Below are 230,686 nucleotides of genomic sequence, written 5' to 3' on the forward strand. Positions count from 1 at the left end.
GTCAGGCGAAGACCGTTTTTGCTGAACTGGATGTGCCGTGGGATAAAAATCATCCTTTATTGCTGGGCGTTGCTAAAGGCGCCGATCGTAAAGCCGGTCTGGAGACGTTGTTCTTTGAACCCGAAGGGGAGGGCTTTAGCCTGCCGCCGGATTCGCCTGCGCTGCACGTTATTCAGCATATCCGCGATGAATCGCACGATCACGCCATCAGCGGGCACCGCAAAAAACGGGCGAAGGTGAAAAACACCAGCACGCTGGAAACTATCGAAGGCGTCGGGCCAAAACGTCGACAAATGCTGTTGAAATATATGGGCGGTTTGCAAGGACTACGTAACGCGAGTGTTGAGGAAATTGCAAAAGTGCCGGGTATTTCGCAAGGTCTGGCAGAAAAGATCTTCTACTCGTTGAAACATTGAGGTCTCTGTAGCAACATAGGGGTAATTTCTCTGACAACAGATAGTTACCCGTCACTATGCAATTTAATATCCCTACGTTGCTCACGCTGTTTCGCGTCATTCTGATCCCATTCTTTGTATTGGTGTTTTATCTGCCATTTACATGGGCTCCCTTCGTTACCGCGCTAATCTTCTGTATCGCCGCCGTGACCGACTGGTTCGACGGTTTCCTGGCGCGTCGCTGGAACCAGAGTACGCGTTTTGGCGCGTTCCTTGATCCGGTGGCGGATAAGGTGCTGGTGGCGATCGCCATGGTGCTGGTGACGGAGCATTATCACAGCTGGTGGGTGACGCTGCCTGCCGCGACCATGATTGCGCGTGAAATTATTATTTCCGCGCTGCGTGAATGGATGGCCGAGCTGGGCAAACGCAGCAGCGTGGCGGTCTCCTGGATCGGCAAAGTGAAAACCACCTCGCAAATGGCGGCGCTGGCGTGGCTGCTGTGGCGTCCAAACATTTGGGTGGAATATGCCGGGATCGCGCTTTTCTTCGTTGCTGCCGTGCTGACGCTGTGGTCTATGTTCCAGTATTTGAGCGCTGCTCGCGGGGATTTGCTTGATCAGTGATCGTTTCGCCGCAAATTTCAGCAAACGATCGTGGGTGGCGAAAAATATCGTTGACTCGTTGCGTCAGGTAAGTAGAATGCAACGCATCGAACGGCGGCGCAGGTTGCCAGACGATAACAAAATCAAGTGATTAACAAAGTTACTTGATGATGCGGGAATAGCTCAGTTGGTAGAGCACGACCTTGCCAAGGTCGGGGTCGCGAGTTCGAGTCTCGTTTCCCGCTCCAGTTTAAAGACATCGGCAATAGCGGGTGTCCGGCTGAAAAGCCTGAAGAATATGGCGCGTTAGCAAAGCGGTTATGTAGCGGATTGCAAATCCGTCTAGTCCGGTTCGACTCCGGAACGCGCCTCCACTTTCTTCCCGAGCCCGGATGGTGGAATCGGTAGACACAAGGGATTTAAAATCCCTCGGCGTTCGCGCTGTGTGGGTTCAAGTCCCACTCCGGGTACCATGGGAAAGACAAGAATAATCAAAGCAATAAGCAGTGTCGTAAAACCACCTCCGGGTGGTTTTTTTGTGTCTGTCATCTGTTCGCTGATGATCTTGTCTGCCATTCCTTCCCCAATAAGTATCCCTTACTTCGTCAGCCATGTAAGATAATTGCGGGCGAGAGTATTTCACTGAGGAAAAGCGTTATGAAAACAGGACCGTTAAACGAAAGCGAGCTGGAATGGCTGGATGATGTACTGACAAAGTACAATACCGATCACGCGATTCTGGATGTGTCAGAGTTGGATGGTTTACTGACGGCTGTACTCAGTTCGCCGTATGAGATTGAGCCAGAGCAATGGCTGGTCGCGGTATGGGGTGGGGCGCAGTATGTTCCGCGCTGGTCCTCTGAAAAGGAGATGACGCGTTTTATGGAACTGGCGTTTCAGCATATGGCGGATACGGCAGACAGGCTTAATGAGTTCCCGGAACAGTTTGAACCGCTGTTCGGTCTGCGTGAAGTCGAAGGTCATGAGCTGACCATCGTGGAAGAGTGGTGCTTTGGCTATATGCGCGGGGTCACACTCTCTGACTGGTCCACCTTACCGGATACGCTACAACCCGCGCTGAAAGCCATTGCGCTGCACGGTACGGAAGAGAACTTCGCCGTGGTTGAAAAAATGTCACCAGAAGCGTTTGAAGAGAGCGTTAACGCGATTCGTCTGGCGGCCCTGGATTTACACGCGTACTGGATGGCGCACCCGCAGGAAACGCCGGTGCAGGTGCCGGTAAGAGCGGAAGTAAAGGTAGGGCGCAACGATCCTTGCCCCTGCGGCAGCGGTAAAAAATATAAACAGTGCTGTCTGCACTAAACACAAAAAAGGGGCTTAGGCCCCTTTTGTTTTATCCCACTTCAGGCAGTAGCCCGGCGGCGATACAGAACTGTACGCCGATCACCACTATCCCACAGGTAAAGACGAGGGCTAATGCCGGAACGCCGCCCGCGACGCGATACGTTGCCTGCGGATTATGCTTCCTGCTTTGCCACGCGAGCAGGGAAGGGATCAGCAACGCCAGCACCGCCAGCGCGACGCCAGCGTACCCCAGCGCCATCACAAAGCCGCGTGGGTAAAAGAGTGCGAACGCCAGTGGCGGCAGGAAGGTAATCGCGCCGGTTTGCAGACGCCCGGCAACGGTGTTACGTCGCTGGAACAGGTCTGCCAGATAATCAAACAATCCCAGCGCCACACCCAAAAACGATGTCGCCAGCGCCAGGTCGGCAAACAGATGCACCGCCAGTTCAACGTGCGGCGAGGCAACCACCTCACGCAAGGCCTGCAACAGGCCATTTAACCCGGCATGATCGGCCAGCAAGCCCATAAAGGTAGAGGAGTTGATACTGCCGAGCGTGGCAAGCTGCCAGAAAATGTATGCCACCAGCGGGATTGCGCTACCGGTGATAAATACCCATCGCAGTTTGCGAATATTACCGTTCATATAGCTGACGATGCTGGGTACGCTGCCGTGAAAACCGAACGACGTAAAAATGACCGGAATTGCTGATAACGCCAGACCCTGTTGCAGCGGCAGCGTAAGCAGATTCACTTTATGAATATGCGGCATCAGCAGCGCCAGCATGGCGATCAGGAAGATAATTTTGGCGCTGAAGAGAAAGCGGTTGAACAGATCGACCAGCGAGGTTCCGACGCACACGACGCCGCCGGCAACCACGGTGAACAGCAAAACGCCCATCGCCGGAGACATATCGGCGCCCGTCCAGTCGCTGATGCTTGAGGCCAGCAGTTCGCCAGCCCCGCTGATATAGGCCGCTGTGAGCGCATACATCAGAAACATCATGCTAAAGCCGGTGATCCATTGCCCATAACGTCCGAGGTAGCGTTTTGCCAACGTTCCTAACCCGGTATCTGCCGGAACGTGTTGATATACTTCCAGGAGCAACAGCGCGGTGTAGCACATCAATGCCCATAACCCAATCAATAACGCCAGTGTGACGCTGAAACCAACGCCAGCGGCGGCCAACGGCATCGCCAGCATACCGGCGCCGATAGTGGTGCCCGCCACGATAAAAACACTACCCAGAGTTCTATTTTTCACGCTTTCCTCTGTCCCAGAGATAATCAACGGTTATATCTGCGGCGCAGGGTAAGGCATAACATTATTTTCGTCAAATGACCGTTACAACATGTGTATACCATTGTTTACGAAAATTGGCATGAAGGCATGCGCCACCACGATTGCATCGGCTGTGCATGTAAACCTGCGTTAGCGCAAAGCGGTATTCGCCGGCTCCCGGTAGGCTACAGGCTTTATTGAGGAGGATGTATGGATTCTATTCACGGCCACGAAGTGCTGAATATGATGATTGAGTCAGGCGAGCAGTATTCGAATGCCAGCCTGGAAGCGGCGATTACGGCGCGTTTTGGTGAACAGGCGCGTTTTCATACCTGTTCGGCTGTTGATATGACGGCGGCGGAGCTGGTGGCGTTTCTGGCGGCGAAGGGTAAGTTTATTGCGAAGGATGACGGCTTCTCTACGCACGAAAGCAAGATCTGCCGTCATTGAGCCTAAACGGTGAGGGGGCCTCACCGTTTAATTTTAGTTTTGGGTATCAAGCGTAGACAGTTCTTTATCGATGAAGTACAGACCTTCACCGCTTTTCCCTGCCAGCGTTAATTTATCAATAATAGATTTAAATAACTTCTCTTCTTCATGCTGTTCAGCGACATACCATTGCAGGAAGTTGAATGTCGGATAATCCTGGTTGGTCATCGCGGCATGCGCCAGTTCATTAATTTTCTGCGTAATTAATTGTTCGTGTTCGTAGGTGGCGCGGAACAGTTCATCCAGTGAAGCATATTCGGCAGCAGGCGAAGAGATCGTATTGATGCACGGTAAGCTACCGGTATCGGTCAGATAATCGAACAGACGCTGCATATGCGTCATCTCTTCCTGCGCGTGACGACGCAGGAACGCTGCCGCCCCTTCAAAGCTATGGTAGCTGCACCATGCGCTCATCTGTTGGTAGAGCAGAGAAGAATATAATTCAAGGTTCATTTGCTCATTCAGTTTGTCGATCATTTCTGTTTTCAGCATGGTTCCGCTCCACAAAGAATCATTATACGTTGATGTGGCGTCACTATAATTTGTTATTTAATTATTTGCAAAAGGTAAAATAATAAATTTAATTATTAAAAATGCGAATGGGAATAAAACGCATTAACGCTATTAAATATAAAATATGCAATGAGAATAATTAAAGCCAGCAGCGTCATGCTGGCTAAAGATATTAATACCCGCCAGCGGATATTGGCTGGATGGCTACGCCCTGACACTGATAAGACAGCGTGATTCTGGTGTTCATGCACAGCGAACCGGCATAAACGCTACAGGTTGACACTGGCTGACCGAATGCGATGGCGTTGGCGTATCCCATCTGCTGACATTCGCGTGTCGCCGTACCGTGCGCAACATAGTCATCCGCGCGCGCCGTTTGCATCATCGCCTGGTTATAACTGAGGCGGACAATCCCGCTTGTCGGGTTGGTTTCACTGACCTGCGCTTGCTTGGTGAGGGTACATCCCGTCAGGGTTATGAGTGAGAGGCCAAGGATAAAGGTTTTCATAATATCGCTCTGAGAATCCGGTGACAGCACATCCTATCTTGAACAGTAGACATTCAATGGCCTGAATAGCTTAAGAATTGCCCATGATTAATCCCAACGACACCGGCTCTTTGTGCGATACGGGAAAAGTGTGAGCACATCTTAATTTTTTAAAACCATTTTTCACTAAATTTGAAAGTATGTTTGCGAGATAGTAATGTGACGTATACGTCAACGACTCACGGCGGGATTTCCCGCGACGCATTCAGGAGAAGACAGAATGAAAATTGCACTGATGATGGAAAACAGCCAGGCAGGTAAAAATGCCATCATTCATCGCGAGCTTAAAGCGGTAGCGGATGAAAAGGGATTCCCTGTTTTCAACGTCGGGATGAGCGATGAAAACGACCATCATCTGACTTATATCCACCTTGGTATTATGGCCAGCATTCTGCTTAACGCCAAAGCGGTGGATTTTGTTGTGACGGGTTGCGGCACCGGGCAGGGCGCGCTGATGTCGCTGAATATTCATCCGGGCGTGGTGTGCGGCTACTGCATCGACCCGGCGGATGCGTTCCTGTTTGCGCAGATTAACAACGGTAATGCGCTTTCTCTGCCATTCGCAAAAGGCTTTGGCTGGGGCGCGGAGTTGAATGTGCGTTTCATCTTTGAAAAAGCATTCACCGGCCGTAACGGAGAAGGGTATCCACCAGAACGTAAAGAACCGCAGGTGCGTAACGCGGGCATTCTGAACCAGGTGAAAGCGGCGGTGGTGAAAGAAAACTATCTGGATACGCTGCGCGCCATCGATCCTGAACTGGTGAAAACGGCGGTCTCCGGCCCACGTTTCCAGCAGTGTTTCTTTGACAATTGCCAGGATAAAGAGATCGAAGCGTTCGTTCGCGACATTCTCGGTTAATGTGTCATGTAAGCCGGATAACGCGGCGTTTATCCGGCTTACCGCGTTTGCTTTGCTACCGTTTCTTCTCCTGAATGGGTACTATGGCGGCCTTTCTATAAGGAGCTTACTATGTCCCAACCACTGAACGCCGATCAGGAACTGGTCTCTGACGTTGTTGCCTGCCAGTTAGTTATCAAACAGATTCTGGATGTTATTGACGTTATTGCCCCGGTTGAAGTTCGGGAGAAGATGTCCAGCCAGTTGAAAAACATCGATTTTACCAGCCACCCTGCCGCTGCGGACCCGGTTACTATGCGGGCCATTCAAAAGGCGATTGCGTTGATTGAGCTGAAATTCACGCCGCAGGACGAAGCGCACTAAAGTAAAGCGACTGCGTAACAGCCTCCCGGCACGGGAGGCGTAACGCCGTGGCAATATAGCGGTTAGTGGTGTTGATAGTTGACGACGTTGAGTAAGTGTTTGTCCGTTTGCACCATACACAATCCCGCGCGTTTTGCGCTGCGAACTTCATCGAGAATCGTCTGTAACAGAACGCCATCCTGCTGCTGATCTTTTTCCAGGTCGTGGAGAAAGTTGAGCGTTGGCGCGTCATTCATTGCTTTGGCTTCGTCGGTTAAGCGTGAGAGCGTGCTGGCGCGTTGCTGATACTCATCCAGCGTTTTTTGAAATAACTCTTCAAGACAGGTTAACTCTTCGCCGGGAACATCAATGGCTCTCACGATGGGGTTGGCGCCTGCGTTCTTCATAAAATTGAACATGCGCATCATCTGGGTCACGTTTCCCTGCGCCTGGGTACGAAGAAAGGTCGCCGTGCCGGTCAGACTGTGGTCAAAACACCAGTCGCTCAGGTGGAGGTAGAGGTTAGATGCGTAAAACTCAAGGTTCATTTGGGTGTTGAGCTTATGAACCATTCCAGCTGTCGCCATATCAATATCCTTATTTCCAGAAAGGGTGATGCGCGTTACTCATGTATGCGCAATGAATACTGTTAGCAGAATAAATCCGTTCTGCCGGTCCTTTATGTGATCAAAAAGCTGATTCCGTTGCCGATCGAAAATAAGCATAGCGCCAGTACGGCTATAAGAAAATCCTTAAATCCCAATGTTTATATTTTTTTACAGTTTGCTGAAGGTATATCGCTGACGGCGAATGTAAGAATATAACGAGTGTTGATATATATGATTGATTTTACGTGATTTTAATTTGATATTTATTTTTGAAATGATGTTTCATATCACAAAAGAAAATACACCGGCGTGTTAGGATCGAATAATTAGCGGGCGAAACAGTTCTGGCCGAAATTATCGACAACGTTTTTTGCGCCAGATCATTTTTGCCCATTTTTTAAATATAACCGAATGAACAATTTGTCATTTCGGTGTGATTAACACGAGTAAAGCGAGGAGTCGTAAATGAAAAAGGTCGCTGTCCTGCTGGCGCCAGGATTCGAAGAAGCAGAAGCCGTGGTCACTATTGATATTCTGCGTCGCCTGAATATTGATGTTGAAACGCTGGCCTGCGCGGAATCTCGCGCGGTGGTGAGTTATCACGACATTCCAATGGTTGCGGACAACACCCTCGCCGGGCGTCTGGACACGTTGTATGACGCCATCGTCTTGCCCGGCGGCCCGCAGGGGAGCGCTAATCTGGCCGCCAGCGCGCAGGTGATCGACTTCGTTTCCCGCCATGACGCTGCGGGTAAATTGATCTGTCCGGTCTGCTCCGCCGCAGCGCGGGTGCTGGGGGGCAATGGTCTGCTGAAAGGGCGCCGTTACGTCTGCTCTGGCGACCTATGGGAAAATGTGACTGACGGTGAATATGTTGATGCGCCGGTTGTGGAAGATGGCAATCTCTTGAGCGGCAAAGGGTTAGGGCATATTTTTGATTTTGCGCTGACGTTGGCTGCTCGTCTGTCAGGGGATGACGCTTCTGTTCGCGATCATGCCGATCATATTTACTATGCCTGGTAAAGCATATTTCCCCGGATGCGCCTGCATTCGGGGACAAGGATTTGCTGGCTGATGTTATGGACTAATCTGCTACCCCTTTTTTATTTGTCTGACAAAACCTTCTTTTTTTATGTCATTTTCCGCTGAATTTATGTACGCAATTACTGTAATTCTGCGGTGTGATGCCGCTCTCCTATGGAGAATCAATTTCCCGCTACAACTAACACCAGCACGGGTATCAATCCTTGGCTTTTAAGGTAATACCTTGTTTTACGGCTAAATTACAAAGAATCGTTCGATTTTACCCTACATAAAAGAACGCTAAAGCTGGAGTTAACCATGCACAAATTTACTAAAGCGCTGGCAGCCATCGGTCTGGCTGCCGTTATGTCACAATCCGCTATCGCTGAAACCATGAAGCTCGGTTTTCTGGTGAAACAACCGGAGGAACCCTGGTTCCAGACAGAATGGAAATTTGCCGATAAAGCCGGGAAAGATCTGGGTTTTGAGGTCATTAAAATTGCGGTGCCGGACGGTGAGAAAACCCTGAACGCCATCGACAGCCTGGCGGCGAGTGGGGCAAAAGGCTTCGTTATTTGTACCCCGGACCCGAAACTGGGTTCAGCAATCGTTGCAAAAGCGCGTGGGTATGACATGAAGGTGATCGCCGTGGACGATCAGTTCGTCAACGCGAAAGGTAAGCCAATGGACACCGTACCGCTGGTGATGATGGCGGCCACGAAAATTGGCGAGCGCCAGGGGCAGGAGCTGTATAAGGAGATGCAAAACCGCGGCTGGGATGTGAAGGAAACGGCGGTGATGGCGATTACCGCTAATGAACTGGATACCGCGCGTCGCCGCACATCCGGCTCGATGGACGCGCTGAAAGCTGCGGGCTTCCCGGAAAAACAGATCTATCAGGTTCCAACGAAATCCAATGATATTCCCGGCGCATTCGATGCCGCTAACTCTATGCTGGTTCAACACCCTGAAGTGAAACACTGGCTGATTGTCGGCATGAATGACAACACCGTGCTGGGCGGCGTGCGCGCCACCGAAGGTCAGGGCTTTAAGGCGGCGGACGTTATCGGCATCGGCATTAACGGTGTGGATGCGATCAGTGAACTGTCAAAAGCGCAGGCGACAGGATTCTACGGCTCGTTGCTGCCCAGCCCGGACGTACACGGCTATAAATCCAGTGAAATGCTCTACAACTGGGTAACCAAAGATGCGGAACCGCCAAAATTCACTGAAGTGACCGACGTGGTGCTGATCACCCGTGACAACTTCAAAGAAGAACTGGCGAAAAAAGGTTTAGGCGGCAAGTAACACAAATGCCGGATGGTGACGCGAAAACGGCTTATCCGGCCTGCGAATTGCGTATTCAGTAGGCCGGATAAGGCAACGCCGTCATCCGGCAAAATCCTGACTCACGGAGACGTTATGCAACAGCCCACCCCATATCTCTCATTTCGCGGCATCGGGAAAACGTTCCCTGGCGTTAAGGCGCTGACGGATATCAGTTTTGACTGTTATGCCGGTCAGGTGCATGCGCTGATGGGCGAAAATGGCGCCGGGAAGTCCACACTCTTAAAAATTCTCAGCGGCAACTATGCGCCCACCACGGGATCGCTGGCGATCCGTGGGCAAGAGATGACCTTTGCCGACACCACGGCTGCACTGAATGCCGGTGTCGCCATTATTTACCAGGAACTGCACCTCGTGCCGGAAATGACCGTTGCGGAGAATATCTATCTCGGCCAGCTCCCGCATAAAGGGGGGATTGTTAACCGGACGCTGCTCAACTACGAAGCCGGTCTTCAGTTACAACATCTGGGGATGGATATCTCCCCGGATACCCCGCTGAAATACCTCTCGATTGGCCAGTGGCAAATGGTGGAGATTGCGAAAGCGTTAGCGCGTAACGCCAAAATTATCGCTTTCGATGAACCGACCAGCTCGCTCTCCGCCAGGGAGATCGAGAACCTGTTCCGGGTGATTCGCGAACTGCGCAAAGAAGGGCGCGTCATTCTGTATGTGTCGCACCGTATGGAAGAGATCTTTGCACTGAGCGATGCCATTACCGTGTTTAAAGATGGCCGCTACGTTAAAACATTTACCGATATGCAGCAGGTTAACCATGACGCGCTGGTTCAGGCGATGGTTGGGCGCGATCTCGGCGATATCTACGGCTGGCAGCCTCGCGCCTGTGGCGCAGAGCGGCTGCGGCTGCAAGAGGTGAAAGCGCCGGGCGTTCGCGCGCCTGTCAGCTTATCCGTACGCAGCGGCGAAATTGTCGGCCTGTTTGGTCTGGTTGGCGCCGGGCGCAGTGAATTAATGAAAGGGCTGTTCGGCGGAACGCGCATCACCGGAGGGCAGGTGTTCATTGATGGGCAGCCCATTGATATCCGCAAACCGGCGCACGCGATTGCGGCGGGCATGATGCTGTGCCCGGAAGATCGCAAAGCGGAGGGGATCATTCCTGTGCATTCGGTTCGCGACAATATCAACATCAGCGCCCGACGTAAGCATGTGCTGGGCGGGTGCCTGATCAATAACGGTTGGGAAGAGAGCAATGCCGAACACCATATTCGCTCCCTCAATATAAAAACGCCAGGTGCTGAGCAACTCATTATGAATCTCTCCGGGGGGAATCAACAGAAGGCGATTCTGGGACGCTGGTTATCGGAAGAGATGAAGGTCATTTTGCTTGATGAGCCGACGCGCGGTATCGATGTCGGCGCAAAACACGAGATCTACAACGTTATTTACGCGCTGGCGGCGCGCGGTGTGGCCGTGCTGTTTGCCTCCAGCGATCTGCCGGAAGTTCTTGGTGTTGCCGACCGTATTGTGGTGATGCGTGAAGGTGAGATCGCCGGTGAATTACTTCACGAACAGGCGGATGAACGGCAGGCCCTGAGCCTTGCTATGCCTAAAGTCAGCCAGGCTGTCGCCTGAGTAAAGGAGAGTAAGATGTCTTCTGTAACTACATCCGGTTCTGGCGCACCTAAGTCGCCGTTTAGCTTCGGGCGTATCTGGGATCAATACGGCATGCTGGTGGTGTTCGCCGTCCTGTTCCTGGCGTGTGCGATCTTTGTGCCTAACTTTGCCACATTCATCAACATGAAGGGGCTGGGGCTGGCGATTTCGATGTCGGGTATGGTGGCGTGCGGGATGCTGTTTTGTCTGGCGTCCGGCGATTTTGACCTCTCCGTCGCCTCGGTAATTGCCTGTGCCGGCGTCACCACCGCCGTGGTTATCAATATGACCGAAAGCCTGTGTATTGGCGTGGCTGCCGGGCTGCTGCTGGGCATACTTTGCGGACTGGTGAACGGTTTTGTTATCGCGCGTTTAAAGATCAACGCCCTGATTACCACGCTCGCCACGATGCAGATTGTTCGTGGTCTGGCCTATATCATCTCTGACGGTAAAGCGGTAGGGATTGAAGATGAGCGCTTCTTCACCCTCGGGTACGCCAACTGGTTTGGGCTACCTGCACCGATCTGGTTAACGGTAGGGTGCCTGGTTATCTTTGGTTTATTGCTGAATAAAACCACGTTTGGCCGCAATACGCTGGCGATTGGCGGGAATGAAGAAGCGGCGCGTCTGGCCGGGGTGCCGGTAGTACGCACGAAGATCATTATCTTCGTTCTCTCCGGGCTGGTGTCGGCGGCGGCGGGGATTATCCTGGCGTCGCGTATGACCAGCGGCCAGCCAATGACCTCTATTGGTTATGAACTGATTGTGATTTCAGCCTGCGTATTAGGCGGTGTCTCCCTCAAGGGCGGCATCGGAAAAATCTCATATGTGGTCGCGGGGGTGTTGATTCTGGGGACGGTGGAAAACGCCATGAACCTGCTGAACATTTCCCCCTTTGCGCAGTACGTCGTGCGCGGCTTAATCCTGCTGGCAGCGGTAATCTTCGACCGTTACAAACAAAAGGCGAAGCGCACCGTTTAATGAAATAAACCGTAACTATTTAGTTTAGCTCCTCCCGATAGCCAGCCGCTACCCCGGCTGGCTATTGTCTTTCTAAATGGCGAGCAGCGTCACACTGTCTATACTTACATGGCTAATGGGGCCGATCCGCGCGCCTCAAAAACGATGATTAAGGAGGAGAACAGGGTGGCAGAACCGTTAACCGTATCCCCCGAACTGTCCGCAAACTATGCTTATTTTTTCGATCTTGATGGGACGCTGGCGGAGATTAAACCACACCCGGATCAGGTGGTGGTGCCGCACAATATTCTCCAGCTGTTACACCGCCTCTCGACGCATAACGCAGGGGCGCTGGCATTGATTTCAGGGCGCTCAATGGCTGAACTTGATGCGCTCTCAGCCCCCTTTTGCTTTCCCCTCGCCGGGGTGCATGGGGCGGAACGCCGTGACATCAATGGTAATACCCATATCGTGCGCCTTCCGCAGGCGATAGCTCGCGATGTCAGCGCGCAGCTGCACGCCGCGCTGGGAAATCTTCCAGGGGCGGAACTGGAAGCGAAAGGCATGGCCTTTGCGCTGCATTACCGGCAGGCGCCGCAGCATGAGGCGACGTTGCTGGCGCTGGCGCAGCACATTACGCAGAAATGGCCGCAGCTTGCGCTTCAGCCGGGTAAATGCGTGGTGGAGATTAAACCGAAAGGCGCGAACAAAGGGGAGGCCATTGCCGCGTTTATGCAAGAAGCGCCATTTGCAGGGCGTATCCCTGTCTTTGTGGGCGATGACTTGACGGATGAGGCGGGCTTTGACGTCGTCAATAATTTGGGAGGGATTTCAGTCAAAGTGGGTGCCGGGGCGACCCGGGCAACAGGACGTCTGGCAGGCGTTCCTGAGGTCTGGCGCTGGCTGGAAGAAATTAACAATCCACAACAAGAAAAAAAATTAATGAATGACAGGAGAGATGGCTATGGGTCGTTTAGTCGTAGTATCTAATCGAATTGCTCCCCCGGATAATAAAGGCGGCGCGGGTGGCCTGGCCGTTGGCGTACTGGGCGCGTTGAAAGCGGCGGGCGGATTGTGGTTCGGCTGGAGTGGCGAGACGGGCAACGAGGATAAGCCGTTAAAAAAGGTCACACGAGGCAATATGACCTGGGCGTCTTTTAATCTGAGCGAGCAGGACTACGAGGAATATTATTGCCAGTTTTCGAATGCGGTCTTATGGCCTGCCTTCCATTATCGACTCGATCTGGTGCAGTTCCAGCGCCCCGCGTGGGAAGGGTATTCACGGGTGAATGCGCTGCTGGCGGATAAGCTGCTGCCCTTACTGAAAGATGACGATATTATCTGGGTTCATGACTATCATTTATTGCCGTTTGCCAGTGAATTGCGCAAGCGGGGCGTGAATAATCGCATCGGCTTTTTCTTGCATATCCCTTTCCCGACGCCGGAAATTTTCAATGCCTTGCCGCCGCACGATACGCTGCTGGAACAACTGTGTGATTTTGACTTACTGGGATTCCAGACGGAAAACGACCGCCTGGCGTTTCTGGACAGTCTGTCAAGCCAGACCAGAGTAACCACGTGCGGCAGTAAGAGCCATTCGGCATGGGGGAAATCCTTCCGCACTGAGGTCTATCCTATTGGCATTGAACCTGACGAGATCGCACAACAGGCTTCCGGGCCGTTACCGCCGAAACTGGCGCAGCTAAAAGCGGAGCTGAAAAATGTGCAAAACATTTTTTCCGTCGAGCGTCTGGATTACTCCAAAGGATTACCGGAGCGTTTCCAGGCGTATGAAGCGCTGCTGGAGAAATACCCCCAGCACCACGGGAAAATTCGCTATACGCAGATAGCGCCGACCTCGCGCGGTGAAGTGCAGGCTTACCAGGATATCCGCCATCAACTGGAGACGGAAGCAGGGCGTATCAACGGTAAATATGGACAGCTTGGCTGGACGCCGCTCTACTATCTTAACCAGCACTTTGATCGCAAGTTGCTGATGAAGGTGTTCCGCTACTCGGATGTCGGGTTAGTGACCCCGCTGCGGGATGGCATGAATCTGGTCGCGAAAGAGTTTGTCGCCGCGCAGGACCCGGCAAATCCCGGCGTTCTCGTTTTGTCGCAGTTTGCCGGTGCGGCAAATGAGTTGACGTCCGCGCTCATTGTTAACCCTTATGATCGGGATGATGTGGCCGTAGCGCTCCACCGCGCGTTGACCATGCCGCTTGCCGAACGTATTTCACGCCACGCGGAAATGCTTGAGACGATTATTAAAAATGATATTAATCACTGGCAGCAACGGTTTATTCGCGACCTAAAGGATGTCGCGCCACGTAGCGCTGAAACGCTGCATCGCAATAAGGTCGCCACCTTCCCAAAGCTTGCCTGACGCCCGCTAATCACCGGCAAGCGGGACCAGCAATACATCAACTTCACTGGCGCTAACGACACTTTTCGCTGAGCAGGACGCTCGCGAAAAGAAGCTGTGATTATGATTGCCGCAAATGACCAAATCCACCTGCTGCTTACGACACACATCCAGAATATGCGCGCTTAACTCCCCGTAAGTAATGAACGTTTGTTCAATCGGGTAGTCGGCCTTCGCACTCAGTTTGTCGAGAAAATCCTGCGTCTCTTCATGCATCACCTCCCGCAAATCTTCCAGCATGGGGGCGGCGAATTGATTGTACAGCTCGGGATCAGAGGCGAGGGTAATCAGGCTAATGCGGGCATTGACGGGACGAGCAATGGAGACAGCTTTCGCTAACAGCTGCTGACTTTCGGGGGTAACGGCGACGGCGACAAGAATATGCGTATAGCTCATAACTCGCTCCTTATTGCAAGAATATGAGGTTTCTTCTTCAGCTTTACTCTGTTTAGTCGAATTCTGCAATGTTTTCCTGTGACGATAGTGTGAAGGTTATCATAATAATTCATTAATTATTCTTATAAATGGAATAGTGGCATAACGCACATTGTAAACGTTATTACGCGCTTTAACTTAAATCGACCAATTATGAAAACAAAATGTTAATTACGATGTAACAAAAATTAACTTGTTATGCATCATAGATACCGTCTATTGGTTAACCCTGCTTAATATTTAAGTGGTTGTTTAGAAACGATTAAATTATTTTATGTCCCCGACAGGAATATTCAGAAAGGGGGATATTTTCAGATGTTATTTTAACGGTGCTAAACATACCGCATGAGTGATTATTTACGCACATATTCGTGTATCTGGAATAGAAAAACTGAACGAAAGGCTAAAAAATAATCAAAATAAAAGTTCAACTGATGGATTTATGTTAAGTATTTGGATGATTTATGTGATCTGGATCACATATTTCTCAAATTCGCAGCCCGGCTCCGTTGTATGTGTTCGTGCTGACGAGTAGAGTTGCGTCGAATTAGGAAAAATCTTAGGCATTTTGTAATAAATCATGTAAACGTGTAAAAACCTGACACCCCATTAAGGGGGGTTTTACTGTATGCATCGGTGCCTGGGCGTGGCTATGCATTTGACCTTTTTGCTTTTTTTACCGGGGATTCCCGGCGACATCACGGGGTGCGGTTACACCGCATAAAAATAAAGTTGGTTATTCTGGATGGGAACAATGCATACATCCGAGTTGCTGAAACACATTTATGACATCAATCTGTCATATTTACTCCTTGCACAGCGTCTGATCGTTCAGGACAAAGCATCCGCGATGTTCCGCCTTGGTATCAGTGAAGAGATGGCGAACACGTTGGGTACTCTGACTCTTCCACAAATGGTTAAACTGGCCGAAACGAACCAGCTGGTATGTCATTTCCGTTTTGACAACCACCAGACAGTTACCCAGCTGACCCAGGATTCTCGCGTTGACGATCTTCAGCAAATTCATACCGGTATCATGCTTTCAACACGCCTGTTACACGATGTGAATCAGGCCGATGATGCGGCGCGTAAGAAAAGGGCTTGATGATGAGTGAAAAAAGCATTGTTCAGGAAGCTCGCGATATCCAGTTAGCGATGGAATTGATCTCTTTGGGCGCCCGTTTGCAAATGCTGGAAAGCGAAACGCAGTTAAGTCGTGGTCGCCTCATCAAATTATACAAAGAGTTACGCGGCAGTCCTCCGCCAAAAGGTATGCTTCCTTTTTCAACGGACTGGTTTATGACATGGGAGCAAAACATTCATGCCTCCATGTTTTGCAACGCCTGGCAGTTCTTACTCAAAACCGGTCTGTGCAGCGGCGTGGATGCGGTCATTAAAGCGTACCGTCTGTATCTGGAACAGTGCCCGCAGGCGGAAGACGGGCCATTGTTGGCGTTAACACGCGCATGGACGCTGGTGCGTTTCGTGGAAAGCGGGCTGCTTGAATTATCGACCTGTAATTGCTGTGGCGGGAATTTTATTACCCATGCGCATCAGCCTGCGGGGAGTTTTGCCTGTAGTTTGTGCCAGCCGCCGTCCCGCGCAGTAAAAAGACGTAAACTTTCCCAAAATGCTGCCGATATTATTCCACAACTGCTGGATGAACAGATCGAACAGGCTGTTTAACCGATACGGTGTGGACAAACACTCCAGCAGCGGTAAGTGATTACCGCTGCTTTTTTTTGCCTTGCCGACGTGTTATTCGCCCGACTGTACATCCTGTTTTAGTCAACAGCGGAAGGATGATGTCGTGCTTATCTTATTAGGTTACCTGGTAGTTCTCGGTACAGTTTTCGGTGGTTACATGATGACCGGCGGACACCTTGGAGCACTCTATCAACCGGCTGAATTCGTCATCATCGGTGGTGCGGGGATCGGGGCATTCATTGTCGGTAACAACGGCAAAGCGATCAAAGGGACGTTAAAGGCGATCCCGTTACTGTTTCGTCGTTCGAAATACACAAAAGCGATGTACATGGATTTGCTGGCGTTGCTCTATCGCCTGATGGCCAAATCACGCCAGCAGGGGATGTTCTCGCTGGAACGTGACATTGAAAACCCGAAAGAGAGTGAAATTTTTGCCAGCTATCCGCGTATTCTGGCCGACGCGGTCATGCTTGATTTTATCGTCGATTATCTGCGCCTGATCATCAGCGGCAACATGAATACCTTTGAAATTGAGGCGCTGATGGATGAGGAAATTGAAACCCACGAAAGCGAGGCGGAAGTTCCTGCCAACAGCCTGGCGCTGATGGGCGATTCATTACCGGCATTTGGTATCGTTGCGGCGGTCATGGGGGTTGTCCATGCGCTGGCTTCCGCCGATCGTCCGGCGGCTGAACTGGGGGCGCTGATCGCCCATGCGATGGTGGGGACATTCCTCGGGATTTTATTGGCCTATGGGTTTATCTCGCCACTCGCCAGCGTGCTGCGTCAAAAGAGCGCTGAAACCACCAAAATGATGCAGTGCGTAAAAATCACACTGCTTTCTAACCTGAACGGTTATGCGCCGCCGATCGCCGTCGAATTTGGTCGTAAAACATTGTATTCCAGCGAACGACCTTCGTTCATTGAGCTGGAAGAGCACGTACGCGCAGTGAGAAACCCGAACCAGCAGCAGACGACGACCGAGGAAGCATGAAGAATCAGCCCCATCCAATTATCGTCGTAAAACGGCGGAAACATAAGGGTCACGGCGGGGCGCATGGCTCCTGGAAAATTGCTTACGCCGACTTTATGACGGCGATGATGGCTTTTTTCCTCGTCATGTGGCTGATTTCTATCTCCAGTCCTAAAGAATTGATTCAAATTGCCGAATATTTCCGTACGCCGCTGGCAACAGCGATAACGGGCGGACATCGCATCGCGAACAGTGAAAGTCCGATCCCCGGCGGCGGCGAGGACTACACCCAGCAGCAGGGTGAAGTGAACAAGCAACCCAATATTGATGAACTGAAAAAGCGTATGGAGCAGAGCCGTCTGAGCAAATTGCGCGGCGACCTGGATCAGCTGATTGAGTCCGATCCCAAACTGCGCGCATTGCGGCCGCACCTGAAGATTGACCTGGTTCAGGAAGGGCTGCGCATTCAGATTATCGACAGCCAGAATCGCCCGATGTTTAAGACGGGCAGCGCGGAGGTTGAACCTTACATGCGTGACATTCTGCGTGGTATTGCGCCGGTGTTGAACGGTATTCCTAACCGCATCAGCCTTTCCGGTCATACGGATGATTTCCCGTACGCCAGCGGCGAACGGGGATACAGCAACTGGGAATTGTCGGCCGACCGCGCCAATGCTTCGCGTCGCGAGCTGGTGGTTGGCGGTCTGGATGATGGAAAAGTATTACGGGTGGTAGGCATGGCCGCCACGATGCGTCTGAGCGATCGCGGTCCTGATGACGCCATCAACCGCCGTATAAGTCTGCTGGTGTTGAACAAGCAGGCAGAAGAGGCCATTTTGCATGAAAACGCTGAAAGCCAGAATGAGCCGGTAAGTGTCTTACAACAGCCAGCGGCACTCCCGCCGGTAAGCGTTCCCACATCGCCACCAGCCAATCCGAGGTGATAGCGTGAGCATGGATATTAGCGATTTTTATCAGACATTTTTTGATGAAGCTGACGAGCTGTTGGCTGACATGGAGCAGCACCTGCTTGATTTGGCGCCTGAAGCCCCGGACTCTGAGCAACTGAATGCCATTTTTCGTGCGGCGCACTCCATTAAAGGCGGCGCAGGTACTTTCGGCTTTACCGTTTTGCAGGAAACAACCCACTTGATGGAAAACCTGCTGGATGAAGCCCGGCGCGGTGAGATGCAGCTCAATACCGACATTATCAACCTGTTTTTGGAAACGAAAGATATTATGCAGGAACAGCTCGACGCCTATAAAAGCTCGGAAGAGCCGGATGCCGCAAGCTTCGAATATATCTGCAACGCGTTACGTCAGTTAGCGCTCGAGGCGAAAGGGGAAACCGCTCCGGCGGTGGTTAACGCTGCCAAACTGAGCGTCGTCGACGGTACGGCGATACAGGAAGAGGCGGTCGCACAGGAAAACAGCGCGGAAGAGAGCAAACTGCGCGTGGTTCTTTCGCGCCTGAAAGCCAATGAAGTCGATCTGCTTGAAGAAGAGTTGGGCAACCTGGCCACCTTAACGGATGTGGTGAAAGGCGAGGATTCGCTGTCCGCGACCCTCGACGGCACGATTGCGGAAGATGACATCATTGCGGTGCTCTGCTTTGTGATTGAAGCCGATCAGATAGCCTTTGAGACGGTCTCCTCAGCCCCGGTCGCGCAGGTCGAAGAGCCTGTTGCCGTGGCAACTACGCCGCAACCGACCGCAGTGGTTCCTGTTGCCAAAGTCGCCGCCAGCGAACCGCAGTCCGGGCGCGCCGAGCGTGAAAAGCCGGCCCGTGAGCGAGAGTCAACCAGTATTCGCGTGGCGGTTGAGAAAGTAGACCAGTTGATCAACCTGGTCGGCGAACTGGTGATTACTCAGTCAATGCTGGCCCAGCGTTCTAATGAACTGGACCCGGTTAATCATGGCGATCTCATCACCAGCATGGGTCAGTTACAACGTAACGCCCGCGATCTGCAAGAGTCGGTGATGTCGATTCGTATGATGCCGATGGAGTACGTCTTCAGCCGCTTCCCGCGTCTGGTGCGCGACCTGGCGGGGAAACTGGGCAAACAGGTTGAACTGACCCTCGTCGGCAGCTCGACGGAACTGGATAAAAGTCTGATTGAACGCATTATCGACCCATTAACCCACCTGGTGCGCAACAGCCTCGATCACGGTATCGAGATGCCGGAAACACGCCTTGAAGCCGGGAAGAATGCGATCGGTAATCTGATCCTCTCCGCTGAACACCAGGGCGGCAATATCTGCATTGAAGTGACCGATGACGGCGCGGGGCTGAATCGCGAGCGCATTCTGGCGAAAGCTGTCTCTCAGGGGATGGCGGTCAACGAAAACATGACCGATGAAGAAGTGGGCATGTTGATTTTTGCGCCGGGCTTCTCCACCGCCGAGCAGGTGACGGATGTTTCCGGTCGCGGCGTGGGCATGGACGTGGTGAAACGTAACATCCAGGAGATGGGCGGCCACGTTGAAATCCAGTCGAAGCAGGGGACGGGTACCACCATTCGCATTCTGCTGCCGCTGACGCTGGCTATTCTGGACGGGATGTCCGTCCGCGTGGCGGGCGAAGTGTTCATTCTGCCGCTGAATGCGGTAATGGAATCGCTGCAACCGCGTGAAGACGATCTGCACCCGCTGGCCGGAGGCGAGCGCGTACTGGAAGTGCGCGGCGAGTATCTGCCGCTGGTGGAACTGTGGAAAGTCTTTGATGTCGTTGGCGCCAAAACTGAAGCCACGCAGGGCATTGTGGTGATCCTGCAAAGCGGCGGTCGCCGTTACGCACTGCTGGTTGATCAGCTTATTGGACAGCACCAGGTGGTAGTGAAAAACCTGGAAAGCAACTATCGCAAGGTGCCAGGCATTTCTGCGGCGACGATTCTGGGCGACGGCAGCGTGGCGCTGATCGTTGATGTCTCCGCATTGCAGGGTTTAAACCGTGAACAACGTATGGCGATCACAGCCGCCTGATTGAGTGAGAAAGGTAATTATATGACCGGTATGAGTAATGTAACCAAACTGGCCGGCGAGCCGTCAGGTCAGGAATTCCTGGTATTTACACTGGGAGATGAAGAGTACGGTATCGACATCCTGAAAGTGCAGGAGATCCGTGGCTACGATCAGGTCACGCGCATCGCCAACACGCCTTCTTTTATTAAAGGGGTGACGAACCTGCGCGGCGTGATTGTGCCGATTGTCGATCTGCGCGTGAAGTTTTGCCAGGGCGACGTTGAGTATAACGATAACACGGTGGTCATCGTGTTGAATCTGGGACAACGCGTGGTAGGGATTGTGGTGGACGGCGTGTCTGACGTGCTGTCGCTGACGGCGGAGCAAATTCGCCCGGCGCCGGAGTTTGCCGTTACCCTGTCTACGGAATATCTGACCGGTCTGGGCGCGCTTGGCGAACGTATGTTGATCCTGGTGAACATTGAGAAACTGCTGAACAGCGATGAGATGGCGCTGCTTGATATCGCCGCTTCCCACGTTGCATAACCGTTGACTGCCCGTGCCGGATGGCGCTTTGCTTATCCGGCCTACGGGTGAGGCGCTCTCTGTTTGTGCCGGATGGCGCTTCGCTTATCCGGCCTACACATGACTCATCACTGTATGTAGGCCGGATAAGGTGTTTACACCGCCATCCGGCAAATACATTACCCCACTAACTGCTGCGGAACGCGCTCTTCCGCGTCCTCTTCCAGCAAACCTTCATTCTGCGCCAGCATCGCGGTGGCAATCCCGTTTCCTAACACGTTAATGGCGGAACGTCCCATATCAAGAAAATGGTCAATCCCCATCAGCAACAAAATGCCCGCCACCGGAATATTGAAGCTCGGAATCGTGGCGGCCAGCACCACCAGCGCAGAACGCGGTACGCCTGCAATTCCTTTTGACGCCAGCATCAGCGTCAGCATCAGCACCGTAATTTCCGCAAAAGAGAGATGAATATTATAAGCCTGCGCGATAAACATCGACGCGAAAGAGCAGTACACCATTGAGCCGACGAGGTTAAAGGAGTAACCAATAGGCAGCACAAACGACACGATGTTACGTGAGCAGCCAAACTTCGTCAGTTGTTCCAGCGTTTTCGGGTAAGCGGCTTCAGAGCTGCTGGTAGTAAAGGCGACCAGCACCGGATCTTTCAACATGCTGACTAACCGGAACACCTCTTTTTTCAGCACTATATAGCCCACGGCCAGCAGCACCAGGCAGGTCAGCAGAATCGCCACATAGTAGCCGCCGATAAACGACGCGTAGTTAAGCAGAATCCCCAACCCCTGAGTGGCGATCACCGAGGAGATCGCGGCAAAAATGGCCAGCGGCGCAACGTACATCACGTAGCCAGTCACCTTCAGCATAATATGTGAAACCACATCCAGGGCGGCGACCAGCGGCGCGTTGAATTTCTCGCCAAGCGACGCGCCGCCAATACCGAAGAACATGGAAAACACGACGATCTGCAAAATTTCGTTATTGGCCATCGCCCCGGCAATGCTGGTCGGAATGGTGTGCGACAGGAATCCTTTTAAGCTCATACCGCCCACCGCAAGCCCGGTGTCGACCGATTCTGCCGGAATTGCCAGATTCAGACCGCTGCCCGGATGCTCAATCGTCACGATAAACAGCCCCACCAGAATGGACAACACGGAAGAACTGATAAACCAGACCATCGCTTTACCGCCAACGCGGCCGATAGTGGCGGTTTCGCCCAGACGCATGATGCCCACGGTCAGCGTGCTGAAGACCAGCGGGGCAATCACCATTTTAATGAGCCGTAAGAAAATATCGGTGAGGAGCGTGATGTTATCGGACCAGGCGGCGATCGCCTCCTGTGACGCGTAAGAGTGAATCACCGCGCCTGACAGGATGCCTGCCAGCATGAAGATCACGATAAATAACGTGAGTTTGTTTGCACTTGCCACTGAAAAGCCCTCTGGCTGGATTTAACATGTTGTTGTCAGTAACGCTTTTGTTTTATTTATTGAGTCGCACTGAAATATTCATCATATAAATTGAATTAAAGCGCAGGGGGATACAACTATTTTTTATTATTTATTCATTTTGTTGTGTTCTGACGGCTGTGCTTATGTGATCGGAGTCACATAAGCATCGTTTTTGTCGGCAAAATGCAAACTGTCCAGGAAGGTGATGAATGTTAATATAATGATAATAATGATGTTTTTCTGTCAATGTCTGGTTGCCGCCCCAAAACCGCCAGCCGCGATCTGCCGATCGGCGCTTCCTGCTTCTATTTCCTTTTCGCAAATGTAAAGTTCTCTTCTCTGGTGCCGATAACGTTGATAACTCGTTTTCAGGAAGGTGCCTTATGTTTAACCGTATCCGCGTTGTCACAATGCTGATGATGGTGCTGGGGGTTTTCGCACTGCTACAGCTTGTTTCCGGTGGTCTGTTGTTTTCGTCATTACAGCAGAACCAGCAAAGTTTTGTTATTTCAAATGATTTACGCCAGCAGCAGAGCGAACTGACCTCGACATGGGATCTCATGCTGCAAACGCGTATTAACCTGAGCCGTTCTTCGGCCCGCATGATGATGGATGCCTCTAATCAGCAGAGCAGCGCGAAAAACGACCTGCTGAAAAACGCTAAAAGCACGCTGGAGCAGGCGGCAACGCATTATGCCAACTTCAAAAATATCAATCCGCTGCCGGAGATGGCGGAAGCCAGCGGCAATGTGGATGAAAAATACCAGCAATACCATGCGGCGCTGGAGGAACTGGTTCAGTTCCTCGAAAACGGCAACATGGATGCCTACTTCGCGCAGCCAACCCAGGGGATGCAGAACGCACTTGGCGAAGCGCTGGGCAAATACGCTGGCGTGAGCGAAAAACTGTACAGCAAGGCGTTTGATGAGAGCGCGCGTGACTACCATTTTGCCCAGTGGCAATTGGGTATTCTGGCCGTTGTCCTGGTGCTGATTCTGGTTGTGGTGTGGTACGGCATTCGTCATACCTTGCTGAATCCGCTGGCGCGAGTGATTGCCCATATTCGTGATATCGCCAGCGGCAACTTGACCAATACGCTGACCGTCTCCGGGCGCAATGAGATCGGCGAACTGGCGGGAACTGTTGATCATATGCAGCGTTCGCTGATAGAGACGGTGACTCAGGTACGTGAAGGGTCTGACGCCATCTATTCCGGCACCAGCGAAATCGCTGCGGGCAACACCGATCTCTCCTCCCGTACCGAGCAGCAGGCATCGGCGCTGGAAGAGACGGCTGCCAGCATGGAACAGCTCACCGCGACGGTGAAACAGAACGCCGACAACGCCCGTCAGGCGTCGCACCTGGCGCAAAGCGCCTCCGACACCGCGCAACACGGCGGGAAAGTGGTGGATGGCGTGGTCAACACCATGCATGAAATTGCCGACAGCTCGAAGAAGATCGCCGACATCATCAGCGTTATCGACGGCATTGCATTCCAGACCAATATTCTGGCGCTGAACGCTGCGGTTGAAGCCGCGCGCGCCGGGGAGCAAGGGCGCGGGTTTGCGGTGGTGGCAGGGGAAGTGCGTAACCTGGCAAGCCGCAGCGCGCAGGCGGCGAAAGAGATCAAAGCGCTCATTGAAGATTCCGTTTCGCGGGTGGATACCGGCTCCGTGCTGGTGGAAAGCGCCGGTGAAACGATGAGAGACATTGTTAACGCCGTGACCCGCGTGACGGACATCATGGGTGAAATCGCGTCGGCTTCCGATGAGCAAAGCCGCGGGATCGATCAGGTGGCGCTGGCCGTCTCTGAGATGGATCGCGTCACGCAGCAGAACGCCTCGCTGGTGCAGGAGTCGGCGGCCGCAGCGGCCGCGCTGGAAGAGCAGGCCAGCCGTTTAACGATGGCGGTATCCGCGTTTCGTCTGGCATCTCGCCCATTAACCGTAAAAACAGACCTGAATACAACCGCAGCGGCGTCGCGTACAGCGCAACCGCGCCAGCTTGCAACTGAACAAGATACTCACTGGGAAACATTTTGATCGTCTTTTAATCGTGGCCTTTGCCGCCTAATGGGAGCGTTGATGTTTAATCGTATTCGAATCTCGACCACGCTGTTTTTAATCTTGATCCTCTGCGGTGTTTTGCAGATTGGCAGTAATGGCTTGTCCTTTTGGGCATTTCGCGATGGTTTTCAGAGTCTGAACCAGGTCGAGCAGAGTAATCAGCAACGCGCAGCATTGGCGCAAACACGCGCCGTTTTATTACAGGCCAGTACCGCGCTGAATAAAGCCGGGACGTTAACCGCGCTGAGCTATCCGCCCGAGGATATCAAACAGCTGATGACCACCGCCCGGGAAAGCCTGGCGCAGTCCGGCGTTGTGTTTAAAGGTTTTATGGCGACAGGGGCGAGTACGGAAGAGGGGAAAGCGTTACAGGCCGCCACGGAAAAAAGTTATACGCAGTGGTATAGCGATCTGGAGCATCAGGCCACCTGGCTTGAAAGCAACCAGCTGTCGGATTTTCTGACCGCGCCGGTACAGGCATCGCAGGACGCCTTTGACGCCAACGTCACTACCTGGCAGCAGAATATCAACCGTGTTCTGGAGACGGCCAGCGAACAGGGGAAAGACAATTATCACCGCTCGGCGATCATTTTTATCACGATGGTGATCGTCGCCGCGTTGTTAACCACCGGGGCGCTGTTCTGGTCACGCAAAATGATTGTTCAGCCGTTGGCGATTATCGGCAGCCATTTTGACAGCATTGCGGACGGAAACCTGGCGCGGCCAATCGCCGTGTATGGGCGCAACGAGATTTCCGCTATTTTCGCCAGCCTGAAGGCCATGCAGCAGGCGCTGCGCGAAACGGTCAGCGACGTGCGGCAGGGCAGTTTAGCGATGCATACCGGCATTTCGGAAATCGCGATGGGCAATAACGATCTGTCGTCGCGTACCGAACAGCAGGCGGCGTCGCTGGCGCAAACCGCAGCCAGTATGGAGCAGCTAACGGCAACGGTCGGGCAGAACGCCGATAACGCCCGTCAGGCCTCCGGTCTGGCGAAAAGCGCGGCGGATACCGCGAAAAAAGGCGGCGACCAGGCTTCGCGTATGGCCAGCACAATGCAGGATATTGCTGCCAGTTCGCAGAAAATTGGCGACATCATCGGCGTTATCGACAGCATTGCGTTTCAGACCAATATTCTGGCGCTGAATGCGGCGGTCGAAGCGGCGCGGGCCGGTGAGCAGGGGCGCGGTTTTGCCGTTGTCGCAGGCGAAGTGCGTAACCTGGCGAGCCGTAGCGCACAGGCGGCCAAAGAGATTAAAGGATTGATTGAGGAGTCCGTAAACCGTGTGCATCAGGGATCGCAACTGGTGGACACCGCCGCGAATACCATGACGGAGATCGTCAGTTCGGTAACCCAGGTGAACGACATTATGGGCGAAATCGCCTCGGCCTCCGATGAACAGCGCCGAGGAATTGAGCAGGTGGCGCAAGCCGTCAGCCAGATGGATCAGGTGACGCAACAAAACGCCGCGCTTGTCGAAGAAGCCGCCGCCGCCACCGACCAGTTAGCGAGCCAGGCAGACCATCTCTCTGCCCGTGTCGCGGTATTTAAGCTTGAAGAGCAAGTCGTAACACAACAAGAGTCGGCGCCGCCGCAAGCGGTACCCGTTGTATCCTGAATGTGATTGAGAAGGCGCTATGACATCATCGCTGCCCACCGGGCAAACGTCATTATTGTTACAGATGACACAGCGCCTCGCGCTGTCTGACGCGCATTTTCGTCGGATATGTCAATTAATCTACCAGCGCGCGGGAATCGTGCTGGCGGACCACAAGCGGGATATGGTTTACAACCGCCTGGTCCGTCGCCTGAGAACGCTGGGGCTGGATGATTTCGGCCGTTACCTCAGCATGCTGGAAGCCAACCAGAACAGCGCTGAGTGGCAGGCTTTTATTAACTCATTGACCACTAACCTGACGGCCTTCTTCCGTGAAGCGCATCACTTCCCGGTACTGGCGGAGCACGCGCGTCGCCGCAACGGGGAATACCGTGTGTGGAGCGCGGCGGCCTCTACCGGAGAGGAACCCTACAGCATCGCCATTACGCTGGCGGATGCCTTAGGGATGGCGCCGGGGCGCTGGAAAGTTTTCGCCAGCGATATCGACACCGAAGTGCTGGAAAAGGCGAGAAGCGGGATTTACCGTCAGGACGAGTTGAAAACGCTGTCGCCACAACAGTTGCAGCGTTATTTCATGCGCGGTACAGGCCCGCATGAAGGGCTGGTGCGCGTGCGACAGGAACTGGCTAATTACGTTGAGTTTTCCACCCTCAACCTGCTGGATAAACAGTACAACGTTCCCGGGCCATTCGACGCGATATTTTGCCGTAACGTCATGATCTATTTTGATAAAACAACGCAGCAGGACATTCTGCGTCGTTTTGTTCCACTCCTTAAGCCTGACGGACTGCTGTTTGCGGGTCACTCAGAAAACTTTAGCAACCTCGTGCGCGACTTTAGCCTGCGCGGACAGACGGTGTATGCGCTAAGTAAGGACAAAGCATGAGTAAAATCAGGGTGTTGTCGGTTGACGATTCAGCGCTGATGCGCCAAATCATGACCGAAATTATTAACAGCCATAGCGATATGGAAATGGTGGCGACGGCGCCCGATCCGCTGGTTGCCAGGGATTTAATCAAAAAATATAACCCCGATGTGCTGACGCTGGATGTGGAAATGCCGCGCATGGACGGTCTCGATTTCCTTGAGAAACTGATGCGCCTGCGTCCGATGCCGGTGGTTATGGTCTCCTCTCTGACCGGGAAAGGTTCAGAGGTGACGCTGCGCGCGCTGGAACTGGGGGCGATTGATTTTGTCACCAAGCCTCAGTTGGGCATTCGCGAGGGGATGCTGGCGTACAGCGAGATGATCGCAGAGAAAGTCCGCACCGCGTCACGCGCTCGCCTGGCGGCGCATAAGCCGATGGCTGCGCCTGTGACGCTAAAAGCGGGGCCGCTGCTCAGTTCTGAAAAACTGATCGCGATTGGCGCCTCGACGGGGGGAACTGAGGCCATACGTCATGTGCTGCAACCGCTGCCGCTTTCCAGTCCGGCGGTGATCATCACCCAGCATATGCCGCCCGGTTTTACCCGTTCGTTTGCCGAGCGGTTAAATAAGCTCTGCCAGATTAGCGTGAAAGAGGCGGAAGACGGCGAACGCGTGTTGCCAGGCCATGCCTACATCGCCCCCGGCGACAAGCATATGGAGCTGACGCGCAGCGGGGCGAACTATCAAATCAAAATTCATGACGGGCCGCCGGTTAACCGCCATCGCCCGTCAGTGGATGTGCTGTTTCATTCGGTCGCAAAACATGCGGGGCGCAATGCGGTAGGGGTCATCCTTACCGGCATGGGCAACGATGGCGCGGCCGGAATGTTAGCGATGCACCAGGCTGGCGCCTGGACTATCGCGCAAAATGAAGCAAGTTGTGTGGTGTTCGGCATGCCGCGCGAGGCCATCAATATGGGTGGCGTGAGCGAAGTGGTCGATCTTAGCCAGGTAAGCCAGCAGATGCTGGCGAAAATCAGTGCCGGACAGGCAATACGTATTTAACGAGGAGTATTTTTTTATGGCGGACAAAGAGCTCAGATTTCTGGTTGTGGATGACTTTTCCACCATGCGTCGCATCGTGCGCAACCTGCTAAAAGAGCTGGGTTTCAATAACGTCGAAGAGGCCGAAGATGGCGTTGACGCACTGAACAAATTGCAGGCAAGCGGCTTTGACTTCGTAATTTCTGACTGGAACATGCCCAACATGGACGGTCTGGAACTGCTGAAAACGATTCGCGCTGATGGCGCAATGGCGTCATTGCCGGTGCTGATGGTGACCGCAGAAGCGAAGAAAGAGAACATTATCGCGGCTGCGCAGGCGGGTGCCAGCGGCTATGTGGTGAAACCGTTCACTGCGGCGACGCTGGAAGAGAAACTCAACAAAATCTTTGAGAAACTGGGCATGTGAGGGTCTGAGTATGATGCAACCACAAATTAAACCTGTTGATGAGCATTCAGCAGGGGACATCATTGCGCGCATCGGCAGTCTGACCCGAATGCTGCGTGACAGCCTGCGTGAACTGGGGCTGGATCAGGCGATAGCAGAAGCGGCGGAAGCGATTCCTGACGCGCGCGATCGTCTGGACTATGTTGTACAGATGACGGCGCAGGCGGCGGAACGTGCGCTGAACAGCGTTGAAGCCTCTCAGCCACACCAGGATGAAATGGAGAAGGGCGCCAAAGCGCTGACCAAACGCTGGGATGAGTGGTTCGAAAACCCGATTGAACTCGCCGACGCCCGCGAACTGGTTACGGATACGCGTAAATTCCTCGGTGATGTGCCGGGGCATACCAGCTTCACCAATGCGCAACTGCTGGACATCATGATGGCGCAGGATTTCCAGGATCTCACCGGTCAGGTTATCAAGCGCATGATGGATGTGATCCAGGAGATTGAGCGTCAGCTGCTGATGGTATTGCTGGAAAACATCCCTGAGCAAAATTCACGTCCGAAACGCGAGAATGAAAGCCTGCTCAATGGCCCACAGGTCGACACCACCAAAGCCGGCGTTGTCGCCAGCCAGGATCAGGTGGATGACCTGCTGGATAGCCTCGGGTTCTGATGCGGTAAGGTATCCTCAGGTTGTGCCGACAACCTGAGGAACGTTTAGCGCAGATCCATTTTTACCGTCACATTGCCCTCAAATTCGCCGGGCGCTGGCGTTGCGCTGGTCGTGCTCACCGGTGCGGCTTTGATGTGTACCGCGCCGTTACCTTGCTCATCCATCGTCACCGGAAATTCAAAGGTGCCGTCCAGCGCAACATTTTGGTTGTCCTCACTAAAGATTCTCACTCCCAGGTCGTCTCTGCCGAGCATTTTGGCTATCAGGGGATCGCTGCTGTCTACAACCCCCTGGTCGGCGCTGAGCGTTAGCTTGATTCTGTCGGTATTTCCCACGGCGTTGCCGTCGCAGTGGTAAGAGATATCAACGTTTTTCAGGGCGTAGCCTTTGGGAGGCTGACCCCTGGTGACAAACTGTTTACTCACAATTTTCCCCAGATCAACCTCAATGGTGCTTCCGGCATTAATCGTACAGCTCAGCGGGGCAGAGAGTGAGCCACTCAGCCAGATATTTGATACGTGCTGTGCGCTGCCAGCGTCGCAGCTTCCTGAGTCAAAATAGAGACAGGCGTAGTTTTGCACGAGTATCGTTGGGGGAATGACTTCGATACCGAGAATGGGCTTTTTGATATAAAACGTGGCGGCGATAACATTCCATCTGAACGTTCGCTTCGCGGGGGCGGGCGCGCCAGGATGGGTGCTGTCGCTACAGACGCTGGCGGAACCTTCGGTGGGTTTCATTGACTCGATCACTTTCCCCATCGACGACACCGGCGTCGGATACTGGTTAATGCTGATCTGAATCAGGCCGGTACCGTCCAGAGAATTAACGGCATCGCTATAACCTGCAACATCAATATCTATGTTTTCAGTCAGATAACCGTACCCGGCGATACCGGCATTAAGCGGGCTTCCGGCCAGCGTCAATTCCATTATTGCCGTTGATTCAAACACATTGCCAGGGCATGTGCAGTTTGCCTCCATTTCAACGCCGTTCCCGACAATATGCTCATCAAATTTAACAATATTGTTGGCCGTGTTGTCGTTTGCGTTGATTTCGTTGCTGAACGTGACGCTGTAATACTGTGGCGCGGTAAAGCAGTCACGCAGAATGGTCGCGGCCTGGGCTGTTGCGGACGCCATCAGGCAAAGACCTGCTGCGGACAATGAAAGACGTGCGTATTTTCCCATTTTACTTAACATTTTGCGGTTCCTGCTGACAAGTCGCGCTGAGGTAATGGATGCCGGTCGGGCTGACCGCGTGGTGTTCGCTATTCAGCGTGATGTGGGCTGTGCATTGTTGATCCTGTGAATTTCCCCATTTGACGCTTAACTGAACGTCGTCGGCGACCCCGGCCAGGTAGAGCGTGCCCGTATCATCCACGATGCCGCTGATGGCGAGGGCGTCGACCGTCGCCATCGCGCCAAAAGGCACCGTCATGCCATTCGGGCGGGTTAATTTTATGAGCGTGCGATAACCGACATGCGCATCAAAAGCGGCGGAAACGGCGGCATTGCGCGAAGGAATCACCGTCACGGCGGTTTCACTGGTATCAACGTCCTCCGGCAGACTGCTGGTGTCGACGCGAATCCGGTTTTCCTGATAGGGGCTTAATGACGGGATGATGGCGTTGCCCTGCCAGTCAGTCTGAATGCCGCGCTGGTTTTGGAAGCGTACGCCCGATGCGCCGTTGGCGTTGACGATAGCAAACTGACTGCCTAAAGGCTGAGCCAGCGTGACACCGTGTGGATGGGCGACAATCGCACCGCTGACGCCGTAACTCAAGCGCTGCGTATCGTCAGAGGAGGTGTAGTAACCCGCATTGAGGTTGGCATATTGTGAGCGATAGCTACCGTATACGCTGCTGGTGTCTGCGCCGTCATGGTTGGAATGGCTCTGCTGGAAGGCGTAATTCAGGCGTTCATCGTCCAGCAGCGTACCGTTTAACCCGATATTTTGCTGGGTGTAGCCATGCTTGTTATTGCTGATGTTGTAGCTGCTCCAGGCTCCCGGTAGCCACTGACTTAACGGCACGCTGAAGCCGAAGGCGATCATCTGGTCGCTCTCTTCGCCGTTGCTTTTGCTGTAGGTATAAGCAAGGTGGACGCTGATATTTTTAATCGTGGTATTCAGGCCCGCCGAAATACTGCGCTCTTTGTAGGCGGTGCCCCAGTAATCCTGCTGATAACCGTTCAGGTAAAGGCTGGCGCCGGACACGTTCTGGCTTATGCTGGCCTGAATCCGGTTGCGTTTGTTAAAGCGAAACAGCAGATCATCTTCATGATCGTCGTACTTTTGATTCGCGTCGGCGAAACTGTAATAACCACGGGTAGAGTAGCGGTAGCTGGCCAGCGTAAAGTTCGTCTCCGTGGTGTCAATTTTCCCGGAGTAGAGCAGGCGATAAGACTGGCCGGTGTGCTGAGTGTCATCATCAAGCCGGGTTTTCGCCAGCGTCACATCGGCGGAAAGCGACCCGACGATGCCAAGGGAGAGGCCAGCCCCGCTGTTCATCGCCTGATAATCCTGCGCGGCGGTCACGCCGCCGAACAGCGTGACGCTATTGTTCAGGCCATAAATGAGGCTACCCTGCACGAAGTCCGGTTCATTTTGTTCGCTCCCGCTGTCTGCGCGATAGCGACCCGCGGTAACTTCATATTTCATATGCCCAGGACGCTGCATCACGGCGACGCTGGAATAAGGCTGGGTAAAGTGGCGCTCTGTGCCATCGGCCTCTTTTACCGTGACTTCCAGATCGCCGCTGTTGGTCGTGGAATAAAGGTCGTTAATTTCAAATGCGCCGGGCGCGACGTTTTGCTGATAGATGAGATAACCGTTCTGACGTACCGACACTTCGGCGTTGGAGCTGGCGATGCCGCGAATCACCGGCGCGTAGCCGCGCTGGCTGTAAGGCAGCATCTCTTCATCAGAGGCGATATTGACGCCACGGTATTGCAGACTGTCAAAAACGTCGCCCCGGGTGTTGCTTTCTCCCCCGGTAAACTGCGCTTTCAGGGCGTCAATATCGTGCTGCAAATAGGTGTTGATGGTTTCCCAGTGATGGCTGCCGTCAGTGTCGCTCCAGGTGGCGTAATTGCGCAGCCGCCAACCGCCGATATTGGTGCCGCTGCGCATATTCAGGTACTGGCTAGTGGTGTTGTTTTGCGTGTCGTCCTGGTTTTGTGAACCGGAAAAGGCGTAGTCGACAAAGGCGACGGGGACGCCGTCATCCCAGCGTGACGGATCAATATAGCCTTTACCCGTGCCGGCAATGGCGGCCTGCGGGATGCTAAGGCGCAGCGTCATAACGGAGAAATCAAGCGTTGCCAGCGCCTGTGGGATATACGCGCTCAGCGGTTCAGGCAGTGGCTTCGCCGCATTGAGTGCGGCTAATTCAGGATATTTATCGACCGCCACGCCCCATTTTCTTAGCATATCCGGCGTGAGCTGCGGCGTCAGTTCGCCGCCAGGCGTGCCGAGGTAGGTGATATCCGCATCATCCAGGCGCACATCGTTAATCATGACCCGGGAAGCGTAAACGCCGGGCAATTGCGCACTGGATTTAGAAAATAAGGAAAGATCGATATCCTGCTGCGTCAGCATATTCCCCTCCAGCGCAGAAGGCGAAAAGCGATACTCACGCGCGTTCGCGACACAGGAAGAGACCAGCAACATACCGCCAAGGCAACGCACCAGTGGGGTGAGACGCTGACGTAAAAGAGGTGGGCCAAAAGCCATAAGGTGGTTTAATCCCGAGCCAGAGTGACAGTATATTTGTCAGAGGCGTTGCCGTAATCCGTAATGCAACGCCAGCTAACGGTGTTTCCCGAGGCGCTTTTCGGCACCGGGATTTGCACGCTGGACCTGGGAGTGACCATATCGGCTTTCTCAAGTCTGGTGTTGCCGAGCAGCAGACTGTCAAAGATGCTGTGAAACGCGCCTTCATTGACCACCGTTAACATTTCGCCGCGACGAACAAAATGCAGGTTCTTGCAGGTCTCGGTGGGCGTACCTTGCAAGCCCTTCGGACGCCAGAACAATTTCAGACGCGTTTTGTAAATCAGACGCAACACGTTTTTATCATCGTCTTCTTTGGCTGTACCGGGAATTGTGCGCACATTCATGTAGAACAGGGATTCCCGGTCTGTGGGAAGCGCGGTTCCATTCCAGGCAATACGCAGGCTTTGTTCTTTCTGCGGGTCAAGACGGAACAGTGGCGGCGTGACAATAAAAGGCCCACGCGTTTTACCGTCGCCGGTATCGGACCATGACTGGATCAGCCACGGCAGTTCCTTCTCTTTATTGACCAGCGGAAGGGCGACCTCTTTTTTCCCTGCGTCATAAATAATGCGCGTGCGGCCAACCTGAATTCCAGCGGCATGGCTAAATGATGTTAATATTACAGGGAGGCATAATAAAACCTGAGATACAGTACGCATAACCTTAACTTATATTAAGTGGACATATAAAAGCGGGGGAGATAATAGTCCGGGTCCATTTTCGGACTATTATCAGATTCGCCTTCCTGAAATAAATCTGTTAATGCCAGAAGATGCTATGGATTTTATCAATGAGTAAAGTCAGGTTATTAACGATAAAGTATATTTACGGTCATGTCCGCATCGGCCGGGCCCGCAGTGACGGTTTGCGCGAATGATTTATAACGGGCATTGAAATTCGCCTGAACAGAGTCGCCCGTCAGAGTGGGTAATTCGATAAACACCTGTCCTTCTCCTCCATCCATTGTAATGAGTTGCGTGTCTTTATTTTCCGGGCTAACGGCAATACCGACCCCTGTTGCCGCCGTATCTCCGGCGGTAGTGATTTTACTGACATCCAGTAATGTCGAAGAACCTGTCAGGGCGGTTGTCCCGTTAAACGTTAACTGAACGGCGGGCAGACCGTCGCTTTTAAGTGGGCAATCCACTAATACAATGGAAAAGGGGGCAAGCGTTGATTCTGTTCCTGGAGTGGAAAAAAGCGAGGTGGGGTAAGTACCTAATGGCACGATGCTGTTCGTTCCATCATCACCCTGAATCTCACAACTGGGTTCGATAATTTGTCCTGTAAAGTGAATCGTACCGGCATCCATTTCGGCGGCGAAGATTCCCGTTGACGCCAGTGCCAGCAGTGCGCCTGATATAATATGTCCTCTTGCGTTCATAACTGTAGTTCCTTAATGGTGATATCCATGATATGAAATTGTTCAGTTTCAGATGGGATGAATTTATTGCAAATAGAAAACGGGGTCAATATTAAATTATATCTATATGTGTGAATTTAAAATATATTCTGTGAATCAATGAAGGCTATTATACCGTCAGTGTCGCCTGCTTTCTGTGCATAAATATTGTAATAAAGTATTTTTTCTCTGGTGAAAAGATAAATTGAAGAAATGAAAACCAGGTAATATATTTTAAAGACTTCTTTAATCTTGATGACAGAAAGCGAAATTAACCTCCGTAATACAGGTTTATATAAATGCTCATTGTATTTTATGTCAATGAAATGTGATCCCACTTCCCTTATTCCGAAAATAAGACGCCTGACCGGCAGAGAAAATCCGCTTGCTGACAAACAAGACAAAAAGAGGGCGTTATGGGGGCTATTCCGCCTATTGACTGCGGCGTGTTCTGGCATGATCGATGCAACGTAATGGCAGCAGGCGTATGCAGTGGCAGAAGAGAGCGACGACGACAAAACAGAAGCCCCCACACCCCACCGACTTGAAAAAGCGCGGGAGGAAGGGCAAGTCCCCCGATCGAAGGAGTTGACCTCACTACTGATTTTGCTGGTGGGCGTTTGCATTATCTGGATCGGCGGTGAGTCGCTGGCGCGTCGCCTGGCGGGGATGTTGTCGGCTGGGCTGCGTTTCGATCACAGCATGGTGAACGACCCCAATTTGATCCTCGGGCAGATTATTTTGCTGATTAAAGAGGCGATGATTGCGTTGCTGCCGCTCATCACCGGCGTTGTGCTGGTCGCGCTGATCTCGCCGGTCATGCTCGGCGGCCTGATTTTCAGCGGTAAATCACTGCAACCCAAATTTTCAAAACTGAATCCGCTATCGGGGATTAAACGCATGTTCTCCGCCCAGACCGGCGCGGAACTGCTGAAAGCAATCCTGAAATCGACGCTGGTGGGAAGCGTGGCGGGATTTTATCTCTGGCATCACTGGCCGGAGATGATGCGCCTGATGGCGGAATCTCCGGTTACGGCGATGGGCAACGCGCTTGATTTAGTCGGGCTGTGCGCGCTTCTGGTTGTACTGGGCGTGATTCCGATGGTGGCGTTTGACGTCGTCTTCCAGATCTTCAGCCACCTGAAGAAACTGCGGATGTCGCGTAAAGATATTCGCGATGAATTTAAAGAGAGTGAAGGCGATCCGCACATCAAAGGGAAAATTCGCCAGATGCAGCGTGCGGCTGCGCAGCGGCGCATGATGGAAGATGTGCCTAAAGCGGATGTCATCGTGACTAACCCGACGCATTACTCGGTTGCGTTGCAGTACGACGAAAACAAAATGAGTGCGCCAAAAGTGGTCGCCAAAGGCGCGGGACTGGTGGCGCTGCGCATTCGCGAAATTGGCGCGGAACATCGGGTGCCGACCTTAGAAGCGCCCCCGCTGGCGCGCGCCTTGTATCGGCATGCTGAAATTGGTCAGCAAATCCCCGGCCAGCTCTATGCCGCAGTGGCAGAAGTGCTGGCATGGGTATGGCAGCTCAAACGCTGGCGTCTTGCCGGTGGACAACGTCCTCCACAACCTGAAAATCTTCCTGTGCCTGAAGCACTGGATTTTATGAACGAGAAGAATACTGATGGCTAATCTGGTCGCGATGCTGCGCCTGCCCAGCAACCTGAAATCCACGCAATGGCAAATTCTTGCCGGGCCGATCCTCATCCTGCTGATTTTGTCGATGATGGTGCTGCCGCTGCCCGCCTTCATCCTCGACCTGCTGTTCACCTTTAATATCGCGCTGTCGATCATGGTGCTGTTGGTGGCGATGTTCACCCAGCGTACGCTGGAATTTGCCGCATTCCCGACAATATTGCTTTTCACCACGCTGTTGCGCCTGGCGCTGAACGTGGCGTCAACCCGTATCATCCTGATGGAAGGGCATACCGGCGCAGCGGCGGCGGGGAAAGTGGTCGAGGCGTTTGGTCACTTCCTGGTCGGTGGCAACTTTGCGATCGGTATTGTGGTGTTCGTCATTCTCGTCATCATCAACTTTATGGTTATCACCAAGGGCGCCGGGCGTATCGCGGAAGTGGGCGCGCGTTTCGTGCTGGACGGGATGCCCGGTAAACAGATGGCGATCGACGCCGACCTGAACGCTGGTCTGATTGGCGAAGATGAAGCGAAAAAACGGCGTGCTGAAGTGACGCAGGAAGCGGATTTCTACGGGTCAATGGACGGTGCGAGTAAGTTTGTGCGCGGGGATGCCATCGCCGGTATCTTAATCATGGTCATTAACATCGTGGGCGGCCTGCTGGTGGGGGTTCTGCAACACGGGATGGACATGGGGCACGCGGCGGAAAGTTACACCCTGCTGACGATCGGCGACGGCCTGGTGGCGCAAATTCCGGCGCTGGTGATCTCTACGGCGGCGGGCGTTATTGTCACCCGCGTAAGCACCGACCAGGATGTGGGCGAACAGATGGTGGGGCAACTGTTCAGCAACCCGAGCGTGATGCTGCTCAGCGCATCGGTTCTCGGCCTGCTTGGTCTGGTGCCGGGGATGCCAAACCTGGTGTTCCTGATGTTTACGGCGGCGCTATTGGGCCTTGCCTGGTGGCTGCGCGGGCGTGAACAAAAACCACCGGCGGAGCCGCAGGCCGTCAAGATGCCGGAAAATAATTCGGTGGTTGAAGCCACCTGGAACGATGTACAGCTTGAAGATTCGCTGGGCATGGAGGTGGGCTACCGCCTGATCCCGATGGTGGATTTCCAGCAGGACGGCGAACTGCTCGGGCGAATCCGCAGTATTCGTAAAAAGTTCGCCCAGGATATGGGCTTCCTGCCGCCAGTGGTACACATTCGCGACAATATGGACTTACAGCCAGCGCGCTATCGCATTCTGATGAAAGGGGTAGAAATTGGCAGCGGCGACGCCTATCCGGGACGCTGGCTGGCGATTAACCCTGGCACGGCGGCGGGAACGCTGCCGGGCGAACAGACTGTCGATCCCGCTTTTGGCCTGGACGCCATCTGGATCGAAAGCGCGCTGAAAGAGCAGGCGCAGATTCAGGGCTTCACCGTGGTGGAAGCCAGTACCGTCGTGGCGACGCATCTTAACCACTTGATTGGTCAGTTTGCCGCAGAGTTGTTTGGTCGCCAGGAAGCGCAGCAACTGCTGGATCGCGTATCACAAGAGATGCCAAAGCTGACGGAAGATTTGGTGCCTGGCGTTGTAACGCTCACGACCCTGCATAAAGTGTTGCAGAACCTGCTGGATGAAAAAGTGCCGATCCGTGATATGCGCACGATTCTGGAAACGCTGGCGGAACATGCGCCGTTGCAAAGCGATCCACATGAATTAACCGCCGTGGTGCGTGTGGCGCTGGGCAGGGCGATTACGCAGCAGTGGTTCCCGGGCAATGACGAAGTGCAGGTGATTGGTCTGGATACTCCGCTGGAGCGCCTGCTGTTGCAGGCGTTACAGGGCGGTGGCGGCCTTGAGCCGGGGCTGGCCGATCGCTTGCTGGCGCAAACCCAGGAGGCGCTGTCCCGTCAGGAAATGCTGGGCGCGCCGCCGGTTCTGCTGGTGAACCACGCGCTACGCCCGCTGCTGTCGCGCTTTTTACGCCGGAGTTTGCCGCAGCTGGTGGTGTTGTCGAACATGGAGCTTTCTGATAATCGCAACATCCGTATGACGGCGACAATTGGAGGGAAATAATGCGTAAATTACTCGGTTTATTGTTATTTCCGCTGGCGGTACAGGCCGCCGGAGAAGGGGCGTGGCAGGCCAGCAGTATCGGCATTACCCTGAACCATCGTGGGGTGTCGGCGTCGTCTGCTCCATTGTCGTCAGGCCAGCCGGTGTCCGGTTTAATGACGCTGGTCGCCTGGCGCTATGAACTGAATGGCCCGACGCCGGCGGGGCTTCGGGCGCGTTTGTGTTCACAGTCCCGTTGCGTGGAGCTGGACGGACAGAGCGGAACCACCCACGGGTTCGCGAATGTGCCTGCCGCTGAACCGTTGCGCTTCGTGTGGGAGGTGCCGGGCGGCGGGCGACTGATTCCCGCATTAAAAGTGCAGCGTAATCAGGTGATTGTGAACTATCGTTAACTCCCCGCGCCAACAGCAGCCAGCAGACAACGTGCTGGCTGCCTCACAATTTTGACCCCGTCTTTTGATTCAATAAAAACGCTGTTTTATAAATCGGTGACGCGCGTTGCCAGACTCTTTGTATTTTTGCCATCTCGTCTGATGGTGTGGCAAAAATGAAAAGGTTTCACTTTCTGTTAGCTTTTACTGTGGCCGTGTAAAAACTCCCTTTGGCGAAGCCAATATGCCGGGGGTCTCCCAACAATTTGCAGGGTTAACGGCATGAAAACACGTAAAATTGGATTGGCGAATTATTTAGCCTATGGTTCGGGCGATTTTCTGGGCGCAGGAACCACTGCATTAACCGCCGCATGGTTACTCTATTTCTACACGACCTTCTGTGGCCTTACGCCGATTGAGGCGACATTCATTTTCGCTGCCGCGAGGGTTCTGGATGCGGTCGTCAGCCCGCTGATGGGCTTTCTGACCGATAACTTCGGTTCGACCTGGTTCGGCAGACGCTTTGGCCGTCGTAAATTCTTTATTCTGCTTGGTATTCCATGCGTCTTTAGCTACTCGCTCATGTGGGTTGGCGATATGGGATTCTGGTACTACCTGCTGACTTATCTGCTGTTCGACATTGTCTACACCATGATTCTTGTCCCTTACGAGACGCTGGTGCCGGAAATGACCGATGACTTCAAACAGAAGACCCGGTTCTCCGGGGCGCGTATCTCAATGGCGCAGATGTCTGCGATTCTGGCCTCGTTCCTGCCGGGTATCCTGCTGACTGCCTTTGGTAAAGACAACCCCATTTCTTTTTTCTATGCCAGCCTGGTGTTCTCGGTGCTGTGCGCGCTGATGCTGACTTTTGTGTGGTTCTTTACCTGGGAGCGCCCGCGCGAAGAGTGGACGGAGGCGGCGCTGCGCGCGGAAGAAGAGAAGAAAAGCCTGACGTTCAGCCAGAGTATGAGTCGTTTGTTTGTTGAGCTGAGCTCGACGCTGCGCATCAAGATTTTCCGCCAGCATCTGGGGATGTATCTTGGGGGATATATCGCACAGGACGTCTTTAACGCCGTCTTTACCTGGTATGTTGTTTTTGTCCTGATGCAGGAAGCCTCACTGGCGTCGAATCTGCTCGGTACGATGGCTATCTTCCAGTTCATTGCGGTGATTGCCATGATCCCGCTGTGCATTCGCTTCGGGCCTGCGCCGTCATACCGGATGGTCGTGGTGCTCTTTGGTCTGAGTTCTCTCTCTTATGCCGTTCTTTATTATGCGGGCTTAAGCGATGTTTATTCGCTGCTGCTGCTGATCTCAGCGCTGGCGGGGCTTGGTCGCGGCGGGATCAACTATGTGCCGTGGAATACCTACACCTATATTGCCGATGTTGATGAGGTGATTACCGGTCAACGGCGGGAAGGGATCTTCGCGGGCATCATGACGCTGACCCGTAAAGCCTCTCAGGCCGGGGCCGTCATGCTGGTCGGGATTGTGATGCAGATGTCTGGTTTTGTCTCAGGGCAGAGCATACAGCCTGAAGCGGTCAGTCATACCATTCTGCTGATTCTGAGCTGCGGCACGCTGTCCGTGCTGGCCTTTGGTTTCCTGGTTTCTTTGCGTTTCAAACTGAATTTGCAAACGCACGGCACCCTGCGTGAAGAGACCGCCAAAATGCGTGAGTCGGGCCGGGTGATGCCGGAAGCCATCACGCCGCAGGCGCGTGCGACCGTCGAGATGCTCTCCGGTATGCCGTATGAATCACTGTGGGGTAACAACAATATTGGTTATCTGAACCGTAATAAACCTGCGGCGCCTTCGCTTCAACAGGGGGCTGCGCTGAATTCGACATTGAACAGAGGTTAAGGATATGAAAGTTTGGCCCGTCAAACACAGCCCATTATTACGTCAGCCGGAGCGATTTATCTCCCGGGAAGCGCTGCAAGCCTTGATTCAGACGGTGACGAACAATCTGGTCAATATCAGGGATGAGAGCGGACAATTTCTGCTGCGCCTGGACGATGGCCGGGTGATTGATACCAAAGGCTGGGCAGGATGGGAGTGGACGCATGGCGTCGGTCTGTACGGTATGCATCAGTATTATCAACAGACCGGTGATGAGAAAATGCGCGACATTATCGATAACTGGTTTGCCGAGCGTTTCGCCGAAGGCGCGACCACCAAAAACGTTAACACGATGGCGCCGTTTTTGACGCTGGCGTATCGCTATGAAGAGACGCGTAACCCGGCGTATCTGCCCTGGCTTGAGTCCTGGGCGGAGTGGGCGATGAATGAGATGCCGCGCACCGATCATGGCGGTATGCAGCACATGACGCTGGCGGAAGAAAACCATCAGCAGATGTGGGATGACACGCTGATGATGACGGTGATGCCGCTGGCGAAGATTGGCAAACTGCTCAACCGCCCGGAGTATGTGGAAGAGGCGATTTATCAGTTCCTGCTGCACGTACAGAACCTGATGGATAAAGAGACCGGTCTGTGGTTCCACGGCTGGAGCTATGATGGACATCATAACTTTGCCAGGGCTCGCTGGGCGCGGGGTAACAGTTGGCTTACCATCGTGATTCCAGATTTCCTGGAACTGGTCGATTTGCCGGAGAAGAACGCGGTTCGCCGCTATCTGATTCAGGTTCTGAACGCGCAGATCGCCGCGCTGGCAAATTGTCAGGATGAGAGTGGGCTATGGCATACCCTGCTGGACGATCCTGATTCCTATCTGGAGGCCTCGGCAACGGCGGGGTTCGCCTACGGCATTCTGAAAGCGGTGCGTAAACGCTATGTTGGGGCGGAATATGCGCAGACGGCTGAAAGCGCGATTCGCGGTATTGTGAAACACATATCGCCGGAAGGCGAGCTGCTGCAAACGTCCTTTGGTACGGGAATGGGGCACGATCTGGATTTCTATCGCGACATTCCGCTGACATCGATGCCGTACGGGCAGGCGATGGCGATACTGTGTCTGACAGAGTATTTGCGTAAGTATTTTTGAGAGGGACGCCCGATGGCGCTGCGCTTATCGGGCCTACGGTTCGACGCAGTTTGTAGGCCGGATAAGGCGTTTACGCCGCCATCCGGCATGTTGGCCGGTATATTCACCGTAGGCCGGATAAGGCGTTTACGCCGCCATCCGGCATGTGCTGTTATTGCGGCGCAAAAAGGTGATCCATGATTTGCCGCATCACCGGCGCGGCGGTCACGCCGCCGCTGCCGCCGTTTTCCAGAATCAACGCCACCGCGACTTTCGGGTTTTTATACGGCGCGAAAGCGGTGTAAAACACATGGTCGCGCAGACGGATAGGGATCATTTTCGCATTATAGGTCTGGTTTTCTTTCAGACTGAACACTTGCGAAGTGCCGCTTTTGGCTGCAATACCGTAGGGCGCGGTGTGGAAGAATTTATAACCGGTGCCGTTCGGCGCATTCGCCATACCAAACATCGCCTGTCGCACCAGCCCCCAATAAGGCGAGGCGGCATCGGCAATCTGCGTTTCCGTCTGAGGCGCCTGCCAGGGCATGACGGTCTTGCCGGACACTTCACTCTGAAGCAGGTGAGGGGCGATCACTTTCCCGTTGTTGATTAGCGCTACCATCGCTTTCACCATCTGGATCGGCGTGGCAATCCAGTACCCCTGGCCGATACCGACTGAAATCGTATCCCCCTGATACCAGGCTTTTTTATGTACTCTCTCTTTCCACTCGCGGCTGGGTAGCAGGCCGTTATACTCTTCATCCAGATCGATACCGGTGGGCTTACCGTAACCAAATTGACCGAGCATGGTGTTAATGCGATCGATCCCCATCATCCAGGCAACCTGATAGAAAAAGGTGTCGGCGGATTCTTCAATCGCTTTGGTGACATCCAGCATACCGTGGCCGGTTTTTTTCCAGTCGCGGTAATGGCGTTGCGTGCCGGGGAGCGTCCAGGTCGGCGCGCCGAAGAAGGTGGTTTGCGGCGTGATAACGCCGTTTAACAGCGCAGACATCGCGATATAAGGTTTCACCGTGGAGGCGGGCGGGTACAGCCCCTGGGTGACGCGGTTAATCAACGGCAGATCTTTATCATGCAGTAACCTGCCGTAATCCTGATGGCTGATGCCCTTCACAAACGGGTTTGGGTCATAGCTGGGCGTGGAGACCATCGCCAGCACTGAACCGTCGTGGGGATCTTCGACCAGCACTGCTGCGCGCTGACCGGCAAGCAGGCTTTCTATATATTCCTGTAGATGTAAATCCAGCGTCAGGTGGATGTCTTTGCCGGCAACGGGCGGGACATTTTTTAACAGGCGCACGATGCGTCCGTGGTTATCCACTTCGACCTCCCGGTAGCCCGTTTTGCCGTGCAGATCATTTTCGTAATAGCGTTCAATGCCCTGCTTACCGATGTTGTGATCGGCGGCATAGTTCTCAGCCAGACCTTTCTCATCCAGCGCTTTCAGGTCGCTGTCGTTAATCTTCGACACGTAACCGAGCACATGCGCCAGCTCCGCGCCGTAGGGGTACTGACGGTCTTCATAACTGTTGATCGTCACGCCGTTGAAATGGAACTGGTTAACGGAAAAGCGGGCAATTTCGACGTCCGACAGCGCGTTTTTCAATACCACCGGGCGATAGCGGCTGCCTGACTTCAACGCATGGTGAAAGGCCGCAATATCATCAGGCGTGAGATCCACGAGAGGGGTAAGCTGACGTAACAGCGCGTCCATGTCGGCAATTTTGTATGGGGTGACGGAAATATCATACCAGGTGATATTACGCACCAGCGGAATACCGTTGCGATCGTAGATGATGCCGCGCGTCGGGGCGACGGGCAGCATTTTGATGTCATTTTCGTTTGAACGGGTCGTGTAATACTGATGCTGACGGATTTGTAAATCGTAGAGATTGACAATCAGGACGCCAAAGCAGACAACCACCAGGCCAAAGGCCACTATCACGCGTCTCAGAAAGAGTTTTTCTTCCGCAGCAAAATCTTTAAACGTCATTGTCCACACCCGATAAATTCGCCGCCTAATAATACGGAGGCGTCACCGGCATGACAGACAAAAGATGTTCCATCTCTCTACGGAAATGTGTCATTCCTTGTGAGTCGTTACAAATTACAGTTAACGTAGCCGTTTCTCGTAGGCTGGATAAGGCGTTTACGCCGCCATCCAGCAAGGTGCGCCCTACCGCCTGATGGCGCTTCGCTTATCAGGCCTACGAGGGCGGTCATTCGGGAAAATAAAAAACCCGCGACATAGCGCGGGTTTTCACATCACTCGATGTGATTACATCCGTTCTACGGTCTCAATACCCAGCGTATCCAGACCCAGTTTCAGCGTTTTCGCGGTCAGTTGCGCCAGTTTCAGACGGCTGTTACGAACCTCTTCGTTTTCCGCGCTGAGGATCGGGCAGTGCTCGTAGAAGCCAGAGAACAAACCGGCAACGTCATACAGGTAGGCGCACATCACATGCGGCGTACCTTCACGCGCGACCACGGTCAGCGTTTCTTCGAACTGCAACAGGCGCGCAGCCAGTTGGGCTTCACGATCTTCACGGATAACGACCGGCGCGCTGGACAGGGCGCTCTCGTCAATCTCCGCTTTACGGAACACGGACAGCACGCGGGTATAGGCATACTGCATATATGGCGCGGTGTTGCCTTCGAACGCCAGCATGTTGTCCCAGTCGAAGATGTAGTCAGTAGTGCGGTTTTTGGAGAGATCCGCATATTTCACTGCGCCAATACCAACCGCGTTGGCCAGTTTTTCCAGCTCGTCGGCAGGCATATCCGGGTTCTTCTCGGCCACCAGACGGCGTGCGCGTTCCAGCGCTTCATCCAGCAGATCGGCCAGCTTCACCGTACCGCCCGCGCGGGTTTTGAACGGCTTGCCGTCTTTACCGAGCATCATGCCGAACATATGGTGTTCCAGCGGTACGGAATCCGGCACGTAACCGGCTTTGCGTACGATGGTCCATGCTTGCATCAGGTGCTGATGCTGGCGGGAGTCGATGTAGTACAGCACGCGATCCGCATGCAGCGTTTCATAGCGGTATTTCGCGCAGGCGATGTCGGTGGTGGTGTAGAGATAGCCGCCATCTTTCTTCTGAATGATCACGCCCATCGGTTCGCCTTCCTTGTTTTTATATTCATCAAGGAAAACAACGGTTGCGCCTTCGCTTTCAACCGCCAGACCCTGAGCTTTCAGGTCGGCGACGATGCCAGGCAGCATCGGGTTATACAGGCTTTCACCCATCACATCGTCACGGGTTAACGTAACGTTCAGGCGATTGTAGGTGATCTGGTTCTGCGTCATGGTGATGTCGACCAGCTTGCGCCACATGTCGAGGAAGTACGGGTCGCCGCCCTGTAGTTTCACCACGTAGTTACGCGCGCGCTCTGCGAACGCTTCGTCTTCATCGTAATGTTTTTTCGCATCACGGTAGAAACCTTCGAGGTCGGCCAGCGCCATTTCACCTGCATTTTCCTGCTGCTGTTTTTCCAGCCAGGCGATAAGCATACCGAACTGTGTGCCCCAGTCGCCGACGTGGTTAGCGCGGATAACGTGATGGCCGAGGAACTCCAGCGTGCGCACGGCGGCATCGCCGATGATGGTGGAGCGCAGGTGGCCGACATGCATCTCTTTCGCGACGTTAGGCGCGGAGTAGTCGATAACCACGGTCTGTTTCGCAGGCTTAGCCACGCCCAGACGCTCAGAAGCCAGCGCCTGTTGAACATGTTCAGCAAGAAATGCCGGGTCGAGGAAAATATTGATAAAGCCAGGACCTGCGATTTCAACCTTGCTGGCGATGCCGTTGAGATCCAGATGAGTCAGCACCTGCTCTGCAAGTTGTCGCGGCGCCATACCCAGTTTTTTAGCAACTGCCATCATGCCGTTGGCCTGATAGTCGCCGAACTGTACTTTTGCTGACTGACGAACCTGCGGTTCGCAATTTGCAGGCGCGCCTGCAACAATCATGGCCTGACTAACTTTTTCTGAGAGAAGAGCCTGAATATTCACCGGAATACCTTACGTGTAAGACGCGGATTAACTGAGTCCGCGCCAGTTTAAGAATTTAGGGCGGGAGTATACTGCAAATGCCCGTTGGCGTCAGCATTGCGCGCGCGCCGTATCGCTGGAAATATGCGCAATAAAATTATGCATAAGCATTCATTTTATATTCAAAGAAATCAGCGGTTGGTTGGCGATGCACAACAGAGTAAATTAGCGACTTTGTACACCGATAAGAGTTTTGATTATGGCGAACTGGCAGACTATTGACGAACTGCATGATATTTCCGCAGATTTACCGCGATTCACTCTGGCGTTCAGAGAACTTTCCACTCGCCTCGGTCTGGATTTCGCACCGCTTGAAGCCGATCACATTTCTTTGCGCTGCCACCAGAATGCGACCGCTGAGCGCTGGCGTCGCGGATTTGAACAGTGTGGCGCGCTGCTGTCGGAAAATATCATCAACGGCAGGCCGATTTGCCTGTTTAAATTACATGAGCCTGTTTGCGTCGAACACTGGCGGTTTTCGATTGTTGAATTGCCGTGGCCGGGTGAAAAACGCTACCCGCATGAAGGCTGGGAGCATATCGAAATTGTCCTCCCTGGCGAGCCGGAGAGCCTGAACGCGCGGGCGCTGGCGCTGTTGTCCGACGAGGGGCTGAGCCAGCCGGGCATTGTCGTGAAAACCAGTTCGCCGAAAGGGGCGCGCGAGCGTCTGCCGAACCCGACGCTGGCCGTGACCGACGGCAAGGTGACCATTAAATTTCATCCCTGGTCAATTGAGGCCATTGTGGCAAGCGAACAGTCAGCCGACTGACGTGACGCGCGAAAACGCTAAAAAGGAGTGAACATGGCGTTACTGGAGATCTGTTGTTACAGCATGGAATGTGCGCTCACCGCGCAGCAAAATGGCGCGGATCGCATTGAATTGTGCGCGGCGCCGAAAGAGGGGGGACTGACGCCGTCGTTGGGTGTGCTGCGCACGGTTCGCCAGCATGTTGCGATTGCGGTGCATCCCATTATTCGTCCTCGCGGCGGCGACTTCTGTTATAGCGATGGTGAATTTGCCGCAATGCTTGAGGATGTGCGTACCGTCAGAGAACTGGGATTTCCCGGTCTGGTTACTGGCGTGCTGGATGTCGATGGCAATGTGGATCTCGCGCGAATGGAGAAAATAATGGCCGCCGCCGGGCCGCTGGCCGTCACCTTTCATCGCGCGTTTGATATGTGCGCTAATCCATTCAATGCACTGAAGAATCTCGCGGATTTGGGTGTCGCCAGAGTGCTCACTTCAGGGCAAAAATCAGATGCGGTGCACGGTTTGCCAATAATTATGGAACTTATTGCGCAGGGCGATGCTCCAATCATTATGGCCGGAGCAGGGGTTCGTTCAGAGAATCTGCAACGTTTCCTTGATGCCGGGGTGCAGGAAGTACACAGCTCCGCTGGAGCGTGGCAAGCCTCACCAATGCGTTATCGCAATCATGGATTGTCCATGTCAACTGACGCACAAGCGGACGAGTATTCGCGCTATGCGGTAGACGGGGCGGCGGTTGCTGAAATGAAAGGAGTCATTGTGCGCCATCAGGCCAATTGATTTTTACCGTTGCATCATGTCGCCCAATATGATGCTTGCTCGTACCAGGCCCCTGCCATTTCAACAGGGGCCTTTTTTTGCGCTTTTTATGCCTGATGGCGGCTGTGCCTTATCCGACCTACGGGATTGTAGGCCCGGTAAGCGTAGTGCCACCGGGCAATCAATTACGGCTTGCGCGCAATTAGCACCGCGCGCAGCGGGGCAGGATAACCTTCGACGGTTTTACTGTGGTCATTCGGATCGAGGAAATCAGCCAGCGACTCGGTGACCATCCACCCGGTGCGACGCTGCTCCTCGGTGGAGGTCACGCAGACATCGGCAATCCGCACATCGACAAAACCACATTTCTCCAGCCAGTTTTTCAGCGCCAGCGCGGAAGGGATAAAGTAGACGTTGCGCATCTGCGCATAGCGGTCGCCTGGCACCAGCACGGTGTTTTCATCGCCTTCCACCACCAGGGTTTCCAGCACCAGTTCGCCGTCTTTCACCAGTTGATCTTTCAGTTGCCAGAGATGTTCCAGCGGAGAACGACGGTGGTAAAGCACGCCCATTGAAAAGACGGTATCAAACGCATTCAGCGCCGGAAGCTGCTCGATGCCCAGCGGCAACAGATGCGCGCGCTGGTCGTTGCCCAACAATTTTCGTACCGCTTCAAACTGACACAGGAACAACTGCGTCGGGTCGATTCCCACGGCAAGATGCGCGCCCGCGCCAATCATGCGCCACATGTGATATCCGCTGCCGCAGCCGACATCCAGAATGGTGCGGCCGGTCAGATCGGACAGGTGCGGCAAAACGCGATCCCATTTCCAGTCGGAACGCCATTCGGTATCAATATTGATGCCATACAGAGAGAACGGGCCTTTACGCCACGGCATCAGGTTTCGCAGCAGGGTGTCGATACGCTTAAGCTGGCCTTCGCTCAACGGCGTTTCGCTTTCGGCAGTGACGCTGTGCAATAAATCCAGACGGTACGGCGTTAATTCCGGCAGGAACTCCACCGCGTTCGACCATTGCTTAAACAGACCATGCTGATCGCGCTGCCAGGTCGCGATTTGCGCAGGCAGGGTTTCCAGCCAGTGAGAAAGCGGGCTTTTGGCAATCAGCTGATAAAAGCTACCGAACTCGATCATGCGGGCACCCCGGACTTCAGCGCCACCAGCGAACCAAAGTTGAAGCACTGGAACCACAGTTCGCTATGCTCGAAACCGGCCTGATGCAGACGCGCTTTGTGGGTTTCAACCGAGTCGGTCAGCATGACGTTTTCCAGCATACTGCGCTTCTGGCTGATCTCCAGTTCGCTGTAGCCGTTGGCGCGTTTAAAGTCATGGTGCATATTGAACAGCAATTCGCCAACCGTTGTGTCTTCAAAGCTGAACTTTTCCGACAGCACCAGCGCGCCGCCCGGATTCAGACCCTGATAAATCTTATCCAGCAAGGCCTGGCGCTCAAGCGGCTCAAGGAATTGCAGGGTAAAATTCAGCACCACCATTGAGGCATTCTCGATGCTGATATCGCGAATATCGCCTTCCACAATCTCAACCGGGGTCGGGGCTTTGTAAGCGTCGATATGACGGCGGCAGCGTTCAATCATCGCCGGGGAGTTGTCGACGGCGATGATTTTACAGTCGGCATGATGAATATTACGACGCACCGAGAGCGTCGCAGCGCCCAGTGAACAGCCTAAATCGTAGACCTGCGTATTGGGTTGTACGAAGCGTTCGGCCAGCATGCCAATCATGGAGATGATATTGGAGTAGCCGGGAACAGAGCGCTGGATCATATCCGGGAAGACTTCAGCTACCCGTTCATCAAAGGTCCAGTCGCCCAGACTGGCGATAGGCGCAGAAAAAAGCGTGTCGCGGTGAGACATAACGTAAAAATCCGGGAAAAATAAAGTGGCGTATTGTGCGCTAATGCAAGGAGAAAACCAACTCCCAGGGCATATACCAAAGATTCGCCAGCACCATCAGCAACAAGGCGCACCAGGTCGCACTCATCCCGGAACGCCGCCAGCGAAACAGACGGTGGTGGAAACCGTAATAATGCATCAGCCGACCAGCGATTAAAATAATCCCGCAGATATGCACCATCCATGTTTCTGCGCCGTTCATTTCCATAAACAGCAGCAGCGCGACAGCGATAGGAATATATTCCACCGCATTACCGTGAATGCGGATGGCGCTTTGCAGTTCGCTAAAACCGCCGTCGCCGTAGGCAACGCGATACAGCATCCTTAGTCGAACAACATCAAAAGAGAACTTCATCAACAACAACGCACCTAATACGGTATATAGCGCGCTTACCATACAAACTCCCTTTAAAATGCCTGATGGCACTGTCTATGATAGGTGGCAATTTCAGAAAAGAGAAGATTGCTGTGGAATAGACGGTGCGGTTCCAATGCCGGGCAAGGCCGCGCGTAAATCTCCCCATAATGTATTCACTAACTCGGGAGCCTGCGCGATATCTGGCGTGTGTAGAAAAAGATACGGCGTAGAGGTCGTTTCCCACAGCGGGAGTTTCGCCAGCCAGTCGGCAAAAAATGTCTGATTTTGCACCATATTGTCGCTGCCGATGAACCTGATCAACGGATGCTTCGCGGTCACGATGGCATGGACCGGCACTTTAGGTTTTTTGCGTTGCGCTTCGCGAATGGCCTGGTTATGAGGATGCGCGGCGTGTACCGGGCGGCTGTCGAGGATCACCCGATTCACCCCGCGTTCAACCAGGCCGCGATTGAGCTGTTGTTCTTCCTCGCCTTTGGCGAAAAACACGGGATGGCGCACTTCGACGCCATAGGTGAATGCCTTTGGCAACGCGTCAAGAAAGCGCCAGAGCGCAGGGAGGTCGCGCGGTGAAAACGTCGCGGGGAGTTGCAGCCAGTACTGACCAATTCTTGCCTCCAGCGGCGACATGCGGGTAAAAAATTCCTGCACAAGATCGTCGCAGTTACGCAGCGCGGCCTGATGCGAAATCGTTGCGGGGAACTTAAAGCAGAAGCGAAAATCGTCCGTTGTTTGCGCATGCCAGCGTTCGACAATTTCTGCTTTCGGCAGCGCATACAGGGTGGTGTTGCCCTCCACACAGTTAAAGTGGCGGGCATACTCTTCAAGACTGGTGATACCCAGACGCACCCATTTAGGATGCGACCATTGTGGTAATCCGATGTAGATCATAACGCGTTAAGGATCTCCTCCACGCTGCGCACTCTGGCGATACGCGGGAAAATATGTGTCATGCTGCTTTGATGCTGTTCCGTGCTGGCGGCGCTACAGGCATCTTCGGCGATCACCAGACCAAAACCCAGCTCCCAGGCGTTACGCGCGGTGGATTCTACGCCGATATTGGTGGAGATGCCGCACAGCACGATGGTGTCGACTCCCCGGCGGCGTAATTGTAACTCAAGATCGGTGCCATAGAACGCGCCCCATTGACGCTTGGTGACTTCCAGGTCACTGTCGCCTTTACCGAGCGCCGCCGGATAACGCCACCAGTTTTCCGGCAGCGCGTTGGCTGGCACCCGGGCATCGACGGGTTGCTTTAACGCGTCGGCATAATCGTCGGACCAGCCGACGCGAACCATCACCACCGGCGAGCCGTTTGCCCTAAATTTTGCGGCCAGTTTCGCTGCGCGGGCGACAACATCGCTTGCCGCATGGGGGCCGCCAGCGAAAGGTAAGATCCCTTCCTGTAAATCAATAACGACCAGGGCAGTGGTTGCGGCGTTCAGTTCCAGCATGATGACTCCTGTAAAATAGATGATTCCGCTACACCTTAAGCGCGTTCCCGAAGGAAAGTGACGACAAATATTGTTAATTTTTGTGAGAATACGCAATAACCGCGTAGCAAACACGCGTACAGTCAGTATCGGACTTATCGTGCGGCAGAATTTCCAGTATAATAGCCGCCTTTTTTCATTCAGTTGTGACATTCAGCTAAAGCTGCGACAACGTCGCCTGTAAAGCAGGCAACAATCCGCCAGCGGCTAAGTTAAGGGATATCTCATGCGTACAGAATATTGCGGACAGCTACGTCTGTCCCACGTGGGGCAGCAGGTGACTCTGTGTGGTTGGGTCAACCGTCGTCGTGATCTTGGTAGCCTGATCTTTATCGATATGCGCGACCGCGAAGGTATCGTACAGGTCTTCTTTGATCCGGATCGTGCGGATGCGTTAAAGCTGGCTTCTGAACTGCGTAATGAGTTCTGTATCCAGGTGACCGGCACCGTGCGTGCGCGTGACGAGAAAAACGTCAACGCCGACATGGCGACGGGCGAAATCGAAGTGCTGGCGTCCGATTTGACGATCATCAACCGTGCAGATTCTCTGCCGCTTGACTCTAATCACGTCAATACCGAAGAAGCGCGTCTGAAATACCGTTATCTGGATCTGCGTCGCCCGGAAATGGCTCAACGCCTGAAAACCCGTGCCAAAATCACCAGCCTGGTGCGTCGTTTTATGGACGACCACGGCTTCCTCGACATCGAAACCCCGATGTTGACCAAAGCGACGCCGGAAGGCGCGCGTGACTACCTGGTGCCTTCGCGCGTCCATAAAGGTAAATTCTACGCGCTGCCGCAGTCTCCGCAGTTGTTCAAACAGCTGCTGATGATGTCCGGTTTTGACCGCTACTATCAGATCGTGAAATGCTTCCGTGATGAAGATTTACGTGCTGACCGTCAGCCTGAATTTACCCAGATCGACGTCGAGACCTCCTTCATGACCGCGCCGCAGGTGCGTGAAGTGATGGAAGCGCTGGTACGCCATCTGTGGCAGGAAGTGAAAGGCGTGGATCTGGGCGACTTCCCGATCATGACCTTCGCCGAAGCCGAACGCCGTTACGGTTCCGATAAACCGGACCTGCGTAACCCGATGGAACTGGTGGACGTTGCCGACCTGCTGAAATCTGTAGAGTTCGCCGTCTTTGCCGGCCCGGCTAACGACCCGAAAGGTCGCGTAGCGGCCCTGCGCGTGCCGGGTGGCGCAAGCTTAAGCCGTAAGCAGATCGACGACTACGGCAATTTCATTAAGATCTACGGCGCGAAAGGGCTGGCTTATATTAAAGTCACCGAACGCGCGAAAGGTCTGGAAGGCATCAACAGCCCGGTGGCGAAGTTCCTTAACGCGGAAATCGTGGAAGCGATTCTGGATCGTACCGCTGCGCAGGACGGCGATATGATTTTCTTCGGCGCCGACAACAAAAAAGTGGTTGCCGATGCGCTGGGCGCGCTGCGTCTGAAAGTGGGTAAAGATCTGAACCTGACCGACGAAGCCAAATGGGCGCCGCTGTGGGTTATCGACTTCCCGATGTTTGAAGATGACGGCGAAGGCGGCCTGACGGCGATGCACCATCCGTTCACCTCACCGAAAGACCTGACCGCCGCCGAGCTGAAAGCCGCACCGGAAAACGCGGTTGCTAACGCCTACGATATGGTGATCAACGGTTATGAAGTCGGTGGTGGTTCCGTGCGTATCCACAGTGGCGACATGCAGCAGACCGTGTTTGGTATTCTGGGTATTAATGAACAGGAACAGCGCGAGAAATTCGGCTTCCTGTTGGATGCGCTGAAATACGGTACGCCGCCGCATGCGGGTCTGGCGTTTGGTCTGGATCGTCTGACTATGCTGCTGACCGGCACCGACAATATCCGTGACGTTATCGCCTTCCCGAAAACGACTGCCGCTGCCTGTCTGATGACCGAAGCGCCAAGTTTCGCGAACCCGGCAGCGCTGGCTGAGCTGGGTATTGATGTCGTTAAGAAGGCCGAGAATAACTGATATGGCATACAAACAGCCTGTCTCGGTGTTAGTCGTGATTTATGCAAAGGACACCGGGAGAGTGCTGATGTTACAGCGACGCGACGATCCTGATTTCTGGCAGTCGGTTACCGGCAGTCTGGAAGAGGGCGAAACCGCGTCGCAAGCCGCTATGCGCGAAGTAAAGGAAGAGGTCACAATAGATGTTGCAGCAGAGCAACTGACCTTAATTGACTGTCAGCGCACGGTGGAATTTGAGATTTTTTCACATTTACGTCATCGCTACGCGCCGGGAATTGAGCGTAATACTGAATCCTGGTTTTGCCTGGCACTTCCCTCTGAACGAGAGATCGTGTTCACCGAACATCTGACCTATCGTTGGGTTAATGCGGATGAAGCCGCGCAGTTAACCAAGTCGTGGAGTAACCGGCAGGCGATTGAAGAGTTTGTAATTAACGTCGCCTGAGAAGGCGCGCTTTTTGGAGATATTATTTATGGCAGGTCATAGTAAATGGGCCAACACCAGACACCGTAAAGCAGCGCAGGATGCTAAACGCGGTAAAATTTTCACCAAAATCATTCGTGAGCTGGTGACGGCGGCCAAACTGGGCGGCGGTGACCCGGACGCTAACCCGCGTCTGCGTGCGGCAGTCGATAAAGCGCTGTCGAACAACATGACCCGCGATACGCTGAATCGTGCGATTGCGCGCGGCGTCGGCGGCGATGATGATGCGAACATGGAAACCATCATCTATGAAGGTTACGGTCCTGGCGGCACGGCTGTGATGGTTGAGTGCCTGTCTGACAACCGTAACCGTACCGTTGCGGAAGTGCGTCACGCTTTCAGCAAATGCGGCGGCAACCTGGGTACTGACGGTTCCGTGGCTTACCTGTTCAGCAAAAAAGGGGTGATCTCCTTCGAACAGGGCGACGAAGACACCATCATGGAAGCCGCGCTGGAAGCCGGTGCGGAAGACGTTGTGACCTTTGATGACGGCGCGATTGACGTCTACACCGCATGGGAAGAGATGGGCAAAGTGCGCGACGCGCTGGAAGCTGCGGGTCTGAAAGCGGACAACGCTGAAGTGTCCATGATCCCGTCCACCAAAGCGGATATGGATGCGGAAACCGCGCCGAAACTGATGCGTCTGATCGATATGCTGGAAGACTGCGACGACGTGCAGGAAGTTTACCATAACGGTGAGATCTCTGATGAGGTTGCGGCTACGTTATAATGACGTGGTTTAATTCCGTTCTAATCGGAGGCGCGTGATGTCTATTATTCTCGGTATTGACCCGGGTTCACGCGTCACGGGTTATGGCGTGATTCGTCAGGTGGGCAGGCAACTGACTTACCTGGGCAGCGGGTGTATCCGCACGAAAGTGGATGATTTACCGTCTCGTCTGAAGCTGATTTATGCGGGCGTGACGGAAATCATCACCCAGTTCCAGCCGGACTATTTCGCGATTGAACAGGTGTTTATGGCGAAGAACGCGGACTCCGCACTTAAGCTGGGTCAGGCGCGCGGCGTGGCGATTGTCGCGGCGGTAAACCAGGATCTTCCGGTGTTTGAGTATGCCGCCCGTCAGGTGAAGCAAACCGTTGTCGGGATCGGCAGCGCGGAGAAAAGCCAGGTACAGCACATGGTGCGCACGTTGTTGAAACTCCCGGCAAATCCCCAGGCGGATGCGGCGGATGCGCTGGCTATCGCCATCACCCACTGCCACGTTAGCCAGAACGCGATGCAAATGAGTGACTCGCGGCTCAATCTGGCGCGTGGGCGGCTACGATAATGACAAATGAGGCTGGATATCTATCCAGCCTTTTTTTATGATACCACTTTACTTTTTCGGCCCCAACGCAGGAGCGCAATGTGATAGGCAGACTCAGAGGCATTATTCTGGAAAAACAACCCCCGCTGGTATTACTTGAGGTGGGTGGCGTAGGCTATGAAGTCCATATGCCGATGACCTGTTTTTATGAGCTCCCGGAATCTGGAAAAGAAGCGACCGTATTCACCCATTTTGTGGTGCGTGAAGATGCGCAATTGCTGTACGGGTTTAACAATAAACAGGAGCGAACCCTGTTTAAAGAACTGATCAAAACGAACGGCGTCGGGCCGAAACTCGCGCTGGCGATCCTCTCCGGGATGTCGGCTCAGCAGTTTGTGAATGCCGTTGAGCGCGAGGAGCCCGCCGCGTTGGTGAAACTGCCGGGTATTGGCAAGAAAACCGCAGAACGCCTGATCGTTGAAATGAAAGATCGCTTCAAAGGCCTGCACGGTGACCTCTTTACGCCGGCCGCCGACCTGGTGCTAACCTCTCCGGCAAGTCCGGTAACGGATGATGCGGAGCAAGAAGCGGTTGCTGCGCTGGTGGCGCTGGGCTATAAACCACAGGAAGCCAGCCGCATGGTGAGCAAAATTGCCCGCCCTGACGCCAGCAGTGAAACATTGATTCGCGAAGCACTCCGCGCCGCGTTATGAGGTAAAGGATGATAGAAGCAGATCGCCTGATTTCAGCAGGTGGAACCCAGGTGGAAGAGGTTGCCGATCGCGCCATTCGCCCGAAGTTGCTGGAAGAGTACATTGGTCAGCCTCAGGTGCGTTCGCAAATGGAGATCTTTATCCAGGCGGCAAAGCTGCGCGGCGACGCGCTCGATCACCTGCTGATCTTTGGCCCGCCGGGGCTGGGGAAAACGACGCTGGCTAATATTGTCGCCAATGAAATGGGCGTGAACCTGCGCACCACGTCTGGCCCGGTGCTGGAAAAGGCGGGCGATCTGGCGGCGATGCTGACCAACCTTGAACCTCATGATGTGCTGTTTATCGATGAGATCCACCGTTTATCACCGGTGGTGGAAGAGGTGTTGTATCCGGCGATGGAAGATTATCAGCTGGACATCATGATTGGCGAAGGGCCTGCTGCGCGTTCGATAAAAATCGATCTGCCGCCTTTTACGCTGATTGGCGCCACCACGCGAGCCGGGTCATTGACGTCGCCGCTGCGTGACCGTTTCGGTATTGTTCAGCGGCTGGAGTTTTATCAGGTGCCTGACCTGCAACACATCGTCGGGCGCAGCGCGCGGTTTATGGGGCTGGAAATGAGTGATGAAGGTGCGCTGGAGGTTGCCCGGCGCGCTCGCGGTACGCCGCGTATCGCCAACCGCCTGTTGCGTCGCGTACGTGATTTTGCCGAAGTGAAACATAACGGCGCCATCTCTGCGGATATCGCCGCTCAGGCGCTGGATATGCTGAATGTCGATGCGGAAGGGTTTGACTATATGGACCGCAAACTGTTGCTGGCCGTAATCGATAAATTCTTTGGCGGCCCCGTCGGTCTCGATAACCTGGCCGCAGCCATTGGCGAAGAGCGTGAAACGATTGAGGACGTACTGGAACCGTATTTGATTCAGCAGGGCTTTTTGCAACGAACCCCGCGCGGGCGAATGGCGACGGTGCGGGCGTGGAATCATTTTGGAATAACGCCGCCGGAAATGCCTTAACTTATGTGCGTTAGGCCGGATGGCGGCTGCGCCTTATCCGGCCTGCCGTAGGCCCGGTAAGCGGAGCGCCACCGGGAAACACACGCTTAGCTCGCCTGCTTCTTCATCATACTGAAAATAAACAGCAGCGCGGCACACAGCACCACTGACGGGCCTGCCGGCGTGTCGTAAAACGCAGAAAATGTCAGACCGCCTGTAACCGCTATCATACCCACACCAACGGCAACCCCAGCCATCTGCTCCGGGGTACGGGCAAAGCGACGCGCCGTGGCGGCAGGAATAATCAGCAATGAGGTGATGATCAACGCGCCAACGAACTTCATCGCCACGCCGATAGTCAATGCGGTGACCAGCATCAGCAGGAGCTTAACGCGCTGTAACTTCACGCCATCGACAAAAGCCAGATCCGGGCTAATGGTCATCGACAGCAGATTACGCCACTGCCAGAAGAGGATCGCCAGCACGATAACCACGCCGATGGCGATGAAAATCAGGTCTTCCGGCGTCACGGCCAGCAGGTCGCCAAACAGATAAGCCATCAAGTCCACACGAATGTTGGACATCAGGCTGACGACCACAAGACCTAACGACAGGGCACTGTGCGCCATAATGCCGAGAAGCGTGTCGATAGCGAGGTGAGGGCGTTTCTCCAGCCACACCAGACCGGCTGCCAGCATCAGCGTAACGGCAATCACCGCATAGAACGGGTTGATGTCCAGCAGCAACCCAAAAGCGACTCCCAGCAGCGAGGCGTGCGCCAGCGTATCGCCAAAATAGGACATTCGACGCCAGACCACGAACGAGCCCAGCGGGCCAGCGGCGCAGGCCAGCATGATCCCGGCTAACCAGCCAGGCAATAACAGTTCAATCATGAGTGTCCATTTCCCCGGCGCAGTACGATACGACCTTGTAAATCGTGGCGATGATTATGATGATGACGGTAAATTCCCAACTGTTCTGCGCCGCGCGGCCCGAACATAGAGATGAATTCAGGATGCATGGAAACGATTTCAGGGGTGCCGGAGCAACAGATATGGTGATTCAGACACAGCACTTCATCCGTTTTCGCCATCACCAGGTGCAGGTCGTGCGAGACCATCAGCACCGCGCAATCCAGCTCGCGCCGCAGCTGGTCAATGAGATCGTACAGGGCGACCTGACCATTGACATCCACGCCCTGAGTCGGCTCATCCAGCACCAGCAGCTGTGGTTGATTCAGCAGCGCGCGGGCTAACAAAACGCGCTGGGTTTCACCGCCGGACAGCTTTTGCATGGGGGCGTCAATGAGGTGTCCGGCCTGAACGCGTTTCAGGGCCGGAAGAATGTCGGTTTTTTGCGTACCGGGGCGTAAGCGTAAAAAGCGGCTTACCGTCAGCGGCAGCGTGGTGTCGAGATACAGTTTTTGCGGGACGTAGCCAATACGCAACTGACCGTTGCGCTTGATCAGCCCTTCATCAGGCGCTACCAGCCCTAATACTACGCGTACCAGCGTAGACTTCCCGGCACCGTTTGGGCCGAGAAGCGTCAAAATTTTTCCTGGTCTGAGTTCAAGCGACACGTCAGAAAGGACGCGGCGTTGACCGAAAGAGACCGAAACATTTTCCAGTGAAACCAAAGTCGTCATGTCAATTTTAGGCTTGCAGAAGTCATAGAATGTTATAATATCACATTTCTCACATTCATTACGATGATTAGTCGCATTATGTTACATAAAAATACGCTTCTTTTCGCAGCATTATCCGCTGCGCTATGGGGGGGTGCAACACAGGCCGCAAATGCCGCCGTTGTCGCCTCTCTCAAGCCCTTAGGTTTCATCGCTTCCGCCATTGCCGATGGCGTCACGGACACCCAGGTTTTATTGCCGGATGGGGCGTCTGAGCATGATTATTCACTGCGTCCGTCTGACGTAAAACGCTTACAGGGCGCGGACTTAGTTGTCTGGATCGGCCCTGAGATGGAAGCGTTCATGGAAAAGTCAGTAAAGAACATTCCTGACGGAAAACAGGTAACGATTGCGCAGCTCGCCGACGTGAAACCGCTACTCATGAAAGGCGCTGATGACGACGATGACGATCACGATCACGGGCATGCGCACGGTGAAAAAGGTGACGCACATCACCATCATGGTGATTACAACATGCATCTTTGGCTTTCCCCAGAGATAGCGCGGGCTTCAGCGGTTGCAATCCATGAAAAATTAGTGGAACTTATGCCGCAAAGTCGAGCCAAACTTGACGCCAACCTGAAGTATTTTGAGGCACAATTAGCCGCAACCGATAAGCAGGTAGGTAACGAGCTCGCACCGCTCAAGGGGAAAGGGTACTTCGTTTTTCATGACGCCTACGGCTACTACGAAAAACATTATGGGCTAACTCCGCTTGGTCACTTTACCGTGAACCCTGAGATTCAACCTGGTGCGCAGCGTTTACATGAAATAAGAACACAGTTGGTTGAGCAAAAAGCAACCTGCGTTTTTGCTGAGCCACAGTTCAGGCCAGCGGTCGTTGAAGCCGTTGCGAGAGGGACATCCGTTCGAATGGGAACGTTGGATCCCCTCGGAACGAACATTAAACTGGGTAAAACAAGCTATTCAGCGTTTCTGAATCAATTAGCCAACCAGTATGCGAGCTGCCTGAAAGGAGATTAATGAGGAAGTGAATACGTGCAACAGATAGCCCGCTCTGTCGCCCTGGCATTTAATAATCTGCCCCGACCCCACCGCGTTATGCTGGGGTCGCTTACTGTTCTGACACTGGCCGTCGCGGTATGGCGGCCTTACGTTTACCACCCTGACTCTGCGCCCATCGTCAAAACCATCGAACTGGAAAAGAGTGAAATTCGTTCGCTGTTGCCTGAAGCCAGCGAACCGATTGATCAGGCTGCGCAGGAAGATGAAGCGATCCCACAGGATGAGCTGGACGACAAAACGTCTGGCGAAGTGGGCGTGCATGAATATGTTGTCTCCACCGGCGATACGCTGAGCAGCATTTTGAATCAGTATGGCATTGATATGGGCGATATCAGCCGACTGGCCGCTGCGGATAAGGAACTCCGTAATCTGAAAATCGGCCAGCAGATCTCCTGGACGTTGACGCCAGACGGCGATTTGCAACGCCTGACCTGGGAAGTCTCACGCCGCGAAACGCGTACCTACGATCGTAGCGGAACGGGTTTCAAAATGAGCAGCGAAATGCAGCAGGGCGACTGGGTCAATAGCCTGATGAAAGGCACAGTTGGCGGAAGCTTTGTCGCCAGTGCGAAAGACGCCGGTTTGACCAGCGCAGAAGTCAGCGCCGTCATTAAAGCGATGCAGTGGCAGATGGACTTCCGTAAGCTGAAAAAAGGCGATGAGTTCTCTGTGTTGATGTCGCGTGAAATGCTGGATGGTAAACGTGAACAGAGCCAGCTTCTGGGCGTGCGTCTGCGTTCAGATGGAAAAGATTATTACGCGATTCGCGCGGAGGACGGTAAGTTCTATGACCGAAACGGTACAGGGCTTGCGAAAGGATTCCTGCGCTTCCCGACGGCGAAGCAGTTCCGCATTTCGTCAAACTTTAATCCGCGTCGTCTGAACCCGGTGACCGGTCGCGTTGCGCCGCATAAAGGCGTCGATTTTGCGATGCCGCAAGGTACGCCCGTGCTGTCGGTTGGTGACGGCGAGGTCGTGGTAGCGAAACGCAGCGGCGCGGCAGGTTATTATGTCGCTATCCGTCACGGCCGTACTTACACCACGCGTTATATGCACCTGCGTAAGCTGCTGGTGAAACCTGGGCAGAAAGTGAAACGTGGCGATCGTATCGCGCTGTCAGGCAATACCGGGCGTTCTACCGGGCCGCATCTGCACTATGAAGTCTGGATTAACCAGCAGGCTGTTAACCCGCTGACGGCAAAACTGCCGCGTACCGAAGGGCTGACAGGTTCTGACCGCCGTGCTTATCTGGCGCAGGTTAAAGAAGTCCTGCCGCAGTTGCGCTTCGATTAATAAATACGCTTATGGAGCCGGTACGCGATGCGTACCGGCTTTTTTATTTTGTGTGGCGCACAGCGCGCCGCTACACTATCAACAGATTTACTTTTCGTGGCATCAAACACTGGAAAAGCATGGAAACGAAAAAAAATAACATTGAGTACATCCCTGAGTTTGAGAAATCTTTTCGTCATCCACGCTATTGGGGTGCCTGGCTGGGCGTGGCCGCAATGGCGGGTATTGCATTAACGCCCGCGTCGTTTCGCGATCCTTTACTGGCGAAGCTGGGACGTTTTGCCGGACGTCTGGGGAAAAGCGCCCGGCGTCGCGCGCTGATCAACTTATCTCTGTGTTTTCCTGAGTACAGCGAAGCAGAGCGTGAAGCTATCGTCGACAGAATGTTTGCGACCGCGCCACAGGCGATGACCATGATGGCCGAACTGGCGATTCGTGGGCCTGAAAAACTGCAAAAGCGCGTCGACTGGCAGGGGCTGGAGATCATTGATGAGCTACGGCGGAATAATGAAAAGGTGATCTTTCTGGTGCCGCACGGGTGGGGCGTGGATATTCCCGCGATGCTGATGGCGTCCCAGGGGCAGAAAATGGCGGCGATGTTCCATAACCAGGGCAACCCGGTATTTGACTATGTCTGGAACACGGTCCGTCGTCGTTTTGGTGGTCGTCTGCATGCGCGCAATGATGGCATCAAGCCGTTTATCCAGTCTGTCCGTCAGGGCTACTGGGGATACTATCTGCCGGATCAGGATCATGGCCCGGAACACAGTGAGTTTGTTGATTTCTTCGCAACCTACAAAGCGACGCTGCCAGCCATTGGCCGGTTAATGAAGGTGTGTCGTGCTCGCGTGGTGCCGCTTTTCCCGGTTTATGATGGTAAAACGCACCGTCTGACCATCCTGGTGCGACCGCCGATGGACGATCTTCTGACTGCGGATGACCACACTATCGCCAGACGGATGAACGAAGAGGTGGAAATTTTTGTCAGACCGCATCCTGAGCAATATACCTGGATTCTGAAACTGCTCAAAACCCGCAAACCGGGTGAAATTCAGCCGTATAAGCGCAAAGAGTGGTATCCCATCAAATAAAAAAAGCCTCTCGTCAGAGAGGCTTTTTTGTTACCCGGCCTGTAAGCCTGATAAGCGAAGCGCCATCAGGCTTATCACCAACGATTACTCGACGGTCAGGATACGCGTGGTATTGGTGGAGCCGATGGTGCTCATCACGTCGCCCTGGGTCACGATAACCAGATCGCCCGAAACCAGATAGCCTTTATCGCGCAGCAGGTTAACCGCTTCGCTTGCCGCGACAACGCCGTCTGCCGCGCTGTCAAAGTGAACCGGCGTAACGCCACGGTAAAGAGAGGTCAGGTTCAGCGTGCGTTCATGGCGGGACATGGCGAAAATCGGCAGGCCGGAACTGATACGCGAAGTCATCAGCGCCGTACGACCGGATTCGGTCATGGAGATAATCGCCGTTACCCCTTTCAGGTGGTTCGCCGCATACATGGCGGACATTGCGATCGCTTCTTCAACGTTGTCGAACTGGACATCCAGACGGTGTTTAGAGACATTGATGCTCGGGATCTTTTCTGCGCCCAGGCAAACGCGCGCCATTGCCGCAACGGTTTCTGCCGGGTATTGTCCTGCTGCCGTTTCCGCCGACAGCATGACGGCGTCGGTGCCGTCCAGCACGGCGTTCGCCACGTCCATCACTTCCGCGCGGGTTGGCATTGGGTTGGTGATCATCGATTCCATCATCTGCGTGGCGGTAATCACCGCACGATTCAACTGACGAGCGCGGCGAATCAGCGCTTTTTGAATCCCGACCAGTTCAGGATCGCCAATCTCAACGCCGAGGTCGCCACGCGCAACCATCACCACGTCTGATGCAAGAATAATGTCGTCCATTGCGTTCTGGTCGCAGACGGCTTCCGCACGTTCTACTTTCGCGACGATTTTGGCGTCGCAACCTGCATCGCGCGCCAGGCGACGCGCATAATTCAGATCTTCGCCGCAGCGCGGGAAGGAGACAGCCAGATAATCCACGCCGATCTGCGCTGCGGTAACGATATCCGCTTTATCTTTCTCGGTCAGCGCTTCGGCGGAGAGACCGCCGCCCAGCTTGTTGATCCCTTTATTGTTAGAGAGCGGGCCGCCGACGGTCACTTCGGTGAAGACTTTCATGCCCTGAACTTCCAGCACTTTTAGCTGTACGCGACCATCATCAAGCAGCAGGATGTCGCCAGGCACGACGTCAGCAGGCAGGCCTTTATAATCAATACCGACTTTATCTTTGTCGCCTTCGCCTTTGCCCAGGTTGGCATCAAGAAGGAATTTATCGCCGATATTGAGGAAAACTTTGCCTTCTTTAAAGGTGGATACACGAATTTTTGGCCCCTGGAGGTCACCCAGAATCGCCACATGACGCCCCAGTTTGGCGGCAATCTCACGAACTTTATCCGCGCGCACTTTGTGATCTTCCGGCGTGCCGTGAGAGAAGTTCATACGTACGACGTTCGCGCCAGCAGCGATAATCTTTTCAAGGTTGTTATCGCGGTCAGTTGCCGGGCCTAACGTGGTAACGATTTTGGTTCTGCGAAGCCTTCTGGACATGTAATACTCCGTTGACTGAAACAACTTGGTGTTGCGTGAACATTGATCCGGTCGTTCTGAGACCTTAACGGTTAAAAATGAACGTATCCGAATGACGAAAAGGATAGAACATTGTTATTGCTTTTAGCTGTCATTACTCTTGATGAGTAATTCTTTATCAAAACGCGATTCCTTGAGCGCTTCCTTGACACGCTTCAAGTTATCTCTGAATTTTGCCCCACGACGCAAAGTAAATCCTGTTGCCAGCACATCTATCACGGTCAGTTGAGCAAGTCGAGAGATCATGGGCATATAAATGTCAGTATCTTCCGGCACATCAAGGGTAATTGCCAGCGTTGCTTCTCGTGCCAGTGGCGTTCCGGCAGAGGTTAGCGCAATCACCATCGCATCGTTTTCGCGCGCCAGCTGCGCCAGTTCCACCAGACTTTTGGTTCGGCCGGTGTGGGAAATAAGCACGACCACGTCATCATCGCTACAATTCATACAACTCATACGTTGCAGGACAATGTCGTCGGAGTAGATCACCGGCACGTTGAAGCGAAAAAACTTGTTCATGGCGTCGTGCGCCACGGCCGCAGAGGAACCCAGGCCAAAAAAGGCGATTTTCTTCGCCTGGGTGAGCAAATCGACGGCACGGTTTATCGCAGATTTATCCAGCGACTGGCGAACGTGGTCCAGACTGGCCATCGCAGACTCGAAGATTTTCCCCGTATAGGACTCAACGCTGTCATCTTCATCCACATTGCGATTAACATAAGGGGTACCATTCGCCAGACTTTGTGCCAGATGCAGTTTAAAATCAGGGAAGCCGCGCGTATCCATGCTGCGGCAAAAACGGTTCACGGTAGGCTCACTGACGTTCGCTTCCTGGGCCAGCGTAGCAATACTTGAATGAATCGCGCGGTCGGGGGAGGCAACGATAACATCGGCTACTTTACGTTCTGACTTGCTCAAATGTTCCAGTTGAGATTGGATTTTTTCTAGCATATTCATGATGTAGAAAAGCTCACAGTTAATAACGATTTCAATGATGTGGGAAATCGAGATGTGATTTTGTTAGATATTACCCCTGAGCATCCGGGAAGGGGGCAAAATGGATAGAATAGTTGTTGTTTTTTTTCATTACATGATCGGTGTCTGATTTTAGCTGTCTGTTACATGTACGAAAACGACAATTTTTTTATCTGTTTTACGGCTATTTACCGCGGGAAAACCGAAGATCGCCCGAATCGCACGGGTGGATAAGCGTTTACAGTTTCGGGATTCACGTAAAAGCAGTACAGTGCATTGTAATAAAATTACAACTATACCCTGGCAAAAGCACCGGGATATTTAACTGAGGAGAATGACATGGCGGTAACGCAAACAGCCCAGGCATGTGACCTGGTCATTTTCGGCGCGAAAGGCGACCTGGCGCGCCGAAAATTGCTGCCTTCCCTGTATCAACTGGAGAAAGCCGGTCAGATTAACCCGGATACCCGTATTATCGGGGTGGGGCGCGCGGACTGGGACAAAGATGCCTATACCAAAGTGGTTCGCGAAGCGCTCGAAACCTTCATGAAAGAAAAGATTGATGAAGGCTTGTGGGATACCCTGAGTGGCCGTCTGGATTTTTGCAATCTGGACGTTAACGACACTGAGGCGTTCGGTCGCCTGGGGGCCATGCTGGATCAAAAATCGCGCACCACCATTAACTATTTTGCGATGCCGCCGAGCACCTTTGGCGCCATCTGTAAAGGTCTGGGTGAAGCGAAGCTGAACGCTAAACCGGCTCGCGTGGTAATGGAAAAACCGCTGGGCACCTCGCTGGCGACCTCGCGTGAAATCAACGATCAGGTAGGCGAGTACTTTGAAGAGTGCCAGGTTTACCGTATCGACCACTATCTGGGCAAAGAGACCGTTCTTAACCTGCTGGCGCTGCGTTTTGCCAACTCGCTGTTCGTGAATAACTGGGACAACCGCACGATTGATCATGTGGAAATTACCGTTGCGGAAGAGGTGGGTATTGAAGGTCGCTGGGGCTACTTCGACCAGGCGGGCCAGATGCGCGACATGATCCAGAACCACCTGCTGCAAATTCTGTGCATGATTGCGATGTCGCCGCCGTCCGATCTGACGGCCGACAGCATTCGCGATGAGAAAGTGAAAGTGCTGAAGTCGCTGCGCCGCATCGATCGCTCGAACGTGCGCGAGAAAACGGTTCGCGGGCAATACACCACCGGTTTTGCTCAGGGCAAAAAAGTGCCGGGCTACCTCGAAGAAGAGGGAGCGAACAAGAGCAGCAACACCGAGACCTTTGTGGCGATTCGCGTGGACATCGACAACTGGCGCTGGGCGGGCGTACCGTTCTACCTGCGCACCGGTAAACGTCTGCCGACCAAATGCTCTGAGGTTGTCGTCTACTTCAAGACGCCTGAGCTGAACCTGTTCAAAGAATCCTGGCAGGATCTGCCGCAGAACAAGCTGACCATCCGTCTGCAACCTGATGAAGGTGTGGATATCCAGGTGCTTAACAAAGTGCCGGGTCTGGACCACAAGCATAATTTGCAGATCACCAAACTGGATCTGAGCTATTCCGAAACCTTCAATCAAACGCATCTGGCGGATGCTTACGAGCGTCTGTTGCTGGAAACCATGCGCGGTATTCAGGCGCTGTTCGTGCGTCGTGATGAAGTTGAAGAGGCCTGGAAGTGGGTGGACTCCATCACTGAAGCCTGGGAAATGGATAATGATGCGCCAAAACCGTATCAGGCGGGGACCTGGGGGCCGGTCGCTTCGGTGGCGATGATCACCCGTGATGGCCGTTCCTGGAATGAGTTTGAGTAAAATTCCATCTAGCCCATAAGTGCTATTTTACCGGTAACATGATCTAACACAGATTGTAGAACAATTTTTGCACTTTTAAGCCTCGCGTGGATTCACCCGCGGGGCTTTTTTTATTACACTGCCGGAAGTGATTTTGCCCCAGTGCGCCATATAACAAGCGATTCAGCAATATTTAACCTTACTGAAACTCTTTGTTAATCGGCGGCACAGACAAATAAATTTCAGGAGACTCTATGAATCCAGATTTGTTACGCGTAACAAAGCGCATTGTCGAACGCTCGCGTGAGACACGTTCTGCCTACCTCGCCCGTATTGAACAAGCGAGAACATCCACTGTTCATCGCTCGCAACTGGCATGCGGTAACCTGGCGCACGGCTTTGCCGCCTGCCAGCCTGACGACAAAGCGTCACTGAAGAGCATGTTGCGTAACAATATCGGGATCATCACCTCTTACAACGACATGCTTTCCGCTCATCAGCCGTATGAGCACTATCCAGAGATCATCCGCAAAGCGCTGCATTCTGCGAATGCGGTAGGCCAGGTCGCCGGCGGCGTTCCTGCGATGTGTGATGGCGTGACGCAGGGGCAGGACGGTATGGAGCTTTCTCTGCTGAGCCGCGAAGTGATCGCAATGTCGGCGGCGGTGGGACTGTCTCACAATATGTTTGATGGCGCGCTGTTCCTTGGCGTGTGTGACAAAATCGTCCCCGGTCTGGCGATGGCGGCGCTGTCATTTGGCCACCTGCCGTCTGTTTTCGTGCCTTCCGGCCCGATGGCAAGCGGTCTGCCTAATAAAGAAAAAGTGCGTATCCGCCAGTTATATGCGGAAGGGAAGGTCGATCGCATGGCGCTGCTGGAATCTGAGGCGGCCTCTTACCACGCGCCAGGCACCTGTACGTTCTACGGCACCGCCAACACCAACCAGATGGTGGTGGAGTTCATGGGGATGCAGTTGCCCGGCTCATCCTTTGTTCACCCGGACGCGCCGTTGCGTGAAGCGCTGACCGCTGCCGCCGCGCGCCAGGTGACGCGCCTGACCGGTAACGGCAACGAATGGATGCCGATCGGTAAGATGATTGATGAAAAAGTGGTCGTGAACGGCATTGTGGCGCTGCTGGCAACCGGCGGTTCAACCAACCACACCATGCACCTCGTCGCGATGGCGCGGGCGGCAGGCATCCTGATTAACTGGGATGACTTCTCCGATCTGTCGGAAATCGTACCGTTGATGGCGCGTCTGTATCCGAATGGCCCGGCAGATATTAACCACTTCCAGGCGGCAGGCGGCGTACCGGCACTGATGCGTGAACTGCTGAATGCGGGACTGCTGCATGAAGATGTGAATACCGTGGCGGGTTTTGGTCTGTCTCGCTATACCTTCGAACCGTGGTTGAACAACGGCGAGCTGGACTGGCGCGAAGGGGTGGCGAAATCCCTGGACAGCAGTGTGATTGCCACCTTTGATAAGCCGTTCTCCCACCACGGCGGAACGAAAGTGCTGAGCGGCAACCTTGGCCGCGCGGTCATGAAAACGTCTGCGGTGCCGGTTGAAAATCAAATTATTGAAGCGCCAGCGGTTGTTTTTGAAAGTCAGCATGATGTTTTACCGGCTTTTGAAGCGGGTCTGCTTGACCGCGATTGCGTGGTGGTTGTACGCCATCAGGGACCAAAAGCGAACGGAATGCCAGAATTACATAAACTCATGCCGCCACTTGGTGTATTATTGGACCGTTGTTTCAAAATTGCGTTGGTTACCGATGGACGGCTTTCCGGTGCTTCAGGTAAAGTGCCTTCAGCAATCCATGTAACCCCGGAAGCCTATGATGGCGGGCTGCTGGCGAAAGTACGCGATGGCGACATTATTCGTGTGAATGGACAGACAGGCGAACTGACGCTGCTGGTTGATGATGCGGAACTTGCCGCTCGCCAGCCTCACATTCCTGACCTGAGCGCATCGCGCATCGGTACAGGCCGTGAGATGTTCAGCGCGTTGCGTGAAAAACTGTCCGGCGCCGAGCAGGGCGCAACCTGTATGACGTTTTAAGACGACAAATTTTGTACTCAGGCGAGAGAAAACTCTGATGAAAAACTGGAAAACAAGTGCAGAAGCAATCCTGACCACAGGCCCGGTTGTACCGGTGATCGTGGTGAACAAACTGGAACACGCGGTGCCGATGGCAAAAGCGCTGGTTGCAGGCGGTGTGCGCGTTCTGGAAGTGACTTTACGTACCGCGTGTGCGATGGATGCCATCCGCGCTATCGCGAAAGAAGTGCCGGAAGCGATCATCGGTGCGGGTACGGTTCTGAACGCGCAACAGCTGGCGGAAGTGACGGAAGCGGGCGCGCAGTTTGCTATCAGCCCGGGCCTGACGGAGCCTCTGCTGAAAGCGGCGACCGAAGGCACCATTCCGCTGATTCCAGGTATCAGCACTGTTTCCGAACTGATGCTGGGTATGGACTACGGTCTGAAAGAGTTCAAATTCTTCCCGGCGGAAGCTAACGGCGGCACCAAAGCGTTGCAGGCGATCGCAGGTCCGTTCTCTCAGGTACGCTTCTGCCCGACTGGCGGTATCTCTCCGGCGAACTACCGTGACTACCTGGCGCTGAAAAGCGTTCTGTGTATCGGGGGTTCCTGGCTGGTTCCGGCTGACGCGCTGGAAGCGGGGGACTACGATCGCATCACGAAACTGGCTCGCGAAGCGGTAGAAGGCGCGAAACAGTAAGCCAAATGCCCGGTGGCGCCGACGCTTACCGGGCCTACGTTTTATAGGGTTGTAGGCCGGATAAGCGCAGCGCCATCCGGCATTTTTTTACCCCGCGACTTTCACCTGCGCCGCCGCGTGTTTTGCACGCTCAACGGCCTCTTCGACGCGTTCCGCTGTCACCAGCGCGACGCCTAACCGGCGGGTTCCGTCGATGTCCGGCTTGCCGAAGAACCGCACCTGTAAACCCGCTCCGACGGCCGCTTGTACATTATCAAACGTTACATTCTGGCTGGTGAGCGTCGGTAAAATAACGGCAGACGCGGCAGGGCCATACTGACGAATTTCGCCCACGGGCAGGCCGAGGAAAGCGCGAACGTGCAGGGCAAACTCTGACAGATCTTGCGAAATCAACGTCACCATGCCGGTATCATGCGGTCGCGGGGAGACTTCGCTGAAGACTACCTCATCGCCGCAGACAAAAAGCTCGACGCCAAATAACCCATAACCGCCTAACGCCAGAACAACCTTGCGGGCGATCTCCTGCGCACGCGCCAGCGCCAGATCGCTCATCTGCTGCGGTTGCCAGGATTCACGATAATCGCCGTCTTCCTGACGATGGCCGACAGGGGCGCAAAAATGGACGCCGTCTATGGCGCTGACGGTCAGCAGAGTGATTTCAAAATCGAATTTAACCACGCCTTCGACAATCACGCGCCCTGCGCCAGCGCGGCCGCCCTGTTGGGCATATTCCCATGCCTGCGACAGTTGGTCGGCGCTGCGGATGAAACTCTGTCCTTTACCGGAAGAACTCATCACCGGCTTCACAATGCAGGGAAAACCGATCTCCGCCACCGCCTCGCGAAAGCGTTCTTCGCTGTCGGCAAAACGGAAAGAAGAGGTCGGCAACGCCAGCTCTTCTGCCGCCAGACGACGGATGCCTTCACGGTTCATCGTCAGTTGCGTCGCCCGGGCGCAAGGCACCACATTCAGTCCTTCCTGCTCCAGTTCTACCAGCATGTCCGTCGCGATAGCTTCAATTTCCGGCACAATGAAATGCGGCTTTTCGCGTTCAACCACGCGGCGCAGCGCTTCGCCATCCAGCATATTGATGACGTGTGAGCGGTGGGCGACGTGCATCGCTGGCGCATCCGGGTAGCGATCCACCGCGATAACTTCCACACCCAGGCGTTGGCATTCGATCGCCACTTCTTTTCCCAGTTCGCCTGAACCCAATAACATTACGCGCGTAGCCGCCGGACGCAGCGCGGTGCCTAATAACGTCATAAAATATATCCCCTGATTTAACTGGGCGCAGTATATACGAAAACGTTTGCGTCTGTCTTTATTGCCAGGTTGATTTCATTACTGAAAAGTAATATGCTGTACATAATTACAGGTAATTGAGAGGCTGCAAAAATGGCGGTTGAAGTTAAATACGTGGTCATTCGGGAAGGTGAGGAAAAAATGTCGTTTACCAGCAAAAAGGACGCCGATGCGTATGACAAAATGCTTGATACGGCAGACCTGCTCGACACATGGCTTGAGCAGTCTCCGGTAGCGATGGAAGACGAACAGCGCGAAGCGCTTTCTCTGTGGCTGGCTGAACAAAAAGACGTATTGAGCACGATCCTGAAAACCGGCAAATTGCCGTCGCCGCAGGTGGTTAAAAGCGATGCGACGACGGAGGATGACACGCAAGCGGCCTGAGTCTGACTTGCGCTCCTGACGTTTTGTACCATGCTTTTTCCTGAATCATTGTGCTATGCCCGTGGATTTCGCGTTGCAAACATGCAGCCTGAAAGACGAAGGAGATATAAGGAGAAAAAGTATGAATAAAAAAAGAGGAGCGCTGTTGAGCCTGCTGTTGTTGTCCGCCAGCGTATCGGTCTTCGCTGCCGATACGGCCAGCAAATCGGTGAAATTCCCGACCTGTGAAGGGCTGAACGCTGATGGGATCGCCGCCAGCGTAAAGCGCGATTATCAACAAAACCGTATCGTACGTTGGGCTGATGACCAAAAAAAGGTCGGACAGGCGAATCCGGTAGTGTGGGTCAACACTCAGGATATTACCGGCAAAGAGGGTAACTGGATGGTTCCTCTGACTGTTCGCGGGAAAAGTGCCGATCTTCATTATCTGGTAAAGGTTGATTGCAAAGCCGGAACCGCGGAATACCAGCCCCGCTAATGGCAAATTTGCGCATCTTTTGCTGAATTAGACACTTCCTGACATCCCCTCAAGTACGCTTTGACGATTCATCGTTTGTATTTGAGGGGCAAAATGGCTAACTGGCTAAACCAATTACAATCTCTTCTCGGGCAAAACGGAGCCTCTGCATCTTCTTCAGGCGAACAAGGGCTGAGTAAACTACTGGTTCCCGGCGCGTTAGGCGGTCTGGCCGGTTTACTGGTCGCCAATAAATCTTCCCGTAAGTTACTGACTAAATATGGCACCAGCGCCCTGTTGGTTGGCGGCGGCGCGGTGGCAGGCACCGTCTTATGGAACAAATACAAAGAGAGGGTTCGTGCTGCGCATCAGGATGAGCCGCAATTCGGCGCGCAGAGTTCGCCGCTGGACCAACGAACCGAGCGGTTGATCCTCGCCCTGGTGTTTGCGGCGAAAAGCGACGGGCATATCGATAGCCAGGAGCGTGCAGCCATCGAACGCCAGTTGCGTGAAGCCGGGGTGGAGGAGCAGGGACGTGTGCTTATCGAACAGGCGATTGAACAGCCGCTCGATCCGCAGCGTCTGGCGCAAGGCATCCGTAATGAGGAAGAGGCGTTGGAAATTTACTTCCTGAGCTGTGCCGCCATTGATATCGACCATTTTATGGAGCGCAGTTATCTGAATGCGTTGGGCGATGCGCTGAAAATTCCTCAGGATGTGCGGGATGGCATCGAGCAGGATCTGCAACAGCAAAAGCAGGCTCTGCCAGGCTAACGTAATCCCCTGCATAGCATGTTTCGCTTGCATCGTGCGTGACTTTTGCCACCCTTATAGGGTGTTTAAAGACAAAAGAACAAAGACATGCTACCAAAAGCCACCCGTATTCCGCACACCATGACGCTGCATGGCGACACCCGCGTCGATAACTATTATTGGCTGCGAGACGACTCCCGCTCGCAGCCTGATGTCCTTGACTATCTGCATCAGGAAAACGCCTATGGACATCAGGTCATGGCGTCACAGCAGGCGTTACAGGATCGCGTGCTGAAAGAGATTATCGATCGCATTCCGCCCAGAGATGTTTCCGCACCTTACGTTAAAAATGGTTATCGCTACCGGCAGATTTATGAGCCAGGGTGTGAATATGCTATTTACCAACGCCAGCCGGCGCGAAGTGAAGAGTCGGATGCGTGGGATTTATTGCTGGATGCGAATCAGCGAGCGGCCCACAGCGAGTTTTATACCCTCGGTGGAATGGCCATTACGCCGGACAACACCATCATGGCGCTGGCGGAAGATTATCTTTCCCGTCGTCAGTATGGGCTGCGTTTTCGTAATCTTGAAAGCGGTAACTGGTACCCGGAACTGCTGGATAACGTGGCGCCAGAGTTTGTCTGGGCGAATGATTCGCTGACGCTTTACTACGTGCGTAAACACAGCACCACGTTGCTGCCTTACCAGGTATGGCGCCATACCGTGGGTACGCCGGCCACGCAGGATCAACTGGTCTATGAAGAAAAGGACGACGCTTTTTACGTCAGTTTGCACAAAACCACCTCTCAGCATTATGTGGTGATCCATCTCGCCAGTGCGACCACCAGTGAAGTGCTGTTGCTGGATGCTGAACTGGCCGATGCGGAACCCTTCTCGTTTTTACCACGGCGTAAAGATCATGAATACAGTCTCGATCATTACCAGCATAAGTTTTATCTGCGTTCCAATCGCCACGGAAAAAACTTTGGTCTGTATCGCAGCCGGGTACGTGATGAAAATGCCTGGGAAGAGCTGATTGCGCCACGCGAGAGCATCATGCTGGAAGGGTTTACCCTTTTTACCGACTGGCTGGTGGTGGAAGAACGCCAGCGTGGTTTGACCAGCCTGCGGCAGATTAACCGTAAAACGCGTGAAGTTACGGGGATTGCGTTCGACGATCCGGCCTACGTCACCTGGCTTGCCTATAACCCTGAACCGGAAACGTCCCGCTTGCGTTATGGTTATTCATCGATGACGACGCCGGACACCTTGTTTGAGCTGGATATGGATACCGGCGAGCGGCGCGTGCTCAAACAAACGGATGTGCCGGGATTTGACGCTGCGAATTATCAGAGCGAGCACCTGTGGATTGTCGCCCGGGATGGCGTAGAGGTTCCGGTTTCGCTGGTTTACCATCGAAAACACTTCCGTAAGGGGCAAAATCCACTACTTGTCTACGGCTACGGTTCCTATGGCGCCAGCATGGATGCTGATTTCAGCAGCAGTCGGTTAAGTTTGCTGGATCGCGGGTTTGTTTACGCCATCGTGCATGTTCGCGGCGGCGGTGAGTTAGGTCATCAGTGGTATGAAGACGGTAAGTTTCTGAAAAAGAAAAATACGTTTAATGACTATCTTGATGCCTGCGACGCGTTGCTGAAACTGGGCTACGGCTCGCCTTCATTTTGCTATGGCATGGGCGGCAGCGCGGGCGGCATGTTGATGGGCGTTGCGATTAACGAACGTCCTGAACTTTTTCATGGCGTCATCGCGCAGGTGCCATTTGTTGACGTCCTGACGACAATGCTTGATGAATCTATCCCTTTAACCACGGGAGAGTTCGAAGAGTGGGGAAATCCGCAGGATGCGGAATACTACGCGTATATGAAAAGCTACAGTCCGTACGACAACGTCACCGCGCAGGACTATCCGCATCTTCTGGTTACCACCGGGTTACATGATTCGCAGGTGCAATACTGGGAGCCCGCCAAATGGGTCGCTAAACTGCGCGAACTGAAAACGGATGACCACCTGCTGTTGCTGTGTACGGATATGGATTCCGGGCATGGCGGGAAGTCCGGGCGTTTTAAAGCGTATGAGGGAGTGGCGCTGGAATTCGCTTTTCTGATTGGCCTCGCTCAGGGCACGTTGCCTGGGCAGACAGGCGCTCAGGCGTCGCTCAGATAGTGTTTAAGCGTTAAACGCAGCTCCGGGCTCATGTTGTCAAGGTTATTAAATAACCAGCGCAGATAGCCCGGATCGCGCTCGGCGACTTCAGAAACGGCTTTGCCGCGATATTTGCCAAACGTAAATGTCGTTAACAGAGCCGGGCGTCCGGTAATGTCGACCATTTGTTCCGCCGTCCAGCCTGACGTGTTCATAATATCGATCAGCAATGCCGCCGTGATATAGCAGTCATACAATGCGCGGTGATGATGAAGGCCGGGCGGTGTTTGCACGCTTAGCTTACGGGATTTGTAGAGCGCCATGTTGCTGTATTTGATCCCCGGCCATAACCGGCGCGACAGCTTCATGGTACAAATCCACTCTCCCGGCATCTCTGGCAGCACACGCCGGTCGAAACTGGCGTTATGCGCGACATACCATTCGCTTCCGTGATAGAGCGGAATGATATCTTCGATCCAGGGTTTATCGGCAACCATCGATTCACTGATACGGTGAATCGCCATCGCCTGCGGGCTGATGGGGCGGTCAGGACGAACCAGATGGCTCATTGGATTGACAATTCTCCCCGCCACCACATCGACAGAGGCAATCTCAACAATCCCGCCCTGTAGTCCGCAGGTTTCCGTATCTATAACTCGCAACATGGGGTGCTCCCGACCGAAAACACCTAGCGTAATGGAATGATATCGCCTTGCCAACCCCGTGTCGTATGCTGACCTGTTAACAGCAGAGAACCGCTGTCCGCGCGGACAATGAGCTGGCCGCTTTCATCCCATAGCGCGCTGCTGCCTCCGGCGTTTGCCATCAACACGGCAATGGCGAAGCGATGCGAAAACCGTTGCAGCCGGGAGGTGGAGGTAAATAAATCATGTTCGCTGACGCACTGGCTGGTGGTGAATAACGAAAAGGCGGGATCGATATCAATGCCTTCCGGCTGCTCATCCATCACGCTTATCGTTTTCCGGTGGCGGGCTACGCAGGCGCCGTGGCTTTGATGAAAGATCAGCGGCGATGTCACCCAGGGGGCGAAAATGGCAATGCCTCTGACTAACTGGCCGTTATGCTCAACCGGCAGCCCGGCGATAATCGTCATGCGGTACGCGGATGCCGCATAAGCAAGCGGCTGTAATAAGGACTCATCGGGCGGGACAGGGAGCGCCTGCGCCGTATCGTTGCATCCGGTTAACGACAGGGAAGGGAATACCAGGAGTTCGCATTGCTGGCTGGCAGCAATCTCAACAAATTGCAGATGGTGCGCGACATGTTCTGCCAGCGTGGCGCGAGGTGGTTCATACTGCGCCGCCGCGATTTTCCAGTGTGACATAATGATTTCCTTTTCATAGTGTCTACAATCATCCTTAAATCTTAGTTTAAGAATGTACTTATACTGTAGCAACTCATGTGTAAGGAAGTGTAACGCTATATAAGTTTATTTAACTTTCGGTTCGTAAGGTAAGCGTGACAGGGAAACCGACGCCAGACGGTGGGCAATCAGACGTTCACGAAACCATTCGCGCAGGTGTTCTGGCTGTTCACGCTCAACGACTTCTGCCACGACGGGCATATTGTAACGCTCTTTAAACGCCACACCGGCTGCGGCCAGGTCAACGTTAATCTTATCCATGTCAGCTTGTTCAAGTTGAGCCAGGTTCGTTTGCATACGCTTCTCCTTATCATCAATGGCGCGCAAAAGTTACTAAGAGTGCGCCTCAATGGCAAGCCGGAAATGATGATTCTCGACTCGACCATTATAGAAGGTTATTCTCTGTAAATCAGACATAACAAAAAGGAATAATTGATATGGCTTCTACTGCACCTTCTTTGCGCTATGCTCTCCTTTTCCTCGCCTCAACGCTGGCGGCGCCTGCGGCCTGGGCACATGCGCATCTGACGCATCAATACCCGGCGGCTGACGCTGAGGTGACTGCCGCGCCGCAGGCATTGACGCTGAATTTCTCCGAAGGCATCGAGCCTGGCTTCAGCGGGGCGACGCTGACCGGGCCAAAGCAGGAAAGCATCAAAACGCGGCCTGCGAAGCGCAATGAGCAGGATGCGAAACAGCTCATTATTCCTCTGGATCAGACGCTTAATCCCGGAACCTATACGGTTAACTGGCATGTGGTGTCGGTTGACGGTCATAAGACAAAAGGGCAATACACCTTTAGCGTGAAGTAATCATGCTGACGTTTACCTGGGTAGCGCTTCGCTTTATCCATTTTAGCGCCATGATGCTGGTGTTTGGCTGCGCGTTATATGGCGCGTGGCTGGCGCCGGTTTCTGTTCGTCGCCTGATGACGCGCCGCTTTCTGCGCCGGCAACAGCACGCTGCCGTGTGGAGCTTTGTCAGCGCGACGCTGATGCTGGCGATCCAGGGTGGACTAATGGGGGCGGGCTGGCAGGACGTAATCTCGGTTTCGATATGGGGCGCAGTTTTACAGACCCAATTTGGCGGCGTATGGCTGTGGCAGATTATTCTCGCGCTTGTCACGTTGGTCATGACGCTGGTTATACCGAGAAATTTACCGCGTCTGCTGCTCATCCTGATGATTGCCCAGTTTATGTTGCTGGCAGGCGTTGGCCACGCCACGCTGAATGATGGCGTGGTGGGCGCGGTACAGCAGATTAACCATGCGACTCATCTGGTGTGCGCTGCGGCCTGGTTTGGTGGCCTGCTGCCGGTTATCTACTGTATGCGCATGGCGCAAGGTCGCTGGCGACAACAGGCCATCGAAACAATGATGCGTTTCTCCCGCTATGGTCATCTGTTTGTCGCGGGCGTATTGTGTACCGGCATCGCAAATGTGCTTTTTATTACGGGGTTTTCCGCCCCCTGGCATACCGCGTACGGGCAGTTTCTTTTGTTAAAATGTGTCCTTGTCCTGCTAATGGTGGCAATTGCGCTAACGAACCGGTATGTTCTCGTACCACGTATGCGGCAGGAAAATCGCCGCGCGAATCTCTGGTTTATCTGGATGACTCAGATTGAATGGGGAATTGGAGCCGTTGTGCTGGCGATTGTCAGCCTGTTCGCAACCCTGGAACCCTTCTGATGGACTGGCAAAACTCATGAAAAAAATGATTCTCTCTCTGCTGTTGTTGGCAAGTTCAGGCGCTGCGCTGGCGGCGCCTCAGGTTATCACCGTGAGCCGCTTTGAAGTGGGTAAAGACAAGTGGGCGTTTAACCGCGAAGAGGTGATGCTGACCTGCCGACCGGGCCATGCCCTGTATGTCATCAACCCGAGCACGCTGGTGCAATACCCGCTGAACGATGTTGCAGAGCAGCAAGTTGCAAGCGGCAAAACCAACGCGCAGGCTATCACCGTCATTCAGATTGACGATCCGGCAAAACCGGGTGAAAAAATGAGCCTGGCACCGTTTATTGAACGTGCGGAAAAGCTCTGCTAATTACCAGAAGTATCTTTCTGATTTCCAATAAAAAACCGCAAGTCTCATGCAGAGGGACTTGCGGTTTTTTCGTTGTTGCGGCTGACAACGGTCGTTTTTTACCGGCCACTTTCGTCGTGGACTGGAAAACCTGGCGTCGTCATCTATTCTTAAAGGGCAAGGCGACTTAGCCTGCATTAATGCCAACTTTTAGCGCACGGCTCTCTCCCAAGAGCCATTTCCCTGGACCGAATACAGGAATCGTATTCGGTCTCTTTTTATCTGTTTGTTTTGAAGTGTGTTTTCAGATACTAACCCGAAACCACACGAAAGTTACTCGAATTTTCCATATCCTGTCCAAACCATAACATACTCTGTACCGAGTGCGTCCAGGGTTTTTTGATTGGTATGTTAATTTTTGTGCGTCAGAGTGTCGTGTGAAGCCAGGTTTACATGGATGAACGTTTATGAATCATGCTCGATGAGTTACTCATGCTGTGCACAGAAGGCGCGCAGGATGAGGATGACGGGGGTAAAAATCAGAGCGACATAAAACAGTATGATCAGCACCGCGTCTAATGCGTGATAATTCAAAATGAAATAGATAACATTCCCAATAGATATCAGGATAAAGGTGTATTTACTAATAAATAAGCATCTTTTCATTTTGGTCGTAGCTATAAAGAGTTAATTTTTGTTTCTATTTACGTCTTTGGGCGTACTGGAATTCAGGGCTTTTTCACGACATGCTTCTTTTACCCATGCAGAAAAATTGCTGGTTTTTTCCTTCGCCATCACTTGCTCTATTTGTTTCAGCAAACTGTATGAAAAACGGATGTTTTTGATCACTGTTTTGCCTGTAAAGTTTTTTATCGACATAAGGTGCTTCTCGCAACTAATTCACATCACTGTTACTTTCGCGTAACTACGCATGAAGGGAATTGATTTACATCAATGAAATCAACGGTGATGACGGCGAGGTTTCCTGGTTGTGAATTGCGTCGCAACAAAGAATGCCTCAGCGATACCACATTGAAGAGTGGGGTTATTCAGTGACTATTCTCTATTTTTTAATGCCTTGAATCTTTTCAAGATGTGCGATAACGATAATCAGATTGATTTTATTGGGTAATTCATATTGTGAGGGTAGATATTTATTAATTAATATTCGTGTGTTTTTTGGCTGTTTATACTCACAAAAAGATAAGCAAGCGCCGCATACGGAGTGTATGGATGCTTGCTGTATTATTAGAACTGATAGTTTAAAGACATCCAGTAGTTGCGACCAGGAATAACGTATCCGGTCGTTGACTGCGCTGTCTGGAAATAATCGCCAGCATAGGTGCTGGAACGGCCAGATTGATATAATTTGACGTCGCTAAAGTCTTTATCCAGCACGTTATTGACGGCGGTATTCAGAGTTAAATCTTTAGTCAGTTTATAAGATAACCCCATATCCAGCACTGTCCATGCTTTTAGATTTGCGCCTTTGTCATCATACACTTTCTGCTGTACCGCACTGAGATTGTCATAGGTTTGAGTAAAGCGGGGCGCTTTACCGCGATAGCGGGCGCTAAGCCAGGCATTTAAATCATCTGTCGCCTGCCAGTTAACGCGGGCATTTGCCATATGTTTTGGTGTATAGCTGAGCGGTGCGCCTTTATTATCTCCATCTTTCTGTTTGCTCTGAGTATAGGTATAGTTGAGCGACAGACTCAAATTATCCAACCAGAGAGGGAACGATGTTGCAAATTCGACACCATCGGTACGCGCTTTTCCGCTATTGGTATAGCTACTGGTATTGTCATCAATCGAATAAGAAACAATTTTATTGCGATATTCAGTGTAGAATCCGGTTATATTGGCATTGAACCCATTGCTATTATCGTAATAAAGTCCGGTTTCATAACTGGTGCTTTCTTCAGGTTTTAAATCTGGATTACCGACGGTATTGATTGTTCCCTGACCAGAAACACCGCTGATGCCGTTATGTAACTGGCTAAGAGAAGGCGCTTTATAACCGGTTGTGATTCCCCCTTTGAGCGTCCATTCATCTGTCATATCCCAGACCAGATAGCCACGAGGACTGAAATGACCGCCGAATACGTCGTTATGTTCATAGCGACTCCCTACGGTAAACGCCAGAGAATCCAGGATATGCCACTCATCTTCAAGGTAAGTCGCCCAGCTTTTTTGATGGAACTTTTCACCTGAACTGGCCAGAACGACGCCATCTTTCATTCGTGCGTCCCAGTATTCGCCACCCACCGTCAGTAAATGTGATTCTCCCAGCGGCGTGAGAAGCACCGAGTTGAGAATAACATTGGTATTTTTCAGTTCACGATCGTCACCCGCTCTCCAGGCCTGATCGGGCGTCAGAGCGGAGGAAACCAGCTGCCGTCCTTTGTTTTCTGTCTCATTCCAGTTAAGAGACGATTTCCATGTACCAAACGTTAAGGCGGTGTCATGTCCTAACGTCACTTTATTGCGCTCATAGCGGAGCGTTTTATCATATCCGCCCGTGAGGCTACCAAGCTGACCGTCGCTGTTATCATAACGCTGTCTGGATGTGTCGAGATCCATCCATAGCGTATTGTTTGCGCTGGCTTTCCAGTCAAATCTCGCGCCGATGTTGTAGTTTTGCGACTCAGTGGGATAAGGAACGCGTGTTTCTGCGGTGTCGCTCAGTGATGTAATGCTGGAGCCTTGTCGCTGGGTTGTGCTTCCACGAACCTGCATATCCAGCGAGCCAGGAATCAGGGGACCACTTGACCAGAAATTTGCGGTTGTGCTGTTTCCCCATTTATTACTTTCCTGTAGGTTCACTCCCGTATTGATGGCCGTGCTCCACTTATCGGTGCTTTTTTTGGTAATAATATTCACCACGCCGCCAATGGCGTCTGACCCATAAAGCGTAGACATGGGCCCGCGTATAACCTCTATACGTTCAATGGCTGAAAGTGGGGGCATAAAACTGGTATTCATTGCAGAAAAGCCATTCGGTGTTACATCCGATGTTCCATTCTGACGAATACCGTCAATAAGAATAAGGGTATAACTGGCAGGCATCCCACGAATACTTATTTCAAGCCCCCCTGTTTTTCCGGTACTGCTTTCAACGTCCACTCCCTCAACGGCCCTGAGAGCATCGCCAAGATCATTATATTTATTGGTCTGTAATTCTTGTTGTGAAATAACAGAAACACTGGCTGCCGCATTGGTGATCTTTTTCTCGTATCCCGATGCGGTGACGACCATGACATCTTCTGCAAAAACATTAAAACTTGTGGCGCCCAGACAAGATAAGACAAGTGAAGCGAGAGGTTTAATACGCATTATCGAACTTCCTTTGTTAAAAAAAGCAAAGTCAATAAGATAATGCATGAAAATGATAATAAAAATAATTATCATTACACTTTTACATAAGTTGGCATTTATATGATTTTATTGAAATCAACAAGAATTATTGCAGATTAAATTATTGCTATAAAAATGATTAATGGTCTCAGGAGGGGGGGCCTGCGACTGAAGATTTCCTGCTATGGTTAAGTATGTCAGGTTCATTTTTACTGATGGTGAACCAATGAAACAGCCGGAAAACGTCTATCAGAAAATTGAGGGGAGTCAGTGGCGGCATGTCTGGATTGTCGGCGACCTCCACGGCTGTTTTTCGCAGTTGATGGAGAAACTACGACAGTGTCGGTTTGATCCTTGGCAGGATCTGCTGGTGTCGGTGGGGGATGTGATCGACCGTGGGCCTGACAGCTTGCGGTGTCTGGAACTTCTGCACAAACGGTGGGTGGTCGCCGTCAGAGGGAATCACGAGCAGATGGCGTTAGACGCGCTGGCCGCCTCGCAGTTGTCGTTATGGTTTATGAACGGCGGCGACTGGTATGCCGCATTGTCGGCAAACCAGCAGCGCCTGGCGAGAAAGGCGCTCGACGACTGTCAGCGTTTACCCTGGATTCTGGAATTGCACTGTCAGAACGGCATGCATGTTGTGGCGCATGCTGATTATCCGCATCAGGTTTATGCCTGGCAAAAAGAGGTGGATTTACACCAGGTGCTATGGCGTCGTTCCCGGTTGAGCGAGCGGCATGCGGGTCAGGGAAACGGCATTGCCGGAGCCGATCACTTCTGGTTTGGTCATACGCCGCTGCGTCATCGCGTTGATATCGATAATTTGCACTATATTGATACCGGCGCGGTATTTGGCGGGGAACTAACGTTGGTTCAACTTCAGTAATTAAAAATCACTGTACTGGCGAGCGGGTAGCCAGAAGCCGTCAATAAAGTCTTCGACCGGAAAACAGCCGCCGTGACGAATCCGCTGGTCGTCCATCGAATACAGGCACTGCTGCTCAGTATTGTAGATATCCACCACAATGTCCTCACAGCCGCCGTCCAGGTAGCAAACAAAAAGTACCAGTGCGAACATTCCATCCTCAAATTGTCCTGCCGTATCGATAGTGTAGGAGAGGTTGTCGCAAGGGGGAAAGGGCGAAATAAATAACCCGTCTGGCGACGGGTTCTTTTTGAGTCAGGCAAGACGCATGACCCAGGCATCGGACTTACGATCGTAACGGGTGCGGAATAGAACAGAGTGCTCTCCGTTTAAAATGGCGGGAATGCTGGTTTCATCATCCCAGGCATCCAGTTGCATACATAAATCTGGGTCGGATTTACAGGGAATGCTTAACGTTCGGTCCCCCGGCGATTCGCCATGTAACTCGGCATCGTCGATTTCAAAAGCGCCAATGCGCACACTGGTTTTCATCATCGTGCTCTCCGTTAGTTCGCTGATTGTGGTACGACCAGTTTGATCGCCCAAATTTCAGCGTAGCCAACTTCAGCAAAAGCGCCAGTAAAAAAGTGCGCTATTTTTGACCGCTTTCAGTCGCTACCGGTAAAGAGTTTGCCATCGCGAACCAGTTCGCGTGGATAACTGTTCTTCAACCGGGAACCAATCCGTTTCGCCAGACCAATGGGCTGATGCTGGAACGTGACCAGCACATCATCGACAGACGGCGCGGTTTGCGGGTAGACATCCCGCCCCCGATACCACTCTTCCGCCTCCTGATGAGACAGCTCGAATGCGTTGGCATGATGTGGATCGGCGAGGGCGATCACCGCTTCATGCTGCCAGCGATAACCTTTATTATGGCTTTCCGCCAGTTTTATGCCCAGGCGGGAAAAGCGGACTTTTCCGATCAGCGCTTCAATCTCTGCCGGGAATAACCATACCTCTTTATCTCGCTGCCAGAGGTGCAGGTTTTCTCCCCACTGAAGTCCACTGGCATTAGCCGCCTGAGTGATTTGCGTCGCCTCACGCCCCTTCATCGGCGCGAACGGAAACTTGCCGACCTTATAGCCAGGGGCGGGAAGCGGGGGAATGGCTGCAATTTTACGCAAACGGGCGACAAAGAAACCTTCGCAGTCGTAAATCTGCGGGAAAACGTGTAAAAAACCCTCTGCCGTCAGCGCGTGCTCCGCCTCCGGGAACAGATCGTCTAAAGGCAAAAATTCAACCGCTTCCGGGTAGGTCTCTTTCAGCCACAAGCAGACGGACTCATTCTCCTCGCGATTTAGCGTGCAGGTGGAGTAGACCAGCGTACCGCCAGGGCGCAGCGCGTGAAATGCGCTGTCGATAAGTTCCCGCTGTGTGGCGGCAATATCCATGTTGCTTTCGACAGACCAGTTTTTAAGCGCATCGGGATCTTTGCGCACCACGCCTTCACCTGAACAGGGCGCGTCCAGCAAGATAGCGTCGAATGTCTCCGGGAGCGCGGCGCCGAAGACGCGGCCATCAAAATGGGTCAGGGCAACATTACTGATCCCACAGCGGCTGATGTTGGCGTGCAGCACTTTGACCCGGCTGGCGGAGAATTCATTCGCCAGAATGGCGCCCTGATTATTCATCCGCGCGGCGATCTGGGTGGTTTTCGAACCCGGCGCGGCAGCAACATCCATAATGCGTTCCGGCGTATTCCCTTCAGCAAACAGCGCGGCGACCGGCAACATTGAGCTGGCTTCCTGAATATAAAACAGGCCGCTCAGATGTTCGGCGGTGCTGCCCAGCGGTAACGATTCGTCATCATCGCGTTCTATCCAGAAACCTTCCTCGCACCAGGGAACAGGCGTCAGCGACCAGCCATAGGGCGCCGTCAGGGCAAGAAAGTCGGTCACAGAAATTTTTAGCGTATTCACGCGAATGCTGCGACGTAACGGGCGCTGGCAGGCGGCGAGGAAATCGTCAAAAGAGAGTGTCGAAGGCATTGCTTCGCGCATTTGCGTCAGAAAGGCATCAGGGAAATAAACAGCGTGTTGAGCCACTTGGGTACCACCGGCAATAAAACAGGCGCGCAGTGTAGCATAAATGCTCCGGCGCGAGCACGCCGGAGCGGGGGAGTTAACGTGGCAAGGCGGTGCCCCATTCGCGCCACTCTTTCGGTTCGCTTTCCAGCAGCAGGAAGTGTTTACCCGCCTGCGCCTTCGGCGCCAGCGGCGTCCCTGGCGGGGTTGCAAACGCGATGCCGCCGCGAATGAATTGATTGAAGGTGCCGGTTTTCACCACGCCGCCGGTCAGGCCAAAGTCCAGACTGTAGCCGGAGGCCAGCCAGAAGACGGAGTTATTACGCACCAGATGCTGATAACGCTGGCTGATGCGCATAGCAATCATCACGCGGTCAGACAGCGAACCTAACGTCATTCCCGTTACCGTGCCCACTTCGATACCTCTGAACAGCACTGGCGTGCCGATGTTCAGCGAACCTGCCTCAGGAGCCTCCACGACGATGCTCAGACCATCAAGATAGCGCGAGTCGGAAATGGTTGCTTCCTGCAATTCGAAATCACGACGCGGATTGCCGCGTCCGGGTTCCACGTTAATGTAGGGCTGCAAAATCGTATCGAGATGCTCCACGCCCGCGGCGGAGATTTGCGGCGTGATCACCGAGAAACGCGTACCGCTTCGGGCAAAGGTCTGGACATACTCCGGGTAGAGCACCGCTTTCGCCTGGACCTCATTGCGCGCGGTAATCAGCTCCAGCGTCTGGATCTGGCCGATGTCGATGCCGAGATAACGAATCGGCATACCCGCCGCGAGTTTACCGGCGTCAAAGGCGTGCAGGGTGATTTGCCCACCCACCGCGCGGGCGGCGGTTTCCGAGGCGTAGAGTATTCGTTTGTCGCCTTTACGCTGGCTGGCGCTTGCGCCGCTCAGGTTATCGAAACTGATAGCGCCTTTCAGCGCACGCGACAGGGGAGAGGCCTGCACGGTCAGGCCGCTGCCGTTAAGCTGTACCTTCGCCCCGCCTTCCGCCCAGAATACGCTGTTGCTGGTTAACAGGTTGCGGTATTCCGGTTTGATATGCAGATCGATATCAAAGGCGTTAGCGCGTGGGCGCACGGTGATTACTTCACCTACCTCAAACTTACGGTACAGCACCACTGACCCCGTTTGTACATCCGGGAGCGTTTCAGCAGTGAGGCTCACCGTGGTCGTGGGGAGGTCGCTGAGGCTGTTTTCCACGGCCTTTTCCAGATTGGCGTACAGCGGGTAGCTGGATTTCATTTCGCCTTTTGTGCCGGGCAAAATACGAATGCCGCCGCTCACCCACTCGCTGGCGCTGGCGCCGAGAAACTCCACGCCGTCGAGACCGACTTTGATATCCACGCGACTGTTGACCACAAATTTGCTGTCACCCTGAATCAGGGCGCGATGTTGCGGATCGATAGCCACCGTGAACGCAACGCCTTTACTGGATAACTTACGTTCAATGACCTGGCCCACCTGCACGCCATGCAGAACCAGCGGTTGACCGGCGTCGATACCGTAGCTTTCCGGGGCGGTCAGGGTTAACGTCAGCGCATTTGGTTCATGGAGCAGGGCTTCTTCGCCAGGCACCACGACGAATTCACTGCGCGGTTCGCCTTCGCCTGGCACCAGTTCAAACGTTTTGCCGGTCAAAAGCGAACTGATACTGGCATCGCTCAGCGACAGCTTTGGACTGCGCAGCTCAATACGCGTCTTATCACGCAGGAGTGTTACCACGCTGGGGTCAACCGTCATTTCGCCCGTGACTTTCCCGCCGGGGTTGAGCGTTAATTTGGTGAGCTCGCCCACTTCAAGCCCCTGATACATCAGCGGCGTGGAGTCGGCTTTCAGGCCGTCGCCGCTGGGAAGTTCAAGTTTGACGATGACGCCGCGTTGGCTATGGGCTAAATCTTCATAGAGGCCAAATGCGTCATCTGCGGTTGCAGGCTGCGAATCGTCGGGCGAGTCAAACGCGATTGCGCCATTTACCAGCGCTGCCAGGCTCTCCAGCTTCACCTTCGCGCCGCTAAGGCTGACATCCGCATTGACGCCGGAGACATTCCAGAAACGGCTGCCTTTTTTCACCAGGCTGGTGAAGCGACGCTCAATCAGTACGTCAATGGTGACGCCCTGTTTGTTGGGATTGATGGCATAGTCATATACCCGACCCACCGGAATTTTGCGGAAATAGACCAGCGACCCGCTGTTAAGAGAGCCAAGGTCAGGCGCGTGAAGATGGATCATCAGGTCGCCGTTGTCCAGACGGTATTTCGGCTGGGTATCAAGCGCGACAAAGTGATCTTTCTCGGCCCCTTTGCCGGGCATCATGCCGATATAGTTCCCGCCGACCAGCGCGTCCAGACCCGAAACGCCCGCCAGCGACGCTTTTGGCGTCACCAGCCAGAACTGGGTCTCCTCGCGCAAGGCATCTTTCATGTTTGACTTAATGCTGACGCGCACTTCTATCTTGCGCAGGTCTTTACTCAGGCTGATGTCCTGCACCGTACCCACTTCAACGCCCTGATAGCGCACAGGCGTCCGCCCCGGAACAATGCCATCCGCCGACATAAAGTCGATCGTCACGGTGTTGCCGCGATCTTCATAACTTCCCCAAATCAGCCAGCCTGCGATCATCAACGCGATAAACGGCAGCAGCCAGAAAGGGGAAATACGACGTTTTGTTTTTATCTGCGCTTCAGTCGGCGAAGCAGGCGTTTCCTGACTCATGTGCATCCCAAAGTAAGCGGCTATCCAGCCATTCCACTGCAAGAATAGTCAATATTACCGCTGCGCCGAAATAAAACGCAGCCGGTCCCATAGTAAAAGCGAGTATCTGATCGCGATTAATCAGCGACATCGTTAACGAAATAACAAAGAGATCCAGCATGGACCAACGGCCGATCCAGGTCACCATCCGCAGCAGCAGGATGCGCGTACGCAGCCCTTGCTCACATTTGAAATGGATGCTGAGCAGCAGTGTAAACATCACAATAACTTTGGTAAATGGCACCAGAATACTGGCGATAAAGACCACGGCCGCCACGGCGATATTGCTGTTCGCCAGCGACATAATGCCCGATAAAATCGTGTCCTCCTGACGCCCGCCATTCACGTAAATAATGGATATCGGCATCAGGTTTGCGGGCAGCAGCAGGACGACAGAGGCCAGCAGCGCCGCCCAGCATTTCTGTATGCTCTGATTTCTGCGCAGGCGTAGCGGGATATGGCAACGGGGGCAACGTCCCCGTGAGTCAGGATAACCGGTGAAGTGGCATCCGAGACAGACGCGAAGTTTTTCGTCCGGGCGTCGGGCGGGGCGTTGTGGGTAAAAGCGCTCCCAGAGTTGCTCCACATTGAGATGCGACAGCGTCAGAATACTGAGGATCACCAGCGCCACAAAGGCGTAAAGCCCCAGGCCGGGTTGCAGGAAGGCGTAATCCTGCACTTTGATCGAGGCGACCCCGATACCGACCAGATAAATGTCGAGCATCACCCACTCTTTGAGCCTCTCCAGCATCAGCAATACCGGACGCAGATTCATGCCGAGAATATTACCGAACCATAGATAAGCGATGGCGGTGACCAGAATTAACGGCGCGCCCGCCACGCAAAAGAGCACCATGGCGGCCGTAAGTGGATCGCCTTGCCTGGTCATCTGCCAGATGCCCTGCATCACATTGGCGTCAATACGCACCCCTAACAGCCAGATACGCAATAGCGGTTCGCCCCAGGCAAAGGGCATCAGCAGCAGCATCGTAACGGCCAGCGCCGCCAGACGCGTCAGCGACCAGTCGCGTCCATCGCGGATTTTGGCCTGGCAACGCGGGCAATATGCGCTCTGGTGCGATTGCATTTTCGGCAGGCTAAACAGCATGTCGCATTGGGGGCAGCGCTGATAATGGGCGCGGGGCAACGCTTCACTGATAGACCAGACCGTTATTCTCTTTGTTGGCGTGAGTCGCGGGGTGTTCAGGGCCATGTATCGTGAATCAAAGTGTTAGATTAATGTAATCTTAACTCATGACGGGAATGATCTTGAGCATTAACGCATTTAATGCTTATTTTAATAGGCTGTAGTTTTAGAGTAAGACAACTAAGTGACTATATAATGAGCAAAACAGAGCTATACGCGGATCTTAACCGCGACTTTCAGGCAGTAATGGCAGGTGAAACCAGTTTTCTCGCTACCCTGGCAAATACCAGCGCGCTGCTGTTTGAGCGCCTTTCGGGCGTCAACTGGGCGGGGTTCTATCTGCTGGAAAACGACACGCTGGTGCTGGGGCCGTTCCAGGGGAAACTCGCCTGTGTGCGGATCCCGGTTGGACGCGGCGTCTGTGGTACGGCGGTCGCGCAGAACCAGGTGCAGCGCATCGAGGACGTTCATGCGTTTGACGGACACATCGCCTGCGATAGCGCCAGCAATGCTGAAATTGTGCTGCCTCTGACGGTAGACAATCAGATAATCGGCGTGCTGGACATTGATAGCACGGTATTTGGCCGCTTTACCGAAGAGGATGAGCAAGGCCTGCGTGAGCTTGTCGCGCGGCTTGAAACCGTGCTTGCAACGACGGATTACAAAAAATTCTTTGCGACCGTTGCAGGATAATCAACGGATAACGTAGCAATTACTGATGGCGTCATTATAATGACGCCTGTTCATGCCTGCGGCTTGTTGGCTACGTCCGTTGTAATCAGGAAATTTCATGGAAAATCAACCTAAGTTGAATAGCAGTAAAGAAGTTATCGCGTTTCTGGCCGAACGTTTTCCACAGTGTTTTAGTGCGGAAGGCGAAGCGCGCCCGCTGAAAATTGGCATTTTTCAGGATCTGGTAGAGCGTGTTGAGGGCGAAATGAACCTCAGCAAGACACAACTTCGTTCCGCTTTACGTCTTTATACTTCAAGCTGGCGTTACCTGTACGGCGTTAAGCCGGGCGCAACGCGTGTCGATCTCGACGGCAACCCTTGCGGTGAGCTGGATGAGCAGCACGTTGAACATGCGCGTAAGCAGCTTGAAGAAGCGAAAGCACGCGTCCAGGCGCAACGTGCGGAACAGCAGGCGAAAAAACGCGAAGTTGCCGCTGCGGCAGGCGAAAAAGAAGACGCTCCGCGCCGTGAGCGTAAACCGCGTCCTGCGCCACGTCGTAAAGAGACGACTCCGCGTACTCCTCGCGCTGAAAAACCGGCGGCTAAAGCACCACGCGCACCACGCGAAGAACAGCATACCCCGGTGTCTGATATTTCAGCGCTGACGGTAGGGCAGTCACTGAAGGTGAAAGCAGGCAACAATGCGATGGATGCCACCGTATTAGAAGTCACCAAAGATGGCGTCCGTGTGCAGTTGAATTCGGGTATGTCTTTGATTGTACGCGCAGAACACCTGGTGTTCTGAAACGGAGGCCAGGCCTGGCATGAACACTTTTTTTAGGCTTACCGCGTTAGCTGGCTTGCTTGCAATAGCAGGCCAGTCCTTCGCCGTCGATGACATTACGCGCGCCGATCAAATTCCCGTTCTGAAGGAAGAAACGCAGCATGCGACCGTGAGTGAGCGCGTGACTTCGCGCTTTACACGTTCCCACTATCGTCAGTTCAACCTGGATCAGGCGTTTTCGGCAAAGATTTTCGATCGCTATCTTAATCTGCTCGACTACAGCCACAATGTGCTGCTGGCGAGTGATGTGGAGCAGTTTGCGAAAAGCAAAACTGTCCTCGGCGATGAGCTGCGTACAGGAAAACTGGATGTTTTCTATGACCTCTATAACCTGGCGCAAAAACGCCGTTTCGAACGTTATCAGTACGCGTTAAGCGTGCTGGAACGCCCGATGGATTTCACCGGTAACGACACGTTTAACCTTGACCGCAGCAAAGCGCCCTGGCCGAAAAATGAGGCTGAGCTGAACGCGTTGTGGGATGGCAAGGTGAAATTCGACGAACTTAGCCTGAAGCTGACGGGCAAGAACGATAAAGAAATTCGCGAAACGCTGACGCGTCGTTACAAATCTGCGATTCGCCGTCTGGCGCAAACCAACAGTGAAGATGTGTTCTCACTGGCGATGACCGCATTTGCGCGCGAAATCGACCCGCATACCAACTACCTTTCTCCGCGAAATACCGAACAGTTCAATACTGAAATGAGCCTGTCTCTGGAAGGTATTGGCGCGGTTCTGCAAATGGACGATGACTACACGGTCATCAACTCGATGGTTGCCGGCGGCCCGGCGGCGAAAAGCAAGGCGATAAGCGTAGGCGATCGCATTGTAGGCGTAGGCCAGACGGGGAAAGGAATGGTTGATGTGATCGGCTGGCGTCTTGATGACGTGGTGGCGCTGATCAAAGGGCCGAAAGGCAGCAAAGTTCGTCTTGAAATTCTGCCTGCCGGTAAGGGCACGAAAACGCGAACCATTACGCTGACGCGCGAACGCATTCGTCTTGAAGACCGCGCCGTTAAAATGACGGTGAAAACGGTCGGTAAAGAGAAAGTCGGCGTGCTGGATATTCCGGGGTTCTATGTGGGGCTGACGGATGACGTCAAAGTCCAGCTACAGAAACTGGAAAAACAGAACGTGAGCAGCATTGTTATCGATCTGCGCACCAACGGCGGCGGCGCGCTGACCGAAGCGGTTTCGCTGTCCGGTCTGTTTATCCCGTCTGGCCCGGTTGTTCAGGTTCGTGACAACAACGGTAAAGTGCGTGAAGACGCCGATACCGATGGCGTGGTGTATTACAAAGGCCCGCTGGTGGTACTGGTCGATCGCTTCAGCGCATCCGCGTCGGAGATTTTTGCCGCGGCGATGCAGGATTACGGTCGCGCATTGATTGTCGGTGAACCGACTTTCGGTAAAGGCACCGTACAGCAGTACCGCTCTCTGAACCGTATTTATGATCAGATGCTGCGTCCTGAATGGCCTGCGCTGGGCTCCGTGCAGTACACCATTCAGAAATTCTACCGTGTTAACGGCGGCAGCACGCAGCGTAAAGGCGTCACGCCGGATATCGTCATGCCGACGGGGAATGAAGAGACGGAAACCGGCGAGAAGTTTGAAGACAACGCCTTGCCGTGGGACAGCATTGATGCGGCAACGTACGTGAAGTCAGATGATTTAACGCCGTTTGGCCCGGAACTGCTGAAAGAGCATAACGCGCGCATCGCGAACGATCCTGAGTTCCAGTACATCCTGAAGGACATTGCCCGTTTTAACGCGATGAAAGATAAGCGCAATATCGCTTCTCTCAATTTCGCCCAGCGCGAAAAAGAGAATAACGAAGACGATGCTCTGCGTCTGGCGCGTATCAACGATCGGTTTAAACGTGAAGGCAAGCCGCTTCTGAAGAAACTGGACGATCTGCCGAAGGATTATAAAGAGCCGGATCCGTATCTGGATGAAACGGTACGGATAGCGCTGGATCTGGCGCATCTTGAGAAAGAGAAGCCCGCGGAGCAACCCGCAACCAGCAAATAGCGTCAAGCAGGCACAAGAAATTGTGCCTGTTTTTTTAACAAGCGCATTAAGCCGTCAGTCTTATGCAACAAAATGTAAAGTTGTGTCTTTCTGGTGACTTACAGCCCGCAGATGCTTGAAAATAGCCACAAGACCCATACGATGTGGGTATCGCATAGTGCGTTTTGTTAAGTTGAGGTTAAAAGAAAATTATGATGCGAATCGCGCTCTTCCTGCTGACGAACCTGGCCGTGATGGTCGTTTTCGGGCTGGTGCTGAGCCTGACAGGGATACAGTCAAGCAGCGTACAAGGCTTGCTGATTATGGCGCTGCTGTTTGGTTTTGGTGGTTCCTTCATTTCGCTGCTGATGTCCAAATGGATGGCGTTAAAGTCCGTGGGTGGGGAAGTCATTGAGCAACCGCGTAATGAAAGAGAACGCTGGCTGATGAACACGGTGGCGACGCAGGCGCGTCAGGCCGGAATCGCTATGCCGCAGGTGGCTATCTATCATGCGCCGGATATCAACGCGTTTGCGACCGGCGCGCGCCGTGATGCGTCGCTGGTTGCGGTGAGCACCGGCTTGCTGCAAAACATGAGCCCGGATGAAGCCGAAGCCGTTATCGCGCATGAGATCAGCCACATCGCTAACGGCGATATGGTCACCATGACGCTGATTCAGGGGGTTGTGAACACCTTTGTGATCTTCATCTCGCGTATTATCGCGCAGATCGCCGCGGGCTTCCTTGGTGGAAACCGTGATGAGGGTGAAAGCAGCAACGGCAACCCAATGATCTATTTCGCGGTGGCGATGGTTCTTGAACTGGTGTTCGGGATACTGGCAAGCATTATCACCATGTGGTTCTCACGTCACCGTGAATTCCATGCGGACGCCGGTTCTGCGAAGCTTGTCGGCCGTGAAAAGATGATTGCCGCGTTGCAGCGCCTGAAAACCAGCTATGAGCCGCAGGAAGCCAACAGCATGATGGCGTTCTGCATCAACGGCAAGTCGAAGTCACTGAGCGAGTTGTTCATGACTCACCCGCCGCTGGATAAGCGTATTGAAGCGCTGCGTAGCGGCGAGTACCTGAAGTAAGGCGGTATGCCTGGCATTCTAAAAAAGCGCATCAGATGATGCGCTTTTTTTTACGCCACGGAGCGGGGTTGAGTGATGCGCAAACCGCTGATAATGGCGGCTACGGTCGCCAGGATGCCCGCCGTCATCAGGGAAATATGCGTACCGTTGTCCGCAAACTGATTCAACATGAGCGCAACCAGCGCTGCGCCGGTACTCTGGCCCAGAAGACGCGCCGTGCCCAGCATCCCGCTGGCCCCTCCGCTGCGATCGCGTGGCGCAGAGGTGATAATCGTGTGGTTATTGGGCGACTGGAATAAGCCAAAACCGGCTCCGCAAAGGATCATCGGCCAGATGATACTGATATCTGACGGCGAGGCTGGCAGCAGCATCAGCGCAAAAAGTCCTGTGGCCATAATTATCAGTCCTGACGCACCCAGCAGCCCGGCATGAACCCGTTCAATTAAATAGCCCGCCAGCGGCGCCATCACCATTGTCGCCAGCGGCCAGGGCGTCAGCAATAACCCGGTCTCGACTTCGCTACGCCCCAATACCGTTTGCAGATAGAAGGGAAGGGAAACCATCGCCAGCATCTGCGCGCAGAAAGAGCAAATACTGGTGCAGATCGACAGAGAAAAGAGCGGAATGCGTAGTAAGTCAATCGGTAACAAAGGCACCGGGAGTGAGAGCTGACGGCGAATGAAGAAGAAACCGACGACAAGCATAACCGCCAGTTCTGCGCCAATCAGCGTTAAAGGCTGCCCCTGTGCGAATCCGCTGAGAGCGGTGATCAGCAAGCCGAAGGTTAAGGCGTTCATCACCGCGCTGGGCAAGTCGAAGCGCGGTTTGGTGCTGCGAGCGCTGTTTGGGGGTAAGAAACGCATAGCCAGCAGCAATGCGATAATGCCTAACGGAACGTTAATCAGGAACAGCCATTTCCATGACGCTATCGACAGAATTGCTGCTGCAATGGTTGGCCCCGCAGCCGAAGACACCGCGACGATGAAGGAGTTGATGCCCATTCCGCGCCCAAGGTGGCGTTGCGGATAGATAAGTCGGATCAGCGCCGTGTTCACGCTCATCAGCGCGGCGCCGCCAAACCCCTGCGCGACGCGCGCAAGCGTCAGCATTTCCAGGGAGTCCGACAGCGCGCAGAACAGTGACGAAAACAGGAAAATGACCAGGCCGTATTTATAGATGCGTCGATAGCCGAACATGTCTCCCAGAAATGAGAGCGATAAGAGAGAAACCACGATCGCGATTTGGTAGGCGTTAACAACCCAGATCGATCGGGCGGCGGACGCCTGGAGATCGGTTGCAATGGTAGGGAGCGCGACATTCGCGATTGCGCCATCCAGCACGGCCATCGAGATACCAATAATGATGGTTAAAATGGCGCCGTAACGCTGGGGTAATGGCAGGCCATCGGCCTGGATTTTGTCCATAGAGAGTCAATATCTTTCGGGGGATTATGATCAGAGTAATGATTTTAGCATTGATATCGCGGGGTTATGTCGCAGATTTGTAACTAAGTAAGCAAAGATGGATTGCGACCGCCATGACGTGAAATTATAATAAAAACCGGTTCTGATTTTTATAAAACACTCGCAATGAGGTGATAAATGGCTATCGCAGATCTGGATAAACAACCTGATTCTGTTTCTTCTGTGCTGAAGGTTTTTGGCATTCTGCAAGCGCTGGGTGAAGAGCGCGAAATAGGGATCACCGAGCTGTCGCAACGTGTCATGATGTCAAAAAGCACCGTTTATCGCTTTTTACAAACGATGAAAACGCTGGGTTATGTCGCGCAGGAAGGTGAATCTGAAAAATATTCGCTGACCCTGAAATTGTTTGAGCTGGGCGCCCGTGCGCTGCAAAACGTTGATCTGATCCGTAGCGCTGATATTCAGATGCGTGAAATTTCCCGCCTGACCAAAGAGACAATTCACCTCGGTGCGCTGGATGAAGACAGCATTGTCTACATTCATAAAATCGACTCCATGTACAATTTGCGCATGTATTCCCGCATTGGCCGCCGTAACCCGCTGTACAGCACCGCAATCGGTAAAGTGCTGCTGGCATGGCGCGACCGTGATGAAGTCAAACAGATACTGGATGGCGTGGAGTACAAGCGTAGCACCGCGCGCACGATTACCAGCACCGAGGCGTTACTGCCGATGCTGGATCAGGTGCGCGAGCAGGGGTACGGCGAAGATAACGAAGAGCAGGAAGAAGGCCTGCGCTGTATTGGCGTGCCGGTGTTCGACCGTTTTGGCGTGGTGATCGCCGGTCTGAGCATTTCGTTCCCGACGCTGCGTTTCTCCGAAGAACGTCTGCATGAGTATGTCGCTATGCTGCACACGGCAGCGCGTAAAATCTCTGAGCAGATGGGTTACAACGACTATCCATTCTGAGCCGAGCGCGCCCTGAGCCGTTCAGAAGCCAGCCGGTAGAAGATACCTGCTGGCTTTTTTATTGCCCTGAAAAGGGGCGGGAGAGTGGTTTCTCCCGCTAAAAAACGCATTAAAAAGGCATAACCACGTTATGCCTGATATTTATGCAGATGAATGGATGTGATGCCAGATTAGCCGTTATCGACCACCACGGCGCTTTTTCTGAATACAGGACAGTCTGACAGACCAATGATGCCGCTGTCAGTATGGACATATTGCGCTGTACTGGTGCCGCGAGCGGTCAGATATTGACATTGCAGACCCAGACCGGCGGCGTTCTCCTTGCTGCCAATCAGAACCCCATAGCCACTGAGCAATAAACCAATCCATACCAGAGCAATCAAAACAATCGCGCGAATGATCAAACGCATTACTACCTCTTTTCTTTTTTTGGTTAGAATAAGGGTAGCCTGAACGCCCACTGAAACAAGTGTATCATTCCTAAAAGTATATAATGTCGCTCCAGTTAGTTCCGGTTTAGATAACGCGTGGTAATTTGATGGCATAAGATGTGGATGCGGAGAGCGGAGTGAAAAAGTTTCGGTGGGTAATCCTGATTATTGTTGCGTTGGTATGTCTGCTGCTGTGGGCGCAGGTGTTCAACATAATGTGCGATCAGGATGTACAATTTTTCAACGGAATTTGTGCCATCAATAAATTTATCCCCTGGTGATAGCATTTTTACAACAGTTGATTACCTTCCCGTGTAGCAGTGGTAAAATACGGCGTCTACATTGAGGTGGTAACATGAACGAAGTTCTGAATTCTGGCGTACTGACTTTTACGTCTTTGATTGTATCGGTGGTGGTTCTGATTGTCGGGCTGGTCCTGTGGTTTTTTGTGAACCGGGCAAGTTCAAGAACAAATGAGCAGATTGAGCTGCTTGAAGCGCTGCTGGATCAGCAAAAGCGGCAAAATGCCTTGCTACGCCGTCTGTGCGAAGCTAACGAGCCTGAAAAAGTCGCTGAGGCCGAGTCTGAAGCGAAACCTCAGGAAGAGGATGACGATATCATCCGTCTGGTCGCTGAACGGTAACGACAAGCAGAGACAGGATGCGCGTCTGCCAGCCATTCCTTCAGGCAGGCCCATCCTGTTTTCATTAATGTAACCCTGTGTATACCAGGTCTGTTATTTCATTGATCATTTAATGCTTTAACTTAATCTCTCCTTAAATATATTTATCCATACGCTAATAATGTGATTATGTCGCTTTTGTGATAGCGATCGTTTTTATTAATAGCGAAACGTTTCTCTCACTTTTTTTGTGCATTGTCATCATTCTTTCATTATTTTGGTGCACGACCAAAGCACGTATTGGCTATCAGTGAAACGGATGAAAAATGGTCGAATACTTCGCATTTTTAAACAATATTGGTTTTTTTGCGTTGTGACAATTTATGCATTACAAAGCATAAAAAGTGATATCTGTTTACCGTATCGATAAGATCAACGCATGACCTGGAACAACCGAAGTTATTGAGCTATGGTAGAAAAGCCGCTGTACGGGCGTAAGCCTGTCGAAAGGCGCCTGGAGAAGCGAGAATATATCGTCGGGAACTGTGCCGCATAACTGTGCAGTTGATCTTTGATATCTCTCTGGATTTGTGCGACTGATCGAGACACGTTTAAAAATGGCTTGCCATAATTAACGTTGTATGTGATAACACGTTTTGGGTTAAACGAGGTACAGTTCTGTTTATGTGTGGCATTTTCAGTAAAGAAGTCCTGAGTAAACACGTTGACGTTGAATACCGCTTCTCTGCCGAACCTTATATTAGTGCCTCAAGCAGTAATGTCTCAGTTTTATCTATGTTATGCCTGCGGGCGAAGAAAACACTCTAAGGAATTTTGCAAATGGCAAAGATTAAAGGTCAAGTTAAGTGGTTCAACGAGTCTAAAGGTTTTGGCTTCATTACTCCGGCTGATGGCAGCAAAGATGTGTTCGTACACTTCTCCGCTATCCAGGGTAACGGCTTCAAAACTCTGGCTGAAGGCCAGAACGTTGAGTTCGAAATTCAGGACGGCCAGAAAGGTCCGGCTGCTGTTAACGTAACAGCTATCTGATCGACACCACTGATTTGAAGCGCCAAGGCGCATCAACCTCAGATATAAAGCCTCGCCAGTGCGGGGCTTTTTAATTCAGGTTCCTTCAAAATATTTCTGAATACACTTCTGTTAGCGCTTTGTTGCAAAGCCGCGATGTTCGTAGCATTGTTTTTCCCGCTTTCCCTCGTCAATTCCCGTTAAATCAATCACCTGAAAAATGACCTTGCTGGAGACCAGGTGAAAAAGAAAAGCGACGGCGCCGTGCGTAATTTTGCTCCCATCCGTTTTGTTCTGCTGTGCGTGGCGATTTTGCTGAGCATGGGGTTATTGCTGGGACGCGTGGCGTGGTTACAGATCATTACGCCGACAAATCTGGTTAAACAAGAGGACAGGCGTTCGTTACGTGAGGTCACCACGGCGTCGCCACGCGGCATGATTACCGACAGAGAAGGGCGTCCGTTAGCCGTTAGCGTGCCGGTCAATGCGGTCTGGGCCGATCCGAAGACGATCGTCAGTAAAGGCGGCGTGGGGTATAACCAACGCTGGCAGGCGCTGGCGCAGACGCTGCATCTTTCACTGGCTACGCTGGCTGAGCGGGTAAACAGTAATCCAGCCGGGCGGTTTATCTATCTGGCGCGCCAGATTTCGCCGCAGCAGGCCGAATGGATCGATAAGCTCAATCTTCCTGGCATTAACCTGCGTGAAGAGTCCCGGCGTTTTTATCCGGCAGGGCATGTGGCGGCCAACCTGATTGGCTTTACCAACATTGACGGGCAGGGGATTGAGGGGATTGAGAAAAGTTTTAATGCCCAACTGACGGGGAAACCCGGTTCCCGCCTTGTTCGCAAAGATAAGTTTGGTCATGTCATCGAGAACATAACTGAAACAAATCCTGTGCCGGCGCATGAGCTTCAGCTCAGTATTGATGAACGCCTACAGACAGTGACGGAGGATGCGCTGGATAACGCCGTCACCTGGAACAAAGCGGAGTCCGGCGCGGCGGTACTGGTCAACATCGCGACGGGGGAAATTCTGTCGATGGCGAGCTTCCCGGACTTTAATCCGAATAACCGGGAAGGCGCCGTGCTGGATGATTTTCGCAACCGTGCCATCAGCGATACCTTTGAACCGGGTTCCACGGTCAAGCCGCTGGTGATCATGACGGCGCTTCAGCAGGGCATTGTCCAGCCCGACAGCGTGATTGATACGCATCCGTTCAATCTTGACGGCCACCGGATTCGTGACGTGGGGTATTACCCGGAGCTGAGTTTGACCGGAATCCTGCAAAAATCGAGTGATACCGGCGTGTCGCGTCTCTCGCTCGCTATGCCGGTTCAACGACTGCTGGATACGTATAAAGGCTTTGGCTTTGGGCAGTCTACGGGACTGGGACTCACCGGGGAGAGCAGCGGCTTACTGCCGCAGCGTCGTTACTGGAGCGATCTGGATCGGGCGACGTTTGCCTTCGGGTATGGTCTGATGGTGACGCCGCTCCAGCTGGCGCACGTATATGCCACCATCGGCAGTTTTGGTATCTACCGACCGCTTTCCATTACGCGTATCGATCCGCCCGTTGTGGGGACGCGTGTGATGCCCGCCGAACTGGTGCATCAGGTTGAGCATATGATGGAGAGCGTCGCGCTCCCCGGCGGGGGAGGAACCAAAGCCGCAGTCAGAGATTATCGCGTGGCGGTAAAAACCGGTACGGCGAAGAAAATCGGCGATGACGGTAAGTATGTCGATAAATACGTGGCCTATACGGCGGGCGTGGCTCCGGCCAGCGATCCGCAGTTTGCGCTGGTGGTTGTGATTAACAATCCGCAAAACGGCTCTTACTATGGCGGCGCGGTGTCGGCGCCGGTGTTCAGCCAGATTATGGGCGATGTTCTGCGCCTGGAAAACGTTAAACCGGACGGTATGCCTGCCGACTCCGATCATCTGTTAGTGATGCACGGCAACCGCCTGTCGTCCCCCTCGCTGTAAGTTATTTTCCCGGGGCGCAATTCGCGTTACACTTGCGCCCTAACATTACCGGCCGGAGTTGTCATGTCGTTTTCTTGTCCCCTTTGTCATCAGCCACTTGCGCAGGTGAAAAACAGTTTTATCTGCCCACAACGGCATCAGTTTGATGTGGCGAAAGAGGGATACGTCAACCTGTTGCCCGTGCAGCATAAACGGTCACGGGACCCGGGCGACAGCGCCGAAATGATGCAGGCGCGGCGGGCATTCCTTGATGCCGGGCATTATCAGCCGTTGCGCGATGCCATCGTCAGGATACTTGCTGAACGGCTGGACGAGAATGCAACGTCGATTCTGGATATCGGCTGCGGTGAAGGGTATTACACGCATGCCTTCGCCGAAACGCTGGCGTCAGGCACCACATTTGGTCTGGATGTCGCGAAAGTCGCCATTAAAGCGGCGGCGAAACGTTATCCGCAGGTGACGTTTTGTGTGGCGTCAAGCCATCGTCTGCCTTTTGCCGACGCCTCTATGGATGCGATTGTCAGGATTTATGCCCCCTGTAAGGCTGAAGAGTTAGCGCGAGTGGTAAAACCGGGTGGTTGGGTAATCACCGCTACGCCGGGGCCGCGCCATCTGATGGCGCTAAAAGGGCTGATCTATGATGAAGTGCGCTTACATGCCCCGCATACTGAGCAGCTTGAAGGGTTTACGTTGCAGCAAAGCATGGCGTTAGGGTATGAGATGCGGTTGCGCGGTAATGAGGCCGTTGCGTTGCTCCAGATGACGCCTTTCGCCTGGCGTGCAAAACCTGACGTATGGGAGCGGCTGGCGGCTTGCCAGCAGTTTGATTGCCAGACGGATTTCAGCCTTCACATCTGGCAACGTGAGCGTTAACCGTGGAAGTGTGTCCAGAGGATCTGGGCGCCGATACCGATAAGTACAGCCCCGCCAAGAATTTCCGCCCGTTTGCCGAGCAGCGGGCCGATAAAGCGCCCCACCATAATGCCCAGCGTGGACATGATTAACGTGGCACAGCCGATAGCCAGCGCGGTCGCAATAATGTTCACCTGCAAGAACGCCAGACCGACGCCAACGGCCATTGCATCCAGGCTGGTGGCGATAGCGGTAGTGACCAGCAGCCAAAAACTGTGGCGGCGTAACGGCTCGTCATCTTCGTCATTACCGCCACGAACGCCTTCGATAATCATACGAATCCCCAGAAACACCAGCAGGATGAACGCAACCCAGTGATTCCATTCCAGTACGAATTTACTGGCCAGCATACCCAGCCCCCAGCCGATCAGCGGGGTGAGCGTTTCAACCGCGCCGAAAATAAGGCCGGTGCGCAGGGCTTCGGAGAATTTAGGTTTGTGTAGCGTGGCGCCTTTACCAATCGATGCCGCGAAAGCATCCATTGACATGCCGAAAGCGAGAAGAACAGTTGCGGTGATATTCATAACAGCGTCCTGACCGGGGTTCCATAAAACACATCACTGCCCCCAGCGAACATGCATACCTGAACATGGCGTTCATAAGCTATGCATAGCAGTTGATGTGCATATGGTCTCGCCTGACTGAAAATAGAGTGATATCAGTCCGTACGCGCCACGTTTTTCAACGAGTATGTTGACACGTACATTTCCTGAGTCTGGAAATCGGCTACTCCCCAAATGACGGCGCAACATTAACATATTTTGAGAATATAAAACAACAATGGCGAAATATTATTTGACTTCTAATTGAAAACGATTTTCATTTAGATTTAATTATCAATAAAACGTTAAAATAAATAACAAATCAGGCGGGATGAATATAGCCTTAGCTATGTTTTTTTATTCGCGAATATACTTAAAACATAGTTCAGGCTATATCTGTAACTCATTGAGATGAAACAAGAAGCTTATATATTCTTTCCAGATCGTCGATATTTTGTACGCGAATAAGCAGGCGCCGTTGTTCTAATTGCATCACCAGTACGCCATCTTCCGATAAATTCATCTCTTTAATACGGTTATATTCTATCCAGACATTGGCGAAGAAAAAACCTTTCTGTTTGAAGATGATCCTGGGGGCGCGAACCCAAAAAATATAAAACCCCATCAGCGCCAGTGCACATAATAACCATGTGGTAATTTGCGCGCCGTGACTGGTAACGTTGTTGTAGATAAGAATGGCGACCAGGCCGACGAAGATAACGCTATCAACACGACCACGACGCAGCAGAGGCACTGCAAGCAGAGTGGGGCCGTTACGGCGGGGCATGATGAACTGATCGTAAATGGCGTAAGCCAGTAACGCGACAATAAAAAGAACCAGCACCAGGTCCGTGACAGTCATTAATCCTCCAGATAAAAAAACCGGGGCCAAAGGGCCCCGGTAGTGTACAACAGAATTACAGACCCAGCAGGCCGCAAGCGTAACCGGCGATACCGATGACGAAGAAGCCAACGATGATCCACAGCGGGTTCACTTTCTTACGCAACAGCCACATACAGGCGAAGGTCAGCAGCAGCGGAACCAGACCCGGCATCAACTGATCGAGAATGGTCTGCACGGTGGTGACGTTTTCTTTACCCGTCTGGTCAGTGATGCGTGATACCACCAGCGGAATATTGACGTGCGTCCACTTGTTAACCAGCGCTCCCATGACAAACAGGCCGAGGATTGACGCCCCCTCAGTCAGTTTTTGCAGGAAGCCGCCGCCCATATCCTTAACGATATCGACGCCTTTACGGTAGCCGTAAGCCACACCGTAGTAACGGGTCGCCAGACGCACCAGGTTAAACAGAATAAAGAACAGCAACGGCCCCAGCAGGCTGCCGCTCATCGCGATACCCGCGCCCAGCGCGGCGAATACCGGACGAACCGTACCCCAGAAGATAGGGTCGCCCACGCCTGCCAGCGGCCCCATCAGACCAACTTTGATACCGTTGATGGCACCATCGTCGATCTCCGCGCCGTTGGCGCGCTGTTCTTCCATCGCCAGCGTAACGCCCAGTACCGGAGCGGCAACGTAAGGATGGGTGTTGAAGAACTCCAGGTGACGTCTGATCGCCTGTTTACGCGCGTCGTTGTTTTCCGGGTACAGGCGTTTGATCGCCGGCACCATGGAGAAGCAGAAGCCCAGCGCCTGCATACGTTCGAAGTTCCATGACCCCTGGAACAGGTTAGAACGGATGAACACGCCACGAATATCACTCGGAGTGAGTTTTTTCTCAGTGGTAGTTTTAGTCATATCAACCATTTCGTTCACCTGTTAGTCCAGTTCGTTATCGAGATCGTTGTTACCAGCAGCCTGAGCTGGCGCACCGGCTACGCGGTTATATTTCGGGCTCAGCTGGATGTAGAGGATGGCCATTACCGCGCCAATTACGCCCAGAGCAACCAGGTTGAAGTTAGTGAATGCCGCAGTGACGAAGCCGAGGTAGAAGAACGGCATCAGATAGCCCGCGCGCATCATGTTGATGACCATTGCGTAACCGACAACCACGATCATGCCGCCGGCGATGTTCAGACCGCTGGTCACGACTTCCGGGATCGCATTCAGCATGCCCTGAACTTCACTGGTGCCGACAGAAATCGCCACGATAACCGCCGGAATCGCGATACGCATTGCCTGTAGGAACAGGGAGGATACGTGGATCCAGGACAGTGCCGTCAGGTTGCCGCTATCGGCCGCTTTATCCGCCGCGTGCTGGAATGCCACGGTGATGGTACGTACGATGATGGTCAGCACCTGACCTGCGGCCGCCAGTGGAATCGCCAGCGCGATACCTGCGCCAATGCCTTGATGACCGGCGATAACCAGCACGGTTGAAATAATGGAAGCCAGCGCGGCATCAGGCGCAACGGCAGCACCGATGTTCATCCAGCCAAGCGCGATCATTTCCAGGGTACCACCGATGATAATACCGGTTTTCATGTCCCCAAGAACGGCACCGATTAGCGTACAGGCCACCAATGGACGGTGGAACTGAAATTCATCAAGTACCGACTCCATACCCGCGATACATGCGACGATGAACACCAGCACAATCTGAAGAGTGGTAATCTCCATTGTACTTCTCCTATTGCTATACAGACTTAAGTGTGAATGCTAATTAAATGCCGGGTGGTTATTTCGCCACTTTGGCAATCAAATCCATCATTTTCAGTTTCTGATCGGTGGAAACTTTACGAACCTCAAGCTCGATACCGCGTTCGTTGAGCTTTTTAAAGGCGTCGATATCGGTCTCGTCGACGGAAACGGCGTTATTAACCTGCGTTTTACCCTGACGGAAAGCCATACCGCCAATGTTTACGGAAGTCACTTTCACGCCGCCTTCAACGATACGTTCCACATCGGTAGGGTTGGTGAACAGCAGCATCACACGTTCGCCTGCGTATTTCGGGTTGTTATAGACACGAATCATCTTGGCAACGTCTACCACATGCGCCGTTACGCCCGGAGGTGCCACCTGTGTTAACAGCGTTTTACGTACGGTGTCCGCCGCAACTTCATCACTCACGACGATGATGCGGGTGACGTTGGTCTCTTTGGTCCAGCGGGTGGCGACCTGGCCGTGAATCAAACGGTCATCGATACGGGCGAGACCGATTACCATGTAATCGTTGGGTCCCATTGGTTTAGCGGGCGCCGCCGCTTTTGGCGCAGCAACCGGCGCCGGAGCGGCTTTTTCAACCGGTTTCGCTTTCAGCGCTTTCACGCCTTCATGACCGGTTTCTACCGCCAGAGCGACTAATTCGTCAAAGCTCGGATTGTCATCGCGGGCCATGAACGTTTCCACCAGCATCGGAATATTGACGCCAGCAATGACTTCATAGTGCTCTTTGTCGACGACAATACGGCTGGCAGCATTAAATGGACTGCCTCCCCATGTATCAACGAGAAACAGCACGCCTTTGCTGGTATCGAGTTTTGCCAACTGAGCGTTGTACTTTTCAATCAGCGTTTCGGCATTTTCGCCTGGAACGAAATCGATCCAGCCGACGTTTTCCTGCTCGCCTAACAGCATTTCTGCTGTTTTAAGTAACTGCTCTGCAGCCCAACCATGTGTGCCTATAACAATAGCAATGGTCACTTGCTACCTCCTTTATTATCGTTAACACATCAACGTGACAGATGTATTTTGAATCGCCGTCCGCACTCGAATCGATTCAGATAAGGGTTATAATGAAAAAACAGTTATTTCCGGGAATTATTTTAGATAGCGAAAAAAATATTTTATGTGATGAAGATCCGCAATTTAGCTTTCACATCAGAGAAATTTCGTAGTGTAAAATATCCCTGTAACATCTCATTGCAAAGGAAGGTAAATCTTTGCCAAAAAGACATTGTCTCTGTTATGTTTAGCTTCCGTTTAATTAGTAAGGAGTATAGGGCAGTAGCCCGCCGTATGGATCGTCACCGACGTCATTTCACTTTGAGGCCGTATCAGGCCTGTCTGTCTGGCTCTTTTGGCCGCAACCTTAATTCGCATATTGCTTTCTCGCCTGTTCGCTATTCCTTAAGCAGGAGCTTGTCATGGAATTCTTAATGGACCCCTCAATCTGGGCGGGTTTGCTCACGCTTGTTATCCTCGAAATTGTTCTGGGTATTGATAACCTGGTCTTTATCGCGATTCTGGCTGACAAGCTGCCGCCAAAGCAGCGTGATAAGGCGCGTCTTATCGGTTTGTCGCTGGCGCTGGTGATGCGCCTGGTCCTGCTGTCCATCATTTCGTGGATGGTGACCTTAACGAAACCACTCTTTACCGTCTGGGATCTCACCTTCTCAGGGCGCGATCTGATCATGCTCATCGGGGGTCTCTTCCTCCTGTTTAAGGCCACGACGGAGCTGCATGAGCGCCTGGAGAACCGCGAGCATGACTCGGGGCACGGCAAAGGCTATGCGAGTTTCTGGGTCGTGGTAACGCAGATCGTTATCCTTGATGCCGTCTTCTCCCTTGACGCGGTAATTACCGCCGTGGGTATGGTTAACCATCTGCCAGTGATGATGGCTGCCGTGGTGATTGCGATGGCGGTGATGCTGCTGGCGTCTAAGCCGCTTACCCGTTTCGTCAACCAGCATCCGACGGTTGTAGTGCTCTGTCTGAGCTTCCTGTTGATGATCGGTCTGAGCCTGGTGGCGGAAGGTTTTGGCTTCCATATTCCGAAAGGGTATCTGTACGCTGCTATCGGTTTCTCAATCGTCATCGAATTGTTCAACCAGATTGCGCGTCGTAACTTTATTCGCCATCAGTCAACGTTACCGCTGCGTGCACGCACCGCAGACGCCATCCTGCGACTGATGGGTGGTAAACGTCAGGCGAGCGCGCAGCACGAGTCTGACAGCCCGGCGACGGTGCCTGTACCTGAAGGCGCGTTTGCTGAAGAAGAGCGTTATATGATCAACGGCGTGCTGACCCTGGCGTCCCGTTCGCTGCGCGGCATCATGACGCCTCGCGGTGAAATCAGCTGGGTGGATGCTGACCTGAGCGTGGATGAAATCCGCGAACAGTTACTCTCTTCTCCGCACAGCCTGTTCCCGGTGTGTCGCGGCGAACTGGATGAGATCATCGGTATTGTTCGCGCGAAAGAACTGCTGGTGGCGCTGGAAGAGGGCGTGGATGTGGCCGCGATTGCTTCGGAATCACCAGCGATTGTCGTCCCGGAAACGCTGGATCCGATTAATCTGCTGGGCGTCCTGCGTCGCGCTCGCGGCAGCTTCGTCATCGTCACCAACGAGTTTGGCGTCGTGCAGGGGCTGGTTACGCCGCTGGACGTGCTGGAAGCGATTGCCGGTGAGTTCCCGGATGCCGACGAAACGCCTGAGATCATTACCGAAGCGGGCGGCTGGCTGGTGAAGGGGGGGACGGATCTGCATGCCCTGCAACAGGCGCTGGATGTCGATAACCTGGTGAACGACGAGGAAGACATCGCCACCGTCGCTGGATTGGTTATCGCCGTAAACGGTCATATCCCGCAGGTGGGCGATGTTATCGACGTTGCGCCGCTTCATATCACGATTGTCGAAGCGAACGACTACCGTGTTGATTTGGTTCGTATTGTTAAAGAACAACCTGCTCACCACGAAGACGAATAAGCGCCGTTCCCCGGTAAAACCGGGATCTAACGAAACGGCATAACGGGCGTCATGTGTCCGTTATGCCGGGCGGGCGGCGGTGCGCTACCCGCCAGCCACTGAGGAAAATCGTGAAGCGGCATAGGTCTTGCGAACAGAAATCCCTGCAACGCCTGAACGCCGTGTCCCCGCAAATATTGCGCCTGCTCTCGCGTTTCAACGCCTTCCGCTACCAGTTCAATATTCAGTCTTTGCCCCAGCGCGATGATGATATCGGTCACCGTGGAGTTCACCGCATCAGTACCGATCGCCGCGGTAAATGATTTGTCGATCTTCAGCACGTCCGGGCGCAATTTCTCCAGCCATGACAGCGAGCTGTTGCCGGTGCCAAAGTCATCAATGGCGAGCTTCACCCCTTTGCGGTGGAGTTCACGCATCAGCCGATAATCGACGTCCAGTAAGGCGTCCCGTTCCGTCAGCTCAAGCACAAGTTGCTGAACAGGATGGGCGCTGAACCAGTAATGATTGAGATCTTTTAATAGCATGCCATGACGAAAATGGCTGGCCGCAACGTTGATGCCGATATGGAACTGGCTGTTCATCGGGAAGAAATGCCGCTGCCGAATGGTTTCCGCAATGACATAGCGGGTAAGGGGGGCGATCAGGTTGTGTTCTTCAGCGATAGGGATAAAAACATCGGGAGAAATCCATCCCTGTCGCGGGTTATTCCAGCGCAGCAGGATCTCAACCCCCACGCATTGCTGCGTACGGGCATTTAACAGCGGCTGGCAAAACAGTTCAAATTCACGGGCGGCAAGGGCGAGATTGATCTCCCATGAAAAACTCATTCTGCTGGCCGTTGCCAGCCAGGCAAGATATCCCACCAGTAAACTCAGCATCACCGCCAGCGGCAGCTGCGTCGGCAGATGGCGTAGCGCCAGCTCGCCAGCGCCGGGCCCCGTCACGCTGATGGTGAAGGGGAAGTGCTGGGATGCGCGCTGATAACGTTTTTCACCGTTCAGGGCGGGTAGCGCCTCCACCACCCCCTGACCATAGAGTAAGTGGCGGTTGCCGACCGTCAGGCTTGCGCTGGCGATCTGCGGCTGTTGCGGTTCAAGCAGCATCATCGCCAGAAGATCAATATTGACGATCTCAAAGAGCCCGTTTTTGCCATCAGGCGATGACGGATACCACTGAATCAGAATCGGGCTGTCTTTGAGCAGGGACTGATCGGTAGACAGCAGCAACAGGTTATTTGGCGCAGGCAGATCGGGTTGTAGCTGGTGAATCGGCACGTCGCGTGAGCCAAAGATACTGGAGCAGTAGAGAATACCGTTCTGAACCAGACCAATGGAACGCACGGTTTGCAGTCTGGCGACCTGCTTACGCAAGGAAAAATGCGCGGCCGGGCAGGGTTGTCCTACCAGGGGCAGCAGGAGATCGCGCCCTGCCTGTAGAGGGCGGAGCACTTCATCCAGCGTCTCTACGGCGTGAGCGGCGAACGTTTCGGTGCGATGCTGATTTATATTTCGCTCCGAAATAAATCGGACACTCAATGTGAGGATAAGCGTGATCAGCGCACAGACCGTGCAGACGATGAAACGATTGCGGCGATAATTTTTAATGATCCGTTGTGCTGTTTGCATGCGGGCCGCCTGATAAGCCGTTGGTCACAAAAGCCAATTGCAACACAGCAAGTGTAGTGGGGAAATTTACCGCAGACGAGATTGATGAGAAAAATTCGCCCATCAGTGGGAGATAGGCGAAGTGGCAGGCTATGTTTTGTTAATCACACTGGACTTTAATCGCCAGCCCGCCGCGTGATGTTTCGCGGTACTTCGCGTTCATGTCCTTGCCGGTTTCGTACATGGTCTCAATGACTTTATCCAGCGAGACGCGCGGGGCGCTGGTACGGCGCATTGCCATACGCGCCGCGTTGATCGCTTTTACCGAAGCAATCGCGTTACGCTCGATACACGGCACCTGAACCTGACCGGCAACCGGGTCACAGGTCAGCCCCAGGTTGTGCTCCATGCCGATTTCCGCGGCGACGCACACCTGCTCCGGGCTGGCCCCAAGCAGCTCTGCCAGTCCTGCCGCCGCCATTGAGCAGGCGACGCCGACTTCTCCCTGGCAGCCGACTTCGGCGCCGGAAATCGAGGCGTTCATTTTGTACAGCGCGCCGATAGCGCCTGCGGCCAGGAAGTAACGGGTGTAGATATCCGGGCTGACGGGTTCAATGAAGTGGTCATAGTAAGCCAGCACCGCAGGCACGATCCCGCAAGCGCCGTTGGTCGGCGCCGTAACGACACGCCCGCCCGCGGCGTTTTCTTCGTTTACCGCCAGCGCAAACATATTGACCCAGTCAATGACGTTCATCGGGTCGCTGGACAGTTTATCGCTGGAAACCAGCATGCGACGCAGTGCGGAAGCACGACGCGGAACGCGCAGCGGCCCCGGCAGAACCCCTTCGGTATTCATCCCGCGATCGATACACGCCTGCATGGTCTGCCAGACGTTGGCGAAATACTCTTCGATTTCCTTTTTGCTGTGCAGCGCCAGTTCGTTCTGCATCACCATCCCGGAGAGCGACAGACCGGTGCTGTTGCAATATTCCAGCATTTCGGTCGCCGATTTAAACGGATAAGGGACGCTGACCTCATTGGCGGCGTCCTGACCAAAATGCTCTTCATCGACAATAAAGCCGCCACCGATGGAATAATACGTTTTGCTATAAATGACGGTTTCGCCATTGTACGCGTGGATCTGCATTCCATTTTCATGCAATGGCAGGTTGCCATTGTGAAAACGCATCCCGTTATCCTGGGGAAAATCCACTTCGTGCTGGCCCTGCGCCAGTAACAGGCGACCGCGCGCTTCAACGTCGCGAATAAAACCAGGGATGCTGTCAATATCCACGGTGGCAGGTTCGTTACCCGCCAGACCCATAATAATGGCGATATCGGTGTGGTGACCTTTACCCGTGAGCGACAGTGAACCATACACGTCGACGGCGACACGGGTAACGCTATCCAGTAATCCTTTTTCGACCAGGTCATCGACGAACTGTTTACCCGCCTTCATAGGCCCTACAGTATGGGAGGATGAGGGACCAATCCCCACCTTAAACATGTCGAATAGACTAATCACGATAATACTCCTGACAGGGTGACCGGGCTTCCCGGTTACGATGTAATAACTGCGCATAGTGTAAGAGGGAACGCGGCGATCGGCTTAACTATTCACATGAATTAAACTAATGGATAACCACGTATTTACTAATGTTGGGACGGGAATCTCAAGTTGTGTTCTGCGCGTGTAAAGATAAGTATAGTCAGGGTCTCACGCCAATTTGCAGCGCCAGCTCACGAATTATTCCGGCGGTCATTCCCCAGACGAAATAATGCTCATACCACGAAAGCCATACGCGATGTGAATCGCCGCGTCGATAAATATCCAGCGGATGATAACGCCCCAGACGCAGAGCTTCTGAAAGCGGCATCTCAAAGACAGAGGCCACCTCATCTTCGCTGGCGTGATAATGCAGATTCGGGGGAATAATGCCGACCACCGGCGTAACCTGAAAACCCGTGACGCTGTCCACGGGCGGCAGCACGCCAATCACTTCGACGGATTCCGGCGGGATTGCCACCTCTTCCTGCGCTTCACGCAGCGCAGCGGCAATCAGCGACGCATCGCTGCTGTCAACGGCGCCGCCGGGGAACGCGACCTGACCGGCGTGTTTGCGCAGGCGCGCTGAACGCTGAGTCAGCAATAGACCCGGCCGGGCGCGGCGAACCACCGGGATCAGCACGGCAGCCTGACGATGGTTTAACGTCTCACCATTTACCTGCGGGCGCAAAAGTTGAAAGCGCGATAAAAAATCATCAAGGGTCAGGCTGCTGTTTTCCACGACTCAGTTCTCCAGTTGCTGCAAAATTCGATTCACTTTATCAAACGTCTCCTGATATTCCGCGTCCTCCTGGCTGTCCGCTACGATGCCGCCGCCCGCAGAGCAATAGAGATGCCCGTCTACAGCGGTAAGCGTGCGGATCGTGATGCTGGTGTCCATGTTGCCGCAAAAACTCAGGTAGCCGATGCTGCCGCACCAGGCGTTGCGTCTGTGCGGCTCCAGCGCGTCAATGATCTCCATCGCCCGGACTTTTGGCGCGCCGGTAATTGAACCGCCAGGAAAAGCGGCGCGCAGCAGATCGGTGGCATGTAAATTATCGGGCAAACGGGCGGTAATGGTACTGACAAGATGATGTACCGCCGGGAAGGGTTCAACCACAAACAGCTCGGGAACCTTGACCGACCCCGGAACGGCAACGCGGCCGACGTCGTTACGCATCAAATCGACAATCATCAGGTTTTCTGCACGGTCTTTTGCCGACATCGCGAGCGTTAGCGCCTGCTGGCGATCCGCCTGCGGGTTGTCCAGCCGGGGAAGGGTGCCTTTGATTGGGCGAGTCTGAATGTGACCCTCTTCGGACTGAATAAAGCGCTCGGGAGAAAGGCTCAGAATCGCACCGTCCTCCAGGCGCAAAAACGCGCTGAACGGGGCGCGGTTAGCGTGATTCAGCCGCACGAAGGCCAGCCATTCATCTCCCTGATAGTCAGCCTGAAAACGCTGGGCGAGGTTAACCTGATAACAGTCGCCGCTGTGCAGCCAGCTCTGCACCTGGCGGAATTTTTCACCGTACTGCGAGCGGGTCATGTTTGATTGCCATGCGGAGGTCAACGCGAAGGGTTTTCGCACCGGCGTCTGCTGACGCGCCAGCCACTCAAGGCGAGCGTGAACATCGGTATGGCTCAGCAGAGAGACGGTCTGTCTGCGATGATCGACGATTAAGGCCCAGTCGTAAATGCCGATCGCCATATCCGGCAGGGTGATATCGCGCTGTGCGAGCGTGGGCAGGGATTCAAAACGGCGGCCAAGGTCGTAACCTAACAGCCCCAGCGCGCCGCCCTGAAACGGCAGATTGGGGTCATATGGCGGCTGGATGCCCGCAGACGCCAGCGCCGCCTGCAACACGGTCATGGGATCGTCGGCGGTCGTGGTTGTGCCATGCTTATCGCGCACGCGGGTCTCTTCGCCGTGTGTCGACAGCGTTGCCACGGGGTCGGCCACCAGAATATCAAAACGATTATGCGGATGTTCAGCATGGCCGGAATGCAGCAGCATGGCCCAGGGCTGATGGCTCAGCGGGGCAAAATAGTACTCGGCGGCGTCCGGGCGCCACGGTAAAATAATAACAGCGGGTGATAATGTCTTCATCGGTCCTGGTCTACTGGCTATGTGCCGGGTAGCATGAAATAATTAGCGCAGACAATTTAGCAGGAGTTAACAATGTTTGCAGGTTTACCTTCACTCAGCCACGAGCAGCAACAAAAAGCGGTAGAGCGCATTCAGGAACTGATGTCGCAAGGAATGAGCAGCGGACAGGCAATCGCGCAGGTGGCGGATGAACTGCGCGCCACCCATACCGGCGAGCGGATCGTGGCGCGTTTTGAGGATGAGGACGAATAACGTCGCATTACACTGCGGCGATAATCTTGATCTCAACTCTGTATTTCGGGTTCATCAGCCCGGCCTGCACCGTGCAACGTACTGGCGCGTGACCGGCAACGACCCACGCGTCCCAGGCTTTATTCATGGCGGCAAAATCGCTTTTATCGGCCAGGAAAATAGTGGCATCAAGAATACGTGACTTACGGGTGCCCTGTTTTTCCAGCGCCGCATCAATTTGCGCCAGCGTGTTGGCGGTCTGTTCAAACGCATCGGCGTCGAGGTTTTCCGGCACACCGGTGTAATAAAGCGTGTTGTTATGGATTACTACATCAGACCAACGATCTTCGGCATCAATACGTATGATAGTCATAAATCATTCCTCGTTAACTTTCCGTTCGACGCGGCAAGACTGCCATAATGTTGCGTTGCCGTCACCTCTTCAACTGGCGTAAGCGACGGCGTCCTGACATAATCCCTGTTCAAATCAACAGGGGGTAGTGTGACGGACGATTTTGCAGCAGACGGTCAGTTGGCTAAAGCGATACCGGGATTTAAACCGCGCGAACCACAGCGGCAGATGGCCGTTGCCGTCACGCATGCTATTGAAAAATCACAACCGCTTGTTGTCGAAGCCGGGACGGGGACAGGCAAAACCTATGCCTACCTCGCGCCGGCGTTACGCGCCGGAAAAAAAGTGATCATCTCGACGGGATCGAAAGCGTTGCAGGATCAGCTCTACAGTCGCGATCTTCCCACCGTCTCAAACGCCCTCAAATTCACCGGTAAACTGGCGCTGTTGAAAGGGCGCTCTAACTATCTTTGTCTGGAACGTCTCGAACAGCAAGCGCTGGCGGGCGGCGATTTGCCGGTACAAATTTTAAGCGATGTGATTTTGCTGCGGTCGTGGTCGAATCAAACCGAAGACGGCGACATCAGTACCTGCGTCAGCGTAGCGGAAGACTCGCAGGCGTGGCCGCTGGTCACCAGCACCAATGACAACTGTCTGGGCAGCGACTGCCCGCTGTATAAAGACTGTTTTGTGGTTAAAGCGCGTAAAAAGGCGATGGACGCCGATGTGGTTGTCGTCAACCACCATCTTTTCCTCGCGGATATGGTGGTCAAAGAGAGTGGGTTTGGCGAACTGATCCCGGAGGCGGAGGTGATGATCTTCGATGAGGCCCACCAGCTTCCTGATATCGCCAGCCAGTATTTCGGCCAGTCGCTCTCCAGCCGACAGCTCCTCGACCTGGCGAAAGATTTTACCATCGCCTACCGCACGGAATTGAAAGACACCCAGCAGTTGCAGAAATGCGCCGACCGACTGGCGCAGAGCGCGCAGGATTTTCGCCTGCAACTGGGCGAGCCGGGCTATCGCGGAAATTTACGTGAGCTGCTGGCCGACCCACGGGTACAGCGCGCGCTATTGCTGCTCGACGATACGCTTGAGCTTTGCTACGACGTGGCAAAACTGTCTCTGGGGCGTTCCGCATTGCTGGATGCCGCTTTCGAGCGTGCGACCTTGTATCGTGCGCGGCTGAAACGCTTAAAAGAGATCAACCAGCCAGGGTACAGCTACTGGTACGAATGCACGTCGCGCCATTTCACGCTGGCGCTCACTCCGCTTACGGTCGCGGATAAATTCAAAGAGGTGATGGCGCAGAAACCCGGCAGCTGGATTTTTACCTCTGCCACGCTGTCGGTGAACGACGATCTCCATCACTTTACGGCGCGGCTGGGCATTGAACAGGCCGAATCGATGCTGTTGCCCAGTCCGTTCGACTATACCCGCCAGGCGCTGTTGTGCGTGCCGCGTAACCTGCCGCAAACTAACCAGCCGGGCTCTGCCCGACAGCTGGCGGCAATGTTAAGACCGATCATCGAAGCCAACAATGGCCGCTGCTTTATGCTGTGTACGTCGCATGCCATGATGCGCGATCTGGCGGAACAGTTCCGCGCCACCATGACGCTGCCCGTCCTGTTGCAGGGCGAAACCAGCAAAGGTCAACTGCTGCAACAGTTCGTCAGCGCCGGTAATGCGCTACTGGTCGCAACCAGCAGCTTCTGGGAAGGGGTGGATGTGCGCGGCGATACGCTGTCGCTGGTGATTATCGATAAATTACCTTTTACCTCTCCTGACGATCCCTTGCTGAAAGCGCGGATGGAGGATTGTCGTCTGCGCGGCGGCGATCCGTTTGATGAAGTGCAGCTACCCGACGCGGTCATCACGCTGAAACAGGGGGTGGGGCGTCTGATTCGCGATTCCGACGATCGTGGGGTGCTGGTGATTTGCGATAACCGGCTGGTGATGCGACCGTATGGCGCCACCTTCCTGGCGAGCCTGCCGCCCACGCCGCGCACCCGGGACATCGCCCGCGCCGTCAGATTTCTCGCCATACCAACGGCCGAGTAATTTGTTACGGAGTATGGTAAGATGCGCGCCATTTTATTGATTTAAGCACGAAGACCCATGCGAATTCTGGCTATCGATACCGCCACAGAAGCGTGTTCCGTTGCCCTGTGGAATGACGGTAATATCAACGCTCATTTTGAGCTTTGCCCACGAGAACATACCCAACGTATTTTGCCGATGGTGCAGGATATCCTGGCCGCCAACAGCATTACGCTTACCGATATCGACGCGCTGGCGTTTGGTCGCGGCCCCGGCAGTTTTACCGGCGTGCGCATTGGCATTGGCATTGCGCAGGGGCTGGCGCTGGGCGCGAACCTGCCGATGACTGGCGTTTCAACGCTGGCGACAATGGCGCAGGGCGCCTGGCGTAAAAGCGGCGCTACGCGCGTGCTGGCGGCGATTGACGCACGTATGGGCGAAGTCTACTGGGCGGAATACCAGCGTGATGAAAATGGCGTCTGGCACGGGGAAGAGACCGAGGCCGTGTTAAATCCCGGGCTGGTTAGCGAACGGTTGAAGCAGCTTTCCGGGGAGTGGGCTACTGTTGGCACAGGCTGGCCTGCATGGCCTGATCTGGGTAAAGACAGCGGTTTGGCTTTGCGCGATGGCGACGTTCTGCTTCCGGCGGCGGAGGATATGCTGCCTCTCGCCAGTCAGATGCTGGCAGCGGGGAAAACCGTCGCGGTTGAACAGGCCGAACCGGTTTATTTACGTAACAACGTCGCGTGGAAGAAACTTCCGGGCAAAGAATGAATCTCAGTATTATCACCCTGAATAATTTGAACGTAGCTGTTACACACAGGTAGTTTGAAGTATGACGAGAATATGTGCTGAGAAAAAAGGAGTCGCACTATGGCGGTTCAACAACAGGTAATGAAAGGAATTCTGGCGGGAGTGGTCGCGTTAACGCTGAGTGGCTGCGTTACCGTCCCGGATGCCATCAAAGGTTCCAGTCCCACGCCGCAGCAGGATCTGGTGCGGGTTATGAATGCGCCGCAGCTGTACGTCGGCCAGGAAGCGCGTTTTGGCGGTAAAGTGGTGGATGTGCAAAACCAGCAGGGAAAAACGCGGCTGGAAATCGCCAGCGTGCCGCTTGATAACGGCGCGCGTCCGATCCTCGGTGAGGCTTCGCGAGGGCGGATTTATGCCGACGTGAACGGCTTCCTTGACCCGGTAGACTTCCGTGGGCAACTGGTGACGGTCGTCGGGCCGATTACCGGCACGGTGGACGGTAAGGTCGGCAGTACGCCGTATAAGTTTATGCTGATGCAGGCAACGGGCTATAAACGCTGGCACCTTACTCAGCAGATCGTCATGCCGCCGCAGCCGATCGATCCCTGGTTCTACGGTGGACGAGGCTGGCCGTACGGCTATGGCGGTTGGGGATGGTATAACCCAGGCCCCGCACAGGTTCAAACGATCGTAACTGAATAACCCCTTGTTTTATCAATAAAAGAGACAGCGGCTGGTCCGCTGTTTCTGCATTAATACGGACATAAGAAAAATAAATAGTGACGCGCTTCGCAACCTTTTCGTTGAGTGATTAATAAACTGGTACGCTGAGTTAATATTATGTTAACGACTTGTTTATTAACTGGGGTTGCGATGACGACGAACACTCATTTTAGAGGTGATGCTTTGAAGAAGGTTTGGCTTAACCGATATCCCGCTGATGTCCCGGCGGAGATCAATCCTGACCGTTATCAATCCCTGGTTGAATTATTTGAACATGCCGTCGTGCGTTACGCCGACCAGCCTGCGTTCGTCAATATGGGGGAGGTGATGACCTTCCGCAAACTGGAAGAGCGCAGCCGGGCATTCGCGGCCTATTTGCAGGAAGGGCTGGGCCTCAAAAAAGGCGACCGCGTCGCGCTAATGATGCCGAATCTGCTGCAATACCCGGTCGCGCTGTTTGGTATTTTGCGCGCCGGGATGATCGTCGTGAATGTCAACCCGCTGTATACGCCGCGTGAGCTTGAGCATCAGCTCAATGACAGCGGAGCGGCGGCTATCGTGATCGTCTCTAACTTTGCCCACACGCTGGAAAAAGTGGTCGATAAAACGTCCGTACAGCACGTAATTCTGACGCGTATGGGCGACCAGCTTTCTACCGCGAAAGGTACGCTGGTTAACTTTGTCGTGAAATACATTAAGCGTCTGGTGCCGAAATATCACCTGCCGGATGCGATCTCTTTTCGCCGCGCGCTACACGCAGGTTATCGGATGCAGTACGTGAAGCCTGAGCTGGTCACCGAAGATCTGGCGTTCCTGCAATACACGGGTGGTACAACCGGCGTAGCGAAAGGCGCGATGCTGACGCACCGCAACATGCTGGCAAACCTGGAGCAGGTAAAAGGCACCTACGGGCCGTTGCTGCATGAGGGGAAAGAGCTGGTGGTGACGGCGCTGCCGCTGTATCACATTTTCGCGTTGACCATGAACTGCCTGCTGTTTATTGAACTGGGCGGGCAAAACCTGCTCATCACTAACCCGCGCGACATTCCGGGCATGGTGAAAGAGCTGGCGAAATATCCGTTTACCGCGATGACCGGCGTTAACACCCTGTTTAACGCCTTGCTGAACAACAAAGAATTCCAGCAACTGGACTTCTCTACGTTGCACCTTTCTGCTGGCGGCGGTATGCCGGTACAGCATGCGGTTGCAGAACGTTGGGTGAAACTGACCGGACAATATTTGCTTGAAGGCTACGGTCTGACCGAGTGCGCGCCGTTGGTCAGCGTGAACCCGCATGATATCGATTATCACAGCGGCAGTATCGGGCTGCCCGTTCCCTCTACCGATGTAAAACTGGTGGATGACGAGGGCAACGAGGTGCCAACAGGCGAGCCTGGCGAGCTGTGCGTGAAGGGGCCGCAGGTGATGCTGGGATACTGGCAGCGCCCGGACGCGACGGATGAAATCGTCAAAGACGGCTGGCTTTACACGGGGGATATCGCGGTGATTGATGACGAAGGGTTCCTGCGCATCGTCGATCGCAAAAAAGATATGATTCTGGTTTCCGGCTTTAACGTCTATCCTAATGAAATTGAAGACGTGGTGATGCAGCATCCTGGCGTTCAGGAAGTGGCGGCAGTCGGCGTACCTTCGGGCAGCAGCGGTGAAAGCGTGAAAATCTTTGTCGTGAAGAAAGACCCGGCGTTGACCGATGAGGCATTGATTACCTTCTGTCGTCGCCAGTTGACGGGGTATAAAGTGCCGAAGCTGGTGGAGTTTCGCGACGAACTGCCTAAATCGAACGTCGGAAAAATTTTACGACGAGAATTACGTGACGAAGCGCGTGGCAAAGTAGACAATAAAGCCTGAGCTTTAAGCAAGTCGCCAGACGCCGGTTAAGCCGGCGTTTTTTTTGGCGCAAACTAAAGAGAATATGATTTGAATTACCAAATAATCACTACGGACGACGCGCTGGCGACGTTATGTGAAGCGGTTCGGGCATTTCCGGCGATTGCTCTTGATACGGAGTTTGTCCGTACGCGCACCTATTACCCGCAACTTGGGCTTATCCAGCTGTTTGATGGCGAGCATGTCGCCCTGATTGATCCTCACGGCATTACCGACTGGTCGCCTCTGCGCGCCGTGTTGCGTGATACCGCGATAACCAAATTTTTGCATGCGGGCAGCGAAGATCTGGAGGTTTTTCTCAACACCTTCGGAGAACTGCCGCAACCGCTGATCGATACGCAGATCCTTGCCGCATTTTGCGGCCGCCCCTTGTCCTGGGGTTTTGCCGCGATGGTCGAGGAGTTTACGGGTGTCGCGCTGGATAAAAGTGAGTCCCGTACCGACTGGCTGGCAAGACCGTTAACCGAACGTCAGTGTGAGTATGCGGCGGCGGACGTCTGGTATTTGTTACCGATCACCAAAAAACTGATGGTCGAAACCGAAGCATCCGGCTGGCTGCCTGCGGCGCTGGATGAGTGCCGTCTGATGCAGCAACGTCGTCAGGAAATTCTGGCGCCGGAAGATGCCTGGCGTGACATCACCAATGCGTGGCAGTTGCGTACCCGTCAACTGGCCTGCCTGCAACTGCTGGCCGACTGGCGGCTGCGCAAGGCGCGTGAGCGCGATCTGGCGGTCAACTTTGTGGTGCGCGAAGAGCACCTGTGGGCAGTGGCGCGCTATATGCCGGGGAGTCTGGGCGAACTGGACAGCCTGGGGCTTTCTGGCAGCGAAATTCGTTTTCACGGTAAGACGCTGATCGCGTTAGTGGAGAAGGCGCAGGCGCTGCCGGAAGAGATGCTGCCGGAACCCTTGCTGAACCTGATGGATATGCCAGGCTATCGCAAGGCGTTTAAAGCCATCAAAGCGCTGGTGGCAGACGTTAGCGCGACGCACAACGTCAGTGCGGAATTGCTGGCGTCGCGTCGGCAAATCAACCAGTTGCTTAACTGGCACTGGAAGTTAAAACCGCAGGCCACGCAGCCGGAACTTATCTCCGGCTGGCGTGCGGAACTGATGGCGGAAAAACTGCGGAATCTGTTGCAGGAATATCCGCTGTAATACGGATGATGGCCGCTATCCGGCCGCTCCGTCATTAGCGCAGCGCCTGACAGATCGCCTCCGCCATCTGCCGGGTGGAGGCGGCGCCTTTCAGATCCGGTGTTTTCGGGCCGTTAGCGATAACCTGCTCAATGGCCGCGAGAATACCGTCATGTGCCTCCCGGTAGCGCGTATCGCCATTGCCGAGGAAATCCAGCATCATGGCGCCCGCCCAGATGGTGGCAACAGGGTTGGCGATATTCTTGCCGTATATATCCGGCGCAGAGCCGTGTACCGGTTCAAACAGCGACGGGAATGTGCGTTCCGGGTTCAGGTTTGCGGAAGGCGCAATGCCGATGGTGCCGGTACAGGCCGGGCCAAGATCGGACAGAATATCGCCAAACAGATTTGAGGCGACAACCACGTCAAAGCGCTCCGGCTGCATGACAAAGCGGGCGCACAGAATGTCGATATGCTGCTTATCCCAACGAATCTCCGGGTAGTGCTGCGCCATGGCTTCAACGCGTTCATCCCAGAAAGGCATACTGATGGCCAGGCCGTTGGATTTGGTGGCGGACGTCAGCGTTTTGCGCGGTCGGCTTTGCGCCAGCTCAAAGGCGTAGCGCAGAATGCGATCCACTCCGCGCCGGGTAAATACCGACTCCTGAATCACCACTTCGTGCTCGGTTCCGGCATTAACGCGCCCGCCCAGCGAGGAGTATTCCCCTTCGGTGTTCTCGCGCACGACGTAGAAATCAATATCTCCCGCTTTTTTTCCGGCCAGCGGGCAGGGAACGCCGGGAAACAGACGTACCGGACGCAGGTTAACGTACTGGTCAAATTCGCGACGGAATTTCAGCAGCGATCCCCACAATGAAACATGGTCCGGGACGGTATCCGGCCAGCCGACGGCGCCGAAATAGATCGCATCAAACGATTTTAGCTGCGCATGCCAGTCGTCAGGCATCATCGTACCGTGATGTGCATAATATTCGCAGCTGGCCCACTCAATCGGCTCAAAGCTGAGCGAGAGATCCCAGCGTTCAGCGGCGGTCTGCAATACGCGAATACCTTCAGGCAGGACTTCTTTACCAATACCGTCTCCGGGAATAGCGGCAATACGACAGGTTTTCTTCATACCAGCTCTCACTTATCAGCAGTCAAAATTGACTTACCCCTTATCCTATAATTGACTGATTGAGAGTTAATCCTTCCAACTGGTGAAACATAAAACACAGATCATGAATAATCTGCCTCTCCTGAATGATTTACGCGTCTTTATGCGGGTTGCCCGGCGTGCGGGTTTTAGCGCGGTTGCGGAAGAACTGGGCGTTTCGCCGGCGTTTATCAGCAAACGGGTGGCGTTGCTGGAGCAGACGCTGAACGTGGTGCTGCTCCACCGAACGACCCGGCGGGTGACGATCACGGAAGAGGGCGAGCGTATTTACGAATGGGCGCAGCGCATTTTGCAGGATGTGGATCAGATGATGGATGAGCTGTCTGACGTGCGGCAAGTCCCACAAGGTATGCTGCGTATTATCAGCAGTTTTGGCTTCGGTCGGCGGATTGTTGCGCCAGCGCTGTCGGCGCTGGCGAAGCAGTATCCACAGCTGGAGTTGCGGTTTGACGTTGAGGACCGGCTGGTAGATCTGGTGAATGAAGGGGTCGATCTTGATATTCGTATTGGTGATGAGATTGCCTCTAATTTAATCGCGCATAAGCTTGGAACCAATTACCGTATTTTATGCGCATCACCGGCGTTTCTGGAGCAGCACGGCACGCCGAAGCAGCTCAGCGATCTGGCAGCCTTTCCGTGTCTGGTGATTAAAGAGCGTGACCATCCCTTTGGAATCTGGCAGTTACGCACAAAAGAACGGGAATATTCGATTAAAGTGACAGGGTCACTGTCCTCCAACCACGGTGAGATTGTGCATCAATGGTGTCTGGACGGGCAGGGCATTGCGTTGCGGTCGTGGTGGGATGTCTGCGATAACATTGCCAGCGGCCATCTGGTGCAGGTTCTGCCGGAATATTATCAGCCTGCTAATATCTGGGCGGTCTCCGCTTCCCGTCTTTCCTCGTCGGCAAAAATTCGCATTACGGTTGAATTTCTGCGCCGCTATTTTCAGGAGCGTTACCCGAAGTTCAGCCTGGAATAAGCACCGCCGCGTTACTGTTTATGGCACAGCAGCAAATAAAAGGCAGAATACTCTGCCTTTTTATCGCGTTGCGTTATCCGAAAAGAGATTATCTGGACTCTTCGGCTTCCGGTAATGTCACGTTAAGCTCGAGAATTGAAATATCGCCGTCTTTTTGCTCAAGCTGTACGGTGACCATTTCTGGATCAATTTGCACATACTTGCAGATGACTTCGAGAATATCTTTTCTCAACTGCGGTAAATAATGCGGCTCGGCGTCGCTGCGACGGCGCTCCGCAACAATGATTTGCAGTCGCTCTTTAGCGATGTTGGCTGTACTCTTTTTCCGCGAGAGAAAAAAATCCAGTAATGCCATAACTTATCCTCCGAACAGGCGTTTGAGGAAACCTTTCTTCTCTTCTTCAATGAAGCGGAAAGGACGTTCTTCTCCCAACAGACGTTCTACGGTATCTGCATAGGCTTTACCCGCATCAGCAGTGATGTCGAGAATAACCGGCTCTCCCTGGTTGGATGCGCGCAGGACTGACTGATCTTCCGGGATAACCCCCACGAGTTTGATGCGCAAGATTTCCAGCACGTCTTCCATACTGAGCATATCGCCTCTGTTAACGCGGCCTGGGTTGTAACGCGTCAGCAGCAGATGCTCTTTAATCGGGTCTTCGCCGTTTTCAGCACGACGGGATTTTGACGCCAGAATGCCGAGAATACGGTCAGAGTCACGTACTGAGGAGACTTCCGGGTTCGTGGTGATAATCGCTTCATCGGCAAAATAGAGCGCCATCAGCGCGCCGGTTTCAATGCCCGCCGGAGAGTCGCAGACGATAAAGTCGAAATCCATTGTCTTCAGGTCATCGAGAACTTTTGCTACGCCCTCACGGGTCAGCGCGTCTTTATCGCGGGTTTGCGATGCCGGAAGAATAAAGAGATTCTCAGTGCGCTTATCTTTGATTAACGCCTGGTTTAGCGTCGCATCGCCCTGAATCACGTTCACGAAATCGTAAACGACACGACGCTCACATCCCATGATCAGGTCGAGGTTACGCAGACCGATATCGAAATCGATAACGACAGTTTTCTTTCCCTTCTGGGCCAAACCAGTAGCGATGGCCGCGCTGGAGGTGGTCTTGCCAACGCCCCCTTTACCCGAAGTAACTACAATAATGCGTGCCATAGAAATTCCTTGTTAAAAAGGGATCAATTCAACGGTTGAACTGCCAAAGCGTTATCTGCTAACCGCAGACGCGCCGCTTTGCCATAAAATTCTGCCGGGATTTTATCACTCAGCCAATAAACACCTGCGATAGACACCAGTTCTGCCGTCAGATGGGTACAAAAAATTTGCGCTTCCCGATCGCCGCTGGCGCCTGCCAGCGCGCGACCCCGCATCATGCCATAAACGTGGATATTACCGTCTGCGATTAACTCTGCGCCAGCGCTGACGTGACTTGTAACAATTAGATCACATTGTGGAGCATAAATGCGCTGACCGGAACGAACCGGTACGTCAATTAATCGCGTTTTTGTGATGGGGGTAACATTTTGCGGCGGTGCGCTCGGTGCCGGGGCTTCGACCGGGGCGGAACGAGCGACTTTCTCTTTACCTTCAGTCAGTAAAGGAAGACCCATCTCGTCAATTTCCGCTTTTAGCGACGCGTCTTTGCAGCCGCTAACGCCGATAATACGCAGACCGGTAGACGTCACCACCTCTTGCAGCGCAGGCCAGTTTACTGGACTTTCAAGGCCGCTGACGTTAATGACCACGGGAGCATGTTTTAAAAAAGCAGGTGCCTGAGCGATTTTGTCTTCCAACGCCTGACGAATAACCTTGGGTTCAGCTTCGTGCAAATGAACCACTGATAAGGTGAAGCTACTGCCTTTAAGCTCGATTGGCGTGTTTGACATCCTGGCCTTACTCAATTTGCTATTTATCATCCCCAATGCGGGGCGATATTCCGAAGACTAGAAGGCATGTTATAGTCAGTATTATATTGAGGCAAGTCACCATCCCGTTAATTCAGAGTAAAAGTATGTTTTGTGTGATCTATCGAAGTAGCAAACGCGACCAGACCTATTTATACGTCGAAAAAAAAGACGATTTCTCACGGGTTCCTGAAGATCTGATGAAGGGATTCGGGCAGCCAACGCTGGCAATGATTCTGCCGTTGGATGGGCGTAAGAAATTAGTGAATGCCGACCTGGAGAAAGTAAAACAAGCGTTAACCGACCAGGGGTATTATTTACAACTGCCGCCACCGCCGGAAGATTTACTCAAACAACATCTTTCTGCGCCGGGCGAAAATAAACCAGACGCTAAAAGTTAAACTGTATCCGGCAACGCGAATGCCCTGCCGATGCAGTTCCTGAAATCCACGATTACGTTAGGGGAAAATAATGTATCAACATCACAACTGGCAAGGTGCTCTGCTTGATTACCCGGTAAGTAAAGTGGTTTGTGTAGGCAGTAACTACGCAAAGCATATTAAGGAGATGGGTAGCGCAACGCCGGATGAACCCGTTCTTTTTATTAAACCGGAAACGGCGCTGTGCGATCTGCGCCAGCCGCTGGCGATTCCAACGGACATGGGCGCCGTTCACCATGAAGTCGAACTGGCGATATTGATTGGCTCGACTCTGCGTCAGGCGACGGAAGACCATGTCCGCAAGGCGATTGCCGGTTATGGCGTGGCGCTCGATCTGACGCTGCGGGATATTCAGGGCAAAATGAAAAAAGCCGGTCAGCCCTGGGAAAAAGCAAAAGGGTTTGATAATTCCTGCCCGCTGTCAGGTTTTATTCCGGTTTCGGAGTTTCATGGCGATCCGCAAAATACCGCGCTCGGGTTGAAAGTGAATGGCGAAATCCGTCAGCAAGGCTCGACGGCGGAGATGATCCACCACATCGTGCCGCTTGTCGCCTACATGAGCCGTTTCTTCACGCTCAAAGCGGGAGACGTGATCCTGACCGGCACACCGGAAGGCGTCGGCCCGTTGCAAAGCGGCGACGAGCTGGAAGTCAGTTTTAACGGTCAAACGCTGACGACGCGCGTCCTGTAATCTCTGCTTGCCGCCTTTTCGGGCGGCAAAACTTGCATCAGCGTGCCAGACTGGTTATAAGGTGCAGCTTTACAGCAATGGCGGATACCCTGATGAGCGACATACCTTTCTGGCAAAGTAAAACCCTGGATGACATGACCGATGCCGAGTGGGAGTCGTTGTGTGATGGATGCGGCCAGTGTTGCCTGCACAAACTGATGGATGAAGACACCGACGAAATCTATTTCACCAACGTGGCGTGTCGCCAGTTGAATATTAAAACCTGCCAGTGTCGTAACTATGAACGTCGGTTCGAGTACGAGCCAGACTGCATTAAACTCACCCGCGATAATCTGCCAACCTTTGAATGGTTGCCGATGACCTGCGCCTATCGCTTGTTAGCGGAAGGAAAGGGGCTGCCGGGCTGGCATCCGTTGTTGACCGGGTCGAAAGCGGCGATGCACGGCGAGCGTATTTCTGTGCGCCATATTGCGGTGAAAGAATCTGAAGTGCGGGACTGGCAGGATCACATCTTAAACAAACCTTCATGGGCGGACTGAACCGCCCATTGTTCAGCAAGCGTTAATTACGCTTTTTTCGCCTGATACATTTCATCGCTGTGGTTGTCGTCTTCAACCCAGAAATTGATATTGAATTGCGCGTCGTCGCTTAATTCGATGCGGTGCCAGTATTGCGGCGGGCTGGTCGCAAACTGACCGGCGTTAATGACCACTTTGAGTTCAGGTTCTTTGGCATCTTCGTTAGCGAAACCGTAGTAAGTGACTGTGCCTTCCATCACGCAGAGTTGCCCAAAGACACCCGCAGCGGTGTTATGGTGGGAGAGCAGTGCGGCTGGCACATTCTCTTTGGTGAAGAAGGGAGTGGAACGTTTAATTTTCCAGTTTGCCGGGATGCGTAAATGGGACATAAGGCGTCTCCTTGTGGGGGCATCTATAAGATGTATTTAATATACATCTTATAGATGCCCGGAAGCAACGCCGTCAGGCGAAAAAAAACGCTCCCGAAGGAGCGTTCTGTTATCGACTAAAGAGATCGCGTCTTTTCGGCTTAAACGGTTGAGCAATCAACACCAGGATCGCGATCGCCAGATACGCCGCAAAAATCCCCAACAGCCACTGCGGCATCTCCAGGGTTAAAAACGACCACTGACGCTCGGCGCAGTCGCCGGAAGCCAGGAAGACCTGCGGCAGCCATTTATCCAGCGGCAGCCACGTCGGGAAGCGCGCAGCAAAATCACAGGTCATGAACGGCGAAGGATGAAGCTGGATCATCGTGTGTTCATAAGCCAACTGCAACCCGCGCCAGGCGCTGTAAATCCAGATCGCTATCGCCACATAACGCAGCGGCGTTTTAGGGGCGACAGCGCCAACCAGACCCGCGCCCATCACACCGAATAACGCGCTACGTTCGTAAATACATAGCACGCAAGGTTTGAGCAGCATGACGTGCTGGAACCACAGCGCTACCATTTCGAGCGCAAAGGCAGTTAACGCCATCAGTAACCACGCGCCCCGACCCCGTGAGCACTGGTTTAAAAATCGCAACATAATTATTTCCCTGCAACATGCGTAGACACCGCAGTGTAAACCAATTCAATTTATGCGCCAGTAGTGGGAAATGAAATAAAGTATAATCGGATAATTATCATGCAAAAAGTCAAACCGGGCAGTGATTTGCCCGGTTTGATGTTATGAGAATGTAGCTAACCAGCCAGATTGCGTCATCCACTCCGTGATGGGGGTGAGGGTAAACTCGACGCAGAGTAAACCAACGAGGGTGAGCACCAGCGTGTATGGCAACGCCATCCAGACCATACGGCCATAAGAGAGACGAATCAGCGGCGCCAGCGCAGAGGTGAGCAGGAATAAAAATGCCGCCTGGCCGTTTGGCGTCGCTACGGACGGCAAATTGGTGCCGGTGTTGATCGCTACCGCCAGCAGTTCGTACTGTTTCATGCTGATTGCGCCGCTTTCCATAGCCGCTTTGGCCTCATTGATGTAAATCGTCCCGACGAACACGTTATCGGAAATGGACGACAGCAGGCCATTGAAGAGGTAGAACAGCGTTAACTGCGCATGTTCGGAAGCCTGTAAAACGAACTGGATGATCGGGGCGAAAAGATGCTGATCGATAATGACCGCCACGATGGAGAAGAAAACCGTCAACAGCGCGGTAAACGGCAAGGACTCAGTAAATGCTTTGCCAATCGCGTGTTCATCGGTGACGCCGGTGAGTGACGTGGCCAGAATAATGACCGACAGACCAATCAAGCCCACTTCCGCCAGATGCAGCGCCAGCGCCGTCACCAGCCAGACGCCGATAATCGCCTGTACAAACAGATTGAGTTTGTCCTGGCGTGTACGACGTTGACGGCTTTGATCGTCGAACTCCTGCAAAATATGACGCACTTTCTCCGGCAGCGTTTCACCATAGCCAAACCAGCGTAGTTTCTCGACCAGCACGCAGGTGAGCAGCCCGAAAATTAGCACCGGAACCGTCACCGGCGACATGCGCAGGAAGAAATCGCCGAAATGCCAGCCCGCCGCTTTGGCGATAATCAGGTTCTGCGGTTCACCGACCATCGTCATGACGCCGCCCAGCGCGGTGCCTACGCCCGCATGCATCATCAGGCTGCGCAAGAAACCGCGAAACTGTTCCAGCACCGCTTTACTGTTCTGGTCGAGGTGGTCGTCATCCTGGAGATCGTTCTCTTCGCCGCGCGCAGAGGCGACGCGATGATAAATGCCATAAAAGCCGACCGCGACGCTGATGACCACCGCGACAACGGTCAGGGCATCAAGGAAAGCGGACAGGAAGGCGGCAGCCATACAAAATGCGAGCGACAGCAGCATCTTGGAACGAATGCTAAGCAGCAGGCGGGTAAAAATGAACAGCAGCAACTGCTTCATAAAGTAGATGCCTGCGACCATGAACATCAGCAGCAGCAGCACTTCGAGGTTGGCGGCAACCTCTTCGCGCACATGCGCTGCGCTGGTCATCCCAATGATGACCGCTTCAATCGCCAGTAATCCGCCTGGCAGCAGGGGATAGCACTTCAGCGCCATCGCCAGCGTGAAAATAAATTCAGCGACCAGCAGCCAGCCCGCTACAAACGGGTTGATGAAGAAAATCAGTGGATTAGCAATTAAAAAAGCGATTAATGCAAGTTTATACCAGTCAGGCGACTGGCCCAGAAAGTTGCGCCAGAATGCGCGACCCCAGGAGAGCTCCATGGCAGTTTCCCTTACCTGTAAATGTGAGAATCATGTTTTTATGTTTAGGCGCAAAGCTTAGCGGCCAGGGTAAAAGCAGGCAAGTCCTTAACGTGATGGCGCGGCGTTATCCAGAAAATGAAGCCTTGATCCCCTTTTTCTTCATCCTGTCCGCTATCAGCCATGAAACCCGTCTGGTATGATGAGTGTAACTATGTTTTGCTGTGTAATGGAAATCTCACTATGGTCATTAAGGCGCAGAGCCCGGCGGGTTTCGCGGAAGAGTACATCATTGAAAGTATCTGGAATAACCGCTTCCCACCTGGCACTATTTTGCCTGCCGAACGTGAACTCTCCGAACTTATCGGAGTGACGCGCACCACGTTACGCGAAGTATTGCAGCGCCTGGCGCGAGACGGCTGGTTGACGATTCAACACGGCAAACCGACAAAGGTGAACAATTTCTGGGAAACGTCCGGGCTGAATATTCTTGAAACGCTCGCGCGTCTTGATCATGAAAGCGTGCCGCAACTGATTGATAATCTGCTGTCGGTGCGAACCAATATCTCCACGATTTTTATCCGCACCGCGTTTCGTCAGCATCCTGATAAAGCGCAGGAAGTGCTGGCGACGGCGAATGAAGTGGCCGACCACGCCGATGCGTTCGCGGACCTGGATTACAACATTTTCCGCGGTCTGGCGTTTGCCTCCGGTAATCCGATTTACGGTCTGATCCTGAACGGGATGAAAGGGCTGTATACCCGCATTGGTCGTCACTATTTCGCCAACCCGGAAGCCCGGAGCCTGGCGCTCGGTTTCTACCATAAGCTGTCATCGCTTTGCGAACAGGGCGCGCATGACCAGGTGTACGAAACGGTACGCCGTTACGGTCATGACAGCGGTGAGATTTGGCATCGTATGCAGAAGAATTTGCCAGGCGATTTGGCCATTCAGGGCCGCTAATCGTTATACGCCGGATGGCGCTTCGCTTATCCGGCCTACGGTGGTGTGCTGTTTGTTCGCGCCGGATGGCGCTTCGCTTATCCGGCCTGCGGTGATGTGCTGTTTGTTTGTGCCGGATGGCGCTTCGCTTATCCGGTCTGCGGTGGTGTGCTGATTGTTTGTGCCGGATGGCGCTTCGCTTATCCGGCCTGCGGTGGTGTGCTGATTGTTTGTGCCGGATGGCGCTTCGCTTATCCGGCCTACGGTGGTGTGCTGTTTGTTTGCGCCGGATGGCGCTTTGTTTATTCGGCCTACGGTGATGTGCTGTTTGTAGGCCGGATAAGGTGTTTACACCGCCATCCGGCAATTAAACTACAGGCTGTTCATTCTCGGCGGGCACCGCTCCAGCAGCTCAACGCTGCCATCCTCATTCTGCTGCTCCAGCATGACATCAAACCCCCACAGGCGATGCACATGTTTCAGCACCTCTTTACGTCCCTTGTCCAGCGGTGCGCGGTTGTGAGGAATATAGCGTAGCGTCAAAGAGCGATCGCCGCGTAAATCCACATTCCAGATCTGAATATTCGGCTCCAGATTGCTCAGGTTGTACTGTGACGAAAGCCGATTGCGGATCTCGCGATAACCTTCCTCATTGTGAATGGCCGAAATTTCCAGATAATTGTGCCGGTCGTCGTCCAGCACGGTAAAGAAACGGAAATCACGCATCACTTTCGGCGACAGGAACTGGCTGATAAAGCTCTCGTCTTTAAAATCACGCATCGCGAAATGCAGGGTTTCCAGCCAGTCTGAACCGGCGATATCCGGGAACCAGTATTTGTCTTCTTCCGTTGGCGACTGGCAAATGCGTTTGATGTCCTGGAACATCGCGAAGCCAAGCGCATAAGGGTTAATTCCGCTATACCACGGGCTGTTGTACGGCGGCTGGAACACCACATTGGTGTGGCTATGTAAAAACTCCAGCATAAAGCGCTCGGTCACTTTACCTTCATCGTAAAGATGATTCAGGATGGTGTAGTGCCAGAACGTCGCCCAGCCTTCGTTCATCACCTGCGTCTGTTTTTGCGGATAGAAATACTGGCTGACCTTGCGCACGATGCGCAGGATCTCGCGCTGCCATGACTCCAGCAACGGCGCGTTCTTTTCCATAAAGTAGAGCAGGTTTTCCTGCGGTTCAGACGGGTAACGCCGCGTTTCGGCGACGGCTTTCTCTTCCTCTTTCTTCGGCAGAGTACGCCACAGCATATTCACCTGGCTTTGCAGATACTCTTCGCGACTTTTCTGCCGGGCTTTCTCCTCCTGCAACGAAATTTTTTGCGGGCGTTTGTAGCGATCGACGCCATAGTTCATCAGCGCATGGCAGGAATCCAGCAGCTTTTCAACTTCATCCACGCCATAGCGTTCTTCGCATTCGGTAATGTAATTACGGGCAAAGATCAGGTAATCGACAATCGAACTGGCGTCAGTCCAGCTGCGGAACAGGTAGTTATTCTTGAAGAAAGAGTTATGCCCATAGCACGCGTGCGCCATCACCAGCGCCTGCATAGTAATGGTGTTCTCTTCCATCAGATAAGCGATACACGGGTTGGAGTTAATGACGATTTCATAGGCCAGCCCTTGCTGACCGTGCTTATACAGGCGCTCGGTTTCAATGAATTTTTTGCCAAACGACCAGTGAGGATAGTTGATCGGCATCCCGACGCTGGAATAGGCATCCATCATCTGCTCAGAGGTGATCACCTCGATTTGGTGCGGATAGGTATCCAGTTTGTAGAGTTTCGCGACGCGGTCAATCTCCGCCAGATAGACATCCAGCAGATCAAACGTCCAGTCGGGTCCATCGCTCAAACGTGTGCTGTCCTTGTTCATGGAATCAATCGTAGCCATTCGCGCACCCTCATTGTTGGCGGCACTCTCTGTCTGGAGCACCTCATTTCAAGCATAGAACACCGTGTTAAAAAACGTGCTGATGAAGAAAATTTTTCTTTGCGATTTCGCAGCGCTGGCACGCCAGAAAATGGTGTGGCTGCAATATTTTATGCTGGATAAAAATGACGCACAGCAGGAGATGCCAAAGCAGAGAGATCCCTGACAACAGAGGCAGATGTGAGGTGCGTCACCATAAAAAAGCCATATGTTGAATAATATTTTCAACTGAGTTATCAAGATGTAATTAGAAGATTGTTCTTTTACTGTTAACGGAGTGGCTATGCGAATTGTCATACTGGGAAGTGGCGTCGTTGGCGTAACCAGCGCCTGGTATCTGTGTCAGGCTGGGCATGACGTCACCGTCATCGATCGTGAACCTGGCCCGGCGCTGGAAACCAGCGCGGCGAACGCCGGACAAATTTCTCCGGGCTATGCCGCGCCGTGGGCGGCGCCGGGTGTGCCGCTGAAGGCCATCAAGTGGATGTTCCAGCGCCATGCGCCGCTGGCTGTTCGCCTGGACGGGACGCAGTTTCAGTTGAAGTGGATGTGGCAAATGTTGCGTAACTGCGACACCCGCCATTACATGGAGAACAAAGGGCGCATGGTGCGTCTGGCGGAGTACAGCCGTGATTGCCTGAAAGCGCTGCGTGCCTCAACCGGCATTCAGTATGAAGGGCGTCAGGGCGGAACATTGCAGTTATTCCGTACCGCGCAACAGTATGAGAACGCCACCCGTGATATCGCCGTTCTGGAGGATGCCGGCGTACCGTATCAGCTACTGGAATCCAGCCGTCTGGCGGAGGTTGAACCTGCGCTGGCGGAAGTGGCGCACAAACTGACCGGCGGCCTGCGTTTGCCCAATGATGAAACCGGAGATTGCCAGCTGTTTACTCAGCGCCTGGCGCAGATGGCGGAACAGGCGGGCGTGACGTTTCGCTTCAACACGCCGGTGGAAAAACTGCTGTACGAAGGTGAACAAATTTACGGCGTGAAGTGCGGGGATGACATCATCAAAGCCGATGCTTACGTGATGGCGTTTGGCTCTTACTCGACGGCGATGCTCAAAGGGATCGTCGATATTCCGGTCTATCCGCTTAAAGGTTATTCGCTGACGATTCCGGTCGCACAGGACGATGGCGCGCCAGTTTCGACTATCCTTGATGAAACCTACAAAATTGCCATTACCCGTTTTGATAAGCGTATTCGCGTGGGGGGAATGGCGGAAATTGTTGGCTTTAACACTGAATTATTACAACCGCGTCGTGAAACGCTGGAGATGGTCGTACGCGATCTCTTCCCGCGCGGAGGGCATGTGGAACAAGCCACGTTCTGGACCGGGCTGCGGCCAATGACCCCGGATGGTACGCCAGTGATCGGACGGACGCGCTTCAAAAACCTGTGGCTGAATACCGGGCATGGGACGCTGGGCTGGACAATGGCCTGCGGTTCAGGGCAATTACTGAGCGATATTCTTTCAGGTCGTACACCTGCTATTCCTTATGACGACCTGAGCGTAGCGCGGTACAGCCCTGGCTTTACGCCGTCACGACCCCGGCATCTTCATGGCGCGCATAACTAATAAGGAAGCGAGATGACCCGCCCTATACTGGCCAGCCTTGACCTGCAGGCGATGAAACAAAATCTTGGCATTGTGCGCCAGGCCGCCCCGGACGCTCGCGTCTGGTCGGTGGTGAAAGCCAATGCCTACGGACATGGTATCGAGCGTATCTGGACGGCGTTGGGGGAGACCGACGGCTTTGCCATGCTCAATCTCGAAGAGGCGATTACGCTGCGAGAGCGGGGATGGAAAGGGCCGATCTTAATGCTGGAAGGGTTCTTCCATGCCGACGAGCTGGCCATATATGACACATACCGTCTGACGACCTGCATACACAGCAACTGGCAGCTCAAAGTGTTGCAAAACGCGCGCCTGAACGCGCCGCTGGATGTTTATCTCAAAGTGAATAGCGGCATGAACCGGCTGGGTTTTTTACCCGAGCGGGTACAGACTGTCTGGCAGCAACTGCGGGCGCTGCCGAATGTGGGCGAAATGACGTTAATGTCGCATTTTGCCGATGCTGAGCACCCGGAAGGGATCGACCAGGCGATGACGAAAATCGCCCATGCGACGGAAGGGCTTGAATGCCGTCGCTCGCTGTCGAATTCAGCGGCTACGCTGTGGCATCCTGAAGCCCATTTCGACTGGGTGCGACCCGGAATTATTCTGTATGGCGCATCGCCGTCAGGGCAGTGGCGGGATATCGCCAATACCGGGCTGAAACCGGTTATGACCCTGAGCAGCCAGATTATTGGCGTACAGACGCTGAAAGCGGGCGATCGGGTCGGGTATGGCGGACGCTATACCGCGACTCAGGAGCAGCGCATCGGGATTGTGGCGGCGGGCTACGCGGATGGTTATCCCCGTCATGCGCCAAACGGCACGCCAGTGCTGGTGGACGGTGTGCGTACCGGAACGGTTGGCACCGTGTCGATGGATATGCTGGCGGTGGACCTGACGCCGTGCCCGCAGGCGGGTATCGGTACGTCTGTGGAACTGTGGGGGAAAGAGATCAAGATTGATGATGTCGCCTCTGCGGCGGGAACGGTGGGGTATGAACTGATGTGCGCGCTGGCGCCGCGTGTTCCGGTTGTGACAGCGTAACTTTTTTTTGTGGCGCCGTAGGATGGCGCCTGTGCTTATCCGGCCTACAGAGGGCAGAGTGTAGGCCGGATAAGGCGTGTCAACGCCGCCATCCGGCAGCGTCTCCATTATTCCATTTCATCCCCCGCGACGCGAACCCCGACCTTACGCACGGCGTTGTCTTCTTTCTCTGCGACCGTCCAGATCATGCCGGCAAACTCCACCTGGTCGCCCACAACCGGCGCGGCGCCCAGCAACTGCTGCACGATTTCCCCCAGCGTCTGCTGTTTATCGCGATATTCCGTTCCCTCGTCCAGGCCGTAAATCAGGGCGACGTCAGCAAATTTCGCATTGGCTTCGAGAATAAAATCGCCGAAAAAACGCTGATCCAGCGCGACCGGCGGCGACTGGCTGAACAGTTTGCCCAGCGCCGGAAGGTCGCGCTCACGTCCAATAACGCACAGAACGTCGCCTTCGCGTAAACGGGTGCTTCCGGTCGGGTGGAACAGCACGTTGTCGCGAAACAGGGCGGCGATACGGGTCTCCTGCGGCATGTGCAGATCGCGCAGCGCGGCGCCGACGCACCACTTATCTTCACTCAACTGGTAGACAAACTGCTCCCAGGGGTTTTCCGGGTGAATATCCAGCCCGATACGCGAAACCGGCCAGCCGACGGGAGGCACCACCACTTTGGCTTTTTTGGCCGCCCAGGTCAGGGACGTTCCCTGGAACAGCAGCGATATCAGCACCACAAAGAATGCGACATTAAAAAACAGTCGGGCATTCTCCAGCCCGGCCATCATCGGGAAAACCGCCAGGATAATGGGTACGGCGCCACGCAGCCCCACCCAACTGATGAAGATCCGCTCACGCAGATTAAAGCCCCGAAACGGCAGCAGGCCCGCGAAAACGGAGAGCGGGCGAGCCACCAGAATCATCCAGACCGACAGCACCAGCGCCGGAACGGCGATAGGCAGCAGATCGGATGGCGTAACGAGCAGTCCCAGCACGAGGAACATGGCGATTTGCGCCAGCCAGGCCAGGCCGTCAAAGTTTTGCAGGATGCCAAACCGGTTGCGGATAGGGCGGTTGCCCAGCAGGAATCCACACAGGTAAACGGCCAGAATGCCGCTGCCTTCCAGCGCGGTGGTTACGGCGAAAACGAGAATTCCCCCGCTCAGCGCCAGCAGCGGATATAACCCGGTGGGCAAGGCAATCCGGTTAATCATTTGCTGAAGCAGATATCCGCCGCCTAACCCCAGCATGATCCCCAGTCCAAACTGCTGGATGATATCGAGCACGAAGAGCCAGCTCAGGCCGGTCTCATGTTTCTGAATCATCTCTATCAGCGTGATGGTCAGGAAAACCGCCATCGGGTCGTTACTCCCGGATTCGATTTCCAGCGTCGAACCGACGCGTTCGTTAAGCCCTTTACCACCCAGCAGAGAAAAAACAGCAGCCGCATCCGTTGAACCGACAATGGCGCCAATCAGCAGCCCTTCGATGAGATTCAAATGAAAGAGCCAGGCGGCCATCATGCCGGTGAGACCGGAGGTAATCAGTACCCCTACCGTCGCGAGCGAGAGCGCCGGGCCCAGGGCGACGCGAAAGGAGCTGGCCTGGGTACGCATCCCGCCATCCAGCAGAATAATTGCCAGCGCGAGGTTACTCACCATGTACGCGAAAGGATAATTATCAAACGGGATACCGCCAACGCCATCAACACCCGCGAGCATGCCAATCGCGAGAAAGATAACCAGAATAGGGATGCCAAGACGAGATGAGAATGAACTTAATAAGATACTACAGGTTACGAGGACTGAACCTAAAATGAAAAGACTAATAATGGCTGCGGCATCCAACGTTATGTTACTCCTGAATTACGCTGTTTCTAATAATAAACCCTAACATAATAACGACAGAAACAGCGTTTTACTTAGCCCAGGCGACGGCTTTTTTTATGATTTGAGGACAGGATGGCCGGAGAGTGTGAGTTGGCTGCCATTTTCGCCATTTTTTAGCACCGCGTGGGCGCCGAGCGGCAGCGTAACGGTGCGTTGCTCATGACCAAAATCCAGACCGGTCACGACGGGGATGGAGATACGGGAACGCAGAAACGCGTAAACCGCGTCAAGATCGTAACCGGCATCGTAATCATTCGGCGCGCTACCGCTGAAACTGCCCAATATCAGCGCGTTCTGCCGGGACAGAATCCCCGCGTGATACAGTTGCAGGAGCATTCGCTCAACGCGGAAAGGATGCTCGTTAATATCCTCCAGCACCAGTACGCCATTTTCAATGGCGGGCATCCACGGGGTGCCGATAAGGGAGACCAGCATGGCCAGATTGCCGCCCCACAGCGTGCCTTCCGTTTCACATGTCGGGCCGTTACCTTGCCACTCCACCGTGAACTGCGCGTTGCACAAGGCCCGCCAGAAATGGCGCTCGGTGAAGGTGTTCATCTCCTCCGCGCCGAAATTCGCCGCCAGCATGGGGCCGCTAAACGTTATCACCTTGCCCAGCGCCAGCAGGGCGGACTGAATCACCGTAAAATCGCTGTGGCCGCAGATCAGCAGCGGGTTCGCCTGTTGCCGTGTGATGAGCGCCTGCCAGTCAATGCTCTCCAGCAGACGACTGGCACCGTAACCACCGCGAACCGGCATCACAATGGTATCGGGCGTCATCAGGCGGGCGAGGCCGTTAACATCCGCCAGACGCTCGGCGTCTGAACCGGCAAAACGCTGGTCACGGCGGCCAATGACGGCGGCGTTATCCACCTGGTGGCCGGATTCGATCAGCCGTTGTACGCCGCGTAAAGCCGCTTGCTGATTGATGCAGTAACCCGATGGGGCGATTAAGTGAAACAGGGACATGGCAATTCCTTGCTGACATCTAAAACCAAATGTATATCATGCCGATTGAGCATGTCGTTGTCACTCGCAGCGGCGAATTCCGGCTATAAGGATAGATGACGTGAAATTGAGATGGTTTGCTTTTTTGGTTGTATTGCTGGCGGGCTGTAGTTCAAAGCAGGATTACAAGAATCCGCCCTGGAACGCCGAAGTCCCGGTTAAACGGGCAATGCAGTGGATGCCGATAAGTGAAAAAGCCGGGGAAGCCTGGGGCGTCAGCCCGCGTCTGATTACCGCGATCATCGCGATTGAATCGGGCGGTAATCCGACGGTGGTCAGTAAATCCGGGGCGGTTGGGTTAATGCAGTTGAAGGCCTCGACGTCCGGGCGCGATGTTTATCGTCATATGGGCTGGAGCGGCGAACCGTCGACCAGCGAACTGAAAAACCCGGAGCGGAATATCTCGATGGGGACGGCGTACCTGAGTATTCTGGAACACGGGTCGCTGGCCGGTATTAACGATCCGCAGGTGATGCAGTACGCGCTGGTGGTCTCTTATGCCAATGGCGCGGGCGCGCTGCTGCGCACGTTCTCTTCCGATCGCAAAAAAGCGATTGAGAAAATCAACGATCTGAGCGCGGATGAGTTTTTCGAGCACGTTGCCAAAAATCATCCTGCGCCACAGGCGCCGCGTTATATCTGGAAACTCCAGCAAGCGCTGGATGCGATGTAACCCGCACGGGGGTTATTCACGCACCTTATTGGATTTTTCCCGCGCTTCCCGTTCAAGAGAGAAAATAATCCGCTGTAATTCCCGCTCCACCGCCGGGCTGACGTTGAGAAAACGAAAGCTCAGGCGGGGAGTGGTAATCGTTTCATTTTTCCCGTCAATCACTCTGCGTTCGCTGATGGAAATAAGCTGGGCGTCAAAGTGGAAAACGCCCCATTGCCCCATGTTCAGCTCAATTTGCGAAAAGCGCATGCCTTCGGTTAATCCGGCGGGTTTTGTCGCTTCCAGCAATGCGCCCATGCCGCCCAGCGAGAGATCGAACAAGCGAAAACGTAGCGTGTTGTCGTCCGGCATTTTCGCCTGGCAGTAGTAGGGGGGATGTAAAGGCGCGGAAATACGGAAATACTCCCGGCGCTGAACGAACCACAGCTCGGGCGGCAGCGCGGTAATAAATGCCGGAAGCTGCTGGTATTCGCCACTGGTGAGCTGATCCAGCGTGAACTCCACTTTCGCGCCCTGCGTTTCTGCGGTAATGGTTATCTGTCTGGCGCGCTGAACGGCGATGTTTTCATAGTCCTGGCTGCCGAAATCCATCACCAGTTTTTCCGCGTTAACGTCCAGAATCTTACTGATGAACTGCCCCCCGGCCCAGGAGATGCGTAGCGGCACCTGGCTCTTGTTTAAATCTTTGAGTACGCCTAATACCGCCAACGGGTTTTGCTTCAGGAACTGCTCACTGTAGTGACTCACGCGTAATGACTCCTGGATGCCTGACAGATTATCGTTTGGTTATCGGCATGGCATGACGGAACTTAAGACAAATGGGTGAAATTTTTATCAACGCCAGCGCATAACGTCGCAGGATGAAAAGCATGGCCGGTTGATTTGCCTATACTTAAGGGACTGGCGCAAGAACGTCTTGCGCATGCTTTCACTGGAAAGAGGGCCTGAATATGGGAATTATTGCCTGGATTATTTTTGGTCTGATTGCAGGTGTTATCGCTAAGCTGATTATGCCGGGTCGCGATGGCGGTGGTTTTATACTGACCTGTATTCTCGGTATCGTTGGTGCGGTTGTCGGCGGCTGGCTGGCAACCATGTTTGGTATCGGCGGCAGCATCAGCGGGTTCAATCTTCACAGTTTCCTGGTGGCCGTCGTCGGGGCGATTGTTGTGCTCGGCGTTTTTCGCCTTCTGCGGCGCAATTAAATGAACAGAGCGGATGTGGGGATGAGTGCGTAAATCGGCGACATGCTACCCTGGCGTGTTTTCCGTTCACTTGATGCCCATTATCGCTCTGGCGCATTATCAGTCGTGAACGTGTCAGGGGAGGCGTCTTCCCGGCACGTTTACGGGGATTCAACAGACGTCAGAACAATCTGTATTCCTGAGCAACGCCTGGCCGGATTAACGGCGAAAGCTGGCTTGATTTGTGAATAAAAATGAGAATAATTGTCATTCCATTTCACATATAATAATTTGCTCATGAAAACAACTCATCGTTTCACATTACGCGCGCTCTCTGGATGTATCACCTTAGCCCTGGCTGTCCCGTCTTATGCTGAAGAGGCAAAAGAGTCGACCATTGTGGTCACTGCCGCCGGGCAGGAGAGCCTTCTTCCGGCCTGGACCAACAGCGCCACCAAATCCGCCGTGCCGGAAAGCAAAACGCCGCAGGTGATCAACACCATCGACAGGCAGGAGATTGAGCAACGCCACGCCAACTCGGTGAATGAAATTCTGCGCTACGCGCCGGGCGTGTCAACGGAAGTTCGCGGTAATACCTCCTATATGAGCGAATATAAGATTCGCGGTTTTACGGTGGATCAGGAGTATTACAACGGCCTGCAACTGCCGTACAACGTGACCGGGAATACCAAAGCGCGTATTGATCCGCTGCTGATTGAAAGCGTGGATATTCTGAAAGGCCCGGCCTCGGTGCTGTACGGCAATGGATCGCCGGGTGGACTGGTAAACATCCAGAGTAAAAAACCGCAGGCGGAACAGAAAACGGAAGTGGGCTTCAACACCGGCACCCGTAATCTGAAAGAGGGTTATCTGGATTCAACCGGGCGAATCAGCGACAGCGACTGGAACTACCGTTTACTCAGCAAGGCGACGGAAGGGGATGATCAACCGCATACCTCCCGCTATGAAAACTATCTGGTTGCCCCGTCCGTTACCTGGCAACCGGACAACAAAACGCGTCTGACGATTGATGCGCTGGCGCAGAATACACCGTCGCTGTCGCCTTCCAACCCGCTGCCCATTTCTTATCTGCGTTCAGAGTATGCGGGGCGTCGTGATTTTGCCGGAGATGAGTGGAGCGGCTTTAAGCAGCGTCAATGGATGCTGGGTTACAGCTTTGAACACCAGTTTGACAGCGGCTGGGGCTTCAATCAGAAAGCGCGCTACTTTGATGTGGACACCCACCAGCGCAGCGTCTACTCCACCGGAAATACGGGGAATCCGGTCTGGGAGTTGAACCGGTTTGCCTACACGACCGATGAAGACCTGAAAAGTTTTAACATCGACAACCAGGTTACGAAAACGGTAGTGTCAGGCGACTGGCAGCACCATCTGCTGGCAGGCTTCGATTACCAGAAGCTCGACAGCCATTACTTCTACCGCTATGCCAGCAGCACGCCGGGGATCGACATGCGCCACCCGAACTATCGTCAGATTCATACCGACGATTTAGGGCTGAGTACTGCGCAGAATAACCGTCTCTCTTATCAGCAGAATGGTTATTATCTTCAGGATCAGATTGCGTTTGGCGGCCTGAACCTGCTGGCGAGCGTGCGTTACGATGACTATCGTTCCGCCACGACCGACTATCTGCAAAACGGCGATAAAACCTGGATTTCACAGGATCGCGTCACCAAACGTTTCGGTGCGTTATATGCGTTTGAAAATGGGATCTCTCCATTTATCAGCTATTCCGAAGGCTTTAAGCCGATCTCGCCGCAAGGGACTCTGACCTCGAAAGAGGTGAAGCCGACCACCAGCAAGCAGGTTGAGGGCGGGGTGAAATACCTGCTGGCGGAATACGCGACCACCTTTACCGCATCGGTGTTTAATATCCGCCAGAAAAATGTGCTTTCCGCCACGCCAACCTGGGATTACCGTCAGACCGGCGAGATTGAGTCAAAAGGGGCCGAACTGTCGATTGTCAGCCGTCCGGCGGATAACGTCACGCTGATCGCCAACTATGCCTATACCCATGCGATCAACACGGAAGATGAGACGTATGAAGGCAAACGTCCGACTCAGGTGCCGGAAAACGCGTTTAACCTGTGGGGCGATTACACCTTTGATAATACGCCGCTGCGCGGGCTGAACGTTGGTGCGGGCGTCCGTTATACCGGGCCGATGGAGATCTCGCCAGCTAACGACAAAGGCAAACTCGGCGGCACGACGCAGTATGATATGGCCGTCTCTTACCGTCTGGGAGAGGCGATCCCATCGTTGCGCGGGGTGACGCTGAAGGCCAGCGCGCAGAATATTACCAACAAAGAGACGTTTAGCTGTTACGACGACAACAACTGCTGGATTGGCCGCGACCGCACCGTTCAGGTTGGCGCCAGCTACAGCTTCTGATAGCAACCCGGCCTGCAATTGCGCAGGCCGGGTTCGTTTTCATTCGGCGGAACAATCAGAACTTATATTCCACCCCGGCCCAGAAATTACGGCCTTCCTCGATAAACCCTTCGCTGTAGGCATACTTCGTATCGAACAGGTTGTTCACGGACGCATTGACGCTAAAACCGTAGCCCACCGCATAATCCGCGCGGATATGGGTAATGGCAAATCCGCCCGCTTTCTGTGAACCGTCTGAATTGCTGTAGCTGGAGGAACGCGCCTCTTCTGACAGCGTAACACTCAGCGGTTCCCACGGCTTGAGCGTCATCCATGCGGTGAGCGTCTGCGTTGGCAAATCGGTGATTTCACCGATTTCATCACGCTTGACGTCCGCGTGGATTAGCCCGTAGCTCAGCCCGACATCCAGCATTTCAGACACATTGCCTTTGATTCCGGCATCCAGACCGGTGTAATCCACCCGGCCGCTATTGCGGTTCTGGATCGTATCGGCATCAATGTTGTGCGACAGGATTGCGTCGGTTACGCGGTTATAGTACACGCTGACCTCGAATCCCCAGTCGCGGGTCAGCGAACCGTTCCAGGTCAGATCCACGCTGCGGGCGCGTTCGGGTTTTAACTGCGGGTTGACGATAGCCACCTGGTTATACGCCGGTTTCGACGTGGTATACCGCTCTTTGAGCGTCGGGAAACGCGTCCGGTCAGAGTAAGAGAGCGCCAGCGTGTCCTCGTTTGCGAAGTGGTATTTGGTCATGACCTGCCAGTTAAACGCCGACTGGTTGTTGTCGTCGTAGTGGGTTACGCTGCCGTCTTTTTCGTGTTTCATCCCTTCCAGACTGTCACGCCAGTCATAGCTAATACCGGCCACGACATCCACATTATCGGCTGCGGCCCACTGGTATTCGCTGGCTAACGACCAGGTACGGTCTTCATAGCGATCGTATGCCGCATGCGGCGCGCCTTTTTCACGGTGGACGTCATCTTTCCAGTTAACGGCGAACGAGAGCAGATCGTTTTCACGCATTTCGGCGGCGAGTTGTAACCCTGCGCCATCGCTGTAATCGGAATAGTGGCTGTAGCTACCTTTCTTGTTTTTCAGGTCGGCAAGGGAGTTGTACATCATCAGCGTGTTTTCAAAGGTGTCGCGATAAAGCCGGCTTTTCAGCGTGAAGCGATCGCCCAGATGCGTGGTGCCCTGATAGTAATAACTCTCTTTATCGTATTGCGGCCACTGCCAGTAGCGCGACTTCTGGCTGCTGGTGCCTGCGTATGGCGGGTTGTCCTTTTCACCGTCCTGGTTGATATAGGTCAGGGTGTACTCGTCATTTTCGCGCGGCGTGAAGCCCAGCTTAACAATGCCCCGTTTATCATCTGCCGACGAGTTGATCATCTTCCCGTTGCTGCCTGCAATGGCGTTGTCCACCCCGTGCGGCAGACCCAGGAAATCCTGCTTCAACTGGCTACCGCTGACTTGCAGATAACCCAGCTCATTACTGGCGCCAAACGAGGCGTGCATATCGTGGGCGTTATCTTTGCTCCGGCTCCATCCCTGGCGATAACCTATGCTCCCTTCGAGAGGTTTTGTCGGTTTTTTGGTGGTGATGTTGATCGCGCCGCCCATCTGGTTAGGGCCTTGCAACAGCGATGAGTAGCCTTTGGACACCTCAACGGAGGCAATGTCCGAGGTGAGGAAGCGCCCTAAGTCGAGGTTGCCGTCGTAAGGGATGTAAACCGGCACGCCGTCGAAAAAGATCGGAACCTGGCGGCTGTCAAAACCGCGAACTTTGACCTGCTGTTCGTTGCGGTTGCCTGATTTTTGCAACGCCACGCCGGGGATGACGCTTAATGCCTGCGCCACATTCTGCTTATCCAGATCCTGCATGGTTTGTTGACCAAGCACCGTGGTGGTCGCCGCAGAGGCGGGGCTCGACCAGACGGTCATGGTGTCGCTTTCTTGCCCAGCAAACGCATTATGCGCAAAAGCTACCGATAATGCCGTGTAAAGACAACTCTGAGTGAATTTCATTGTTTTTATTCCATTTATCAATGTTATATGTCACTTTCGTCCGGGTTCAGGATGACGTTGATATCCATCGGTGGTGCGTAGTACGGTGCGGATGTAATAAAGAGCCTGATACCACAGTCGAGATAACTCGCCAGAGTGGCGAGGTTGATGCCGCCAGTCAGCGCCAGCGTACAATGGGGGGCCAGTGAAGGCGCCGTCCGGGCCACCTCCACCGCCTGATGTGGGGTAAATTTGTCGAGTTGCAAAACGTCGGGGCCTGCGCGGAGCGCTTCAAGGGCTTCCTCTGGAGTGTCTGCTTCGACGACGATCTTTTTTTCCGGGGCATGACGGCGCAACTGCGAAATGGCCCCGGCCCAGTCGTTACCGGGGGCGAGAAAGCGGCGGTGATTTGCAAACAGCAGCACGGTTTCCGCGCACCCGGCGCGGTGAATGATTCCGCCTGCGGCGAGCACCGCCTGTGCGGCTAACAGCCGGGTGCCGGGAATGGCTTTACGCGTGCAGGCTATTTGCCCGTCAGGGTAACGGCTATGCAGGATGTGAAGCATGCTGTCGAGATAGTGTGAAACGCCACAGCTCCACTCCAGTACGTTTTGTACGGCCTTCCAGCCCTGGTGCAGCGCCGCCGCATTCCCGCTGACGCTGATCAATTGTTGACCGGCTGCGGCGCGCTCGCCGTCGTTCATCTGCTCCAGGACGGTCAGCCCCAGCGACTGCAACATTTGTCTGGCCACGGCAATGCCGCTCACGCAGCCGCCCTGGCGATGGCGGAAGGTCATGCGGCCTGGCAGATTGCCGATGCCCAGAGCGCGTGTGGTCAGGTCGCCTCCCTGAATATCCTCCAGCAGCAATGCGTCCGTCTGTGCGTGTGAGAAGTAGATCATTTCAGCGCCTTTTGTGGAATGCTGTCCCACCAGATCAGCGCCCAGTCCCGGCTGGCCGGGGCAAGGGCGCTGGCATCCTGCTGTTGATACCAGCGGTACAGACGCTCACGCTCTTCATCGCTGATGTCGCCCATGCTCCAGCGAACGTTCTCAGCAAAGCGTTCCCAGGTACTGTTGTCCTGCTGGCAGTTCTGTCCACGGATAAAATCGACATGGGCGCAGATCCCCATCTGGTACAGGACATTGAGGGCATAAATATAGTTAGGCAGCTCGATAACCTCGCGACCCAACGCGCGCTGGATAGTGGGGGAAACAAAAGAGGAACTGACCAGGTGCGTGGTATAGACGCGCAGCCGCGCCTGGTTGTTGAGCTTTGTCATCGCCTGGCGCATATCCGCAACGAGCGTTGAGCGGGAGGCCACGGCGATATCGCAGCGCGGGAGATCGCTCCAGTCCTCTTCCCAGGCGCGTTGCACCCAGTGAACATGGGTTGCCCGTTGCTCTGTCGCGCGACGGGCGGCAACGCGCAGCATTCCGGGGCTGTAATCCACGCCGCAGATATGCGGTATTTTGCCCGCTAACGCCAGCGAGACGGTGCCCGGGCCGCAGCCCATATCAAACAGCGAGTTCACGCCCTGCAAATCCATTTTATCCATCAGCTGTTGCAGGTAGGTGTCCGTCGGCGACGCGCAGTTTTCTGCCATTTTCTCTGCCCGTTTATCCCAATGGTCGGGCGTTTTTTCCGTTCGTTTCGCCTGCAACAGTTGCTGGCGGTAGAGGTCTGCAAAATCAATGTCATCAATGAGCATGGCTGTCCCTTATTGCTGATCGCCAAAAAGATGGCGGTGGATTTGTGTGGGCGAGACCCGATAAAGCGCGGCCAGATTGTCGGCAGCGAGCTGGCGCTCTGGCGCGCCTTGCGATACCTGGCCGTCGGACTCCACGCGTACGACGCTGTCGGCTATCGCCCTGGCATGGAGCGGATGATGGGTTGACATCAGTAGCGCCATCCCCGTTTTTTTCAGTGTCACCAGCGTGTCGAGCAGGCGGATCTGGTGACCAAAGTCGAGGCTGGAGGCGGGTTCATCCAGCAGTAGCAGGCGAGGGCGTTGCGTCAGGGCGCGGGCGATCAGCACCAGTTGACGCTCTCCGCCGCTCAGGGTGTTCCAGCGTCGGTGCGCCAGATGGACGATTTCAAGCGCGGCGAGCTGCTGGTGGGCAATTTCTCGCTCCCTGGCGCCGGGAACGGCGAATGCCGCCATTTTCGGCGTCAGCCCCATCATCACCATATCCAGAGCGGTGAAGGCGAACGCACCGTCGTGCGCCTGTGGCACCCAGGCAATGGCGCTGGCGCGCTCCCGGTCTGAAAAACGCCGCACCGCCACGCCATCAAGCAGGATGTCGCCGCTGATCAAGGGGAGAACGCCAAGAATGGTGCGCATTAGCGTGGTCTTGCCGCTGCCGTTTGCGCCGAGTAAACAGCAAATTTCTCCCGCCGGTACGGTAAAAGAGACGTCGCGCAAAACCGGGCGTCGGGCGTATCCCAGGTTGGCGTGGCGAACCGTCAGTCGTGTCATTGGCGTCCTCCACGCAGCAGAAGCAGCAAAAAGAAAGGGGCGCCGATAAATGCGGTGAGGATCCCCAGTGGAATCTCCGTACTGCTGATTGCGCGCGCGAGCGTGTCGGTCAGCAGCAGTAAAATGGCGCCGGCGCCCATTGAGACAGGAAGCAACTGCTGGTGGTTATTGCCGGTGAGCAACCTGCCGATATGCGGCACGACTAACCCTATCCAGCCGATAATCCCGGCAATCGCCACCGTGCTGGCGGTGATGAGCGTCGCGCAGACAATCAGCGCGAGCCGAAGGCGGGTAACGTTGATGCCCAGGGAACGGGCTTCATCATCTGAAAGCGTCAGTAAATTCATACGCCAGCGCAGTAGCAGCAAAGGGATGGCGCCGAACAGAATCAGCGGCGCTGAGAAGCAAAGATCATGCAGCGTGATGGTAGAGAGCCCGCCGAGTAACCAGAAGGTGATGGAGGGCAACTGGGTATAGGGATCGGCCAGCGTTTTTATCAGGGAAATTCCCGCGCCGCACAGCGTACCGAGCGCGATACCCACCAGCACAAGGGTTAATACGGGGTCGTGACGCGTCACCCGACGGGTAATCAGCCAGACGCCAGCAACCACCAGCAGACCGCCGCCGAACGCGTAGAGCTGGATAAACAAAATCGGCAGGCCCAGCAAAATTGCCGTACATGCGCCTAAACCCGCTCCGGCGGCAACGCCGAGAATATCCGGGGAGACCAGCGGATTGCGAAACATCCCCTGATACGTCGTGCCCGCGCCCGCCAGCGCAGCGCCCAGCAGCAGCGCGGCGAGAATGCGGGGGAGGCGGATCTGCCAGAACACGATTTGATCCTGTGTCGGCACCGTGTCATGGCTGAAGATCATCGCCAGCACCTGCCGGGCATCGAGGTGATAAGCGCCCGATACGCTGGCAAAGGCAATACAGAGAAGGGCAATCCCCAGCATCAGGACAGAAAGGGTGGTCGTTCTCATCAGATGATCGCCCACTGTTGATACTGTTCGTCAGTCAGCGACGTATGCCAGAACAGGCGCGCATAACGCACCATATCGTCTTTAAAATGTTGATTAACGTTCGGGTCCAGCCAGGCATGCAACCGGCGCAGCCCGAGTAAACGGTTAATGCCCGGCGGCGCATCCAGCCAGCCAAACGGCAGGCCGCTCAGGAAAAGAATGCGCTTGTCCGCAACCGCCTTAACGCCTTGCCAGACGGGGTCGTGACGCAGGTAGTGCGCCGTGGCGGCATCCTGTACCAGAATGATGTCGGGCTGCCAGGTGAGTAAGTTTTCCATAGAGACCTGGGCCAGTCCGCTTCGTCCGGGGATTCGCGCTACGTTGTGTAATCCCAGCAACTCTGCCGCTTCCGTATGCAGCGATCCCTGTAATCCTGTCTCCAGACCTCGGGCGCCCCGCGCCGCATAAAAACGAATACCGGCAGCAGGCGTGTGGGAAAACGCGAGCGCTTGCGCAATGAAGCGCTGAGCCAGCGCCGCCTGAGCGGCAGTACGCGCCTCCATTCCCAGCGCTTGTCCTGCGGCTTGCAGTTGTTCCGGCGTTTGCCGCAGTTCACCGTTAATCAACAGCCACGGAATCCGGGTCTGAGCGCTAACCTGGCGCGCCTGCGAGAGCCAGGTTTCATCGGCGTTGCCGCAATCCACTACCAGATCGGGATGCAGGGCCAGCAGCCCTTCCAGAGACAACGTGCTGGCGCGCCCCGCCAGCCTGCCCAGTTTGGGCAACGCCCGAATGGACTCGGGGAAGGGAATCGCCGCCTGGCGCGAGAAATCAAAAGAGGAGAAACCCACCAGCTTTTCCGGCGCGACGGCCAGCAGTAATACATCGGCGGGCGCACCGGCGCTCACCACGCGGCGAATAATATTGCCTTCCGGCGGGCGGCCAATAGCAAACGTCAGCGGTGTCTGCGCAATGCCAGGGAGGTGGCGAAACAGCAGCGCAGAGGCCATTGCCTGAGCGAATCTCCGTCTTGTGAGCGGCATTGTTTTCATCCTGAAATGGTTAAAAAATCGCTATATGTTTACATATATAACGTTAAAAAACTTGTTCAGTATCAAATTCTCACCGATGAAAAGGGGGTCTAACCCTTAAGAGCTATGAGGGGCAGAGCTGAACGCGCGGCATTGCTAGGAAGAAAAATCCGCGACGGCGCGCGGATTTTTGTCAGCATGAAGGTCGGGTCACATTACGGCGTGGTTTCAACCTGTTTTTGCGGCGCAGGCTGGGAAGCGCCTGGCGCTGCGGGGCGAGTGGCCGGTACGCTGTCGCACGGTTTCTCTTTTGGACAGATCAGGTCGAGCATTTTTAACGTCACGCCGTTGGTCCAGCCGAAACCATCCTGAAGAGGGTATTCTCCACCGCCGCCGCCGGTTCCCGTACTGCTGACGTCATATTTCTCAACCAGCTTTTGTTCGCGGTCGTAGGTATGCTGAACGTTGGTGAGGAAGCGCCAGGTGACATCCATCGCGACGTTGTCCTGCCCGTAATTCTGCAACCCTTCGGTCGCCACCCACTGTAACGGTGCCCAGCCATTGGGGGCGTCCCATTGCTGCCCGCTTTTCACCGAGGTGGTGGACAGTCCGCCAGGCTGCAACAGGTGCGCCTGGGTCGCGGCAGCCACTTTGCTGGCGCGATCTTTCGCCGCCGCGTTGACATACAGCGGGAACAGCGTGGCCGCCGTCAGTTGGTTACGCACCTTTTTGCTCTTCAGATCGTAGTCGGCATACCAGCCTTCCTGATTGTTCCACAGGTGCGTTTCAATGCCTTTCTGACGGGCGCCGGCGAGCGCTTCATACTGATTCGCATTGGCGTCATCGCCTGCCGCTTTGCTGGCGCGCGCCAGCATTTTCTCCAGTTTATACAGCAGGGCGTTGAGATCGACAGGGACGATGCTGGTGGTGCGAATGGTGCTCAGCTGATTCGGGTCGTCCATCCAGCGCGAGCTGAAATCCCAGCCCGATGCGGCGGCAGATCGCAGGTCGCGATAAATCTCGGTTGCCGGGCGGTTCGGGTTGCTCTTCGCGGTGGTGATATCTTCCATCCACGACTCCGGTCGCGGCGTGTCCCGGTCATCCCAGTAGCGGTTCAGGACGGTGCCGTCATCCAGTTTCACCACGCGCTTATTCTGCTCGCCGGGCTGGAGATTCTCCACTCCCTCCATCCAGTAGGCATACTCTTTTTGCAACTGCGGCAGGTATTTTTTCAGGGCGTCGTCGCCCTCATGCTGCGCCAGCAATTCCACCATAAATGCGAAGAAAGGCGGCTGCGAGCGGCTCAGATAGTAGGTACGGTTGCCATTGGGGATATGCCCCCAGGAATCCAGTTCATAGCCGAAATTCGCCACCATATCGGCGACCTTATCCCAGTGATCGCTTTCGGCAAGTCCCAGCATGGTAAAATAGCTATCCCAATAATAGACTTCCCGGAAACGTCCGCCAGGCACCACATACGGTTCCGGCAGCGGCAATAACGAATCCCATTTTCCGGCGCTCTCCGTTGTGCGGGTCAACACGGGCCACAGGCCGTCAATATGTTCACGCAGCGACTGTCCTTCCGGCGGAACGTATTTTTCCCCTTCTTTGGGCAGCGTAAAGTTCACATCAACAAAGTGACGCAAATCGAAGCCTGACTGGTTTCGTTGCATCCGGTAATCCGCGAGGATCATCAGCGGATCGCTGTTAGGCACGGCATCGGCGAACGTTTTCTGGTCGGGGAACAGTTTGGCGCTCTGCACGTCATTAAACAGCGGCCCCAGCAGAATATCCGGGGGCTGCGGAGGACTGGCTGGCTGTTCCTCAGCATGCGCCGAGAGCGACGCAAATGTCAGCAGGGTGCCTGCAACGGTCAGTTTTATGGCGAAAGAGAGCGTGCCGGAATGGCGAAGCGCAGGTGTTATCATCAATATTCTCCTTAACGGCGTGCCGCAGTCAGCGGCATGAACCATGACAAAACCTTAGTCCAGGATTGTCATGTGCGCGTGATCGAACCGCTATTTTGGGAACTGGTAAACATTTCCCGTTATCGCCGGTTGAAGCGTGGGGATGAGCGCGGTGATGCGACAGCGCGCCCTCAGAAGAGGACGCGCGATGGGAGAGCGGTCAGTCAGAAAAGAGAATGCGCTGTGCCGCGAGATCCAGCGTAATCGACTCGCCGGTGCTCAGGGCATATACCGCTTCCCCTTGCTGACAAAGCCAGCCGATCCCCATTTCACGGGCGATGATTGCCGAATGTGATTCATTGCTGCCTGCGCTCAGGCAGATCCCTTTAACCGTCTGTGGGTCGAACTGCAACACGGTGGACGGGAAGATATTTTCTGCCGCCACGATAGTCGGGCGCGTGAATACCGGCAAGCGCGCGTTTATTCCGCTCAGGTGCCTCAGCGTCCGATGGAGAATATCGTCGATATCGATATAGCGGGCCTGCAAATAGGCGTCGTCGAGCTGTCGGTACTGATCGCGGAGATCGTCCAGCACGCTGCGCCACGCCGTTTCCGCCCGACACGGTTTATCACGCATCACTTCACATGCCATCTCGTACAGCTCGGGGTCATCCAGCAGCGTGTGATGCCCGGAAAAAATCGCCGCCAGGTCGGCGGAGTATTTCTCTTCCGCCAGCGTGGTCAGCGCGTTGAGATCGTCCAGCGTCTGACGAATCGCCGTTTGCAGGCGCTGCTGCTCTTCCGACAAATTGACGGTCGTCGGATTTGCGACGTCCGGTGCAGCGGGGGAATAGCAGAACACCACGCCGGAGACCTGCGCGGGGAGCTGACGCGCCGCGCTGCTGGCAGGCGTCTCTTCCACGGACTCGCCAAAGTTTTCCGCCGCCAGCTGTTTGAACGCCGCCAGCGCCTCGTCGGCCTGTTCTCCTTTGGCGATCAGGCGCAGAGTATCGTTGCAGCGCACCTGTAATAACGCTATCTGATTCAGGCTGTCCGGCGTCACGCATTTGCCATTTTTCTCCAGCAGCATGTCGGCCCGAAACCCCGACAACGTGGAGACCAGCCGCGATGCCGGACGAACATGCAGCCCGTTTGGATTTTTCACCACAACAGAAATGGAGTGGGCGTCGTTATCCTGAAATGCTGGTTTTGTGGCGACGCCCCCGGTTTGAGTGGGTGACGGTAAACCCAGTTGTTCACGCTTGGCGTCCAGCGCGCTCATGGCGTCATTGATGACTTTATCAATACCTGCGCCCATTGCCGCGCTGACCGTCGCCGCCAGCGTGCCTTCTACCAGCGGCGCCGCGCATAAGCGGACTTTCGCCGCAATCGCCGGGTCGAGCAAATCCAGGGCGGTTTCGGCGCTCAATAATGCGCTGCCCATATCCATCATGACCAGGATATGGTCCGCATCAGCCACGGATTCGATGGCTTCCATCACCTTGAGCGGATCGGTGCCAATCGGATTTTGTGGGTCGTCGATACCGGCTGCAATCGCGAGTTTACAACCATCGCCGATTAACATCTGCCGGGCTAACTGCCCGACGCCTTCACCCAGCAGGGCGCTGTGCGAAACAATGACCAGGTTTACCATCGCGTTATCCTTACTCTTTTGCCGCTGCCGCCAGCATTTGCATCATGAACATCACGGAGGTTGCGCCCGGGTCCTGATGGCCGATGCTGCGCTCGCCAAGATAGCTGGCGCGCCCTTTGCGGGCCTGCATGGTGATGGTGCTCTGCGCCGCCGCTTCGGCCTGGGCGCTGGCGGCATCCAGCGCCGCCTGTACCGACAGGTGCTGTTCACATGACTGGCGCAGCGACTCCACAACCGGCCCCCAGACGTCACACATGGTTTTATCACCAGGCTCCGCTTTACCTCGGCTGGTCACGCCTTCTGCGCCTTCCCGCATCATCTGGTACAGCTCGTCGAGCGTCAGGCTCTGGTGCGCCTGTGTCACCTGGGCGGCGCGAATGAAGAACGTGCCGAACAGCGGGCCACTGGCGCCGCCGACGCTGGAGAGCAGCACCATCCCTGTGTTCTTCAGGATGAAGCCGATGTCTTTATCCGCAATCGCGGGTAATTTTTCGACGACTTTACTGAAGCCGCGATGCATATTCAGCCCGTGGTCGGCGTCGCCAATCTCTCTGTCCAGACCCGTCAGATAATCACTCTCTTTGGTGAAAATCTCACCGCAGCGATAGAGCCAGTTAACAATGTGTGTTCTGTTGAGTGACATACATAATCTCCTTATTTGCCCCAGTTGAGCGCAGGCGTGTGAACCGGCGCATCCCAGAGCGCGAGCGTTTCATCATCCACTTTTAACAGGGTGATGGAAAAGCCGGTCATATCCAGAGAGGTGCAGTAAGAGCCGATCAGGTTGCGTTCAATGGTAATGCCGGTTTCCTGACAGCGGCTTTCAAGCCGGTTATAGACGCCGAACAGTTCAGACAGCGGCGTGGCGCCGAGATTGTTGACCAGCGCAATGACGCGATCGCCACGCTGCAACGGCTGTTTGCTCTGCTTATCTTCCTGCCAGCTTCCCTGATGATGATCCCAGTGACGCAGCGTGCGGCTGTATGCGCCGTTTTCCAGCAGCGTGTCAAACATTTCATCGACAGTTTGATCGAGAGAAGAGAAGGGGCGACGGTCAATGCCGGGTTCGCCGTGAATTCCCACGCCAAACTCCATTTCGTTATCCTGCAATGTGAAGGACGGTTTGCCCGCCGCAGGCACGGTACAGGCATTGAGCGCGATGCCGATTGAATGCCCCTGATTATTCAGCTTACGGCCAAGCTCCGCGCAGGCTTCCAGCGTGTCACCGCGTTCTGCGGCCGCGCCCACCAGTTTTTCAATTAATACCGTATTGGCGACGCCGCGACGACCGGCGGTATAAAGGCTGTCTTTGACCGCTACATCATCATCTACCACAACGGTGGTGACTTTTACGCCGCTGTCGTGCAGCAGCTCCGTGGCGGTTTCAAAATTCAGGATGTCGCCGGTGTAATTCTTAATGATCAGTAAGACGCCTTCGCCGCCGTCAATGTGCATGGCGCACTCAAACATTTTGTCTGGCGTCGGCGAGGTAAAAATTTCGCCCGGGCAGGCGCCGGAGAGCATGCCTGGCCCAATATAGCCGCAGTGCATGGGCTCATGCCCGCTGCCGCCGCCGGAAAGCAGCGCCACTTTTCCTGCCACTGGCGCATCTGACCGGGTAACGTAGACCGGGTCCTGGTGCAGCGTCAGCGTCGGGTACGCTTTTGCCAGACCAGCGAGTTGTTCGTTCAGTACCTCTTCTACACGGTTAATCAGCTTTTTCATTATTTTGCTCCGCATCTTCTGCTGTAGGGGTATCGGTTGTGTACCATGACACGGCTACCACTCACTGCCGATAACCTTATTGTGCAACAGTGAGCGGAAAAGAAAATTCGGCCATAACATGTTTCATCAACGGAACATTTATGCTTAATCATGTTTCATTATGGAACGCAAAGGCGAGGTAATCGTCAGAATTGCGATCCCGACCAACGAATGCCGCCGCTTTAAGCGTAAAAAACGGGGGGTTAGAAACGAGAAGGGAGGTGATTAATTGCGATTAATTTGCCCTGTTCCAGTTCGATATAGCCGCCTTTTTTCAGCGCTGACAGCATTTTCATCACGCTGCTGCGCGAAAGGCGGGTACGTTCAAGAATATACTGGTAGGCCGCCATCTGAGAGCGGATGCTTTCCGGCTCCTGGCTTAGCGCCTGCAACTGGTAGCACAGCAGATCGTAAGCGGTCGGCGCTGTTGCCATTTCATTCTGGATAAACAATTTATTGGTGACGATGATCATATGCTTTGCCATGATCTCCCACAGGTGCTTGCGCTCAATGGTTTCCATCACGTCATCCAGGGGAATTGTCGCCGCTTCGCACTCTTCGAGCGCGCGAATCAGCAGTTTATCCGACAGGGCGCTGGTGAACCCCAGGGATACCGGGGCAGAAGCTATCCCCAGCAACAGACTATTTTCGATGTTCTCAATGCTTACGACGCCCGTGCGGAAAAACAGGCACTGGTGCTCGCCCCCCTGAACGAAGACAAAGCGACTTCCGCGAGGATACCGTTTGAAATCCTGTTCTGACGTGAGTGCGTTGAGCAGCGCAATTGCGTAGGGCGAAGGCTGCTTCAGTTGATTAAAGGAAGAATCCAGGGGCATGGTAGGTGTTATCCGGTCACTGTCGTTGTCATTCTATTTTAGTGGCTCTGCGTTAATGCGTGTTGAACATAGCTAGTATTTCAGGGGAATATTCTGCTGAATTTGCTTCAGAACACCGCGATCGGTCACGATGTAGCCGCCTTTTTTTAAATCGGCCAGTATCTTCATCACGCTGCTGCGCGACAGAAATGTTCTTGACTGAATATAATTTGCGGCAGTTATATTTTGTCTGAATTCATTAGACTCACGCATTAATTCATACAACTGAGCGCGAATAATATCATAGGATGTCGGCGCTGAAATGCGCGTACAGTGGTCGTACACCCGACCGGCGGTGTAGATAAGCACCTTCGCCAGACTTTCCCAAAGATTCTCATTTGCTATAACGTCGTTAACTTTCTCCAGCGGAATAAAGGCGATCTCAGAGCACTCCTCACTGCGCATCAGCAAATATTCAGCATCAACCAGTTGATTGCTGAGGCCAAAAATAAAGGGGGCGACTTCTGAGTTAAGCATGAAGCCGTCCCGTGCTCTGAAAACCCCGATGGTTCCCTTCAGCAATAAATAACATTGATGTGGTCTATTATTTTCGTTGTTAATAATTTGTCTGCATTTTGTTTCTCGTGTGTTTGCGTGTGGCTTCAGGTGCGCAATCAGTTTTTCTACATGTTCAATTGGCTTCAGAGGCAGAGCCTTATACATACTTGATTCAATAGCTATTTTGGTTTCAGGCATGATCTGTCCTCCCATATAATAGTCTCTGTAATAGCGTAACGTCTTGCTTGAGCTAATAATTATGGTGACAGACTAAAAATAAGTGAATCCAGAACAAGGTGTAAAATTACACCAAAAAATCACTTGAGCAAATATGTGCATTTATATGAAAATTTAAATTAAGGAGAACTTAATTGACATCGCGCCTTGATTCAGGATTCAAACCGCTGACGTGATGCGGCCCGGAATGATGAAGGGGAAATCGCATGTTATTTATCTCCTTGTCTTTACGATGATAGCCCAAAATAAGCGTTTCCCGGCAGCCCATTTCCAGAGCAGAAAATGTATGGACATTATGTCGTAACGCGATAAATAAACAGGTGTTAAGGATAGCGATGATGAAAAAAAATATGATAGCAATGGCGCTTTCCGCTGCGGCCATTTTGTCAATATCACATGCGATAGCGTATGACGGCACGGTCAAATTTGTGGGTCAGGTTCTTGATACCGCCTGTACCGTAGATATTGGCGCCAATAATACGATGACCGTTGATATGGGAAGTGTCTATAAAACAGCGTTTACCAACGCAGGGGATGAAGCGTCAACGACCAAATTTACCTTGCGTCTGATTAACTGCCCCTCTTCCGTCACGTCTGCGCGGGTGAAATTTGATGGTGTTAATCATTCGGGTAATACCGATCTGTTAGCGCTGTCCGCCGATCCCGGTTCGGCAAGCGGGGTGGCCATTCGACTGATGACGGCAGACAGAGCGCCTTTAGGCCTTAATCAGATCAATGGCTATTCCTATTCACTGTTAGATATGGTTGACAACCAACTGGACTTCTACGCCGCCTATGTCGCCACCAGCGTGCCTGTTGTGCCGGGCGTCGTGAACGCCGTAGCGAACTTCACCGTTAACTATAACTGACGAGCATATGTTGTTTGGGGGGCCGATAACCGGCCCTCTCAGAGGTTTACCATGAAAGTATTACGTGTTTGCGCCACCGCGTTGGCGCTGTTTGTTATCGGCGTTTCCAGTGTGAATGCTGGTGTTTCCATTGGCGGAACACGGGTTATTTACGATGGCGGTAAAAAAGAAGCGTCATTAAGCGTCAGTAATCCCGATAATATTCCGTATTTAATTCAGTCGTGGATCGAAACGCAAAATGACGGTAAGGGCAAAGCCCCTTTTATTATTACACCGCCGCTTTACCGACTTGATAACGGGCAGCAAAACGTAATGCGTATTATTCGGGCGGGAAATCTGCCTGAGGATAAAGAGTCCTTGTTTTGGCTGAATATTAAATCGATACCGTCGGCCCAACGTAAAGATAATACGTTACAGATTGCGGTTAAAACACGAATAAAACTGATTTATCGGCCTGCGTTGCTAAGCAAGTCAGCGCCTGAAGCGCAGCTCGGAAAGTTAAGCTGGAGCCGGAGCGGGGCGTTTATTCAGGTAAATAACCCCACGCCTTATTACGTTAATTTCAATGAAATTACCGTATCCGGTAAGAAAGTTGACAATGTAACGTTTGTGGCGCCGGGGAGTACCGTCCGTTTTGCACTGCCTTCGGGCGGAAATGGCGGAAGCGTGAAATTCAGGATTATTAATGATTACGGTGGAATCAGCGAGGAGTACAGCGGTTCTGTTTAAGTAGCGACGGGTCGGAATTACGTTAATGATGATAGCCAAATATATAATTAATCCGTATCCGGCCAGGCTTGTATTGTTTATCTCCCTGGGAATATTCAGCGTGCTGAATGAGGTTCTGGGTCGGGATTACTTTAATCCGGCGCTACTGGAGCATATACCATCCGGTAGCGAGAATATCGATCTTTCTGGTTTTGAAATGGGAGGGCAGGCACAGGGCACTTACCATGTCGATATTATCCTCAACGGGCAGTTTCTGGACACGCAGGATATCGCATTCAATAAAACACCAACGCCTTCTGGTGAGGATGTGCTTGAGCCCTGCCTGTCGGGGGAAATGTTGCAACGCTATGGCGTTAACATCGCGCAGTATCCGGGTGTGCAGGGCAAAGGGGATTGCGCCGATTTGTCCGCTATTCCACAGGCTTCAAGTGAGTTCCAGTTTTCGACGCAAAAGCTGTTGTTAAGTATTCCGCAGGCGGCGTTATCTGCCAGAGCGCGGGGGGATGTCGCGCCGGAACTCTGGGATGAAGGCATTACCGCCGCGATGCTTAACTACAGTCTGAGCGGTGATAACAGTAATAGTCAGTACGCTAATTTGCGCCCCGGAATAAATATCGGCCCGTGGCGTTTGCGCAATTACACCACCTGGTGGCGCAGCGGTCAGGGCGATGAGGACTGGGATTCGATTTATACCTATGTCCAGCGCAATATCGTCCCTCTGAAAGCGCAACTGGTGCTGGGAGACAGCGCCTCTCCTGCGGGTGTTTTTGACAGCATACCGTTTCGTGGCGGTCAGCTTGCGTCAGATGACGACATGCTGCCCGATTCGCTGAAGGGGTATGCGCCCGTGGTGCGCGGTATTGCCCGCACCAATGCGCAGATCGTCATCCGGCAAAATGGCTACCAAATCTACCAAAGTTACGTGGCCCCTGGCGCGTTTGATATTACCGACATGTTCCCCACGGGAGGCGCCGGCGATCTGGAGGTCACGGTTAAAGAGGCGGATGGCAGTGAGCAGCACTTCACCGTCCCGTTCGCATCATTACCGGTGTTACAGCGTGAAGGCCGGTTCAAATATGCGTTAACCGGCGGGCGCTATCGCTCCAGCGACAGTCGTGTGGAACAAACTGATTTCGGCCAGGGAACCGCGATTTATGGTTTGCCGGGCGGTTTCACGCTTTATGGCGGCGTCCAGACTTCCCGTAACTATCGGGCGATAGCGTCCGGCGTCGGTAAAAATCTGGGAACGATTGGCGCGCTTTCTGCCGACGTAATCCAGTCATGGGCGCAACCCGCTGATGGCAGCAAGACTCAGGGGCAATCCTGGCGTGTGCGCTATAGCAAAAATAGCATCGCGACAGGAACAAACTTTTCGATTGCGGGTTACCGATATTCAACGCGCGGTTACTACGGTATGCAGGACGCTTTCGATACGTATGGCGGTAGTTCCGGGCAGATAACGAAACGACGTAACCGTATGGAAGCCAACGTCAACCAGTCCCTGGGCGCAGGCGGCGGATCGTTGGCGTTAAGCGCGGTACAGGAGGACTACTGGCATACCGGAAAACCGATGCAGTCGTGGAGCGTGGGGTATCACAATGCCTGGAACGGCGTGAGCTATAGCGTCGCCTGGACGCTGAGTAAAAACGGCAGCGGCGATCGTTATGATAAAGACCAACAGCTGGCGCTGAATATCAGCATTCCGCTGGATCGCTTTATGAGCAATACCTGGGCCAGTTATGGCATGAATGCCAGCAGCGGGAAGGGCGCGACTCATAGCGCAGGGCTGAGTGGAACGGCGCTGGCTGGCAACGCGCTGAACTGGAATATTCAGCAAGGTTACGGCACGGATGACGTGGGGTATACCGGTAGTCTGAGCGCGGATTATAAGGGTACTTACGCCGATGTTAGCGGGGGGTATCGTTACGATCGCCACTCGCAGCGCGTGAATTACGCTCTCGCGGGGGGCGTGCTGGCATATGCCGATGGCGTAACGTTCTCACAGCCTCTGGGGGAAACCAACGTGCTGATTGGCGCGCCAGGCGCATCGGGGGTCGGGATTAAAAACCAGAGCGGCGTACGAACTGATTTTCGTGGCTACACCGTTTCCGCCAATGTTTCACCGTATCGCAAAAATGATATCGGCCTGGATACGGCATCCGTTGCGGACGATGTTGAACTGGCGCTCACCAACAAAACCGTTGTGCCAACCCGTGGCGCGGTCGTGAGGGCGGACTATGTCGCTAATGTTGGGCTGCGCGTGCTGTTGACGTTGACCAGGCCCCACGGTTCGATGGTGCCATTTGGGGCGATGGTGACGTTAAAAGGCGCGCAAGAACAACAATTTATTGTTGGTGACGAGGGGCAGGTCTATTTAAGCGGCATGCCGCCGGAAGGGACGCTGAATGTGGTCTGGGGACGTGACGGCGAGCAGCGCTGCACGGCAAATTATTCATTAACCGCAGCCGAGAACTACAGCGGCGTTAGCGTGACCGGCTCTCTTTGCCGCTAAGTGGGCTGACCTCTCGTGAGAATCTGACAATGAAACGAACTTATCTCTTATTCAGTTTACTGATGCTTTTTTCAGGGTTCAGCGTTGCCGATGACTGTACCGTGAATACGACATTATTTAATACCGTCTCAATGGGGAATATTGTCGTGCAGCGAGATGCGCCGGTAGGGGCAGAAATCGCCCGCGCCAGGGTCTCCGGGTATGCCAAATTGTTGGTCACGGCGCCTGGCGGTGCCGTCTATTGCAACGGTGCTTATGCGATCAATTACCTGTCAGCGACGCCTTCGCCGATAAATCATGTTTACAACACCAATCTGAAGGGGGTGGGAATCAGGCTATCCATTCCCGCAGGGGATTTTGTGCTGCCGTCAAATGGCGCCAGCTATATCTATAACCTCGGTAACTATGACGTGATGCTGATTAAAACAGCAACGATCCAATCGGGATATTTGACGCCGGGAGTGGTTGCACAGGGATGGTTTGGTACGCCGGATCATTCTTTTATGCAGATTTCAATGGGCGCCGATACCCAGGTGACGGCGCTCGCATGTTCGTTTTCCAGCCAGATTCTTAATTTTCAGCTCGGTGATATTAATGCCGCCGAGTTCACCGGCCAGCCCGGAGCCGTGCTGTCGCACAGCGATACGCAAAATCTGGGGCTGAACTGCGATCCGGGGGCGAATATCAATGTTGAACTGGCGGGAACGCAAAACCCTGACGCGCCGGCTGACACCAGCGTTCTGGCGCTGACCGGGCAGGGTAGCCCCGAAACGGCAGGCGGCGTGGGAGTCCAGATAGTTTATAACGATGTGCCGCTGCAACTGAATAACCGCATCGTATTGAAAAAATCCGCAGGCGGGCAGGAGACATTTCCGCTGGTGGCGCGTTATTACCAGACGAAAAGCCAGGTGAAGCCGGGCAGCGCGAATGCCACCGCCACGTTGAATATTACCTACCAATAACCCAAGGAAAAAGTATGCCTGGAAGAAAACGCTGGCTGCTGGCCCTGATGCTGCTTACTGGTCAGGTATGGGGTCAGGGCGATCCGATCGCATTAAACATCAAAGGGAATGTGAAAGCCGCGCCGTGTCAGGTGAGCAGCGACAGCATTACTAAAACCGTTGATTTAACGGCAGGGAGTCCGGTAACGGCTTCATCAATGTATACCGCAGGGTCAACGACGCCGTGGGTCAGTTTTGATTTCAGCATTGAACATTGCCCGGAAGGCACAACCGGCGTGATGATTCAGTTTAACGGCAACGCTGATGACATGCATCGCGATGATATGTATCGCAATCTGGGAACCGCTACCCCTGTCGCGATACAGTTGCAGGCGGCGGACGGTCGACCGCTGGGCGACGGTCAGGTTCTGACCAGTGAAATTGTCGCACAGCGTTACACCTGGAATTTACGCGCCCGGCTCTACAGTGAACAAGGGCAGGTCTCACCGGGAACCATTGATTCGGTTGTGACGGTTTCATTGAGCTATCAGTAATTATTACCCGGAGCCGCGTATACATGAATATTGTCATCAGATGTCAGGATCGTTTTTATCAATACGGATTGCGCGCGTTACTGTGCGAAATATTTCCACCGAACCTGAATCGGACCACGCTCACCTTTAACGACTATGACCACGCAAACGCCGCCTGTGCCGATATCTTAATTCTGATGCTGCACCCCGGTGAACAGTATATTTGTCATGCTGAAATGCGATTTCGTGCGCCACGCCTGATGATTGGCCTGGTGGATAAAAAACATATTCCCGCGCGAGGAGAAATTCCCTCCTGTATAGGAAACATCGTGTTTATTCCGCTCAATGCAAGCGTCAGTAAGATCAGTAAAGTGATTAAGCAGCATTGGTTTTCTTTACAGCAGGCAAAAACGCCCCATGCCGTACACCACTGCGGGCATTGTCCGCATAAGACGCTTACCGGGCAACAAAACCAGCTCGCTGCCTTTCTTTATGCGGGGATGACGTCAAAGCAGATTGCTTACAAAATGGCGATCGGTCAGAAAACAGTGCTGGCGCATCGAAACGCGTTAATGACAAAATTCCGCTTAAGAACCGATCGTGAATTATTACTGTTTTTAAATGCCGTAAAGGAAAAAAACCGGCACAGAAACGGCATGTGCGAATCCTGCAATGATGAAGATGGATGGCTTGTGTAAGCAATCCACGCAAAGGCGCGGATTGCGGGTATTACGAATGCTGTGGGTTGTGGGCGGCGTAGATGTCGCGCGCGTCCGTAAAGCAGCGCAGCGCGAGCGAAGAAACCGGCGCTTGCTTACGCATGATCAGGCCGACAGGGGCTTCAATGTTGGAATTGACGACCGGCGTAATATGGAAGTTACTGTTTAAATTCTCCAGCCCATTATTGAGCGGCATAATGGCGCAACATATGCCGCGCTGTACGACCTGAATAATCTGGAATGTCGAATCGCTTTCGAAAATATGCTTAGGCGAGATTCCGGCTGATTTAAAACTCATATCCATGTGCTCTCTGTAATGCATACCTTTGGTCAGAAAACCCAGCGGGAAATTAATGAGATCGTTCCAGGAGAGGCTCTCATTTTCTATTTCAAAATGGCGCGTGTCGTGCAGCAGACCCATCCGGGTTTTCGCTAACGGGATAACATCAAACGGACTGACATCAATGTTATTCAGATAACATATTCCCAGCTCCAGCTGGTTGCTGTTTACGCCTTCGGCAATTTGCTCCGATGTCATGGAATAGAGACTAAATTGCAGTTCCGGGTATTTGGGGGTTAATTCGCGAATAAACAGCATAGGATCGACGCTGGCGAGCGGCACCATACCCAGACGGAGCACGCCGACAACCTGTCCTTTGCAGAGCGCGGCCTCGGCCTGTAAGCCATCGTGCGCGGCCAGCAGGGATTTTGCCCATGCCAGAATACGTTCGCCTTCCGGGGTAAAGCCTTCAAAGCGTTGCCCGCGAACGATAAGCACCAGACCAAGCTCCTCCTCCAGATTGCGAATGCGCATGGAGAGGGTGGGTTGCGTGATATTACACTGCGATGCGGCCTTACCAAAGTGACGGGTCTGATCCAGCGCGATTAAATATTTGAGTTGTTTTATGTCCATCATTCATCTCTTCGGCAGACGGTCTGTTGGGGGCAAAGAAGAGGCTCCGGCAGCCGTTTGCGCTACGACATGGGTTCACATTATTGCATGAATGTATAAATTTTGTAACCGAATTGCGGCGTAACAATACCGTTTCTGCGCGTCAGTGGCTGAAAAATAAATCCCCTTATTCAGCAGAACGCCATGAATAAGGGGCGAATTTTACAGCGCGCGAATTTCTTTTGAACGCAAGGTGATATTTACCGGTACGGATTTATAAGAAGGCGTACCGCTCTCTTTATCAATATAATTGAGCGGAACCAGAACATTGGCCTCAGGATAATAGGCGCCGACAGAACCTGCCGCAATGCTGTAGGCCACGACGGTGATATCTTCCAGGCAGAGATCGCTGTCAGGCAGGGCCGTTCGGATATCGACGCGATCGCCATGTTCAAGCCCTAACTGCTCCATATCGCCTTCGTTCATAAAGATAATGTCACGACGGCCAAATACGCCGCGATAACGATCGTCCATCGCGTAAATGGTGGTGTTGTACTGATCGTGACTTCGCAGGGTAATCAGACGCAGCGTATTTTCACCTTCGCCGGTCACGTTCTCGTTAACGCCGTGGAATACGGAGAACATGGCTTTGCCCGTCGATGTCGGCCAGACGCGTTCGGTCGGCGGCAGCGGCATACGGAAACCGCCAGGCACCCGGATACGATCGTTGTAATTGTCGAAACCGGGAATGGTTTGTTCAATCAGTTCGCGGATGAGATCGTAATCAGCAACCAGCTCCATCCAGCCGATTTTGCTGTTTGTCAGCGTGGCTTTCGCCATTCCGGCAATAATGGCAGGTTCCGAACGCAATAACGGCGACGCTGGTTTCAGTTTGCCGGAGGAGGCATGCACCATCGACATAGAATCTTCTACCGTGATGGATTGTCTGCCGGTGCGCTGAATATCCAGTTCGGTGCGTCCGAGGCAGGGGAAGATGAACGTCTCTTTCCCGACCAGCAGATGCGTTCGGTTCAGTTTGGTGCCGATGTGGACGCTCAAGTCCAGCCCGTGCATTGCCGGGAACCCCTGTTCGTGATCGGGCATTGCTACGGCAAAATTACCGCCCAGGCAGATCAGCGCCCTGGCGCGCCCGTCGATCATGGCCTGCGTCGCCTGTACGGCGTCGTGTCCGTGTTTCGACGGGGGAACAAACCCGAAAACATCGCTCAACCGTTCGAGGAATTCTGGCGCCGGTTTCTCGGTAATGCCGACGGTGCGGTTCCCCTGAACGTTGGAGTGTCCGCGAAGCGGGCAAATACCTGCGCCGGGTTTGCCAATATTGCCGCGCATTAACAGCAGGTCGGCAATCAGACGCACGTTCGCCGTCCCTTTGTTATGCTGGGTAATGCCCATGCCGTAGGTGATGATGGTGGCGTTGGACCTGGCGTAGGCTTCCGCGACTTTTTCCAGTTGCTCACGGTTTAAACCTGATTCGCGCTCAATGGATTCCCAGGAGGTTGCGGCAATATCTGCGGCAAAATCGTCAAAGCCCAGCGTATGGGCGGCGATAAACGCGCGATCCAGAACATCGCCACGCTCTGCTTCCAGCTGCAACACATGTTTGGCAATGCCTTTCAGCGCGGCGGCATCACCGCCAGCCCTGACCTGGAAATAGGTTGAGGCAATGTCGGTTGAGCTGTAGGTCGCCATTTCGATGATGCTCTGCGGGTCGGCAAAGCGTTCCAGCGCTCTTTCACGCAGCGGGTTAAAGACGATAATCGGCACGTCGCGGCGTGCAAGCTCGTGCAGCGTCCCCATCATACGGGGATGGTTTGTCCCTGGGTTATGGCCGATAGCGATCACCAGTTCCGTCTTTTCAAAATCATCCAGCGATACGGTTCCTTTACCGATGCCAATTGAGCGCGGCAGACCTACGCTGGTGGCTTCGTGGCACATATTGGAACAGTCGGGAAAATTGTTGCTGCCGTATTCGCGCGCAAAAAGCTGGAACAGATATGCCGCTTCGTTGGAGGCGCGACCGGACGTGTAAAATTCCACCTGTTCAGGGGAGAGACCGCGAAGCACTTCGCCGATGCGGGCAAAGGCCTGTTCCCATTCGACAGGGCGAAATGTGTCGCTTTCTTTGTGATAGGCCAGCGGATGAGTCAGGCGACCATACCCTTCAAGTTCGAAATCTGTTTTCTTCAGCAGCGCGCTGACGGTATTTTTGGCCAGAAACGCCGGTGTGACACGCTTGCTTGTTGCTTCCCACGTGACGGCCTTCGCACCGTTTTCGCAAAACTGAAACGTTGATTTATGTTCTTTATCCGGCCATGCGCATCCTGGGCAGTCAAAGCCGTCTGGCTGATTTGTGCGTAACAGAGTAACGGGTGCTTCAAGCGCGTCCATTTGTGTACGAACGGCAATGGCCGTTGCTTTTAACGCGCCCCAGCCGCCAGCAGGACCGTCATAGTGTCTGACTCCGGGAACTGAACGTCTTTTCTTATTCATATGAACTCCTGACTATTCTGGTCACATTGGCATCCTGAAATAGCTACATAACAGGTAGGGTTATTCCAGTGTATTTAACAATTACGTTTAGCGGCTGCGCGTTATATAAATAAAAGCCAGCCGGACAAATATCCATTTGAAAAGCCATTAACCTTATTTAAAAAATGGGTAATGGTGATGGTTAATAAATACAAACAGTTGTCTCTACCCGGGAGATAACAGCAACATCTTTTATTATTCGTTATATAAAAATTTATATAACAGATGGTGGAACCCAGTTAATTCGCGGGGTTTGCCCGGATTATGCGGCGTCTGCGCTGTCGATTTAAAGAAATTATAACAGGATTTTATCATTATCATAATAAATGTTATCTATCACTTATTAAATTTAACCTATTTGAACTTTTTGAATAATTGTTTGAGACTAATTAAATACGCCGAAAATTATTAGATTCACCTGCTCTGAAATATTCAGAAAATCGCTATTAATCAAAGAAAAAGGCTGGAAATGAAAGCGTTGTACAAAATAAATCAGTCAATGTCGACTCCGTGGGGGGAATTATGTTTGGAATAGATGCTTTTCACCTTGCGAGGATACAATTTGCCTTTACCGTATCTTTTCACATTCTTTTTCCCGCAATAACAATTGGCCTGGCAAGTTTTCTCGCCGTCCTTGAAGGGCTATGGCTCAAAACCAAAAATGAAACGTATCGCGACCTTTATCACTTTTGGTCAAAGATCTTTGCCGTCAATTTTGGGATGGGGGTGGTCTCAGGCCTGGTCATGGCTTACCAGTTCGGGACTAACTGGAGCGGCTTTTCACAATTTGCCGGAAGTATCACCGGTCCGTTGCTGACGTATGAAGTTCTGACGGCATTCTTCCTTGAAGCGGGCTTTCTGGGCGTGATGCTGTTCGGCTGGAAGCGCGTCGGGCCGGGACTGCATTTCTTCGCGACCTGTATGGTTGCGCTGGGAACCTTGTTTTCAACGTTCTGGATCCTCTCTTCCAATAGCTGGATGCAAACGCCGCAGGGTTACGCGATTGAGAACGGCGTTGTCGTGCCGGTGGACTGGATGGCCATCGTCTTTAACCCGTCGTTCCCGTACCGTTTATTGCATATGTCCACGGCGGCGTTTCTGGCGAGCGCGTTCTTCGTCGGCGCCTCGGCAGCCTGGCATTTGCTGAAAGGAAACGACACGCCCGCGATCAGAAAGATGTTTTCGATGGCGTTGTGGATGGCGCTGTTTGTCGCACCGGTTCAGGCGGTGATTGGCGATGCGCACGGTCTCAATACGCTGGAACATCAGCCGGCGAAAATTGCGGCGATTGAAGGGCACTGGGAAAACCCGCCAGGCGAAGCCACGCCGTTGGTTCTGTTTGGCGTGCCGGATATGGATGCGGAAAAAACGAAGTACAGCCTTGAAATCCCTTATCTGGGAAGCCTGATTCTGACGCACAGCCTCGACAAACAAGTGCCCGCGCTGAAGTCGTTCCCGAAAGAGGATCGCCCGAACTCAACCATCATTTTCTGGTCGTTCAGGATAATGGCGGGGCTGGGGATGCTGATGATCCTGACCGGGGTGGCGAGCGCGTGGCTGCGCTGGCGTGGCCGGTTGTATCAGTGTCGTCCTTTCCTGTGGTTCGTATTCTGCATGGGGCCATCGGGGTTAATCGCTATTCTGGCGGGCTGGTTTACCACCGAGATTGGCCGCCAGCCGTGGGTAGTCTACGGTTTGCAGCGCACGCGTGATGCTGTTTCCGCACACGGCGACATGCACATGTCCGTCAGCCTGCTGGCGTTCATCCTCGTCTATTCGTCCGTCTTTGGGGTGGGCTACCTCTACCTGGTGCGGCTGATCAAAAAGGGGCCAGTGCGCGAACATGCGCATGATATCGCTCAGGGGGGTACGCCAGCGCGTCCGTTATCGGCGGTGAGCGAACCCATGAACACACGCAGGGGAGAATAAAATGGGCATCGACCTGTCAATAATCTGGTTCGTCATCATTGTTTTCGCAACGTTGATGTACATCGTGATGGACGGCTTTGATCTGGGGATCGGCATTCTTTTTCCGTTCAATAAGAACGAGAAAGAGCGCGACATGATGATGAATACCGTGGCCCCCGTCTGGGATGGCAATGAAACCTGGATGGTGCTGGGCGGCGCGGCGTTATATGGCGCGTTTCCGTTGGCTTATGCGGTGATTGTCGATGCGCTCAGCGTGCCGTTAACCGCCATGCTGCTGGGGCTGATTTTCCGGGGCGTGGCGTTTGAATTTCGCTTTAAAGCGACGCCGGAACACCGCCCGCTTTGGGATAAAGCCTTTATCGGCGGTTCTGTGCTGGCAACCTTCAGCCAGGGCGTCGCCGTGGGAACGCTGGTTAACGGCTTGCAGGTAACCGGACGGGCGTTCAGCGGCTCGACGATGGACTGGCTGGCGCCTTTCCCGCTGTTCTGCGGCGTGGGGCTGGTGGTGGCCTATGCGTTACTGGGCTGCACCTGGCTTATCATGAAAACGGAAGGCCCGCTGCACCGAAGCATGTCGGAGAAGGCGATTATCCTGACGCTGCTGCTGCTGGCGATCATCGTCATTATCAGCCTGTGGACGCCGTTGACGCATCCGGCGATTGCTCAACGCTGGTTCAGCCTGCCAGAGACCATCTGGTTTGCGCCTGTCCCGCTGTTAGTGCTGGTTTGCTGCTGGGGAATTGTGCGTTCCGCCTATAACCGCAAAGCGAGCTATGGGCCGTTTATGCTGACCCTTGGACTGATTTTCCTGGGATTCAGCGGGCTGGGCATCAGCATCTGGCCCAATATCATTCCGCCGTCGATCTCTATCTGGCAGGCCGCGTCACCGCCGCAAAGCCAGGGCTTTATGCTGGTGGGGGGGCTACTGATTATCCCGGTAATTCTGATGTACACCTGCTGGAGTTACTACGTCTTTCGCGGAAAAATTAATCCTGATGAGGGGTATCATTAATGGCTTCACTATCAGACACAGAGCACGCTAAACCTGCGGATACCGCCCCACGCGCCTGGTGGAAAAGGGTGGGCTGGATGGTCATCATCTGGGCGGCAAGCGTTATGGCGCTGGCCGTCGTCGCATCCGGGTTTAAGCTGCTGATGCTGGCGGCGGGGATGAAAACCCACTAACACGTCTTACTTCCTGTCTCAGGCCACATCACGCTGATGTGGCCTGCCTGTTCGTTGTCTCCCGAGGTTATCTATGCAACCGCTTATGGACTCATGGCAGCGTAAATTCACCTATTTACGTCTGTCCGTTACCGATGTGTGCAATTTTCGTTGTACCTACTGTCTGCCGGACGGGTACAAACCCGGCGGCGTGAGCAACAAGTCATTTTTGTCGGTGGATGAAGTTCGCCGCGTCACCCGCGCGTTCTCCGCGCTGGGTACGGAAAAAGTCCGTCTTACCGGCGGGGAACCCTCCTTGCGCCGCGACTTTATCGATATTATCGCGGCGGTGCGCGAAAATGCGGCGATTCGCCAGATTGCGATAACGACCAATGGCTATCGCCTGGCGCGTGACGTCGCACGCTGGCGTGAGGCCGGATTAACCGCCATCAACGTCAGCGTGGACAGTCTGGACGCTCGCCAGTTTTATGCCATCACCGGGCAGGATAAATTTCAGGACGTGATGAACGGTATTGATGCGGCGTTTGCCGCCGGTTTTGAAAAGGTCAAGGTGAATACAGTTCTGATGCGCGATGTGAATCATCATCAACTGGACACGTTTCTGGCCTGGATTAAGCCTCGCCACATTCAGTTGCGCTTTATCGAACTGATGGAAACGGGTGAGGGCAGCGAGCTGTTTCAACGCCATCATATTTCGGGCGTGGTGCTGCGTGATGAACTGCTGCGACGCGGCTGGGTGCGCCAGATTCGCCAGCGCAGTGATGGCCCGGCACAGGTCTTTTGCCACCCGGACTTTGCAGGCGAAATCGGCCTGATCATGCCCTATGAAAAAACGTTCTGCGCCAGTTGCAACCGGCTGCGCGTCTCTTCCATCGGCAAACTGCATTTATGTCTTTTTGGTGATGGCGGGGTCGACTTACGAGACGTGCTGCAAGACGATACGCAGCAGGATGCCCTTAAGATGCGTATTGCCGATGCGCTGACGCATAAAAAACAGACGCACTTTTTACATCAGGGGAACACCGGCATTACGCAAAACCTGTCGTACATTGGTGGATAGCGGGCAATGGACTCAGGTCAGATTGAAGTAGCGATCGGGCTGATGCGGCTCCGGCAGGGGCTGTTGCCCGGTCATCTCTTTCAGATTGCGCTCAATGGTGTTGCAAATCGCGTTGAGCGGTAAATCGTTAGCCGATGTGCCAAAGGGATCTTCAAGTTCTTCCGCCAGGGAATCCCAGGATAAAAAGGTATAGGAAATAAAAACGGACACGAATGGCGTCATGTAATGCAGGTCGCCAACCAGCGCAAAAGGAAGAAGGGTACAAAAAAGATAAACGGTTCGCTGGAGTATTAATGTATAAGCAAACGGCACCGGGGTATTTGCAATTCGTTCACAGCCGCCAATAACGTGGGCGATTTCATCTATTTTATTATCGATGAGGCTAAATGTAATATCGCTCAGCTTGCCTTGTTCACGCAGTGCCGCCATTTCATCGCCGATCAATAATAATATCCGGTTGGTTTTCATCGGGCTGAACATGACCTGGGTAAGAATATGCCGGGGCAGAATTCGGTACATATCATATCCGGCGTCGGTTTTGCGTAATTCATGTTTCAGGCTCCAGCAAAGGGCAATCAGATAACCTGAAATTCTTTTATGTAGCTCAACGTCATTCGGCAACAAATTTTTTAACTGACGGATGATGGAACGCTCGGCAATCAGTAAGGTTCCCCACAGTCCCCGTGCCTCAACGAAACGGCTGTAGCTGGCGCTGTTGCGAAAGCCAAGAAAGATAGCGATTGCGATCCCCAGCAGGCTAAAAGGGGCAACGGTTAAGTGGATGCCCAGTTGCTCATACCATTGATAAATGATAATTGCGATAGCTGACATGACAAGGTTTAAAAATAACCGAAATGTTATTTTTGACAATACCGAGCCATGCCAATCAAATAATCGAAAAAACCAATGTTGCTCTGGTCTGATAATCATGACTGACGATTTCTCTGAAGATGTAATGAGAAGGATTCAACGAAGGGTGAATGCGATAGAAACTATTTTAATCGTTATCTTGCCGTCTGACAATCAATGGCGAATAAAAATAAGGCGGAATAAAAGTAATGGTATTGGCTTTATCATTCGCTGGTGAATTTAATCATTACGTTATGCCTCCTGGCTCAGATTTGAACTGTCACCGTTATGGCACAACCAATGTACATGCAACGTGAAGTATGACGGGTATATTGACCTTGAAGTTAACTTTAAGGTTATGCTGTGACGTAAGCCGGGCAATTTATTTATTAAAGGGGTTAATGCAATGAATGAGCAACATTCCCATCCAGAATTTCCGCGCTGGATGATCTATGGCGCGAACGGTTACACCGGAGAAATGATTGCCCGTGAGGCCGTACGGCGAGGATTCAGGCCAGTTCTGGCGGGGCGCAGGCAAGAAACGGTAGACTCTTTGGCTCGCAATCTCGGGCTTGAGGCTCACGCCTTCGCCCTTGATAACCCGGCTGAACTGCTCAGACAGCTTGAAGGGTGTGCTCTGGTATTAAATTGTGCGGGGCCGTTCTCCGCCACTGCGGCGCCTTTGATGGAGGCCTGCCTGCAAACCCGAACTCATTATCTTGATATTACAGGGGAGATAGACGTGTTCGAGGCGGCACAACTGCTGAATACCCGTGCCCGGGATGCCGGTGTTGTATTGTGCCCCGGCGTCGGGTTTGACGTTATTCCTACGGACTGCGTGGCGGCCGCCCTGAAGGAGGCCCTGCCGGATGCGATCCGCCTTAACCTGGGATTCGATTCACGCTCTGTTTTTTCTCCGGGTACGGCGAAAACGGCGATCGAGGGGCTGGCGCAGGGCGGAAAAATTCGGCGAGGAGGGAAGATCATTACCGTGCCGCTTGCTTATGAAGTTCGCCGTATTGACTTCGGCGATGGCGAGAAGGACGCGATGACAATCCCCTGGGGGGACGTGTCCACGGCGTATTACACGACAGGTATTCCAGACATTCAGGTCTTTGTGCCGGGTTCGACGCGCATGATTTCCCAGGCCCGGAGAGCAAACTACATCAGACCATTGCTGCGACTGGCATGGGTGCAGAAGCTCCTCAAGGCTTATATATCCCGAACGGTGAAAGGTCCCGGAGAAATGAAACGTGAACAGACGCCCTCTTTTGTGTGGGGAGAGGCCATCAACGCCCGTGGCGACAAAAAAACTGCCCGTATCCGTACACCGAATGGTTATACCCTGACCATTATGGGGTCGTTAGCGGTGGTTGAGCACCTGATGATGAACCGGATTGCAGGAGGGGCCTACACGCCGGCAACGTTAATGGGCGCAAATCTGATAACCCGGTTACCAGGGGCTGGCCCGCTGAGGATTGTATAATTGTGCAGGGCGGGACAGGGGATGCTCCCGCCCTTTGCGCTTATTCAAGGGTAAGGATAACTTTACCGATATGAGTTCCGGCATCCAGTAATGTATGTGCCTGACGGACATCCTCAAATTTAACTGTCTGGTGAATGACGGGTTTACACTTTCCGGCTTCGATTAAAGGCCATACTTTTTGTATGAGCTGTTGGGCGATTTCTTCCTTTTCAGCAGCGTCCCGGCTCCTCATCGTTGAACCGGTTACCACCGCTCTTTTAAGAATCAGTTCCTGGATATCGAATTCCTTAACCATCCTGCCCCCCATAAATCCAATCAGTACGAGCCGACCATCCTTTTTAAGAAGGCGAAGGTTCTTGTTAAAATAAGCGGCGCCGACAATATCAAGAATAACATCAACGCCTTTTCCGTCGGTTCTGCTGCGGATTTCTTCTTCAAAATCATGGGTTTTGTAGTTAATGATTTCCCCATATTGTTGCAGGAACGGAATTTTATCGTCACTTCCGACGGTGCTGAACGCTTTAATATTCATGGCATTACACAACGCCAGCGCGGTCGTCCCTATGCCGCTTGCGCCACCGTGGATCAAAACAACATCCTCTTTTCTCACTTTTCCCAACGAAAAAAGATTGGCCCATACCGTAAAGAATGTTTCCGGAAGCGCTGCTGCTTCTGTAAAACTTAAATTTTGTGGGACAGGCAATACCTGACCTGCCGGAACGGCGCAAAATTCTGCATATCCCCCGCCATTGGTGAGCGCACAGACGCGATCGCCAACTGAAAAGTGAGCAACGTTTTTCCCGATTGAGTGTACGATACCCGCGACTTCCAGCCCGGGAACCGGCGTAACACCCTCTGGCATGGGATATTTTCCCTCTCTCTGCATAATATCCGGGCGATTCACGCCGGCCGCTTTAACTGAGATCAGGACATCGTTCTCGCCACATTCCGGCATTTTTCCCTGGCTTACCTTCAGAACTTCAGGGCCGCCAGCTTCTGTTATCTCAATGAGTTTCATCTGATTCTACCTGTTTAATGTCAGGGGTTGATTAGCGATACCACCTGCGTGGTTGTTTATTTGTCTTTCTTTACGGTGAGCGACGCTTTCCATTCACGGTAAAGGGTTTCCAGTCCCTGACGGTACGTTGTTATCTGAAAGTCCGGGAATCGCCGCTTAAATTTTGATGAATCAAACAGGTTATCATGTTGATAGCGGGGCAGGAGCTCCCGGAGTTCCCGTGGGCCTTTGGAAAAGATACCGGCGGCGAACAAGGCGAATTTGCTCAGGACAGACCATGACGTTTCTTTCCCGAACACGTTACAGGCCAGAGAAACGAACTGCGCATAGGTGAGCCGTTCATCGCAACAGGGCAGGTGCCACGTCTGACCGAAGGCATCAGGGGTGTTGCCAAGACACGCTAAAGCCCGACTGGCATCGGGGGTCCATATGAGCGTACGTAATGTGTCGTCACGTAATGGCACGCGTGGTTTTTTCCCTGCTTTAAGTCTGTCTAAAATTAAGGCATTGGTAAAACTCTGGGTTTTTCCCGGCCCATAAAACTCGGGCGCGCGCCCGATAAGCACAGGGATGTCGCCCCGGCGCATCTCCTCCAGCACCCTGTTTGCCATCAGGGCCCGAACCCGTCCTTTGCGCCCTGACGGCAGGAACGGCGTTTCCTCGGTCTGCAATCTGCTGTCCTGTGGGTACATATAAGTATTGTCAAAATAAACAAAACTTGCCCCCACTGTCCGACACGCGTTCAGCGCGTTTTGCAGCATTATCGGAAACTGCTGTTCCCAGAGGTCGGCATCCGGCGGCAGACCCGCCGCAAAATAGACAATGCGGCTTCCTTTAACTGCTTCCAGTGTCTGACGGGCATCCAGTAAATCAGCGGGCATAAGGCTATCGCTGTCATTTACCTTCTGTGGATTACGGCTTACAAGCCTCAGTTCAGCACTGTAAGAATGCGTTAACTCGCGAGCAAGTTCCCGGGCAATCTGTCCGCTTGCCCCCAGAATCGTTTGCATCTCACTTCCTCTTCGACAATTTCAGACGAGTGTCCCGGCCCATTGGCCTTTTTCAAAGTATAAGTTTAAAGTTCACTTGAAGGTCAATGGGGTGTTGCGACGTTGTTTAAATGTCGTCTGGTATTGGGATACACCGCCAGCAACGGAATGGCGCCGAAGCCGAACATCAAGCGATGAAAAATACGAGATTGCGCGTTGTCGAGGCATGGTAGAGTGTGGGGGCTCAAAGAACGATTCGAGGTTTGCGCTATGCAACAAATTGATTTTTACATGGTTGATGCCTTTAGCACGGCTACTTTTGGCGGCAATGCCGCAGCCGTGTGTCCGCTCATCGAGTGGTTGCCCGATGAGACATTATTGAAAATGTCTAAACAGCATAACCAGTCAGAAACGGCTTTTTTTGTCCCAAATGAAAACGGCTTTGAGTTGCGCTGGTTTACCACTCAGGGGGAAATAAATCTGTGTGGGCATGCCACACTTGCTGCCGCGCACGTCATCTTTGAACATCTTGATTACCCGGGCGCGACTATCCATTTTGATACCCGGTTTGTTGGCCCATTGACAGTAGCACGCAGCGGCGAGTGGTTGATGCTTGATTTTCCTGCCTGGGAAACCGAGCCCGTCGTGCCGCCCTCCTTATTGCTGGAAACGTTGGGCATCACAGAATACAAAGAAGTGCGCGTGGCGCGTGATTACATGGTCGTGCTGGATAATCAACGGCAGGTAGAAGCGCTACGCCCGAACATTAATGCCATGCTCCCTCTGGGAAAAATGGTTTGCATAACCGCGCCCGGCGAAGAGAAATACGATTTTGTCAGCCGTTTCTTTTGCCCGGGAGAAGCCGTAGCGGAAGACCCCGTTACAGGTTCAGCACATAGCATGCTAATTCCGTACTGGGCTGAAAAACTGAAAAAAACACAAATGCTGGCGCACCAGGGCGCCGAACGTGGCGGGGATTTACGCTGCCAGCGAGTGGGGGATCGAGTCCACATCGGCGGACAGGCAACAACTTATCTGCTGGGTAAGGTACTGTTGCGCTAGAACGTCCAGAATGCGGTTCGGAATGGGCTTCCGGTAAAAGGTCTGCTGTACGATTATGGCAGACCTGACGGCGCTTTAGACTGACTGCGTTGTGCCAGGAGGGGATATTGCTAATGCAACGGCGTATTAATCAGCGGAGTGCAGGTCAGTGCCATAAGAAATAGATATTAGACAAAGATACTGCCGCTTGCTTGTATGTTACAAATATGTAATCAACTTTTTTTTGGAAAAGTCTTGCTCACTATCAAAACTGACGATCTCTCCCATCCAGCAGTGCAAGCGTTAGTGGCCTATCATATTTCCGGCATGCTGGAGCAGTCCCCACCAGAAAGCAGCCATGCTTTAGATATTCGAAAACTGCGTGACCCAGCTGTGATATTTTGGTCAGCATGGGAAGGGGGACAACTCGCAGGAATTGGCGCGCTGAAAATACTGGATGATGAACATGGTGAGCTGAAATCAATGCGTACCGCGCCAAATTTTTTGCGTCGTGGCGTAGCGAATCAGCTTTTACAGCATATCTTGCAGGTTGCGCATATCAAAGGCCTACGACGTTTAAGTTTAGAAACCGGAACACAGCCAGGGTTTTCCGCTTGCCATCAACTTTATATCAAGCACGGTTTCGTTAACTGCGAGCCGTTTGCTGATTATCAGTCTGATCCAAATAGCCGTTTTATGACATTAGTTTTATGTGAGAAAGATAAATTGTCATGACTAATGCAGAGAGAATGGTGTCATATTAGTTCAAAAAAATTCTGCTCCTTGCTCACTGTAGACGTGACGACCACTCAGCCCAGCCGCTGCGTGCCTGGAGGGGAAGTTGGCATGGTTGCTGGCATGATGATTGGGTATTTGGATTGTTGAGAGAAGAATTTAGTTACTGAAAAATGAAACGGCAAAACATGCCCAATTCTGGAAATGTTGCAGCGAGGTTCTACACATACATTCATTTCAGAATGGCATTTGAGTCAACCGACATATATGTTGTACCAGGGGCATCGTCAATGCCCGCTTCTCGCTCATAGTAGACCTTCGCACTTGTCCGCTGTGTGCCAGGAGGGGACATTACAGATATGGCCGCGCGGTGTCACTTGCGGGGGTTACATGATTTACCTGTAATCAAGTGCAATAGCAAACGGGCAAATATTCTTGAGGCTACGGGGAAGTGCAGCCTCAGTGATATGACTGTGGAAAGCGGTTTATTATTTCTTTGCTGCTCGAATCAGGCCGTCAAGCCATTCCTGATGACCATTAAGCATTGGGTTCGGGCGGGTATTTGCCAGATCTTTTGCCGGGACTCCGTTCTGTGTTTCCTGCGTTAGGATACGGACCCTGTGACCGGAAAGATCCTCCAGTAGCCACGCATGATGGACATCGAGTCGTTGAGCGGTATCTTTTTCACCGGCCCATCCGTGCCATGCCAGACGAGCAGGTTTACCTTCAGCAGGTGGAACAAACTCCACAACCTGAGCTTCAACTGGGAAACCAAACGTGCTGAAGTAGAAGCGAACCCCATTTTCCAATTCTGGACCTTTGTTGTCATAAAAGCGCACATCGGCGGAATTTTTATAGTATTCCGGCCATAGCAATGGCTGACTCAGGAGCGGCCAGACATCATTGACGTTCAGACCTGAGATGATCATTTCATTAGAAACAAAGTTATCGGTAAAACCCGGAACAAAGTCTTCTGGCCAGTTAATCGCGTTCATAAATTTCTCCAATTGCTATAGTTGAGTGCACTGCGTGTGTCATTACGGCAGTAACGTGATGGCAGTGATTATTGGTGCAATGGAGTTATAAGGCGAATTGTCATTACTTATATTCTTAATAAGATAAATTATATCAGGACGCGGGATGTTGGCTTACTTCTGCGCATAAAGCACGAATCCACTGATGACTTGGGTCACGATGGGTTCGCTCATGCCAGGCCATGCTCTTGGTAAAGCCGGGTACTTTCAGGGGCAAAGGGAGAATGATGAGATCGTTGTTAGTCAGGACCATGCGGTGAGGTACAACTGCAATCATATCAGTCACTCGCAATATATCAGGTATCACCTGAAAACTATTAACTGACATGCCTACTCGTCGTGTCAGACTGAGCTTAGCCAGTGCTTCATCTGTAACACCGGTGAAGTTACCTTCTGAAGACACCAGAATATGTTCCTGTTTGCAAAATTGTTCGAGCGTCATTTCTGAACTCGCTGCCAGAGGATGATGACGTCGTGCTACGCAGACATAATCTTCTTCATAGAGCGCTCTTCCATGCAGGTCTTCGGGGATTGTTTGCGGTGTTATCAAAGCCAGATCAACTTCACCCCGAGACAACTGCTGATACATTCGCTCATTGTCCACGGGCCGCACGGCGATTTTAATATACGGTGCACGTTGTTTTAGCTCAGCCATCAACGGAACGACAACAGCCTTAAGTGCATAGTCCGTTGCGACGATGGTATAAGTCAGTTCCACCGTCACGGGATCAAATTTCTTTGGTTTCAGCAGGATAGCGATATCGGTGAGGATTTGTTTTACCGGCGTAGAAAGTTCGTTGGCCCGCATTGTGGGGACCATACCGTGGCTGGTGCGAACAAAGAGTGGATCGTCAAAGTAATCACGCAAGCGAATAAGCATACCACTGACGGCAGGCTGCGTCAGGGAGAGGCGCTGTGCAGCCCGAGTCACGCTTCCCTCATCCAGTAATGCATCAAGGGCCTTAAGAAGGTTAAGGTCGAGGGTTCTGATATCATTTTTCATAATGAACTAGCCTGACAGATATTAAAATTTTAATTCAGGCTAAATGCTCGGGAAAAGGTTGTCTAGAAGGTTTGCGAGTGTTTTCCTTTTGGGGGAACTTCCATTTCTGGATGGTAAGCCTTGTACGGATAAGTCCGCTCTTCGCTCAAAGCGGACCTGACAGACAACTGTACTGTCCGCTGTGTGCCAGGAGCGGAAGTTTAATTGTTCTGACCAGCTCTCAAATCGCGGTCAGATTTTGTCGACCGTTTCAGATGCTTCTCAGCAAACCTTTGTTCAACGACAACAGCGACTTCTTAATTTCGTTATCGCCGATGTGAATGCTAAAATTCCTGAAAGTTTCACTATTGCCAAAGCATCCATTTATGAAGAACGCTGATTTTAAACGCCCGCAACTGACGCTGCCGAACGGCGCAGACAAGCTACTGCTGCACTCGTGCTGTGCGCCCTGTTCGGGGGAAGTCATGGAGGCGATTCAGGCCTCGGGCATTGATTACACAATTTTCTTTTATAACCCTAATATTCATCCGCAAAAGGAGTACCTCATCCGTAAGGAGGAGAATATCCGTTTTGCCGAAAAACACGGCGTGCCTTTTGTTGATGCGGATTACGACACCGACAACTGGTTCGAGCGTGCGAAAGGGATGGAGTGGGAGCCTGAGCGCGGTGTTCGGTGTACCATGTGCTTTGATATGCGCTTTGAACGCACCGCGCTGTATGCCGCGGAACATGGGTTCAGCGTGATCAGCAGCTCACTCGGGATTTCCCGCTGGAAGAATATGCAGCAGATTAACGACTGCGGACAACGCGCTGCTGCCCATTATCCGGGAATGGCATACTGGGATTACAACTGGCGTAAGCAGGGCGGGTCATCGCGCATGATTGAGATCAGCAAACGCGAACAGTTTTACCAGCAGGAGTATTGTGGCTGCGTCTATTCACTGCGTGATACCAATATGCACCGTAAATCGCAGGGCAGGCCGCTCATCAAACTCGGTAAACTTTACTACGGTAAGGAAGGCGAAGAACAGTAATACCAGAAGCCCACATTTGCATGTGGGCTTCTGTAAGCATTGGCACAACCACGGCGTTTATCCCATATATTGCATTCATTCTTGTAACGTAAGGACACTGACACTAAATAAAAGCCAGCACCATCTTCGAAACCATGACTGCTATTCTCTCACAGCGGACTTTTAGCCCAGTTAACGTGTCCGCTGCGTGCCAGGAGCGGACATTAATACCCTTTTTATGTTAATCACCTGGCCTGAACGCGTATTTAGAAGTGAATACGATTGACGATAGAGGATTGCATCTTCATTAATATATTCATATTTTCAGCATGATAAGGGTGAGGGGACAGGTGTGATTTCTTTCCGAATGATGACAAAAGATGAGTATCCTGCTTATCTCGAATATTTTGTTAATGATTATGCATATGAGATTGAATCAAACTACGGGGCATCCCTTCGTGATTCTCTTGCCAGAGCGAAGCAGGAAATTTCGGAAATGCTTCCCGATGGAGTTAATACACATGGGCAAGTATTAATGTGTATTGTTGCTCAGTCGGACAAGACTAACAACCATGTAGGTTATCTCTGGTACAAACCAGACTCGACTAAGCGCACTGTTTTTATCTACGATTTTCATATTTTCAACTCCAGTCAGGGGGTGGGGCTTGGCAAACAATCCCTACGTGCTTTTGAAGAGTATCTGCAAGCGAAGGGTTTTAAAGAGATCAGATTGCGTGTTGCAGGTGATAATGCTCGCGCCCGGCATGTCTATGAAACCAGCGGATTCAGGGTTACGGGTATCAATATGAGTAAACCTATTACGGACTGAGACACTGACACTAAATAAAAGCCAGTAATATCTTCAAAACCATGTCTGCTCCTCACTCACAGCCAACAGCCAGATTTGAAACGGGCAGCTCAAGTCTGAGCTGCCCTGGGCGGGATAAGCGCATCAGGGATGCCGTGACGGCATCCCTGCTTATTTAAAGGATCAGAAGAAATCAATTCGCGTATTGATACCGACGGTGCGACCCATATTGACCTGCGCGACGGCGCTGCTGCCGTTCATGTAGCCATAGGTACGGTAACGACGGTCGAACAGGTTATCGACATAGACGGAAATGTTCATCCGTTCAGTCGCCTGCCAGCCCAGGCTGCTGTCCAGGGTGGCATAGGTGCCTTGCCGCAACTGGTTGTCGCCATCGAAATAATGCGGCCCGACCAGATTAACCGCCAGTCGGGGCATCAGTGCGCCATAGCGCGTATCAATCACGCCGTTCACGCTGCTTCCCGCGCCATAACGTGGTACGAACGGCACCCGGTTGCCGTGATACAACTCACTGTCATTGGTGAATTCGGAACGGATCACGTTGCCATTGATATCCCATGACCAGCCTGGCGCAAACCGCCATTTCGCTTCAAGTTCAACGCCGGTGGCGTCGGCTTTACCCGCATTGCTTAATGTCTGCATCCCGACCGGGCCAGAGTAAAGCTGCATGTCTTTGGTGTGGGTATAAAACGTCGCGGCTTGCAGCGTGACGTCAGCGGTTTCGTAGCGGGTGCCAAGTTCATAGTTGATGGATTTCTCGGCGACGAACGGTTTGGCATCAAGACCCGCAGTAGGCACGATGTTGTACCCGGAAGGTTTATATCCCTGGGCTACACGGGTATACACTCTCCAGTCGTCGGTCAGCATATAGCCTGCGGATAGCTGTCCGAGCACCTGATCGTCATTGCTCTTACCCTGGTCGCCAAACGGGTTGCCGAGCATGCTGCCGTGATATTGTGTACTGGATTTATCATGCGAGAAGCGCACGCCGCCGCCGATATCAAAACGATCGGTTAAATGCCAGGTCAGGTCACTGTATGCGGCCAGCGTTTCAGCGGTGGTATAGCCGGTACTGCTTAAATAAGGCATTGTCGGCATGTCGTAGGCTGAATTTAACTTCTCGCGGGTGTTCTGCCGGTACAGCCCAAACACCATATCAACGGTACGCGCATCGCCCAGGGTTGCGGCGCGCAGCTCCTGCACATCCTGATTCCAGCGCTGAGGCATATTGACGATTAACGAACCGGAAGGGAAGGTGCGCGAATAATGCTGCTGCTGCCAGGCGCTGATCAGGTTGAAAACCCAGTCATCGGTGGTGTATTTCCCACTCAGGGTCTGGCTGTCAGTGCAGCGCCGCATGTACGGGTCTGGTGAACCATCGCTGATCGACAGCTTACGGCCCTTAATATCATTCCATCCCACATAGGCGTCCTGGGTGGCGCGGGTACATTCGCGTGAGGCGGCAAAGCCCATTTCCCAGGGCTGGTCGTCCGGCGCCAGACGCAGTTTCACATTCCCTATGCTGGCGCGGGTGCCGCCTAAATCATCGCTTCCCGTCGCGGGGTTAATCATGTCGCCGTCATCAACCTGGCGTAACAGGGTGACGCTGCCGTACAGCAGGCCATCCTGAATGGGACCGCTCAGGTTGAATTTACTTCGGTAACTGTCGCGGCTGCTGACGCCGCCTTCAATATAGCCGCGCGGCGTGCTGTCCGGCTGCTGGGTGACGATGTTGATGATCCCGCCCTGAGCGCTTTTGCCATATAACGTTCCCTGTGGGCCTCGCAGCAACTCCACGCTTTGCACATCGGTAAGCGCCTGGATGGTGTTGGTGGAAAGCTGAGGGACGCCATCGACATACAGGGTGACGGCGGGGTTATAGAAGTCCTGCGCCGAAGAGACGCCGCGTAGCGAGATCGTCGAAAAAAGCATGTTGCCGCTATTTTCAATATTAAGCCCGGGCAACACTCTGGGGAGTTTGTCGCTGGCGGTGACGCCGGCGTCGCTTAACTCTGGCGCGCTGACAACGGTAGACGAGACATTGTTGGCTGATGCCGAGCGGGAAGATTGTTTACTGGCGGTAACCACCAGCGTGCTTTCGTCTTGCTGTGAAGTCTGGGCATTAGCAATGGCGGGGAGCAATAATCCCCCCAAGGCCAGGGGATAAAGCCGTGTCATTTTCATTGTTGTGAGTCCCTGTAAGACGGCGAAACGCCAAAAATACCGACAATGGTGAATTGAAAATGATAACTATTTCTAATAGTGGTGCTACCCGAAACGGGTTTATTTCAACCTGTTTCGGGTCGGTTTGCGCTTATTGGGCAGAATGGCGATAACGGTCGACGGCGAGAGCCGTCAGGCGTTTTTTGTCTATCTTGCCGACGGCGGTGAGTGGCCAGTGGTCCAGAAACTCGATTTGGTCAGGAATTTTCCACGCGCTGAGCCCCATACGGGTCAGTTGTTGACGCAACTGCTGATAGTCAGTTGGCACCTGCTGCGCGATGATAAACGCGCAGATCCGCTCGCCAAGCAGCGTGTCCGGCGCGGCGACCACCGCGCAATCTTGCACTTCCGCTAAACGCAGCAGTGCCGATTCCACTTCAGCCGCGGCTATTTTTTCTCCGGCGCGGTTGATCTGCTCTTTTATGCGCCCCTCAACGTGCAGGTTCCCCGCCTCATCCAGCCTGACATTGTCGCCTGTGCGGTAAAACCCTTGCGCGGTAAAGGCCTGCGCGTTGTGGGCAGGGGCGCGGTAATAGCCCGAAATGGTATAAGGGCCGCGCGTTAACAATTGCCCGGTTTCGCCCGGCGCGACGTCGTTCTCGTCTTGATCAACGATGCGGATTTCATCCAGAGGGGACAACGGGCGCCCCTGGCTGTGGAGAATGGTGGTATGCGGATCGTCCAGCCGGGTAAAACAGAGCAGACCTTCCGCCATACCGAAGACCTGTTGCAGGGTACAGTCAAAGGTGGCGATAACCTGCTCAGCAAGCGTCGGGTCGAGCCGGGCGCCGCCTGCCTGAATGACGCGCAGCGACGAAAGGTCGCTGTCTTCCCACTCCCTGGCCTGCACCCATAATTGCGCCAGCGCCGGAACCAGGGCGACGTGAGTCACTCCTTCCTGCGCGATTAAAGGCATCACCTCATCACAGCTGGCGCTGTCGGTCAGCACCACTTTTCCGCCGCAGGCAAGCGTTCCCAGAATGCCGGGGCAGGCCAGCGGAAAGTTATGCGCCACCGGGAGGACGGCGAGATATACGCTCTGTTGGCTGATGCCGCACAGTTCAGCAGAAGCGCTGAAGTTATAGCTATAGTCGGCATGTCGGCGCGGGATGAGTTTGGGCGTGCCGGTTGTGCCGCCTGAGAGCAACAACAACGCGGTGGCGGAAACATCAGGCTGCGGCCATGCCTGTCGCTCACCGTGAAGGGAGAAGAGCGGCGTAAAATCGTCGCTCACGGTCTCTCCAGCGACCAGAACATGACGCAAGCAGGCGTGTTTGTGCGCCATCTGTCGGGCCAGCTCTGCGTGGTTTTCCCCGTGAATAACGTAAGCGACGGGTTGCGCCAGCTCAATCAGCGCGTCGATATCCAGCGCCCGTTGGGAGGGCATCGCCAGCACGGGGATAACGCCCAGTCTTAACAAGGCGAACAGCAGGGTAACAAACGCGTTGTCGTTGGGAAGCTGCACAATTACATGCTCCCCCGAACGCAAACCCAGTGATGACAGACCTGCGGCAAGTTCGTCGACCCGTGCATCAAGCGCGCTGTAGGTTAACGATCCCTTTGCATCAACGACGGCAATTCGCGAGGCATAACGGGCCGCCCAGTGGCGCAACTGTTCGGCAATGGGTAAGGGATACTGTTCAATCAGAGATTCAAAGGAAGAATTCATGCGTCACCTTTCTGAAGTGCTGGGCTGTTTTTGCAAAGCGGTCATTGCAGAAAATGCGTGGGGAAAATGGCGGACAATCTGCGCAAAAAATGACCGGGCTTGTTGAATGGGATAGAAATGATCGCCGTCAATCACCACCGGGCCTGTAACGTGGCTCAGCCACTGACGCCAGGCATCGACCTGCTGCCAGGAGGCTTCGCGATCGTGGCTGCCGCACAATAACAGCGCAGGCGTGCGCAGCGGCGGACAGACGTCGGGCGAGTCGTAGTGATAGCTCTCGGTGGCGTAAAAATCAGCGCGCAGAAGAGGAAGAAACAGCGACATTAATTCCTGGTTTTCCCGCAGTTCAGGAGAACATCCGCCAATGTCTATCAGTTCAGCGATAAAGTCGGCATCATCGCGATGGCTGAGCTGGCGTTCAGAATGCAGATGCGGGGCATGGCACCCGGAAATAATCAGTCCTTGCGGCGCATGCCTCCGTTGCTCCAGAAGTCGGCAGGTTTCAAACGCCACCTGCGCCCCCATGCTGTGCCCGGCGAGTAAAAGCGGCGTGTCAGGCGATATGGATGCTTCCAGCTCGTTCGCCAGCAGTGCCGCCAGTTGTGTAATGCTTCTGAGCGGTTCCAGATGGCGAAGGCGATCGCGCCCCGGCCAGATCACCAGAGAAAGCGCGCAATCAGCCAGTTGCTCAGCTTGCCAGTGGCGAAACGCGCTACTGCTGCCGCCAGCGAAAGGGCACATGACCAGATGCGCAGTATTGCCGTTCCGGGCGGGCCACAGCGGGATGCACATTACAGATTGCGTCACAGCGCCTCCTTATCATCATCGTTGTAGAAACCGGCTAACCGGTCGTGGTGCGGCGGCGTCAGGCGTCTGATCTCCGCATTGCCGGTCTTACGTAAAATCTGCTGCCATAACCGTGATAACGCGATCTGATGTACGCTTTGGCAGGCCGCTGGTGGATGTTCGCCCGCCAGATGGCTGCGCAACTGGTGTAGCAACCAGCTGACGCCCTCCGGCCCGACGGTTTCGCAGCAGTCACGCCAGCTCAGGGGCGCCGCGCTGCGCGTCAGACCCGGCGGATCGCGCAGGATCTCCGGTCTGCGGTAGAGACTGTGGGCGTTCTCCTGATGGTCTGCGACAAACAGGCTGGATGACCAGATGACGGGGCCGTAGCTCGCCTCCAGCGAAAGATGACCTTCCGGCCAGCCCAGCAGCAGGCGGTGCATGATAAGGCTATGCATATCTGGATCGTCAGGATCGAGATAGCGCTGAAGCAGCAGACAGGCTTCTCCCTCCGGCCAGAAGAGTCTCAGACAGTGAAAATCGCTAAAGCTGCCAACCACGTCGCACTCTACGGCGGCGGCATCAACGCCCAGAGCCAGCAACAACAAATCCAGCGTGGAGTAGAGCAACTGTCGGCTGGTGGTGGCGTGGACTACCGGCGGCGTCTTAGCCAGGCAGCGACGCAGCTGCTGCGCATCGCGAAGCCATGTACGTCCTGCGCGCGTATGCGGATAAAACGTGTTTATCCAATAGCGGCAGCCCTGTTCCTGCGCCAGCGTTTGTAAGGAACTGATGTCATCCGGGTGGAGGGGATGCTCCTGAATGACGTGTACGCCGCGCGCCAGAAAGTGTCTGGCAAGCTGCGTACCGGTTCCTCCGGCGACGGTCGAACGCACGACAATACAGGCGATATCCGGCATCCTGGTTATCTGTTCCGGCGAGGTATACAGCGGAATGCCAAACGCATGGGCCAGCTCTCTTGAGCGGGCGCCTCCCTGCGCCAGCAGGCCGACCAGTTCCAGCCCCTCCGGGGGCTGCATAAAGGCATTCAGGTACATTTCGCCAAATTTGGCGCCCACAATCAGTACGCGTTGTTTTGGGGAGGCGGACGGCATCATAACGTGTTCTCCGGTTGCGTTGAGGTTGCGCAAAGCCAGCGCGTAATGTGTTGCGCACAAGCCTGAACGTGAGGGGCTTCCATCATGATTTGCCAGTGGCTGGCTTCAATCACAGCGTCGTCGGCGTTGTTTATCCAGCCCTGCCACTCGGTTTCTGCTGGCGTCCAGCGCGCGGGTCTCCCGGCGGCATACACCATGAGACAGGGGACAGGAACGCTTTCGCCCGGCGTATGCTCAGTCAGTAAACGCAGCAGATGCGCGATGTTGTCGAGCCACGTTTCTGCCGCTTGCAGCGTCAGGTTTTGCGACACCATACCGGCCGTTTTAGCGAGGCTGATAAAGTCGGCAAGCTGGCTGTCGGGCGTCTGCTGGTCGAAATGTTCGGGCAGTGCCAGAGGCGTTTGTCCTTCGGCTAACAGGCGCAGCAGGGCCGCCCGGTTTTCGCAACAGAAATCCTGTCGGCACACGGGATCGATTAACGCGATCCGAACCTGTTCGCCTTTGGCGTACAGGCGCTGTGCGGCGCCCGCCGCAAGAAACGCGCCATACGACCAACCCGCCAGCACATAAGGGCCGTGAGGCTGCTGGCGACGGATGCACCCGACATATTCATCGATCATCTGGTCGAGCGTGGCAAAGCGCTGCGGCGATTTTGCTTGCAGGCCGAAAACGCGCCTGTTCAGCGCGCTGGCGAGCGGCAGCCAGGCGCTGATATCGCCGTCCGAAGCGTGGAAGACGAACAGGGTTTCGTCGCCGTCGCCCTGGCAAAGGGGTATCGGGTTGTCCTCTCCTGACGTCGCCGCCTGTAGATGGGCGCAGAAGTCGCTCAGCGTCGAATGGCTGAACAGATCCTGAAGGTTAGCCCTGGCAATCCCTCTCCGGTTTAGCTGCGCGACCATCCTTGTCGCCATCAGGCTGTCGCCGCCCAGTTCGAAAAAGTCGTGATGCCTTGCCACGGGGCGAGACAGCAGCGATTGCCAGAGTTCAGCCACCTGTTTTTCCAGCGCCGGATTCCCCCCGGCAACTGGCGTGGGTTTGGCTGGCTCAATCAGCGCATCAGACGGGGCATGCAGCGGCGTAAATAACGCTTCTCTTTGCCGGATCTGTAAAACGGGCAGACCGGTGCCAAAGCGCTGCTGTAAATAGCGGCTCACGGCTTCTTTATCCGGGCGATTTACGCCAGGCGAACGCGCCATCAGCAGATGCTGGCGCAGCGGCGACGATTCCTGCGCGGGCCACGCCAGCTCGTTTGCAAACCCGGCCTGAACGAGAACCTCCTGCCATGCGGAGCGGGTGAGCATCGGTTTCTCATCCCGGCGGCGGAAATCGCGGTATCCGCTTAATCCCTCAATAAAGCCCACGCTCGCCAGCTGGAATACGCTGTTTCGCTCCGTCGCTTCAACGATCAGCAAACGTCCGCCGGCTTTCAGCAACAGTTTTAATCTGCGCAACGTCTGGACGACATGGCTGGCGTCGTGGAGCACATTGACGGCGATGATCAGGTCGTAACCCGCTTCCGGGTGGGCGGTGAAATCCAGCGGCTGGTTGATGTCGAACAAGGCATAAGACACCCGCGATTCATCATGGAAACGGGCTCTGGCGTCATTGAGGAACTGCGCGGAGACGTCCGTGAAGTGGTACGACTGCCGCGTGTTCCGCGTGGCCTTCAGCACCGGCGCGGTAGTGGCTGCGGTTCCGGCGCCAACCTCCAGAATCCGTTCTGCGCCGCATAAGGCGGCAATCTGCGCGGTATAGCGATTCAGACAGGCGCTGGCGGGGTTGTCGCGATACAGCGCGTCGGTAACGCGATGCTGCTCGTTGAACAGCAATTCCAGCGGAGAACACCGCCCGGAGAAGAGGGCGTCGTGCCGGGCGATGCAGGTTTCCAGATACTGCGCCAGCGCCTGGCTCCATTGGCTTGGCGGGCACGCTTCCTGAGGCTCAGGAATCTCGCTGAGCGGAATGCGGCAGCGCCAGCTTTCACCTTCGCGGGTTAACCACGCTCTTTCCGTCAGACACTGTAGCCACTGGCGCAGCAGACGCTGGTGAGACGCTTGTGCGGACAGCGCCTGTACTATTGCGCTAAAGCGATGGGCGATCTCCGGCGTGGTAAACAGGCCGTGACGATTTAGCGTGGCCGCGATCCCCTGTAGCGCACGCGCCTCCAGCCAGCGCCAGGTCGCCTCCAGCTCATCAAGCTGCGCCTGCTCAGGCAACGGCAGCGCCAGTTGGGTAAGTTCGTGCTCATCAGGCGTCGCCGCTGATGGCGACGGATCGTCGGCCATCACGATATCCAGCGTCAACGCGCCCTGTTCGGTTATTTCCGCTCTGGCCTGCCGGATGCCGGGGTATTCGAGCGTCGCCTGCTCAATATCCCGCAGGTCGTAGTCCGTCTGTGCGTTCAGCGGCCAGCGTCGGCGAGGAATGTGCCCGGCGATGCCGCTGGCGAGAGTCTTCAGGCTTTCAGGGTTGGCGATGACGGCTTGCAGGATGGCGCAATAGTCATTAAACATCGCCTCGGCAGCGCCGGGTTCCAGCACGTTGTCCATGCAGTACCAGCTAAACATCAACTCGCCGTCGCTCTCCATGACCTGATGATCCAGCCAGACCTGCGGCGTTTGCGTGAACACATAGCAGGGTTCGCCGAACAGATGGCTCATTGCCTGATCGATAGTCATGCCTTCCAGCGTCATCCCCAGCATACTGGTAAACACCACCGGCATCAGCGGTTGACGTTGTGACCCGCGCAGGCGGCCCAGCTCACGGATCACCTCAACACCGTTCATTTCACTGTGCGCCATGTTTTGCCAGAGGCGCTGTTGGGTCTGTTGCATCTGCTCTTGCAACGTCACCGGCGTTGAGAAGTTAAAATCAACCAGCGTGACGGAGGTAAAATCACCAATCAACTGGTTGATTTGCGGATGGATCGGCTGGCGATTGAAGAACGTCAGGTTCAGCGTAAATGCCGTGGTGCGGCTCCAGCGCTCAAGGGTGGCGGCAAACAGCGTGAGCAGCGCGGCAGACGGTGTGACGCCTTGCTGCTGCCAGCGCTGTTTCACGGTCTGCCATTCTGTCTTGCCGATCGTCGATTTGAAGGTGGTGAAGTGTGGCGTTTCCGGGGGCGTCTCAACCACCGGCAGCTCTGGCGCTAAAGGCAGTTGCGGCAGTTTTTCCTGCCAGTAATCCCAGGCATCGTGCCATGCCGATGTCTGTCGGCGCGCCTGTTCAGCCATCACATAATCACGGAAGGTAATAGCGAGCGGCGCCAGCGTTTCACCGCGCCAGACCTGCGCCAGATCGTCCATCATGACTTTAAAACTCTGCACATCGAACTGCAAAAGGTCGAGGTTCATGTGCAGGCGGTAATGGCAATCGTCGATTTCGCTGACCACCAGCTCAAAGAGAGGCCACTGGTCGGCAGGCAAAACGCGATAGCTCAGTTCATGCCGCCGTTTTTCCAGCGCGATGCGCTGTTCTTCCGGGGAAAGCGCGCGCAGATCGTCGCGCTGGATGTGATACTCCGGCGTTGTCGCCAGGACTCGCTGTTGCCCGTCGGCATCAACCACCATACGCAACATATCGTGGCGTGCGATGAGCTGGTTCCATGCTTTCTCCAGTATGGCGAGATCGAACTCATCGTGGCGTTTATCCCACTCAAACAGGACGTGACAGGCGACGCCGCCATAGCCAATGAGGTGGGTTCGCCCCAGCCAGTAGGCGTGCTGAATGGGCGTCAAAGGGAAGGGCGCATAACGCTCGTCGGCGTCGTGCCGCAACACTTCCGGCTGCGAAGCGGCAGGCGTCGCCTCTGGCTTAGAACAGATAAGCTGCGTGAGTCCATGAGGAGACAGATCCTGCCACGCCCGTTCCGCATTGATGCGTACGCCCAGGTAGTGCTGAATATCGCTACTGAGTTCAAGGAAGAGCAGCGAGTCCATGCCGAGTTGCAACAGATCCTGGTTTGGATGCAGTGACGCCGGATCGCTCAGCCTTAGCTGAACCGCAATCCGCTTTTTCAGCCATGCCATCACCGCTGTTTCATCGCTCAGGCTGCCGTTAAAGGCGTTGTCATCAGCAGGAGGAATGACCGGCGTTGCGGCTTTTTCTGTGGCGCTGATGTTAAACAGAGCCTGTTGTAACGGGGGCATTTTGTCGGTAAAAACGCGCATCGCCAGTCGCCACGGGGCGCCGCGCATCACCGCCTGTTCCAGGTGCCAGCAGCCTTCGGCATCGCTTAACGCGCCCATACCTCGGCTGGCGAGCGTCGCCAGCATTTCCGGCGCGGCCGCCCGACCGCTTTCTCCCCATGCGCCCCAGGCGACAGAGAGCGTTTTCGGCGCATCAAGGGTGGAAAACTGCTGGGCCAGCCCGTCCAGGTAGCCGCAGGCCAGCGCATGGGCGCTCTGACCCGGCGCGCCGAGGGTGGCGGCAGCGGAAGAGTAGAGAATAAGATAGCGTCCGTCGTGGTTGCGCAGGGTTTGCAACAGCTGGTTTGCCGCCTGCGCTTTTACCGCAAAAACGGTGGCCAGCTGGTGGTCGTCAAGCTCCTGCAAGGGCGCGTCAGCCAATACGCCAGCGGCATGAATCGCTCCGGCAATGCCGCCGTTGGCCGCCAGATCGTCAAGAACCGTGGCCAGTTGCCCGGCATCGCCCACATCACAACGGCAGACGCGCGTCTGCCCGCCCTCCACATCGCGTAGCCATGACTCATCCACGCGCGGCGCCAGCAGGGCGATGCGTCGCGCCCCTTTTTCTCTGAGCCAGTTCACGGCAAGGCGGCCTAATCCGCCAAACGCTCCGGTCACCAGATGCCAGCGGTTATCGCCGGTAAACACGTTTGCCGGTAATTCGGCGGCGCATCCCGTATTGGGCGCCAGTGAAGGGAGCCAGAGGGTGTCACCCCGCGCGGCAAGCCAGCGCTGTGATTGTGAGACTGCGCTTAACCCTTGATGCAGCGTTTCCCACGGGGTGTTTTCGGCGAGATCGATGGCGGCAATCAACCGTTCCGGCTGTTCGTTGGCCGCGACGCGAAGCAAGGCCCATAGCGCGTGATGGGACGCAGAGAGTGCCTCATTGTCCTCGACTCGCCACGCGCGGCGAGTGACCACAATCAATCCGGCTGCGCTGGCGATGAGCGCTGCTATCACTTTCTCCGCTAAGGCCAGCGTATCCTCGCTCTCCTCAACAATCATCAGTCGCGAAGAGGTGTGCGGATCGTGAATGATGCCGTATTGCGCCAGCTCGTCGCTGCGCGCAAGCGTACCGGCGCTGAAGCTGAAGGTAAGCGGATGGTCAACGCTGGCGATGCTGAGGGGCGTCCAGAGCCATTGATAATGCGTCTGCGGCGCAGGAAGAGGCGCGGCGGGCGATAGCAGCAGCCACTCGCCATCAGGATGACGGGCTTCAACGCGCATCTGACCGCGGGAAAAGGCTTCGTTTTGCCAGCTTAAGCGAACCTCCTCCAGCCACTCCGGGGCGGCGACGGGGGGCGGTTCCACAGGCAGAGCGTCGCCATGACGCTGTGAGAGCAGACGCCAGGCCTCCTGCCAGCGGGCGTTAAACCGTTCAGGCTGACCTGCGCAATCAGACCAGTCGGCGAGATAATCACCGTTATCCGTCAGCGCCTGCCCCAACACGGGTTCTGATGGCGCGGTGAATGTTACGGCGCTAACCGCCTGACCGGGCAGCGTGGCGAGAATGATATGTTCGCTCATCCCGGCGGTCGGGCTGCCATCCTGCGGTAGCCACGCCACTTTGCTGAATCCGGCGTGGCGGCACTGTTGCTGCCACTGAGCGGTGGTGAGGAATAACTCACCTTCGCGGGCGTCGAGATCCTGTAGCGGAAGAACCAGCGGGCCGAAAACGAAGTCAAACAGACGCATTGGCTGGGTGATTTCGCGCATCAGCAGGCGCCCGCCCGGCTTGAGCAGGGGGCGCAGATTATCGAGCGTGCGACCAATATGGCGGGTGGCGTGAATCACGTTCGCTGCCACGATAAGATCGTAAGACTGTGCCTGGAAACCCTGAGACTGCGCCTCTTTTTCGAGATCCAGCTCGCTATACTTCACAAAATCATAGTCGGCGAATTTCTGCTGGGCGCGGCGGGTGAACAGCGCCGAGATATCGGTGAAGTGGTACTCCAGCGCCGGAACGCCGTTGAGTTCCGGCAGTAGCCACGCGGTGGTGCCGCCGGTTCCGCCGCCAACTTCAAGAATACGCAACGGCTGGCGGGGCTGACGCGTCTGGACAATGCCGCGTAATACCCCGGCGGCGATTTGGTTGAAATAGCGGCCAAAGCTGAATTCCTGATACAGCACTTCCACGCCGTCAGAGGCGCTTTGCGGGAAGATAATCGCCACCGGTTCTTCCGCGCCGCTCATCATGTCATATAACCGATCGCCGGCACGGGCGATGGTGTCGGGAATAGCCTGAAAACCTTCACAATAACCGGCAAGTTCCGTCAGCAGTGATTCCCGCTGTTGATGTTCAATGGGGCGGGCGCGAGCGTATCGCCCGTCGGTGCAGCGGTAATCGCCGTCGACCACGCAGTTATTCAGCAGGCGCTGGAGTAGCTGCTGGTAGCGGGGCAGCAGACGTCCACGGCGCATGATGGTCATGGCGTCCACGCCGTTCTCAATGGCATCGCCGGTACAGCGTTGTACCAGTTGATCGACGTAGATGGCGTGCAGTCGCGTGGCGCACTGTTTAAGCGCTTCCAGACGGGGGAGATCGAGCGCTGTCGCGGCGCGACTCGCCACCTCCAGCCCGGCAGACAGCGCTGCGTCGGCTGGCCCGCAGGCCGGGGAGACGCGCTCTTTCCAGTAACGCTCAGTATCAAACGGATAACATGGCGCAGCGATACGTTGTCCATCACCCGCCAGTAGGTCGGCCCACGGTAGGGCGACGCCGGCAGCGTAAAGCTGGAGCAGGGCCTGATTGAGGACATCGCTCGCCTCTTTGTTACGCCGGGCGCTGGCTATCCAGTATGCGTTATCGCGGTATTCGCGCTGCCCGGAAGCAACCAACTGGGCATCGGGCCCCATCTCCAGAAAAACGCGGGCACCGAGCTGATGCGCCACCTGAATACTCTGGATAAAACGCACCGGCTGGCGCATGTGTCGGCGCCAGTAATCCGCCTGGTTGAGCGTTGACTCATTAATGACGTCGGCGGTGAGCGTGGAAATAATCGGTATTTGCCCCGGCTCCGCGTGCAGCCCTGCGCAGGCGTCCTGGAACCGATCGAGTATCGGCTCCAGTAAAGCGGAGTGCGCCGCGCCGGTTACGCTCAGGCGACGATAGTTAATGTCATGCTGCGAGAGCGTGGCGCAAAATACCGCGAGACGGGCTTCCGGCCCGGAAAATACCGTATGTTGCGTACCGTTGTTGGCGGCGAGATCCAGCTCAAACTGGCGAGCCAGCGGCATCAGCGTGTCTTCGTCTGCAAATACCGCCACCATTGCGCCGCTTGCGCACTGCTGCATTAGCGCGCCGCGCCGACAAACCAGTGGCATGACCTGTTCAATCGTATAGTGTCCGCAGACGACGGCAGCGGCAAATTCACCGACGGAATGCCCAATGGCGAAGTCTGGCTTCAGTCCTTCAGCGCGCCAGTGCGCCGCCATCGCGATTTCAAACGCGACAATCGCTGGCTGCGCCCAGGCCATATTGTCCAGCTGCGCCGAATCGGGGTTAAACATCGCTTCGCACAGTGACGGCGTGAGCATTTCGCTACAGGCGGAAAAACAGCGATCCAGCGTGTCGGCAAACGCCGTTGAGTGCTGGTACATCGTTTGACCCATAGTGCGCCAGTGCGAGCCCTGGCCGGTAAACAGCCACACCTGCTTGCCGCTGGCGCCGTGGCCGCTATAAACCAGCGCCCCCGATTTCTCACCGGCCCAGTCGCTGAGCGCCGCGGCGGTTTCACGGTTTAATGGCGCCGCTAGGCGGAAGGGAAGATCGAGACGGCGCGCGTGCAGGGCCGTGAAGGCCAGAGAGCTGGCATCCGCATTCTCCCTCAGCGCCCCGGCATAATCCGTCGCCAGCCGCCGCAACGCGCTGTCGCTGGCGGCGCTGAGCAGCAGCGCGGTACTTTTTCTGCCGCTATCCGTATTGGGGAGGCGCGCGTTGAGCGCGTCGGGCAGCGAGGCGACGATCATATGGCAGTTGGTGCCGCCAATACCAAAGGAGGAGACGCCCGCATAGCGCATTTCATCCTGCCACGCCTGCGCCGACACCGGTATGGTAAAGGGACTCTCTTCAAGTTTCAGCGCCGGGTTGGGGGTATGAAAATTCAGTAAGGGTGGAATTTGCCCGCGGCTGACTGCCAGAACGGTTTTCAGCAGTCCGGCAATGCCCGCTGCGGTATCCAGATGGCCCATATTACTTTTCACGGAACCGAGCGCACAGCGCTGATCCTGCGGGCGAGGCGCATAGACGTTGCGTAACGCTTCAATTTCAATCGCGTCGCCCAGCGGTGTGCCGGTGCCGTGGGTTTCAATGTAACCTACCTGCCTGTCGTCGATGGCCGCCAGCATTAACGCCTCTTCGATGACCGCCTGTTGCCCTGCGACGGAAGGGGCGGTATAGCCGACCTTTCTGTTGCCGTCGTTGTTGACCGCGCTGGAGAGGATCACCGAGATAATCGGATCGCCTGACAGCAGCGCGTCTCTCAGGCGACGCAGCACCACGCAGCCGAGACCGTTACCGGCCCAGGTGCCCTCAGCCGAGGCGTCAAAGGGACGACAGTGACCATCAGGAGAGAAAATCATTCCGGGCTGGTAGCGGTAGCCCGCCTGCTGAGGGAAAGAGAGCGCCACGCCGCCGGCAACCGCCATATCGGATTCGCCTGCGCGCAGGCTTTCACAGGCCAGATGCACGGCAACCAGCGAGCTGGAGCAGGCGGTCTGTACCGATAACGCCGGGCCGTGCAGGTTGAGTTTGTACGCGGCGCGGGTGGCAATATAGTCTTTATCATTGCCCATCAGAGATTGCAGACCCTTTACCTGCGCGACTTCTGTCACGTTCAATGCTTCGCGACCGGGGTAGGTACTCATCCGGGAAGAGGCGAAAACGCCGGTCTTATGGGGGACGGCGCCGGGGGCATAACCGGCATGTTCCAGCGCATGCCAGACCGCCTGCAAAAACAGGCGCTGCTGCGGGTCCATCGACTCCGCTTCCTGTCGCGAATAGCCAAACAGGGTGGCGTCGAAGCAGTCGGCGTTGTCTAACACCGTACCGATATTGACATAATGAGGATCGTCAATGATGGCGGCATCCAGACCGACGGCCAGTAGCTCTTCGCGCGTAAAGCGTCGGCTGCATTCACGACCTTCCAGCAGGTTTTGCCAGAACGTTTCGCCATCCGGCGATTCAGGAAAATGGCAGGCGTAGCCGATAACCGCGACAGGTTCGCAGTCCGGGTAGTGTTGAGCGATCGATGCATCAATGGAATCTGCTGTCGGCGCAGAAGAGAAGCGCAAGTTATCCATAATCGGTCCCGTTTCCTAAGATTCACAAAGTCAATGGAACGCCAGGCGTTCGCGATGGCGTTCGCGATGGCGTTCCGGGGAAAATCAGTTTGCTTCGCGCTATATCCGCCGCTGACGACGGCGAACAGGGCGAGGACGTTTTGTTTTCTCCACCGTGGCGACGCCGGCCAGATAATCGGCCAGGGCAGCAGGAGAAGGGTGGGTGAAGAGGTCAAGCAACGTCAGGGTGGAAAATTCGTGACGTTGTAACAAAACGTGCAGTTGCACCAGATTCAGCGACGTTGCGCCCGCCTCAAAGAAGTTTTCTGCGGGCGTGACAGACTCGCCAACCACCTCGCGGAAGGCGTCGCAAATCAGGCTGACGGTGCTCTCGTCCGCCGCAATGTGTGGCTGAGAGTGCTCAGGGCATACGCGCGGTGAGCGCTCTGCGCATTGCCCTGCGTGTTTAACGGGAGGCACCAGCGCGGCGAGCGGCAGTTGCCAGCCGCTTTCATCCTCGGCCATTCGGTTTAGCAATGCGCAATATTGTTCAAACTGGCGCTCCACCTGCCCGGCAGGAAACAGCGCGGCGACAAAATCCCAGTTAAAGCGCAGTTCGCCTTCGGATTCATAAACCTGGTGATCGAGCCAGACCTGCGGCGTCTGGGAGATGCCCCAGACCGGTTTGAGCAGATTACGCCGGGCGAGGAAGTTATCCTGCTCAAAGCCCAGCGCGCTGGTAAAGACGACGGGCATCGGAACGGCTGGCACGTTTTGCCGTTGCGCCAGTTGACGCATCACGCGGATGGCCGACACATCGCGGTGGTTGAGGTTCTGGCTCAGCCGCTGCTGTAGTGACTGCGCGCTGTGCAGCCAGCTTTCGCCGGGATGCCAGCTCAGCAACATCAGCGAGGTGAAATCGCCCAGAATCTGGTTGATTTGCGGGTGCAGCGGTCGCCTGTCGAAAAGCGTAAGGTTAAGCGTGAACTCAGGCTGCGCACTCCATGCAGAGAGAACCGTTGACCACACCGATAACAGCACGGCCGACGGGGTGAGATGGGCGTCAGCCGCCCGTTTTTTCAGCCGATGCCAGCGCGTGCTGTCCAGCGCGCCGTTCAGGCGGGCGAAGCGCGGTGTTTCAACCTCCTGAGGCAAGCAGCGCAGCGGCAACGCAGGCGCCGGAGGAATATCATCAAGCTGCGCCTGCCACCATGCCAGAGAATCTGGATTGGGCGACTGTAGCGAGGGCTGTTGCAGATAATCCCTGAAGGTAACGGGCAGAGGCGGAAGCAGCTGTTGCGGGTAGCGGTAGCCGTGCTCCAGCTCCGCCAGCAGGATCTGCATGCTCAGACCGTCAAGCAACAGGTTATCCAGACACAGCCACAGGCGGGCGGGCATCCCGTCCACGTATCCGACCTGGAGATCGAATACCGGCCACACTTCGGGGTTGAGTACCTGATGCGCCAGTTTTTCGCGTACCCGCAATGCCTCTTCAGGCGTATGGAGGGTGTGTGCGGGTATCACCCAGGGGGGCGTCTGTTCGAGCACCTGTTGCTGTCCATCACGCACGATGGCGCGCAGCATATCGTGGCGGGCGATTAATCGGTTCCAGACCGTCTCCAGCCGGGTGAGATCCAGATCGGTAATTTCAAATTCAACAAAGAAATGTGAGCCGACGCCGCCCAGGGCAAAGCCTGGCTGACGCCCCACCAGGTAAGCCTGCTGCACGTCGGTAAGCGCAAAGGGCTGGTAGCGATCTTCAGGGGAGTGGACGAATGGTTGTTCAACCGGGACGTCGGTTTTCCGCAGCGTGGCGGCAAAATCCGCCAGCCGGGGATGATTAAACAGGTCGCTTAATTGCGCTTCATAACCTGCCTGATGAAGTTGCCCGGTCAGACGGGTCGCCAGCAGGCTATCGCCGCCTTGCTGGAAGAAGTCGGTTTCTCTGGTGACATTGCCAGTCGATAAGAGTTGCTGCCAGAGGGCGGCAACCTGTTTTTCAATGTCGCCCTGCGGTAAATCCGCTTCGGCCGGGTTTTCCGCTTCAGGGGTATGACGACGCTTCAGCGCCTGATAGTCAATCTTCCCGTTAGCCGTCAGCGGTAAGGCGTCGAGGAAGACGATCCGTTGCGGCACCATCCACCCCGGCAGGCGCCCGGCGAGGGCGGCCTGAAGTTGACGGGGATCGCGGCGCACCTGCCTGTCAGGGCATTGTACGAGGAAGCGTTGTAACCCCGCGACCTCATCGCCATGCTGACAGTTGAAGGCGGCTGCGCTAAATAATGCCGCCCAGTCGGCACTGTTATGCAGCAAGGCCTCCGGCTGCCCATCGGTTAACAGAAGCGTGCTGAGCAAGGCGGACGGCGTTAACTGGCGAAACTCCATCACGTAGAGCAGCGCGCCGGGAACGGCAAGCTGTTGTAATGTCGCAAGGAGCCCGGGATCTTCCGGCAGCAGACGATGCAGGGCGTTATTAAGCCAGATAATGTCCGCCGAGTGAGCGTGCGCCGCCAGCGTGTCTGCATTCCAGGGGGACAGACGGGCGCCAGGCCAGAGGGCGAGCCTCTGCCGGGCGCTCAGCAGCATCTCCTGGCTCTGCTCAAGCCCGACATACTCAATCTGTCCGGCGTTGAGCTGTGCTAACAGCGATTCTGCGGCGCGGCCAGTGCGGGTTCCCACCTCAAGCAGGCGTACCGGGCGCTGTAAGCGCTGTGCAAGCTGTTGGCAAATTGTCGCCAGTTCCTGAATATACGGGGCGCTGGCCGGATGGTTGAAGGCCAGGCTTTCCGGCGACCACTGCGCGTCGTTCAGTAACGACAGTTCGTTACGGGCGCCGCGAAGAATTTGCGATAAGGTTAAGTCATGTCCGCTGAAGTGCGGGTGTTCATCCTCGCGTTCTTCACCAGCGCAGACCTGATAACCTTCAGCAGCGGGCTTCAGTCGCCGTTGCGTCACCAGAAATGCTAACCAGCGTTCCACCACGGCCTGCCAGCGCGGCTGGATAGCGAGTGAGTTCATCAGGGGGAGAGGATCGGCGCCAGCGGTGTGACCCGGCTTCAGTTTTAACAGGCGATGCTGAAGGAAATCGGCTACCTGTTCTGCGGAGATCTCTGGCGAGATGGCGCAACAGGGCAACGTTCCCGCAAGCGTGTGCCACACCTGCGGCAGTGCCGGGTCCCGATGATCGGTAACGCAAAAAGCCTCGCCCTGAGGAACCACGTATGCCGCCAGCGTTTTTTCTTTTTCGCCGATCGCCAGAACGGTTGCTTGTTTCACCCCCGCCAACTGGCTGAGCGCGCTTTCGATTTCGCCCAGCTCGATGCGATATCCTCCGACTTTGACCTGCTTGTCGCGACGACCGAGGAACTCGATTGTGCCATCTGGCCAGTAGCAGCCGAGATCGCCGGTGCGATACCAGCGCTCGTCCGGGAGCGTCAAAAATTGCTGCTCGCTACGCAGGGGATCGTTGAAATAGCCTTCCGCGACCCCAATGCCGCCAATCCATAATTCACCCGGCACCCAGTCAGGGCAGTCCCGGCCCTGTTCATCCACCACCCGGTAGCGTTGGTTGGTTAGCGGAAAACCGTAAGGGATGGAGCGCCAGTGGGCGGGGACGTCGTGAATTTCGCAGGCGTTAGACCAGATAGACGCCTCGGTGGCGCCGCCCATCGCGATAAATTGTCCTTGTGGCCGGAAGGCCCGATAACGGGCGGGGAGGTCAAGCCCGATCCAGTCGCCGGAAAGCATCACTGCGCGCAGGTTTTCCGGCGTGGCGTCGGCGAAACCTTCACACCAGGTCAGCAGCATATCGAACAGCGCCGGGACGCTGTTCCAGAGCGTGACCTGATGGCGCTGGATCAGCTCACACCATGCGTGAGGATCGCGCCGTTGATTTTCCATCACCATCACCAGCGCGCCGCCCGCGCGCAGTACGCCAAAAATGTCGTAAACCGATAAATCAAAATGCAGGGCGGAGAGGGCCAGCACCCTGTCATGCGGGCCAACCTGATAGCGGGTATTGATATCGCAACAGGTGTTAAGCGCTCCCCGGTGAGAAATGACTACCCCTTTCGGCGTACCGGTAGAGCCGGAGGTGTAGATAATGTAGGCCGGTTGCGTGGGGGCGCGTACTACCGGGTTGGCGATCGGCTCCGCCTCAATGGCCTGCTGCCAGGCAAGGACGGGAATATCGTCTGACCCGGCGCTGGCGTCGTGCTGACAAATGAGCACCAGCCGGACGCTGGCGTCAGCGTAGATTTTCTCGCGCCGTGCGGCAGGCTGATCCAGCGAAACCGGAACGTAAACCGCCCCGGTCAGCAGGACGGCCAGAACTGCAACAAGTTGTCCTGCGCCTTTCGACATCGTGATAGCCACATTATCGCCGGGCTGAACCCCGCACTCGATTAACCTGCCTGCACAACGGCGGGCATAGTCTGTCAGCTCATGATAATTCCACTGATAACGCATGTCCGTTACCGCCAGCGCCTGCGGCTGTTGCAGAGCGATACGGAAAATGCCTTCATGCAGCAAGCCTTCGGGAATGGGGGCGCTGGTGGCGTTGACCCGTTCGCGTATCGCGCGCTGGCTGGCGGGCATCATATCTGCGAACGGCTTTTGCCAGGCGCTTTCGTCATCGCAGAGTTGGTTAATTAGCTGGCAGTAGGCGTCGAACAATGTTTCGACTAACGCCGGAGGGAACAGCGCGTCGTTGCTGTCCCATTGCAGCCAGACCTCGCCGTGATGCTCGAACGCCAGATGATCTATCCAGACCTGCGGCGTTTGCGAGATGCCCCATTCCGGCTCGCCCAACGGCGATTCTGCGCGGCTGCTGTAGAGGGAACGCCCCAGATTGCTGGTAAATACCACCGGGGCGCCGTGGGGGTAGCGCTGCTGGCGTTTGAGTTCACGGAGTAGCTCGACGCCGGACCAGTGGCGATGCTCCCAGTCCTCCGTAAACGTGAGCTGGTTTTTACGCGCCAGGTTGCTGACGGTATCGCCGTCGCAGGCGGTATCCAGCAGAAGAATATTGGTGAAGTCGGCAAGCATCGCGCCAACCGCCGGGTGCAGCGGCTGGCGGTCGAATAAGGTGATGTTAAGCAGCAGACGCGTCAGGCCGCCCCAGCGAGCCAGCACGGCAGAAAAACAGGTCGCCAGCGCCATTGTTGGCGTCACGCCATATTCGCCGGCCCGGTTGCTAAAGGCGTGCCAGCGTGTTGCCGGGACAATCATGCGGCGTCGGGTATTACGGACTTCACGCAGCGTGGCGGGTTCGCAGGCCAGCGGCAAGACGGGCGCAGGGGGAAGCGTCGATGCTTTCGCCAGCCAGTAAGCGCGCGCGTCGTCTCTCAGTGGTTGATTGATCTTCTGCTGGTGCAGCAAATACGAGCGGAAATCATAGCGGGTGTCGATAGCCGACAGCGATTCTCCGGCCAGCAGGGCGTTAAGCTCATCGAAGAAAAGCGTAAAGCTGGAGGCATCCATAATCAGCAGGTCAATATTGACATGGAGGCGGTGGCGATTGTCCGGCAAGAGCGTCAGCTGAAAATCAAACGTTTCGCCGATTTCCACGCGTAAAAGACGGTGGCTCAGGCGCTGGCGCAGTGCGTCCAGATAGGCCTGGCGGCTTTCAGCGTCGTTATGGCGTAAATCATGAACGGTGACGCCGTTCCAGTAAGGTTGCGGTAGCCAGACCTGCTGCCCGTCGGGGCGAAAGGCGATATGCAGCATTGGGTGGCGTTGCAGCAAGGTCGTGATGGCCTGCTCCAGCTGCGATGCTGTCAGACAATGGCCTTCAAACTCCTGATACAGGTGGCAACCCACGCCGCCAAGCGTCTGCCCCGGCATGCGGCCCGTCAGGTAGGCGTGCTGTACTGGCGTCAATGGGAAGGGGGTACTTTCGGTCATGTTCGGCCAGGATGATTCGTCGGGCGGCGTTTCTTCTTCCGCGTTCTCCGGCGACCGGCTGAGCATTAACTGGTTCCATGCCGCCAGCGTGGGGGCGGCATACAGCTCGCGAAGGGTAAGGCGGTAGCCATTTTTACGAAACCAGTGTAACCATCTCATCAATCTTATGGAATCCAGGCCGGCCTGGATCAGGTTGCTCTCTTCATGTAACTGCTGCGGCGTTAAATTCAGTTCCTGTATGAGCCGCTCGCGTAATTGTTGGTAATCAGCCGCGTGGCGGTTGTCCGGTAACAGCGAATCCTGAGATGGTGCGCCAGAAATCATTCTTCCTCCTGATGGCACGTCTTACCGAAAAGCATTGCTCATATGAGAATAATAATTATTAACAATTGGATGCTACCCGAAACGGGTTTATTTATGCCCGTTTCGGGTTGGTAACAGGCGGAAAGAACAGAGGCCCGGATGGGGTATCCGGGCCTCTGTCAGGGAGGAGTTTAGGGGGGCGCGACCCCGGTTACATCACGCGTTTAAAGGTCGAAGGGGTTACGCCAAACTGTTTCTGGAAGGCGGCAGAGAAATGGCTGGCGTTGGCATAGCCCAGATCGGCCGCCACCGTCATGACGGAGGTATTGCCGTTGGCCAGGCGTCTTCTGGCTTCCTGCATTCGTTCAGCCTGAAACAGGCCATAGACGCTGTTGTTGAACAGAACGCGGAAGCCTCGCTTAATTTTGAGAACGCTCAGACCGGACTCTCTGGCCAGCTCCGCGACGCCCGGCGCTTGCGTCAGATCAGCCAGCAGCAGATCCTTCGCTCGCAGCAGTTTCTGGCGTTCCATCGGGTTGAAGTGGCAGGAGAGGCAACTGGCGTCTTCGCGATGTTCATCCAGCACCAGACTGAGCATGACCAGACTTTGCCCCTGCAACCATAGCGTTGACGGCTTTTGTTCATGGCTGAAGCCGCCGTGCATGCGCATCAGCGCGTGACGCAAGGCCTGAGCCGTTAAGTGGGTTTCAGCATTACAACGCTGCTGCTGGCAACAGCAGTGGGAGTCGATCTTATTCTTAATGACCGCGCTAATATCCGGCACCCACAGCGCGAGGGTTTCAGGGCTGAAGGAGAGGGTAATGCTCTCGAATCGGCCACAATAGGAGGCGCTGCCGCGGCAGTCTGGCGTATGGGTAATGTAATGGCGATTGCGCGCAAGCTCCCAGTCGGTGCGGCGCCTGAGTCCCTGAATCGCAAAGCGCGATGTGCCTTCCAGGATGCACGAGAAGTTAATCCTGCCCAGATCGTCGTGTAGCTGCAACGTCTCAGGCCGCGCAAAATGGCCCCTCCAGAGCAAAATATCCATACCTTCCTGCAACGAACAGCGCAGCAGTTCACACTGAGCAGGAATATTGCCATCGTTTGCAGGTTTCCCGACCACCAACTGGTGAATAGAGATTTCAGATTGCGTTTGCGGTGACTCCGTCATGACCTGGTTATCTCCCTGTGGCTTAGACCAATGCGGGTATAAATAGAACCGAATGGGGTAGATGAGTTATTGATAATGGTTATTATTCACATTAATTCTCAGAACGCCACCCTGAATTGTCGTTTTTGGCGTCCGTAAAAATTCATCAGGAAATTCAGTTACTCCCATGTCATCTCAATCATCCAATACTGAATCGCTGTCCCGATTTCCTCTCTGGCAGGTGATTACACCGGTTCGCAGGAAGGTTATTTTAGCTATGGCGCTGGCGGGGCTGGCGGCATTAACCAGCCTGGGGGCGCTCCTTTTTCTGGCGTGGAGCCTGCGTGACATTCGCGCGACGCCTGACGCTATTCCGGCCTGGCCGCTGGGCGGCGTGATCGGCTGCGTGGTCTTAACTTTTGTTCTGCGCTTGCAGGCGTTCAACACCTCTCATTACGCGGCTTTTCATCTGGAGAACATTCTGCGCAGCAGGTTAGCCCGTAAAGCATTGCAGCTTCCGCCTGGCGTGTTACAGCAAATGGGCAGCGGGTCAGTAGCGAAAGTGATGCTGGATGACGTGAAGTCGTTACATATTTTTGTGGCCGACAGCACGCCGCTCTATGCCCGCGCGATCATCATGCCGCTGGCGACAATCGTTATCTTGTTCTGGCTGGACTGGCGGCTGGCAATCGCGACGCTGGGGGTACTGGCGTTTGGCTCGGTTGTTCTCGTGCTTGCCCGCCAGCGTTCGGAAGATATGGCTCAGCGTTATCATAAGGCGCGCGAGCAGGTCAGTGCGGCGGTTATTGAGTTCGTGCAGGCCATGCCCGTAGTGAGAACGTTTGATAGCGGCAGTACCAGTTTTTTACGCTATCAACGCGCCCTTGAAGAGTGGGTCGATGTGCTCAAAACCTGGTATCGCAAAGCCGGTTTTTCAGCGCGTTTTTCCTTCTCGATTCTGAATCCTCTCCCGACCCTGTTTGTCCTGATCTGGTCGGGATACGGCCTGTTGCACTATGGCAGTCTCGATTTTATCGCGTGGGTGGCCGTTTTACTGCTGGGCAGCGGAATGGCCGAAGCCGTAATGCCAATGATGATGCTCAATAACCTGGTCGCGCAAACGCGTTTAAGCATTCAGCGTATTTATCAGGTTCTCGCGATGCCGGAGTTATCGCTGCCGCAGTCTGACCAGCAGCCGCAAGAGGCGAGCATTACCTTTGAGCAGGTGAGCTTTCATTATCCGCAAGCGCGTACTGGCGCCGCGTTGCAGGAGGTGAGCTTTCATGTGCCTGCCGGGCAAATTGTGGCGCTGGTCGGGCCAAGCGGCGCCGGAAAAAGCACCGTAGCGCGCTTGCTGCTGCGTTACGCCGACCCGGACAAAGGCCATATCCGTATTGGCGGCGTGGATCTGCGCGATATGCAGACGGACACCCTGATGAAGCAACTCTCGTTTGTGTTTCAGGACAACTTCCTTTTTGCCGACACGATAGCCAATAACATTCGTCTGGGCGCGCCGGATACGCCGCTGGAGGCGGTAATAGCGGCGGCCAGAGTGGCGCAGGCCCATGATTTTATTAGCGCGTTGCCAGAAGGTTACAACACGCGAGTCGGGGAACGCGGGGTATTTCTCTCCGGCGGCCAGCGGCAGCGCATCACTATCGCCCGGGCGCTTTTGCAGGATCGCCCCATCCTGGTGCTCGATGAGGCGACGGCGTTTGCTGACCCGGAAAACGAAGCGGCGCTTATCAAGGCGCTCGCGGCGGCCATGCGCGGCCGGACGGTCATCATGGTCGCGCATCGTCTTTCAATGGTGACTCAGGCCGATGTGATATTGCTGTTTTCCGACGGACAGCTCAGGGAAATGGGGAACCATACGCAACTGTTGGCGCAGGGCGGCCTGTATCAACGGCTCTGGCAACACTATCAGCAGGCGCAGCATTGGGTGCCGGGTGGAACACAGGAAGAGGTGGTGGAAAATGAAAGACAATAATCCTGCGGATAACCTGGCCTGGCGCGTCATCTGGCGCCAGCTTATCTCCAGCGTTGGCAGTCAGGCCAGGATGCTGAGGCGCAGTATGCTGGCGCTGTTGCTGGCGGCATTCATGCAGGGGATCGCCTTTGCCTGTCTTTATCCGATCATTGATGCGCTGTTACGGGGAGACGCGCCGCAACTTCTCAACTGGGCTGTGGCCTTCAGCGTTGCCACGATTGTGACGCTGGCGCTACGCTGGTATGGCCTGGGCTTTGAATACCGTGGTCATCTGGCGCAGGCCACCCATGAGTTGCGCCTGCGACTTGGCGAGCAGTTACGCCGCGTGCCGCTGGAGAAGCTCCAGCGCGGCAGGGCGGGCGAAATGAACGCCTTGCTGCTGGGCAGCGTGGATGAAAACCTTAATTATGTTATTGCGATAGCCAATATTTTGCTGCTCACCATTGTCACGCCGCTGACGGCGTCGCTGGCGACATTGTGGATAGACTGGCGGCTGGGGCTGGTGATGTTGCTGATCTTCCCTCTGCTGGTGCCGTTTTATTACTGGCGCCGCCCGGCGATGCGGCGACAAATGCAGACGCTGGGGGAAGCGCACCAGCGTCTGAGCGGCGATATCGTTGAATTTGCTCAGGGGATGATGGTATTGCGCACCTGCGGCAGCGATGCCGATAAAAGCCGGGCGCTGCTGGCGCATTTCAATGCGCTGGAAAACTTACAGACCCGCACTCACCGTCAGGGCGCTGGCGCGACGATGCTGATCGCCAGCGTCGTGGAGTTGGGCCTACAGGTGGTGGTGTTATCCGGGATCGTCTGGGTGGTGACGGGCACTCTGAACCTCGCCTTTCTGATTGCCGCCGTCGCGATGATTATGCGCTTTGCAGAACCGATGGCGATGTTTATCAGCTACACCTCGGTTGTGGAACTGATCGCCAGCGCCCTGCAACGGATTGAGCAGTTTATGGCGATAGCACCGCTTCCCGTCGCAGAGCAAAGCGAGATGCCGGAACGTTACGATATCCGCTTTGACAACGTCAGCTATTGCTACGAAGAAGGCGACGGCCACGCGCTTAATCATGTTTCTTTGACGTTCCCGGCGGCCAGTATGAGCGCGCTGGTGGGCGCCTCCGGCGCAGGCAAAACCACGGTCACTAAACTGCTAATGCGCTATGCCGATCCGCAGCAAGGGCAGATTTCTATTGGCGGCGTCGATATTCGCCGCCTGACGCCGGAACAGCTCAATAGCCTGATTTCTGTTGTTTTCCAGGATGTCTGGCTGTTTGATGACACGCTGCTGGCGAATATCCGTATCGCGCGCCCACAGGCGACGCGACAGGAGGTGGAAGAGGCAGCCCGCGCGGCGCAGTGCCTTGAGTTTATTTCCCGTCTTCCGCAAGGCTGGCTGACGCCAATGGGGGAGATGGGCGGCCAGCTATCGGGCGGCGAGCGCCAGCGGATTTCCATTGCCAGAGCGTTATTGAAAAACGCGCCGGTCGTCATTCTCGATGAACCGACCGCCGCGCTGGATATTGAAAGCGAGCTGGCGGTGCAAAAAGCGATCGATAACCTGGTCCACAACCGGACGGTGATTATCATCGCCCACCGTTTATCCACCATCGCCGGGGCCGGAAACATCCTGGTGATGGAAGAGGGACAGGTGGTTGAGCAGGGTACTCATGCGCAATTGCTCTCTCATCATGGACGTTATCAGGCGCTGTGGCAGGCGCAAATGGCCGCGCGCGTGTGGCGCGACGACGGGGTTTCCGCGTCTGGAGAGTGGGTGCATGAGTGATGTTCAGTCGAATGTGAAACCGCTGACGTTGACGACCGGGCGGGTGATTTTTGCTATTGCCGGCGTCTATGTGACGCAGAGCCTGGTATCGGCGCTGTCTATGCAGTCCTTACCCGCGCTGGTGCGCGCTGCTGGCGGTTCGCTGGCGCTTGCCGGTGCGACAACCCTATTCATGCTGCCCTGGGCGCTGAAGTTTATTTGGGCGCCGTGGATCGAACGCTGGCGGCTTCCGCCCGGTAGCCAGGAACGCCGTTCCCGCATGTTAATCCTGCGTGGTCAGGTCGCGCTAGCGGCGATCCTGATGATTGCCGCAGCGATTGGCTCGTTTGGGCGAGAAGGGGGATTTCCCGATACGCAAATCGTCGCGTTATTTGTTCTGTTTATGGTGGCAGGCACGGTCGCCTCCACCATTGATATCGCCAGCGACGGCTTTTGCGTCGATCAACTGACCCGCGCGGGTTACGGCTGGGGAAACAGCGTGCAGGTTGGCGGCAGCTATCTGGGAATGATGTGCGGTGGCGGGGTGTTCCTGATGCTGTCGGCAGCATCCGGCTGGCCTGTCGCCATGCTGATGATGGCGGTGCTGATTATGGCGCTGTCACTCCCGCTGTGGCGCATTACGGAGCCGACGCGAACAGCGACTATCCCGCATGTTCCGGCGTTAGGTTATGCGCTACGGAGGAAACAGGCGCGCCTGGGCTTACTGCTGGTATTGATGCTGAATTCAGGCATGCGGTTTGTGCTGCCTCTTCTGGCGCCGCTGTTGTTGGATCATGGGTTAAGCATGTCCGCGTTGGGCGCGCTGTTCAGCGGCGGCAATATTGCAGCGGGCATAGCAGGAACGCTGGCCGGCGGATTGCTGATGAAATACACCTCACCCGGCAGAGCGCTGTTGACGGCTTATGGCGTCCAGGGGATCGCGCTGCTGGCGGTGGTGATGACGCTCATGATGGCGCCGGGTCATCTGCTGCTGCCGATTCTCCAGTGTCTGGTCATTGTCCAGTCCATTTCGCTGGCCTGCGCGCTGGTCTGTCTTTACGCCACGCTGATGTCGCTTTCATCGCCTTTGCAGGCCGGTGTCGACTTCACCCTCTTTCAATGTACTGACGCGGCAATCGCCATTCTGGCAGGCGTTATCGGCGGCGTTGTTGCTCAACATTTTGGCTATGCGGCCTGCTTCCTGTTTGCCGGGGCATTCACGTTGCTGGCGGCGTGGGTTGCTTATATCCGGCTGCATTCGGCAAGAGAACTGATGACAAGCGCAATTGATTGATCCGGGAATAACACAGAGAGGTAAGGGATGAAAATCAGTGAATTTTTACACCTGGCGTTACCAGAGGAACAATGGCTGCCGACGATTTCTGGCGTTTTACGCCAGTTCGCAGAAGAAGAGTGTTATGTCTATGAGCGTCAACCCTGTTGGTATTTAGGCAAAGGGTGCCAGGCACGGTTGCACATTAATGCCGATGGAACGCAGGCGACATTTATTGATGATGCCGGGGAGCAAAAATGGGCGGTGGATTCCATTGCCGACTGCGCGCGTCGTTTTATGGCACATCCTCAGGTGAAAGGACGTCGGGTTTATGGACAGGTTGGGTTCAACTTTGCGGCGCATGCGCGGGGGATTGCCTTTAACGCCGGGGAGTGGCCGCTGCTGACGTTAACCGTTCCCCGTGAAGAACTTATTTTTGAAAAGGGAAATGTCACCGTTTATGCGGACTCCGCCGACGGGTGCCGACGTTTGTGCGAGTGGGTAAAAGAGGCCAGTACAACGACGCAGAACGCACCACTGGCGGTGGATACCGCCCTCAATGGCGAGGCGTATAAACAACAGGTTGCGCGCGCCGTTGCGGAGATCCGCCGTGGCGAGTATGTCAAAGTGATTGTCTCGCGCGCCATTCCCCTGCCATCGCGGATTGATATGCCCGCCACGCTGTTATACGGGCGGCAGGCAAATACACCTGTGCGGTCGTTTATGTTCCGTCAGGAAGGACGCGAAGCGCTGGGCTTTAGCCCGGAACTGGTGATGTCAGTGACGGGCAATAAAGTGGTCACTGAACCGCTTGCGGGCACCCGCGATCGCATGGGAAACCCGGAGCATAATAAGGCGAAAGAGGCAGAACTGCTGCACGACAGTAAAGAGGTGCTTGAGCATATCCTTTCGGTCAAAGAAGCTATTGCTGAACTGGAGGCCGTTTGCCAGCCGGGCAGCGTGGTGGTTGAAGATTTAATGTCGGTTCGCCAGCGCGGCAGCGTTCAGCATCTGGGGTCTGGCGTGAGCGGTCAGCTTGCGGAAAACAAGGATGCCTGGGATGCGTTTACCGTGCTGTTTCCGTCGATTACCGCCTCAGGTATCCCTAAAAATGCTGCTCTGAACGCGATTATGCAAATTGAGAAGACGCCGCGAGAGCTTTATTCCGGCGCAATCCTGCTGCTGGACGATACGCGCTTTGATGCGGCGCTAGTTCTGCGTTCCGTATTTCAGGACAGCCTGCGCAGCTGGATACAGGCGGGGGCGGGAATCATCGCGCAATCTATGCCGGAACGCGAACTGACGGAAACCCGGGAGAAATTAGCGAGCATTGCGCCCTATTTAATAGCGGCAGAGCAGGGGTAGTCGGGTGAGATTGCCCGTTAGTCAGCGGCTGGTTATTAATGTGAAGTGCAGCGTTATGAAAAAAATCCACGCTTTTGCGTGGATTTTTGTTATTCGTGAAAGGTGTCTCTTTCACGAAGATACGTTATGGGTCAAAAGCTCAGATCCCTAAAAACCACAATTCCCTTGAGCGAATATTTAACCATGCCAACATTGAAGGGAGTTCGCTAACCATTATCAACGGGGATGGCCGGATATCTTAGATTGACTCATACTCGGTTCTGAATTCTCTGTTAGCGTTGATAATTTGTAGTTTCCATTATCCGTAAAAATAACTAGATAGTTCGACCGGGAACTGCTTTCCCAGAGTAATGACCTGGGTAAGGTTAGCTGCTTCATTTAGCTCTCCCGCAAGCATTCGAAAGCTATTATCAAAGCGATGTATCTTAGCTGCTGTCAAACCATATCGCTTCTCGCAGGTTTTAACAAACTCTTTTATCCCGACTAACAGTTTTTCGCTGACGGGTTTTATTTCCAGATGACTTTCTGAAGAATCATCAATTTCAAAGGAAAATTGATGGGCTGCCTCATTTCTTAAATTTTTCAAAAGCCAGACTATATTAATAAGTTTCATTTTAAGTAGCTTGTTCTTTCTGCAAAATACTATTTTTTCATTAAATGTCATTTCATCAATGGACCCGGTTACTGACAGTCCACTATTAATTATTATTTTGTACAACATTCCTTCTACATATGTAGCATGAGAAATTATATCTGAGCGGCATTCGAAATGATCAATACCAGCATGATGAGGGCGTGTTTTTATTTTGTTAAATTCGTCACCAATCGAGTTTCCCGGCAGTGTGATGCGGATGAAATGAGGGAATTGCAGGTTATCGAGATTGAGTTTCTCTCTCAAATTTAGCTGAAAAGAAAGCCCGTAATGTTCAGAATATTGTGCTATAGCAAAGTTATTTGTAATAACATCCCAAAATCGTGAAAAAGGATATTTTAGAATTAATTTAGTACCGCTGTCATCGTTTTTATAAATCGTGTCGCCATCAATCGAGGTCCAGTAAAGCCGTTCGACCAAGAGAAAAACTTCTTCGGGTAAAAGAGGGCAGGATGCAACGACTTCTTCTGTGCCAGAGAATGTTGCCTGAAAGAGCGTCTCGATGTGGCCTGGCCTGGAGTCATCTATATAACCCTTAAGGTAATAATTTCCTGGAATCCCCATAGGACCCTCACTTGCATAGTGCTTCTTAATGATTCGGATTAGATATATCTTACCTGTGTTACTTGGTTGATCAACTTTTTCCTATTGGTCAATGATGAGTAAAGCTTCCGTTCATGAACACCCATTTCGGGCAGATTTATGTTTAGTGCAAAGGGCAATGATGAGTCGACAGCGGCTGAGCGCAGCTGGCGACCAGATGTTGTCGCTCATTGCGGAGAATCTTCACTCAAAAACGGTGAGTGGAAATCTACTGACAAAATCGTATGATGCAGGTAAAGATACTCGAATATGCTGTACGCATCTGCAAGATGCGCGTCAGGATAAATAAAATACACTGCGAAAGTTGAGGTTGTGCTAATGGAATTTGAGGCGGAAAAAGTAACCTTTGAGAGAAAGGTAAGACGTTATCTCTCCGCTAGCGTGAAGCGGCAGGTAGCTATATTGAGCGGCTATCGATGCTCGTTTCCAGGTTGTGATCAAAACCTCATGCTTCAGGACTCATCATTTATTGGGGAAATAGCTTCGATTGAAGCCATTCACTCTCACGGGCCAAGATACAACCCTTCTACAAATGCAGACCAACTACTTCAAACAGAAAACTATCTTCTGTTGTGCCCGAATCATCATGCGATTATTGACAGGCAGCCGGAAATATATTCGGCTGAGTGGCTAAGAAAGGCCAGGAAAGAACATTTAAATAAAATATCAGAAATAGTGTCTGCCTCTAAGTGTGTAGCAGAGGTCAAGCTGGATGAGCAGGTCGAAATCTCTTTAGAGGAAGCAATAGGTGTCTGGAAAGTAAATCGTGAAAATGCATCCGAGGAATTCTGGCAAACTCTTCTACAAAAATGTCCTGCTGTATTATCACAGATATTTCCACAAAGTATGTTTCAGTTAGGCAGTAAATGCTATGTTGGTGGAAAATCGATAAACAATTCGGGTGGTAATCTTGTCGATTTTATCTACGCAAGCAGGCTGACTGGAAATATAGTATTGGTCGAAATAAAGACCCCAAAGACGATACTACTGGGGAAAAGATATAGAACTAATGCCTATTCAATTAGCGAAGAACTATCTGGGGCGTTTGTTCAGGTGTTAAATTATAAAGACCAATTAATGAAGGAATATTTCAAGCTAAGTGAAGGTAACGAAGGTGATTCATTTTCGGCATTCAATCCTAAATGCTTAATTGTTATTGGCACACTTGAGTCAGAGCTTAAAAATAATAGTCAATACAAATCATTTGAGCTATTCAGAAATAGTATGACAAACGTTGAGATTGTCACTTATGACGAGCTATTTCAAAAAGCTCAAGACATTCTGGATATGATTAAATAACATGTAATATCGTTTTTAGCCGACTTCCGCCTGTCATTGCGGACAAGAAGCCTCATACAAAGGATAATTTATAACTACAACCACTTAAGGCGTCTACAAAATGGGTGGCTATTCAGATTATAACCACCGCTATACTCAGTTCCGACCGCACTTCCATGATATCAACGGATACGCTATAAATAAAAAATCCACGCAATTGCGTGGATTTTATGGCTTTTTGTAGCCTTTACGAGGTTTATTGAAACCTCATAAGGCAACAATTAGACGTTGAACAAGAAGTTCATCACATCGCCGTCTTTAACGATGTAGTCTTTGCCTTCCGCACGCATCTTACCGGCTTCTTTCGCGCCTTGTTCACCTTTGTACGTGATGAAGTCGTCGAAAGCGATGGTCTGCGCACGAATAAAGCCTTTCTCAAAATCGGTGTGAATTTTACCCGCAGCCTGCGGTGCGGTTGCGCCGACAGGAATCGTCCACGCGCGTACTTCTTTCACACCAGCGGTAAAATAAGTTTGCAGATTCAGCAGCTTGTAGCCAGCGCGAATAACGCGGTTGAGACCCGGTTCTTCAATACCCAGCTCAGCCATAAACTCGTCACGGTCAGCATCGTCGAGTTCTGCGATGTCGGCCTCGATAGCGGCACAAACCGGAACCACGACAGAGCCTTCTGCATCGGCAATGGCGCGAACCTGATCCAGGTACGGGTTATTTTCGAAGCCATCTTCGTTGACGTTAGCGATATACATGGTCGGCTTCAGCGTCAGGAAGCTCAGATAGCGGATCGCCGCTTTATCTTCGTCTGTCAGATCCAGTGAGCGCAGCATGCCGGCGTTTTCCAGGTGCGGCAGGCATTTTTCCAGCGCGGCCAGCTCAGCTTTCGCGTCTTTATCGCCGCCTTTGGCTTTCTTCTGCACGCGGTGAATGGCGCGTTCACAGGTATCAAGGTCAGACAGCGCCAGCTCGGTGTTGATAACGTCAATATCTTCCGCCGGGTTTACTTTCCCCGCAACGTGGATGATGTTGTCGTTTTCAAAGCAGCGTACTACGTGACCAATCGCTTCGGTTTCACGGATGTTTGTCAGGAACTGGTTACCCAGACCTTCGCCTTTCGACGCGCCTTTTACCAGACCGGCAATGTCGACGAACTCCATAGTGGTAGGGAGAATGCGCTGCGGCTTGACAATCTCAGCCAGTTTGTCCAGACGCGGATCGGGCATCGGCACTACACCGGTATTTGGCTCGATGGTGCAGAACGGGAAGTTTGCCGCTTCAATACCGGCTTTAGTCAGGGCGTTGAACAGGGTGGATTTCCCGACGTTGGGCAAACCAACGATACCGCATTTGAATCCCATGATTTAAATCACCTTAATATCTTGATAATCAACCTGTTGCAGAAAACAGATTGTAGAAAAGTAAACAACTTTGCCTATTATACACAGCGCGCGGCAAAAATGCCGCACATCACTGCTTATTGTGCTTTAAAGGCATGTAATCGGTTCGTCGCTTTGGTTAACCCTTCTTTGAACCAGACTTCAGTACAACGTGCCGCTTCGTCAATGGCGTCGTCAATTAACTTTTGTTCCGACACCGGCGGTTTACCCAGAACAAAACCGACAACTTTATTTTTATCGCCCGGATGACCAATTCCGACACGTAAGCGATGAAAGTTAGGGTTATTACCCAGTTTGTTGATGATGTCTTTCAGGCCATTATGACCACCGTGTCCGCCGCCTAACTTAAATTTCGCGACGCCAGGGGGGAGATCCAGTTCGTCGTGGGCAACCAGAATCTCATCAGGCATGATGCGGTAAAAACTGGCCATCGCGCCGACGGCTTTACCGCTCAGATTCATAAACGTGGTCGGCACCAGCAGGCGAACATCTTCCCCTTCAAGGGTCACTCTGGAGGTGTAACCGAAGAATTTCGGCTCTTCACGCAGAGGCGCGCGTAGTCGCTCTGCCAGTAAATCGACGTACCATGCGCCCGCATTATGGCGTGTCGCCGCGTATTCTGCGCCGGGGTTCGCCAGGCCGACAATCAATTTAATCGTCACGTTTTTTGTCCTGAGTGTGTCCATAACTGGCGCGTAGTTTACTGTCTGCGGCCGCGCTTGACAAAAAACAGCGTGGATTGCGCCGGAAGCTGAATAATTGCCTGTTTGAACTATTGGAAAGTCAAGCTGTTCAGAGGGTTATTTGTAAAGTTTTGTTGAATAACAGGTTGTAATTGTGATCGCCCACGCACTCATAAAGCACAGTGTTGTCTATACTTTACACATAAGGATTAGGGGTATTCCCTGAAGCAACCCAAAAGTTCCGGAGGTGACATATGAAACGCAAAAACGCTTCGTTACTCGGTAACGTGCTCATGGGGTTGGGGTTAGTGGTCATGGTGGTTGGTGTTGGTTATTCTATTTTAAACCAGTTACCGCAGTTTAACCTGCCACAATTTTTTGCACATGGTGCGGTGCTGAGCATCTTTGTCGGTGCCATTCTCTGGCTGGCAGGCGCCCGCGTAGGTGGGCATGAACAGGTGAGCGATCGTTACTGGTGGGTTCGCCACTACGACAAACGCTGCCGCCGTAACGACAATCGCCGTCACAGCTAAGGTATCGCGTCGGTTTAAGACCAGTCAGCGTTGGACTGACTGGTCATTGCCTTAACCATTCTCACTCGTTTTTTTCTGACGAGCGTCTCTTTAATCGGCGCAAAATCAGCAGCAATGCCAGCATAATGACCAGATAACTCATTACGTAATGGCCCTGATGCTTTCGCTGTTCAAGCGCCGGATCGGCAGCCCATGCCAGAAAAGCCGTAACGTCCCGCGCGTACTGCTCTTCGGTTTCTGGTATATCGTCCTTTTCTGACCTGGTGATCTCCCCATCAGACAACGGCTTCGGCATGTTAATTATGCCGCCGGGAGCGTATCGGTTTGCCTTCATTTCCGGGTCGTCAGGCAGATAACCGGTCAACAAGGCATAGACGTAATCCGCCCCCTGATCGGTATAGGGCAAGAAGGCATCGAACAGAAATTGCGGGAACCCCCGGTCGTACGTTCTGGCGCGAACGATATAGGTTAAATCGACGGGAAGGGCGCCATTATTAAGATATCTTGCTTCCTGATCGTTAAGGTAGGGTGAGACAAACGTATCATTGAGATTGCCTTCCCGCTCGCCGGGTTGACCATCATCCTGAATGTCGGGAAAGACGTAACCGCTGGCAAGACGCTTTGCCTCTGTGAGCGAGAGTTCGGGCCCGCCTGGCTTTGTCAGGGTGCGAAAATTAAGATGAACCATCCCGTGGCAGGCGCGGCATTTCTCTTCGTAGACCTGTAAACCGCGACGCAGTTGTTCTTTATCATAGTGGCCCGTTATGCCGCTAAAACTCCACGCCTGGCGAGGTGGCGTCTCTTGCGCACAGACAGCGCTGGCGCCCAGAATGCACAGCCATAAAACGCTATATCTCACTAATCCCTTCATGGCGGTTAATCCTGCTTTTCCAGAAAACGTCGGCAGGGCAGTACAATGACAAACCATCCGAAGTAAACCAGCGTTGAAAGTTGCGATGCCGCGCGTATCCAGCCCTCTTCATTACTGAAACCGTCAGGCAGGTCGGGGCCGACCAGCGCTTTTGAACCCAGCCATCCTAAAAAGAATGCATTAGCAACCCAGAGCCAAAAACCACATTTAACGAGCTTGCTGTAATTGCGAAAGCGGGCGCGTGAAGTGTCGAGCCAGGGGAGAAAATAAAAAATCAGCACTGAAGCACACATGGCGACTATCCCGAGAAGTTCGTTTGGGAAGCAGCGCAAAATGGAAAAGAACGGCAAAAAATACCACTCAGGTGCCACGACAGCGGGCGTTACGGTGGGATCTGCCGGGATAAAATTATCGGCGCTGCTGAGATAGTGCGGGGCAAAGAATAAAAACCAGGCGAACAGCATCATGAAAAGAGTGAGCTTGATGGCATCACTGTCGGTGATTTTATAATCGAAAAACAGTTTCCGGGACTCGCTCTGCGTAAATGTCTTTTTCATTGCCTGCGCAAATGCGGACTGCACGGTGCGGATATGCCATATCGTTCCCCCGACAATGACGAAGGGGATAATAAAATGAAGCACATAAAAACGGCCTAATGTGGGTGTTCCTGGAGCATACCCGCCGACTAAAAACGAATACAACGTATCTCCCACCCACGGGATCGCACGAGTGAATCCGGTAATAACGGTAGCGGCCCAGTAGCTCTTTTGCCCCCAAATCAGGCTATATCCCAGAAATGCGGTGATCATCAGTAACACGTATAACGTCACGCTTATCATCCACATTTTGAGATAAGGCTTTCGGTACACGTTGTAATACATGGCGCGGAAGATGTGCAGGTAACAGGCGAAGAAAAATAGCGATGCGCCAATAGAATGCGCGTTGCGCACCAGTTCGCCGTGTCTCACGGATCGCATAATATGAATGATTGAATCAAAGGCCAGCCCTTCCGTGGGTACATAAAACATCGCCAGAACGAGACCAGAAAGGATTTGTACTCCGAGCATCACCAGCAGAATGATCCCGACGGCAAAAACCCAGACGCCTGCGACCGTACGAGGGAAGGGAATACGCCACACTCGCTCTCGTCGGGGTATGGATAGATGTTCTGCCGCCATTTCAGACTTCCTTCGCGCCAATACGCACAGTCAGGCCATCGGGATGAAACGCGTAATCGGGGATTGCGAGATTCGCCGTAGCGGGCCCCCGCGTGACGCGCCCTGAAGTGTCAAACTCCGAGCCATGACAAGGACATACCCAGCCTTGCCCACCGGGTTTGGCATTGGGCACACAGCCTGCGTGGGGACAGTAACCTTGAATGACCAGCCACTGCGGATACTCTGTCTTGATACGTTCGCCGTCAGCCTGCGGATCGATAAAACGATGGACATCCGCCTGCTGCGCTGAGCGAATTTCCTCCGGGGTACGGTGATGAATAAGGATAAGTTTTCCCTGCCAGACTCTTTTCACCGTCTGGCCGACGGCAACCCCGGCGAGAGAGACATCGACCGGTTCGTTTTCCGCTACGGTTTTATCATCCGGCCCCAGTGCGGAGATGAGCGGCCAGACGGCGGCGGTGACACCCGCAGCCCCGACAAATTTTGTGAGTTTACACAGGCATTCTCGCCGCTGTACCTGAACATCTTCATTGCCCTGTTTTTTATCCGCCACCGTGCGCCCCCACCATTTTCGCGTATCTGGATTACTGTTTCTCAATGCGTGTATAAATGTCCTGGAAACGCTTATCCGCGATCCCCGGCGCCTTAAAGGTTCGATAGCTGTCAGGCAGGGTTGCATCACCCACTTTAATGAGCATCACCATCCCTTGCGCGTAATGCGGGGTGCATTTAATACCGTAAAATCCTGGTTTGTCGTACTTGACCTCAATTTCCTCATCAATCTTGCCGACAAATCCGGGGTAGCCTGCTGGCGAAAGCTCTGCGATTGACGCAGCGTTATGGCTCTTATGCTTGCGAATAAACTTCACGGTGTCGCCTGGCTGAATCGCCAGATAATCAGGTTCATATACCATCGGGCCGCCCGCGCCTCTGTTTTTCATCAGCACTTCGTGGGTCTGAGCGAAAGCCGTGGTGGTCAGTGCTAACAGACATAACATGCTCAGGCTTTGCTTAATCAATTTCATGGGTTCTCCCTTAGGTGTTTATTCCGGTCGTTGGTAGCGGATGAAGCAGCTCAATCCATCCGGCGCCTGCTCAACAATGGCATTAATGCCAAACCACTGGCTGAGGTTTTCAGGCGTAAAAATGGTTGCAGGGCTGCCCTGCATCGCCAGTTGACCCGCTTTCATTACGAGAATGCGGTCGCAGAACATGGCGGCATGGTTCAGGTCGTGCAGAGCTGCAATGACGGTGAGCTTCTGGCGTTTCACCAGATTAAGCAGACCTATCTGATGTTGAATGTCGAGATGGTTCGTGGGTTCATCCATCAGCAGCACTTTCGGCTGCTGCGCCAGGGCCCGGGCGATATGCAAACGCTGTTTTTCCCCGCCAGAAAAGGTATTCCAGCAGCGATTTTGTACGCGCTGTAGATCTACCTTCTCCAGCATGGTCTGGACAATATCGTCATCTTGTTTAGACCAGGGCGAGAGCAGACTCAACCACGGGGTGCGCCCCAGAGAGACAGCCTGCAATGCGGTGAGACGTTCACTGGTTTCCGCTTGTTGTTCCACCAGCGCCACTTTTTGCGCTAAATGGCGGCGTGAGTAATGGCGAATATTTTTATTCTCCAGCGTTACGCTGCCTGACGAGGGTTTCAGTAAACCGGCAAGCAATGAGATCAGTGATGTTTTGCCTGAGCCATTGGGGCCGATAATGCCGACAAACTCACCGGGCGCGACGTGAAAAGAGACGTCGCTGACGATGGCTTTGCCTTTCACTTCCCAGTACAGTTGCTGCGCCTGCACCAGGCTTCGGACTGTTGCAGAAGGATAGCGTGGAGCGGTGAGAGCAGAATTTACCGTCATTTTGTCTGGTTTCCTCTGATCAAAATGATGGAAAACGCAGGTGCGCCTACAAGCGCCGTAATCACCCCGATGGGTAACACCTGCCCGGGAAGTAATGTTCTGGAGATTACGTCGGCGATAATGAGAAAAATGGCGCCGATCATGGCGCTGACCGGCAGCAATCGATGGTGTTGATTACCCACCAGCAGGCGGGCGGCATGGGGGATCACCAGGCCGACAAAACCAATCGCCCCGACAATGGAGACCATAATTGCCGTCATACCGGTAACGGCGGCAATCAGGACTCCGCGCGTGCGTTTTACCGGGATGCCAAGTGACGCTGCGGACTCTGCGCCAAACGAAAACGCATCCAGATGACGGGCGTAACAAAAACATAACGCCACACCGACCAGCGCGGTAGGGACGGCCAAAACGACATCTGGCCAGCGAACGCCGCTCAGATTGCCCAGCAACCAGAACATAATCCCACGGGCCTGTTCCGCATTCGCTGAGCGAGTGATGATTAGTGAGGTGAGGGCATTAAATAACTGTGAACTGGCGATCCCGGCCAGGATGATTTGCGTGGTGGCGCTTCCCTGTCTCCCCCCGGCGGCGATCGCCAGTAACGCCACGAAAAGAAAAGCCGTTAACGCCCCAATAAAAGCCCCGAGCGACATGCTGACGATCCCAGCGCCAAGCCCTGTTAAGGCGATCAGAACAGCGCCGGTCGAGGCGCCGGCAGAGATCCCCAGTAGATAAGGTTCTGCCAGCGCGTTTCGTAGCAATGACTGCAATACGACGCCGGAAACCGCCAGACATGCGCCACAACAGGCAGAAACCAACGCCCGCGTCAGGCGATAGTTCCAGATAATGCCCGCATCCAGCGCATCAACGGCATAGCGCGTATCAAAGAACTGGTTAGAAAGCGTATGGATGACATGCTGCCAGGGGATAAACGTCTCGCCAATGGAGATCCCCGCCAGTAGAACGCAGCACATCAGCACGCTGACCCAAAGGGCGTGTCCCCCGATTCTTATCGTTAACTGGCCGACAGCGCGACGCGTCCTGCGAGTTTCGCTCATCATCTACCTGTAATCCTGAATGCCAGAGGCGCGCTATGCCCGGTAAGACATAGCGCGACATAAAGATTATTGAGCCGTTTTCGGATGTGCCAGACCGTATTCAACCAACGCATCTGCGAGTTTTTCGACGCCATCTATCGTTCTGATGCCGGCGTTCATTGTTTGCACATCCACCACCGGCAGATGGTTCTCCTTCACGGCGGGGATGAGTTTAGTCACGGGGTCGGACTTGAGATATTCCAGTTTGACCTGCCAGTCATCTGCCGGGAAACGACGACGGCTCATTTCACCGAGAACAATGACGGACGGGCTGGCTTTCGCGATGGTTTCCCAGCCAACGGTTGGCCACTCTTCAGCAGAATCAATCACATTTTTCACCCCCAGCGTTTGGGCGATCCATGCGGCAGGGCCAAATTTCCCGGCCACATAGGGGTCCAGTTGCAGGTCGGCGCTGGAAAACCAGAATACGGCGGAGACGTTCTTATCCATTCCGGCAATTTTATTTTTGGCGGCAGCTTCACGGGCCTTCAGACTGGCGATCAATTCATCGCCTTTGTCCTGCACGTCAAAAATTTTCGCCAGATCGGAGACTTCCTGATAAACCATAGCAATATCAAACATGCCTTTACGTACACCGTCTCCACCGTCTTCGTTGTCTTTAGCGCAGTCCGCAGGCGCGGTATATACCGGCACGTTCAACTCGCTAAACTGCTCGTAAGAGGCGACGGTTCCGGCAGGTCCAATTTGCCATTCAAACTGACTGGCGACCAAATCCGGTTTTTTGGCAATAATTCCTTCAAAGCTGGGGATGTTCTGCGCAATCACGGCCACTTTTTCATTTGCCGCTTTGTAAGCATCCGGGACGGGACCGAACCACAGCGATGTGCCGACAACGCGCTCGGCCAGCCCCAGGGAATAAAGAATTTCAGTGCTGTTTTGCCCGACCGTGGCAACGCGTTCCGGGGCTTTATTGAAGGTAATATCACGGCCGCAGTTTTTAATCGTCAACGGATAGACTGTTTTTGCCGCATGAGTCAATCCTGATGTGAATAATAACGCTGCGCCAGCCACAGCCAGAAGGTATTTTTTATGAGGTAAAGTAAAGTCTGCGTACATTGTTATCGTCCTGTACATGCCAGAATCTGAACGTCTGGTCATGGTTTATTTGGTTCCATATATCGGGACAGGTACATGACGATAGATGACATTGAATGATGAAATTATGAGAATGCAAAATCTCAGCAGGAATAGGCTCATCAATTCATAATGGTATTTATGCCAAATAAATCATCCCATGGACCATCCCGTCCACTCAATGTGTACAACCCTGACAGCAGGTCTCCTGGCTCACGGTAATCAGAATATCGGCCTTCCCATAAAGCAAATCTTTACAGTGACCGGTGGTTACAATAACCACACGCAGATATTCGGTATCCGCCTACAGTTGCGGGGGCAGCTATGGAATGAGATTAAAATAATCCGCACCATATTCCTTTCAAAACAACGGCTGTGTTATGAATACTGTCACTGGCGACTGTATCGGCAATCAATAACCTCGTCAACCGTATGAAAAAAGAACAAAAACATCATACTTTATGGTGATTTTTATATTAATTAATTTAAATTCAAATGGTTGTGTTTTTGTTGGAGTGGTGATTATTGCAACCGCAAGTAATAACGGAAAGGCAAATGAGAATTGATTGACGTTGATCAATTAATCGCGATGAGAAAGAAGGCGTTATTATAAACAGTGAATGTTATCAATATTGTCGCTGGTAACAATATATTTACACGGTTTTTCCATATGCACGATCTGCCACTCGTCGCCCACATCCATGAAGACGTTAAACAGATTTCGCCGCCAGAATTGATACCCGCCGGGTAAAAAATGATGGGTGTGCAAATATAATATTTTATAGTGTTGCTGCTCGCAAAATTGTTCAGCCAGCGAGACCAGTTGGCTGCCAATACCTTGCCTGCGATAATGCTGATCGACATAGCAGCGACAAATCTCAGCTGTCTCCGGTAAATTGTAACGACCGTGCAACATCTCTATTCTGTCATCGTACTGACATATCGCCAGCGTCCCAATTATCTGCTGTTGTTCATTCCAGACGCCGAACAATTGGTTTCTTTCCCGCTCAAGATAATTTCCCTGGAGGTCGAATACGTCGTCACTCGCAGTGGGTAATGCTCTTCCGGCATTAAAATAAAGATTAAGATGCCGAATAATAAAGGACTGTACGGCAGGAATATCGTCCCGCGTTATTTCACGAAAAACAAACGGAGAGGTTGGTTTCATATCGGTTATCGCTAACAAATATCAGGAAAACGATAATAACAAGCCAGACGCAGAAAACCAGTTTTCAATAAGAAAACTTGCCGGTCTGTTGAGATACAGACCGGCAGTCGGGATTAGATATCCGCCAGCGCGGCATCTTTGTTCGGGAAGAATGCCAGACGACCCGGAATGGGTTTGATACCGGCGCGGGCCATGGTACGCAGCGGCTGGAATTCCACGTTACTGACGCGCAGTTCACAACCTTCCGGCAAACGCTTCACAAAGCGCTGGAAGGCGTCCAGACCACCGGCATCCAGTACCGGAACGGCGTCCCACTTCAGCACCACAATGCGTTTACCCTCAATGCGTGATTCGAGGTCGGTAAATAACCCTTCCGCGGCGGCGAAAAAGAGCGGCCCGATAACGCGTAATACCAGCACATCATCGGGAACCGTGATGTTTACCGCCGCGAGGCGCGTCATACGGGCAATACGGCGCATAAACAGCAGGGAAGCCAGGACAATCCCGACGCTGATCGCAATCACCATATCGAAGAGCACCGTCAGCGACATACACATCATCATCACGATGATGTCATCTTTGGGTGCATGTCGCAGTAAATCGACCACCTTGTGGGCTTCACTCATGTTCCACGCAACCATCAGCAGCAGCGCGGCCATGGCGGAAAGCGGCAGCCATGACAACAGGGGAGCCAACGCGAGGAGGGCGAGGATGACCAGAATTGCGTGGATAACGGCGGAAATGGGCGAGGTCGCGCCTGCGCGCACGTTTGCCGCAGAACGGGCGATCGCCGCCGTCGCGGTGATCCCGCCAAAGAACGGCGCCACGATATTCCCCAGCCCCTGGCCGATCAGTTCGCTGTTTGCTTTGTGTTTGGTGCCTGTCATGCCGTCGAGCACGACCGCGCACAGCAGGGATTCAATCGCCCCCAGCATCGCCATCGAGAAAGCGGCTGGCAATAACGCCCGCAATGAATCCCAGCTTAGCGTGAAATCTGAATCCGGGAGATTCCACGGCAGCACCAGCTGCGGCAGCAGCTGAGGAATGCCGTTGCCCTGCGAACCATCGGCCAGCACATAGTGGAACTGTGAACCAATCGTCGCCACATGGCCACCCAGCAGATTAACCACGGCCATAACGGCGCAGCCCGCCAGCAGCGCCGGAAGATGGCCCGGCAGACGAATCCCCAGACGCGGCCAGAAAATCAGCATACCGAGCGTCACCACGCCAATAGCAGCATCGCCCGGATTAATGGTCGGCAACGCCATAACCAGCGCCCCGACTTTTTGTAGGTAATGCTCCGGCACATGGGCCATTTGCAGACCGAGAAAATCTTTAATCTGCATTGTCCCGATGGTGATGCCGATCCCTGATGTAAAACCTAACGTGACCGATACGGGAATGTATTCGATCAGGCGGCCAAAACGCGCGAGGCCGAAGAGGATCAGGAACACCCCGGACATGAGGGTGGCGACCAGCAGACCTGCCAGCCCGAATTGTTGCGATACCGGGTAGAGAATAACGACAAATGCGGCGGTCGGGCCGGAGACGCTGAAGCGCGACCCGCCGGTTAAGGCAATAACAATCCCCGCCACAGCGGACGTATAAAGACCGTACTGCGGTGCAACACCACTGCCAATTGCCAGCGCCATCGCCAGCGGGATAGCGATGATCCCGACGGTTACCCCGGCAATCACATCACGGGTGAACCGTGAGGCGGTATATTTTTCTTTCCAGCAAGCGTCGATGAGGGCGCGGAAAGGCATCACATGTGAGGAAAATATTCTGTTCACAATAATGTTTCATCCATGAGCGCATCATCTGTCAACTAAATGGCAGGTGAAGGAGGCATTGGTCATACAAATAAGAGTTACAGACAAAAAAACCCGCCGCAGCGGGTTTTTTAGCCGGGTTCGATTAATGTTCGAACATAGCTGAAATGGATTCTTCGTTGCTGATACGACGAATCGCTTCGGCCAGCATACCCGACAGTGTCAACGTGCGCACGTTCGGCAGTGCTTTAATTTCGTCGGTCAGTGGAATGGTGTCACAGACAACGACTTCATCAATCACAGAATTGCGCAGGTTGTTTGCCGCATTGCCTGAGAAAATCGGGTGAGTCGCGTAGGCGAATACGCGTTTGGCACCACGTTCTTTCAGTGCTTCTGCTGCTTTGCACAGCGTACCACCGGTATCGATCATATCATCAACCAGTACGCAGTCGCGGCCGGCAACGTCACCGATGATGTGCATCACCTGAGAAACGTTAGCGCGCGGACGACGTTTGTCGATGATCGCCATATCGGTATCGTTCAGCAGCTTAGCGATAGCGCGGGCACGCACAACGCCACCGATATCTGGAGAAACCACAATCGGGTTATCCAGGTTCAGTTGCAGCATATCTTCTAACAGAATTGGGCTACCGAATACGTTATCAACCGGAACGTCAAAGAAGCCCTGGATCTGTTCAGCATGCAGGTCAACGGTGAGAACGCGGTCAACGCCAACGCTGGACAGGAAGTCAGCGACGACTTTTGCGGTAATCGGTACACGAGCGGAACGTACACGACGGTCCTGACGCGCATAGCCAAAGTAAGGGATAACGGCGGTGATACGGCCTGCGGAAGCACGGCGCAGCGCATCGACCATAACAACCAATTCCATCAGGTTGTCGTTAGTAGGGGCACAAGTGGACTGGATGATGAAAATATCACCACCGCGTACATTTTCGTTAATTTGTACGCTGACTTCGCCGTCGCTAAAGCGACCTACAGCGGCGTCGCCGAGAGAAGTGTACAGGCGGTTGGCAATACGTTGTGCTAGTTCCGGGGTGGCGTTACCAGCAAAAAGCTTCATATCAGGCACGAGAAGAACCTCAGGCATGCGTCCATTGGTGGATAGAATCTGCCGAAAACTGTGCGGGCCAGGCAATATCCTATCCAGGCGGTGTATTAAAGAGCGCGATGCAACGTCTGGAACAGGGTGACGTTGTCACCGAAACTCAGCTTGCCCGGCTTAAAGCATGGCTTTTTGCAATGGAGAGAGGTTGACACCCTTCGCCACAAACGCATTGAGCCATTCCGGGGCTTGCTTAAGCACCTGACGAGCAGCGGATTCTGTATCGAATTCAGCAAAGACACAGGCCCCTGTACCAGTCAGGCGCGACGGCGCGTATTCTAACAGCCAGGAAAGCGCCGCATCAACCTCGCGAAAACGTTTTCTTGCGATAACCTCGCAATCATTGCCGAATTCACATTTTAATAACGTTTCTATTGACCTTTTTGGCGTGTTGCGCGGTAATTCGGGGTCCTTGAAAATAACCGGCGTGGGGATGCTTACCCCTGGGTGGGCAACCAGATACCACTTCTCCGGCGGGTCTACCGGCGTCAGGATTTCACCCACGCCCTCGGCGAAGGCCGCATGTCCACGGACAAACACCGGGACGTCCGCGCCCAGCGTTAAGCCTGTTTCCGCCAGTTCATCGACCGATAATCCGCACTGCCAGAGATGATTCAGCGCCACCAGAACGGTCGCCGCATTGGACGAGCCGCCACCCAGACCGCCGCCCATGGGCAAACGTTTCTCGATGCTGATATCCGCGCCGCTGCCTGCGGGCAAACGCCCGTGGGCGGACGCTGTCTTCATCAGCAACCGCGCCGCGCGGACGATCAGATTGTCGTCATTTTCGACGCCCTCGACAGGCGTCAAAAGATGAATTTCGCCGTCGCCGCGCGGCGTAATGCCGATTGTGTCGCCGTAATCAAGAAACTGGAACAGCGTTTGCAATGTGTGATAACCGTCCGCACGCTGTCCGGTGATGTATAAAAACAGATTCAGTTTTGCCGGAGATGGCCAGTGGGTCATCATTTTACAATCCAGTTATCCATCTTCAGTTTGATGCGCTGACCGCCGTCAGAGAGTTCCATATTTGCCGGCATGGCGGGCTGCGTTTTACTGTCGTATCCGCTGTATACCACTTTCCAGTTTTTACCGTCCTGGAGGTAGTTCACTTCGCTCAGGCGGTACTGGTCGTCGAGGGTGTAATCGGTGGCGTCGCCCGGCAGACCGAGAATCCACTGGCGTAAGCTGTTAAGCGGAATGGGCATCCCGGTCAGCTTGCCGATCATCTCTTCGGCGTCGTCGGCGGTGTAACGCTGCCCTTTATTATCGACCAGTTGCACATTGCCCGGCTGGGCGTTCAGCTCCAGTTCGGTACTGCCCAGCGGATTGGTCAACAGCAGACGGTAGCGATCCTGACCGGTTTGCTGCCAGAAGAAGCGGGCATACACTTTCTGATCGTCGGAGATATAAGCAAACGCGCCACGCGTCTGATACTGATTCAACTTGCGCACGTCCTGCTGATGCTGACGCCACTGAGGGGAGTCGGGACTTTTGCCAGGACCTTTCGGCGCATTGATCGTACAGGCGGTGAGGACCAGGCTAGCCAGCGGGAGCAGGCGGATCAGGCGAAAATCAGGCAGGGTCATAGTGATGACGAATCCTTGTAATACGGTGCGATAATTGCCTGATGGCGCTATGCTTATCAGGCCGACAAACTGAACCCGTCGGTTGGTTGCAGTTATAACCCTTAATGCTAGCGCTGACCGGGTACATCGTCTACGTTCACGTTATCTTAATTTAAACAGTAAGCTATTACTCCAAAAGGAGGCTGTCTCTTTTATTGACCACGAGCATCCTGTATGATGCACCCAGTCTAACCTTATCAACGCTGGTACTATTCCCGCACACATGACCCTTTTAGCGCTCGGTATTAACCATAAAACGGCACCTGTATCGCTGCGAGAACGCGTAACGTTTTCGCCAGATACGCTCGATCAGGCGTTGGACAGCCTGCTTGCGCAGCCGATGGTGCAGGGCGGCGTGGTGTTGTCGACGTGCAACCGTACGGAGCTGTACCTCAGCGTTGAAGAACAGGATAACCTGCAAGAGGCGCTGATTCGTTGGTTATGTGATTACCATAATCTCAATGAAGACGACCTGCGCAATAGCCTCTACTGGCACCAGGATAACGACGCCGTCAGCCACCTGATGCGCGTCGCCAGCGGGCTGGACTCGCTGGTGCTGGGCGAACCGCAAATTCTCGGTCAGGTGAAAAAAGCGTTTGCGGATTCGCAAAAAGGTCATCTGCATGCCAGCGCGCTGGAACGCATGTTCCAGAAATCGTTTTCCGTCGCCAAACGCGTACGCACCGAAACAGACATCGGCGCCAGCGCCGTGTCCGTTGCTTTTGCCGCCTGTACGCTGGCGCGTCAGATTTTCGAATCCCTCTCCACGGTGACGGTGTTGCTGGTCGGGGCGGGTGAAACCATTGAACTGGTCGCGCGCCATCTGCGTGAACATAAAGTACAGAAAATGATCATCGCCAACCGCACCCGCGAACGCGCGCAAGTGCTGGCGGATGAAGTGGGAGCTGAGGTTATTTCGTTGAGCGACATCGACGAACGTCTGCGGGAAGCCGATATTATTATCAGCTCAACCGCCAGTCCGCTGCCGATTATCGGCAAAGGGATGGTGGAGCGCGCGTTAAAAAGCCGTCGTAACCAGCCGATGCTGTTGGTGGACATTGCCGTGCCGCGCGACGTGGAGCCGGAAGTCGGGAAACTGGCGAATGCCTATCTGTACAGCGTTGATGACCTGCAAAGCATCATTTCGCATAACCTGGCGCAGCGTAAAGCGGCGGCAGTGGAGGCCGAAACGATTGTCGCGCAGGAAGCCAGCGAATTTATGGCCTGGCTGCGCTCGCAAAGCGCCAGCGAGACCATCCGCGAATACCGTAGTCAATCAGAGCATGTACGCGATGAACTGACAGTTAAAGCGCTGGCAGCCCTTGAACAGGGCGGCGACGCGCAAGCCATTTTGCAGGATCTGGCATGGAAACTGACCAACCGCCTGATCCATGCGCCAACTAAATCTCTTCAACAGGCCGCCCGTGACGGGGATGACGAACGCCTGAATATTCTGCGCGACAGCCTCGGGCTGGAGTAGCAGCACACCAATCTATTTTTTACAGGGTGCATTTACGCCTATGAAGCCTTCTATCGTTGCCAAACTGGAAGCCCTGCACGAACGCCATGAAGAAGTTCAGGCGCTGTTGGGTGATGCGGGAACCATCGCAGACCAGGAACGCTTTCGCGCGCTGTCGCGTGAGTATGCGCAATTAAGCGATGTTTCTCGCTGTTTTACGGACTGGCAACAGGTTCAGGATGATATCGAAACGGCACAGATGATGCTTGACGATCCTGAAATGCGCGAGATGGCGCAGGATGAACTGCGCGAAGCCAAAGAAAAAGGTGAACAACTGGAGCAACAGTTGCAGGTTCTGCTGCTGCCAAAAGATCCCGATGACGAACGTAACGCTTTCCTCGAAGTGCGCGCCGGAACAGGCGGCGATGAAGCCGCGCTGTTCGCAGGCGATCTGTTCCGCATGTACAGCCGTTACGCGGAAGCGCGTCGCTGGCGAGTAGAGATCATGAGCGCCAGTGAAGGCGAGCATGGCGGCTATAAAGAGATCATCGCCAAAATCAGCGGCGATGGCGTTTACGGGCGACTCAAGTTTGAGTCCGGCGGCCATCGCGTTCAGCGCGTTCCGGCGACCGAATCGCAGGGGCGTATCCACACGTCCGCCTGTACCGTCGCCGTTATGCCGGAACTGCCGGAGGCCGAACTGCCGGATATTAACCCGGCTGATTTACGTATCGACACCTTCCGCTCTTCGGGCGCGGGCGGTCAGCACGTTAACACCACCGACTCCGCAATTCGTATTACGCACTTACCGACCGGTATCGTGGTGGAGTGCCAGGACGAACGTTCACAGCATAAAAACAAAGCGAAGGCGCTGTCGGTGCTGGGGGCGCGCATCCATGCCGCAGAAACGGCGAAGCGTCAGCAGGCTGAAGCCTCAACCCGGCGTAACCTGTTAGGCAGCGGCGACCGCAGCGATCGCAACCGTACTTATAACTTCCCGCAGGGTCGCGTGACGGATCATCGTATTAACCTGACCCTCTACCGTCTGGATGAGGCAATGGAGGGGAAACTGGACATGCTCATTGAGCCGATTGTTCAGGAACATCAGGCCGACCAACTGGCGGCGTTGTCCGAGCAGGAATAATGGATTACCAGCACTGGTTGCGTGAGGCGATAAGCCGCTTACAGGAGAGTGAAAGCCCCCGACGTGATGCCGAGATTTTGCTGGGCCACGTTACCGGTAAGGCGCGCACCTTTATTCTGGCATTTGGCGAAACGGCGCTGACCGACACGCAGCGTGAGCAACTGGCGCAGTTGCTGGCGCGTCGTCAGCGCGGCGAACCGGTCGCACACCTGACTGGCATGCGCGAGTTCTGGTCACTGCCGCTGTTTGTCTCGCCCGCTACGCTGATCCCGCGCCCGGACACCGAATGTCTGGTCGAGCAGGCGCTGGCGCGTCTGCCTGATTCGCCGTGTCGGATTCTCGACCTCGGCACCGGAACCGGCGCGATTGCGCTGGCGCTGGCGACAGAGCGACCGGACTGCGAGGTCACGGCGGTAGACCGTATGCCGGACGCCGTGGCGCTGGCTGGCCGTAATGCGCAACATCTGGCGATTCACAATGTTCGCATACTGCAAAGCGACTGGTTTGCGGCGTTGCCGGGGCAGCAATTTGATATGATCGTCAGCAACCCTCCGTATATTGATGCGCATGATCCCCATCTCGCGCAGGGCGATGTGCGTTTTGAACCGCTGTCAGCGCTGGTCGCAGGCGATAACGGCATGGCGGATATCACGCACATTATCGTGCAGGCGCGCCATGCGCTGGCGCCGGGGGGGTATCTGTTGCTGGAGCACGGCTGGCAGCAAGGAGCGGCGGTCAGAACCGCGTTGGCGCAGGCGGGGTACGTTCAGGTTGAGACCTGCCGTGATTATGGCGACAACGAACGAATCACGCTTGGGCGGATCGCGCCATGAATACATTTACGCTGCTGCTGGGCGTCCATCTGACCAGCGTTACGCTTTCCGTTAGCCTGTTCGTGCTGCGTTTCTGGTGGCGCTATACCCGCCATGCGCTGGCATCCGCACGCTGGACGCGGGTTGTCCCGCCGATTATTGACACCGTTTTGCTGCTTAGCGGAGCGGGGTTAATCATAAAAACGCACATCCTGCCATTCACCGAACAGGGGACATGGCTGACTGAGAAGTTGTTTGGCGTTATCATCTACATCGTTTTGGGTTTTATTGCGCTTGATTATCGTCAGGCGCGCAGTCAGCAGGCGCGCGTTATCGCCTTCCCGCTGGCGCTGGTGGTGCTGTACATCATCATTAAACTCGCCACCACAAAAATACCGTTACTGGGGTAAGTCATGAGGTCGTTAGCTGATTTCGAATTTAATAAAGCGCCACTGTGCGATGGGATGATCCTGGCATCGGAATCGATCCGCCTGGATTTTCCGACGCAAGCGGTCTATGACGAACTGGAACGTCTGGCCAGTCTGGCGCATGAAGAAATTAGCCAGCTCCTGTCTCAGGATGAGCAACTGGAAAAATTGCTGGCACTTTTTTATGGCGAGTGGGGGTTCAGAGATACCCACGGCGTCTACCGTCTTTCTGATGCATTGTGGCTCGATCAGGTTCTGAAAAACCGCCAGGGGAGCGCGGTATCGTTAGGCGCAATCTTATTGTGGCTGGCTCACCGGCTGGGTCTCCCATTGGTGCCGGTCATTTTCCCGACCCAGTTGATTCTGCGTATTGAATCGCTGGAGGGGGAAATGTGGCTGATCAACCCATTTAACGGCGAAACGCTCGATGAGCATACGCTGGAAGTCTGGCTGAAGGGCAATATTAGCCCGGTCGCTGAGCTGTTTAACGAAGATCTGGATGAGGCGGATAACGCTGAGGTCATTCGCAAGTTGCTGGATACGCTGAAATCTTCCTTGATGGAAGAGCGGCAAATGGAACTGGCGTTGCGCGCCAGCGAAGCGTTACTGCAATTTAACCCGGAAGACCCTTACGAGATCCGCGACCGGGGGCTGATTTATGCGCAACTGGAGTGTGAACATGTTGCGTTGACGGATTTAAGTTATTTTGTTGAACAGTGTCCAGAAGACCCGATCAGCGAAATGATTCGTGCGCAGATTAATACCATTGCGCACAAGCAAATTGTTTTGCATTAATTAATCGACATTTTACCCATGGTTAAGGCGATCTTATGAAACAAAAAGTGGTTAGCATTGGCGACATCAACGTGGCAAATGACCTGCCATTCGTGCTGTTTGGCGGTATGAACGTGCTGGAATCACGCGATCTGGCGATGCGTATCTGTGAACACTACGTAACCGTGACCCAGAAGCTGGGTATTCCTTATGTGTTCAAAGCCTCTTTTGATAAAGCCAACCGTTCTTCTATTCACTCTTACCGTGGCCCGGGTCTGGAAGAAGGGATGAAGATTTTCCAGGAACTGAAACAAACGTTTGGTGTGAAAGTGATCACCGATGTTCATGAAGCCAGTCAGGCGCAGCCTGTCGCTGACGTGGTGGATGTCATTCAGCTTCCGGCATTCCTCGCTCGCCAGACCGACCTGGTGGAAGCGATGGCAAAAACCGGCGCGGTCATTAACGTGAAAAAACCGCAGTTCGTCAGCCCTGGTCAGATGGGCAATATCGTGGACAAATTCCACGAAGGCGGCAACGATAAAGTGATCCTGTGCGATCGCGGTGCGAACTTCGGCTACGACAACCTGGTTGTTGATATGCTGGGCTTTAGCGTGATGAAGAAAGTTTCTGGTAACTCGCCCGTTATTTTTGACGTCACCCATGCGTTGCAGTGCCGTGACCCGTTTGGCGCTGCATCTGGCGGTCGTCGCGCGCAGGTTACCGAACTGGCGCGCGCCGGTATGGCGGTAGGTCTGGCCGGTTTGTTCATTGAAGCGCACCCGGACCCGGAGCATGCGAAATGTGACGGTCCGTCCGCGCTGCCGTTAGCGAAGCTGGAACCGTTCCTGAAGCAAATTAAAGCGATTGACGATCTGGTGAAAAGCTTCGGCGAGCTGGATACCGAACACTAAGCGGGGATGATGTGTGCCGGAGGGCGTCTGACGCCGTATCCGGCCTACAATAAACGCGGTTTCGTAAGCCCGGAAAGCGTAAACGCTACCGGGCTTTTTTGTCCGTCAGGCAAAAATGGTCATCAGGTAAGCGATAAACAGAGCCAGATGCGCCGCGCCGTTCAACACATTGGTTCGCCCGGTCGAGAAGGAAATGTGGCACAGCACCAGTGAGGCCACCATTACCACCATCTCCGGGGCGCCCAAACCGAAGAGCAGGTCATTTCCGGTAGCCCATGCAATCAGCGTCACCACCGGTACGGTCAGGGAGATGGTTGCCAGTACCGAACCAAAGAACAGGTTCATGGCTCGCTGTACCTGGTTATTCAACACCGCTTTCAGCGCGCCCAGCCCTTCAGGGGAGAGGATCAGCAAGGCCACGAGGAAACCGGTAAATGCCACTGGCGCATTCAGTTCGGTTAACAGTGTCTCCAGCGGATTGGCGTTCATTTTCGTCACGGCGATAACGGCAATCAGATGTACGATCAGCCATACAGCGTGCCAGATGTTGCTGTGCGCGGACGGCTTGCCGTGGTGCGGGTCATCGTCATCACTTTCATCTTCATGCTCGTAAACGAATAAACTCTGGTGCGTTTTCGTCTGAATCAGTAGGAAAACGCCGTACATTGCGGCGGAAATAAGCGCCACTAACAGCGCCTGAGCCGTAGTAAAATTCGCCCCTGGCAGCGCCATAGGGAAGACCAGCACGATAATCGCCAGCGGAAACAGGGCAATTAAATACTGTTTAATGCCAAACAGGTTCATATATTGCGTGGCGAATTTACGACCGCCAAGCAGCAGAGAAAAACCGACCAGTCCGCCAGTTACAATCATGATGATTGAATAGAGCGTATCGCGCATCAGCGTTGGCGCGGCGTCGCCGGTGGCCATCAATGCGGAAATTAAACTCACTTCCAGAATAACGACAGAAAGACTTAAGATCAGGGAACCGTAGGGTTCGCCGAGTCGGTGCGCTAATACATCCGCATGGCGGACAACGCTGAAAGCGCTGCTTAAAATACCAATAAGGGCAAGTATATTAATACCGATGACCACTGGTAGTGACTGACTGCTTCCCCATAAGAACAGCACCACCAGTGCCAGAACCGGGAAAATAAGCGAGGTCTCCTTGTGGCGGGTTTTCACCGCCTCATGTGCGTGTGTCATTATGATTCTCCATCTCCGCAGGTGTTTTTAATTATAAATGTATTAAAGATTGTAAAAAATAACAGAAATCGCGGCTTCATCATTGTGTTTTTACGTAATTTTACGGCATGGGCTATTTTTCCCCGCAGAGTGAATAAAAAAGTACGTCTTGTTTAGAGAGTATATGAATAACAGTGGGTTAGTGACAAATAAAAAGTAAAATAGCACCCGACTGGCGAGACAAAACATTGTTGACCACACTAAAGGTTTACAGCAAAAAGAGGAGTCAGCAATGCCTTATAAAACGAAAAGCGATTTGCCGGAAAGCGTTCAGGATGTGCTGCCTGCACACGCGCAGGATATCTATAAAGAGGCGTTTAATAGCGCCTGGGAACAATATAAAGATAAAGCGGACAGACGTGACGACGCCAGCCGGGAGGAGATCGCGCATAAGGTTGCCTGGGCTGCCGTCAAAAATGATTACCAAAAAGGGGACGATGATAAGTGGCATAAAAAGCGCTGTTCGTCTTCGTGCCAGACCAGGCAAATGATGCGCGTTGAGCGTCTGTTGCCTTGCAAGCGGCGATTGAATTGCATATTGTCCTGTTAGTGGTTTCAAAATGAGCAGTTAAAATGCCCGGAAGGCGTCAAAAAAGTGTTGCAGGGAAGTTTGCAGTGGCGGAGGTGTAAGGTGTTAACGCGTGATTTTTTACTGAATGCCGATTGTAAAACGGCGTTTGGCGCTATTGAAGAATCACTACTTTGGTCAGCAGAACAACGGGCCGCTTCACTGGCGGCGACGCTTGCCTGTAGGCCCGATGATGGACCGGTGTGGATCTTCGGTTATGGATCGTTGATGTGGAATCCGGCGTTAGAATTTGACGAGTCCTGTACCGGTACGCTGGTCGGCTGGCACCGGGCGTTTTGTCTGCGTCTGACGGCAGGGCGTGGAACGGCGTGCCAGCCCGGACGGATGCTGGCGCTGAAAGAGGGCGGGCGAACTACTGGCGTGGCTTATAAACTGCCGGAGAACGCGCTGGAGCAGGAGCTGACGCTGCTGTGGAAGCGGGAAATGATTACCGGCTGCTATCTTCCCACCTGGTGCCAGCTGGCGCTGGATGATGGCCGGACGGTCAATGCGCTGGTGTTTATTATGGACCCGCGACACCCGCTGTATGAGTCGGATACTCGCGCTCAGATTATCGCGCCGCTGATCGCTGCTGCCAGTGGGCCGTTGGGCACCAACGCGCAATATCTGTTCTCGCTGGAACAGGAGCTTGCCAGACTGGGGATGCGGGACGATTGCCTGAACGATCTGGTGGCGAAAGTCAGAGGCTTGTTAGGTGAGAATCAGCCGGAAAGGGGATTCAACCCCGGATTTGCCTGAGCGTTGCCCCTGAATCCAGGGGCAAAAACATCAGGCTGCGATATAACTGATGGAGTGTTCCAGTGACTGGCTGTGGCTGTCGATCAGCACGTTCCAGACACCGGTGTACGGTACGGTCAGCCAGGCATTATCACGGTTCTGCACGCTTAAAATATCGGTCTGCGTGTCTTTGACGTGTTTTTTCTCGCTCATTAAATGGATGTGGCAGCGTTCAGAACAACGCACTATCACCGTATCCCCACCAAACAATTTCAAACTTGCTTTCACTAATGCCATTTTTCACCCCGTTCTTGAAAACAACGTACTCCCTTACGGAAGTGCTGCGTGATGTTGTTCACATTTCACTCACTGCATAACACCAAAGGGTGAGCTCACGGATGCTGATTTTGATCAAAAAATGGCATAACCATTAAACAAAAATGACAAAATACCTGAAAATCATTGAAAGGGCGTGGTAACTTTCGACAAAAACACGCCCTTATAAGATTAAATTCGGAAATGCCCGGCAGTTTCAGCCAGCTCGCCTGCCTGGCTCTGCAAGGCGCCTGCGGCAGCGGCAG

General features: G+C 54.0%; 208 protein-coding genes, 3 tRNA genes, 2 pseudogenes and 1 riboswitch (2 of these 214 only partly in view). Of the genes and pseudogenes, 114 read left to right on the top strand and 99 right to left on the bottom strand.

Annotated features, from left to right (window positions below; genetic code table 11):
* The 6 genes from uvrC to OGX84_RS13175 form a co-directional block, all read left to right on the top strand.
* On the top strand, positions 1-416 hold the final stretch of the coding sequence (gene uvrC / locus OGX84_RS13150; RefSeq protein WP_049011661.1) for an excinuclease ABC subunit UvrC. Its footprint begins 1,417 nt before the window's first position; only the last 416 of its 1,833 coding nucleotides appear in the window; its start codon lies off the left edge, out of view; it ends in the stop codon at positions 414-416.
* A gap of 56 nt (positions 417-472) precedes the next feature.
* Positions 473-1,021 carry a CDP-diacylglycerol--glycerol-3-phosphate 3-phosphatidyltransferase gene (gene pgsA, locus OGX84_RS13155; RefSeq protein ID WP_012131934.1) on the top strand — a complete coding sequence of 183 codons (549 nt, stop codon included), beginning with the start codon at positions 473-475 and terminating at the stop codon, positions 1,019-1,021.
* Between the two features lie 151 nt (positions 1,022-1,172).
* A tRNA-Gly gene (locus tag OGX84_RS13160) sits at positions 1,173-1,248 on the top strand.
* Between the two features lie 52 nt (positions 1,249-1,300).
* Positions 1,301-1,374, top strand: a tRNA-Cys gene (locus OGX84_RS13165).
* A 12-nt stretch (positions 1,375-1,386) separates the two neighbouring features.
* Positions 1,387-1,473, top strand: a tRNA-Leu gene (locus tag OGX84_RS13170).
* Between the two features lie 184 nt (positions 1,474-1,657).
* On the top strand, positions 1,658-2,323 hold the full coding sequence (locus tag OGX84_RS13175) for a YecA/YgfB family protein (RefSeq protein WP_104868530.1): 666 nt from the start codon (positions 1,658-1,660) through the stop codon (positions 2,321-2,323).
* A 31-nt stretch (positions 2,324-2,354) separates the two neighbouring features.
* On the opposite strand, the gene tyrP is transcribed toward OGX84_RS13175, so the two are convergent.
* Positions 2,355-3,566, bottom strand: coding sequence for a tyrosine transporter TyrP (tyrP, locus tag OGX84_RS13180; RefSeq protein WP_024130240.1), 1,212 nt, complete (start codon positions 3,564-3,566; stop codon positions 2,355-2,357).
* 228 nt (positions 3,567-3,794) lie between these two features.
* Between tyrP and OGX84_RS13185 the strand changes: the two genes are divergently transcribed.
* On the top strand, positions 3,795-4,034 hold the full coding sequence (locus tag OGX84_RS13185) for a YecH family metal-binding protein (protein WP_286458067.1): 240 nt from the start codon (positions 3,795-3,797) through the stop codon (positions 4,032-4,034).
* A gap of 33 nt (positions 4,035-4,067) precedes the next feature.
* Here OGX84_RS13185 and ftnA read toward each other — a convergent pair whose 3' ends face one another.
* The gene (ftnA, locus tag OGX84_RS13190; RefSeq protein ID WP_012131939.1) at positions 4,068-4,565 is read right to left on the bottom strand and encodes a non-heme ferritin; all 498 of its coding nucleotides are present in this window, start codon (positions 4,563-4,565) and stop codon (positions 4,068-4,070) included.
* A 193-nt stretch (positions 4,566-4,758) separates the two neighbouring features.
* A complete protein-coding gene (locus OGX84_RS13195; RefSeq protein ID WP_112002102.1) occupies positions 4,759-5,094 on the bottom strand; it encodes a YecR-like family lipoprotein in 336 nt (111 codons plus the stop codon).
* Between the two features lie 259 nt (positions 5,095-5,353).
* Here OGX84_RS13195 and OGX84_RS13200 point away from each other — a divergent pair, with 259 nt between their 5' ends.
* The gene (locus tag OGX84_RS13200; RefSeq protein ID WP_049010098.1) at positions 5,354-5,992 is read left to right on the top strand and encodes an RpiB/LacA/LacB family sugar-phosphate isomerase; all 639 of its coding nucleotides are present in this window, start codon (positions 5,354-5,356) and stop codon (positions 5,990-5,992) included.
* 111 nt (positions 5,993-6,103) lie between these two features.
* Positions 6,104-6,355, top strand: coding sequence for a DUF2766 family protein YecJ (gene yecJ, locus OGX84_RS13205; protein WP_012131942.1), 252 nt, complete (start codon positions 6,104-6,106; stop codon positions 6,353-6,355).
* Between the two features lie 62 nt (positions 6,356-6,417).
* Here the strand turns inward: yecJ and OGX84_RS13210 are convergent, their stop codons facing one another.
* Positions 6,418-6,921 carry a non-heme ferritin-like protein gene (locus OGX84_RS13210; RefSeq protein ID WP_012131943.1) on the bottom strand — a complete coding sequence of 168 codons (504 nt, stop codon included), beginning with the start codon at positions 6,919-6,921 and terminating at the stop codon, positions 6,418-6,420.
* A gap of 486 nt (positions 6,922-7,407) precedes the next feature.
* On the opposite strand from OGX84_RS13210, the gene OGX84_RS13215 reads away from it, so the two are divergent.
* The 6 genes from OGX84_RS13215 (at position 7,408) to otsA (ending at position 14,269) form a co-directional block, all read left to right on the top strand.
* Entirely contained in the window at positions 7,408-7,965 is a 558-nt protein-coding gene (locus tag OGX84_RS13215) for a DJ-1 family glyoxalase III (RefSeq protein ID WP_047463114.1), read from the top strand.
* Positions 7,966-8,283: 318 nt separating this feature from the next.
* Positions 8,284-9,273: an arabinose ABC transporter substrate-binding protein AraF gene (araF, locus tag OGX84_RS13220; RefSeq protein ID WP_112001987.1), complete on the top strand. Its 990-nt coding sequence runs from the start codon at positions 8,284-8,286 to the stop codon at positions 9,271-9,273.
* Positions 9,274-9,387: 114 nt separating this feature from the next.
* Positions 9,388-10,902 (top strand): arabinose ABC transporter ATP-binding protein AraG, encoded by a 1,515-nt coding sequence (gene araG, locus OGX84_RS13225; RefSeq protein ID WP_058669288.1) that lies wholly within the window; start codon positions 9,388-9,390, stop codon positions 10,900-10,902.
* Between the two features lie 15 nt (positions 10,903-10,917).
* Positions 10,918-11,904, top strand: coding sequence for an arabinose ABC transporter permease AraH (araH, locus tag OGX84_RS13230; RefSeq protein ID WP_112001988.1), 987 nt, complete (start codon positions 10,918-10,920; stop codon positions 11,902-11,904).
* Positions 11,905-12,069: 165 nt separating this feature from the next.
* Positions 12,070-12,873, top strand: a complete 804-nt coding sequence (gene otsB / locus OGX84_RS13235; protein ID WP_024130243.1) for a trehalose-phosphatase — start codon at positions 12,070-12,072, stop codon at positions 12,871-12,873.
* Entirely contained in the window at positions 12,848-14,269 is a 1,422-nt protein-coding gene (gene otsA / locus OGX84_RS13240) for an alpha,alpha-trehalose-phosphate synthase (RefSeq protein WP_112001989.1), read from the top strand. The genes otsB and otsA overlap by 26 nt, the downstream gene beginning before the upstream one ends.
* A gap of 6 nt (positions 14,270-14,275) precedes the next feature.
* On the opposite strand, the gene uspC is transcribed toward otsA, so the two are convergent.
* Entirely contained in the window at positions 14,276-14,704 is a 429-nt protein-coding gene (gene uspC / locus OGX84_RS13245; protein ID WP_012131952.1) for a universal stress protein UspC, read from the bottom strand.
* A gap of 793 nt (positions 14,705-15,497) precedes the next feature.
* Here uspC and flhD point away from each other — a divergent pair.
* From flhD to cheW, 6 genes are all read left to right on the top strand, one after another.
* Positions 15,498-15,848: a flagellar transcriptional regulator FlhD gene (gene flhD, locus OGX84_RS13250; RefSeq protein WP_024130245.1), complete on the top strand. Its 351-nt coding sequence runs from the start codon at positions 15,498-15,500 to the stop codon at positions 15,846-15,848.
* A gap of 2 nt (positions 15,849-15,850) precedes the next feature.
* Entirely contained in the window at positions 15,851-16,429 is a 579-nt protein-coding gene (gene flhC / locus OGX84_RS13255) for a flagellar transcriptional regulator FlhC (RefSeq protein ID WP_024130246.1), read from the top strand.
* A 124-nt stretch (positions 16,430-16,553) separates the two neighbouring features.
* Positions 16,554-17,444, top strand: coding sequence for a flagellar motor stator protein MotA (gene motA, locus OGX84_RS13260; protein ID WP_047463125.1), 891 nt, complete (start codon positions 16,554-16,556; stop codon positions 17,442-17,444).
* Positions 17,441-18,367 carry a flagellar motor protein MotB gene (motB, locus tag OGX84_RS13265; protein ID WP_012131957.1) on the top strand — a complete coding sequence of 309 codons (927 nt, stop codon included), beginning with the start codon at positions 17,441-17,443 and terminating at the stop codon, positions 18,365-18,367. Before motA ends, motB begins: the two co-directional genes overlap by 4 nt.
* A gap of 4 nt (positions 18,368-18,371) precedes the next feature.
* Positions 18,372-20,405, top strand: a complete 2,034-nt coding sequence (gene cheA, locus OGX84_RS13270) for a chemotaxis protein CheA (RefSeq protein WP_112001990.1) — start codon at positions 18,372-18,374, stop codon at positions 20,403-20,405.
* A gap of 21 nt (positions 20,406-20,426) precedes the next feature.
* Positions 20,427-20,930 carry a chemotaxis protein CheW gene (gene cheW / locus OGX84_RS13275; protein WP_024130249.1) on the top strand — a complete coding sequence of 168 codons (504 nt, stop codon included), beginning with the start codon at positions 20,427-20,429 and terminating at the stop codon, positions 20,928-20,930.
* A 158-nt stretch (positions 20,931-21,088) separates the two neighbouring features.
* Here the strand turns inward: cheW and OGX84_RS13280 are convergent, their stop codons facing one another.
* Complete coding sequence (locus OGX84_RS13280; RefSeq protein ID WP_012131961.1) at positions 21,089-22,357, bottom strand: dicarboxylate/amino acid:cation symporter; 1,269 nt, start codon at positions 22,355-22,357, stop codon at positions 21,089-21,091.
* Between the two features lie 404 nt (positions 22,358-22,761).
* Here OGX84_RS13280 and tar point away from each other — a divergent pair, with 404 nt between their 5' ends.
* From tar to cheZ, 6 genes are read left to right on the top strand one after another with little or no spacing between them, the layout of a single operon-like run.
* The gene (tar, locus tag OGX84_RS13285) at positions 22,762-24,420 is read left to right on the top strand and encodes a methyl-accepting chemotaxis protein II (protein ID WP_112001991.1); all 1,659 of its coding nucleotides are present in this window, start codon (positions 22,762-22,764) and stop codon (positions 24,418-24,420) included.
* A gap of 42 nt (positions 24,421-24,462) precedes the next feature.
* On the top strand, positions 24,463-26,064 hold the full coding sequence (gene tap / locus OGX84_RS13290) for a methyl-accepting chemotaxis protein IV (RefSeq protein WP_286458068.1): 1,602 nt from the start codon (positions 24,463-24,465) through the stop codon (positions 26,062-26,064).
* Positions 26,065-26,083: 19 nt separating this feature from the next.
* Positions 26,084-26,950: a protein-glutamate O-methyltransferase CheR gene (gene cheR, locus OGX84_RS13295; protein ID WP_134769323.1), complete on the top strand. Its 867-nt coding sequence runs from the start codon at positions 26,084-26,086 to the stop codon at positions 26,948-26,950.
* The gene (gene cheB / locus OGX84_RS13300; RefSeq protein WP_012131966.1) at positions 26,947-27,996 is read left to right on the top strand and encodes a protein-glutamate methylesterase/protein glutamine deamidase; all 1,050 of its coding nucleotides are present in this window, start codon (positions 26,947-26,949) and stop codon (positions 27,994-27,996) included. Before cheR ends, cheB begins: the two co-directional genes overlap by 4 nt.
* Positions 27,997-28,012: 16 nt before the next feature.
* A complete protein-coding gene (gene cheY, locus OGX84_RS13305) occupies positions 28,013-28,402 on the top strand; it encodes a chemotaxis response regulator CheY (RefSeq protein ID WP_012131967.1) in 390 nt (129 codons plus the stop codon).
* A 10-nt stretch (positions 28,403-28,412) separates the two neighbouring features.
* Complete coding sequence (cheZ, locus tag OGX84_RS13310; RefSeq protein WP_012131968.1) at positions 28,413-29,057, top strand: protein phosphatase CheZ; 645 nt, start codon at positions 28,413-28,415, stop codon at positions 29,055-29,057.
* Between the two features lie 44 nt (positions 29,058-29,101).
* Here the strand turns inward: cheZ and OGX84_RS13315 are convergent, their stop codons facing one another.
* The 4 genes from OGX84_RS13315 to OGX84_RS13330 all read right to left on the bottom strand — a co-directional run bounded on the left by OGX84_RS13315 (position 29,102) and on the right by OGX84_RS13330 (position 34,218).
* The gene (locus tag OGX84_RS13315) at positions 29,102-30,259 is read right to left on the bottom strand and encodes a fimbrial protein (protein ID WP_286458071.1); all 1,158 of its coding nucleotides are present in this window, start codon (positions 30,257-30,259) and stop codon (positions 29,102-29,104) included.
* Positions 30,249-32,792, bottom strand: coding sequence for a fimbria/pilus outer membrane usher protein (locus tag OGX84_RS13320; protein WP_286458073.1), 2,544 nt, complete (start codon positions 32,790-32,792; stop codon positions 30,249-30,251). Before OGX84_RS13320 ends, OGX84_RS13315 begins: the two co-directional genes overlap by 11 nt.
* Positions 32,793-32,800: 8 nt before the next feature.
* Positions 32,801-33,493: a fimbrial biogenesis chaperone gene (locus OGX84_RS13325; protein WP_012131972.1), complete on the bottom strand. Its 693-nt coding sequence runs from the start codon at positions 33,491-33,493 to the stop codon at positions 32,801-32,803.
* A 149-nt stretch (positions 33,494-33,642) separates the two neighbouring features.
* Positions 33,643-34,218, bottom strand: coding sequence for a fimbrial protein (locus tag OGX84_RS13330; protein ID WP_104868533.1), 576 nt, complete (start codon positions 34,216-34,218; stop codon positions 33,643-33,645).
* A gap of 510 nt (positions 34,219-34,728) precedes the next feature.
* Between OGX84_RS13330 and flhB the strand changes: the two genes are divergently transcribed.
* From flhB to bglB, 5 genes are all read left to right on the top strand, one after another.
* On the top strand, positions 34,729-35,880 hold the full coding sequence (gene flhB / locus OGX84_RS13335; RefSeq protein WP_012131975.1) for a flagellar biosynthesis protein FlhB: 1,152 nt from the start codon (positions 34,729-34,731) through the stop codon (positions 35,878-35,880).
* Complete coding sequence (gene flhA, locus OGX84_RS13340; RefSeq protein WP_012131976.1) at positions 35,873-37,951, top strand: flagellar biosynthesis protein FlhA; 2,079 nt, start codon at positions 35,873-35,875, stop codon at positions 37,949-37,951. The genes flhB and flhA overlap by 8 nt, the downstream gene beginning before the upstream one ends.
* Positions 37,951-38,343 (top strand): flagellar protein FlhE, encoded by a 393-nt coding sequence (gene flhE / locus OGX84_RS13345; RefSeq protein WP_012131977.1) that lies wholly within the window; start codon positions 37,951-37,953, stop codon positions 38,341-38,343. The genes flhA and flhE overlap by 1 nt, the downstream gene beginning before the upstream one ends.
* A gap of 261 nt (positions 38,344-38,604) precedes the next feature.
* On the top strand, positions 38,605-40,188 hold the full coding sequence (locus OGX84_RS13350) for an MFS transporter (protein ID WP_060815996.1): 1,584 nt from the start codon (positions 38,605-38,607) through the stop codon (positions 40,186-40,188).
* Between the two features lie 4 nt (positions 40,189-40,192).
* Entirely contained in the window at positions 40,193-41,332 is a 1,140-nt protein-coding gene (gene bglB / locus OGX84_RS13355) for a beta-galactosidase BglB (RefSeq protein WP_047463157.1), read from the top strand.
* 151 nt (positions 41,333-41,483) lie between these two features.
* Here the strand turns inward: bglB and mrdA2 are convergent, their stop codons facing one another.
* Together mrdA2 and argS are read right to left on the bottom strand one after the other, a co-directional pair.
* Positions 41,484-43,325 (bottom strand): peptidoglycan DD-transpeptidase MrdA2, encoded by a 1,842-nt coding sequence (mrdA2, locus tag OGX84_RS13360; protein ID WP_286458075.1) that lies wholly within the window; start codon positions 43,323-43,325, stop codon positions 41,484-41,486.
* A 285-nt stretch (positions 43,326-43,610) separates the two neighbouring features.
* On the bottom strand, positions 43,611-45,344 hold the full coding sequence (gene argS, locus OGX84_RS13365) for an arginine--tRNA ligase (RefSeq protein WP_047463162.1): 1,734 nt from the start codon (positions 45,342-45,344) through the stop codon (positions 43,611-43,613).
* Between the two features lie 238 nt (positions 45,345-45,582).
* Between argS and OGX84_RS13370 the strand changes: the two genes are divergently transcribed.
* Positions 45,583-46,152, top strand: coding sequence for a VOC family protein (locus OGX84_RS13370; protein WP_071258724.1), 570 nt, complete (start codon positions 45,583-45,585; stop codon positions 46,150-46,152).
* Positions 46,153-46,185: 33 nt separating this feature from the next.
* Positions 46,186-46,932, top strand: coding sequence for a copper homeostasis protein CutC (gene cutC / locus OGX84_RS13375; RefSeq protein ID WP_104868536.1), 747 nt, complete (start codon positions 46,186-46,188; stop codon positions 46,930-46,932).
* 164 nt (positions 46,933-47,096) lie between these two features.
* Here cutC and cmoB read toward each other — a convergent pair whose 3' ends face one another.
* Genes cmoB through OGX84_RS13400 form a run of 5 tightly spaced genes read right to left on the bottom strand, consistent with a single transcriptional unit; the run spans position 47,097 to position 50,674 of the window.
* Positions 47,097-48,065 (bottom strand): tRNA 5-methoxyuridine(34)/uridine 5-oxyacetic acid(34) synthase CmoB, encoded by a 969-nt coding sequence (gene cmoB, locus OGX84_RS13380; RefSeq protein ID WP_104868538.1) that lies wholly within the window; start codon positions 48,063-48,065, stop codon positions 47,097-47,099.
* On the bottom strand, positions 48,062-48,805 hold the full coding sequence (gene cmoA, locus OGX84_RS13385) for a carboxy-S-adenosyl-L-methionine synthase CmoA (RefSeq protein ID WP_104868539.1): 744 nt from the start codon (positions 48,803-48,805) through the stop codon (positions 48,062-48,064). The genes cmoB and cmoA overlap by 4 nt, the downstream gene beginning before the upstream one ends.
* 40 nt (positions 48,806-48,845) lie before the next feature.
* Positions 48,846-49,241: an MAPEG family protein gene (locus tag OGX84_RS13390; RefSeq protein WP_012131989.1), complete on the bottom strand. Its 396-nt coding sequence runs from the start codon at positions 49,239-49,241 to the stop codon at positions 48,846-48,848.
* Positions 49,242-49,292: 51 nt separating this feature from the next.
* Positions 49,293-50,111, bottom strand: a complete 819-nt coding sequence (locus OGX84_RS13395) for a DUF72 domain-containing protein (protein WP_071258720.1) — start codon at positions 50,109-50,111, stop codon at positions 49,293-49,295.
* Positions 50,108-50,674, bottom strand: coding sequence for a hydrolase (locus tag OGX84_RS13400; protein WP_104868540.1), 567 nt, complete (start codon positions 50,672-50,674; stop codon positions 50,108-50,110). Before OGX84_RS13400 ends, OGX84_RS13395 begins: the two co-directional genes overlap by 4 nt.
* A gap of 265 nt (positions 50,675-50,939) precedes the next feature.
* Here OGX84_RS13400 and aspS point away from each other — a divergent pair, with 265 nt between their 5' ends.
* The 6 genes from aspS to ruvB all read left to right on the top strand — a co-directional run bounded on the left by aspS (position 50,940) and on the right by ruvB (position 56,196).
* Complete coding sequence (gene aspS / locus OGX84_RS13405) at positions 50,940-52,712, top strand: aspartate--tRNA ligase (RefSeq protein WP_012131992.1); 1,773 nt, start codon at positions 50,940-50,942, stop codon at positions 52,710-52,712.
* A gap of 1 nt (position 52,713) precedes the next feature.
* Positions 52,714-53,157: a dihydroneopterin triphosphate diphosphatase gene (nudB, locus tag OGX84_RS13410; RefSeq protein WP_012131993.1), complete on the top strand. Its 444-nt coding sequence runs from the start codon at positions 52,714-52,716 to the stop codon at positions 53,155-53,157.
* A gap of 28 nt (positions 53,158-53,185) precedes the next feature.
* The gene (locus OGX84_RS13415) at positions 53,186-53,926 is read left to right on the top strand and encodes a YebC/PmpR family DNA-binding transcriptional regulator (protein WP_012131994.1); all 741 of its coding nucleotides are present in this window, start codon (positions 53,186-53,188) and stop codon (positions 53,924-53,926) included.
* A gap of 37 nt (positions 53,927-53,963) precedes the next feature.
* Positions 53,964-54,485, top strand: a complete 522-nt coding sequence (ruvC, locus tag OGX84_RS13420; RefSeq protein ID WP_012131995.1) for a crossover junction endodeoxyribonuclease RuvC — start codon at positions 53,964-53,966, stop codon at positions 54,483-54,485.
* Positions 54,486-54,565: 80 nt separating this feature from the next.
* Entirely contained in the window at positions 54,566-55,177 is a 612-nt protein-coding gene (gene ruvA, locus OGX84_RS13425) for a Holliday junction branch migration protein RuvA (protein ID WP_104868542.1), read from the top strand.
* A gap of 8 nt (positions 55,178-55,185) precedes the next feature.
* Positions 55,186-56,196, top strand: coding sequence for a Holliday junction branch migration DNA helicase RuvB (gene ruvB / locus OGX84_RS13430; RefSeq protein WP_012131998.1), 1,011 nt, complete (start codon positions 55,186-55,188; stop codon positions 56,194-56,196).
* Between the two features lie 86 nt (positions 56,197-56,282).
* Here ruvB and znuB read toward each other — a convergent pair whose 3' ends face one another.
* Together znuB and znuC are read right to left on the bottom strand one after the other, a co-directional pair.
* Positions 56,283-57,068 carry a zinc ABC transporter permease subunit ZnuB gene (gene znuB, locus OGX84_RS13435; RefSeq protein WP_112001998.1) on the bottom strand — a complete coding sequence of 262 codons (786 nt, stop codon included), beginning with the start codon at positions 57,066-57,068 and terminating at the stop codon, positions 56,283-56,285.
* Positions 57,065-57,820: a zinc ABC transporter ATP-binding protein ZnuC gene (znuC, locus tag OGX84_RS13440; RefSeq protein ID WP_012132002.1), complete on the bottom strand. Its 756-nt coding sequence runs from the start codon at positions 57,818-57,820 to the stop codon at positions 57,065-57,067. The genes znuB and znuC overlap by 4 nt, the downstream gene beginning before the upstream one ends.
* Positions 57,821-57,898: 78 nt before the next feature.
* Between znuC and znuA the strand changes: the two genes are divergently transcribed.
* The 3 genes from znuA (at position 57,899) to lpxM (ending at position 61,269) form a co-directional block, all read left to right on the top strand.
* Positions 57,899-58,843, top strand: coding sequence for a zinc ABC transporter substrate-binding protein ZnuA (znuA, locus tag OGX84_RS13445; protein WP_112001999.1), 945 nt, complete (start codon positions 57,899-57,901; stop codon positions 58,841-58,843).
* A gap of 15 nt (positions 58,844-58,858) precedes the next feature.
* Positions 58,859-60,178: a murein DD-endopeptidase MepM gene (mepM, locus tag OGX84_RS13450; protein WP_024130255.1), complete on the top strand. Its 1,320-nt coding sequence runs from the start codon at positions 58,859-58,861 to the stop codon at positions 60,176-60,178.
* Positions 60,179-60,297: 119 nt separating this feature from the next.
* The gene (lpxM, locus tag OGX84_RS13455) at positions 60,298-61,269 is read left to right on the top strand and encodes a lauroyl-Kdo(2)-lipid IV(A) myristoyltransferase (RefSeq protein WP_058669451.1); all 972 of its coding nucleotides are present in this window, start codon (positions 60,298-60,300) and stop codon (positions 61,267-61,269) included.
* 84 nt (positions 61,270-61,353) lie between these two features.
* On the opposite strand, the gene pyk is transcribed toward lpxM, so the two are convergent.
* On the bottom strand, positions 61,354-62,796 hold the full coding sequence (gene pyk / locus OGX84_RS13460; RefSeq protein ID WP_012132007.1) for a pyruvate kinase: 1,443 nt from the start codon (positions 62,794-62,796) through the stop codon (positions 61,354-61,356).
* 123 nt (positions 62,797-62,919) lie between these two features.
* Positions 62,920-63,789 (bottom strand): DNA-binding transcriptional regulator HexR, encoded by an 870-nt coding sequence (gene hexR, locus OGX84_RS13465; RefSeq protein ID WP_012132008.1) that lies wholly within the window; start codon positions 63,787-63,789, stop codon positions 62,920-62,922.
* Between the two features lie 357 nt (positions 63,790-64,146).
* On the opposite strand from hexR, the gene zwf reads away from it, so the two are divergent.
* The 3 genes from zwf (at position 64,147) to kdgA (ending at position 68,346) form a co-directional block, all read left to right on the top strand.
* Positions 64,147-65,622, top strand: a complete 1,476-nt coding sequence (zwf, locus tag OGX84_RS13470) for a glucose-6-phosphate dehydrogenase (RefSeq protein ID WP_012132010.1) — start codon at positions 64,147-64,149, stop codon at positions 65,620-65,622.
* A gap of 233 nt (positions 65,623-65,855) precedes the next feature.
* Positions 65,856-67,667, top strand: coding sequence for a phosphogluconate dehydratase (gene edd / locus OGX84_RS13475; RefSeq protein ID WP_101744119.1), 1,812 nt, complete (start codon positions 65,856-65,858; stop codon positions 67,665-67,667).
* Positions 67,668-67,704: 37 nt separating this feature from the next.
* Positions 67,705-68,346: a bifunctional 4-hydroxy-2-oxoglutarate aldolase/2-dehydro-3-deoxy-phosphogluconate aldolase gene (gene kdgA / locus OGX84_RS13480; protein WP_012132013.1), complete on the top strand. Its 642-nt coding sequence runs from the start codon at positions 67,705-67,707 to the stop codon at positions 68,344-68,346.
* An 87-nt stretch (positions 68,347-68,433) separates the two neighbouring features.
* Here kdgA and purT read toward each other — a convergent pair whose 3' ends face one another.
* The gene (purT, locus tag OGX84_RS13485) at positions 68,434-69,612 is read right to left on the bottom strand and encodes a formate-dependent phosphoribosylglycinamide formyltransferase (protein WP_112002000.1); all 1,179 of its coding nucleotides are present in this window, start codon (positions 69,610-69,612) and stop codon (positions 68,434-68,436) included.
* 132 nt (positions 69,613-69,744) lie between these two features.
* Here purT and yebG point away from each other — a divergent pair, with 132 nt between their 5' ends.
* From yebG to ptrB, 4 genes are all read left to right on the top strand, one after another.
* A complete protein-coding gene (yebG, locus tag OGX84_RS13490) occupies positions 69,745-70,035 on the top strand; it encodes a DNA damage-inducible protein YebG (protein WP_012132015.1) in 291 nt (96 codons plus the stop codon).
* 121 nt (positions 70,036-70,156) lie between these two features.
* Entirely contained in the window at positions 70,157-70,513 is a 357-nt protein-coding gene (gene yebF / locus OGX84_RS13495) for a protein YebF (RefSeq protein WP_024130257.1), read from the top strand.
* 93 nt (positions 70,514-70,606) lie between these two features.
* Positions 70,607-71,266 carry a tellurite resistance TerB family protein gene (locus OGX84_RS13500; protein ID WP_049008841.1) on the top strand — a complete coding sequence of 220 codons (660 nt, stop codon included), beginning with the start codon at positions 70,607-70,609 and terminating at the stop codon, positions 71,264-71,266.
* An 87-nt stretch (positions 71,267-71,353) separates the two neighbouring features.
* Positions 71,354-73,429, top strand: a complete 2,076-nt coding sequence (gene ptrB, locus OGX84_RS13505; RefSeq protein WP_112002001.1) for an oligopeptidase B — start codon at positions 71,354-71,356, stop codon at positions 73,427-73,429.
* Here the strand turns inward: ptrB and exoX are convergent.
* The 3 genes from exoX to OGX84_RS13520 all read right to left on the bottom strand — a co-directional run bounded on the left by exoX (position 73,411) and on the right by OGX84_RS13520 (position 75,089).
* Positions 73,411-74,073: an exodeoxyribonuclease X gene (exoX, locus tag OGX84_RS13510; RefSeq protein ID WP_012132019.1), complete on the bottom strand. Its 663-nt coding sequence runs from the start codon at positions 74,071-74,073 to the stop codon at positions 73,411-73,413. The two genes, ptrB and exoX, sit on opposite strands and share 19 nt — an antisense overlap.
* Positions 74,074-74,096: 23 nt before the next feature.
* Entirely contained in the window at positions 74,097-74,753 is a 657-nt protein-coding gene (locus OGX84_RS13515) for a carbon-nitrogen hydrolase family protein (RefSeq protein WP_024130258.1), read from the bottom strand.
* 105 nt (positions 74,754-74,858) lie between these two features.
* Entirely contained in the window at positions 74,859-75,089 is a 231-nt protein-coding gene (locus OGX84_RS13520) for a DNA polymerase III subunit theta (protein WP_024130259.1), read from the bottom strand.
* A 140-nt stretch (positions 75,090-75,229) separates the two neighbouring features.
* Here OGX84_RS13520 and yobA point away from each other — a divergent pair, with 140 nt between their 5' ends.
* From yobA to OGX84_RS13535, 3 genes are read left to right on the top strand one after another with little or no spacing between them, the layout of a single operon-like run.
* Positions 75,230-75,604 (top strand): CopC domain-containing protein YobA, encoded by a 375-nt coding sequence (gene yobA, locus OGX84_RS13525; protein WP_012132022.1) that lies wholly within the window; start codon positions 75,230-75,232, stop codon positions 75,602-75,604.
* Positions 75,604-76,479 carry a copper homeostasis membrane protein CopD gene (copD, locus tag OGX84_RS13530; RefSeq protein ID WP_286458150.1) on the top strand — a complete coding sequence of 292 codons (876 nt, stop codon included), beginning with the start codon at positions 75,604-75,606 and terminating at the stop codon, positions 76,477-76,479. The genes yobA and copD overlap by 1 nt, the downstream gene beginning before the upstream one ends.
* Positions 76,480-76,495: 16 nt before the next feature.
* Complete coding sequence (locus OGX84_RS13535; protein ID WP_012132024.1) at positions 76,496-76,834, top strand: YebY family protein; 339 nt, start codon at positions 76,496-76,498, stop codon at positions 76,832-76,834.
* A 666-nt stretch (positions 76,835-77,500) separates the two neighbouring features.
* On the opposite strand, the gene OGX84_RS13540 is transcribed toward OGX84_RS13535, so the two are convergent.
* The gene (locus OGX84_RS13540) at positions 77,501-77,692 is read right to left on the bottom strand and encodes a YlcI/YnfO family protein (protein ID WP_012132027.1); all 192 of its coding nucleotides are present in this window, start codon (positions 77,690-77,692) and stop codon (positions 77,501-77,503) included.
* Positions 77,693-78,061: 369 nt separating this feature from the next.
* Positions 78,062-80,149 (bottom strand): TonB-dependent receptor, encoded by a 2,088-nt coding sequence (locus OGX84_RS13545; protein ID WP_115609226.1) that lies wholly within the window; start codon positions 80,147-80,149, stop codon positions 78,062-78,064.
* A gap of 247 nt (positions 80,150-80,396) precedes the next feature.
* Here OGX84_RS13545 and pphA point away from each other — a divergent pair, with 247 nt between their 5' ends.
* The gene (gene pphA / locus OGX84_RS13550) at positions 80,397-81,059 is read left to right on the top strand and encodes a protein-serine/threonine phosphatase (protein ID WP_047464032.1); all 663 of its coding nucleotides are present in this window, start codon (positions 80,397-80,399) and stop codon (positions 81,057-81,059) included.
* Here the strand turns inward: pphA and OGX84_RS13555 are convergent, their stop codons facing one another.
* The 5 genes from OGX84_RS13555 to yebS all read right to left on the bottom strand — a co-directional run bounded on the left by OGX84_RS13555 (position 81,060) and on the right by yebS (position 87,108).
* Positions 81,060-81,251, bottom strand: a complete 192-nt coding sequence (locus OGX84_RS13555) for a YdfD/YebW family protein (RefSeq protein WP_012132031.1) — start codon at positions 81,249-81,251, stop codon at positions 81,060-81,062.
* Positions 81,252-81,353: 102 nt separating this feature from the next.
* A complete protein-coding gene (locus tag OGX84_RS13560) occupies positions 81,354-81,590 on the bottom strand; it encodes a YebV family protein (RefSeq protein WP_024130262.1) in 237 nt (78 codons plus the stop codon).
* A gap of 116 nt (positions 81,591-81,706) precedes the next feature.
* The gene (gene rsmF / locus OGX84_RS13565) at positions 81,707-83,146 is read right to left on the bottom strand and encodes a 16S rRNA (cytosine(1407)-C(5))-methyltransferase RsmF (protein ID WP_200023440.1); all 1,440 of its coding nucleotides are present in this window, start codon (positions 83,144-83,146) and stop codon (positions 81,707-81,709) included.
* Positions 83,147-83,222: 76 nt separating this feature from the next.
* Positions 83,223-85,856, bottom strand: a complete 2,634-nt coding sequence (locus tag OGX84_RS13570; RefSeq protein WP_104868549.1) for a PqiB family protein — start codon at positions 85,854-85,856, stop codon at positions 83,223-83,225.
* Positions 85,825-87,108: a membrane integrity lipid transport subunit YebS gene (gene yebS, locus OGX84_RS13575; RefSeq protein ID WP_024130263.1), complete on the bottom strand. Its 1,284-nt coding sequence runs from the start codon at positions 87,106-87,108 to the stop codon at positions 85,825-85,827. The genes OGX84_RS13570 and yebS overlap by 32 nt, the downstream gene beginning before the upstream one ends.
* A gap of 129 nt (positions 87,109-87,237) precedes the next feature.
* On the opposite strand from yebS, the gene msrC reads away from it, so the two are divergent.
* The 4 genes from msrC to htpX all read left to right on the top strand — a co-directional run bounded on the left by msrC (position 87,238) and on the right by htpX (position 91,660).
* Positions 87,238-87,735 (top strand): free L-methionine (R)-S-oxide reductase MsrC, encoded by a 498-nt coding sequence (gene msrC, locus OGX84_RS13580; protein ID WP_012132036.1) that lies wholly within the window; start codon positions 87,238-87,240, stop codon positions 87,733-87,735.
* Positions 87,736-87,832: 97 nt separating this feature from the next.
* A complete protein-coding gene (gene proQ, locus OGX84_RS13585) occupies positions 87,833-88,519 on the top strand; it encodes an RNA chaperone ProQ (RefSeq protein ID WP_112002003.1) in 687 nt (228 codons plus the stop codon).
* A gap of 19 nt (positions 88,520-88,538) precedes the next feature.
* A complete protein-coding gene (prc, locus tag OGX84_RS13590; RefSeq protein WP_012132038.1) occupies positions 88,539-90,587 on the top strand; it encodes a carboxy terminal-processing peptidase in 2,049 nt (682 codons plus the stop codon).
* A gap of 191 nt (positions 90,588-90,778) precedes the next feature.
* Complete coding sequence (gene htpX, locus OGX84_RS13595; RefSeq protein WP_012132039.1) at positions 90,779-91,660, top strand: protease HtpX; 882 nt, start codon at positions 90,779-90,781, stop codon at positions 91,658-91,660.
* Positions 91,661-91,710: 50 nt separating this feature from the next.
* Here htpX and OGX84_RS13600 read toward each other — a convergent pair whose 3' ends face one another.
* Positions 91,711-93,084, bottom strand: a complete 1,374-nt coding sequence (locus tag OGX84_RS13600) for an MFS transporter (RefSeq protein WP_112002004.1) — start codon at positions 93,082-93,084, stop codon at positions 91,711-91,713.
* A 177-nt stretch (positions 93,085-93,261) separates the two neighbouring features.
* On the opposite strand from OGX84_RS13600, the gene kdgR reads away from it, so the two are divergent.
* Positions 93,262-94,053, top strand: coding sequence for a DNA-binding transcriptional regulator KdgR (gene kdgR / locus OGX84_RS13605; protein WP_012132042.1), 792 nt, complete (start codon positions 93,262-93,264; stop codon positions 94,051-94,053).
* A 170-nt stretch (positions 94,054-94,223) separates the two neighbouring features.
* Here the strand turns inward: kdgR and OGX84_RS13610 are convergent, their stop codons facing one another.
* Positions 94,224-94,463 carry a YobH family protein gene (locus OGX84_RS13610; RefSeq protein WP_024130264.1) on the bottom strand — a complete coding sequence of 80 codons (240 nt, stop codon included), beginning with the start codon at positions 94,461-94,463 and terminating at the stop codon, positions 94,224-94,226.
* Between the two features lie 158 nt (positions 94,464-94,621).
* On the opposite strand from OGX84_RS13610, the gene mgrB reads away from it, so the two are divergent.
* The 6 genes from mgrB (at position 94,622) to rlmA (ending at position 98,994) form a co-directional block, all read left to right on the top strand.
* Complete coding sequence (gene mgrB / locus OGX84_RS13615) at positions 94,622-94,765, top strand: PhoP/PhoQ regulatory lipoprotein MgrB (protein ID WP_024130265.1); 144 nt, start codon at positions 94,622-94,624, stop codon at positions 94,763-94,765.
* Between the two features lie 74 nt (positions 94,766-94,839).
* Positions 94,840-95,127, top strand: a complete 288-nt coding sequence (locus OGX84_RS13620) for a YebO family protein (protein WP_012132046.1) — start codon at positions 94,840-94,842, stop codon at positions 95,125-95,127.
* Positions 95,128-95,790: 663 nt separating this feature from the next.
* On the top strand, positions 95,791-95,934 hold the full coding sequence (locus OGX84_RS13625) for a DUF2627 domain-containing protein (RefSeq protein WP_001537930.1): 144 nt from the start codon (positions 95,791-95,793) through the stop codon (positions 95,932-95,934).
* A gap of 12 nt (positions 95,935-95,946) precedes the next feature.
* Positions 95,947-96,156: a transcription antiterminator/RNA stability regulator CspE gene (gene cspE / locus OGX84_RS13630; RefSeq protein ID WP_001062678.1), complete on the top strand. Its 210-nt coding sequence runs from the start codon at positions 95,947-95,949 to the stop codon at positions 96,154-96,156.
* A gap of 219 nt (positions 96,157-96,375) precedes the next feature.
* The gene (ftsI2, locus tag OGX84_RS13635; RefSeq protein ID WP_047463226.1) at positions 96,376-98,121 is read left to right on the top strand and encodes a peptidoglycan DD-transpeptidase FtsI2/PBP3(PARA); all 1,746 of its coding nucleotides are present in this window, start codon (positions 96,376-96,378) and stop codon (positions 98,119-98,121) included.
* Positions 98,122-98,184: 63 nt separating this feature from the next.
* Entirely contained in the window at positions 98,185-98,994 is an 810-nt protein-coding gene (gene rlmA / locus OGX84_RS13640) for a 23S rRNA (guanine(745)-N(1))-methyltransferase (RefSeq protein ID WP_012132049.1), read from the top strand.
* On the opposite strand, the gene mntP is transcribed toward rlmA, so the two are convergent.
* The 5 genes from mntP to manX form a co-directional block, all read right to left on the bottom strand.
* Positions 98,991-99,557 (bottom strand): manganese efflux pump MntP, encoded by a 567-nt coding sequence (mntP, locus tag OGX84_RS13645; RefSeq protein WP_012132050.1) that lies wholly within the window; start codon positions 99,555-99,557, stop codon positions 98,991-98,993. The genes rlmA and mntP overlap by 4 nt on opposite strands.
* 421 nt (positions 99,558-99,978) lie before the next feature.
* Entirely contained in the window at positions 99,979-100,437 is a 459-nt protein-coding gene (locus tag OGX84_RS13650; protein WP_112002005.1) for a DUF986 family protein, read from the bottom strand.
* 55 nt (positions 100,438-100,492) lie between these two features.
* Entirely contained in the window at positions 100,493-101,344 is an 852-nt protein-coding gene (gene manZ, locus OGX84_RS13655) for a PTS mannose transporter subunit IID (RefSeq protein ID WP_012132053.1), read from the bottom strand.
* A gap of 12 nt (positions 101,345-101,356) precedes the next feature.
* Positions 101,357-102,157 carry a PTS mannose transporter subunit IIC gene (gene manY, locus OGX84_RS13660; RefSeq protein ID WP_012132054.1) on the bottom strand — a complete coding sequence of 267 codons (801 nt, stop codon included), beginning with the start codon at positions 102,155-102,157 and terminating at the stop codon, positions 101,357-101,359.
* Between the two features lie 58 nt (positions 102,158-102,215).
* The gene (gene manX, locus OGX84_RS13665; RefSeq protein ID WP_112002006.1) at positions 102,216-103,181 is read right to left on the bottom strand and encodes a PTS mannose transporter subunit IIAB; all 966 of its coding nucleotides are present in this window, start codon (positions 103,179-103,181) and stop codon (positions 102,216-102,218) included.
* Positions 103,182-103,496: 315 nt separating this feature from the next.
* Between manX and OGX84_RS22850 the strand changes: the two genes are divergently transcribed.
* Both OGX84_RS22850 and yoaE read left to right on the top strand, forming a co-directional pair.
* Entirely contained in the window at positions 103,497-103,637 is a 141-nt protein-coding gene (locus OGX84_RS22850; RefSeq protein ID WP_371320444.1) for a protein YoaL, read from the top strand.
* Positions 103,625-105,184: a CNNM family cation transport protein YoaE gene (gene yoaE, locus OGX84_RS13670; RefSeq protein WP_047463233.1), complete on the top strand. Its 1,560-nt coding sequence runs from the start codon at positions 103,625-103,627 to the stop codon at positions 105,182-105,184. Before OGX84_RS22850 ends, yoaE begins: the two co-directional genes overlap by 13 nt.
* Positions 105,185-105,210: 26 nt before the next feature.
* Here yoaE and pdeD read toward each other — a convergent pair whose 3' ends face one another.
* From pdeD to pabB, 4 genes are all read right to left on the bottom strand, one after another.
* Positions 105,211-106,809 carry a cyclic di-3',5'-guanosine monophosphate phosphodiesterase PdeD gene (pdeD, locus tag OGX84_RS13675; RefSeq protein ID WP_112002007.1) on the bottom strand — a complete coding sequence of 533 codons (1,599 nt, stop codon included), beginning with the start codon at positions 106,807-106,809 and terminating at the stop codon, positions 105,211-105,213.
* 139 nt (positions 106,810-106,948) lie between these two features.
* Positions 106,949-108,313: an L-serine ammonia-lyase gene (gene sdaA / locus OGX84_RS13680; protein ID WP_024130267.1), complete on the bottom strand. Its 1,365-nt coding sequence runs from the start codon at positions 108,311-108,313 to the stop codon at positions 106,949-106,951.
* A gap of 184 nt (positions 108,314-108,497) precedes the next feature.
* Positions 108,498-109,076 (bottom strand): CoA pyrophosphatase, encoded by a 579-nt coding sequence (locus OGX84_RS13685; RefSeq protein WP_047463238.1) that lies wholly within the window; start codon positions 109,074-109,076, stop codon positions 108,498-108,500.
* A 3-nt stretch (positions 109,077-109,079) separates the two neighbouring features.
* On the bottom strand, positions 109,080-110,441 hold the full coding sequence (gene pabB / locus OGX84_RS13690; RefSeq protein WP_286458081.1) for an aminodeoxychorismate synthase component 1: 1,362 nt from the start codon (positions 110,439-110,441) through the stop codon (positions 109,080-109,082).
* 72 nt (positions 110,442-110,513) lie between these two features.
* Here pabB and OGX84_RS13695 point away from each other — a divergent pair, with 72 nt between their 5' ends.
* Positions 110,514-110,693, top strand: a complete 180-nt coding sequence (locus tag OGX84_RS13695) for a YoaH family protein (protein WP_012132063.1) — start codon at positions 110,514-110,516, stop codon at positions 110,691-110,693.
* Positions 110,694-110,700: 7 nt separating this feature from the next.
* Here OGX84_RS13695 and OGX84_RS13700 read toward each other — a convergent pair whose 3' ends face one another.
* Positions 110,701-111,045 (bottom strand): RidA family protein, encoded by a 345-nt coding sequence (locus OGX84_RS13700; protein ID WP_012132064.1) that lies wholly within the window; start codon positions 111,043-111,045, stop codon positions 110,701-110,703.
* Between the two features lie 129 nt (positions 111,046-111,174).
* Here OGX84_RS13700 and yoaA point away from each other — a divergent pair, with 129 nt between their 5' ends.
* The 5 genes from yoaA (at position 111,175) to rnd (ending at position 117,606) form a co-directional block, all read left to right on the top strand.
* Positions 111,175-113,085 carry a DNA repair helicase YoaA gene (yoaA, locus tag OGX84_RS13705; RefSeq protein ID WP_115181549.1) on the top strand — a complete coding sequence of 637 codons (1,911 nt, stop codon included), beginning with the start codon at positions 111,175-111,177 and terminating at the stop codon, positions 113,083-113,085.
* A gap of 57 nt (positions 113,086-113,142) precedes the next feature.
* A complete protein-coding gene (gene tsaB / locus OGX84_RS13710) occupies positions 113,143-113,838 on the top strand; it encodes a tRNA (adenosine(37)-N6)-threonylcarbamoyltransferase complex dimerization subunit type 1 TsaB (RefSeq protein WP_047463242.1) in 696 nt (231 codons plus the stop codon).
* A 99-nt stretch (positions 113,839-113,937) separates the two neighbouring features.
* The gene (locus tag OGX84_RS13715) at positions 113,938-114,519 is read left to right on the top strand and encodes a Slp family lipoprotein (protein ID WP_047463245.1); all 582 of its coding nucleotides are present in this window, start codon (positions 113,938-113,940) and stop codon (positions 114,517-114,519) included.
* A 204-nt stretch (positions 114,520-114,723) separates the two neighbouring features.
* On the top strand, positions 114,724-116,409 hold the full coding sequence (gene fadD, locus OGX84_RS13720) for a long-chain-fatty-acid--CoA ligase FadD (protein WP_080750364.1): 1,686 nt from the start codon (positions 114,724-114,726) through the stop codon (positions 116,407-116,409).
* A gap of 69 nt (positions 116,410-116,478) precedes the next feature.
* The gene (rnd, locus tag OGX84_RS13725) at positions 116,479-117,606 is read left to right on the top strand and encodes a ribonuclease D (protein ID WP_112002011.1); all 1,128 of its coding nucleotides are present in this window, start codon (positions 116,479-116,481) and stop codon (positions 117,604-117,606) included.
* A gap of 34 nt (positions 117,607-117,640) precedes the next feature.
* On the opposite strand, the gene OGX84_RS13730 is transcribed toward rnd, so the two are convergent.
* Positions 117,641-118,723: a tartrate dehydrogenase gene (locus tag OGX84_RS13730; RefSeq protein WP_012132071.1), complete on the bottom strand. Its 1,083-nt coding sequence runs from the start codon at positions 118,721-118,723 to the stop codon at positions 117,641-117,643.
* A gap of 103 nt (positions 118,724-118,826) precedes the next feature.
* On the opposite strand from OGX84_RS13730, the gene OGX84_RS13735 reads away from it, so the two are divergent.
* A complete protein-coding gene (locus OGX84_RS13735) occupies positions 118,827-119,744 on the top strand; it encodes a LysR substrate-binding domain-containing protein (protein WP_012132072.1) in 918 nt (305 codons plus the stop codon).
* Between the two features lie 88 nt (positions 119,745-119,832).
* Here OGX84_RS13735 and minE read toward each other — a convergent pair whose 3' ends face one another.
* The 3 genes from minE to minC are packed head-to-tail and all read right to left on the bottom strand — an operon-like array spanning position 119,833 to position 121,646.
* Positions 119,833-120,099: a cell division topological specificity factor MinE gene (gene minE / locus OGX84_RS13740; RefSeq protein WP_003859937.1), complete on the bottom strand. Its 267-nt coding sequence runs from the start codon at positions 120,097-120,099 to the stop codon at positions 119,833-119,835.
* A gap of 3 nt (positions 120,100-120,102) precedes the next feature.
* Complete coding sequence (gene minD / locus OGX84_RS13745) at positions 120,103-120,915, bottom strand: septum site-determining protein MinD (protein ID WP_047463261.1); 813 nt, start codon at positions 120,913-120,915, stop codon at positions 120,103-120,105.
* A 23-nt stretch (positions 120,916-120,938) separates the two neighbouring features.
* Positions 120,939-121,646, bottom strand: coding sequence for a septum site-determining protein MinC (gene minC / locus OGX84_RS13750; protein ID WP_060816061.1), 708 nt, complete (start codon positions 121,644-121,646; stop codon positions 120,939-120,941).
* Positions 121,647-121,771: 125 nt separating this feature from the next.
* Here minC and OGX84_RS13755 point away from each other — a divergent pair, with 125 nt between their 5' ends.
* From OGX84_RS13755 to ycgN, 3 genes are all read left to right on the top strand, one after another.
* A complete protein-coding gene (locus OGX84_RS13755; RefSeq protein ID WP_024130270.1) occupies positions 121,772-122,065 on the top strand; it encodes a YcgL domain-containing protein in 294 nt (97 codons plus the stop codon).
* Positions 122,066-122,135: 70 nt separating this feature from the next.
* Positions 122,136-122,795, top strand: coding sequence for a fumarylacetoacetate hydrolase family protein (locus tag OGX84_RS13760; protein ID WP_049008376.1), 660 nt, complete (start codon positions 122,136-122,138; stop codon positions 122,793-122,795).
* A gap of 92 nt (positions 122,796-122,887) precedes the next feature.
* Positions 122,888-123,334, top strand: a complete 447-nt coding sequence (gene ycgN, locus OGX84_RS13765) for a cysteine cluster protein YcgN (RefSeq protein WP_047464034.1) — start codon at positions 122,888-122,890, stop codon at positions 123,332-123,334.
* A gap of 26 nt (positions 123,335-123,360) precedes the next feature.
* Here the strand turns inward: ycgN and OGX84_RS13770 are convergent, their stop codons facing one another.
* The 3 genes from OGX84_RS13770 to nhaB form a co-directional block, all read right to left on the bottom strand.
* A complete protein-coding gene (locus OGX84_RS13770) occupies positions 123,361-123,702 on the bottom strand; it encodes a TehB family protein (protein ID WP_012132078.1) in 342 nt (113 codons plus the stop codon).
* A gap of 109 nt (positions 123,703-123,811) precedes the next feature.
* Positions 123,812-124,342, bottom strand: a complete 531-nt coding sequence (gene dsbB / locus OGX84_RS13775; RefSeq protein WP_024130271.1) for a disulfide bond formation protein DsbB — start codon at positions 124,340-124,342, stop codon at positions 123,812-123,814.
* A gap of 141 nt (positions 124,343-124,483) precedes the next feature.
* Positions 124,484-126,028, bottom strand: coding sequence for a Na(+)/H(+) antiporter NhaB (gene nhaB / locus OGX84_RS13780; RefSeq protein ID WP_112002012.1), 1,545 nt, complete (start codon positions 126,026-126,028; stop codon positions 124,484-124,486).
* 222 nt (positions 126,029-126,250) lie between these two features.
* On the opposite strand from nhaB, the gene fadR reads away from it, so the two are divergent.
* On the top strand, positions 126,251-126,970 hold the full coding sequence (gene fadR / locus OGX84_RS13785; RefSeq protein ID WP_047463273.1) for a fatty acid metabolism transcriptional regulator FadR: 720 nt from the start codon (positions 126,251-126,253) through the stop codon (positions 126,968-126,970).
* A gap of 351 nt (positions 126,971-127,321) precedes the next feature.
* Here the strand turns inward: fadR and OGX84_RS13790 are convergent, their stop codons facing one another.
* On the bottom strand, positions 127,322-128,854 hold the full coding sequence (locus tag OGX84_RS13790) for a SpoVR family protein (protein ID WP_024130273.1): 1,533 nt from the start codon (positions 128,852-128,854) through the stop codon (positions 127,322-127,324).
* A gap of 82 nt (positions 128,855-128,936) precedes the next feature.
* On the opposite strand from OGX84_RS13790, the gene OGX84_RS13795 reads away from it, so the two are divergent.
* The 4 genes and pseudogenes from OGX84_RS13795 to OGX84_RS22855 all read left to right on the top strand — a co-directional run.
* Positions 128,937-129,059 carry a hypothetical protein gene (locus OGX84_RS13795; protein ID WP_258525333.1) on the top strand — a complete coding sequence of 41 codons (123 nt, stop codon included), beginning with the start codon at positions 128,937-128,939 and terminating at the stop codon, positions 129,057-129,059.
* Between the two features lie 117 nt (positions 129,060-129,176).
* A complete protein-coding gene (locus tag OGX84_RS13800; RefSeq protein WP_112002013.1) occupies positions 129,177-130,475 on the top strand; it encodes a D-amino acid dehydrogenase in 1,299 nt (432 codons plus the stop codon).
* Between the two features lie 12 nt (positions 130,476-130,487).
* On the top strand, positions 130,488-131,558 hold the full coding sequence (gene dadX, locus OGX84_RS13805) for a catabolic alanine racemase DadX (RefSeq protein WP_112002014.1): 1,071 nt from the start codon (positions 130,488-130,490) through the stop codon (positions 131,556-131,558).
* A pseudogene (locus tag OGX84_RS22855) lies at positions 131,519-131,728 on the top strand (hypothetical protein); the annotation flags it as partial. The gene dadX and the pseudogene OGX84_RS22855, both read left to right, overlap by 40 nt.
* On the opposite strand, the gene OGX84_RS13810 reads toward OGX84_RS22855, so the two are convergent.
* Positions 131,666-133,399, bottom strand: a complete 1,734-nt coding sequence (locus OGX84_RS13810) for a potassium/proton antiporter (RefSeq protein ID WP_047463283.1) — start codon at positions 133,397-133,399, stop codon at positions 131,666-131,668. The pseudogene OGX84_RS22855 and the gene OGX84_RS13810 sit on opposite strands and share 63 nt — an antisense overlap.
* A 96-nt stretch (positions 133,400-133,495) precedes the next feature.
* Positions 133,496-134,410: a muramoyltetrapeptide carboxypeptidase gene (gene ldcA / locus OGX84_RS13815; protein WP_112002015.1), complete on the bottom strand. Its 915-nt coding sequence runs from the start codon at positions 134,408-134,410 to the stop codon at positions 133,496-133,498.
* Between the two features lie 100 nt (positions 134,411-134,510).
* Between ldcA and emtA the strand changes: the two genes are divergently transcribed.
* On the top strand, positions 134,511-135,122 hold the full coding sequence (emtA, locus tag OGX84_RS13820) for a membrane-bound lytic murein transglycosylase EmtA (protein ID WP_012132090.1): 612 nt from the start codon (positions 134,511-134,513) through the stop codon (positions 135,120-135,122).
* Positions 135,123-135,134: 12 nt separating this feature from the next.
* Here the strand turns inward: emtA and ycgR are convergent, their stop codons facing one another.
* Positions 135,135-135,869: a flagellar brake protein YcgR gene (gene ycgR, locus OGX84_RS13825; RefSeq protein ID WP_112002016.1), complete on the bottom strand. Its 735-nt coding sequence runs from the start codon at positions 135,867-135,869 to the stop codon at positions 135,135-135,137.
* Between the two features lie 203 nt (positions 135,870-136,072).
* On the opposite strand from ycgR, the gene OGX84_RS13830 reads away from it, so the two are divergent.
* Positions 136,073-136,327 carry a GlsB/YeaQ/YmgE family stress response membrane protein gene (locus OGX84_RS13830; RefSeq protein ID WP_012132092.1) on the top strand — a complete coding sequence of 85 codons (255 nt, stop codon included), beginning with the start codon at positions 136,073-136,075 and terminating at the stop codon, positions 136,325-136,327.
* Positions 136,328-136,603: 276 nt separating this feature from the next.
* Positions 136,604-138,718, top strand: coding sequence for a TonB-dependent siderophore receptor (locus tag OGX84_RS13835; protein ID WP_286458085.1), 2,115 nt, complete (start codon positions 136,604-136,606; stop codon positions 138,716-138,718).
* A gap of 55 nt (positions 138,719-138,773) precedes the next feature.
* Here OGX84_RS13835 and OGX84_RS13840 read toward each other — a convergent pair whose 3' ends face one another.
* The 12 genes from OGX84_RS13840 to OGX84_RS13895 all read right to left on the bottom strand — a co-directional run bounded on the left by OGX84_RS13840 (position 138,774) and on the right by OGX84_RS13895 (position 152,091).
* The gene (locus OGX84_RS13840; RefSeq protein ID WP_012132095.1) at positions 138,774-140,744 is read right to left on the bottom strand and encodes a TonB-dependent receptor plug domain-containing protein; all 1,971 of its coding nucleotides are present in this window, start codon (positions 140,742-140,744) and stop codon (positions 138,774-138,776) included.
* A gap of 23 nt (positions 140,745-140,767) precedes the next feature.
* Positions 140,768-141,625, bottom strand: a complete 858-nt coding sequence (modD, locus tag OGX84_RS13845; protein WP_112002018.1) for a ModD protein — start codon at positions 141,623-141,625, stop codon at positions 140,768-140,770.
* A complete protein-coding gene (locus OGX84_RS13850; RefSeq protein WP_112002019.1) occupies positions 141,622-142,434 on the bottom strand; it encodes a class I SAM-dependent methyltransferase in 813 nt (270 codons plus the stop codon). The genes modD and OGX84_RS13850 overlap by 4 nt, the downstream gene beginning before the upstream one ends.
* A gap of 9 nt (positions 142,435-142,443) precedes the next feature.
* Positions 142,444-143,202: an ABC transporter ATP-binding protein gene (locus OGX84_RS13855; protein ID WP_112002020.1), complete on the bottom strand. Its 759-nt coding sequence runs from the start codon at positions 143,200-143,202 to the stop codon at positions 142,444-142,446.
* On the bottom strand, positions 143,199-144,158 hold the full coding sequence (locus OGX84_RS13860) for a FecCD family ABC transporter permease (RefSeq protein ID WP_370906253.1): 960 nt from the start codon (positions 144,156-144,158) through the stop codon (positions 143,199-143,201). Before OGX84_RS13860 ends, OGX84_RS13855 begins: the two co-directional genes overlap by 4 nt.
* Before the next feature lie 26 nt (positions 144,159-144,184).
* Positions 144,185-145,207: an ABC transporter substrate-binding protein gene (locus tag OGX84_RS13865; RefSeq protein ID WP_110494157.1), complete on the bottom strand. Its 1,023-nt coding sequence runs from the start codon at positions 145,205-145,207 to the stop codon at positions 144,185-144,187.
* 203 nt (positions 145,208-145,410) lie between these two features.
* Complete coding sequence (locus OGX84_RS13870; RefSeq protein ID WP_047463307.1) at positions 145,411-147,123, bottom strand: alpha,alpha-trehalase; 1,713 nt, start codon at positions 147,121-147,123, stop codon at positions 145,411-145,413.
* 199 nt (positions 147,124-147,322) lie between these two features.
* Entirely contained in the window at positions 147,323-148,756 is a 1,434-nt protein-coding gene (gene dhaM, locus OGX84_RS13875) for a dihydroxyacetone kinase phosphoryl donor subunit DhaM (RefSeq protein WP_112002021.1), read from the bottom strand.
* Between the two features lie 10 nt (positions 148,757-148,766).
* Entirely contained in the window at positions 148,767-149,399 is a 633-nt protein-coding gene (gene dhaL, locus OGX84_RS13880; RefSeq protein ID WP_012132103.1) for a dihydroxyacetone kinase subunit DhaL, read from the bottom strand.
* A gap of 11 nt (positions 149,400-149,410) precedes the next feature.
* On the bottom strand, positions 149,411-150,481 hold the full coding sequence (dhaK, locus tag OGX84_RS13885) for a dihydroxyacetone kinase subunit DhaK (RefSeq protein WP_047463312.1): 1,071 nt from the start codon (positions 150,479-150,481) through the stop codon (positions 149,411-149,413).
* Positions 150,482-150,723: 242 nt separating this feature from the next.
* Complete coding sequence (locus tag OGX84_RS13890; RefSeq protein WP_012132105.1) at positions 150,724-151,356, bottom strand: winged helix-turn-helix transcriptional regulator; 633 nt, start codon at positions 151,354-151,356, stop codon at positions 150,724-150,726.
* 72 nt (positions 151,357-151,428) lie between these two features.
* Positions 151,429-152,091 carry a winged helix-turn-helix transcriptional regulator gene (locus OGX84_RS13895; protein ID WP_024130277.1) on the bottom strand — a complete coding sequence of 221 codons (663 nt, stop codon included), beginning with the start codon at positions 152,089-152,091 and terminating at the stop codon, positions 151,429-151,431.
* Between the two features lie 377 nt (positions 152,092-152,468).
* Between OGX84_RS13895 and OGX84_RS13900 the strand changes: the two genes are divergently transcribed.
* The 6 genes from OGX84_RS13900 to OGX84_RS13925 are packed head-to-tail and all read left to right on the top strand — an operon-like array spanning position 152,469 to position 158,412.
* Positions 152,469-152,999 (top strand): fimbrial protein, encoded by a 531-nt coding sequence (locus OGX84_RS13900; RefSeq protein WP_024130278.1) that lies wholly within the window; start codon positions 152,469-152,471, stop codon positions 152,997-152,999.
* A 51-nt stretch (positions 153,000-153,050) separates the two neighbouring features.
* Entirely contained in the window at positions 153,051-153,728 is a 678-nt protein-coding gene (locus tag OGX84_RS13905) for a fimbrial biogenesis chaperone (RefSeq protein ID WP_286458088.1), read from the top strand.
* Positions 153,729-153,753: 25 nt separating this feature from the next.
* Positions 153,754-156,240 (top strand): fimbria/pilus outer membrane usher protein, encoded by a 2,487-nt coding sequence (locus OGX84_RS13910; protein ID WP_112002022.1) that lies wholly within the window; start codon positions 153,754-153,756, stop codon positions 156,238-156,240.
* Positions 156,241-156,269: 29 nt separating this feature from the next.
* On the top strand, positions 156,270-157,202 hold the full coding sequence (locus tag OGX84_RS13915; RefSeq protein ID WP_065422779.1) for a fimbrial protein: 933 nt from the start codon (positions 156,270-156,272) through the stop codon (positions 157,200-157,202).
* 14 nt (positions 157,203-157,216) lie between these two features.
* Positions 157,217-157,735: a fimbrial protein gene (locus OGX84_RS13920; RefSeq protein WP_049008900.1), complete on the top strand. Its 519-nt coding sequence runs from the start codon at positions 157,217-157,219 to the stop codon at positions 157,733-157,735.
* A gap of 23 nt (positions 157,736-157,758) precedes the next feature.
* Positions 157,759-158,412 (top strand): helix-turn-helix transcriptional regulator, encoded by a 654-nt coding sequence (locus OGX84_RS13925; RefSeq protein ID WP_112002023.1) that lies wholly within the window; start codon positions 157,759-157,761, stop codon positions 158,410-158,412.
* A gap of 31 nt (positions 158,413-158,443) precedes the next feature.
* Here the strand turns inward: OGX84_RS13925 and OGX84_RS13930 are convergent, their stop codons facing one another.
* Together OGX84_RS13930 and OGX84_RS13935 are read right to left on the bottom strand one after the other, a co-directional pair.
* On the bottom strand, positions 158,444-159,346 hold the full coding sequence (locus OGX84_RS13930) for a LysR family transcriptional regulator (RefSeq protein WP_286458152.1): 903 nt from the start codon (positions 159,344-159,346) through the stop codon (positions 158,444-158,446).
* A 201-nt stretch (positions 159,347-159,547) separates the two neighbouring features.
* Entirely contained in the window at positions 159,548-161,836 is a 2,289-nt protein-coding gene (locus OGX84_RS13935) for an FdhF/YdeP family oxidoreductase (RefSeq protein WP_112002024.1), read from the bottom strand.
* Positions 161,837-162,397: 561 nt separating this feature from the next.
* Between OGX84_RS13935 and OGX84_RS13940 the strand changes: the two genes are divergently transcribed.
* The 4 genes from OGX84_RS13940 to moaA all read left to right on the top strand — a co-directional run bounded on the left by OGX84_RS13940 (position 162,398) and on the right by moaA (position 166,049).
* Positions 162,398-163,804, top strand: coding sequence for a cytochrome ubiquinol oxidase subunit I (locus OGX84_RS13940; protein ID WP_047463330.1), 1,407 nt, complete (start codon positions 162,398-162,400; stop codon positions 163,802-163,804).
* Position 163,805: 1 nt separating this feature from the next.
* Positions 163,806-164,816: a cytochrome d ubiquinol oxidase subunit II gene (gene cydB / locus OGX84_RS13945; RefSeq protein WP_112002025.1), complete on the top strand. Its 1,011-nt coding sequence runs from the start codon at positions 163,806-163,808 to the stop codon at positions 164,814-164,816.
* Complete coding sequence (locus OGX84_RS13950; RefSeq protein WP_072271878.1) at positions 164,816-164,989, top strand: DUF2474 domain-containing protein; 174 nt, start codon at positions 164,816-164,818, stop codon at positions 164,987-164,989. The genes cydB and OGX84_RS13950 overlap by 1 nt, the downstream gene beginning before the upstream one ends.
* Before the next feature lie 73 nt (positions 164,990-165,062).
* Complete coding sequence (gene moaA / locus OGX84_RS13955) at positions 165,063-166,049, top strand: GTP 3',8-cyclase MoaA (protein ID WP_112002026.1); 987 nt, start codon at positions 165,063-165,065, stop codon at positions 166,047-166,049.
* Positions 166,050-166,061: 12 nt separating this feature from the next.
* Here moaA and OGX84_RS13960 read toward each other — a convergent pair whose 3' ends face one another.
* Positions 166,062-166,979 carry a bestrophin family protein gene (locus OGX84_RS13960; RefSeq protein ID WP_112002027.1) on the bottom strand — a complete coding sequence of 306 codons (918 nt, stop codon included), beginning with the start codon at positions 166,977-166,979 and terminating at the stop codon, positions 166,062-166,064.
* Between the two features lie 325 nt (positions 166,980-167,304).
* Here OGX84_RS13960 and OGX84_RS13965 point away from each other — a divergent pair, with 325 nt between their 5' ends.
* A complete protein-coding gene (locus OGX84_RS13965) occupies positions 167,305-168,384 on the top strand; it encodes a saccharopine dehydrogenase family protein (protein ID WP_104868579.1) in 1,080 nt (359 codons plus the stop codon).
* 40 nt (positions 168,385-168,424) lie between these two features.
* Here the strand turns inward: OGX84_RS13965 and OGX84_RS13970 are convergent, their stop codons facing one another.
* Together OGX84_RS13970 and OGX84_RS13975 are read right to left on the bottom strand one after the other, a co-directional pair.
* On the bottom strand, positions 168,425-169,402 hold the full coding sequence (locus OGX84_RS13970; protein ID WP_104868580.1) for an NAD(P)H-quinone oxidoreductase: 978 nt from the start codon (positions 169,400-169,402) through the stop codon (positions 168,425-168,427).
* A gap of 56 nt (positions 169,403-169,458) precedes the next feature.
* Positions 169,459-170,412 carry an NAD-dependent epimerase/dehydratase family protein gene (locus OGX84_RS13975; RefSeq protein ID WP_112002028.1) on the bottom strand — a complete coding sequence of 318 codons (954 nt, stop codon included), beginning with the start codon at positions 170,410-170,412 and terminating at the stop codon, positions 169,459-169,461.
* A 249-nt stretch (positions 170,413-170,661) separates the two neighbouring features.
* Between OGX84_RS13975 and OGX84_RS13980 the strand changes: the two genes are divergently transcribed.
* Both OGX84_RS13980 and OGX84_RS13985 read left to right on the top strand, forming a co-directional pair.
* Positions 170,662-171,453 (top strand): PhzF family phenazine biosynthesis protein, encoded by a 792-nt coding sequence (locus OGX84_RS13980; protein ID WP_286458090.1) that lies wholly within the window; start codon positions 170,662-170,664, stop codon positions 171,451-171,453.
* A gap of 234 nt (positions 171,454-171,687) precedes the next feature.
* Positions 171,688-172,167: a GNAT family N-acetyltransferase gene (locus OGX84_RS13985; RefSeq protein WP_112002107.1), complete on the top strand. Its 480-nt coding sequence runs from the start codon at positions 171,688-171,690 to the stop codon at positions 172,165-172,167.
* Between the two features lie 488 nt (positions 172,168-172,655).
* Here OGX84_RS13985 and OGX84_RS13990 read toward each other — a convergent pair whose 3' ends face one another.
* Entirely contained in the window at positions 172,656-173,162 is a 507-nt protein-coding gene (locus OGX84_RS13990; RefSeq protein ID WP_047463353.1) for an SRPBCC family protein, read from the bottom strand.
* A 133-nt stretch (positions 173,163-173,295) separates the two neighbouring features.
* Positions 173,296-174,204, bottom strand: coding sequence for a LysR family transcriptional regulator (locus tag OGX84_RS13995; RefSeq protein ID WP_112002030.1), 909 nt, complete (start codon positions 174,202-174,204; stop codon positions 173,296-173,298).
* Between the two features lie 365 nt (positions 174,205-174,569).
* On the opposite strand from OGX84_RS13995, the gene OGX84_RS14000 reads away from it, so the two are divergent.
* Positions 174,570-175,238: an epoxyqueuosine reductase QueH gene (locus OGX84_RS14000; protein ID WP_024130285.1), complete on the top strand. Its 669-nt coding sequence runs from the start codon at positions 174,570-174,572 to the stop codon at positions 175,236-175,238.
* A 331-nt stretch (positions 175,239-175,569) separates the two neighbouring features.
* Positions 175,570-176,046, top strand: a complete 477-nt coding sequence (locus OGX84_RS14005; protein ID WP_112002031.1) for a GNAT family N-acetyltransferase — start codon at positions 175,570-175,572, stop codon at positions 176,044-176,046.
* Positions 176,047-176,208: 162 nt separating this feature from the next.
* On the opposite strand, the gene fyuA is transcribed toward OGX84_RS14005, so the two are convergent.
* The 7 genes from fyuA to ybtA all read right to left on the bottom strand — a co-directional run bounded on the left by fyuA (position 176,209) and on the right by ybtA (position 198,687).
* A complete protein-coding gene (fyuA, locus tag OGX84_RS14010) occupies positions 176,209-178,230 on the bottom strand; it encodes a siderophore yersiniabactin receptor FyuA (RefSeq protein WP_000784549.1) in 2,022 nt (673 codons plus the stop codon).
* 130 nt (positions 178,231-178,360) lie between these two features.
* Positions 178,361-179,938, bottom strand: a complete 1,578-nt coding sequence (ybtE, locus tag OGX84_RS14015; protein WP_060816066.1) for a yersiniabactin biosynthesis salycil-AMP ligase YbtE — start codon at positions 179,936-179,938, stop codon at positions 178,361-178,363.
* A gap of 3 nt (positions 179,939-179,941) precedes the next feature.
* Positions 179,942-180,745 (bottom strand): yersiniabactin biosynthesis thioesterase YbtT, encoded by an 804-nt coding sequence (gene ybtT / locus OGX84_RS14020; protein WP_286458093.1) that lies wholly within the window; start codon positions 180,743-180,745, stop codon positions 179,942-179,944.
* Positions 180,742-181,842 carry a yersiniabactin biosynthesis oxidoreductase YbtU gene (gene ybtU / locus OGX84_RS14025; protein ID WP_286458094.1) on the bottom strand — a complete coding sequence of 367 codons (1,101 nt, stop codon included), beginning with the start codon at positions 181,840-181,842 and terminating at the stop codon, positions 180,742-180,744. The genes ybtT and ybtU overlap by 4 nt, the downstream gene beginning before the upstream one ends.
* The gene (gene irp1 / locus OGX84_RS14030) at positions 181,839-191,330 is read right to left on the bottom strand and encodes a yersiniabactin polyketide synthase HMWP1 (RefSeq protein WP_286458095.1); all 9,492 of its coding nucleotides are present in this window, start codon (positions 191,328-191,330) and stop codon (positions 181,839-181,841) included. Before irp1 ends, ybtU begins: the two co-directional genes overlap by 4 nt.
* A gap of 99 nt (positions 191,331-191,429) precedes the next feature.
* On the bottom strand, positions 191,430-197,537 hold the full coding sequence (gene irp2 / locus OGX84_RS14035) for a yersiniabactin non-ribosomal peptide synthetase HMWP2 (RefSeq protein WP_286458096.1): 6,108 nt from the start codon (positions 197,535-197,537) through the stop codon (positions 191,430-191,432).
* A gap of 190 nt (positions 197,538-197,727) precedes the next feature.
* Positions 197,728-198,687: a yersiniabactin transcriptional regulator YbtA gene (gene ybtA, locus OGX84_RS14040; protein ID WP_047051938.1), complete on the bottom strand. Its 960-nt coding sequence runs from the start codon at positions 198,685-198,687 to the stop codon at positions 197,728-197,730.
* Between the two features lie 256 nt (positions 198,688-198,943).
* Between ybtA and ybtP the strand changes: the two genes are divergently transcribed.
* Genes ybtP through ybtS form a run of 4 tightly spaced genes read left to right on the top strand, consistent with a single transcriptional unit; the run spans position 198,944 to position 205,062 of the window.
* The gene (gene ybtP / locus OGX84_RS14045) at positions 198,944-200,656 is read left to right on the top strand and encodes a yersiniabactin ABC transporter ATP-binding/permease protein YbtP (RefSeq protein ID WP_047066780.1); all 1,713 of its coding nucleotides are present in this window, start codon (positions 198,944-198,946) and stop codon (positions 200,654-200,656) included.
* On the top strand, positions 200,643-202,445 hold the full coding sequence (ybtQ, locus tag OGX84_RS14050; RefSeq protein WP_286450654.1) for a yersiniabactin ABC transporter ATP-binding/permease protein YbtQ: 1,803 nt from the start codon (positions 200,643-200,645) through the stop codon (positions 202,443-202,445). The genes ybtP and ybtQ overlap by 14 nt, the downstream gene beginning before the upstream one ends.
* On the top strand, positions 202,438-203,718 hold the full coding sequence (gene ybtX, locus OGX84_RS14055; protein WP_071258473.1) for a yersiniabactin-associated zinc MFS transporter YbtX: 1,281 nt from the start codon (positions 202,438-202,440) through the stop codon (positions 203,716-203,718). Before ybtQ ends, ybtX begins: the two co-directional genes overlap by 8 nt.
* 27 nt (positions 203,719-203,745) lie before the next feature.
* Complete coding sequence (ybtS, locus tag OGX84_RS14060; protein WP_104868595.1) at positions 203,746-205,062, top strand: yersiniabactin biosynthesis salicylate synthase Irp9/YbtS; 1,317 nt, start codon at positions 203,746-203,748, stop codon at positions 205,060-205,062.
* A gap of 298 nt (positions 205,063-205,360) precedes the next feature.
* Here ybtS and OGX84_RS14065 read toward each other — a convergent pair whose 3' ends face one another.
* Complete coding sequence (locus tag OGX84_RS14065; RefSeq protein ID WP_071258468.1) at positions 205,361-206,278, bottom strand: hypothetical protein; 918 nt, start codon at positions 206,276-206,278, stop codon at positions 205,361-205,363.
* 357 nt (positions 206,279-206,635) lie between these two features.
* On the opposite strand from OGX84_RS14065, the gene OGX84_RS14070 reads away from it, so the two are divergent.
* Positions 206,636-207,616 (top strand): Shedu immune nuclease family protein, encoded by a 981-nt coding sequence (locus OGX84_RS14070; RefSeq protein WP_286450656.1) that lies wholly within the window; start codon positions 206,636-206,638, stop codon positions 207,614-207,616.
* A gap of 260 nt (positions 207,617-207,876) precedes the next feature.
* On the opposite strand, the gene ychF is transcribed toward OGX84_RS14070, so the two are convergent.
* The gene (gene ychF / locus OGX84_RS14075; protein WP_012132142.1) at positions 207,877-208,968 is read right to left on the bottom strand and encodes a redox-regulated ATPase YchF; all 1,092 of its coding nucleotides are present in this window, start codon (positions 208,966-208,968) and stop codon (positions 207,877-207,879) included.
* Between the two features lie 116 nt (positions 208,969-209,084).
* Positions 209,085-209,669, bottom strand: a complete 585-nt coding sequence (pth, locus tag OGX84_RS14080) for an aminoacyl-tRNA hydrolase (RefSeq protein WP_012132143.1) — start codon at positions 209,667-209,669, stop codon at positions 209,085-209,087.
* A gap of 275 nt (positions 209,670-209,944) precedes the next feature.
* On the opposite strand from pth, the gene ychH reads away from it, so the two are divergent.
* On the top strand, positions 209,945-210,223 hold the full coding sequence (gene ychH, locus OGX84_RS14085) for a stress-induced protein YchH (RefSeq protein ID WP_012132144.1): 279 nt from the start codon (positions 209,945-209,947) through the stop codon (positions 210,221-210,223).
* 61 nt (positions 210,224-210,284) lie between these two features.
* On the opposite strand, the gene OGX84_RS14090 is transcribed toward ychH, so the two are convergent.
* The 12 genes from OGX84_RS14090 to lolB form a co-directional block, all read right to left on the bottom strand.
* On the bottom strand, positions 210,285-211,094 hold the full coding sequence (locus tag OGX84_RS14090; protein ID WP_112002037.1) for a cytochrome c1: 810 nt from the start codon (positions 211,092-211,094) through the stop codon (positions 210,285-210,287).
* A gap of 5 nt (positions 211,095-211,099) precedes the next feature.
* On the bottom strand, positions 211,100-212,272 hold the full coding sequence (locus OGX84_RS14095; protein WP_012132146.1) for a cytochrome b: 1,173 nt from the start codon (positions 212,270-212,272) through the stop codon (positions 211,100-211,102).
* Between the two features lies 1 nt (position 212,273).
* On the bottom strand, positions 212,274-212,825 hold the full coding sequence (gene petA, locus OGX84_RS14100; protein WP_012132147.1) for a ubiquinol-cytochrome c reductase iron-sulfur subunit: 552 nt from the start codon (positions 212,823-212,825) through the stop codon (positions 212,274-212,276).
* 31 nt (positions 212,826-212,856) lie between these two features.
* Positions 212,857-213,297, bottom strand: a complete 441-nt coding sequence (locus OGX84_RS14105) for a pseudoazurin (RefSeq protein WP_012132148.1) — start codon at positions 213,295-213,297, stop codon at positions 212,857-212,859.
* 18 nt (positions 213,298-213,315) lie between these two features.
* A complete protein-coding gene (locus tag OGX84_RS14110; protein WP_012132149.1) occupies positions 213,316-214,137 on the bottom strand; it encodes an ABC transporter ATP-binding protein in 822 nt (273 codons plus the stop codon).
* Positions 214,134-215,198 carry a FecCD family ABC transporter permease gene (locus OGX84_RS14115; RefSeq protein WP_024130289.1) on the bottom strand — a complete coding sequence of 355 codons (1,065 nt, stop codon included), beginning with the start codon at positions 215,196-215,198 and terminating at the stop codon, positions 214,134-214,136. The genes OGX84_RS14110 and OGX84_RS14115 overlap by 4 nt, the downstream gene beginning before the upstream one ends.
* 66 nt (positions 215,199-215,264) lie before the next feature.
* Positions 215,265-216,314: an ABC transporter substrate-binding protein gene (locus OGX84_RS14120; RefSeq protein WP_060816069.1), complete on the bottom strand. Its 1,050-nt coding sequence runs from the start codon at positions 216,312-216,314 to the stop codon at positions 215,265-215,267.
* A gap of 199 nt (positions 216,315-216,513) precedes the next feature.
* Positions 216,514-216,739, bottom strand: a riboswitch (cobalamin riboswitch).
* A 200-nt stretch (positions 216,740-216,939) separates the two neighbouring features.
* The gene (locus tag OGX84_RS14125) at positions 216,940-217,500 is read right to left on the bottom strand and encodes a GNAT family N-acetyltransferase (protein ID WP_012132153.1); all 561 of its coding nucleotides are present in this window, start codon (positions 217,498-217,500) and stop codon (positions 216,940-216,942) included.
* Positions 217,501-217,613: 113 nt separating this feature from the next.
* Positions 217,614-219,293 carry a C4-dicarboxylic acid transporter DauA gene (gene dauA / locus OGX84_RS14130; protein WP_024130291.1) on the bottom strand — a complete coding sequence of 560 codons (1,680 nt, stop codon included), beginning with the start codon at positions 219,291-219,293 and terminating at the stop codon, positions 217,614-217,616.
* 124 nt (positions 219,294-219,417) lie between these two features.
* On the bottom strand, positions 219,418-220,365 hold the full coding sequence (gene prs / locus OGX84_RS14135; RefSeq protein WP_001518537.1) for a ribose-phosphate diphosphokinase: 948 nt from the start codon (positions 220,363-220,365) through the stop codon (positions 219,418-219,420).
* Between the two features lie 150 nt (positions 220,366-220,515).
* Entirely contained in the window at positions 220,516-221,367 is an 852-nt protein-coding gene (gene ispE, locus OGX84_RS14140) for a 4-(cytidine 5'-diphospho)-2-C-methyl-D-erythritol kinase (protein WP_012132155.1), read from the bottom strand.
* A complete protein-coding gene (gene lolB, locus OGX84_RS14145; protein WP_286458099.1) occupies positions 221,364-221,987 on the bottom strand; it encodes a lipoprotein insertase outer membrane protein LolB in 624 nt (207 codons plus the stop codon). The genes ispE and lolB overlap by 4 nt, the downstream gene beginning before the upstream one ends.
* A gap of 262 nt (positions 221,988-222,249) precedes the next feature.
* Between lolB and hemA the strand changes: the two genes are divergently transcribed.
* Genes hemA through kdsA form a run of 6 tightly spaced genes read left to right on the top strand, consistent with a single transcriptional unit; the run spans position 222,250 to position 227,554 of the window.
* The gene (gene hemA / locus OGX84_RS14150; protein ID WP_012132157.1) at positions 222,250-223,506 is read left to right on the top strand and encodes a glutamyl-tRNA reductase; all 1,257 of its coding nucleotides are present in this window, start codon (positions 222,250-222,252) and stop codon (positions 223,504-223,506) included.
* A 40-nt stretch (positions 223,507-223,546) separates the two neighbouring features.
* Complete coding sequence (gene prfA, locus OGX84_RS14155) at positions 223,547-224,629, top strand: peptide chain release factor 1 (protein WP_012132158.1); 1,083 nt, start codon at positions 223,547-223,549, stop codon at positions 224,627-224,629.
* On the top strand, positions 224,629-225,462 hold the full coding sequence (gene prmC, locus OGX84_RS14160) for a peptide chain release factor N(5)-glutamine methyltransferase (RefSeq protein WP_058669239.1): 834 nt from the start codon (positions 224,629-224,631) through the stop codon (positions 225,460-225,462). Before prfA ends, prmC begins: the two co-directional genes overlap by 1 nt.
* Positions 225,459-225,851 carry an invasion regulator SirB2 gene (sirB2, locus tag OGX84_RS14165; protein WP_047463430.1) on the top strand — a complete coding sequence of 131 codons (393 nt, stop codon included), beginning with the start codon at positions 225,459-225,461 and terminating at the stop codon, positions 225,849-225,851. The genes prmC and sirB2 overlap by 4 nt, the downstream gene beginning before the upstream one ends.
* 3 nt (positions 225,852-225,854) lie before the next feature.
* Positions 225,855-226,664 (top strand): invasion regulator SirB1, encoded by an 810-nt coding sequence (gene sirB1 / locus OGX84_RS14170; RefSeq protein WP_012132161.1) that lies wholly within the window; start codon positions 225,855-225,857, stop codon positions 226,662-226,664.
* Between the two features lie 35 nt (positions 226,665-226,699).
* Positions 226,700-227,554 (top strand): 3-deoxy-8-phosphooctulonate synthase, encoded by an 855-nt coding sequence (kdsA, locus tag OGX84_RS14175; protein ID WP_012132162.1) that lies wholly within the window; start codon positions 226,700-226,702, stop codon positions 227,552-227,554.
* Between the two features lie 105 nt (positions 227,555-227,659).
* On the opposite strand, the gene chaA is transcribed toward kdsA, so the two are convergent.
* On the bottom strand, positions 227,660-228,760 hold the full coding sequence (gene chaA / locus OGX84_RS14180; RefSeq protein WP_012132163.1) for a sodium-potassium/proton antiporter ChaA: 1,101 nt from the start codon (positions 228,758-228,760) through the stop codon (positions 227,660-227,662).
* A gap of 271 nt (positions 228,761-229,031) precedes the next feature.
* Between chaA and chaB the strand changes: the two are divergent.
* Both chaB and OGX84_RS14190 read left to right on the top strand, forming a co-directional pair.
* Positions 229,032-229,256 (top strand): annotated as a pseudogene (gene chaB / locus OGX84_RS14185) (putative cation transport regulator ChaB); the annotation flags it as partial.
* Between the two features lie 174 nt (positions 229,257-229,430).
* Positions 229,431-230,126, top strand: coding sequence for a gamma-glutamylcyclotransferase (locus tag OGX84_RS14190; protein ID WP_049010648.1), 696 nt, complete (start codon positions 229,431-229,433; stop codon positions 230,124-230,126).
* A gap of 30 nt (positions 230,127-230,156) precedes the next feature.
* Here OGX84_RS14190 and OGX84_RS14195 read toward each other — a convergent pair whose 3' ends face one another.
* Both OGX84_RS14195 and OGX84_RS14200 read right to left on the bottom strand, forming a co-directional pair.
* Positions 230,157-230,402: a DUF1883 domain-containing protein gene (locus OGX84_RS14195; RefSeq protein WP_012132167.1), complete on the bottom strand. Its 246-nt coding sequence runs from the start codon at positions 230,400-230,402 to the stop codon at positions 230,157-230,159.
* Positions 230,403-230,612: 210 nt separating this feature from the next.
* Positions 230,613-230,686, bottom strand: partial view of a methyl-accepting chemotaxis protein gene (locus OGX84_RS14200; RefSeq protein WP_047463434.1) — the final stretch only. The gene runs 1,711 nt beyond the window's last position; the window shows 74 of its 1,785 coding nt (coding positions 1,712-1,785); its start codon lies off the right edge, out of view; it ends in the stop codon at positions 230,613-230,615.

It is taken from the genome of Citrobacter sp. CK202, from assembly GCF_030333225.1.
Taxonomy (GTDB): domain Bacteria; phylum Pseudomonadota; class Gammaproteobacteria; order Enterobacterales; family Enterobacteriaceae; genus Citrobacter_B; species Citrobacter_B koseri.

Excerpts from the sequence above, each read along its gene's own strand:
- nudB (WP_012131993.1), top strand. The coding sequence starts at position 52,714 with ATGGCATACAAACAGCCTGTCTCGGTGTTAGTCGTGATTTATGCAAAG.
- OGX84_RS13215 (WP_047463114.1), top strand. The coding sequence starts at position 7,408 with ATGAAAAAGGTCGCTGTCCTGCTGGCGCCAGGATTCGAAGAAGCAGAA.
- zwf (WP_012132010.1), top strand. The coding sequence starts at position 64,147 with ATGGCGGTAACGCAAACAGCCCAGGCATGTGACCTGGTCATTTTCGGC.
- ybtS (WP_104868595.1), top strand. The coding sequence starts at position 203,746 with ATGAAAATCAGTGAATTTTTACACCTGGCGTTACCAGAGGAACAATGG.
- OGX84_RS13890 (WP_012132105.1), bottom strand. The coding sequence starts at position 151,356 with ATGCCCCTGGATTCTTCCTTTAATCAACTGAAGCAGCCTTCGCCCTAC.
- OGX84_RS13840 (WP_012132095.1), bottom strand. The coding sequence starts at position 140,744 with ATGAAATTCACTCAGAGTTGTCTTTACACGGCATTATCGGTAGCTTTT.
- uspC (WP_012131952.1), bottom strand. The coding sequence starts at position 14,704 with ATGAGCTATACGCATATTCTTGTCGCCGTCGCCGTTACCCCCGAAAGT.
- cheR (WP_134769323.1), top strand. The coding sequence starts at position 26,084 with ATGACATCATCGCTGCCCACCGGGCAAACGTCATTATTGTTACAGATG.
- chaA (WP_012132163.1), bottom strand. The coding sequence starts at position 228,760 with ATGACACACGCACATGAGGCGGTGAAAACCCGCCACAAGGAGACCTCG.
- irp2 (WP_286458096.1), bottom strand. The coding sequence starts at position 197,537 with ATGATTTCTGGCGCACCATCTCAGGATTCGCTGTTACCGGACAACCGC.
- tap (WP_286458068.1), top strand. The coding sequence starts at position 24,463 with ATGTTTAATCGTATTCGAATCTCGACCACGCTGTTTTTAATCTTGATC.
- OGX84_RS13970 (WP_104868580.1), bottom strand. The coding sequence starts at position 169,402 with ATGAAACTCATTGAGATAACAGAAGCTGGCGGCCCTGAAGTTCTGAAG.
- cheB (WP_012131966.1), top strand. The coding sequence starts at position 26,947 with ATGAGTAAAATCAGGGTGTTGTCGGTTGACGATTCAGCGCTGATGCGC.
- OGX84_RS13910 (WP_112002022.1), top strand. The coding sequence starts at position 153,754 with ATGATGATAGCCAAATATATAATTAATCCGTATCCGGCCAGGCTTGTA.
- mntP (WP_012132050.1), bottom strand. The coding sequence starts at position 99,557 with ATGAATATCACCGCAACTGTTCTTCTCGCTTTCGGCATGTCAATGGAT.
- manZ (WP_012132053.1), bottom strand. The coding sequence starts at position 101,344 with ATGGTTGATATGACTAAAACTACCACTGAGAAAAAACTCACTCCGAGT.
- ychF (WP_012132142.1), bottom strand. The coding sequence starts at position 208,968 with ATGGGATTCAAATGCGGTATCGTTGGTTTGCCCAACGTCGGGAAATCC.
- manY (WP_012132054.1), bottom strand. The coding sequence starts at position 102,157 with ATGGAGATTACCACTCTTCAGATTGTGCTGGTGTTCATCGTCGCATGT.
- prc (WP_012132038.1), top strand. The coding sequence starts at position 88,539 with ATGAACACTTTTTTTAGGCTTACCGCGTTAGCTGGCTTGCTTGCAATA.
- OGX84_RS13555 (WP_012132031.1), bottom strand. The coding sequence starts at position 81,251 with ATGTTCGCACTGGTACTTTTTGTTTGCTACCTGGACGGCGGCTGTGAG.
- OGX84_RS13865 (WP_110494157.1), bottom strand. The coding sequence starts at position 145,207 with ATGCCGCTCACAAGACGGAGATTCGCTCAGGCAATGGCCTCTGCGCTG.
- ruvB (WP_012131998.1), top strand. The coding sequence starts at position 55,186 with ATGATAGAAGCAGATCGCCTGATTTCAGCAGGTGGAACCCAGGTGGAA.
- kdgA (WP_012132013.1), top strand. The coding sequence starts at position 67,705 with ATGAAAAACTGGAAAACAAGTGCAGAAGCAATCCTGACCACAGGCCCG.
- OGX84_RS14115 (WP_024130289.1), bottom strand. The coding sequence starts at position 215,198 with ATGAGCGAAACTCGCAGGACGCGTCGCGCTGTCGGCCAGTTAACGATA.
- OGX84_RS13975 (WP_112002028.1), bottom strand. The coding sequence starts at position 170,412 with ATGCAAACGATTCTGGGGGCAAGCGGACAGATTGCCCGGGAACTTGCT.
- OGX84_RS13200 (WP_049010098.1), top strand. The coding sequence starts at position 5,354 with ATGAAAATTGCACTGATGATGGAAAACAGCCAGGCAGGTAAAAATGCC.
- ruvC (WP_012131995.1), top strand. The coding sequence starts at position 53,964 with ATGTCTATTATTCTCGGTATTGACCCGGGTTCACGCGTCACGGGTTAT.
- OGX84_RS14110 (WP_012132149.1), bottom strand. The coding sequence starts at position 214,137 with ATGACGGTAAATTCTGCTCTCACCGCTCCACGCTATCCTTCTGCAACA.
- OGX84_RS13535 (WP_012132024.1), top strand. The coding sequence starts at position 76,496 with ATGAAAAAAATGATTCTCTCTCTGCTGTTGTTGGCAAGTTCAGGCGCT.
- tsaB (WP_047463242.1), top strand. The coding sequence starts at position 113,143 with ATGCGAATTCTGGCTATCGATACCGCCACAGAAGCGTGTTCCGTTGCC.
- yebF (WP_024130257.1), top strand. The coding sequence starts at position 70,157 with ATGAATAAAAAAAGAGGAGCGCTGTTGAGCCTGCTGTTGTTGTCCGCC.
- htpX (WP_012132039.1), top strand. The coding sequence starts at position 90,779 with ATGATGCGAATCGCGCTCTTCCTGCTGACGAACCTGGCCGTGATGGTC.
- OGX84_RS13940 (WP_047463330.1), top strand. The coding sequence starts at position 162,398 with ATGTTTGGAATAGATGCTTTTCACCTTGCGAGGATACAATTTGCCTTT.
- OGX84_RS13625 (WP_001537930.1), top strand. The coding sequence starts at position 95,791 with ATGTGTGGCATTTTCAGTAAAGAAGTCCTGAGTAAACACGTTGACGTT.
- prfA (WP_012132158.1), top strand. The coding sequence starts at position 223,547 with ATGAAGCCTTCTATCGTTGCCAAACTGGAAGCCCTGCACGAACGCCAT.
- OGX84_RS14065 (WP_071258468.1), bottom strand. The coding sequence starts at position 206,278 with ATGGGGATTCCAGGAAATTATTACCTTAAGGGTTATATAGATGACTCC.
- OGX84_RS13600 (WP_112002004.1), bottom strand. The coding sequence starts at position 93,084 with ATGGACAAAATCCAGGCCGATGGCCTGCCATTACCCCAGCGTTACGGC.
- ptrB (WP_112002001.1), top strand. The coding sequence starts at position 71,354 with ATGCTACCAAAAGCCACCCGTATTCCGCACACCATGACGCTGCATGGC.
- modD (WP_112002018.1), bottom strand. The coding sequence starts at position 141,625 with ATGATCTACTTCTCACACGCACAGACGGACGCATTGCTGCTGGAGGAT.
- OGX84_RS13980 (WP_286458090.1), top strand. The coding sequence starts at position 170,662 with ATGCAACAAATTGATTTTTACATGGTTGATGCCTTTAGCACGGCTACT.
- OGX84_RS13800 (WP_112002013.1), top strand. The coding sequence starts at position 129,177 with ATGCGAATTGTCATACTGGGAAGTGGCGTCGTTGGCGTAACCAGCGCC.
- yecJ (WP_012131942.1), top strand. The coding sequence starts at position 6,104 with ATGTCCCAACCACTGAACGCCGATCAGGAACTGGTCTCTGACGTTGTT.
- OGX84_RS13755 (WP_024130270.1), top strand. The coding sequence starts at position 121,772 with ATGTTTTGTGTGATCTATCGAAGTAGCAAACGCGACCAGACCTATTTA.
- motB (WP_012131957.1), top strand. The coding sequence starts at position 17,441 with ATGAAGAATCAGCCCCATCCAATTATCGTCGTAAAACGGCGGAAACAT.
- OGX84_RS13795 (WP_258525333.1), top strand. The coding sequence starts at position 128,937 with ATGAAGAAAATTTTTCTTTGCGATTTCGCAGCGCTGGCACGCCAGAAA.
- OGX84_RS13175 (WP_104868530.1), top strand. The coding sequence starts at position 1,658 with ATGAAAACAGGACCGTTAAACGAAAGCGAGCTGGAATGGCTGGATGAT.
- OGX84_RS13715 (WP_047463245.1), top strand. The coding sequence starts at position 113,938 with ATGGCGGTTCAACAACAGGTAATGAAAGGAATTCTGGCGGGAGTGGTC.
- proQ (WP_112002003.1), top strand. The coding sequence starts at position 87,833 with ATGGAAAATCAACCTAAGTTGAATAGCAGTAAAGAAGTTATCGCGTTT.
- OGX84_RS13695 (WP_012132063.1), top strand. The coding sequence starts at position 110,514 with ATGTTTGCAGGTTTACCTTCACTCAGCCACGAGCAGCAACAAAAAGCG.
- OGX84_RS13960 (WP_112002027.1), bottom strand. The coding sequence starts at position 166,979 with ATGATTATCAGACCAGAGCAACATTGGTTTTTTCGATTATTTGATTGG.
- OGX84_RS13520 (WP_024130259.1), bottom strand. The coding sequence starts at position 75,089 with ATGCAAACGAACCTGGCTCAACTTGAACAAGCTGACATGGATAAGATT.
- ybtE (WP_060816066.1), bottom strand. The coding sequence starts at position 179,938 with ATGAATTCTTCCTTTGAATCTCTGATTGAACAGTATCCCTTACCCATT.
- OGX84_RS13320 (WP_286458073.1), bottom strand. The coding sequence starts at position 32,792 with ATGGCTTTTGGCCCACCTCTTTTACGTCAGCGTCTCACCCCACTGGTG.
- OGX84_RS13935 (WP_112002024.1), bottom strand. The coding sequence starts at position 161,836 with ATGAATAAGAAAAGACGTTCAGTTCCCGGAGTCAGACACTATGACGGT.
- rlmA (WP_012132049.1), top strand. The coding sequence starts at position 98,185 with ATGTCGTTTTCTTGTCCCCTTTGTCATCAGCCACTTGCGCAGGTGAAA.
- aspS (WP_012131992.1), top strand. The coding sequence starts at position 50,940 with ATGCGTACAGAATATTGCGGACAGCTACGTCTGTCCCACGTGGGGCAG.
- edd (WP_101744119.1), top strand. The coding sequence starts at position 65,856 with ATGAATCCAGATTTGTTACGCGTAACAAAGCGCATTGTCGAACGCTCG.
- OGX84_RS13995 (WP_112002030.1), bottom strand. The coding sequence starts at position 174,204 with ATGAAAAATGATATCAGAACCCTCGACCTTAACCTTCTTAAGGCCCTT.
- OGX84_RS13500 (WP_049008841.1), top strand. The coding sequence starts at position 70,607 with ATGGCTAACTGGCTAAACCAATTACAATCTCTTCTCGGGCAAAACGGA.
- OGX84_RS13950 (WP_072271878.1), top strand. The coding sequence starts at position 164,816 with ATGGCTTCACTATCAGACACAGAGCACGCTAAACCTGCGGATACCGCC.
- pabB (WP_286458081.1), bottom strand. The coding sequence starts at position 110,441 with ATGAAGACATTATCACCCGCTGTTATTATTTTACCGTGGCGCCCGGAC.
- OGX84_RS13560 (WP_024130262.1), bottom strand. The coding sequence starts at position 81,590 with ATGAAAACCAGTGTGCGCATTGGCGCTTTTGAAATCGACGATGCCGAG.
- OGX84_RS13930 (WP_286458152.1), bottom strand. The coding sequence starts at position 159,346 with ATGGACATAAAACAACTCAAATATTTAATCGCGCTGGATCAGACCCGT.
- OGX84_RS14000 (WP_024130285.1), top strand. The coding sequence starts at position 174,570 with ATGAAGAACGCTGATTTTAAACGCCCGCAACTGACGCTGCCGAACGGC.
- OGX84_RS13370 (WP_071258724.1), top strand. The coding sequence starts at position 45,583 with ATGGCGAACTGGCAGACTATTGACGAACTGCATGATATTTCCGCAGAT.
- OGX84_RS13195 (WP_112002102.1), bottom strand. The coding sequence starts at position 5,094 with ATGAAAACCTTTATCCTTGGCCTCTCACTCATAACCCTGACGGGATGT.
- OGX84_RS13350 (WP_060815996.1), top strand. The coding sequence starts at position 38,605 with ATGAAAACACGTAAAATTGGATTGGCGAATTATTTAGCCTATGGTTCG.
- ispE (WP_012132155.1), bottom strand. The coding sequence starts at position 221,367 with ATGATGACCCACTGGCCATCTCCGGCAAAACTGAATCTGTTTTTATAC.
- cmoA (WP_104868539.1), bottom strand. The coding sequence starts at position 48,805 with ATGTCTCACCGCGACACGCTTTTTTCTGCGCCTATCGCCAGTCTGGGC.
- OGX84_RS13850 (WP_112002019.1), bottom strand. The coding sequence starts at position 142,434 with ATGCTCATTGATGACATTGATTTTGCAGACCTCTACCGCCAGCAACTG.
- ychH (WP_012132144.1), top strand. The coding sequence starts at position 209,945 with ATGAAACGCAAAAACGCTTCGTTACTCGGTAACGTGCTCATGGGGTTG.
- OGX84_RS13900 (WP_024130278.1), top strand. The coding sequence starts at position 152,469 with ATGAAAAAAAATATGATAGCAATGGCGCTTTCCGCTGCGGCCATTTTG.
- cheW (WP_024130249.1), top strand. The coding sequence starts at position 20,427 with ATGACCGGTATGAGTAATGTAACCAAACTGGCCGGCGAGCCGTCAGGT.
- OGX84_RS14105 (WP_012132148.1), bottom strand. The coding sequence starts at position 213,297 with ATGAAATTGATTAAGCAAAGCCTGAGCATGTTATGTCTGTTAGCACTG.
- OGX84_RS13870 (WP_047463307.1), bottom strand. The coding sequence starts at position 147,123 with ATGATAACACCTGCGCTTCGCCATTCCGGCACGCTCTCTTTCGCCATA.
- OGX84_RS13415 (WP_012131994.1), top strand. The coding sequence starts at position 53,186 with ATGGCAGGTCATAGTAAATGGGCCAACACCAGACACCGTAAAGCAGCG.
- msrC (WP_012132036.1), top strand. The coding sequence starts at position 87,238 with ATGAGCAAAACAGAGCTATACGCGGATCTTAACCGCGACTTTCAGGCA.
- flhA (WP_012131976.1), top strand. The coding sequence starts at position 35,873 with ATGGCTAATCTGGTCGCGATGCTGCGCCTGCCCAGCAACCTGAAATCC.
- yebG (WP_012132015.1), top strand. The coding sequence starts at position 69,745 with ATGGCGGTTGAAGTTAAATACGTGGTCATTCGGGAAGGTGAGGAAAAA.
- ycgN (WP_047464034.1), top strand. The coding sequence starts at position 122,888 with ATGAGCGACATACCTTTCTGGCAAAGTAAAACCCTGGATGACATGACC.
- OGX84_RS14125 (WP_012132153.1), bottom strand. The coding sequence starts at position 217,500 with ATGAAACCAACCTCTCCGTTTGTTTTTCGTGAAATAACGCGGGACGAT.
- dsbB (WP_024130271.1), bottom strand. The coding sequence starts at position 124,342 with ATGTTGCGATTTTTAAACCAGTGCTCACGGGGTCGGGGCGCGTGGTTA.
- znuA (WP_112001999.1), top strand. The coding sequence starts at position 57,899 with ATGTTACATAAAAATACGCTTCTTTTCGCAGCATTATCCGCTGCGCTA.
- ybtA (WP_047051938.1), bottom strand. The coding sequence starts at position 198,687 with ATGACGGAGTCACCGCAAACGCAATCTGAAATCTCTATTCACCAGTTG.
- dhaL (WP_012132103.1), bottom strand. The coding sequence starts at position 149,399 with ATGTCACTCAACAGAACACACATTGTTAACTGGCTCTATCGCTGCGGT.
- OGX84_RS13325 (WP_012131972.1), bottom strand. The coding sequence starts at position 33,493 with ATGCGTACTGTATCTCAGGTTTTATTATGCCTCCCTGTAATATTAACA.
- sirB1 (WP_012132161.1), top strand. The coding sequence starts at position 225,855 with ATGAGGTCGTTAGCTGATTTCGAATTTAATAAAGCGCCACTGTGCGAT.
- ldcA (WP_112002015.1), bottom strand. The coding sequence starts at position 134,410 with ATGTCCCTGTTTCACTTAATCGCCCCATCGGGTTACTGCATCAATCAG.
- yobA (WP_012132022.1), top strand. The coding sequence starts at position 75,230 with ATGGCTTCTACTGCACCTTCTTTGCGCTATGCTCTCCTTTTCCTCGCC.
- znuC (WP_012132002.1), bottom strand. The coding sequence starts at position 57,820 with ATGACGACTTTGGTTTCACTGGAAAATGTTTCGGTCTCTTTCGGTCAA.
- kdsA (WP_012132162.1), top strand. The coding sequence starts at position 226,700 with ATGAAACAAAAAGTGGTTAGCATTGGCGACATCAACGTGGCAAATGAC.
- flhC (WP_024130246.1), top strand. The coding sequence starts at position 15,851 with ATGAGTGAAAAAAGCATTGTTCAGGAAGCTCGCGATATCCAGTTAGCG.
- minD (WP_047463261.1), bottom strand. The coding sequence starts at position 120,915 with ATGGCACGCATTATTGTAGTTACTTCGGGTAAAGGGGGCGTTGGCAAG.
- OGX84_RS13895 (WP_024130277.1), bottom strand. The coding sequence starts at position 152,091 with ATGCCTGAAACCAAAATAGCTATTGAATCAAGTATGTATAAGGCTCTG.
- OGX84_RS13185 (WP_286458067.1), top strand. The coding sequence starts at position 3,795 with ATGGATTCTATTCACGGCCACGAAGTGCTGAATATGATGATTGAGTCA.
- cutC (WP_104868536.1), top strand. The coding sequence starts at position 46,186 with ATGGCGTTACTGGAGATCTGTTGTTACAGCATGGAATGTGCGCTCACC.
- OGX84_RS13855 (WP_112002020.1), bottom strand. The coding sequence starts at position 143,202 with ATGACACGACTGACGGTTCGCCACGCCAACCTGGGATACGCCCGACGC.
- OGX84_RS13790 (WP_024130273.1), bottom strand. The coding sequence starts at position 128,854 with ATGGCTACGATTGATTCCATGAACAAGGACAGCACACGTTTGAGCGAT.
- pyk (WP_012132007.1), bottom strand. The coding sequence starts at position 62,796 with ATGTCCAGAAGGCTTCGCAGAACCAAAATCGTTACCACGTTAGGCCCG.
- fadR (WP_047463273.1), top strand. The coding sequence starts at position 126,251 with ATGGTCATTAAGGCGCAGAGCCCGGCGGGTTTCGCGGAAGAGTACATC.
- OGX84_RS13315 (WP_286458071.1), bottom strand. The coding sequence starts at position 30,259 with ATGTTAAGTAAAATGGGAAAATACGCACGTCTTTCATTGTCCGCAGCA.
- OGX84_RS13540 (WP_012132027.1), bottom strand. The coding sequence starts at position 77,692 with ATGTCGATAAAAAACTTTACAGGCAAAACAGTGATCAAAAACATCCGT.
- OGX84_RS13920 (WP_049008900.1), top strand. The coding sequence starts at position 157,217 with ATGCCTGGAAGAAAACGCTGGCTGCTGGCCCTGATGCTGCTTACTGGT.
- prmC (WP_058669239.1), top strand. The coding sequence starts at position 224,629 with ATGGATTACCAGCACTGGTTGCGTGAGGCGATAAGCCGCTTACAGGAG.
- sirB2 (WP_047463430.1), top strand. The coding sequence starts at position 225,459 with ATGAATACATTTACGCTGCTGCTGGGCGTCCATCTGACCAGCGTTACG.
- OGX84_RS13570 (WP_104868549.1), bottom strand. The coding sequence starts at position 85,856 with ATGAGTCAGGAAACGCCTGCTTCGCCGACTGAAGCGCAGATAAAAACA.
- znuB (WP_112001998.1), bottom strand. The coding sequence starts at position 57,068 with ATGATTGAACTGTTATTGCCTGGCTGGTTAGCCGGGATCATGCTGGCC.
- moaA (WP_112002026.1), top strand. The coding sequence starts at position 165,063 with ATGCAACCGCTTATGGACTCATGGCAGCGTAAATTCACCTATTTACGT.
- OGX84_RS13990 (WP_047463353.1), bottom strand. The coding sequence starts at position 173,162 with ATGAACGCGATTAACTGGCCAGAAGACTTTGTTCCGGGTTTTACCGAT.
- OGX84_RS13905 (WP_286458088.1), top strand. The coding sequence starts at position 153,051 with ATGAAAGTATTACGTGTTTGCGCCACCGCGTTGGCGCTGTTTGTTATC.
- araG (WP_058669288.1), top strand. The coding sequence starts at position 9,388 with ATGCAACAGCCCACCCCATATCTCTCATTTCGCGGCATCGGGAAAACG.
- OGX84_RS13330 (WP_104868533.1), bottom strand. The coding sequence starts at position 34,218 with ATGAACGCAAGAGGACATATTATATCAGGCGCACTGCTGGCACTGGCG.
- OGX84_RS13700 (WP_012132064.1), bottom strand. The coding sequence starts at position 111,045 with ATGACTATCATACGTATTGATGCCGAAGATCGTTGGTCTGATGTAGTA.
- cmoB (WP_104868538.1), bottom strand. The coding sequence starts at position 48,065 with ATGATCGAGTTCGGTAGCTTTTATCAGCTGATTGCCAAAAGCCCGCTT.
- lpxM (WP_058669451.1), top strand. The coding sequence starts at position 60,298 with ATGGAAACGAAAAAAAATAACATTGAGTACATCCCTGAGTTTGAGAAA.
- yoaE (WP_047463233.1), top strand. The coding sequence starts at position 103,625 with ATGGAATTCTTAATGGACCCCTCAATCTGGGCGGGTTTGCTCACGCTT.
- minE (WP_003859937.1), bottom strand. The coding sequence starts at position 120,099 with ATGGCATTACTGGATTTTTTTCTCTCGCGGAAAAAGAGTACAGCCAAC.
- OGX84_RS13735 (WP_012132072.1), top strand. The coding sequence starts at position 118,827 with ATGAATAATCTGCCTCTCCTGAATGATTTACGCGTCTTTATGCGGGTT.
- cheY (WP_012131967.1), top strand. The coding sequence starts at position 28,013 with ATGGCGGACAAAGAGCTCAGATTTCTGGTTGTGGATGACTTTTCCACC.
- OGX84_RS13515 (WP_024130258.1), bottom strand. The coding sequence starts at position 74,753 with ATGTCACACTGGAAAATCGCGGCGGCGCAGTATGAACCACCTCGCGCC.
- OGX84_RS13915 (WP_065422779.1), top strand. The coding sequence starts at position 156,270 with ATGAAACGAACTTATCTCTTATTCAGTTTACTGATGCTTTTTTCAGGG.
- OGX84_RS14070 (WP_286450656.1), top strand. The coding sequence starts at position 206,636 with ATGGAATTTGAGGCGGAAAAAGTAACCTTTGAGAGAAAGGTAAGACGT.
- kdgR (WP_012132042.1), top strand. The coding sequence starts at position 93,262 with ATGGCTATCGCAGATCTGGATAAACAACCTGATTCTGTTTCTTCTGTG.
- hemA (WP_012132157.1), top strand. The coding sequence starts at position 222,250 with ATGACCCTTTTAGCGCTCGGTATTAACCATAAAACGGCACCTGTATCG.
- pgsA (WP_012131934.1), top strand. The coding sequence starts at position 473 with ATGCAATTTAATATCCCTACGTTGCTCACGCTGTTTCGCGTCATTCTG.
- cspE (WP_001062678.1), top strand. The coding sequence starts at position 95,947 with ATGGCAAAGATTAAAGGTCAAGTTAAGTGGTTCAACGAGTCTAAAGGT.
- minC (WP_060816061.1), bottom strand. The coding sequence starts at position 121,646 with ATGTCAAACACGCCAATCGAGCTTAAAGGCAGTAGCTTCACCTTATCA.
- OGX84_RS13620 (WP_012132046.1), top strand. The coding sequence starts at position 94,840 with ATGAACGAAGTTCTGAATTCTGGCGTACTGACTTTTACGTCTTTGATT.
- bglB (WP_047463157.1), top strand. The coding sequence starts at position 40,193 with ATGAAAGTTTGGCCCGTCAAACACAGCCCATTATTACGTCAGCCGGAG.
- dadX (WP_112002014.1), top strand. The coding sequence starts at position 130,488 with ATGACCCGCCCTATACTGGCCAGCCTTGACCTGCAGGCGATGAAACAA.
- OGX84_RS14195 (WP_012132167.1), bottom strand. The coding sequence starts at position 230,402 with ATGGCATTAGTGAAAGCAAGTTTGAAATTGTTTGGTGGGGATACGGTG.
- ybtP (WP_047066780.1), top strand. The coding sequence starts at position 198,944 with ATGGCGCTGGCGGGGCTGGCGGCATTAACCAGCCTGGGGGCGCTCCTT.
- OGX84_RS13400 (WP_104868540.1), bottom strand. The coding sequence starts at position 50,674 with ATGCTGGAACTGAACGCCGCAACCACTGCCCTGGTCGTTATTGATTTA.
- mrdA2 (WP_286458075.1), bottom strand. The coding sequence starts at position 43,325 with ATGACGTTTAAAGATTTTGCTGCGGAAGAAAAACTCTTTCTGAGACGC.
- flhD (WP_024130245.1), top strand. The coding sequence starts at position 15,498 with ATGCATACATCCGAGTTGCTGAAACACATTTATGACATCAATCTGTCA.
- cydB (WP_112002025.1), top strand. The coding sequence starts at position 163,806 with ATGGGCATCGACCTGTCAATAATCTGGTTCGTCATCATTGTTTTCGCA.
- OGX84_RS13925 (WP_112002023.1), top strand. The coding sequence starts at position 157,759 with ATGAATATTGTCATCAGATGTCAGGATCGTTTTTATCAATACGGATTG.
- OGX84_RS14090 (WP_112002037.1), bottom strand. The coding sequence starts at position 211,094 with ATGAAGGGATTAGTGAGATATAGCGTTTTATGGCTGTGCATTCTGGGC.
- dhaK (WP_047463312.1), bottom strand. The coding sequence starts at position 150,481 with ATGAAAAAGCTGATTAACCGTGTAGAAGAGGTACTGAACGAACAACTC.
- dhaM (WP_112002021.1), bottom strand. The coding sequence starts at position 148,756 with ATGGTAAACCTGGTCATTGTTTCGCACAGCGCCCTGCTGGGTGAAGGC.
- OGX84_RS14120 (WP_060816069.1), bottom strand. The coding sequence starts at position 216,314 with ATGTACGCAGACTTTACTTTACCTCATAAAAAATACCTTCTGGCTGTG.
- OGX84_RS13760 (WP_049008376.1), top strand. The coding sequence starts at position 122,136 with ATGTATCAACATCACAACTGGCAAGGTGCTCTGCTTGATTACCCGGTA.
- OGX84_RS14095 (WP_012132146.1), bottom strand. The coding sequence starts at position 212,272 with ATGGCGGCAGAACATCTATCCATACCCCGACGAGAGCGAGTGTGGCGT.
- purT (WP_112002000.1), bottom strand. The coding sequence starts at position 69,612 with ATGACGTTATTAGGCACCGCGCTGCGTCCGGCGGCTACGCGCGTAATG.
- ybtX (WP_071258473.1), top strand. The coding sequence starts at position 202,438 with ATGAGTGATGTTCAGTCGAATGTGAAACCGCTGACGTTGACGACCGGG.
- flhE (WP_012131977.1), top strand. The coding sequence starts at position 37,951 with ATGCGTAAATTACTCGGTTTATTGTTATTTCCGCTGGCGGTACAGGCC.
- OGX84_RS13210 (WP_012131943.1), bottom strand. The coding sequence starts at position 6,921 with ATGGCGACAGCTGGAATGGTTCATAAGCTCAACACCCAAATGAACCTT.
- ftnA (WP_012131939.1), bottom strand. The coding sequence starts at position 4,565 with ATGCTGAAAACAGAAATGATCGACAAACTGAATGAGCAAATGAACCTT.
- OGX84_RS13390 (WP_012131989.1), bottom strand. The coding sequence starts at position 49,241 with ATGGTAAGCGCGCTATATACCGTATTAGGTGCGTTGTTGTTGATGAAG.
- araH (WP_112001988.1), top strand. The coding sequence starts at position 10,918 with ATGTCTTCTGTAACTACATCCGGTTCTGGCGCACCTAAGTCGCCGTTT.
- OGX84_RS13610 (WP_024130264.1), bottom strand. The coding sequence starts at position 94,463 with ATGCGTTTGATCATTCGCGCGATTGTTTTGATTGCTCTGGTATGGATT.
- OGX84_RS13650 (WP_112002005.1), bottom strand. The coding sequence starts at position 100,437 with ATGACTGTCACGGACCTGGTGCTGGTTCTTTTTATTGTCGCGTTACTG.
- ybtQ (WP_286450654.1), top strand. The coding sequence starts at position 200,643 with ATGAAAGACAATAATCCTGCGGATAACCTGGCCTGGCGCGTCATCTGG.
- OGX84_RS13730 (WP_012132071.1), bottom strand. The coding sequence starts at position 118,723 with ATGAAGAAAACCTGTCGTATTGCCGCTATTCCCGGAGACGGTATTGGT.
- fyuA (WP_000784549.1), bottom strand. The coding sequence starts at position 178,230 with ATGAAAATGACACGGCTTTATCCCCTGGCCTTGGGGGGATTATTGCTC.
- OGX84_RS13860 (WP_370906253.1), bottom strand. The coding sequence starts at position 144,158 with ATGCTGGGGATTGCCCTTCTCTGTATTGCCTTTGCCAGCGTATCGGGC.
- pdeD (WP_112002007.1), bottom strand. The coding sequence starts at position 106,809 with ATGCAAACAGCACAACGGATCATTAAAAATTATCGCCGCAATCGTTTC.
- nhaB (WP_112002012.1), bottom strand. The coding sequence starts at position 126,028 with ATGGAGCTCTCCTGGGGTCGCGCATTCTGGCGCAACTTTCTGGGCCAG.
- otsA (WP_112001989.1), top strand. The coding sequence starts at position 12,848 with ATGGGTCGTTTAGTCGTAGTATCTAATCGAATTGCTCCCCCGGATAAT.
- hexR (WP_012132008.1), bottom strand. The coding sequence starts at position 63,789 with ATGAATATGCTAGAAAAAATCCAATCTCAACTGGAACATTTGAGCAAG.
- OGX84_RS13830 (WP_012132092.1), top strand. The coding sequence starts at position 136,073 with ATGGGAATTATTGCCTGGATTATTTTTGGTCTGATTGCAGGTGTTATC.
- araF (WP_112001987.1), top strand. The coding sequence starts at position 8,284 with ATGCACAAATTTACTAAAGCGCTGGCAGCCATCGGTCTGGCTGCCGTT.
- OGX84_RS13545 (WP_115609226.1), bottom strand. The coding sequence starts at position 80,149 with ATGCGTATTAAACCTCTCGCTTCACTTGTCTTATCTTGTCTGGGCGCC.
- ybtU (WP_286458094.1), bottom strand. The coding sequence starts at position 181,842 with ATGATGCCGTCCGCCTCCCCAAAACAACGCGTACTGATTGTGGGCGCC.
- OGX84_RS13835 (WP_286458085.1), top strand. The coding sequence starts at position 136,604 with ATGAAAACAACTCATCGTTTCACATTACGCGCGCTCTCTGGATGTATC.
- OGX84_RS13770 (WP_012132078.1), bottom strand. The coding sequence starts at position 123,702 with ATGTCCCATTTACGCATCCCGGCAAACTGGAAAATTAAACGTTCCACT.
- OGX84_RS22850 (WP_371320444.1), top strand. The coding sequence starts at position 103,497 with ATGGATCGTCACCGACGTCATTTCACTTTGAGGCCGTATCAGGCCTGT.
- yebS (WP_024130263.1), bottom strand. The coding sequence starts at position 87,108 with ATGGCCCTGAACACCCCGCGACTCACGCCAACAAAGAGAATAACGGTC.
- pphA (WP_047464032.1), top strand. The coding sequence starts at position 80,397 with ATGAAACAGCCGGAAAACGTCTATCAGAAAATTGAGGGGAGTCAGTGG.
- exoX (WP_012132019.1), bottom strand. The coding sequence starts at position 74,073 with ATGTTGCGAGTTATAGATACGGAAACCTGCGGACTACAGGGCGGGATT.
- irp1 (WP_286458095.1), bottom strand. The coding sequence starts at position 191,330 with ATGGATAACTTGCGCTTCTCTTCTGCGCCGACAGCAGATTCCATTGAT.
- OGX84_RS13395 (WP_071258720.1), bottom strand. The coding sequence starts at position 50,111 with ATGATCTACATCGGATTACCACAATGGTCGCATCCTAAATGGGTGCGT.
- lolB (WP_286458099.1), bottom strand. The coding sequence starts at position 221,987 with ATGACCCTGCCTGATTTTCGCCTGATCCGCCTGCTCCCGCTGGCTAGC.
- cheZ (WP_012131968.1), top strand. The coding sequence starts at position 28,413 with ATGATGCAACCACAAATTAAACCTGTTGATGAGCATTCAGCAGGGGAC.
- OGX84_RS13965 (WP_104868579.1), top strand. The coding sequence starts at position 167,305 with ATGAATGAGCAACATTCCCATCCAGAATTTCCGCGCTGGATGATCTAT.
- tar (WP_112001991.1), top strand. The coding sequence starts at position 22,762 with ATGTTTAACCGTATCCGCGTTGTCACAATGCTGATGATGGTGCTGGGG.